The following is a 170100-nucleotide window of genomic DNA, read 5'->3' as shown; positions in this document are numbered from 1 at the left end:
CCAACATTCGATTGTTATACGCGTCTTTATACCGTAGCCAGATTATAAGGTGAGACATGTAAAGAACTTTGATGTTGTCGAGTCTGCCATAAATCAAAAGCATTCTGCAAACGTAGCCAATGAGCAGCTGAAGGCTTACCAAAAGCCAGCTCTAGACGAAGAGCCATCTCTGGCGTGATGGCTCCTTTACCATTAAGAACTTTCGACAAGGTTTTGCGGCTAATATCTAAATGCTGAGCTACATCAGTGATAGTGAGTTCTAGAGCATCAATAACAAGAACTTTGAGTATCTCACCTGGATGTGCTGGGTTATGCATATTCATTAGTGATAATCCTCGTAGTTAACGATTTCAACATCTCGTCCAACAAAGCGGTATGTAACTCTCCAGTTACCACTCACTCGGACAGACCAAATATCATTTCTGTTACCTTTGAGTTTATGCATATAAAGGCCGGGTAAATCCATGTCGTCAGGCGTTTCTGCTTGATCGAGATTAGACAGAATAAGACGAAGTTTATTTTCATGCTTCTTCTGAATTCCCGATGTGGTTCCTTTAGCGTAAAACTTCTGAAGGCCTTTATGTATAAAACTCTTAATCATCCGGCCATTGTAACCTCATAGGTTACAACTTGCTAGTGGAATTTTCAGCGCGTATAACACCTAAATATGGGGCACAAACACGTAGGCTAAACTGCGAAGCAGAGCCTGCGTGTTTGTGTCCCACATAATTTTTTTGTTATACGTGCGAGCACCCAACCGTCGCGGCTTGCCGCCAACACCTGCTGATATTGCCAGCAACGCATAACACCTTGAATTACCTTAAAACAACAACCTACAAAATACCAGATGCCAATTGGATCCTGTGAGCAACCTGGAATGCTGAATGCTGGCGTTGCTGACTATCTAAAACTGCGATGATAATGCTGTTGAAACAACTGAAAATGATGGGTGCAAAAACAACCTAGCAAGCAGCCCTACCTAGCCAAAAATCTAATCCTTTGAAGCCTTAAAACAGCTAAGCCCGAATCGGCGTATAACTTCACGCATGAGCAGCAAATCGGAGCCTGCGGAGATTTGTCTGTTCCATGCTATTGTTAGCCGGTTTCACTGTAAATGCATGTAGGCGTTGGTCGCAGGAAATCATGATCCTGCCGCCAAGAACCGGACGACGGTGACATTTGCCTTGAAAAACACAAAGTGCTGGTCTGTGCCAAACATGTTGGCGGCTTCAACATTGAAGGGGACGCGAAAACCCTGGACTTCACGAAAATCTGACAGACTCCCACCAAAAGGCTGGAGCTGATGCTTCTTTTCAGGGTTCGCATCGCTCCACCGCATGAATTGAACCAACACGGGTCGACCTTCGGCATCCACCTTTAGATCTATCGCCTGCGATAGCCCTTTGTGACTTATTGTCACCCGTGCAGTGTCCTGATCCAGAGCTTCCCAAACAACACCTGATCTTGGGAGCAAGGCGGCTGGAGTCCAGAACACAGCCTCGGCAACATATCGGCCATATGCAGCCCGTGCATGGTTCGTATCGCCACCCATGCGGGCAACTGGCATCAGACCGAGAATTCGGAAGCGCGTCCATTTCCCAGTGTCAGAGCCAGACACCGACACGACTCCGGGCATCTTCACCTTCCAGACAAAACCAGTCGGTGCAGCCAGAATCTGCCTTGCATCCATCGGCTGATAGTTTGGGTTATCCCGTGTACCCAGACTGAATTCTCCCCCCATGTCGATTTCAGCCACAGTCAGCAACGGTGTGCCAGGCGAAATGGCAAAGTTAAAGAATCGCCGGGCGGGCTCAGGCAGATCGGCAACCATCACGGGGTCATATATACCTGGGTTTTGAGGTTGTAAAGCTGCCAGTCGTTTCCATTCCATTCGGTCGGCACGCTCGTCCCACAGGCGAATTGCAATCAGCGCCAACAAGGCAAACCCCAGCATTGACAAAATGAAATATATAGAATTCATGAACAGTTCGTCTCCCCTTCCGTGAGTGTTGTTCCGGCTCACGTGCATGGCATTGCTAGCAGATATAGCGATCGTTGCCAGCCGCTCTTCCATTTCTCTGACCACCGCAGTCGTATCATCCACTATGCCGACATCAGTATTGATTTGAAAAGCTATGGTAACTCCATGGTCTGGATAGTGGCGCAAACTGGAACTATAACCGGGTATCCACCCGCCATGTCCATAGACGGGCCCAAATGGTCCTGATCGATAAATGCCAACCCCTGCTCCATAGTAGACGTTGGGATTATCAGGGCTGATTGGAACCGGCCGCAAGAGTTCCTTCAGATAGTCGCCGGGCATCGCATTGCCCCCGAACAATGATGCCCCCCACCTCGCAAGGTCGCGTGAATTACTCACCAAACCACCGCCAGTCCATTCGAATCCGGGATGCCATACCATCATGCCATTTGCTTGGATTGTTTTTCGGGGAAGCCCGAAAGCATTTTCTGCTCCCATATAGCCGGCAGCCAACCCGGGCAGCAATCGTCTGTCAGACGGCGCAGTCAGAGTGAGATCAAGCGGCGCCAGAAAGCGTTCGTGTATTTCTTCGTAATAGGTTCTGCCTGCAGCAGCTTCTATCACCAGCCCCAGCAAGATATACCCTGTGTCGGAGTATGACCACCCCTCACCCGCTTCGAAAAGTGGCGACATGTCCAGAACAAAATCAATCAAGTCCTCAGGCGAAAAGGGGTTTTGATTTTCACGCCATCGGTGAGAGACCTCAGTTGCAAAGCTTTCCAAATGGACATGGTCCGGTAATCCTGAACTGTGGTTCAGAAGGTGACGTACGGTCATTACAGCGTGATTGGGTAAGCGGGTAAACCACTGCCGATCACCAAGCCATTGCGACACCGGTGCATCCAGCTCCAGCACGCCCTCGCGAGCAAGCGCCAAAGCAGTCGCTCCAACAAAAGTCTTGCCAATGCTGGCTGTAAGCATCCGAGATCGCACCGTCATCTGCGTCCCATCTTCGACATCGGCTAGTCCGGTTGCGAAAACGCCGGTTGTGCCATCTCGTAACACATAAGCAGCCGTTGCGCCTGGAAAACCATATTCTTCCTGAAAGCCATCGAGTGCTGCTTGAAAATCTTCATGAGAATCAAGTGTCGCTGCGGCATCGGCAATAGCCGGAAAGGTGATCAAAAGTGGACAAAGCCCTGTCGATATCAGCAGAAGTGGGAAGAGGACCAATATGGCGATGCGGATACGCCCCCCCGCAACAGTGCTTAAAGACGTTTTGGATATAGTTGGCATTCTGCTTTCCTTATCATCCGCCGTAGCCTCAAATCGGTGGTCACGTCACGCTCGGAATCAAAAAAACATTACGGGGTTTTCGATTGCGGAATAACTTCTGTGACGGAACCTTCTTTTGTGAGCATATCCTTGTGTTTCCACCAGACGATAAGGGTTGCAACAACGATCAGCAGGTATGTGTCATAGGGTTGCGCATCCGGAAAAATCGGATTCATGAGTGAAAAGTGGAAGAACGCGGATAAAAGAATGCTGCCACGCGAGCTGTTGAACAGTGCCGTTGCAATGACGCTGATCGCCAGACATCCAGCAAAGAATGCCGCGAATGACCACTCGCTCTGCTGGGTTCCGCTCAACAGGAAGGCTGGCAGGTGCCAAAGCCCCCAGATGGCTCCAAGAACCAACCCAGCCCAAAGCGGAGCAAACTTCCGCTGTAGAAGAGGGAGTGCCAGCCCCCGCCAACCGAACTCCTCAATCGGGCCCTTGATGGCGGCAAGGGCCAACGCTATGAGTAAACCCTGAAAGGATGCAAATGGAAAAGGTTCCGTTAGGAGGTTCCCTCTGATCGCCGAACCGACAATGAAGATCAATGGTATGCCAATGATAAGAAAGGCATACCAGGCCACGCTGCAGCGCCATAGCAATGCCCGGCCAAGGAAACGCTGCAAACCGCTGAGGCCGCCGTTACGGCCAACAAGAACAAATGCTGCGATTGCAGGCGCGTAAACAGCCAGGAAAAAAAGCGGATGGTTGCCGGTAAGCTGGCCAAACACCGTTCCCATAAGATCCGGGAGTAGGATGTACAGTCCAAGGATACCCCAGGCGATACCGAACGAAATCAGCAAAAAAGGGATAAATGAACGGAACTGCACTTGGCATGTTTCGGGTACTGAGGTCGTTTGATGCATGTTTTATTCTTTCTTGGCTAACGCCCGGCACAGCGGACAATTTGTAGCGACGAAGGAGCGGAGAATTGTTCCGACTGCTGCCGCTTGTTAAGCATTTCCATTTACAGCTAGGAGCCTCCTTTCCTCATCCATCCTCAGCATTTCTTTACCTTTTTCCATTTGTTCATCAGTAGGGTCAGGTAGCTCTTCAAACCATTTAGTCCATCGACTTGCTATTGCATTGATAGACACCTCGTCGGTGTGCCCACGGTGTAATTGGCCTTTAATAAGAGAAAATAGCTCCGGCGCTAACTCTTTCTCATCCATAAACCTCTTAAAGACCCAGAGGTATATATCTACCAATTCAAGACCAGTGCTATCAGTACCAGCAGTACACGATATAGGCGTTTCCGGCATACCACTAAAATCAATTTCAGGGAGCCCCGGACCGTTAACCAAAGGAAGGTCTTTCCCTTTTGCGTAAAAATCTGAGAGTTTCTTTTGTGCAGTATTAAACTGTGATTGCTGATCAACAATTATTTTTGATGCTGTCTTCCCGTTCTTTAGCAATCTAGATGCGATGCCGTGCATCACTGATTGAAAGCCAATCAGGTTGGGCGTTATTTGTAATAGATCCTTCTTGCTTTTTACGTTGTAATATATTTCGTCTGGATTCGCAGCAGCCCACGTTAAGGAGTCAGTGATAACTTGACGAGATCGCTCATCAGGTAAGTTGTCGACTCTAGATATTAGCGTATTACATATATCTACCAAGGAAACATTAGCTTCATTGGTTTTTAGATTTATTCTAGCTGCCCATGCTGCCTTCAATAGCTCCTCATCAAACAATGAGGCTAATTTTAAAAGTAAAACATACCGCATTGGGGTCCAATAAGACGTCCAAGGGACTGCTGGGTTCATACCCTGATCAAATACTTGGTCAAAAAAACTAATAAGAGCGTGATCAACTTTAGCCACACGATAAATATCAAACCGGAGATCATAGCGTTTTCTCAATGATTCAATATCTTTGACTATTGTTACTAATTTTCCATTGCCAAGCTCAGATGCATGAAGCCTCTTAACCCCGAGCTTCTTTCTGATTTTCTTTACTCTACTTTCTGCAGCTGCATCCAAATTTATTTTACTCGACAATACGCCGTAATAGAGTATTGGCTGGGTCTCATCAAAAAGATTCGGGCCAGTGTGCCCACTTTCATCCACATAAAAATACAAGCTCAATTCTCCATGCTTACTCTAGATGCTTAACACCCACATAAGGGGCAGTAACACATGGGCTAAAATCCGAGCGAAGCGACAGAGCCCATGTGTTACTGTCCCAGGGAGCTTGCGACCGACTTAATGTGATTGTTAAACCTAACAACTTAGCCTAAAATGACCTAATTAAAGACCTATTTGGAGACCTTTATGACAACTAGAGTTTTAGCTGAAGTAGCTGCAAGCATTACTGAGCTCAAAGCAAACCCCATGAAAGTTGCGGGCAGCGCATACGGTGATCCTGTAGCCATACTAAATAGAAATGAACCAGCTTTCTACTGTGTACCTGCTGAAATTTATGAAAAAATGATGGATCGCCTAGAAGATCTGGAACTGCTTCATCTAGTTCAAGAAAGAAATAGTGAAGAAAGCGTTTCGGTAAGTTTAGATGACCTATAAGCTAGAATTTAAGAAAAGCGCGCTTAAAGAATGGAGCAAGCTCGGTAGTACTTTAAAAGAGCAGTTTAAGAAAAAGCTGTCTGAAAGACTTGATGCACCACATGTTGCGCCAGACAGAGTGATGGGCGCGGAAAATGTATACAAAATCAAGTTGAGACAATCCGGCTATAGACTTGTATACCAAGTCCGCGATGACATTGTGATTGTCACAGTACTTGCAGTCGGTAAACGTGAAAGAAATGAAGCTTACAAAAAAGCGTTAAAAAGGCTGGATGCTGACTAAAGGGTTTAACACCTAAATATGGGGCACAAACAGGCAGGCGATAATCGCGAAGCCGCCTGCCTGTTTGTGTCCCAGCCCGCCTGCGGGCGACATAATTTTTTTGTTAGGTGCCACTTATGCGATACCACGAAAATACAAATACAATAGCGAGCAATATGGGAATTATTGCTGCCCCGCCACCTGAATACCCATTAATGTGCACCAACTTATCAAATGGGGCCACGATATTGTTGTTTTGTGATAGTTGATAAACCAATTTCGAATTATCTGTCGGCTTGTACCAAACCCGAAGTTTGCCGCCAGCACTCAATGCTGATAAAACATGGGTATAAAATGGATTGTTCTCTGTGATTACAAACTCTACGTCTGAGACGGTAAATGTGGTGATTTCATAGCTAGGTTTTCCGCCAGTTTGCCGAGTTTTGAATTTAACAGGTTTATAACTTGAGACTACTGAATATTCTTCTATTTTAGGTACCTCTGCATCAATTTGTTTTTGAATCCAAATTGAACTTGCTAGCCCAATTAAGATTAATAAGATTGAGATGTAAAGTTTTGTCATTAGCACCTAACGCCCGCATAACGGGCAAAAACACGTAGGCTACAATACCAAGCGAAGCGCAGGGAGCCTACGTGTTTTTGTCCCTAGCGAGCGCAGCGAGTGGTTAATGCGTTTGTTATGTGCGACTAGCCAAAACCTAGATCTTGGACAAACCGACTATCTAAAGTAACTTTATGCCTTGGCACGCTATAATCCGACTCTAGCACATCAAGTAAATCAGGCATCACTTCCTTAAAGCTGATATTAGTGCCCTTCTCTGCATTAACTTTACTGGCAATGTAATTAGCAAACTCTCCGACAGTATAGATATTAGTAACTTCTTCATCGGGCATTTCTACACCAAATTTCTCTTCAGCCCACAATACGATTTCTACAGTATCCAAGCCCATGCTGAATTCCTTCTTAGCACATAACGCCCCAAGCAGGGGCAATAACACGTAGGCTATAATACGGAACGAAGTGACGGGAGCCTACGTGTTAGTGTCCCGCTGACTTGGTTTGTTATGTGGCTTACTGCGTAACTATGTAAGTCTCCGCAGATAAGAACCAACCGTTTTTGTACATACACTCTACGATAAAAGCATATTGGATATCACGACTTGGTGCTTGAGCATCAATTAGATGCTCATTTATCTTGCTCTTGCAGAGTGAAAAATCCTTTTCAGCGCCGACTATATTATTATCTGTAGGTGGAATTTCTGGGTTTCTAACCCAATGAGTAACATACCCAAAATAGTCGTAGTTATCCTGATAAGAGAATTTTAACTCTTCCTCTTTGGGCTTGGTCGAAGTGCAACCGCACAGAACGGCCATAAGCAAAATGCTAAAAAATCGGTTCATTCTCAACTGCCACATAACTTCTAAATATGGGGCACAAACAGGTAGGCTACAATGGCGAAGCCGCCTACCTGTTTGTGTCCCAGCCCGCCTGCGGGCGACATAATTTTTTTGTTAGGTTGCTTACTCATTTACAACCACCAATTCCTTTGCCTTGAAAGATTTTAATTTACCAGAAAATATCGTACGTCCTTGATAATAAAATTCACACTGAGGTAATTCTGGACTATTAAACCCCCAATGTTCATCTCCCTTTCGCATATATGTTCCATGAGTTTGAAATCCATTATGAGCAATAATGAGAGTACCTAAACTATCAGAGGATGTTGCAGACTCATTTAAATCAGAAGCGACATTTGAAGCTATAGTTCCTTCATCTCCTATGCATTTAAATGAGACGCCCCGGACGGGAGACTTGTTGCTATCTACAAATACGAATGAATACTGCCTCGCAGGGGAGCTGCCATGCCACATGACTTCAGTAGCCCTATCAGTTGGGCCGGAAGTGCAGGCCACTACTAAGAACATTAAAACAACAGCTAGAAATCGATTTAGCATCGGCAACCTAACACTAAGCTTTGGGGCGCATGCACGGGGCTATAATCGCGAAGCGGCCCCGTGTATGCGTCCCAGCGACCGAAGGGAGTGCCAACAGCGTTTTGTTATGGCTTCTTCCCTGGAGGTTTAGGCTTGGGCACATTGTGATTCCTAACATTACGAGGTCCCGGCGGTGGCGGCGGAGGTGGTGGTTGTTTAGACATGTTTTACCTCTTAAGTTAAAGCCATTATTTTTAAAACGATGGTCGCGATCAAAGCTAGAAACAAACTAACGCTCAATGCCCTTACCGTAAAGTAAAGTTGCTCGGAACGATAGTCATTATTTCTGGCATTGTAGGAGCCATATTCTGTGTAACTTTCTAAAAGGAATTTATTGAAGTAAGACTTAACAAGATCTTCTTTTTCATCAAATTCTGCGTAAGTTGACTCTAAAGTCTGGTAGTAATCTTCAATGTCCTTTGCTGTAGGCATATACTGATCGACCAGCCCTGACCAGCAATTTTTAAAATGATAGCACGCAACAAACAACGAAATAGATGCAAAGGTTAGGAGCATATAGAAAACGAAGTTTTCACAAATAGTGAAAGAGTTTGTATCAAAATTAAACACATATGACAGAAGCCCGAAAATGGCAACAATGACTGCCATGGGTAGATTCAGACGAGCATTAATTTTTTCTCTTCGCTCTATCTCAAAAAGATACATCTTTTCATAAAGCTTTAAATTCTCATCATTTTTCAATTTGAATCATCCTTGAGCCATAACGCCTAAATATGGGGCACAAACAGGCAGGCTACAATGGCGAAGCCGCCTGCCTGTTTGTGTCCCAGCCCGCCTGCGGGCGACATAATTTTATTGTTATATGACACGCTGTTTAAACCTTTTTATTTGTTTTACTTTTTTAATTGGCAAGACAAGCGCGAATCCGATTAGAGCTAAAAAGCCCACTATTATTGCCAGCCAAAGAAATAGTTTACTTAACTGGAACATTGCCCAAATGCACGCAGCAAAAACTAAACATTGACTAGCTACGAGCAACAGAGTTTGAAGGCATTTATGTAAAGAAAACAGGGTGCCACATTTACGACATCTCAACGGTACATCGAATAACAGCATGGCTTTACCAAAAGCTGATATTCCATCTTTCTTACATTCTGGACAATGCATAAATTCCCTTTGGCATATAACGCCTTGCTCACCGGCACATACTGCGGAGAACGTTTTTGTGTAAAAATGGAGCGCCAGCGACACACACAAAAACGAGCGTAGCAGTATGTGTCAGGTGGAGCAATTTGTTAGGTGCGAACCTACTAGCTAGGCCAGCGCGCTAGTGCCAAGTTACTCATTTATAACGCTCAGAAGACCAACCCAATTTCTGGCAAGTCTTAAAAATGTGCTTTGGAAGGCACTCTTCAGGAGCTGGCAACTTAGGAGATAGATCGCCCTCAATTTCCTTTTCAGCTAATGCCACGAGCTTTGAGCAAAACATCTCATGCTTTATCCTGACAAGATAGCGACCAAACTGAGTAGTGCTGAATAACTTTTCCGTTGTAGGAACGCCCATATTTGTTCGAAACGACCATATGGTAAGCGCCGCCCATATGGAAAAGAAGCAGGCAACACAAACTAGGGCAAGAATATAACTACTAAGTGTTGCTCCTAGCTCTCGGTTTATCGAAAATAATTCAACCGCTGATAGCACAAAAAATATTACTACTACTGCCCAAATGAATGATCCCGCCATCGTCAATCCGGCATGGAGTAATGTGTAGCTCTTCGACTTATTAGACTTTGTGAAATTTTTGAGTCGATCATTTTGCTCTGAGGTTAGTGGCTGAGGTCGTTCGAAAACTACTAGCTGATCACTTTCGTTGAGAAGATCGGCAAAGCTGCGCTCACGAACCTCATCTTTTCGATCCGAGGTTGGTACTGCCTCAAGTATCGTATCGGAGGATGTTGCAATAGCCACATGGCTCCAATTGCTCTTCGTGAATCTACGAACAAGCTTACTGCCGCGAGCTTCATTCCGCGAGATGATAATGTCACCAGCTTTCACTTACCGGGGCCTCCGAGCTGATAAGCACCTAACGCCCTAATTTGGCGGCACAAACGCGTGGGCTATACTGCGAAGCAGAGCCCGCGTGTTTGTGTCCCCAACATTTGATTGTTATGTGCCCTGTCACAATTCCACCTGCTGTCCTTTGATAAATTCTCCAGTGATACCGGGCGATTCACCAGCCCCACCAAAGGACCTGTGGCTAAGGCTTTCATGAAAATTAACATTAACAGATTTATTCCCGAATATTAATACATACCCTGCTACTGATTTTTCACAATAACCCTCTGATTCAACGATATAATCTGTTCTTAAATCTCGAGTTCCATATTCAAAATCGGTATATTTTAATATGACATTTTCACGTGTGATTTGAAGTTCAAAACTCCAATGGGTTTCACTATGACTTTTGTAAGTCCCGAGCAACTGTTCGCAAGAAAAGGACTTAACTGACAATAATAAAAGTAAAAATGCGAGCTTCTTCATATTGGCACATAACACTAAGCTAAGGGGCACAAACACACAGGCTAAACTGCGAAGCAGCCTGTGTGTTTGTGTCCCAGCAAGACGCCCTGGCGGATTGCGCCTTAAGTGCCTTGTTAGCTTTTGATTTTAAAAAGCCTATATAGTCCATAACAACCTATCAATGCTGGAAGTTCATATATAAAAAACATTAATGCAGGAACATTTGAATACTCACCGAAATTCCTAGATACAGATAGTAAGGCAACTAAGAGAAGACCGACAAGAACGCCCAACATGAATAGATATTTTAACGAACTATTTTTTTTAAAAAATTCTGTAGACACGAATATACAACAGTTTAAGGAAATAATTGAAAATACAGCAAATACAATTAAGTAAGACAGTCCCATAAACATTTCGGGGACGCTACCGTCCCCAAACAGTTTGGGACTAAGCCCTATAAGCATAAATAAGCTACCAATCAAACATAAATTCATTGGTAGCAATGCCAAAAATAAAAGAAAATTTCGAATCATCAATTTAGAAAGCTAACACCCAAATAAGGGGCGCAAACATGGCGGTTATAATCGGAGCGACACAACCGCCATGTTTGCGTCCCAGCGAGCCTGCGAGCGACTTTATTTTTTTGTTATGTGACTACCCGAAAAAGCAACCATGCTCGTCATTGCTAACCGTTGTAAACACTGATTCTATTGTCTTTACCTCGGGCACTGGCTCGTACCTGTACCATTTGAGGTCTTGACGCATCCAGTAGATTTTCCAGAAGCCTTTCGATTTAACGAAACTTGCTTTAGCAAATGGATACTCCTTGAATTCAGTTGGATTGTTCCAAACTGGACGAACTTCAAAAATATACAAAGACTGGTCTTCCAAGCGCCAGCCAATATCCAGTTTACTTCGAATTTCTGGTGGTGGTCTTCGTGCAGCCAGAAAGGATGTTGCTGCCTTTTCAATTTTCTTAATTTCAAATTCACTTAAAGCCATAGAATCCTAAATTCCATGTGGCACATAAAACGCCTAGCACACGGGCAATAGCGAAGGGCCACTTTTTTGCGCTCTTTGCAAAAAAGGGGAACTGCGCGTTATTGTCCCGTGCTGCGCTTTGTTAGCCCCAACACTGAACGTTCGCAGCTTTGCTGCCCTGCTCCAAGATGTTTGCATTACTTAATTGCCCTTCCCTGATTTGCATTTACCTTAAACAACCACCAGAAAAACAACAACTGATTTTTGCGTTAACCTTTTGCCGGAACTGATAAAAGCTGCGTGACCAATGAACCTAAAAATTGCACGTTACGATTGCTGATTAAAGCACCGGCCGCTTACAACGAAAGACTGCACGCGCCGCGCAAACCACGGGAAGAAAATAGCTTGATGAATTGATGGCCCTGGACACAAAAATAACCAATGGAGGTGGGACGCTAAAACGAGTGATGATACCGGCGTTAACACTACCCCGATCTTTTATTTTTGAATGAATTAACGAATGGGGGCTAACGCCCAGCTCAGCGGGCAATTGGAGCGCAGCGTAAATTGGTCCGCTGCAGCTGTTTGTTATGTTTATATTCCCCTGACATTAGAACCTTCGATAGTTGCAAGTCCTTTTGCCGTGCCTTTATCAGAAAAAATCGTTACTCGCAAAAACTCGCAATCTTCAATAGTACAGTTTTTAAATACGAGCATGCCTGTCATTAAAACATTATCTGGTAAAGCTATAAAATCACCGCACTCACTAAATCCATTATTATGAATTGTGCCTCCTAGAAGAACTAATGATGACGGCCCCACAAACTTACAGCCTTTAAAATGTTTGTTTTCATGTAGTTGAATAGTTGGAAGTTTAAGATTTTCGAGTGGGATGATTTTATCTTTAAAAGACGAATCCAAAGGATTTATAGTGTTAGACTTAGCCATCTCTTCGGTAGCTTTATCTTTTTTGTTTAGACCCCAAACAGAATAAAACAAAGCGCCAATCGCAACTGCTGTTTCAACCAAGAAAGTATTAATAAGGATACTGCGTTCCGTCTCTTTTACATCGCCAAATCCAAAAAACAACATTGCTAGGGTTCCCAAAGCGGTAAGGCCATAAACCGTGACGAACAAATAGAAAAGTATTGTTTTTGCCTGTCTTTCCATATTTTCCCCTTTACGCAGGAACTCTCGATTAAACATAACACCCAAATAAGGGGCGCAAACATGGCGGTTATAATCGGAGCGAAGCGACACAACCGCCATGTTTGTGTCCCAGCGAGCCTGCGAGCGACTTTATTTTTTTGTTATGTGCGTTTGAAAAAACTGCGTTTAACTACGCAGATAACTGACAAACTTTAGCGTTTCCTTGATTGCATAAAAAGCCATTAATGCCACGGCCACTATAGAAAGAATAAAAACGAACCACGTTGGAAAATGGTTAAGGATTCTAGCCTTCCTGCTTACTAGTTCGATGCTTGTTCCGTCTTGCCAGGCTTCGAAAATGGATTTTGATAACCAGCACATACCAAGCGTCATTAACCAGAAAAAGAGCGCCGCTAAAAAAGCAATTTCGGTATCGCTATTTTCTTTTTGCATGTTACTCCGAGCACATAACACCCGCATAACGGGCAGAAATACGTAGGCTATAATACCGAGCGAAGCGAGGGCAGCCTACGTGTTTTTGTCCCCAGCGAGCGCAGCGAGTGGTTAATGCGTTTGTTATGTGCGCCTGAATATTACCTTTTTACGGTTTATCGAGCCTAACTTTACCATGAGCGAATAACAAATATTGGGGAGCAAAACCAGTGAATAATATACACCCTGAAACATGAAACATTAAGGCGCCAACAAAAATTGCTATTAAGACAATATAGTGAAATGGCTCTAGAATTAATGCTTTAATTGCTGCTAATAATGCAATACTTGAACACAAAACGAGAAAAAAAGCACAAAGCTCTTACGACAGGACCCAACTTTTGTATTTCGGAATATTCTTCGTCCTGAGTATCCATAGTTTTCCCTTTAGCACATAACAATTTAATATGTATTTATACGGTGTAAAAACTTACACCGATATGGTGTATACAGTTACACCATAATAAGTCTACAACTCCTTTAAATACAATTCTTTATTTTGCTCAATATTGGTGCGCATCTCGATAAAATCAGTAACTACATCACTATGGTGAATTATATTTTTCCACAAACAATATCTGCTATCTCAGGAATAACACTGTGTTTTGGTACGGTAAAATTAGAACCCTTCATTCGGTCAGTTAAGTAGCGTTTTACTACATGGTAGATTTCGTAATAAAAGGAATTTATATGCAATCACCATTTATCAATGCCGTTTACGAATTCATGATGCTGAAAAGATACGCAAAACGTACTATTCAGAGCTACCTGGTTTGGATTGCCGACTTTATCCGGTTTCATAAATATCAACATCCTAAGACTATGGGCGATCAAGAAGTGTCACTTTATTTAACTCATTTGTCTGTAAAGCGAAACCTGTCCGCCAGTACACAAGCGAGTGCTTTGAATGCCTTAGTATTTTTATACAATAAGTACCTGTTGCAACCGCTTAGCAAAGAAATGGAATTTGTTAACAGTGGGCGAAAACCAAAACTGCCTACCGTATTAACTATCAGTGAGGTTCAGCAGCTTTTAACCAATATCCCCGAACGCCAGTCTTTACCGGTTTCCATGCTTTATGGCAGTGGGTTACGACTCATGGAATGTGTGCGGCTCAGGGTTAAAGATATCGACTTTGATTATCGTTGTGTCAGAATTTGGCAGGGGAAAGGAGGTAAACACCGGGTTGTCACGTTGTCAGATACACTTATTGCCCCGTTAAAAACGCAAAAAGAAAAGGTCAGGCATTTACTTGAAAGAGATTGCAGCAATCCAGAATTTGCCGGTGTATGGATGCCACACCAACTCGCCAAAAAGTATAAAAGCGCGAATAAATCTCTGGAATGGCAGTACTTGTTTCCAGCCAGCAAAACCAGTATAGACCCTGAGTCAGCCCTGCGCCGTCGTCATCATATTGATGAGAAACAACTACAACGGGCAGTAAGACAAACGGCCCAAGAAATCGGCTTGCAGAAATCGGTTACCCCTCACACTCTGCGCCACTCCTTTGCCACTCATTTACTTTTAAAGGGCGCCGACATTCGTACCGTTCAGGAACAACTGGGTCACAGTGATGTAAGAACAACACAGATTTACACGCATATATTACAGCGGGGAGGCAGTGCGGTGGTAAGCCCGCTTGAGTCCATATAATCTCAGGCGGGCAAATCAGAACAAGTTGAGCTATCGATTACTCTTTGTCGTAAAGAATATCCATTACATCAGCCAGTTCGGTTTTACCGGCACGCACTTCTTCTTCGCTCATATCGGCAATTTCATGGGGAAATACCAGCCAGTCGTCACTTTCATTTACAAAGTAGTCAGGCACCATTTCGGTTTTGTTATTATTTGGCTTGTAGTATGGGCAGGCAATGCGAATGTCTTTTGGCATATTCAGGCGCATTAGTTTTTTAATTTGTTTGATCAGCGCATCCACACTGCGGCCAGAGTCAAATACATCATCCACAATCAGCAGTGCGTCTTCGGCATTGGCATTTTCAATTAAGTAATGCAGGCCGTGTACACGAATTTCTTTGCTCTGTTTATTAATGCCGTAGTAAGAAGAGGTTCTTACGGCAATGTGATCCGTAGGGCATTTTTTAAATTCAAAAAACTCCTGCACAGCAATACCGATAGGAGCACCACCACGCCAGATGCCTATAATAAATTGCGGGCGAAAGCCGTCTTTATACACTTTTGAGGCAAGTCGGAAAGAATCCTGCAACAGGTCTTGCGACGTAATAAATACTTTATCCATAGAATCGGTAACCGGGCGAAAGAAAAGAAAAAGATTATAGAAAACTTTACGCCACAATGCACGGCAAAAGCCAAAAACCTGACCATTTAATCAAGTTTTATGATTCCTGTTGAAGCACTTTGGCCGGTTGTACTTTCATTGCTCGCTGTGCCGGATACCAACTGGCCAGTAAACAAAGTGCCAGTGAAAATAACGTCACCCACACAATCTGATGCCATTGCACGTCAATGGGCAAACCAGGTCCGTCGGCCGAGAGCGCCAGATGAATGCCCAGCAGGCTCAATACATCGTTCAGGTAAATCACTGCCAAAATCCCCAGTACCGCGCCAATTACCGCCCCTTTTAATCCATTAAAAATACCGTTAAGCATAAATATCGCTCGCACCGTTGCCACGGTCATGCCCTGAGAGAGCAATATAGCGATATCGCCACTCTTTTCCGACACCACCATCACCAGCGCAGACACAATGTTAAAAGCCGCTACAGCTATAATGAGCAGCAACATCAAAAACATCATGTTCTTTTCCATTTTTACGGCATCAAACAATGGCCCCTGGCGCGAACGCCAGTCACTGGTTTCTAATCCGGCCTGATTAAGGGCCGATACTATCCCCTGATAGTTAAATGCGTTGTCCAAAAACAAACGCACATCGGCTGGCGCAGTTTTGGGCTTTCGAAGCAGACGGGTTAAGTCATCCAAACGCAGGTAAATTACCTTGTCGTCTAATTGCGAGCCTAGGTTAAATATCGCCGCCACCGTCACCAGCCGTTGGCTTGGCATTCGCCCGAACGGTGTGTAAACAGTGGCCCCTGCGGCCATTACCCGTATCTGATCGCCCACGTTTACTTTTAATTCCCGGGCCAGCGTCCAACTGATGATGGCAGCAAACTTTATCTCGTTGAGTTTATTAAAGTTGCCTTCCAGCATATGGTTACTCACTATGCTGTGCTCATCCATTGTGGTTGGCACTATTCCCTGTAACTGCACACCACGTAATGCCTGGCGGGATTGCACCAGTCCCTCGGCTTCACGAAAGGCACTCACTGCCCTTACCCCGGGTAAGTCCAGCTGTTGCACTGTATCTACGGTGGCATTGTGGGCCAATACCTGCGGCACAATGCCTAAAATACGCTGGCGCAGTTGTGCCTCAAAACCGTTCATTACCGAAAGCACAATAATCAGCGACATTAACCCAAGCGCGATCCCCGCCACCGAAAAACGGTTAATAAAGGCCACAAAACTATTATGTTTGCCTGCTGTGGAATAACGCAGAGCAATGTATGCAGAAAGCGGATACGCCATGAAAAATTCACCTGTGCCGGATTACGCACTGCCTTGGTATTCACGCTACCCTGCACTACGCTTAATCAATACGGCACCTTGTACGTTTTAATGATAAACAAAGACTTAAGCTCGGTGCATAATACGTGTAAGCTACCCTGCACACAAGTCAGCCTGGAGAGTATTGTGGAATCGTTAACCCTGGCAGAAAAACAAGCACAATTTAATGAGTTTTTCTTAATCAGCCACGCTATCAAAGTAAACATGCGCGAGCTGAATGCAGACTTTGTCCTGCCAGAAAACGAGCAACTCGAAGAGCACATGCCCTATGCGTTTCGCATTGCCAGCGAAATGGCCAGCATCGAATCTCAGGCCCTGCGCCCACTGCGCAATTTAAGCGACCACGCCGCCGATCTGGTCAACTATTTAAGTCATCAGTCGCGTAAAATCGATTTAATGATGTCGTATATTTTGCATCAACAGGACGATCCGGATTACCGCTTCGAAAGTATCAGGTTCGGCGGTGGTGGTGTCATTATCAACCACCCCACGCCACTGGAGGCTGGTACCCGGGCAGAACTTAAGCTGTTTGTATCAGAAGAAGCGGCTGCCATTTTTTGCTATGGCGAAGTTATTACTTGCCAGCAAGAGCCGGATGGCTACCATATAGCCTTTATTTTTACCCGGATCCGCGAACAGGATCAGGAACTGTTAGTCAGAGCCAGTTTGCATTTACAAACCCAACAGTTACGTAAGCGCAGTCAGCAAAAAGACACCTAAAACTGTAATTGCTCATCAACAAGTATCGTTAAGGAATCATGACAGCCACGCTTAATTCTTTGCCACTGCCCAAAGCCAAATCCTCCGGGGGTTTTCAGGATCAACAACAATGGGGCCAGTTGCAGGGCAGCAGTCGCGCGCTCGCCGTTGCCCAGGCCAGTCAACAGGCCGGGCGCCCTATCGTACTGGTCACCGCCGACACGCCATCGGCGCTAAAACTCGAAAAAGAAATCCGTTATTTCCAGGGCAGTCAGCACAACCTGCCGGTAACGCTGTTCCCGGATTGGGAAACACTCCCCTACGATACGTTTTCGCCGCACCAAGATATTGTTTCTCAGCGTCTGGAAACCTTATTTCGCTTAACTCAGGAACCCAGCGGCATTTTTATTGTGCCCATAAACACCCTGATGCAGCGTTTAGCACCAGTAGAATATATTGGTCAGCATTTACTGTTACTTAAACGTGGCCAGCAGCTCGATCGCGATCAGTTTCGTCGTCAGCTGGAGCAGGCCGGTTATCTGCACGTCAGTCAGGTAATGAGTCACAGCGAATTTTCCATTCGCGGCAGCATTATCGACCTCTATCCTATGGGCTCAAAAGAGCCCTACCGTATCGATTTATTCGATGACGAAGTCGATTCCATCCGCCTGTTCGACCCGGATACCCAGCGCTCCAGCGATGCGGTAGAAGAAATCCGCATGCTCCCGGCTAGGGAATTCCCTACCGATAAAGCGGCGCTTAATTTATTTCGTCAGCAGTTTTTAGAGCGGTTCGATGCCAGCAACAGTGGCGAATCGGTGTTTAACCAAATCACCCGCGGCACTATGCCTAGCGGTGTGGAATATTACCTGCCGCTGTTTTTCGAAAAAACCGCCACCTTATTTGATTACTTTCATCCCGACACGCTCATGATGCTGCACGGCGATGTCAGCGATGCCTGCGAATTTTTCTGGACCGACCTAAACGAGCGTTACGAGCAATACCGCTACAACAAACACCGGCCGTTGCTGGCGCCCATGGAACTGTTTATACCGGTTAACGAACTCTTTGCCGGGCTTAAACAATGGCCGCGGGTCACGCTTTCACCCCAGGCGCTGGATGAAGCCGCAGGCAAACACAATTTGCACTGTGACATACTCGACGATATAGCGCTTAATCCACAGAAAAAGGAGCCAGCCCAGGCCCTGCTGAAAACTTTGCAAGAGGCCCGGGAACGGGGCGCAAAAGTGTTGTTTCTGGCCGAATCCCAGGGGCGGCGCGAAAACCTGCTCGGTATTCTTGGCAAATATAAAATAAAGCCCGTTGAGTTTGCCCATTTCGATGATTTTCTTACCAGCCATGAACCTGTTGGTATTTCCATTGGTATGGTCGAGCACAGCTTCCGCTGGGCCAATTCCGATGGCGAGCTGCTGTTTATCACCGAAACCCAGTTACTGGGCCATAAAATCAGTCAGCGCCGTCTGCGTACGGCACAAAAGCCCACCGACGAAAACGCCATTATTCGCAACCTGGCGGAGCTGTCAGTTGGCCAGCCAGTGGTGCATCTGGATCACGGGGTTGGTCGCTACATCGGCTTACAAACATTGGATGCTGGCGGTGTAGCCACCGAATTTTTAACCATTGAATATGCCAAGCAGGCTAAGCTGTATGTGCCGGTAGCGTCACTGCATTTAATTTCCCGCTACAGCGGCGGCGAACAAGACTCCGCCCCGCTGCACAGTTTAGGCTCCGACGCCTGGGAAAAAGCCAAGAAAAAGGCCGCCGAGCGAGTGCGCGATGTCGCCGCCGAATTGCTCGATGTGTATGCCAAGCGCGCCGCTAAACCTGGCTTTGCTTACCCTATCAACTGGGAAGAATACCAGGCCTTTTCCGACAGTTTCCCCTTCGAGGAAACCGCCGATCAGATGCAGGCCATCAACGCCGTTATTCAGGATATGGGTAGCCCGCAGGCAATGGATCGCCTGGTATGTGGTGACGTTGGTTTTGGTAAAACCGAAGTGGCCATGCGTGCTGCGTTCTTGGCAGCTAATCAGGGTAAGCAGGTGGCCATTCTGGTGCCCACCACCCTGCTAGCTCAGCAGCATTTTGAAAACTTTAAAGATCGCTTTGCCAACTGGCCGTTTCGCATCGAAGTGGTCTCCCGCTTTGTTAGTGGCAAAGCCACTCAAACCGTCATGGACGGCATCGAACAAGGCACCGTTGATATCGTGGTAGGCACCCATAAGCTGTTAAGCGACACCATTAAATTTAACGATCTTGGCTTAGTGATTATCGACGAAGAACACCGCTTTGGTGTGCGCCAGAAAGAAAAATTTAAGGCGCTACGGGCCGATGTGGATATTCTCACCCTTACTGCCACGCCGATCCCGCGTACGCTTAACATGGCCATGTCCGGCATGCGGGACCTATCCATTATTGCCACCGCACCGGCCAAACGTCTGGCTATTAAAACCTTTGTGCAGCAGCGCGATAAAGCGGTGATCCGCGAGGCGATTATGCGGGAGATCCTGCGTGGTGGTCAGGTGTATTTCCTGCACAACGAGGTAGAAAGCATTGCCCGTACCGCCGAGGAAATTGCCGAAATCGTGCCAGAAGCCCGTATTGCTGTGGGCCATGGTCAGATGCGTGAGCGCGAGCTCGAAAACGTAATGAGCGATTTCTATCACCAGCGTTTTAATGTATTGGTGTGTACTACCATTATCGAAACTGGTATCGACGTACCAACCGCAAATACCATTATTATGGACAGAGCCGATCATCTTGGCCTCGCGCAGTTACACCAGTTACGCGGTCGTGTGGGCCGTTCACACCACCAGGCTTATGCCTATTTGCTAACGCCACACCCTAAACGCATGACCCGCGACGCCGCCAAACGGTTAGAAGCTATCTCCAGCCTGGAAGACTTAGGTGCTGGTTTTGCCCTGGCCACCCACGACCTTGAAATTCGTGGTGCCGGTGAATTACTCGGCGAAGACCAGTCCGGCCAGATCGCCAGTGTTGGTTACTCCCTGTACATGGATATGCTGGAGCAAGCTGTAGATGCCCTTAAGGCAGGTAAAGAGCCGTCGCTCAGCGAAGCTAACCGGCTGCATACCGAAATCGAGTTGCGCATTCCGGCCCTGTTACCAGAAGATTACATTGCTGATGTGAACACCCGTTTGTCACTGTATAAGCAGCTGGCCAGCTGCAAAACCACCGACGATATCGAGGCCTTCCAGATAGAATGTATCGACCGTTTTGGTTTATTACCGGATGCCGCGAAAAACTTAATCGCGGTGGCCGAGCTTAAACTTAAAGCGCGCCGGGTAGGTATTCATAAAGTAGAAATGACCGCCACGGGCGGCACCATCGAATTTAACGAAGATACTCCGGTCGACCCGGGCTTTATTATTCAACTGGTGCAAACCCGCAATAAAATGTTTAAGTTTGAAGGCAGCCAAAAACTGCGTATCGTAAATAAAACCGAGACAGCCCGCGAGCGATTAGCTATGGTGGACGGGCTTATAGAAGAATTTGCCAGGGAGATCAGCTAGGCATGAGGCGTTTTATTGGTAGCCTGCTCGCACTCGGTTGTATTACCGCTAGTCCGGTGTACGCCAACGACGAAGACAAATGGTGGTTTGACGTAGAGGTGCTGTTATTTTCCCGTGACGCATCGGTCAGCGATTTACCCGAGTTGTTTGAGCGTCAACAGGTGTTAAGCGCGCCCAAAACCGAGTGGGATTTACTAACAGCCTATTATCAGCCGGATATCACCATGGTGTTTAATTCGCTGCCGGTATGTGACGCCCCCACCTCGCCGTTATGGGCAGAAGCCCCTGATGTCGATGAAATCCTGCGGGATTATTACATCGAGCCCGAACCAGAACCGATTTCAGAAAGCGAGCCCACAGCAGCGATAAGCGAAACCGGCGCAGATGCCGAATTCGCCGCTGACACCCTCGATGAAGCCAGCACAGAACAGGCTTTAGTCGATCCGCTGGCCATGGATACCCCGGTAGAAATCATTGAACCTGAAATTATTCCGCCTGCGCCACAGGCAATTGCAGGTTACTGGCTGTCTGCGGTACTTAACGAACAAGCCCTGACACCAGTAAGCGTTAAGCGCCCCAGGCTTAACTGCGTTACCAGCCGCTGGCCAGAGCTTGATACTTCGGGTGACACCTGGCAATGGCAGCAGGCCGATCTGTATATACCGCCGCGGGAACAAACACCGCTTTACCTGCACGGAGCCGATTTTGAGCGCTCCGACGGCCCGCATTTATTATCCACAAAAAACCTAACCCTCGACGACATTTACACCAGCATTCGCTGGCGTAAGGGCATCGACCGTCTGGCCCATTTTAGCTGGCGTCAACAGGTTAAGTTTGGTCAGGAAAAAGCAGAAAAATTACGCTTGTTTGCGGGTCAGAATTTTGCCCGTCAGTTTACGCAAAATGGCGAATTACGCCCTCAGGATAAGCTCGACTCAGCTGCGCCAGACGCCAATTTAGATAACAGTCTGGCAGAGCCGACAGATACCTTTTTTGCCGAGCTGAACCAAAGGTTAATTAACCCGCAACCTATCAGCTTTGCAGGCATGACCGCACCGCCTGAGATTGCCGACGATGGCGCTCAGCAAACCGCATCGGTACGTCTGGCCCCTATCTGGGAGCTCGATGGCTTTATTCAGGTTTTTCTTAAATACATTAACCGGGTACCTTATTTACATATCAACAGCGAACTGTTTTACCGCCAGCCCGTGTTAGCCGCCAATAATTTGCCTGGTACGCCCCCTGCTTACGAACTTGTATCGATACCTTTTTCACAGCAACGCCGCGTGATAAGTACGCAACTGCATTACTTTGATCACCCTTTATTCGGCATGCTGGTACAAATTCGTCGCTACGACAGGCCGCCAGCCCCTCAATCTGACGAGGAAACCCTTTAACCATGAAGATTTACACCAAAACCGGCGATCAGGGTGAAACCCAGCTTTACGTTAATCAGCCGCTGAAAGTGCGCAAAGACGATGCACATATTGAATGTTACGGCAGCCTCGATGAGCTTAATGCTCAGATTGGCTTACTGATTGCCCGTTTACAGGAAGATAACCTCGCCACCAACGACGACATCAGCACCCTCACCGGGATCCAGAACGCCTTATTCAGTGTGGGTTTTGCAGTATCGGCCAGTTCTTCCTTATCGGCCCATGCCGTTATCGGGCTGGAGTCACATATCGATGTGATGCAGGCAGATTTGCCCCCGCAAACCAGCTTTATCCTGCCCGGTGGCTGTGTTGCTGCGGCCCAGGCGCATGTTTGTCGCACCGTTTGTCGTCGCGCCGAACGTCGCATGATCACGCTGGCTAAATTCACCGAGGTTTCAGAACATGCACAGCAATACGTTAACCGTCTGTCCGACTGGTTATACGTTTTTGCCAGATACCTCAATGCCAGAGCCAGCACCCCGGATGTGCCGGTAACGCGCTAACCCTTTGCGATGCTGCCCGCCAGGTAGCTAGCCGGTAAACTGCTGTAACAGTTCACAGGCCCTGGTGTAAACAGATGCAGCATCTTTTTTCAGCGGTTGTCCCACCAGCCTTTGCAGGCGCTGCGAAGGCACAATATCCGCAGGTAAACCAGTGAGAATTTGCGCTGCACCGGCAGTGTTATTGCACGCCAGCACCATGTCACAACCGGCATCCAGAGCCTGTTTAGCGCGCTCTGGATAACCGCCGGCCACGGCAGCGCCTTCCATGGATAAATCATCCGAAAAAATCACTCCATCAAAGCCCAGCTTGCCGCGTAAAATAGTTTGCAACCAATAGCGTGAGAACCCTGCTGGTTTGTCGTCAATCGCGGCAAAGCGCACATGAGCCGGCATCATCGCATCTATTTTTTGTTGTTTTATCAAATCCACAAAGGGCTTTAAATCATGTTGCTCTATGGTTTTTAAGTCCCGTTCATCTACCGGTGTATCAATATGTGAGTCTGCCACCACGCTGCCATGGCCGGGAAAATGCTTGCCCGTGGCAGGCATGCCAATAGCATGCATCCCATCTATCAGACTACCAGCAAGGCGGATTACCACCGCAGGTTCGGGATCAAAGCCTCGATCGCCAATAACGTTGGACACCCCGTTAATATCCAGTACCGGGGCAAAACTGATATCAATATCCAGTTGTTTCAGCTCATACGCCATAATCACACCGCAGGCATAACTTAATGCCTGTGCCTCGTCGTCACTGGCCGTCAGTGCACTGATCCGGCCCATGGCCGGTAACCGGGTAAACCCCTCGCGAAAGCGCTGCACACGCCCTCCCTCGTGATCTACGGCAATCACCAAAGGTTTACCGGCGGCAGCTCTGATATCCTGTATCAGTTGGGTCAGTTGTGCCGGGGATTCATAATTCCGGGTAAACAGAATCACCCCGCCTGTCAGCGGGTGTGCTAGCATGTCGCGTTCATCTTGCTGTAAACTGACAGCGCGACAATCAATCATTACTGGTCCCATGATAACTCCTGGACTCCACAGGTATTGTTATTAATGCTAAACGGCTTTGGACATGGCGACTAACAGCAGTAAACATGCTCACCTGCAGCGCAGGGGGTTAACGATTACCGGCCGCCAAAGGCCCCAAGCATATGAAAAAACAGGGAGTATTACACGTGTTAAATTGGTTAAAGCGGATTAGCTTAGGGGTAATTGGCCTGTTGATTGTGGCGGTTATGGCGGTTTACCTTACTCTGCGTCAGTCGCTGCCTGCACTGGATGGCGATCGTCTGGTCAGCCAGGTTCAGCAACCGGCAACGTTGTCCCGTGACGCTTTAGGCCAGGCCATTATCCAGGCCGACTCGCGCAAAGAAGCCATGTATCTGCTTGGTTTTGCCCATGGCCAGGACCGTTTTTTCCAGATGGATCTCCAGCGTCGCGTTGCCGCCGGCGAGTTGGCCGAGTGGCTGGGCGAAATGGCCTTAAAAGCCGATAAAACCGGCCGCTTTTATCAATTTCGTCGCCATGCCGAGGCAATGTTTAAAACCTTACCGGCAGCCCAACAGGAAATCCTCGTCGCTTACAGTGAGGGCGTTAATCAGGCCCTGGCTGAACAAAGCGCCCGCCCGTTTGAATATATCCTGACCAATTTTGCCCAGGCGCCCTGGCAACCCGCCGACAGCTTGCTGGTTATTCTCAGTATGTATATGGATTTGCAGTCCGGCACCATTAATCGGGATCTGACCCTAACCGAACTCAAACACCAGTTTGGTCAGCCCATGGTCGATTTTATCCTGCAACCGAGTCAGTATCAGGCGGCGTTAGATACTAGCCGGTTACAGTCAAAAGTGGATATTCCGCCGCTTACTGCCAAACCATCAACGCCAACAACCCGTGTAGCATCTCCGATACCTTTTCGTGAAGAAATTGGCAGCAACAACTGGATTGTGGGTGGTGCGCTAACCGCAACCGGCGATGCCCTGCTCGCCAGCGACATGCACCTTGGCCTGCGGGTGCCAATTATTTGGTACCGGGCCCAGCTTAATTACAACGTGGAAAGTCAGGATATCTCACTGACGGGCGTTTCTTTGCCCGGCGTGCCCGGCATTATTGCTGGTACCAATGGGCACATTGCCTGGGGATTCACCAACGGGTATATCGATACGGCGGATTGGGTACAAATCGACCGTAGCGAAGTCAAAACCGTTGATGAAACCATTAAGGTCAAGGATCGGGTCGAGAAGTATCAGCGATTAACCAGTGACTATGGTCCGGTGCATCAGTTAGGTGCACGCTTTTATGCACTCAAATGGGCAGCGCTGGAACCTTATGCTGTTAACCTGATGCTTAATCAGCTGGATACCAGGCTAAGTGTGCTGGAAGCACTGCCCATCGTCAGAAAACTGGGCATGCCAGTGCAAAACATCGCTATTGGTGATACCCAGGGTAATATTGCCTGGATGCCAGCCGGTACGGTGCCAGCGCGAAAAGTCCCTCATGATACCGCCATCACGCCAGCCGAACTGGACGATTTATGGGGCGCGGAAGAATTTAATCTACCGGTGGTCATGAACCCTGAGTCTCATCGTATCTGGACCGCCAACTCACGGGTAATGAGTACAAATGACCTGACCCGCTACGGCGACGGTGGCTATTCTTTGGGTGCCCGGGCCACACAAATTCGCGACCGCTTGTTCGACTACCCCCAGTTTGACGAAGCCCGCTTTTATCAGATCCAGCTGGATAACGAAGCGCGCTTTATGCAACCCTGGCATGCGCTGCTGCGCCAGTTGATGAATCGTAATTCAGGCCATTTTGCAGCCGATATCGCCGCCCTGGAAAACTGGCAAAACTGCGCCTGTGCTGAGTCAGTCGGCTACACGCTGGTAAAACACTTCCGTCGACAAGTGCTTAATGCCACTTTTGCTCCTGTTAACGAGGCCATCAAAGCCAAGGAGCTTTCCCTTGGCGCAGTATCTCATTACCTCGAGCCCGGCATGTGGCAACTTATTCGTAGTGAGAATACCCAGTGGTTACCCGAAGGCGAGAGTAACTGGCAAAGCTTTATGCTTAATCAGTATCAGTTAGCCAAACAGCAGTTAATCGACCAATACGGTGCGTCAGAAGACTTATCTACCCTCGCCTGGGGTAAAGTGAATGTTCAGGCCATTACCCATCCTTTTGCCGGTCAGATCCCGTTCTTCGGAAAAGCCCTTAATATGGCGCAAATTCCAGCCTACGGCGATACCTTTATGCCTGCCGTGCAAACCCGTACTTTTGGCGCTTCACAGCGCTTGTTTATTCGCCCGGCTCACCTGGATAAAGCAGTGTTAACCGTGCCTGGCGGTCAATCGGGTCATCCATTGTCAGATTACTATAAAGCCGGGTTTGATGATTACGCCAACCACAGAATGACTCCCTTGCTGCCGGGTAAACCTTTGCATACGTTAACCTTTATGCCAAAGTAACGGGATAAAGAGAGCAGTTAAGGACGCCGTTTGAATGACACCCGCAATTAAGTTGTTAGAACGCGGTAAGCACCCTCATCGGGTGCTTAAATATGACCACGATAAGCAAGCTGAATCCTATGGTCTGGAAGCCGTTGAAAAACTGTCGCTGCCAGCGCCCGCGGTGTTTAAAACACTGGTGGCAGAGCTTGATAATGGCAAACTGGTGGTTGCCGTTGTACCGGTTACCCATCAGTTAAACTTAAAGCAACTGGCCAAAGCGGCCAAAGCCAAAAAAGCTCAAATGGCGGCACCGGCAAAAGTCGAGAGCAGCTCTGGCTATGTGCTCGGCGGTGTAAGCCCGCTTGGCCAGAAAAAAGCACTGGTCACGTTTATTGATGATAGCGCCAATCAGCTGGATACCCTTTATTGCAGTGCCGGCAAACGAGGACTGGAAATAGAATTATCGCCACAATTACTGGCCACGCTTACCCGCGCGACCTTTGCGCCACTAGCCGCACAGTAAATGGCTATTTCATTGCGTGACATCAACGCCGATAATTACGAGGCAGTGTGTGATCTGGACGTTGCCGAATCTCAGCAGGATTATGTTGCCTGCAATATGTGGTCGCTGGTTGAATCTCATTACAACTCAGGCTACACCTGTAAAGCCATTTACTGTAACGAAGATCCGGTTGGTTTTTCATGTGGGTACAGGAAAGCGAGAATAAAGTGTCCATATGGCGCTTTATGATTGATCAGCAGTTTCAGAATCAGGGCTATGGCCGTCTTGCCATGAGGCTGGCAATTGCCGAAATTAAAGCCAATCCGTGGGTGCAAACCATTGAGATTTGTTACAACCCCAACAATCCTGTCGCCTCAGAATTTTATGCCTCCTTTGGTTTTGTCGAGGCGGGCATGGATGACGACGGTGATGACATGCTGGCAATAATAAACCTGTAGCAAACGAATAAAGGATTTACTATGCAGTGCCCACGAACCGCGACACCACTGACTAAAGTCAACGTGGGTAAAGTGGCGGTGTATGTGAGTGAAAAAACCGGTGGCGTCTTTTTAACTAACCAGACACTGGCTTTATTTGAATCCGGCGAGGAGGCCAGAGGCCAGGCTCTGGCCCGGCATCTGAGTCAGTTTCATCATCCCCTGCCATCGATTGATGCTCGGGTTAATTGCCCTACGTGCAGCGAGACTGTGATGCTGCGTCGCTATTACAGCCCCTTACATGTCGTCGAAATTGATGAATGTCCCGGCTGTGGCGGTATCTGGCTGGATACCGGGGAGCTGAAAAAGTTGCAATCATTAATGCTTAACGCAAAAGAGCGGGCTATGTTACGCCAACATTTATTGGCGGAGCACAGGCCTGTCAGCATTGAAGGGATGCCGCATCTGCGGGATAGTCAGCGCAAGGAATTTAACAAAATCGACCGGTTGCTTGACCTGGCCGACTGGCTCATTCAAGGGTGATCGCCAGCCTGAACACGGCATTACTTAATCTGTCTGGCGAAATCGTTCCTGCCACAGTGTCTTAGCCTGACTCAACGCTTCTTCCTCGGTGGTGTCATCATCTTTAAGCTCACTGGCAATATCAAGAATAATGGCATCACGGGCTGCAATCAGCTTATCGGCTTCGGCAAATAAATCCCGCGCTTCCGGGAACTCGCTTTTCAGCGCATCAATGCCTTTTAGCTGGTAATAGTGTTGTTCAAATCCTTTATTAAATAACGCCCGTTTAGCGTGAAAAATCAGATAATCCCGGCCTTTTTCGGAACGGATAAACTCAAGATCACTGTCAGCCAGTTCGGCAGCTACGGCAACCTCTATGGCTTTTTGCTGCCACCGGGTAATTGCCTCATCGTCATTCCGTTCAATGGCTTCGGCAACACCGGCCACTAAATCGCTGGCATGTAATATCTGCTGACGAAACGCCATTGATGCTAATTGCGCATCGCTGTAGTTCTCCAGCGGCGGCGGCTCGTCTGCAACCTGCCAATAAGCCAACCCTGCCAGCAAAATAACGCCAACAATCACAAGTACTTTACTGAATGACATAACAACCTGTAAGACAATGAAATGAATTAAGAAATAACAGAAGTGAGTTTACTACGATTAGCCTGCTAACGCATTGCACGTTACCGCTTTAATCGTTGCTTTAGCGAAAGAAAATAGCAGCAAGCGCCTGCTTGATGCAGGCGCTTGCCCCATTTATAAAGTCAGATTAATGACTACTCTGTGGGTGGTTTAGTGTTTTCCACCCGACTTTTGAGCTTTTGACCCGGACGGAAAGTCACCACCCGGCGCGCTTTAATCGGAATGTCTTCGCCGGTTTTTGGGTTGCGGCCCGGACGTTCGTTCTTATCACGCAAATCAAAATTACCAAAACCGGAAAGTTTCACTTGTTCACCGGACTCCAGTGCGCCTTTTATTTCCTCAAAAAACGCTTCCACTAAATCTTTAGCGTCCTTTTTGTTGATACCCAGTTTCTCGAATAAGTGTTCAGCCATTTCGGCTTTGGTTAGTGCCATAAATTTTACTCTCTTAACGCTGCCCCGAATTCGGATTCAAGCCCCCGAATCACCGAATCTACCGCTGCTTGTATCTCTGCATCTTCCAGTGTTTTGCCTGGATCCTGCAGGATTAATGACAATGCCAGACTCTTGTAACCATCGGCAATTCCCTGTCCTGTATACACATCGAACAAGTTTAGGCCAACTAATTGATTTACGCCAATTTTTCCAACAAAATTTATTATATCGCCAACTTTAACGTCTGCAGCCACTGTAATGGCGATATCACGACGGTTTGCCGGGTACTTAGAAACGGGCTGTGCCTGAGGTAATTCGCGGTTTGTCAGCGCCGCTAATTCAATTTCAAACACAAAAACGCGTCCGTTGGTACCTAATTGTTTGCTGAACTGCGGATGTACCGCACCCAGCCAACCAACACATTTATCGTCCATGTAAACCGCTGCCGACATACCCGGATGTAATGCAGAATGTGTTTCTGTATTAAAAGTGACCGTTTTTTCCTTTGCAGTCAATGCTAAAAGTGCTTCAACGTCTGCTTTTGCATCAAAAAAGTCGACTGGCTTGTCATCTCTGTCCCAATGTTCATCAAAACGACGACCAGCCACCACACCCGCCAGCATGGGTTGTTGGTTAATTCCATTAGGTGCATCGGCATCCGGAATAAAGCGTAGCCCGGTTTCAAACAACCGAATACGCTGTTGCTGGCGTTTCTGGTTGTAAGAGGTTGCCTGTAACAGACCCGGCCACAAACTCACACGCATAATCGACATGTCTGCAGATATAGGATGTGGCAGCACAAGGCCATTACTCTCAGGGAAAAGTGCATTTTGTACTTTTGGATCAACAAACGAATAGGTAATGGCTTCGTTGTAACCACGATTAAGCAGTACTGATTTTACCGCGTTAACTGATAATTCCTTCTCACTGGCCGGGATCATGGCCAGCGCCGCCACTGGTGCCTGATTAGCAATACTGTTGTAACCGTATACCCGTGCCACTTCTTCAATCAGATCTTCTTCAATCTCGATATCAAAGCGATAGCTTGGTGCAGTAGCCACCCAGCCTTCGTCAGATTCTTTTGCATCCAGACCCAGTCTCGCCAGAATTTCGCTAACGGTTGCGGCCGGGATATCAATACCCAGCACTTTAGCCAGGCGCGCTTTACGTAAAGTCACTTCAGCACGAACCGGAATATCCGCTTCACTCACCGCTTCAACTACCGGCCCTGCCTGACCGCCACAAATATCCAGAATCAACTGGGTTGCGCGTTCCATGGCCGTGGCTTGCAGCTGCGGATCAACACCGCGCTCATAACGGTGCGATGCATCGGTATGCAAGCCGTACTGACGGGCTTTACCCATAATGGTATCCGGGTGGAAAAACGCACTTTCCAGCAGGATATCTGTGGTATTTTCGTCGGTACCAGAATGCAGGCCACCAAAGATACCGGCCATGGCCAGCGCTTTGTTGTCATCAGCAATAACCAGAGTGTTGTCTTTTAACTCAACTTCAGACTCATCCAGCAGCACCAGTTTTTCACCGGCTTCAGCCATGCGCACGTTAATGCCACCGTCGATAGACGCCAGGTTAAATGCGTGCATTGGGTGACCAAGCTCAAGTAATACAAAGTTGGTTACATCTACAATCGGGTCGATGTTACGAATACCGCTACGACGCAGCTTCTCGGTCAGCCACAGAGGCGACTCTGCTTTAACATCCACACCTTTGATTACGCGGCCTAAATAACGCGAACATGCCTGTGGTGCACTTAAGGTAATAGCCAGCTTATCGTCGATAGTGGCTGCAACCGGCGCAATTTCAGGCTCGCACACGTCGGCTTTATTTAGTACGCCTACTTCACGGGCAATACCGCGCAGGCCTAAGCAGTCTGCGCGGTTTGGCGTCAGATCCACTTCAATGGTGACATCGTCCAGGCCCAGATATTCGCGAACATCAGCACCCACAGGCGCATCCAGTGCCAGTTCAATAATACCGCTGTGATCGTCGCTTACGCCCAGCTCTGAGTAACTACACAGCATGCCAAAAGACGGCTCGCCACGCAGCTTTGCTTTCTTAATTTTAAAATCGCCTGGTAATACCGCGCCCACTTTGGCCACGGCCACTTTTAAGCCTGCACGACAGTTTGGCGCACCGCACACGATGTCCAGCAGCTCGTCTTCACCCACGTTAATTTTCGTTACGCGCAGTTTATCGGCGTTAGGATGCTGACCGCACTCCACCACTTCGCCAATTACCACACCGCTGAAATCACCGGCGACCGGCTCTACACCATCTACTTCCAGACCAGCCATGCTCAATTGTTCGCACAGCTCATCCCGTGATACGGCGGGATTTACCCACTCTCTTAACCATTTTTCACTGAATTTCATTTTGCTTTGCCTTAATTGAACTGCTTGAGGAACCGAAGATCGTTTTCAAAGAATGCGCGCAGGTCATTCACGCCATAACGCAACATGGTCAGGCGCTCTACGCCCATACCAAAGGCAAAGCCGGTGTATTCTTCCGGATCAATATTAACGGCGCGCAGCACATTCGGGTGCACCATCCCGCAGCCGAGCACTTCCAGCCACTGGCCGTTTTTACCCATAACGTCAACTTCTGCTGACGGTTCGGTAAACGGGAAGTAAGACGGACGGAAACGAACCTGCAATGATTCTTCAAAAAAGTTTTGCAGAAAATCATGCAAAATGCCTTTCAGTTCAGCAAAGCTGACGTTTTTATCCACCATCAGGCCTTCTACCTGATGGAACATTGGCGTGTGGGTCTGGTCGTAGTCGTTACGATAAACCCGCCCCGGCGAAATAATACGCAACGGTGGCTTTTCCACTTCCATAGTGCGGATCTGAACGCCTGAAGTTTGCGTACGCAACATAATTTCAGGGTTAAAGTAAAAGGTATCATGGTCGGCACGCGCCGGGTGATTAGCCGGAATATTCAGCGCATCAAAGTTATGAAAACTGTCTTCCACTTCCGGGCCGGTTTTAACCGCAAAGCCAAGCTCGCCAAAAAACTGTTCGATACGCGCGATCGTACGGGATACCGGATGCAGGTTACCAGTGAACTCAGTGCGCCCCGGCAGGGTCACATCAACGGCTTCCTCGGCCAGCTTTTTGTTAAGTTCTGCGCTACGTAACGCATCACCTTTAGCGGTAATGGCCTGTTGAATTTCTTGTTTGGCTACGTTAATTTTTTGGCCGGCCAGCGGGCGTTCTTCGGCGGATAACTGCCCCAACCCTTTTAACAGGTCGGTCAGCTTGCCTTTTTTGCCCATAAACTCAACTCTCACCTGGTCGAGCGTTGCTGCATCAACGGCAGCGTCAATCTGCGCTTTGGCCTGACTGACTATCGCTTCAAGCTCCATGATTTCCCCAATTTGGTACTAAAATTTGCTGCTAACACCCACTATCCTGCGGCTTAACCAATAAGCAGCCTGACCAGCGGGCAAATAAAAGGCCGTTATTTTACACAAAGGATAAAAGCCGCGGCTACCCTAACAAGCTGATTTAAGCAAATAAATTCAAAAAAACCACTAATTGGTACACAAACAGCGGCTGACATACCAATTTATGCCGGCTTTTACCTTATTTAATCAGCGGTAATATGGCTTTAAATGCCTGCGTGTCGGCCCGTTCTAACAATTCAAAAATGGCCATTTCCACACCGGTCAGCTGCGCTCCGGCAGCGTGCATTTTGCTTATTGCCAGCTGCTTGTTGAGAGGATCCCGCGACGCGATGCCATCAGTGACCAAATGCACCTCTTTACCACTGGCCAGCAGATCCATGACGGTTTGATACACACAAATATGGGCTTCGATACCGCATACCAGCCATTGCTGGCGGTTTATGGCCGCTAGCTGTTGTTCAATGCTTTCTGTTTTAAGCGCACTAAAGGTCGCCTTGGCAAAGGCATCTCCAGCGGGAATGAGGGGTTTAAGCTCATCCACGGTACTCCCCAGTTTATCGGGTAGCTGCTCAACAAACAGCACCGGAATACCCAGCGTTTGCATGGCTTTTGTGAGGATTGCCGTGGCGCTAATCATGCTGTCACTGTTATCCATTAAACGGGCTAACTTGCCCTGAATATCAATCACTATTAGCGCAGTATCTGATTGTGTTAACACCATAAACTCCTGTTTTAAAAAGCCGACAATCAACTATAGCAAATTATGCTTTTGTTGCACTGTTATGCATTCTCGCTGCATTTTATCGCACCAGGTTGTTTACTTATCGTGCAAGGGATGATTTTTTTGGTGCAAATACCCGCAATTCGATGATTTAACATCCCGGCCCACGTGTCATTTACGCCAAACCCGGTAGTCGGTCGTTTTACTTCACACCACCCCAAAATACACCTCAAACCACTGTTAATTAAAGACTTTATCACCATTATAAAAAGACAAATATAAATACTCTGTTTTATACTTTTGATTTATTCAGACCAAATGGTCAGGTTTTGGCACGAGTTGTGCTCTCAGGGAGGCGGGACTTTTCCATAACACTCAACAGGGAATTCTATGAAGCACAAGTATTCTTTCAATCCGATAGCAGCCGGTATTGCCTTAGTACTGTTAAGCAGTCAGATTACCGCTGTTGCTCAGGAAACATCAGAAGTCAGCGAAGCTGACGTAGAGAAAATAGATGTTCTGGGCAAAAAAGCTGACTATTACTCAATTATGCCGAGCGGTGAAAACAGCAGTGCTTTTGGTTTAGACAAAAGCCTGTATGAAACCCCGCGTTCTATAACCGAGATCAGTGAAGATCTGGTCGATAAATTTGCCCTGCGTAGTGTTGATGACCTGGTTCGACTAACCCCGGGCGCCTTTACCAGCTCGTTTTTTGGTATTAAAGGAGCCATGGATATTCGTGGTGAACCTGCTGATAACTACTTCCGTGGTTTCCGCCGCATAGCTAACCCTGGTGCGTTTAACACTATCGTCCGTGGTGCAGAGAAACTCGAAGTTATGCGTGGGCCGGTATCGCCTTTATACGGCAGTGGTAGTGTGGGCGGTCAGCTTAACTACACGCCTAAGTCAGCTAAGGTTGGCGGCAGTAAATACATTGACGAAGTGACCGGTGATATCTCAGTAACCGTTGGCTCGTACAATCAGCGTATTGTGTCCGGTAGTCTGGGGATCCCGCTGGAAATTGGCGGTAAATACGGTGGTTTGCAATTATTCGCCGAAGTAGAAGACTCTGAATCATTTTATGACGGCTATGAGCCTTCCAGTGAGCTGGTTCAGGCGGCGGTAGATTTTGATTTATCAGACAGCACTACCTTACAGTTTGGTGTGCAGTATCAGACCACCGACAGTATCCAGGTACCAGGCTGGAACCGTGTAACCCAGGATTTGATTGATAACGGTACCTACATTACTGGTGCCGCGCCAATCCGCAACTCCGATAACCCGATTGGCGCAGACACCCTGCTGCCACAGGAATCATCGTTTATCGCGCCTTTTGCGCCTAGCTTCCTGAACAACGCTTTCAGTAACGTCAACAGCTGGTGTACTGCTGCTGAGGCGGGAGCTGGCAACGCCGTTTACAATGGTTTTGAAGTAAGCTGTGCCGGTGGGTTTGGTAACTTCCTGGCGGATCGTTCACTGGCTAATCCTTATGCATTAACCGATGTGGGTACCGTACAGATTGACCATCAAACCACCTTTATTGATGATCACGACTATGCCGACACCACAGCCATTACAGCCTATTTTGATATTACCCATGAGTTTGAAAGTGGTACTGTGTGGAAGAACGAAGCGTTTTACGACTACATGGATCACACCAAATATCAAAGCTGGGGCTTTACTGCTTACTACCCTGATGCTTACCTGTATGAATTACGCAGTAGCCTGACCTTCGAATACGAAGGCGACGACTTTACGGCTAACAGCATTGTGGGCGTAAACTACCGCGAAGAGCACCTGGAAAACTGGGCCGCATGGATGGATGAAACCTTTGATTTCCGTGATATTTCGGTAGGGCCAACGCCTAACGACCGGACATCACCGGCGTCATTCGACCCGTATGAGTATGCGGAGCTTATCTATGACGCCGATGGCAATGTAACCGGTGTGGAAGGTACGCTGACCCGTAACTTCAATGAAGTGCATTTGTCTAAAGCCGCTAACGTGGGTACGTTCTTCCTGACTGACATTACCTATGGCAACTTTAACCTGTTGTTAGGTGCGCGTTACGATTACTTTGACGTTGAGTCTGAAAATGGCTGGGTGTCCTACTTAGGTGATCCACAAGGTAACGGAGTAATTACCGGTAACGATACTGCGTTCAGCTATAACACCAGCTTGTCATACAATGCTGATGGCATTATTCCTTATATCACCTACTCTGAGTCTAACTCGCTGAGTACTAACCAGCTGGGTGGTATTATTCCTACCACTATCGAAAACAGCGAGTACATCCAGGAGTCGACGCTACAGGAAGTAGGTATCAAGATGAACCTGCTGGATAACCACCTGTACACGGCTGTGGCCTGGTACGATCAGGATAAAACCTATCGTGACAGCCAGACCGGTGCACTGGTAGCGGTTTATGGTGATGGTTTGGAATTTGAAATGCGTGCGCTGATTAGCGATAACCTGTCTATTTTAGCCACTGCCACTCACACCAATACCGAAGAGGTCAGTAACGGCGCGCTGGCGGTAATTAATGGTGCAGACTTTGCTGCGCAAAATGGTTTAAACCCACAGGATGTTTATGGTGGTCGTATTGCCGGTCCTCGCTCAGCGTTTGTCGGCATGAATACCCGTCTGGAACGCGGCGGTCTGCCGGATAATATCATCAGCGTATACGGTACCTGGGCACAGGAACTGGGCGAAGGTGACGTAACCGGTAGTCTGGGTTTAACCTGGGTAGACGAAACCTACACTGACATTCTGCAAACCACTATGCTGCCAAGCTACAGCATTGTGAACGGCTCTGTCAGCTACGCTCAGGGTCCGTTTACCGGTCTGTTACAGGTTAACAACCTGCTGGATGAAGATTACTTCACCTCAGCTGATTTGTTCGACTCTGTGGTAGTAAAACCTTCTGCGGGTCGCACCTTCTCGTTAACGCTGACTTACGCGTTTTAATTAGCGGCGTTTCGTTAACCCGAATTAAAACCCCGGCTATTTTAGCCGGGGTTTTTGTTTAGCTGTTCAGTGCATCAAACTCTTTACGTGCTTTGTCGCGGCTCATGCCATACTTTTCCTGCATTTTGCCGTAGAACAAGTCGAAGTTACCTTCCATTTGCTCTACCTCATCGTCGGTCAGTTTACCCCACTGTTGCTTGACCTTACCGGTTAGCTGATTCCACTTACCTTTTGCAATATCAGTATTCATAGCTGACTCCCTGTTGTGAAAAAAAGAATGAACGTCTTGGTTATGTATCACACCATGGTTAATGCCAGACTTATACCAGATAGTTAACAGCTTGTTTTTCAGCGTGTTAGAGAATAGAAAGAAAGGAATAAGCGCCTGACAGGAAAATCCTTACAGGCGCACAGTGCAATACTTACAGGGATACAAACTAGTGCGGGGTTTTCTGAATCTTGAACACCAGACTATAAAGCACCGGTACAAAGACCAAAGTAAGCAAGGTGGCAAAGCCAAGGCCAAACATGATCACCACTGCCATGCTGGCAAAGAAGTCATCAAATAACAGCGGGATCATACCTAAAATAGTGGTAATCGCCGCCATACACACTGGTCGCACGCGACTTAGCGTAGCGTGAAACAGTGCCGAATAAGGTGCTTTACCTTCTTCCAGCTCAAGTTTTACCTGCTCTACCAGCACAATACCGTTTTTGATGATCATGCCCGACAAACTTAAAAAGCCCAGTAACGCCATAAACCCAAAAGGCGCGCCCGTTAACAATAAGCCATAGCTCACTCCAATCAGGGCAAGAGGAATACAGGCCCAGATAATGCCCGCAATCCGGGCGGAAGCAAACAACAGTACGGTGGTGATAAACATAATGAGATAGCCCAGCGGCAACGAGCCGAATATGGCCGTTTGTGCTTTGTTGGAAGCTTCAAACTCACCGCCCCACTCCAGTTGGTAACCGTCAGGTAAAGGGATCGCTTCTATTTTTTCCTTAACCCGCGAAAACAGCTTGGCAGCAGTTTCGCTACCCAGAATATCGTGATCAGCCATCACGGTTAAGGTACGCTTACGGTCGCGACGCATAATGATAGGATCTTCCCAGCTGACATCAAACCGGCTGACGACCTGAGTAACCGGAATATACTGCTGCGCCGTCGCAGAGTAAATTTGCAGATTTTCCAGATTCTCCGCAGTAAGTCGCTCCTGTGGTGGTGGCCGACTGATTATCGGCAGCAGGTCAGTGCCATCGCGGTAAACGCCAATCTGGGCACCGGAAAAGCTGGTGAGTAAGAGTTCGTCCAGGTCAGCCTTGCTGATCCCAACCCGACGGGCAGCCGCTTCGTTTAAAATAGGTCTGATAACCTTGGTTTGCTGACGCCAGTTATCACGGATATTTCTTGCACCAGGATCGCCGGCCAGGATCTGCTTGGCCTCCTCGGCTAAACGGCGCAATTCGGTGGGCTCAGGGCCACTGAACCGGGCCTCAATTTTCGCGTCGGTAGACGGCCCGATTTCAAGGCGTTTTATTTTGTAAAATACCTCGCTATATTCGCTGTCCATAAAGTCCCGTAATCGCGGTAGCTGCGCTTCCAGCGTTTCCCCATCGCGCATGCGAATAACCAGCTGGGCGTAAGTTTGATAGCTCTTCTCGGTTTGATAGGTGAGCATAAAACGGGTTAAACCCTGGCCCACCGTGGAAGTCACTTCTTCTACGCCGTCTTCGCTGAGCAAGTGCTTTTCAATCTGATTCACCTTGTCCGCATTTACGCGAATATCTGTGCCTGCTTTATGCCAGATGTCCACCAAAAACATCGGCGTGGTCGAAGGCGGGAAAAACGACTGCTTAACGCTGCCAAAAGCAATAATTGCACTCACCAGCAGTGCCACCATGGCCACCACGGTTATCACCCGGAATTTCAGCGCAAAATGTAAGATACCGCTGAAAATCTCGAAAATAAGTCCGTTGTACAACTCTTCACTGCCCTTGAGTTCTTCGTTACCGACATTGTCAGCATCCTTAAACAGCAGAGAGGCAAAAAACGGCGTCAGGGTAATTGCGGTGACCCAGCTAAGCAACAAACTGACAAACAGCACCCAAAACAAACTGCCGGCAAATTCCCCGGTGGCATCACTCGACAGGCCAATGGGCGCAAAGGCGATAATGGCAATCACCGTGGCACCCAGCAGTGGCCACATATTCTGGCTAACCACATAAGACGCCGCCGCCACTTTGGTGTAGCCCCGTTTCATGGCGATTAAAATTCCTTCGGTCACCACTATGGCATTGTCCACTAGCATCCCCAGGGCAATGATCAGGGCCCCCAGGGAAATACGCTGCAGATTAATTTCCATCTGCTGCATAAAAATAAAGGTACCCAACACGGTTAGCAGCAGGATAAGACCAATGAGCAGGCCAGACTTAACGCCCATAAACACCAGTAGCACCACAATAACGATACCGACTGCTTCAGCCAGGTTTAAAATAAAACCCTGCACGGATTTATCCACTTCGACCGGCTGGTTGTAGATAAAACTGGTTTGCATACCAACCGGGCGCATGTACTCGAGTTTTTCCAGGCGCTGCATAATTCGCTCGCCAACCTCAACCACGTTAACACCATCGGCAAAAGAAATTCCCAGCAATAAAGACTGCTCGCCGTTGTAATGGATAAGGTTGTCCGGTACCTCTTCGTAGCCGCGATAAATACGGGCTACATCACCCAGGTAAATTCGCTCTGGCGCACCCGCCTGACTGATAAGCAGATTTTCCAGCTCTTCTACTGATTCAAATTCGCCGGTGGGGTTAATGCGAATGTACTCATCCCCAATTTTCACCTTACCGGCATTAGACACCTGATTCTGACTAACCAGTAACGAACTGATGCGGCTGGGACTAATACCCAGGGAAACTATCTGTGAACGCGCAATTTCGACAAACACCTGTTCCTGCTGTTCGCCCTGTACAGTAACTTTGCCCACGCCGTCCACCAGAATAAGCTCGCGCTTCAGGTAATCCACATAATCATTGATATCTTTGTACTGATAGCCTTCGCCATTAATGGCGATGAGCATGCCGTAAACATCGGCAAAATCATCCATCACCCGTGGCGGATTAACCCCGGTTGGCAATGCAGGCCGTAAATCATTAATTTTACGGCGCATTTCTTCCCAGATCCCACGCAGGGCATCTTTCCGGTAGATGCTTTTCATCTCTACCGTGATTTGTGACTGCCCGGCAGTGGAAATAGAAGTAATGTTATCGACGTAAGGTAACTCCTGGATCGCATTTTCGATGGGGTAAGTTACCTCTTCCTCCACCTGGGTGGGAGAAGCACCAGGGTACTGGGTGATAACCATGGCCTTTTTAATAGTAAACTGCGGATCTTCCAGACGCCCGAGGCCAAAAAAAGCCAGGGTTCCGCCCAGCAGCAGGATCAGCGTAACCAGCCAGCTGGTGGTGCGGTTTTTAACAAAGTAACCGGCAATATTCACCCTTACAGCCCCCGCTCTTTATGCCAGATACGAATGGTTTCACCATCCTGTAAGCGGTGCACACCGGCTGCCACAACTTGTTCTCCACTAACCAGACCGTCAGTCACTACAAAGCCATCATCGGTGATATTCCCCAGGGTCACGGCGCGCTTTTCCAGCTGATTATCCTTAACCACCACAAACACGTAGCTTTGTTCATTGTTACCAGTTCCATCGGTAAAAATGGCCGCCGCCGGTACATTCCAGCCAGCGCTTTTCACTTTCATGACCTGATCCAGCTGGGCTCTTACTGTGGCAGACATACCCGGAAACACGTTAAAGTTGTCGGGGCGGGTTAACTGAAACACCACTTTATAGGTGTTGGTGGCCGGGTCTGCGTCGGTGTCATACTCTTTCAGCGTGGCACGGAACACATCATCCGGATGGGTATCAAAGCGCACCTCTGGCTGGTACTGGCTTTCTTTGTCCAGGTTAGAGAGTAAGTCTTCAGGGATCTGGATTGCCACATCTACCACGGTATTTTTTTGCAGTGAAAAGACCGCTTGCTGAGCCATAATGCTTTCGTAGTTTTCTACGTAACGCTGGGCTACCTGACCGCTGAATGGCGCGTGCAGCTCGGTGTAGGCCAGGTTTGTTTCTGCTGATTTCAGCGCGGCCTCGGCCACCTTAAGCTGCGCCTTCGCTTCATCAAAGCCTGCTTTAGAGGCCAGCTGTTTATCCAGTAAGGTTTTTGACCTGTCGAACTGAACCTTGGCCAGGTCGTAATTAGCCCGCGCCTGATCCACCGCAATCTGATAATCCGTGGGATCCAAGGTCGCCAGCACCTCTCCGCTGTTGACATGTTGGCCAGCCATTACCTTAAGGGTTTGCAGTTCGCCAGACACGCGAAACGCCAGAGTGGCTTCCTCACTGGCTTCTACCACAGCGGGAAACTCCCGGTAACCGCCATGATCAATGCTTTCCAGTGTGAGGGTTTTAACCAGCTTGGTTGTCTGCGTCTCAGTGACCTGATTTTCTGCTTCACTACTGCACCCGCTAAGGGCAAGTATTAGCGCGCTGGCCACACTGGCTCTGATTACACTCATTGGCTTCACTGCATTTCTCCTGAATTTTAACGCTGGCAATATACGTCAACTTAAACCAAAATAATATTTAATCTATTTTACTTATGCATTAAATTTAATTTATGACACTCGAACAATTACGCATGTTTGTCACCGTGGCTGAGCACGGTAGTATCGCGAGAGCCGCCGAGGTATTGCACAAAACCCAGCCAGCTTTGTCGATTGCCATAAAACGTTTTCAGGAGGAACTTCAGCTATCCCTGCTCCGGAAAACCGCAAACCGATTACAGCTCACAGCAGACGGCCAGCGCCTGCTGCCCCACTGCCGTTATCTGTTACGGCAGGAAAAGGATATCGGCACGCTGGCGGCTCACTTAAGGCAAGGCCATGAGAGTAAAATTGAATTTGCTTTTGATACTATATGTCAGCAAGACTCTTTTTTCGATGCAATCACGCAAACCCAACAGCAGTTTCCGCAAACTGAACTGTATATATCGGCAGTCCAGCGTCTGGGCGCAATTCAGCGGATTATTGATGGTACTGCTGATATTGCAGTCAGCCCCTGGACTCATTCGTTTCACGAGCTGGCCAGTTTTGAAACCATGCCTTTTGGCCGTTTTGAAGTGGTCGCCGTTATCCACCAACGCTTGCTTGAAAAAATTGGCGGCAGCCCGTTTTCATCCAGTCAGCTACGGGATATTCCGCTATTAATGCCACAGTCTTTCGATATCGATTTAAACATTGAAAAAGTAATGGGCGTGGTGCCAAGTTCCACCATGCGCACCAATGACACCTCCACACAGAAGGGTTTACTGTTACGCTGCGCTGGCTGGGGTTATATCCCCAAGGACAGGGTGGCCGAAGAGCTTGGAGACGGCAGTTTGGTTCAGTTACAGCTGGATGATGTGACCTCCTCCATCAAGGGGGAGATCAATCTGGTGCGGGAAAAAAAGCGCCCCAAAGGCCCGGTGGCCAGCTTTCTCTGGCAGGCATTAACCGCACTGGAAACGCCTTAACCGGGCCTTGCTGCGGTTAAGGAATTTGCATTAGCGATTCCCGGCCACCGTTTGGTGGGCGTCGGCAAACCAGTCAAGACGCATGTCCCACTGATAACGATGCTCAGGCAACAACGGCGGTTGTTCGGCATCAATGACACTGAGTACATTTTTAGCTTCAGTGATGGTGGCGTCACGGCCAAACAGATAGCTCTGCTCTTTAACAATGGTCTGATAAGCTTTATTCAGCGCCAGTGCGCGCTCAGGACTTGGCGTAATCAGTTCATACACCGAGCCGGCTTGTCTGACTTTGTCTTCGTCAACGTTGCCGTCTTCGTTAAACCAGCGCGCCAGCATCTCTGCATTCTGGCGGAATTCATCGCCACCACCAACACGTTTCATGTAGGTGAGAAACTCACCATCCTGCTCATTGATGTTGGGCACATCGGCAATGTCATGCAGATTTATATAACCCCACCCTGCAGCGCCCGGGACTTTTCGCGCAAACGAAAACGTTTGGTCGAACGTCGCCCCAACAGTTTTATGGCAACCATTGCAAAACGCCAGTTCCTGTTCATGCTGCGGACGAAGTGCGCCGGTTGCATCTTCAATATAAGCGTTCAGGGTCCAGCCAAAGCCGTTATCAATGCCCTTTTCTTCATTCAGGTAACGAGTTTGCGGGAGTTTTTCAAAGGCTTTGTCCTTGGCTTCGGCGTAATAGGCTGATGCCAGGCTCTCTTTACTGCGAAAGAGTGCTTTTTGCATATAGCGCACTTCTTTCATACGCGGTGCATTGAAAATACGGCCGTCGTCGTCCACGCCGATATAGCGCACGGTATGCAATAACTCGGTGCCCTGGGGGTAAAGCTGAAAACTAAGCTCAATCGAACGGGCATCACCCACATAATAACGCTGGCGCTGCATAGTCTGCACATTCGCGGTTAACTCACCGTCGCCGTTAATATCCTGGCCAATTTCCATTTCGTTAAGCGCGGGGACTGCCAGCTGATCGACATCTTTTAAGGCCATTTCCACCAGGGTCAGGTTAGCCAGATAGATATCCTGACTATACTGACCATCGCGCTGCTGAAACGGCGCAGGCAGGCGTATCATGGCATCTCCGGTTGAGCCATTGGTTGGCCAGAAGGTACTCGGGAACGGCTTATAATTATAGGCCACCCAGCCACTGCCATCGTTGGCTATGCCATATTCGCCAAAGGCATCGCTGGGCTGACTTAGCTGCGCCAGATGCATAGCCTGGGGCAGGCCGCCCTGCTCTTTCAGCGCCGGGCTGTAGTTGTCCTGATTAATATAGGCCAGGATAGCCTCATCGCTGATATCAGCAATCAGCTCACGACGGTCGACAAACAGATTCTTCCAGCTGTTAGTCAGACCGACGTCAGAAAATTCATAATTTCCCTGCAAGGTACCATCGCCCATTTGATTGGGTCGGTTTTCGTTTTTGTCATAGCTTTGATGGCAGGCATAGCAAGGATTGTTAGTGCCGTTGGTTTTGGTATAACACTGGGGCGGAATTACCGACTCCGGATTATATATTTCGTTGTGCTCAAGATAAGCCACGGCCGGAATATCATCACCTTCCTGGTAAGGATACTGCGTAGGCTGTACCGGCATTTCAACAACCTTTTCATCACTACAGGCACTCATTAATAATGTGCTGACCAGAACCAGTGATGACAAATTGATATAAGAGTTTTTCATAGTTTTATAAACGCAAAAATCCGGGTACCAGCGTACCCGGACAAATTAGATTAAAATGTGACTTATTTCTTCGCTGGTTCGTACATCCACAGCGTGTTGTTTTCCTGGAAGCCATCTTCACCAATCAGAATACGGCCATCGTTCATTACGATAACGTTATCTGGCTGAGACAGCTGGTCCACATCACAACGCTCTGCACCAGTCAGGCTTGAACGGTAGGTAGAACCCATTACCACAGGCTCAATGCGTGAGATATCGTAGTTTGCGCCTAAACGAGCACGGTATACACCACCGCAATCCTTAACACGAGCAGACAGCTGCATGTCACCCTCACCGTCGATCATGGTGTTGTCGATGTCAGAAATGCCGATATAGACGTAAGCGTCGGTAACGATTTCACCTTCGATAGTGTCGACACCTTCAACCGCTTCTTTCGCACGCTTATGGTTTACCGAGATACCTTCCAGCTTACGCCACTCAGCGGTTGCACCCAGTGCTTTAGCCGCTGCACGTGATTCAAGGAACGCGACACGGTCATCCATTGGCTGACCCGCAGTCACTTTACCACCGCCGTTTTCTACGGTTGGGTAAGTGGCGTCGCCATTAGCCCAGGCAGCTACGTCAGCTAAGGTAATGTAAGAGCTTTCGCCTTCTACATAATCGTCGGTACCGATACCATTGTATTCGTCAATCCAGGCACGGATAGTCAGGTTGTCACCACTAGCCAGCTCAACCCACTCAACATCAAAGCCGGTAGTTGCCGGATCATTCTGACCTAAGTCCTGAGTCAGTTTGGCACCGTACAACGTACCTGCACTTAAATCTTCTGCGGTATCAGCCACAAATTTAAACAGTACGCCGCCGGTATCATCCTGAGACAGGTAAACTGTGCGTCCGTCAGGCATTACCGTTGAGTTTTCGTGCTCGTAACGGCCCATAGCAAAATGTTTAACAATGACCGGTGTCGCAGAAGCGGCTTCGGTTACCTCGGCGATATAGCCGTAGTTGTAAGGGTTTGGCACATCTGGTGCGGTCATTTCCCACATACGGCCGATACGTGCATTGGTAGCTACTTCGTTTGGATCGTTCCAGCTGGCATCAGTGGTACTGTTTACTGATGAATCAACAACCCACTCTTCTGACGTCAGTGGCGTACCCCAGGGTGACATAGAACCAAAGCAGTTTGCTGCCGTTCCCCATACAGGAGAGAAGTCCAGCATCATCACGTCAGTAACAGTCCACATGCCTTGAGCGTCACGCTCAATAGCCATACGGCTCATGCCGCCAGGCAGTTCTTCCCAGTTAGAGAAAAGATAACCCTGGCCTTCACCGGTAGGCAGGAAGCCGTTAAAGTCCGGCATGTCGTTTTCCAGTACCAGAGTACCGCCGTCCAGCGTGTAAATGTGGCCCAGACCTTCAGGTAATTCACCTTCGTAGGTGTCACCGGTCTGACCCAGAACCTGATACTGACCAATGGCGGTCATCACCAGTTGCTTTTCTTCTTCTGAGCTTGGTACCGGTGAATCAGGTAAGGTAGCTGGCAGGTTATTAAAGTTAACACCGGCCAGAACACCAACAGTACCGGTGTTAATAGGCATACTGTTGATGCTGTTAGTGGCAGTGTTGGTGCCAGAAGGATGCTGTACGTTAAAGAACAAATCGCCTTCGTCACTCAAAAAAATACCGGTAACTTCTGCGCCCAGTGGTACGGTAGCGATACGGGTTAATTTACCTGCTGAATCACCATTTTCACCCTGTGGGCCTTGTTCGCCTTGAGGGCCCTGAACACCCTGGGCGCCAGTTGCGCCGTCTGCACCGTCGTCGCCGTCCAGTGAACAGGCTGACAATCCCATCGCGATGGCCGCTGCCAACGCTGAATACCGAATACCGCGTAAGAGTTCTTTTTGCATTTATGTTTCCAACTTGTGTGTTCTGCAGTACAACAACTCACTGTTATACCTTGATTTAATTGCGCGGGTAGCTTGAACAACAGTTGTGAAAACGCGGTTACAGCTACATGACATATCAATGAAGCTTTTATGTAAAGTGTATGAAAAGGTAAAGAATATTGCGGCAGCGCATAGGCGCCTGAGGTTACAGACTAACGGTGTTCAGCAGGTTGAGTGCAGCAAAGGAAACTTGCAGGCCCTAATACCAACCCGCATAGCAGTTTGCCCATTCAGCAAGACTGGCGGTTGGTAAAAAATAAACAGGCAGAAACGAAAAACGGCGAGCATCCTGCTCGCCGTTTTCCGAAAGAACTTAAACTTAATTAGTTAATAATTAAGCTAATGCGCCTTTAGCCGCGTCGACTAATGCGCTGAAAGCCGCTTTGTCATGAACTGCGATGTCAGCAAGGATCTTACGATCGATTTCGACAGACGCTTTCTTCAGACCGTTGATGAAACGGCTGTATGACATACCGTTTTGACGAGCCGCAGCGTTAATACGTGCAATCCACAGTTGACGGAATTGACGTTTACGTTGACGACGGTCACGGTAAGCATATTGACCAGCTTTAGTTACAGCCTGTACCGCTACGCGATAAACGCGTGAACGAGCACCGTAATAACCTTTAGCTTGTTTTAAAACTTTTTTGTGACGTGCACGTGCAATAGTGCCGCGTTTTACTCTTGCCATTATTCAGTCTCCTCGATTAAACGTAAGGCAGCATGCGCTGTACTAATTTAGTATCAGAGTCATGAACCAGTTTTTTGCCACGCAGGTGACGTTTACGTTTAGAGCTCTTCTTAGTCAGAATGTGACGTAAGTGAGACTGTTTGCTTTTAAAGCGGCCTGAGCCCGTTTTCTTGAAACGTTTGGCAGCACCACTAACAGTTTTCATTTTAGGCATTGCTAAAACTCCGCATTGTTAAGGTTGGCTAATCATTGGTGTGCAGTCACCTTTATAGCCAGTTAATATTTGCAGCAGGGTGTTTTGGGGTGCAGATTCCCAAAAACTTTATAAAACCACTACTACTTCTTAAGTGGGGCGAGCACCATGATCATCTGACGACCCTCAACCCGTTTAGGGAAAGACTCGCAGTTGGCAACGTCCTCCAGGTCCGTTCTTACACGTTCCAGCAGTTCGATACCGATCTCTTGGTGAGCCATTTCACGTCCGCGGAAACGGATCGTAACTTTGGCTTTATCGCCACCTTCCAGAAAGCGACGCAGGTTGCGCAGTTTTACCTGGTAATCGCCTTCATCAGTGCCAGGGCGAAATTTAATCTCCTTGACCTGAATTTGCTTCTGTTTTTTCTTTTGCTCTTTTTGAGCCTTCGATTTTTCGAAGAGGAACTTGCCGTAGTCCATAACTTTACAGACTGGCGGCTCAGCGTTCGGACTAATTTCAACAAGATCTAAACTTGCTGCTTCAGCAGTGCTGATTGCTTCGCTAATCGAAACAACGCCTACCTGGCTTCCATCTGCGCCAATTAAGCGCACTTCTCTTGCAGTAATTTCATCGTTAATCCGGGCTTTATCACCCTGAGCCTTATTGTTGTTAGCGCCTTTAATGTGCTATTCCTCCAACTACTTTAATCTTTACCTGATTCCCTGCTTTCAAAAATTCGCCAAGGAATCAGACACTTGCTTATTAGCATAATACAACGAGAGCCACGCTGCATAATTAGATGCGCGAGTATACCGTTATTTGATGATTTTTCCAGCGATTTCTTCATTTGCCAGGGCAATAAAGTCTGCTACCGGCATACTGCCTAAATCTTCGCCACGACGTGAACGAACAGCAACCATACCTGCTTCCATTTCTTTATCGCCAACCACCAGCATATAAGGTACGCGTTTCAGCGTATGTTCCCGAATTTTAAAACCAATCTTCTCATTTCTCAAGTCGGTCTTCGCTCTGAAGCCCTGCGCCTGTAGCGAATCGACTACTTGTTGAGCATATTCGGCCTGATTATCGGTAATATTCATCACCACCATTTGCTTGGGCGCCAACCATAACGGGAAGAAGCCAGCATATTCTTCGGTCAGGATGCCGATAAAGCGCTCAAGTGAGCCCAGTACCGCACGGTGAATCATCACCGGTACACGACGCTCGCCGTCTTCAGCGACGTAAGATGAACCTAAACGGCCCGGCATAGAGAAGTCAGCCTGAACCGTACCACACTGCCATGCACGATCTAAGCAGTCGTACAGGGTAAATTCGATTTTAGGCCCGTAGAACGCGCCCTCACCCGGCAGATATTTAAATTCGATATCCTTGCTGTGCAGTGCATCAGCCAGGGCTTTTTCGGCTTTATCCCAAATCTCATCGCTACCTACGCGTTTTTCCGGACGGGTAGACAGTTTCACTTCGATTTTTTCAAAGCCAAAGGTGCGGTAGGCATCGTAAATCATGTCGATACACGCGCACACTTCATCCAGCATCTGCTCTTCAGTACAGAAGATATGCGCATCGTCCTGGGTAAAGCCCCGAACCCGCATCAGGCCGTGTAAGGCACCCGATGGCTCGTTACGGTGACAGCAACCAAACTCGGCCATACGCAGCGGCAGATCACGGTAGGACTTCAGACCCTGGTTAAAGATTTGCACGTGGCCCGGGCAGTTCATTGGCTTAATGGCATATTCACGCTTTTCAGATTCGGTGGTGAACATGTTTTCAGCGTACTTGTCCCAGTGACCGGATTTTTCCCACAGCACGCGGTCCATCATTAATGGGCCTTTTACTTCGTCGTAGGCGTATTTGCGCAGCATGTTACGCACAAATTTTTCCAGCTCGGTGTAAATTGTCCAGCCATCGTTGTGCCAGAACACCATACCCGGCGCTTCTTCCTGCCAATGGAACAGGTCCAGCGTTTTACCAATTTTACGGTGGTCACGCTTTTCGGCTTCTTCCAAGCGCGTCAGATAAGCCTTGAGCTGCTTCTTATCGGCCCAGGCGGTACCGTAAATACGTTGCAGCATTTTGTTGTCGCTGTTACCACGCCAGTAAGCCCCGGCCACTTTCATTAATTTAAAGTGGTGACAAAACTTCATGTTAGGTACGTGAGGGCCACGACACATATCCACGTATTCTTCGTGGTGATACAGTCCCGGCTTATCATCCTGTTTGATATTCTCATCCAGGATTTCAATTTTGTATGACTCGTGACGCTCTACGAAGGTATCGCGCGCTTCTTGCCAGCTGACGGTTTTCTTAACTACGTCATAGTTGGTCTTAGCCAGCTCCAGCATGCGCTTTTCAAGCTTCTGCAGGTCTTCCTGAGTCAGGCTGTGCTCCATATCAACATCGTAGTAGAAACCATTGTCGATAGTAGGACCGATCGCCATTTTCGCATCTGGCCATAACTGTTTGATCGCATGACCAATCAGGTGAGCACAGCTGTGACGGATAATCTCAAGTCCGTCTTCGTCTTTGGCAGTAATGATTTCTAACGCAGCGTCTGAATCAATGACGTCGCACGCATCAACACGCTCGCCGTTTACGCGACCAGCTATAGTGGCTTTGGCCAGACCAGGACCAATATCATTGGCCACATCTAAAACTGAAACAGGGTTATCGAAAGAGCGCTTGCTTCCGTCAGGAAGAGTAATAACAGGCATGAAATATCCTTACAGTGGTGACACCTACTCTGTGCCACTTGTGTTAACGTCTAAAATGAGAAAATGCGTGACCATCTCACTATTGTTGAGAATGCTCAGGTGCTGCGAGGAGCACGAGTTTGGCTCGGATTATAACCCGTGAAACGTCACATGCAATGACTGAATTTATCGATCGACCGGAAAACCAGCGATTCAGCGCAAATTGTCTTAAACTGACTGTTAAATCTGCGGTTTTACCCGACAGCTATGGCCTGCTCGCGGTTTTACGCGACCCTTTGACCGCCTGATTCAGCGTTTTTAACTCCATCGCCGTCATCGTGCGCCATTGACCAGGCTTAAGATTACCCAGCTCAATGTGCATAATACGGGTACGTTTAAGTTTGGTGACTTCGTAGCCTAAAAACTCACACATCCGGCGAATTTGACGATTCAGGCCCTGAGTAAGAATGATGGTAAACTTAAACTTGCCACGGGCAGAGACCTTACAGGGTTTGGTCACCGTCCCTAATATCGGTACCCCTCTTGCCATTTTTTGTAAAAAGCGTTCGCTGATGGGTTGATTTACCGTGACTTCATACTCTTTGTCATGGGCATTTTCAGCGCGCAGAATTTTATTAACAATGTCACCATCACTGGTCAGGAAAATTAATCCTTCTGATGGTTTATCGAGACGACCAATCGGAAAAATACGTTCCTTATGGCCAATCGCATCAATAATATTGCCTTTTACATGACGTTCGGTCGTGCAGGTAATACCGATGGGTTTGTTGTACACCAGATACACTCTGTCCGACTTATCGGCAGCCACTGCGCCAATCAGCTTGCCGTCCACTCTGACTTTGTCGGTTGGTGCCACTTTGGTACCTAACTCGGGCTTTTTGTCATTAATGGTAACGCGTTGTTGCTCAATGAGCTTATCGGCTTCGCGACGCGAGCAAAAGCCCGTATCGCTGATGTATTTATTGAGGCGCTTGGTGTTTTCTGCGCTCATTCCGGATCCTTAAAACGCGACGACAAACAAGTAACGAAACCGCGGAGTATACAGCGTACATCAGCAATTAGAAAACCCTCTTGTGTATTTCACCCAGAAGGTTTCGTATCACGTTTTAGTTCAACCCGCATGGCCAGCAATGAGCCCGGCTTACGACTTAAATTCCGCCGGAAACACGTTAAGCTCAAATCCCCATAAGGCTGGCAATAAAAAGTACACCGCCAGCGTTAACAAAATTATAGAGATAAAGTTCATCCATATCCCGGTTTTGAACATATCCGCGATTTTAAGATAACCGGAGCCAAAGACTATGGCATTGGGTGGTGTAGCCACAGGCAACATGTAAGCACAGGAGGCCGCTACCGTCACAGCCACCATCAGCGTATAAGGGTGCACATCCAGCGCCAGTGCCATAGGCGCTAATATTGGTAACAGCACAGTGGTGGTGGCAAGGTTTGAGGTAATTTCGGTCAGGAAATTCACCGCCGCTATCAAAATAGCCACCAGCAGGAACAAGGGTAAGGCCTCCAGCAAGACCAGATGCTGACCGATCCAGCTCGCCAGCCCGGATTTTTGAAATCCACCGGCAATAGCGATGCCGCCACCAAACAGCACAATGGTTCCCCAGGGCATTCTGACCGCTTCTTCCCAGGTCATAATGGGTTGCTTGCGGTCTTTAGAAGACAGCATAAACAGTACCGACGCCGCACTAATTGCGATAATGGTGTCATCCAACTGTGGTACAAAGTTTTGCAGATAAGAGCGGAATACCCATAAGAAAGCCGTACCAACAAACACCGTCAGAACCACTTTTTCTTCATAGCTCATTGACCCCAGCTCAGCGCGAAGACGAGCGATTTCTTGCCGTCCGCCGGGAAACTGACTGCCCTGACAGGCAAAGGCGAAGCGGGTTAAATACACCCAGCAAATGGTCAGTAACACCACACTTATGGGAAAGCCAAACATAAACCAGGTGGCAAAACTAATATCGATGCCATAGATTTGCTGCAGAATGCCGGCCAGCACCAGATTAGGCGGCGTACCAATCAGGGTAGCCATACCGCCAATCGACGCCGAATAGGCGATCGCCAGCATGAGCGCCTTACTGAATCGTTCCCCCTCTTTCACATCAATGGCCGAATGCCCCAAAAACTGGCTGGCCACCGCCACACCAATGGGCAGCATCATCACCGTAGTAGCCGTATTGGAGATCCACATGGAAAGAAACGCGGTAGACAGCATAAAGCCCAGAATAATCCGCGGCACGTTGTTGCCCACAAGATAAATTATATTAAGTGCAATGCGCCGGTGCAGGTTCCAGCGCTCTATGGCAATGGCCAGAATAAAGCCGCCCATGTACAAAAATATATATTTGTGACCATAAGATGCCGTGACATCACCGATTTTTACGCCACCGAATAAGGGCAGCAACACAATGGGCAGCAAAGCTGTAACGCTAATGGGGATCGCTTCGGTGATCCACCAGATAGCCACCCACAGCGTAACTGCCAGCACGGCAACGCCCTGCTGACTTAAATTATCCGGGCTGAAGCCCAACAGAATACCCAAAAAAACGACTGGTCCCAGCCCCAGTCCGACTTGCCTGGTAGAAAGCGCCATAAGAAAAAACAACGAATTGTTATAATAGTAATGCCATTATAAGAACAAAAATCCACCATAAATCAAGCACTCTGATTTAACTAACCTATCTGGCAGGCATAACATCAGGGTGAATGTCGTGGTAAATCCGGTTACCGGCGTTATTTGAACTGGCAAAGGCCAAAATTTATTCCATACTCAAAAAAAGCACCAACACACCTGCGAACATGTGGCAATTTATCAGCGAGCAAATCAGTGAACATTCCGGTCATTTATTTGTCTGTCAGAACCGACAACCTGTACCCGGCGGTGACACCCATCAGTGCGCGGTGATCCGTGACGACAGCCGGCGTTATTTTGTCAAATACCGGCAGATAAATAGTCCGCTCAACACCGAACTGGATGCAGAAGCCGATGGCTTAAAGGCGCTTGCTGTAAGTGCTTGTATCCATACCCCCAAGGTGATTTGCCATGGCGTTGTGGAAGAAAACCACAAACATTATGAATATCTGGTTTTACAATACCTTAAGCTGTCGCAGACCGTTAACGAAGACTGGCATACCTGTGGCAAAAAGATAGCTCACTTACATAAAACCACGGCTGGCGAATTCTATGGCTGGCCCCGGGATAACTTTATTGGTCGTTCACCACAAATCAATACCACTACCTCCTGTTGGGCAACATTTTTTGCTGAGAGCCGGATTGGTGTCATGCTTGAGCAACTCGCCCACGAAGGCCATGTGTGGTGCAACATTGATGTCTGCACCACGCAAATCTATCAGTTTTTAAAACCACACCAACCACAGCCATCGCTGTTACATGGCGATTTATGGAGCGGCAATGTGGGTTTTAGTCATCAACAACCCGTGGTGTTTGACCCCGCGGTTTACTATGGTGACAGAGAAACCGACATTGCTATGACAGAGCTCTTTGGGCGTTTACCTGAGGCGTTTTATCAGGGTTACAATGCCATCTGGCCGCTGCACGAGGATTATCCTCAACGGCGCAAACTTTATCAGCTTTACCATATCCTTAATCATGCCGTATTATTTGGTGGTCATTACCTGCAAGCTGCGCAGGACGATATCATTCAACTTAATCAACAGCTGTTATAGGAGCGTTTTTTGCGGGATTTCTGCTGGCGAAAAGCAACCGTGTCAGTCTGGCTGCTATTGCTTCTCTCAGGCTGCTCAGCGCCCGGAATTAATGATGATGTAAACGAATACGCGGCGCGATTAGCCCGGGTTCTGGATACTTCCGTACAACCAGAGCAACCACTTCCCACACTCCAGTATCCCGCGCGGGAATCCTTATACGCTGAGCCCGCGAGCGTGGAAATGAATCTCACCCGCTTTTATCAGTTGCAACAGTGCGAACTAGGCAATGTAGTTGCCCAGCGCAACACGGCACTGGGCAAGGTACAACATCTCTCCCAGCGGCTGATATATGAACAACACTTACTCGCCGCCCTGACAGACTGTATGAATTTTGTCCGCAGCAAAAAGGATGAAGACCACCAGGAATTGCTGGCAACACTTAACGCCTGGCACTCACTGAAACAACAGGCCTACCCTTTACACTGGGCAAACATGCTGCTTTTAAGTGACGAAACCAGAGCCGCATTCAACCGCCCCAGAGCTGATTTACTATATGGTGAGCAAATCGATATCGCCGGTCAGCTGGCCTTGTTTAAACAACTAAGCGATGCTGCCACGCCTTCAGCGCGTATTGAAAACCTCGAAGTTACGCTTCAGGCCATTGGTGTCACCCGTTTGCCTGCATCGGTCTGGCAAGCACAGCAATACCTGGCAACGGTACTGCCGGATCTGACCCAGCAGCTCGACCCGGCACTGGCAGCGGTAGCCTGCCCTGACGGCAGCGCTTCTGAACAGGCAAATATACTGCGTAACGTTTTTTATTTGTTTTTTATTGAGCGTATTCAGCCAGTGGGCGGCCGCATAAACGACTTTAATTATCAATTTGAAGCGCTGCTGTCCAGCTGGCAAAACGCCGCCTCGTTACCCCAACCTTTCAGAAAATTTATGCAACAGCAACAAGCGTATTTTGTCTCGTATCAGCAGGCAGTTCAGGCACACGTAAAATTATGGCAGCGCTTTTTATCTCGCTGTCATCTGTCACCCACTGCGCCCCGGGGGTAAGTTAAACCGCGTGTTGTAAAGACAGGTAAGAGCCAAGGCCAATAGTAAATAAAAAGCAGCCCCAGACAGAGTGCTCAATCACCACTACCACTGTTGAACGGCTTTGCAGGTAACGCAAACCAAACATGGCACCACCAATGGCAGAGAGACCGACCGCCAGCCAGTTACCGTAAATAGCATGGGCAAAACCAAACAAAAACGTACTGGCCCCCAAACGCATTGAGTGGGAGGGTAAAATCGATTTATACCGGTGAAAGAAAAATGTGCGGTAGATAATTTCTTGTGGGATCACCGAGAACAAGGGATACAGCAGCAGTGTTAGCAGCCACAGCGACGTTTGCTGAGCCGGCCAGTCGAGAAAAGACTCGGGTAAAAACCAGTACACCACGGCCGCCGTTGCCAGCGCCCAGGGCACAAACAGTTTAAATGAAGCAAGCAGATGTGGTTTGCCCTGCTGCCAGTTCCACAGCCGAAATCGCTTGAAGGATTGGTCAGACATGAGCAGCCACAGGCACATACCGCCTACCCCGGCCAGCAATACCAGCAGGTAAGGGCCAAAGTGTTGCACACCTACCCAAAACAGCAGCGGAAGAAAAATAAACAGGCTGATTAATTCCAGCCAACGCTTAAAATGCATTGCTCAAACACACCAATTCATGAAACTTTTATGACGACTTCATGAATTTTATACTAACTTTGCGTTACGAGCGATGCTTAAGCCTGTTTTTTGTACGTTTTACCAAACTCCCCATCAGCCATCAGGCCTTATCAGGAGTCTACTTTAACCGCATGCCCCAGCGTATCTGACAAAATCCGGCGGATTTCGTTACCCAGTTCGCGGAAGAAAACCCGACCCGGCGCCGTATTACGCCACACCAGACTATGCTGACGCTCGATAGGAGTATCCTTGAGCTCACACACGTGCAGTTCATCCGGCTGATGTAATTCAGAATGCACGTACAAACCAGGTAAAAAAGCAACGCCCATACCCATTACCACCATTTGCCGTAGCGTATCCAGACTGGTGCCTTCGTAGTCACGGGTAACCTGAGCACCAATTTTTAAGCACAATTCGTGAACCTGATGGTGAAAATGGTGAGCTTCTTCCAGTGTCAGTACGGTCTCACCGTGAATTTGTTCAGGTTCGATATACCGCAAGCCGGATAAAGCATGATCGCTTGGCACCACAAACTTTAAAGGTTCAACAAACAGCTTGCTGGCTACCAGTTGCGATGAATCCTGGGAGCCCGGGGAAATAATGATGTCAAAGTGCCCGTCAAACAGTCCCTGAACCAGCTGGGTAGGCGCCGCCTCGCGAACATAGAAACGCAATTTAGCATAGCGTTTGTGAAGCTGCGGCAAAATATAGGGCAAAAGGTACGGCCCCAGCGTTGGCGGTACGCCCAAACGATAAGTGGTTTGGTTGCCACCGGCGATATCACGGGCTTTTTCCTCAAAGCGAATAGACGCCTGCAAAACATCTTCGGCATGGGGCAACAGCGACCGGCCTTCTGGTGAAAGCAGTGTGCCACTGCGCGAACGCTCAAACAGTGCAATACCCAGGCTTTTTTCTAACACATTGATTTGTGAGGTAAGTGTTGGCTGACTAATGCCCAAAACCTGGGCCGCGCGCCGATAACTCAGCTCCCTGGCCAGAGCGACAAAATAACGAAATTGCGTATAGGTAACTGACTTTGTAGAGGCAACCATAAACTTAAGTCCAACATATCTTCACACTTTTATAGTTAAAAGCTATCACGAAGTAAACTATTTTTCTATTAACCTATCAGTTAAATTGGATTGGTACCTTATACAATATTCTATTTTTATATTTAGGAGTGACTAAATGGACCACGTAATCTCTGGCGTCGCGAAATTCCAAAAAGAAGTTTTCCCGGAAAAGAAAGCGGCCTTCAAAAAACTCGCCAATGGTCAAAATCCTGAAGTACTGTTTATTACTTGTTCGGATTCCCGTATTGACCCTAACCTGGTTACCCAAACAGAGCCGGGCGATCTGTTTATCTGCCGTAACGCGGGTAATGTTGTTCCTCCTCACAGCAATCAAACCGGCGGTATGACAGCATCTATCGAATTCGCCGTAGCGGCACTGGGCGTTACTCACATCGTAGTTTGTGGCCACTCGGATTGTGGCGCGATGAAAGGGGCGTTGGCGCCTGAAGGGTTAACCGCTCTGCCGCACGTAAAAGAATGGCTCGGTCACTGTCGTGTGGCAACCGAAGTGGTAAAAGAAAAATGTGGTTGCGATTCTCTGAATAAAGATGACCACCTGCAATTAGTTACCGAAGAAAACGTAGTGCAACAATTGCAGCACCTGCGTACTCACCCTGCTGTGGCAGCTAAAATTGCGACCGGTCAGGTTCAGTTACACGGTTGGTTCTATAACATCGAAACCGCCGAAGTACTGAGCTACGACGAAAAGACCGGTGAATTTGTTCCGATGGACTCTTCTTTTGCAACAGAGGAAGCGCTTGTTGCAAACAAATAACAGGGAGCGTTTGGCATGAAGTTAGACTTATCTTTTAGTGAATTTAAAAACGATCTGCCCGCCAGTATCGTCGTATTTTTTGTCGCACTTCCCCTTTGTCTCGGTATCGCGCTCGCCTCAGGAGCGCCTTTATTCTCCGGGGTAATTGCGGGTATTGTTGGCGGTATCGTCGTTGGTTTATTTAGTGGTTCACGCTTGGGTGTGAGCGGACCGGCGGCGGGTCTGGCCGTTATTGTGTTTGACGCCATCGCCACACTGGGCAGCTGGGAGTTATTCCTGGTTGCTGTTGTGCTATCCGGTGTAATTCAGCTGATTATGGGTTATGCCCGGGCTGGCTTTATCGCCTATTTTATCCCAACTTCGGTGATCACGGGCATGCTGGCTGGGATTGGTTTATTGATCATCCTTAAGCAGATCCCTTACCTGTTTGGCTGGCACGCCGACTTTTTGGGTGAAGAAGCCTTTGTCCATGCTAACGGCGAAAACACGTTTTCTGCCATCGAACATGCGCTCAATCTGATGTCGCCGGCGGCGATAATCATTTCAGGCGTATCGCTGGCATTGCTGGTTGTGTGGGATAAGTTTTTGGTGCCTCGTCATAAAATTTTCCAGTTAATCCAGGGCCCTATTGTTGTGGTACTGCTGGGTATTCTGGCTTCGGTGATGATGAGTCAGGCGGGCACGCCACTGGACCCAAGCATGCTGGTTTCGCTGCCAGTCATTAATAGCTTCAGCGATTTCACCAACGAGCTTTCGTTCCCGGCATTTTCACAAATGCTGAATATGGACGTACTGACCATTGCCATCGTGATGGCAGCAGTAGCCAGTATTGAAACCCTTTTGTGTGTGGAAGCCACGGATAAACTGGATCCACAAAAGAACGTAACGCCAACTAACCGCGAGTTGAAAGCTCAGGGTATCGGTAACATTATCTCTGGTTTGGTAGGTGGTTTACCTATTACTCAGGTTATTGTGCGTAGCTCGGCTAATATCGCCTTTGGCGGTAAAACCAAGCTGTCAGCCATTATGCACGGTATCTTCCTGTTAGTGGCAGTACTGGCCATTTCGACCATGCTTAACCTGATACCACTGGCTTCACTGGCAGCAATCCTGATTGTGGTTGGCTATAAGCTGACCAAACCAGTTATGTTTAAAATCATGTACAAGAATGGTTGGGAGCAATTCCTGCCGTTTATAACTACCATCGCAGTAATGATTTTTACCGACCTGTTAACTGGTGTATTTGCAGGCCTGGGTGTGAGCATCTTCTTTACCCTGAAAAGCAGCTTCCTTAATGCTTATCAGTTTAAAGAAACTATCAATGAAGATCATGGTGAGACTACCCACCATATTGTGTTGGCTGAAGATGTCTCGTTCTTTAACAAGCCCAGTATTCTGAAAAAACTTAACTCGATTCCGGGTAACTCAAAAGTCGTGTTGGATTTTTCAAATACCAAGTCCATCGCTTTTGATGTGAAAGAGATGATTAAAGACTACATTGATCAGGCTCATTCAAAAAATATACAGGTTGAAACCATTAAGTTCTAACCTTCACCTTAATAAGCCGGACACCCCAACCTGTCTGGCTTACAACACGGTGCAGTTAACGTAAAAGGCAGCCATTTGGCTGCCTTTTTGTTATGTCTGTCCAACAATTGTTGAATAAAACCTTTCTCTCTTATAGCTTTTAACTATCACGAGCTCAACTATTTTTCTATGAGCCCATTATATAACAATTAATTAACATTTATTAATGTCAAGCTAACAATTGAGGGTTACACATTATGGATCACGTCATATCTGGTGTTGCTAAGTTCCAAAGAGAAGTTTTCCCTGGTCAGAAAGCCGCATTCAAAAAACTGGCCAATGGCCAAAACCCTGAAGTCTTGTTTATCACCTGTTCCGACTCACGCATCGACCCTAACCTGGTTACTCAAACCGGTCCGGGCGATTTGTTTATCTGCCGTAATGCCGGCAACGTAGTACCGCCACACAGCAACGAAACTGGCGGTATGACTGCCTCTATCGAGTTTGCGGTTGCCGCACTGGGCGTAACCCATATCATCATCTGTGGTCACTCTGATTGCGGTGCCATGAAAGGTGCAATCAATACCGAAGCACTCTCTTCCCTGCCCCATGTTAAAGAATGGCTGGGTCACTGCCGGGTTGCTACTGAAGTGGTAAAAGAGAAATGCGGTTGTGATAAACTGAACGCAGAAGATCATTTACAGTTAGTTACCGAAGAAAATGTGGTACAACAGTTACAACACATCAAAACTCATCCGGCGGTCGCTGCAAAGCTAGCCACCGGACAGGTAAAACTGCATGGCTGGTTTTACAACATCGAAACTGCAGAAGTCACCTGTTATCAGGAAGAAACCGGTAAGTTTGGCCCTATGGACGAAAAATATGCCGTCGAGCTGGTTTCTAAACACAAGTAAACCTAACAACTGTAAAGGAAAAGTCATGAAGAACTTATTTGCTAATGTTCGTGGCGATATAACCGGCGGTATTACCGCCGGCGTAGTTGCACTGCCACTGGCACTGGCGCTGGGCGTTGCGTCTGGTGTTGGTCCGATGGCAGGTATGTATGGCGCCATTGCGGTGGGCTTTTTTGCGGCACTGTTCGGTGGTACACCATCACAAATCTCCGGCCCGACCGGGCCAATGGTGGTGGTACTGGCCGGTTTATTTGCCAGTTTATCGGGCGACGTAGAGCTTATTTTTACTGCCGTTTTACTGGCGGGTTTATTCCAGATTTTATTTGGTTTTCTGGGCATAGGTAACTACATTCGTTTAGTGCCCTACCCGGTTATTTCTGGCTTTATGTCGGGGATCGGGGCCATTATTATTATTTTGCAGATTGGCCGTTTACTGGGTCATGAACCGCCAGGGGGAACTCTGGGCGCTCTGGGGTATATTCCTACCGCGCTGGCCGACATAAACTTTGCTACTCTGGCACTGGGTATCGGAACATTGGTGATTGCCTATAAATGGCCACCCAGCCTCGGTAAATATGTACCGGGCGCCCTGGCTGCGTTGATTATCGGTACCATTGTCAGCCTGTTCATTACCAATGTCCCCATTTTAGGCGAAATTCCAACCGGTCTGCCAAGCCTGCATCTGCCTACTTTTGAAAGCTCTACGCTGTTATTAGTACTTGAGGCGGCGTTTATTCTGGCCATTCTGGGCGCTATCGACAGCCTGTTAACGTCACTGGTTGCCGACAACATGACCCGTACCCGTCACGACAGTTCCAAGGAACTGATTGGTCAGGGTATCGGTAATACGGTAGCAGGTCTGATTGGCGGTATTGCCGGTGCCGGCGCGACTATGCGTACCGTGGTTAACATTCGCAGCGGCGGTAAAGAACGGTTATCAGGCATGGTTCATGCGCTGGTATTACTGGCTGTTGTGCTTGGCCTGAGCCCACTGGCCAGTGCTATTCCGCATGCCGTGCTTGCCGGTATTCTGGTAAAAGTAGGCCTTGATATTGTGGACTGGAGCTACCTGAAACGTGCTCACAGCGGTCCGCGCTGGGACTTCGCGCTGATGCTGCTGGTACTGGGTTTAACCGTATTTGTAGACCTGATCACAGCCGTAGGCGTTGGTGTGGTATTAGCTGCACTGGCTTACGTTCGTCAGATTGCCCAGTTGCAAATTGAAGAACTGAAAAAAATTCCGGATACGCTCAACGATCCCAAAGAAAACGCCCTGCTTGAAAAAGCCCAGGGCAAGGTCAGTATCTTTAGTTTTGGCGGCCCGTTAAGCTTTGGTGCGGCGGCTGATTTAGGTCACCACGTGCGCGAGTGGGTTAAGCCTGGTTCCCGGGTACTCATTCTGGACTTCTCCAGGGTGCCCACCATGGACGTATCCGCTTCTATGGCCGTAGAGACAGTAACATCGGATGCCAAGAGTTCCGGCCGACAACTGATGGTTTGCGGCGCTTCCGATAAAATTAAAGAAGTGTTGGGCAATATCAATGCTTCCTCTGCGGAGATCCTCACTTATCCCACCTTACTTGAAGCTCTGGAGTCGGCGGTGTCGATTATCGAGGATAGTGGAAAAAAGTCACAGAAGCATGACGGCAGCTCCACACTGTCCCATGCTTAACATCTAATCGATAATATAAAGAGCGCCAACTGGCGCTCTTTTTTGTGCCTGGAAAAACAGATACCCCTTTGGTGCTTAGTCGGCTACACTAATTATGAAATATACGTAATAGCTGGACTTTGAAGTGGCTGATAATAATGGTGTTTTAGCGCGAATTCGTGACAAGTATACCGACTTGTCGCCCTCTGCGCGGGCTATCGCTAATTACCTGCAACAGTTTCCGCTGACCATAATCAGCGACTCCACCGCCGAAATTGCGGCCAAAACCAACACCTCAAAGGCCACGGTAAGTCGCCTGTTTCGTCAGTTAGGTTATGCCTCCCATCAGGACGCTAAACAGGATGTCGTATTACAACGGGATGCTGGCATCCCCGTCAAACAAACGCTGACTCAGCACGACTATATCGCCGCCGAATTAGGTAATTTACAACGCACGCTGGAATCTATTCCCGCTGAAGAAATTAATCAGATTGCCGCGATTCTGGCTAAAGCACCGCGCATCACGCTGATAGGTTATCGTAATAGTTACCCGGTAGCCCTGCACTGCCGCCAGCAACTTAAACAAATTCGCCCCAATGTGCGTTTATTGCCACAACCTGGTCAGAGCCTGAGTGAAGACTTAATGGATCTCGCCGAGGATGAGATAATTGTGGTGTTTGGCTTTCGCCGTCGTCCGCGTATTTTCGCCCGGATGATGGACGCTCTGCCACCGGAACGTACTATTTTGCTTACCGATCCCACCGGCCAGGTTTATCAGGATAAAGTAGACCACACACTGGTGTGTCAGTTGGGTAACCAGTTTGCTTTTGACAGTTATGCTGCGCCCATGAGCCTGGTATCGGTACTGTGTAATCAGGCCTATACCCTGCTCGGGGATGAAGGCGATAGCCGCGTCTCCACCATTACGCAAATGTACGCGCAAATGGGTGAGTTGGACCCCGAGTAACCCTATCACTGCGCCAGCTTAAATATCTTGAAACAATCATTTCGTTGGCGAACGAGCATTTCCCGATAAAATACGCACAATTCATAAGGATACTCTCAGAGGACGAGGACAGCATGCCTGACGCGCTAATGCTCAGTAATATCAGTAAATCATTTATCGATAAAACGGTACTCGATGAGCTGAACCTGGCCGTGCCCTACGGCAGTGTATTTGCCTTTCTGGGCAATAATGGCGAGGGAAAATCCACCACCATTCGTATCCTCACCGGCCTGGCCTCACCGGATAATGGCGAGGTTGTTATTTGTGGTGAACCACTGTTTAGCCGTCATCGGCGTTTACTACGTCGTACTCATGGGGTTAGCGTTAACTGTGCGGCGCTGTCATTAATTGGCGGACTCATCGATGCGCCAAGTCTCTACCCAAATCTTACGGCCGCCGAATTTTTGTCCATTGGCTGCCGTATTAAAGGCTTATCCCGTTCTGAAATCGCCCGGGTGTTATCCGTTGTATCATTACAATCCAGCGCAGACCGGGTAGTCGCCACGTTTTCTCTGGGCATGAAACAGCGCCTGGCCATCGCCCATGCTTTGCTGGGTAATCCCAAACTGCTGATCCTCGATGAACCCACCAACGGCTTGGATCCCAGCGGCATCCGCGATATCCGAAAACTGCTGGCGGAACTGCCTGCGACCACCGGTACCACGGTATTCTTTTCGACCCATAACCTGGATGAAGTAGAGAAAATGGCCACCCGATTTGCCGTGTTAAAAGCCGGCAGCATTCAGTTTGAGTCCGATATCACCCAGTGGAAGGCCAGCCAGCAACAGTGTCAGGTAATAGAAGTGGCGAAGCCTCAGCAGGCCCTCGCCTGTTTAACCGGGCAAGGTTTCAACGCTCGTCTGCTGGATAACGGCTTGGTTGAAATCGATACCATCACCCGGGAACAACAGGCTGCTATACATCGTTTATTAATTAAACATGACGTTGAAATTTACCAGTCTTACCACAAGAAACAGTCTTTAGAGCAATGGTTTACCGATGAACACACCCACTAGCATGCCGCAGCAACTTATTACGTTGTTTTACGTAGAAACCCTGAAACTCAAACGCACGTCGGTTGTACTAATGGTGTTTGTCTTGCCATTACTGGTCATTTTATTTTTGCTTGGGTTAGCACTTAAATCTCAGGATGTGAGTCTGTTTACCGCAGAAAACTGGCAAAAATGGTGGATGGGCGTCGCAGCATTATGGAGTTATTTTATGCTGCCACTGTTTATTGCGCTCATCAGCAGTGCCATAAACGGTAACGAGCATAAAAACGAGGGCTGGCGATTAATGCTTTCGTTACCGGTGAGTCTGACCGGACTGTACAGCGCAAAGTGTGTTTTGTCTGCCCTACTTACATTGCTGGCCAGTCTTATGCTGTGGTTTTACGGGCTGCTCGGGGCTGGTGCCTTAACACTCTTTGGTGCCCCCTTTGACCCCACAGCCGGTGCCATACTGCTCTTTTCAGTGCCATCGCTGTGGCTTGCAAGCCTTCCGGTACTGGTGATCCAGCACGCTATCAGCTGGCGCTTCGGCAATATTATCATTCCCCTATCAGTAGCGGTGGTTGCTACCATGGGTATCGTACAAATCGGCAGCTCCGAGTTTTGGGTGTATTACCCGTGGAGCTATATGATGATGGCCACACTGGCAGGCAACGATGAATTGCGCCAACAGGCTTTAGTCATAGCACCGGCGCTGGCCACGGCATTATTCTGGCTATCTGCGCAGTTTGCTGCCATTAACAAGCGCGCCGGTTAGGTCTCAGCCCGGCGCCTGACCGTTTTTCCTGGTTGCAAAACGTTAATTAAATTTACCCAAATTTAACAAACGTTTCACTTGACATATTCTTGAAACGATTGTTTCATGTACATATCACCTTGCAACACTTTTTACCATGAATCATCACTCCGTTAGTTCGCCTTTTGTGTGGCAACCAGCGACTAAAACGTCGCGCGCAGAAAATACTGCTTCTACTCAGCCTCAGCCGCTGAGTGGCGCCCGTTTAGCTGTCAAAGATTTGTTTCACATCTCAGGCACGCCGACAACGGCTGGTAATCCGGACTGGCTGGCATCTCATGCACAGACGAGTGAAACGGCCAGCGCCGTCACTAAACTTATCAATGCCGGCGCGAAGTTAGCGGGTAAAACCATTACTGACGAACTCGCTTACAGCTTAAACGGGCAAAACATACACTACGGAACACCGATTAACCCGGTTACGCCTGAGCGTTTACCCGGCGGTTCATCCAGTGGTTCGGCCGTTGCCGTATCGGCGGGGCTGGCTGATATTGGTTTAGGTACTGATACGGGCGGTTCTATCCGGGTACCGGCCAGCTATAACGGCCTCTTCGGGATGCGCCCCACCCATGGCCGCATCAGCGCCGATGGTCTGGTCGCACTCGCACCCGGTTTTGATACTGTTGGCGTAATGTGCGAAACGCTGACAGAACTCGAAAACAGCATGCAATGCCTGTTTGATGAACCAGCAGGCTATACACCAGAGCTGACTTCGCTGGTGGTTTACCAAAATGCTATCGACAGTTGTGAACACGCTGACGCAGCACAACAATGGCTCAGTGCATTACCGGTTGCCACCACACAAGGTGATTTTAGTGCACTGGAACAACTGCCCCTGGCAGAGACTTTCAGAGTGTTACAGGGCCGTGAAATCTGGCGCACCCACGGTGAATGGATCAGTACAATTAATCCAACTTTTGCGCCGGATATCGCCGAGCGATTTAACCAAAGCGCGCAGATCACCGATGCTGAAGTGGCCAGCGCCAAAGGCATTCAACAACAGGTACGTGAACTTATGGGCACGCTACTTGCTGAACAAAAAGCGATAGTTTTGCCAACCACGCCTGGCTGTGCGCCTTTGCTTTCGGCTACACCGGCGGCACTGACCGACTATCGCAAACAATTATTATCATTAACTGCCCTCGCCGGACTGGCGGGCTTACCTCAATTGCATTTGCCGTTATTTCGCCTGAATGACGCGCCCTGCGGACTGTCTCTGATTGGTCCGGCAAAGAGTGAAGCTGCCCTGTTCGCGTTGGCTCGTACCCTTACGGAATAATCAAAAAGCATGACAAAACAACAACACACTGCTTTTACTGCCCCGCACTATGCGGCATCAACAGTGGGCAACGAAATACTGCAACGCGGCGGCACCGCCATTGAAGCCATGGTGGCAGCGGCAGCGTCTATCGCGGTGGAATACCCGCACATGAACGGCCTGGGTGGCGACGGTTTCTGGCTGATCAGCGAACCGGGCAAAGCACCGGTAGCAATCGATGCCTGCGGCACCGCAGCGGCCATGGCGGACGGTGATTTTTATCAGGGTCTGGATGCCATTCCGTCACGTGGTGGAAAAGCGGCGCTGACCATGGCAGGTGCAGTAGCGGGTTGGCAAAAAGCACTGGAAATATCGAAAGACTGGCAATCCCCCATGCCATTGCAAGACCTGCTGGCAACGGCGATTAGTCAGGCTAACTGGGGCATCGAAGTGACTCAGAGTATGTCGGATGCCAGTGAAAAAACCTTTGACGATCTGGCCGGTGATGAAAACTTCGCACAATTTTTAATTAAAGGAAAAGCCCTTAAGAAAGGCAAGATTGTTAAGCTGACGCAGCTGGCTAATACCCTACAACGTTTAGCCGATAACGGCCTCGATGACTTTTATCACGGCGATATCGCCCGCGACTTAGCGGCCGATCTGGAAGCCGCCGGCTCCCCTATTCGCTTAAGTGATTTTGCTGAATACGAAGCCAAAGTCGTCACGCCGCTCAGCGTCACTACCTCGAAAGGCAAAATATATAACCTGCCAGCCCCTACCCAGGGCATTGCCTCGCTGATTATTCTGGCGCTTTACGATCGTGTAGTTGCGCAAGGCAGCAGCGATGCCGACATGGTGCATTTACTCATTGAATGCACCAAACAGGCCTTTATTAAACGTAATGAATACCTTACCGATCCGGGCCGCTTAAGTGTGGATCTCAGCGATTTTCTGACCGATGACGCCCTGGATGACATGGCCGCGCAAATCAGCCTGACGAAAGCGCTGCCCTGGCCACATGAAGCCAAACTGGGCGATACCATCTGGATGGGCGCCTGCGATAACGAAGGCCGCATGGTGAGCTACATCCAAAGCCTTTACTGGGAATACGGCAGCGGCGTAGTCAGCCCGAAAACCGGCATTGTGTGGAACAACCGTGGTACCTCATTCAGCCTGACTCCAGGCCATTTACAGCAGTTGAAGCCCGGCTTAAAGCCGTTTCATACGTTAAATCCAGCCTTTGCCGAGCTTAACGATGGACGGCGTATCAGCTACGGCACCATGGGCGGTGAAGGCCAGCCGCAAACCCAGGCAGCCTTGTTCAGCCGTTATGTGTATCACAACCAGCCGCTGGATAAAGCCATTGCCCTTGGCCGCTGGCTGCTGGGCCGCACCTGGGGCGATCAGTCGCACAACTTAAAAGTTGAACGCGACCTCAACGAATACGTGGGAGAGGATTTGCTAGGTCGCGGTCACGACATGGTCGTAGTGGATGCCTGTAACGAACTGATGGGTCATGCTGGTGCGGTAGTACTGCATACCGACAGCACCACCGAAGCCGCTACCGATCCGCGCAGCGACGGCAAAGCCTTCGCTCAGGCTTATGTAAACGAAGAATCAGGAGATACCGAGTAATGGAAACCCTTATGGAATTACTGCCAACGATTTTAGCGCTGATGGCCACCGGTGTATTTGCCGGTATTCTGGCCGGATTATTAGGCGTGGGTGGCGGTATTGTTATTGTGCCTGTGCTGTACTTTTTGTTTCAGGCATTAGGCGTATCCGCTGATTCTGCCATGCTGATTGCCACCGCCACCTCACTGGCCACCATTATTCCTACCTCGGTTAGCTCCATTCGCGCTCACCGCAAAAAAGGTAACGTCGACAGCGAGCTGCTGAAACGCTGGGGCCCGTTCATTCTGCTAGGCGTACTGCTGGGCAGCTACGCGGTAACCCAGGTAAATGGCGAAATTCTTACCTTATTATTTGGCACTATCGCCAGTCTGTCGGCCATCAATATGTTTGTGGGCAGCAAGAGCGCCTGGTTTAACGACCTGCCCGGCGCACTGGGTCAGCGCATTATTGCCATTTGCATCGGCTTATTCAGTTCCATGGTCGGTATTGGCGGCGGTACCTTAACCGTGCCCACCCTGACCTTTTGTAATTATCCGGCCCACCGCGCTGTAGGAACCGCGGCTGCCGTTGGCTTAATTATTTCGCTACCGGCGGCAGTCACTATGCTGATTTTAGGTCAGTCACCGGCTGATGCCCCCGAAGGCACTATTGGCCTGGTCAACCTGATTGGCTTTGCCGCCATCGTCCCCCTTACTGTGTTATTTGCACCGGTTGGCGCTGGCCTGGCCAGCAAACTGGATGCCGCAAAGCTCAAGAAAGTATTCGCCGTGGTATTGCTTATCACCGGTGTCAGAATGCTTGCTCAGAGCTTGCTCTAGGAGAAAAAATGAAACCCTTATCACTGCCTCCCCGCTTACTCATGGGCCCCGGCCCGATTAATTGTTATCCCCGGGTGTTAACGGCAATGTCGCAACAACTGGTAGGACAGTACGATCCGGCCATGACCGGCGCCATGAACGAAGTCATGGCACTGTACCGTCAGGTATTTAAAACCCAGAACCAGCAAACCATTCTGGTAGATGGTACCTCACGCGCTGGTATTGAAGCGGTGCTGGTGTCGGCGCTGGAACCCGGCGATAAAGTGCTGGTACCCATTTTTGGTCGCTTTGGCCACCTGCTGTGCGAAATTGCAGAACGTGCCGGTGCCGACGTACACAGCATTGAAGTGCCCTGGGGCGAAGTCTTCGAACCCGAGCAAATCGAGCAGGCCATTCGCGACGTGCAGCCAAAAATGCTGGCCATTGTACAGGGCGATACCTCTACTACCATGTTGCAGCCACTGGAGCATTTGGGTGAAATTTGCCGCCGTTACGATGTGCTGTTTTATTCAGATGCCACCGCATCGATTGGCGGTAACCCTTTTGAGACCGATGAATGGCAGCTCGATGCCGTTTCAGTGGGTTTACAAAAATGCCTTGGCGGTCCCTCTGGCAGTGCGCCGATTACCTTAAGCGACCGTTATGTTGAGCTGGTACGCAAGCGTCATCACGTTGAAGCCGGTATTCGCGAATCAGCTCACCAGTCAGGCTCAGGCAGCCGTATTCGCTCCAACTATTTTGATATTCCGATGCTGCTGGATTACTGGGGAGAAGAACGACTTAACCACCATACCGAAGCGGCCACCATGTTATTCAGTGCCCGCGAGTGCGCCATTAACTTAATTGAAGAAGGCATTGATAACAGCATCGCCCGCCACAAACTAAGCGGTGATGCCATGTTAGCCGGTATTCAGGCGCTTAACCTTGAGCCCTTCGGTAACCTGAAACACAAAATGCACAATGTGGTTGGTGTGGAAATTCCTGACGGCGTGGATGGCGAAAAAATTCGCCAGCAGTTGCTGCTGGATTTCAACATTGAAATCGGCACCAGCTTTGGACCGCTGAAAGGCCGCATCTGGCGCATCGGCACCATGGGTTATAACGCCCGTCAGGATGCGGTATTACATACCCTGCAATCGCTGGAAACCGTGTTGCGTCGCGCTGGTCACAAGCTGCCTGCTGGTGGCGGCGTAGATGCCGCGCTGGATACCTATGCAGCAGCCCGGGACGCTGCCATATGAACGACTTTGCCAGCCTGGCCAACCAGGTGATGTTACGTTGCGACCAGCTTGGTGCGATTACGCAATCGCCAGGCATGGTCGACCGTCGCTATCTGACCCCTCAGCATCGTCAGGCCAATGATGTAGTGGCGCTGTGGATGCGTGAGGCCGGGATGACCGTCTGGCAGGATGCCGCTGGCAACCAATGGGGCCGCTATCACAGCACCGATGCCAATGCCCGCTCTTTAGTACTCGGTAGCCATTTGGATACGGTGCCTAATGGCGGTAAGTACGACGGCATGCTGGGCGTTATCGCGCCGCTAGCCGCTGTCCAACACTGTTTTGATAACGGTATTCGCTTCCCCTTCCATATTGATATTGTGGGCTTTGGTGACGAAGAGGGCACCCGCTTTGGCTCTACCCTGCTGGGTAGCCGTGCCCTGACAGGCCGCTGGAAAGAAGACTGGCAGCTATTACGGGACGAGAATCACCTGTCGTTGCCCGAGGCCATGGCTGAATTTGGTTTGTCCTTTGAAAAAGTCGCCGATGCTACCATCGACCCTGCCAGCGTGCTGGGTTATCTGGAAGTTCACATTGAGCAAGGACCGGTACTGGAAGATAAAAACCTGCCGGTGGGCTGGGTTACCGCCATTGCCGGTGCCAAACGCTTAAACGTACAGGTCAATGGCATGGCTGGTCACGCTGGCACCGTGCCTATGGGTATGCGACAGGATGCCCTGACCGCAGCCAGTGAAATGGTGCTGGCGGTTGAATCCATTGCCAATCAGTTTGGCATTGTCGCCACTGTGGGGCGGCTTGAAACCAAACCCGGTGCGGTAAACGTGATCCCCGGTCAGGTGAATTTCTCGCTGGATATCCGCAGCGAACATGACCATAAACGGGATGCCGCGTTAAAGCTTATTCAGGAGATTTTCCGCGATGTGGCCGAGCGACGTAAAGTCGACGTTAACTGGCAGCAAAACCATCATGCCGATGCCGTGCACTGTGACCCTCATTTATCACAAACTTTAGCGCAAGCGATTCAGTTAAGCGGTTTACCTGCTGTCAGCCTGCCCTCAGGCGCGGGCCACGACGCCATGGCCATGGATGCTATCTGCCCGGTTAGTATGCTGTTTGTGCGCTGCAAAGGCGGCATCAGCCATCATCCGGGCGAATCGATAACAGCTGAAGATGTGGCAACAAGTTTGCAAGTTATTTATCAGTTCTTTAAGTCGTTTTCGCCCGTTGATTAGGGGCATTTTCAATAACCAGAAGGATAAAGTACGTGAAGATACCTAGAATTTATAATGATGCCGAAGGCAAAAGCCATTTTGGTGAAGCCGACATCCCGTTAAAAGACGGCGGTCCTATCGGCTTATTATCTGAGAAAATCCCCGCTGGTTCGATTATTTTTCGTGAAACGCCAGCCGATTATGATTTTAAATGGCATCCGGCCCCGGCCAGACAACTGCTGTTTATTTTAAAAGGCCGGGCAGAGTTTACCGTTTCATCCGGTGAGCGCCATGTGTACGGTGCTGGCGACGTATTATTGCTGGAAGACACCGAAGGCGAAGGTCACTGCAGCCGCGCCATGTACAACGAAGTGCGTCATTCTATTTTTGTGACTCTCCCTGAGGGCTTTCCTTACTAATTGCACCAAATGAGCGAATTAACCGGGCGACTGACTATTGTTGAGTCAGTTATGCCCTGCTCTGGTGCAACCGCAATTTTACCTTCCTCCCAACACCCAACCTCACATTTTATTATCCATTACTATCAATAACTTAAACCCCATTCGAATTACTGGACCAAATGGTCAGATTATTGCTTTACTTTCACTGTCTTATTTACAATTTTAGTGATTTCTATGTTCAGTGTGTGTTACCGGTGGCGATGTCACCGTTTAGTCGCTCCATTCCTGGCTAACCTGCTTGCTACCGGTCTGATGTTGTCATCTTCAGCGGCATTCAGCGCTGACATGGATAAGTGGTTTCGGCAATTTAAGCACAACGCCTCTGATCAGGCACTGTACCAACTTCTGTGGTCACTGCCTAAAGGCGGCGATTTACATCATCACCTCAGCGGTGCTGGTTTTAGCGAATGGTGGTATGACATCGCTACCCAGCCAGCACGCAATGGTGGTTATGTTTATTACACCAAAACCCGCTTGCTGCAATGTCATGGCTATGGTACCAACGAATATGGTCCTAATCCGCAAAACCTGCTGTTTCGTACCATTCAGGCGTCTACCTACCAAAACTTAAGCGAATGTGAGCAGCAAGAGTATGAGTTGCTCAGCGAGCTGGACGAACATAAAAAACAGGCTTTTTTCAATAGTATCCGCCTGGACAAAGCCCACGAAGGCCGCAATGAGTTTTTTGAAACCCACTGGCAAAGGTTAAACGAACTAACCAGTAATCCCCACATTGGTGCCTATATTTTGCTTAAAAATATGCAGGCATTTGCCGCCGAAGGCTTACAGTATCTGGAAACGCAGGTAAACGTAGATCGCAGCATCACGCCTGCTGGCGAACGGATGCCGCCTGAAGCTGCACTCAAAATCTACACCGATACACTGGCTTCAGATGCGGCCCGGCAAACCGGCGTCGTGGTTCGTTTCCAGTATGCGTTATTACGCTTTCTCCCACATGCTGAACAACATCTGCGCTGGATGTACGATTTTGTGGATAAACACCGCGATATTTACGTAGGCATTAACATGGTAGGCCGCGAAGATAACGACAAGGGTTATCCACTGCGATTTTTACCGGTGTTACGGGAACTACGCCGCAGTTACCCGGCAATCAATCTGGCTATTCATGCCGGAGAGGTGGACGAGCCGAACCAACACGTTAAAGATACCCTGCTGCTCGGTGCTCAGCGTATTGGTCATGGCCTTAATGCCATTACCGACGCGGATACCCTGCTGTTAATGCGCCATGGCCCCTACCTGATAGAAATTAACCTTATCAGCAATCGCTTGCTGGGCTACACGCCGGATTATGCAACACATCCTTTTCCCGAGTATCTGCGCACCAATATTCCGGTAGCACTGACAACCGACGACCGCGGTATGTGGGACAGCAGGCTGACCGACGAATATTTCGTTGCCGTTAAAGAATTTAACCTGTCCTGGCAGGAGCTCACCGGGCTTGCCAGACAGTCTTTACAACATAGCTTTTTAAACGCCACGGATAAACAGGCGGCGCTGGCAACCTACGAGCAGCGGCTAGGTAAATTTGCCGACACGCTTTCCCGGTCTGGTACCGGATCTTTGCCACAACCGCCTGCCAAGCGCCTGTTTATTTGCCAATATCAACCCACTTTGTGTCATCAAGGATAACGAATGTCACAGCATCACATTCTCTATGCATTGGAAGACCGCCCCAGCTTTATGATAAGTCTCACGGCGGCCGTGCAGCATGTTTTAGCCAGTTTTATAGGCGTAGTCACGCCCACCCTTATCATTGCGTCAGCTTTAGGTTTGCAGGCTGAGGTGCCCTATCTGGTCAGTATGGCTTTGCTGGTTACCGGCATTGGCACTTTTATTCAAACCCGGGGATTTGGTCCGGTCGGCAGCGGCCTGGTAGCCATTCAGGGAACCAGTTTTGCGTTTATCAGCGCATTGCTGATGGTGGGCACCACCATTAAAGCCCGGGGCGGCAGTAATGATGACATTCTTGCCATGATGCTGGGCGTCTGTTTCTGGGGCGCTTTTGTCGAAATTATTCTGAGTCAGTTTATCCAGCAAATAAAACGGGTCATAACACCTATCACCACCGGAGTAGTCATTATTGCCATAGGCATTTCGCTGATTAAGGTGGGCATGACCGACCTGGCTGGTGGCTTTAACAGCGACAGCTTTGGCAGCGTGACTAATTTGTCTCTCGGTCTTGGCGTATTACTGGTGATCATTTACTTTAACGCGCATAAAAATCGCTGGTTACGACTGTCTGCCATCTTCATTGGTATGTTTGTGGGCACCATCATGGCCTGGTTTGCGGGTATCACGGATTTTTCTAATCTGACCTCGTTACCCCTGTTCAGTTTTCCACAACCATTTAAATATGGTTTTCATTTTGACTGGGCTCTGTTTTTGCCCATTGCCCTGATTTATTTTTTCACCGCCATTGAAACGGCCGGCGATTTAACCGCCAACAGCTTGTTTTGTCAGTTACCCATTAAAGGTGACAAGTACTTAAAACGGATTCGGGCCGGGATTTTGGGCGATGGTATTAACTCGCTGCTGGCCGCGGTTTTTTGTACTTTCCCCAATACTACATTCGGGCAAAATAACGGCGTGATCCAAATGACCGGTATAGCCAGTCGTAAAGTCGGCTATTTTGTTGCTGCGGTATTTGTAGTGCTGGGGGTATTTCCTTTTATTGGTGCAATATTACAGGCGATTCCCAAGCCCGTGCTGGGTGGTGCAACCCTGGTCATGTTTTCCATGGTTGCCGTGGGAGGGGTAAAAATTCTTACCTGCGAACCGCTGAATCAGCGCAACAGTCTGATTACCGCCTGTTCTCTGGGCATGGGGCTTGGCGTAATGATGGTGGGTAACCTGCTTAGTCAGTTACCGCCCTGGCTTGGCAATATCTTTGTCTCCCCGGTCACTACCGCCGGGCTTACCGCGATAGTTTTAAGCCTGGTATTACCCGATGCAGAGCAGCCACAAATACCAGCAGAATCTCTCGAGGCGACGAAATAGTCACTTACCGGCATTGTAAACTGCACCGCCTCAGTGACGTAACAGCTTTGGTGCAATACTAAAGCCTAAGTCACTGAGATGGTGCAAAATCACCTGTACCCGTTGGCTTCGGGTCTTTATTTTTACATAACATTTTTACTCCTTAATTTTTCTTTAAATAAATCAGAAAATTAAAAACACAGCTCACCCTGACCAACTGGACAGGATTTTGGCATCAAACCTGCAATATTCCCCGCAGAAAATAATAATTTCATACACTCAAAAAATTCCAAAAGAGGAACACCATGAAAGTCAATAAGTTTGTTGTGAAGCCGCTGACTCTGGCTGTGACCACAGGATTAATGATGCTTGCCCCAACGGCAGCAATGGCTCAGGAAGAACCAACAGACGCAGAAATTGAAAAAATTGAAGTTAAGGGATCACTGGGTAGCTTACCCGGTCAGGATGTGGAAGCTGTTTTTGGTTTTGGTAAATCCATTCTTGAAACGCCTCGTTCAGCATCGACTATCTCTGATGAGCAAATGGAACGTTTTAACGTTTCTGATATTGACGAACTGGTCGCTTTTGCGCCGGGTACCTTTACCCAATCTTTCTTTGGTGTAGCTGGTTCACTGGATATTCGCGGTAACCCTGGTGAAGCCTATTTTCGCGGTGTGAAACGATTAGATAACCCGGGTAATTACCCTACCCCAATTGGTGCCTCAAGCCGGGTGGATATAGTCCGCGGCCCGGCATCGCCTATTTACGGCCCGGCAAAAATTGGTGGCTACCTGAACTTCAACCCTAAATCAGCCAAAGTTGGCCGGGGCAAATATATTGAAGCTCCTCAGGGAGCGATGTCCTACACCACAGGTTCCTGGGATAAAAGCGTGTTAACCGCTGAAGTAGGCGGCCCGGCAACCATCGCAGGCAAAGAAATGGGTTACTACATTTACGGCGAAGTAGAGAACTCAGGCAGTTATTACGACAACACCTCTACCGACCAAACCATTATTCAGGCTTCCTTTGACGTTGATCTCAGTGACAACCTGAACATTGAATTTGGTGGTATGTACCACGAATACGCAGGCAATCAGGTTGCTGGTTGGAACCGTCTGACTCAGGAACTTATTGATAACGGCACCTATGTTACCGGTACTGCTAAACCGCTGGATACCGATGGTGACGGCTCTATCTCACATCAGGAATACGATGCGGTAGAAAACCTGATCAACCCCTTTATCTTCACAGCAACACCCGCAGACTGGCCTGCCGACGGCTTTGATGATCTGATGGCGCTGGATAATCCGGGCACCGCAACACTCAAGGGTAATCAGGTACTGGTAGCCGCGGACGACCGATTAGAAAACGATGTCACCACGCTGTATTTTGATGTGGTGTATTACTCCGACTCTAACTGGGAAGTAAAGAACCAACTGTTCTATGAAGCCTACGAGAACATCAACGAAAATGCCTATGGATTTTCGCAGTTTCATGACAGCTGGGTGATTGAAGATAAGATTATATTTAGTGCGGATTTTGACTTTGATTCCCTGTATGCGCAGGTTCAGATCTCCCCCTCACTGCGCTACACCGACTTTGAACATGGCGACGATTTCCACCATGAGTTTTTTGACCGCCGCGACTTAACCATGCCGTCGACTGCACTGGACCGCCGGCTGTTATCCACCCGTATCGATGATGACTACACCGATTATTACATCGGTAACTATCTCGACCTGGGCATTGCTGTAATGACCGATTTAACCTGGGACTGGGGTCTTAACATCGTGCTGGGTGCCAGATACGACAGCGTGGATCTCGAGAGTTCTTTACCGGTTGATAAACTGCTGTTTGGCAATGGCTCTAACTCCCATATCAGTCTGTCTGCCGATGGCCAGAACATTCTTGGCTTTGGTGGTGAAGGCGATATTACTGCACCGGTTGCCGCTTCAAATACATTGGATGGTGTCTCCTGGAACACCAGTATTTCCTATAAAACCTCCTTTGGCTTAATCCCTTATATTACTGCGGCCGAACAAACTACACTGGTCGCAGGTCAGGGCGCAGAGATTTGGACTTCTAACATCGCTTCTGGTGCCGCTATGGATACCTCTGAATTGTTTGAATACGGTTTAAAAGGCTCCTTCCTTGATGACACTCTCTACTTTGCGATCGCGATTTACGAGCAGGAACGGACTGATTTCAACGCCCAAATGGTTATCACTAATAACGTGACCAAAAATGAAGGTGCCGAGGTAGAATTACGTTGGGTAGTTAACGAAAGCCTGGTAGTAACAGCGGGTTACAGTAATACCGAAGTAACCAACGTTACCGCACGTGATGTTGGCTATCAGTTTGGTTTCCTTGGTGCCGAAGACTTCCCTCAGTTAGACGACCCATCCGTAATTTACGGTGGTCTGCCAATTGGTAACTTTGCTGTAGGTCCAGGTTCATCGAATCCGGGCGCTATTAAAGCCGGTATTCCCGAAGATATTTATTCTTTGACCGCCACTTACGATTTTCAGAATGGTTACGCCACCAGCATTAGCGTAATAGATGCTGATTCGACTAAATCAGGTTTTTCAGGCGCTGTAACTCTACCTGCTTATACCCTGATCAATGCCGGTGTTTCATATCAGACTGAAAATTTCGCAGTTAACCTAACTGTTAAGAACCTGACCGATGAACGCTATTTCCGTTCAAACTTCCCGGATTTATTTGGCGGACAAATCGTGTTACCTGAATTACCACGTAATTTCAGTGCGAAGTTCTCTTATAAATTTTAAACTTAGTTAACTACCTGTAACGGCATGCTTTTGCATGCCGTTTTTTTACCTACGGAGAAAGCATGCGATATTCGTTGTTAATTTTGTTGAGCTGTCTGGCCCTCGGTGCCTGTCAACCCAACACCGAAACGCCCGTCCCCGCCCCAGCGGAGGCAACTGAGAAACTGCCAGTGAAAGCCGTCGTGGTCGCCATGTTTGAGATTGGCCAGGACGAAGGCGATCGCCCTGGTGAATTTCAGTTCTGGAAAGAACGTTACGGCCTGACCGAAAAGTTTGATTTTCCACACGGATTTCATGACCTTTATTACAACCCTGAAAAAGGCGTACTCGGCATGGTCACCGGTATGGGTATTGCCCGCGCTTCATCGGCGTTTACCGCGCTGGGACTGGACCCTCGCTTTGATTTAACGAAAGCCTACTGGCTCATTGCAGGCATTGCCGGTATCGACCCGCAGGATGGCTCGATTGGCTCTGCGGTATGGACGGATTATCTGGTCGACGGCGATCTTGCCCATCAAATTGATGCTCGCGAGATACCCGAAGACTGGCCCACAGGGTATTTTCCCTTATTTGCCCATGCGCCTTACCCTGAACAGGAAGGCGATGTCGTTGCTCACAATGGGGAAATGTTTCAGTTGAATACCCAACTGGTGGACTGGGCATTCAATCTGACCAAAGACATTGAGCTGATGGATACCGACGCCATGCTTACCTTACGCAGTAAATATACCGCAATGCCTGCCGCCCAATTACCGCCCAAAGTGTTACGCGGCGACCATCTGGCTGCCTCTACCTTCTGGCATGGAAAGCTGTTTAACGACTGGGCTAACGACTGGACGTCTTTCTGGACCAACGGTAAAGGCAACTTTATGACCTCGGGTATGGAAGATACCGGCAGTTATCAGGCATTAACTTATCTGGATAAGGCTGGCCTGGTGGATAAGCAACGAGTAATGGTATTACGCACGGCAAGTAACTTTACTATGCAACCTACCGGTATGACGGCGGCAGAAAACCTCGCCTCTGAAAGTACCGGTGCTGGTTATGCAGGTATGCTACCGTCATTGGAAGCGGCCTATAAAGTGGGCAGTACCGTGATTGATGAAATTGTCCTTAACTGGGATAAGTACGCAGATAGCCTGCCAGCCAAGCCATAATCATTATCTTCAGATACAAAAACGGGGCTCATGGCCCCGTTTTGCTTGTTGCGCTTTTGTTCAGGCTGCTTTTGCTATCAGCTGATCAATACACCGCAGCCAGTTGTTTTTTTCTTCGGCGGGTAAAAATGAACCCACAAAACTGTTTTTCACCAGTTGCACCAAGGCCGACTCGGTCATGGCCAGATGGGTCATCAGGGCTTTGTAATTGTCGTTAAGATAACCGCCAAAATAACTGGGGTCGTCGGAGTTCACTGTTACGCACAATCCTCGCTCAAGCAAATCCAGAATATTATGCTGAGCCATATTATCAAACACACACAATTTGATATTACTTTGGGGGCACACAGTAAGCGCCATGCCACTGTCACTTAAGCGTTTTAACAGGGCCTCGTCTTCGTCGGCGCGCACGCCATGGTCAATCCGGTCTATTTTGAGCAAATCGAGGGCTTGCCAGATATACGCTGGGGGGCCTTCCTCGCCGGCATGGGCAACACATTTAAAACCCAGAGCCCGGGCTGCGGTAAAGACCTTAATAAACTTTTCTGGCGGGTTGCCCTGTTCTGAACTATCGAGTCCGACCGCTTTAATTAAAGGATAATAGTCACGGGCCTGATTCAGGGTTTCAATGGCGGCGGACTCTGGCAAATGACGCAGAAAAGACATGATAAGGTAAACGCTAATACCAAACTCGGCTTTGGCTTCGTCAATAGCCCGCTGAAAGCCCGGCATAAATACCGCAAACCCAATGCCCCGCTCGGTGTGGGTCTGAGGATCAAACATAATTTCGGTATGTACCACGTTATCGGCTTTGCAGCGCTGCAAATAGTCACGCATCAGCAGGTAAAAATCCTCTTCATCACGCAATACATCTGCGCCCTGATAATACAGATCTAAAAAACTCTGCAAATTATCAAACTGATAAGCGGCTTTTATCGCCTCTACGGAATCATAGGGTAAATCTACCCCGTGCTTGCCTGCCAGTGCCCACATAAGTTCGGGTTCCAGTGTCCCCTCAATATGCAGGTGCAGTTCTGTCTTGGGTAACTGCTCAATTAATTTTATTAGTCTCATCGCGTTATGAAGCTCCCTCACGCACTGTTGTCAGGCAAATTCACCAATTAGGTGCATTTGGTGATGGCTCCATGCCAAAATAGCCTGCATCAAACTGATTTATAACAAAGTTGGTCTCAGCGCTACCAACCAATAACGGTGATATATCTAAGCCTAGCAGAATACAGACCAACTCTTTGACTAAATGGTCAGTTTTTTGCTTAGGTTTGATTACATCAGGGACAGCAACACAACAATAAAGAGAACACACTATGTCTTCGACGCTGATAGAGCGGCTTTTCAAACTTGAGGCCCATGGCACGACCATTAAAACAGAGGTCATTGCCGGGCTGACCACCTTTGCAGCTATGTCGTATATTCTGGTAGTTAACCCGGGAATACTGGGCCTGTCTGGCATGCCCGCAGTAGGTCTGATCACCGTGAGTGCTCTGGCGGCGTGCCTGGGTACCATGTTGATGGCCTTTATGACCAACTACCCGATTGCGCTGGCACCGGGTATGGGCCTTAACGCCTTTTTCGCTTTTACCATTTGTATGACCCGCGAAATTCCCTGGGAGGCGGCGCTGGGTATTGTATTCTGGAACGGCATGCTGTTTTTGCTACTCACGCTAACCGGGGTAAGAACCCTGATAGCCGAAGCCATTCCGCCGTCGTTAAAAATAGGGGTACAGTGTGGTATCGGGTTATTTATTGCCTTTATCGGCCTTAAAAATGCCGATTTAATTGTGGCTAATCAGGCCACTTTTGTGACCATTGGCGACCTGTCTAATCCTGCCGTTATGCTGGCGCTCGCCGGTATTGTACTGACTATTATTCTGGTTAAGAAAAACGTGACCGGCGGTATTTTGCTGTCGATTGTATTACTCACCTTAGCTGGTACCCTGATCCCAACCGAAAACGGCATGCTCACCCCAACCCCGGAGGCCATTGTTGGCATGCCGGAGCCCATTAGCGAAACCTTTTTTGCCATGGACATCATGTATCCCATCGAGCATTTTGCCGAGACCTGGGATCTGATTTTTGCCCTGATGTTTGTCAATATGTTCGATACCATTGGTACCCTTATTGGCGTTTCACGGCGGGCAAATTTACTAAATGAAGAAGATAAACTGCCTAAAATTGGTGCCGCCATGACAGCCGATGCCACCGCCAGTGTCGTTGGTGCCGCATTGGGCACCTCGCCGGTAACCAGCTATGTGGAATCTGCCGCAGGCGCCTCGGCGGGCGGGCGCACCGGTCTTACCGCCATTGTTACCGGTATCTGTTTTCTGCTGGCCTTATTTTTAACGCCACTCATGAAAGTAATTCCGATCATGGCCACTACCCCGGCATTAGTTATGGTGGGCATACTCATGATGGAATCTATCCGTCACCTGGAGTTTGACGATTTAGGTGCCACGGCAACGACGGTAGTTGCGCTAATGGCAATGCCACTCACCTTCAGTATCAGCGAAGGCATTGCGCTGGGCTTTATTACTTACGTAGGGGTAAAAGTGGGCACCGGTAAGCACAAGGAAATCAGTGTGATTACCTATCTGCTGGCCTTATTGTTTATCCTCCGTTACGCCTTTGGTCTTTAAAATACAAGATACACCGGGTAACAAAATACGTTACTCTCCCCCGTGATACCGGAATCGGCTTTAGCCGCTATCCGGTATCTCCTGAAACGTTTTGCTCACTCAATAATACTTATTCGGGCACTCAGTTTTACTAGCAGAGGCCGGTATAACAATTATGTCTGGAGGCGGTAATGCGATGTTTAGACATCAGCATTTTACCCGTTCGGTTATTGCGAACTATTGACCAACAAAAAGTTTCAGGTAATCCGTAGGCTCGTCACGGACGACGAGCCAGGGCTGTGCGGGCAGGACCAACGGTGATGTTTGAAAGCTTAGATTCTGTGCCTTAATACTAACAACGTCCCGATATCTAACAGCGTTATTTTGAATAAGGGAAATGTTCCGCCCAGTGCCGGGCAATTTGCTCTCTGGTACAACACCACACCTGTTCATGATTTTGCACATACTCGACAAAGCGTTTTAACGCAGCAAAACGGGCCGGGCGACCAATGATACGGTTATGCAAACCAATAGAAAGCATTTTGGGTGCATCCTCACCTTCCTCGTAAAGAACATCAAAGGCATCCTTGAGATAGGTAAAGAACTGGTCACCACAGTTGAACCCCTGTGGCGTAGCAAAACGCATATCGTTGGTATCCAGCGTATAAGGCACAATTAGCAGTGGTTTACTGTAGTTAGTATCGTAATACGGTAAATCGTCAGCGTAGGAGTCAGCGCAATATAAAATATCGTCACGCTCTGCAATCAGCGCCAGGGTATTGGGACTGGTGCGCCCGCTGTACCAGCCAGCAGGGACTTTACCGGTAAGGGCTTTATGGCGCTGCACAGCGTCTTCTATCTGCGCACGCTCTTCGTCAATTGGCATATCCTGAAAATGGATCCAGCGTGAAGCATGACTGGCTATTTCCCAGTCGGCATCAAGCATTGCCTTAACCGCTTCGGGATGACGCTCCATCGCCATAGTAACACCGAATACGGTCAGCGGAATGCCGGCCTGGGTAAACAGTCGGTGAAGTCGCCAGAATCCAGCGCGGGAACCATATTCATAGATGGACTCCATGCTTAAATGCCGGTCGGGATAAGGCTGCGCACCGATGATTTCTGACAGGAAAATTTCGGAGTGGCTATCACCGTGTAGCACACAGTTTTCGCCGCCCTCTTCGTAATTAAGGACAAACTGAATCGCTACTCTGGCATTTGCTGGCCATTTAGGGTGAGGAGGATTGGCACCATAACCAATCAGATCTCTTGGGTAATTACTCATTCTGCTGACTCCTGATATTTTTTCGGAACGGATAAACCGCAGCCCGATAGCACTAGCTGAATCAACTGTCTGGTGGCTTCGTCAAAATCGGCGCGTTTCATCGCTTTGCCACGCAAACTGGTGATCTGAGAAGAGAAGTCAGCATAATGCTGGGTGCAGGCCCAGATGTTAAATAGCAAATATTGCGGATCTACCGCTTTCATTTTGCCCTGTTTTATCCAGTGATTAAGAATTTCGATGCGCCCATCGGTCCAGGCCACATGCTCACTGCGAAAGTATTTATGCAGGTAAGGTGCGCCGTTGAGCACTTCCATGGCAAAGATTTTAGAGGCCTGGGGATGTGTCCGGGACATGGTCATTTTGTCATTGATATAGTCGGCCAGCGACTCTGCCGGGTCATCATTTTCAGTCACCTGATCAAACCGCGAGTTCCACAATGACATAATGTCCTGTAGCAAAGCTGCATACAGCCCCTGTTTGGATTTGAAGTAATACAGAATATTGGTTTTTGGTAATTCAGCTTCATCGGCAATCTGTTGCACAGAGGTACCTTTAAAACCATAAGTTGCGAAAGCCTTTTCAGCGGCAGCAAGAATTTTTTGCTTATTCTTGGCACCGATACTACCGTCCATTTTTGATTTGCTCACCATTAACACTGTGTTCCTTTTTATCTCGAATTTTGACCAGACAGCCGGTGATAACTCAGCCTGACAACGCATCAAAGCACTATGTCGTTCACTATCTTGTCATTTTCAGCCAGCCTTGTCTCAGGCTTTACACTCATTTACAGCAATTTCCTGACCATTTAGTCACTTTTTTTATGACTAAGTGGTCAGTCCACAAATGCTGCTGGCCTCCGTCACGCCCACGGTTGTGAAATAGCCTGAATTCAACGACATATCAGTGCGGTAGCAGCAGATAAGGGGTTCATTTTCCATTCTTTAACAATAAAAACTGACCATCTGGTCTACTTTTTGAATAACAATTCCGGTATGGTATGCGTGAAATCGCCCGCCACAGAGGCCCGGAGCTCAGGATGATAAAATTTTTACTTAATAATGAATTAGTTACGCTTGAAGAGAGTGTGGCAGAAGTGTCTGTTCAGCAATATTTGCGCGAGCAGAAAGCGTTAAAAGGCAGCAAGGAAGGATGTGCCGCGGGCGATTGTGGTGCATGCACGGTCGTTCTTGGTGAAATATCGCCCTCTCAGGCAGGCATATCTTACCGCAGCGTCAATAGTTGCATTACGTTAATGGCTGCGCTGCACGGCAAGCAGCTCATTACCGTTGAACATCTTAGTGACGGTAAATCGCTGCATCCGGTACAACAGGCTTTGGTCGACCATCACGGTAGTCAGTGCGGTTTTTGCACGCCGGGTTTTGTGATGTCGATGTTTGCTCTTTATCACAGCGACAAAACCGCCGATCGTGAAACCGTTAACACCGCACTGTCAGGCAACCTGTGCCGCTGTACCGGCTACCGTCCTATTATTGCCGCCACCATGGAAAGCTGCGCGCACCGCACCGAAGATAAATTTAGCGCCCTTGAAGCTGTCACCCTGGAGCAGCTTAAGGATATTGCCCGGGAACAAACCCTGCCGGCACTGAACAACGTTTATTTACCCGAAACCCGTGAAGCCATGGCTCTGTTACTCAGCGAACATGCCGACGCAAGACTGGTGGCAGGCAGTACGGATTTATCCCTGGAGTATACCCAACAGTTAAAACCCCTGCCGACCTTAATCAGCACCAGCCGGGTTAAGGAATGCCGTGAACTGACCCTGGATCGTAACGGCATTACCGTTGGCGCAGCACTGCCGCTGAATGATATTGCAGCCGTGCTCAGCCAACAGTTTCCGGCTTTACACGAACTTATCGAACGCTTCGCGTCACTACCAATAAGAAACCAGGCCACCCTGGGGGGCAATGTTGCCAATGCGTCACCTATCGGCGATATGCCACCGGTGCTGCTGGCCTTGAATGCCAACGTCATCATTGACAACGGCAGTCAGTACCGCCACGTTGCGGCACGGGAATTCTTTACCGGCTACCGCCAGACCTTGCTGGCAGACAAAGAATGGATTAGCGCCATTCATTTCCCGGCGCAGCAGGCAGATTGTCAGGTAAAAGCTTATAAAGTCTCCAAACGCCATGAAGATGACATTTCAGCCGTGTGCGCGGTATTTACAGTGACATTGCAAGACGGCATCGTTACCCGCCTGACCTCTGGTTTTGGTGGTGTGGCAGCCACGCCAGTCAGCTGTAAGGCGCTGGAGCAACAGCTCACGGGTAAACTCTGGCAGGACCAAAGTACCCGCCAGCTTGGCATGCAACTGCTGAGTGAAGCGTTCTCGCCTATTGACGATGTGCGTGCCAGTGCGGCCTACCGTAAACAACTGCTGGCCAATCTCTGGCAACGTTTCTGGTTTGAAACTCAGTCTGAACTTTTAGCCACTACCCGGGTGCCAACTTATGCGTAAATTAGTCGAACAACCGATCAATAAAGCAGACACATCACCACTGCTACGCTCAGAAAAGCACGAAAGTGCTATCAGACAAGTTTCTGGCAGCGCCCGCTACGTGGATGATATCCCTGCGCCAGACTCGCTTTGCTATGCCAGTGTAGGCGTCACTAACGTTACCAGCGGTCAGCTGGAAGCGCTGGATCTCAGCAGTGTCTGGCAATCACCCGGCGTTATTGATGTGATCACCATCGACGATATTCCTGGCCATACCGATATCGGGGCCGTGTTTGGCGGCGACCCAATCCTGCTGGATAAAGAAGTCAAATTCCATGGTCAGCCGGTGTTTGCGGTACTGGCCGAAACTGAGGAGCAGGCCCGTATTGCCGCAACCCGTGCTCAAATGCGTTTTAGTCAGTCCGAACCGCTGCTGACCACAGAAGCCGCCCTCGCCGCCGACAGCAAAGTCCGGCCCACGCACGAATTTGGCCGTGGTGATGTGGAAGCCACTTTTAACCATGCTCCGCTCACGGCTTCCGGGCACTTATCCGTTGGCGGCCAGGAACATATGTACCTGGAAGGTCAGGTCAGCCTGGCGATCCCCGAAGAAGAGGATCGCATGAGTATTTTTACCTCCAGCCAGCACCCCAGTGAAGTACAAAAACTGGTAGCCGAAGTACTCGACGTAAAATTACACCGGGTAGCAGTGGATATGCGCCGGATGGGCGGTGGTTTTGGTGGCAAGGAATCCCAGGCAGCCCAATGGGCGTGTCTGGCTGCGGTATTTGCTTTACGCACCAGGCGCGCCGTTAAAATGCGCCTGCCGCGGATGATGGATATGCAGGTCACAGGCAAACGTCACCCCTTTGAAAATGACTACGCCATCGCTTTTAACGAGCAAGGCAAAATGCTCGGGGCTAAAATAACCGTGTCTGGCAACTGCGGACACTCACCGGATTTATCTGATGCCATCGTCGACCGCGCCATGTTTCATGTGGATAACGCCTACCAGTTGGGTGATACCCACGTGGTCGGCCACCGGTTAAAAACCAATATGGTTTCGCACACCGCTTTTCGCGGTTTCGGCGGACCTCAGGGGCTTATTGTGGCTGAGCAGATGATGGATGTGGTGGCGCGAAAAACCGGGCTGGATCCACTCACCGTGCGCAAGCTTAACCTGTACGGTCCACAAAACGGCATGACTACGCCCTATGGGATGCCGCTGGAACAGGATATCCTGGCCGATATCATTGCTAAGCTGGAAGCAGACAGCGAATACTGGCAGCGCCGCGAACAAATTCGCGCTTACAATGCACAAAGCCCGATAATCAAAAAAGGACTGGCGCTGACACCGGTAAAATTTGGCATATCTTTTACCGCTAAGCATCTCAATCAGGCCGGTGCGCTCATTCATATTTACACTGATGGCAGTATTCAGGTCAATCACGGTGGTACCGAAATGGGCCAGGGTCTGCACACCAAAATTGGCCAGATTGTCGCCCACGAATTTGGCGTAACGCTGGATAATATCGAAGTCACCTCGACCCGCACCGACAAAGTGCCAAACACCTCGCCAACAGCGGCTTCCAGTGGTACTGATCTCAACGGTAAAGCGGCACAAAATGCCTGTATTACCATTAAAGAGCGTCTCGCTGCGCTGTTTTCCGAAGAATTTAACGTTACCGCCGATGAGGTAATATTTGCCAATGGTCACGTCATGGCAGGCGGCCACTCCCTGCCCTTTACCCAGCTGATCCAAAACGCCTACATGGCGCGGATTTCACTGTCAGCCACCGGCTACTATCGCACGCCCAAGATTTTCTATGACCGGGACACCGGCAGCGGACGTCCGTTCTTTTATTTTGCCAACGGCGCGGCTGGTGCCGAGGTTAGCGTGGATACCCTGACCGGCGAATACACACTGGATAAAGTCGATATCCTGCACGATGTGGGCACCAGTTTAAATCCGGCTATTGATCGGGGTCAGATTGAAGGGGGATTTATTCAGGGCATGGGCTGGCTCACCAGTGAAGATTTACGTTGGGATGATAGCGGCCGGTTAATTTCCAATAATATGGCGACCTACAAAATACCGGCGATTGGCGATACCCCGGATCATTTTAATGTTGCCCTGTTCGATCGCCCCAATGCCGAAGACAGCATCTATCATTCCAAAGCCGTAGGCGAACCGCCGTTTATGCTGGCGATTTCTGTATGGTGTGCAATTAAGGATGCCATCGCCAGTGTTGCAGATTATCAGCAAGACCCCGCTCTGCCAGCACCGGCCACACCTGAAAAGGTGCTGATGGCCATTAATGCACTGCGAGGAGAGGCTTAAAATGCATAACGAAAAATGGCAGGTACGCCGGTGGTTTGAAGCCATTAGCTACTGCGAACAGATAGCCGAGGGTTATGCTCTCATCACCGTTATTGCCAGTGCTGGTTCGACACCACGGGATCAGGGAACCAAAATGGTGGTAACCGCTGATCGCCAGTACGACACCATCGGCGGCGGACACCTTGAATTTAAGGCAATCGAGCTGGCCCGTGAAGCATTGGTACAAAGCGTTAACAGCAGCCAGAATCAGCAGGCTGTGCACAGCTTTCCGCTGGCCAGTACTCTGGGCCAGTGCTGCGGCGGTGCGGTTAAATTGCTCATTGAAACTCATGTGAGTCATCGCCAGGTCCTGGCATTGTTTGGTGCCGGCCACGTTGCCCAGGCACTGGTGCCGATTCTGGCTCAACTGCCCTTGTCGGTTCGCTGGATTGATAATCGCGAAGCGCTGACGCCGACGCAGCCCCTTGCGGCCAACGTGCAGTTTTTATGTGATGATGAACCCGCTGGCGAAATCCCGCTGCTGCCGGCAGGCAGCTGGGTGGTAATTATGACCCACGATCACCAGCTGGATTTTGAGCTGGCTGAAAAAGCCCTTAAACAGCCCCAATTGCCCTACGTGGGCATGATAGGCTCGCAAACCAAAGCGAAACGTTTTGTCCATCGTCTGCAGGCGAAGGGGTTTAACGAGCAGCAGCTAAGTCGGTTTTACACGCCCATCGGCCTTTCCGCGATCCCCGGCAAGCTGCCCATTGAAGTCGCAATTTCGGTGAGCGCGCAAATTATTCAACGCCTGCACAAAATAGCACCACCGTCATCAGTGCAGAGCGCCCGGTTAACAAACGAGGAATTATCCCATGACTCTCGATGAGCTCAATCAGTTGGACGACAAGGCTGCCTGTGACTGGTTTGAAACCACCTGTGCAGCCCGGCGTTGGGTTAACGCAATGGTCGCGGCCCGGCCTTATGCGTCGGCAGAAATGGTTTACAGCCAGGCTGTCGAAGTATGGCAATCACTGGCCGAAGCAGATTATCGCGAGGCATTTGAAGCCCATCCTATGATTGGTGACGTAAACAGTTTACGGGCAAAATTTGCCAACACTAAACACACCGCCGCCGCTGAGCAGCAAGGCACTGCCGTAGCCAGCGAGGAAACCCTGGAATCACTGCACCGGTTGAATCATGAATATCTCAACCGACACGGCTTTATTTTTATTATCTGCGCGACCGGGTTAAGCGCCGATACCATGCTTGATGCACTTTCAAAGCGCTTACCTAATGACACCGCCACAGAGCTCGCCAATGCAGCGGCAGAACAAATTAAAATTACCCTGTTGCGACTGACCAAAGGATTAAGTGACCCAACAACACAGGAAGCCACTTCATGATTAGTTTATCCAGCCACGTACTTGATACTACCTCTGGTACGCCGGTCGCCGGCATACCGGTTACTCTGACCTGTCCGGATGGCAGCCAGGTAACCGCTACCACCAACAGCGATGGCCGCTGTAAAGAGTGGCCCGGAATAACCTTTGCCGAAGGCACCTACCAGGTGCGTTTTGCCTGCAAGGACTACCTCATTGGTCAATATGGCCAGTCTTTTTACCCCTTTGTGGATATCCATTTTGAAATGACTGAAGACGGTGGCCATTACCATGTGCCACTACTGATTTCGCCATTTGGTTTTAGCAGTTACCGGGGTAGCTAGTGACAACAATGCAATTAATTCGAGGGGCCATTCATCATTACCCCACCGCCACGACTCAGTATCATGCCGGTCTGCAAAGCTTTGCCGACGGAGGATTGCTGATTGAAGACGGCAAGATTAGCGATATTGGCGACTTTTCGACGCTAAAAGCACAATATCCTGATGCCGGGATTGTGGATTACAGCGGCAAGGTAATCATTCCGGGGTTAATTGATACCCACCTGCATTTTCCACAAACTGAGATTATCGCCAGCTATGGCGAACAGCTGCTGACCTGGCTGGATAACTTTACCTTTCCCACGGAACGCCGCTTTGAAGATGAAACACTGGCCGCGCAAATGGCCGAGGTATTTTTAACCGAATGCCTGAAAAACGGCACCACTACCGGACTGGTTTACTCCAGCGTGCATAAAGTATCTACCGAAGCATTATTCAGAGCCGCCAGCGCGCGCAATATGCTAACGGTGGCCGGCAAGGTTTGCATGGACAGACACTGCCCTGAATGGTTGCAGGATACGCCTGAATCCGCCCAGCGCGATAGTGCAGAACTGATTGAACAGTGGCATGGCAAAGGCCGGAATTATTACGCGTTAACCCCACGCTTTGCGCCCACCAGCACCCGCGAGCAAATGGCCGCGCTTGGCGAACTCGCGCAGCAGTATGATGATGTGTTTATACAGACTCACCTGTCTGAGAATCACGATGAAATTGCCTGGGTAAAGACGCTATACCCGGAGTGTCAGGACTACTTAGCGGTATATGAAAAATACCATATGCTGCGCCCCCGCGCGGTTTACGGCCACTGCATTCACTTATCCGACAGTGAGTGGCAACGCATGGCCGACAGTGGTGCCGTGGCGGCCTTCTGCCCAACCTCAAACCTGTTTTTAGGCAGCGGTTTGTTTGATATGGCCAAAGCCGATGAGTTTGGCGTGCCGGTTACGCTGGCGACTGACGTTGGCGGCGGCACCAGCTTTAATCTGCTTAAAACACTGGGCGAGGCCTATAAAATCTGCCAGTTGCGTAACTACAATCTGTCCTCGCTGCAAGGCTTTTATATGCTCACCCAGGGCGCAGCGGTGAGTCTGGGATTAAACGACCGGATTGGTAACTTAAATCCTGGCAGTGACGCCGACTTTGTGGTGATTAATCCGCGGTTCGACCCGCTTAGTCAGCTTCGTATCGGCGCCGACAGCACCTGCGAGGATACCCTTTTTGCCCTGACCATGCTCGGTGATGACCGTGCCACAGTGGCAACTTACGTGGCTGGTCAGCCACAATACCAACAACAGGAGGTTTAACCATGCCGTGGCTTGATTGGCTCTCATTATTTGTCCGCTGGTTCCATGTCATTGCTGGCATCGCCTGGATTGGCGCTTCGTTTTACTTTATCTGGCTGGATAACAGTCTGGAAACACCACCGGAATGGAAAAAACAAAAAGGCATTAAAGGGGATTTATGGGCCGTACACGGTGGTGGTTTTTATGAAGTAGGCAAATATGCTTATGGTCCCGAGGTAATGCCAAAAACCCTGCACTGGTTTAAGTGGGAGGCCTATTCCACCTGGATGAGCGGCTTTGCCCTGCTGATCATTGTGTATTATTTTGCCGCGTCGGCTTACCTGATTGACCCGGCCGTCATGAACCTCACCGAAGGCGAGGCTATTGGCCGCGGCCTGGGTTTGTTGGCTGGCGGCGTCTTGCTGTACGAGTTAGCCTGCCGCTCACCGCTGGCAAACTATCCGAAAGTCTTTGCCCTGGCCCTCACCGCTTTGCTGGTTGTGGCAAGCTACTTAGCCACTCACTGGTTTAGCGGACGCGGCGCGTACATTCATGTGGGCGCACTCATTGGCTCCATCATGGTAGCTAACGTTTGGCTGAATATTATGCCTGCCCAGCGCAAAATGGTCGATGCCGTGGCCGCCAAACAGCCGGTGGACCCAGCCTGGGGCGCGGGTGCCAAACTGCGTTCGGTGCATAATAACTACCTTACCCTGCCGATCCTGTTCATTATGATCAGTAACCATTACCCGATGACCTACCAACATCCGCAGAACTGGCTGGTATTGGTGGCGATTATGGCACTATCTGCATGGATTAGGCATTTTTTCAATTTGCGTCATGTGGGTAAGTTCAGTCCGGCAGTGCTCATTAGCGGTATGCTTGGTTTGCTGGCTGTCGCACTGTGGGTGTCCTGGCCTAAAGCACCAGTGGCGGTTACGACGGTAGCCAGCCCGTCCCCGTCTTCACTAAGTACACTGGATAAGCAGGTTCACACGCTGGTACAAACCCATTGCATTGGCTGTCATGCTGCTAACCCTACCGACGAGGTATTTAAAGTAGCGCCTCTGGGCGTAAAGTTTGACAGCTGGGAGCAAATATCCCGTCAGGGCCGCCAGTTAGTAAACCGAACCACGGTCACGCGGGACATGCCGTTTTTAAATAAAACCAATATGACAGAAGAAGAGCGGGCAATTATTGCCGCCTGGGGCAAAGAGAAAGGATTTTAAGTCTGTCCCGGGCCTGTCATCAGGTGCCTTGCTGCTGTTGCAACAAGGCGCCGTTAAATCAGGGCCAGCACTTTACCAGCCAACATTCTGACAGCTAGCTTTTACTGCCTTTAATCTGATACATCTGTTGATCCGCCAGCTCAATCCAGTGTTGCACGGTATCGAGTTCTTTATCCCACTGCGCCAGACCTATTGAACACTGTATGGTTACGTTCACTCCGTCATCACTGGTGACAGTCACAGGCTGAGAAAAAATCCGGTTAAGCAGGGATTCTGCTTCGTAATCACGGGTATCGGGTAATAACAGCAAAAATTCATCACCCCCATAGCGACCCAGTATATCATTTACCCGCATGGTAGCCTGGATCCGCTCGGTTAACGCGATAAGCGCTTTATCGCCGGTCTGATGACCATAGTTGTCATTAATCTGTTTAAACTTATCCAGGTCCAGGAACGCCAGCGTCGAAGTCGTTCGTTCGCCAATTCGTCTGAGCCGCTTAAACTCGGTATCGACAGCATGTAAACATTCCCGGCGATTATTAATGCCAGTCAGGTCGTCAATTCTGGACAGCACATTTAACCTGTCATTGGCCGACTTAAGGGCTTCGGTCAGTTGGCGGTCATGCGTAATATCATCGGCAGTAATCACCAAAAATATCACCTCTCCGCCATGATCACGGATAACCTCACCGCGTTCGCGAATGTAGCGCAATTCGCCGTCGTCACGCATCACCCGGTATTCAAACTGCCAGGGAGATTGGATTGTACGCTGATAAAATATCTGTACACGTTGTCGATCAGCAGCGTGAATATGTGTAATAAAACTGCGCGGTGCGTTAAAAAGCTCTGCCGCGTCGCGCCCCCAAATTCGCTGATAGCCTTCATTCAGGTAGATTAGCGAGGAGAGATCAGGTTTGGCTACCCACACCGCCATCCGATCAGACAGTGAACTGATAATAGAACGCAGTGTTTCCTGGGATTCAAAGTAGTTCTGTTCATAGCGTTTTTTATCATCGATATCTTCCACCACTGAGATAAAAAAAGCCGGAGAGCCATCGGCATGACAGACCAGGGTAACGGTGAGTTTTCCCCAAACTACATGCCCTTTTTTATGGATATAAAGCTTTTCCATATGGTAAGAATTACGCATCCCGTCGAGCATCTCTGCCAAGTACTGTAAATCCTCGTTAAGGTAATCAGGATGGGTAATCTTTTGAAAATCAAGCTGAACCAGCTCTTCTCTGGTGTAGCCAAGAAAAGCACTTAGTGATTTGTTTACTCTTATAAATTCGCCTTTAGGACTGACATGCGCCAGACCTACCCCGCAGTGTTCAAACGTAGACTCAAATACTGCTGTTTGCGTCTCATCAACCATGAATTCCTCCGCCGTAAACCGGCTCCAAACATTCCGCTGTTTCACACACTTTGTCGTTTAGTCGTTTATTCGGGGTAATCGCACTAAAAAACAGGTTCCCTGAGGATTACTTGACTCAAGTCGTAATTCGCCACCATATTGCTCAATAATGGCTTTGGATATTGATAATCCTAATCCGGTTCCCACCCCCACCATTTTTGTGGTGAAGAAGGGATCAAAAATTTTGTTCATAACCGTTTCCGGGATCCCCGAACCGTTATCCGTAATTCGACAATCAACGGTTTTATCCTGTAGTTGCACCGCTAAGCTTATTTTTCCATAGCGATCACTGATAGCCTGGATAGCATTGGTCACAATATTAATAAACACTTGCGCTAACTGATTGGCATTCACCATCACGTCAGCGGCAGTTTCGGACGGTGTAAAACTAATTTCCACCACCGTTTTCGCCTGGGTTTTCACAATACTGAGAGCCTGAGTGATTACCCGGTTTAAATCGATTTTTGTACAGGTTTTCTCATCAGGGTGAGAAAACGATTTCAGGTTAGCGATAATATCGCTTGCCCGTCGGATACCTTCGAGAGATTCATCAAGCAAATCATCGGTATCCGTTAAAATATAGTCCATTTCGCGCTTTTTGTATTCTTCCTGAAGTTGTGGCGAAGTTTGCGTTGATTTTTTTATAAAGCCATGAATATCTGACAAATAGTCCTGTAAACTGGACAGATTGCTGTTTATAAAGCCCAATGGGTTATTCAGCTCATGTGCAACCCCTGCGGCGAGCTGCCCCAGCGCCGCCATTTTTTCCTGGTTAATCATGGTTTTTTCAATTCGCTGGCGTTCTTCAAGCAAGGTTTCACGTTCGCGCATCAGTCTGTGCTGCTCAAAGTGAGACAAGGTATTAGCCACGAAAGCGCTAAAAGAGACAAAAATCTCTTCGAACTGCTTGGTAAAAGCACCGATATTGCGGTCGGCAACTAACCAGATGTACCTGGCCTGACTGGTACTGACAGGATGGATCAGCACCGAATTTGCTTCGGGTAACCAATTACCCAGATGTTGCGGCCAGCCCGGAATCAAACTCACGTTAAAAATGTTCATGGTATCTTCGAACACGTCAGTTAAATCTGAATATCTCAAGGGGCTGTAGTGTTGACCTTCATCACTGCTGGACACCGGTATTACGGTACTTTGCTGCTCATCGTAATGCGCGATTAATATTTGATCACAGGGCAGGATTTCCCGGATCACCTCGAACAGTCGCGCGAATACTTCGCTGCGATGGCTTGACGACATAATTGCATCAAGGCCATTGAGCAACAGTTGATTTATTTGTTTAAAGCGTTGCAACTGATTGTTTTCGAAGCGCAGTTGCAAAATGGTCTCGTTGAGTTTCTCGATATCATCCACCGCCCGCTTACCCCAGTGCCGTAACAGAAATCATCAGGTTACCATGACGGCTTACCCCATCAGCAAAGCAGCCCTGTTCACCAAAGGTAAACCCAACAATGAACGAAATTCCCTGGGTCCGGGCACTCAAAGAACAACGAATTTCATCCAGCTGGTCTTTGATAGCCAGCATGCAGCCGCCACAGAAAATAATCAGTAGGGCCAGTGGTCGCCGTTCGTAATTTAATTCATGGGTCCTTAACACCACATCGGTGACCTCGGCTGCCCGGCTGATAAGATTTTCAGCGTGACCATTCATTAAACTGACCTGCTCTCCCAGCCTGATGGTAGCGAATAGATCGATACTGTTGTCGGCATTTAACCGTGCAGGGTGCGCAAGTAAGGGAACAGTGTACTGTTCTTTACCCCGCTGGCGCCCGAGGGGAAAATAAGTCGATGCAGCCAGGATATTACCTGGTGTCAGCGGCGGCTGATGATAACGCTGTAACCAGCGGTTATAAACTTCACCAGCAGGCTCACCATCCAGGGTGTATAAGGTCCGTCCTTCAACGGCCGTTACTGTGGCCGCGCAATCGGTTGTCTGATAGCCGGAACTAAAATAACTCGACACCGGTTCACTCATGTAAAACACTGCGATGACTATCCCTTCGCTTCGTAACTGGTGACCATCAAACTGCAGCCACTCTCCCGCAATACTGTTATCGGCGCTGCTACCGCCCACAATGGGTACACCATCGCCCAGTACATTCTGCAAACCTTTCAGTACCGCTTCTTCACTTCCCGGTGCCACCACCAACCACACCAGCGAAGGCATTTCACCTAATCTGTCGGCATCCCGCATGGCATTAACCAGGGTCGACTCGGCTATAGCCTGCTGCTTTCCCTGTACCAGCTCGGCAGAGGCGACCCCGGTAGAACCATCGAGACCGGCAAACGACAGCACATGCAGATAACTTTCGCCCTGATCCGTGCCCAAATTACTCATCGCGCCAAGACAACTTGAAGAGGCTACCCAACGGGCGTTTGATTGTTCGTTTTGCTCAGAAAGGCTGGATTGGGCAAGCTGACTGACCGCCTTAACATCACCAAAAGCGATGTTTATCTGCGCAGAAAGGAGGGCATCACAAGGAAAGGATTGCGCAAAGTCTCCATCGGCATCAATGGCAAATCGGTTAACACTTACCTGCATAACTCATCCTTATAATGTCACAACTGTCACACTTAACACAAAGACGCTATAATCTTAATCTTTACTATTGATTTATATAGGTTATGAACAGTAAACTTGCAAAAAATTATCGTATAAATTGCCATAACGGCCGGTAATCAATATCACCTGGTTCATCCTAAGAAAAACGGACAGGTTGCGTCGGAGACGCGTTCACAGTGATGTTCCCTAACCTTCGGGGTTGTAGAAGAGCGACGATGACTAACAAACACTACGCTGTGTTTATCGATGACGATGAACTGATGCTTAAAGCCGTCAGGCGAACCGCCAGGCGCCTTATTCCTGACTGGGACACCTCGTTTATCAGCGAACCCGGTAAATGGCGGGAACTGCTGTTATCTGACCGTACACCAGATATTGTATTTTGTGATTATCGCATGCCCGGTATTAATGGTGGAGAAGTACTGGCTCAGGTTGCCAGCGACTGCCCCTTAGCCATTCGGGTTCTAATGACCGGCGATACCCGGGATGAAGTATTAGTGGGTTACAGCGGCACAGCCCATAGTCTTATCAACAAGCCTTTTAGCGACGAGTTACTGGCCGATCTACTGGCACAGGTTGAAAAACTTAACAGATTACCGTTCACCCACCAGCAACAGGAATGTCTGGGCCAACTAAGCTATCTGCCGGTGCTACCAGAAATTGTGGGGCAATTGCGCAGAGCGCTTAATGATGAGCAGGCTGATACCAAAAAAATCGCTGATATTATCGTGCAGGAACCTTTAATTGCAGCCCGAATTTTACAGGTTGCGAACTCAGCTTACCTGGGCTTTCAGCGCACCACAGAATCACTGGATGAAGCCATTGGAAGACTTGGCATCCAGTTGCTCTATGCTCTCACTGTGAGCTTTGCTATCGAATCAGAGACAGCGCCATTATTGCCAGCAAAAATTCACCAGTCTATTTGTGATACTACACAAAATATGGCCTCGCTGGGAAAAGCGCTGGCGGCCAGTTTTAAGTGTTCCGCTAAAGCCCAGCAGCAGGTCTTTACATCGGCAATTTTAAACGGTACGGGTCGTCTGGTGCTTGAAATTACACGTCACAAAACGCCACCGCTACACGCTCAGTTACTGCAGCAACTCAACGCCTATCCGGATACGTTGATCACGGTATTTTTACTGACATTGTGGTGTTTTCCGGAGCAGGTTGTCTGGCCATTACTGGAACTGGAAAGTGCGCCGCTGGCAGACGAAAAAGCCTGGATCAACCCGCTGTATTTTGCCTATCAGTATTATAAGTGTGGTGATAATGCAGATAAGCTGGCGGATTTTATGAGCAGCCTGCCCGAGCCGGTTAAAACCGCAATTTTAGACAATCTTGGTAGTTAAACGCGTCAGATCCTCCGGTCGGTTGATATTGACCATTTCCTGAGGATTACCGGTAAAAGGCTCGCTGATGGCTTGTGTCCCCTGCAATAACTTTCGCACAGACAGACACGGATCGTCGGCAACCAGTGCTTTCGTTATGGCTATAACATCAGCAGATACCGGTAACACCAGAGGTAAGTAACAATCGTTATAATAAACCGGCCGCAACAACTCGTGGCTTAGTTTGAGTAAATGATTTAGTGCGGACACCGAAAGATTAGGCATATCTACTGGCAGAAATAAGGCAACCCCTTTGACCGCTGCAGACGCCGTAAACTGTTGCAGAATGTGTGCTATGGCGCTTGCCGGACCTTGTCCGGGATAGCTTTCTGTTAAGTCGGCGGCATCACCGCCAACCACAAAATGCTGATTAAGCGCGGCAGAACCTAACACTGACTGGGCAATGCTCAGCATGCTCTTCTCTCCCACCTTTACCCGGGCCTTATCGGTACCCATTCGGGAGGAACGCCCACCAGCCAGAATAAATCCAATGGCGTAATGGGGTGCTTGCTCTACAATACGGTCAATGCTCAATTCTGCCTTCATTACTTAAAATTTAGTCGCTACCCAAACCCACAGTTTATCAGTATCGACTTTGATGTCACCAGCAGAGTAATTGGCGTATTTAATACCTACGTCAAACTTTTCAGCCACTTTGGTGGTGTACTGCAGGTTAATCTCGCTACCCAGATCATCAACGGTAGCACTGGCTTCATCTGCGCTGAAGTCATGGTAAACCGCTAACCACTTACCACCCGCTAATTTACCGGCAAAGCTAACATAAATATCCTGTAAACCTTGCGTAGGGGTACCCAGGAATTGATCTGACCAACCGTTAAACTTATGCAGGGTAGCCAGTGGCGTAGCAAAACCGTAAGCGCCATCGTCAGACCCCAGCAGTTCGTAACCCAGTTTACCGGTGATATCCGAAACTGTTGCGCCCGCTTCTAACATTAAATAAGTTGCAGAAAAATCAGTGGTGGCCGTTTCACTGGATTGGGTTGCAAATTCAGCGTTGTAAACCCACTTGATCGAATCGGTTTTATACGCGCCGTTGTAGCTTACACCGTATGTATCCAGGCTGTTATCAGTGTCATTATCTACTTCCAGCAGGTAGGCATAAGCAGTGATCTTACCGAAATCCGCCTTGTAGCTCAGGTTTAATAAGTGGTCGTTTGAATCGATGTCAGCTGACTCACCAAAAATACGGTTACGCTTGTTCAGGTAAGCATAAAATGCCGACATGTTGTCGTTAAGTTTATAGTTAACCGATACGGCATCATAAGTCTGCCAGTCCTGGCGCCAGCCTACGTGACCCACAAAGCGGTGACCATCCAGGGCAATAATCTGACGACCGGCTTTTACGGTTACCGCATCGTCTTTGTACTGCACATAACCCTGATTTAACTCCGTGGTTTCAGGGTCTGCAATAACGGAGTATTGACCTAGGTTGTAACCGGTTGGCCCTACGGTGTAATCGCCCTGCCCCATTACAATGGTCACATCTTCCAGATCAGCTTTAAACGAGAAACCTTTGTAGCTGCCAGATTCATAGCTCAACAACGTACGCAGTGTCAGCGCACTGGCATCTTTAACCGCGTTATCCTGGTTAGCACCTTCGTAACGCAGACGGAAACTGGCTGACGCTTTAGACTCAGACAGCGCTTTATGCCAGTCAGTATCAGCCTGAGCGGCCGGTAAAATCGCAGCAGAAATAAGAGAAGCCAGTGCCGCACGTTTGAATAAAGAGACTTGTGTTTTCATGATAAATTCCTAAATTGAGCGTGAGATATCCTGGCCCGGCTTTTTCAAGCCGAGCTAACAATTTGTTTTTAAAAGATTATTTAGGCAGCGTCAGACTTTTTTGCGGAAGCAGCCTGCTTTGCTTTTTTATGCCCTGAAACGGTCTCAACCTTCTTTTGTTTTTCATACAGGAAGGTCAGTACCTCATGGCGATAATGGTTGTATTCCGGGTTATCTGCCAGCGCCAGACGATCCCGTGGACGGTCCAGTTTAACGTCCAGAATTTCACCAATAGTGGCTGATGGTCCGTTGGTCATCATCACTATACGATCAGAAAGTAATACCGCTTCATCTACATCGTGGGTGATCATGATGACGGTGTTACCCAGGTCTGCGTGAATTTCCATTAATGAATCCTGCAGGTGAGCACGGGTTAATGCATCCAGTGCGCCGAAAGGTTCGTCCATCAGTAGCACTTTAGGCTCCATGGCCAATGCCCGGGCAATGCCCACGCGCTGCTTCATACCGCCGGAGATTTCTGACGGCAGTTTGTCCAGTGCATGGGTCATGTGCACCAGTTCCATGTTGTGCATTACCCAGTCACGAATTTCCTGTTTGGACTTGCCTTTCTGGGTTTGCTTAACCGCTAATTCCACATTTTTATAGCAGGATAACCAGGGCAGTAACGAGTGATTCTGAAACACTACGGCACGCTCGGGACCCGGCTCTTTTACTTCAGCACCGTCCAGAATTACGCCGCCGGTAGTGGCCTGATGTAAACCCGCTACTATGTTCAGTACGGTGGATTTACCACAACCTGAGTGACCAATTAATGAGATAAACTCGCCCTTTTCGATCTTCAGATTAACGTCGGTTAACGCAGTGAACGGGCCTTTCGGTGTAGGAAACTGAATCCCTACCTGACTGAGTTCTAAATGTCTGCTTTGCATAATTTATTTCCTCGTTTTAGTGAGCCGCTTAGCGCAGCACTGCGTTTTTGTCCCAGCTAACCAGACGCTGTACAGACAGCATCAGACGGTCCAGCATGAAACCAATTAAACCAATGGTAATAACCGCTACCATAATTCGCGCCAGAGACTCTGAGCTGCCGTTCTGGAATTCATCCCAGACAAACTTACCCAGGCCCGGGTTTTGTGCCAGCATTTCGGCAGCAATCAGTACCATCCAGCCAATACCCAGCGATAAGCGCAGACCGGTAAAGATCATCGGAATCGACGCCGGTAATACGATTTTCTGTACATGACTAAGTGGCTTTAAACGCAGAACCTTACTTACGTTAACCAGATCAGAATCAATGTTAGAGACCCCAACCGCGGTGTTGATCAGTGTTGGCCACAGGCAGCACAGCGATACAGTAAAAGCAGAGGTAATAAACGATTTTGAGAACATCGGATCGTCGCTCACGTACACGGCGCTCACTACCATGGTCACCAGCGGTAACCACGCCAGTGGCGATACCGGTTTAAAAATCTGGATCAGCGGGTTCATTGCAGAATAAGCCGATTTGCTCAGTCCGCACAAAATCCCTACTGGCACTGCCACGATGCTGGCAATAAAAAACCCCACCATCACGGTATACAGACTGGTCCAGATTTGATCAAAAAACGTCGGTGCGCCGGTAAATTCACGGATCTTTGGTACATACGTCGGGTCTTTGGCTACGCGGGCTGCGTTTCGCTCTTCCTGACGCGCATAGAATGCATCCGCTTTTTCCCGCTGAGCCGAATGCTCATCGATTAACGTAAACGTTTGTTCCCATACCTGCGCCGGGCCGGGAAATTGCCCCAGAGACGTATCGATGTTCTTGGCTACCACATTCCAAATCGCGAGGAATAACAGCAAGCCTACAACCGGCATTAATAACTTGGGTAAGGTAGACATAATATTTCCTAACACGCTTTTACCATTCATTTGGCCAATATGGCTGACAACTTGTACCGATTTACTCATCGTCTTTACCTTTTATCGTCGGGGTCACAGGTGACACGGTTACAGAACCGTGTCGCCTTTCAGACCAATTGAGAATTTCTCTAAGTACGCATTTGGCTTGCTACCATCAAAGGTCACGTTATCGATGAACTCAGTTTGTGGTGGTTTAAAGCCAGTTTCAGTATCAAAGTCAGGGAAGTCCTTGGCATCAGCAATGCCTTCTTCAATCAGCGCTTTAGCCGCTTTGGTGTAGATATCCGGGCGATATACGCTTTTCGCGGTTTCCATGTACCAGTTGTCTGACTTAGGCTCGGCAATCTGACCCCAGCGGCGCATTTGAGTTAAATACCAGATAGCATCACTGTAGTACGGATAGGTCGCGTTATGACGGAAAAAGGTATTAAAGTCAGGCACTTCACGTTTGTCGCCTTTCTCATATTCGAAGGTACCAGTCATACTGTTAGCAATAACGTCCGCATCTGCACCTACGTAGCTGCTTTTCGCCAGAATTTTTACCGCTTCCGGACGGTTAGCATTGTTGTTCGCATCCAGCCACATTGCCGCACGGATCATGGCTTTCACTACACGAATGTGTGTATTAGGGTTTTCTTCAGCCCATTTTTTGCTTACGCCAAATACTTTTTCCGGATTGTTTTTCCAGATTTCGTAGTCAGTAATTACCGGTACACCAATACCTTTAAATACTGCTTGTTGGTTCCACGGCTCACCTACGCAATAACCGAAAATCGTACCGGCTTCCATGGTGGCAGGCATTTGCGGTGGAGGCGTTACCGATAACTGTGCCTGTGCATCGATTTGGCCAGATGTGTCACCTTTATGCGGAGCATAGTAACCAGGGTGAATACCACCAGCAGCTAACCAGTAACGCAGCTCGTAGTTGTGGGTAGATACCGGGAATACCATGCCCATTTTGAACGGCTTGCCCGCATTTTTATAGCTTTCAACCACCGGTTTTAAATAATCCGCTTTAATCGGGTGAACCGGTTTACCATTCTCAACCGGAATGTATTTTTCCATTTCCGCCCAGACATCGTTGGACACGGTAATACCGTTGCCGTTTAAGTCCATGCTGAATGCTGTGATAATGTGTGACTGGGTACCAAAACCGATGGTGGCACCCAATGGCTGACCTGCCAGCATGTGTGCGCCGTCTAACTGACCGTCGATAACACGGTCAAGCAGCACTTTCCAGTTGGCCTGGGCTTCCAGGGTTACGTACAGGCCTTCATCTTCGAAGTAACCTTTTTCGTAGGCAATGGCCAGCGGTGCCATGTCAGTCAGTTTAATAAAACCAAACTTCAGCTCTTCTTTTTCCGGCCAGCCAATATCTTCCGCTGATACGGTGGCTACAGAAGCCGTAAATAATGATGCAACAAGTGTCAGTGATCCTGCTACCTGCTTTAACTTGTGTTTTACAGTTGTGTGTAACATGTACTTTCCTTAAGCCAAAAAAAAACCCACACGTTCGAAATGACAATGTCATTGTGAACGTGTGGGCTTCGTTGCCGATAACCTTGCCCGTTATGAAGGCAGCAAGGTCCAGATTAATTGTTTACGATTAAGCGCACTAGTATCGCTAAATGTATTTATTGATATTCATATTTAGTGCCAACTTTAATATTCATTTAATTTCAACAACTTATAATTTTCGGTTATTTATCGCCGAAATTCAGCGACTCATCGTAGTGCATTTTGTGCACTGTCAGTGCTCACTGTGAAATGGCAATGCCTGTTTATGGCGCATTTGCCAGAGTTCGCTGGCACGCTCTTGTGCATCCTGGACCGTTAAGGATTCGACTAACATCAGATAAACCGCCAGTGATGCAATCACCGCCTGCTCCCCATAACCGTGCTCCAGCTTGCCATGCCAGACTGCCAGCATCGTATCTACCGAAAAATCCCGCTCTTTCATGGCCCAGCCATCAGCCTCTGGCAGCACAACTTTTTCGGTAACACCATTACTGGTGTAATACAGGTCAGTCGCACGATCCCGATTGACTTCCGGGTCGCCACCATCGCCACGAAACACCAGTGATTGTTGGCTGGCAAAAGTCTGATTAACCACCGAATGACGTTCGTCGAGATGGGTATGGTAAACCCCCTGCACCGCAAACGGTGCACTACTGGGATTTAACAGTCGGGCTAAGGTATTTGCGCAGGAGCGTAAACCAAATAATTCACGCAGTTTAATAATGCGATCCAGCGGTTTAAGGGCAACCCCTAAGTCCAGGTAACAGGCGTTTCGAGTATTCATGTCGGTAACGGCGTGTTCTATACTATTGGCCAGCGACAACCCCAGTTCTGGTAATGCATGGCTGGCGTAAAAACGCTGTGAACCTGGCTCTGAAGCACCATGCAAGCACACCCGGTAACCGGCTTTAGCCAACAACGCAGCACTCAGCAAATACCAGGGTAACTGGCGGCGTTTTCCGGCGTAACAGCCAATATCCACACTGGCATTCAACGCGGAAAGCTGCGCAGACAGACGTTTTCGACAGGCGGCAATAAAGCCACAAAGTTCGTCTACCGACTCTTCCTGCATACGTAACAGCATTAAAAAAGCACCGGCTTGTTCCGGTGCGATGGATTCATCAAGAAGTTGGGAAAAGGCATCAAACGCTTCAGTTTGGGTAAGATGCCGGGCGCCCCGCTGGCCTTTGCCGAGGGCTTTAATGTATTCGCTAAATGGCGGTTTGCTCATAGGAGTGATGTAACAAGTCGACCGTAATGGGCTGACGTGCAGCTACCACATGACCAATCACAGTAAGTGCTGGTCCTTCGATTGCCGCGTCGAGCACGCGTTGAAAAATATCGCTGACGGTGCCAACGATAACCTGTTGCTGATTACAACACGCGTTCTCAATTACCGCAACGGGTAAGTTAGGATCTACACCTGCATCCACAAGACGTTCAGACAATAATGCTAAACGCTTTAAACCCATGTACACAACAGTGGTTTCTCGTTCGCTACTGGCGGCAATGGCCTGCCAGTCGGCTTCTTTAGCCGGATCCTGAAATTGCGCGGTCATAAAGCGCACTGATTGTGCATAACGGCGGTCAGTCAGTGGAATGCCGGTATAAGCCGAAGCACCGGATGCGGCGGTAATCCCGGGGACAATAGCAAAGGGAATACCAGCCTGATGCAGAGCGTCGGTTTCTTCACAGGTACGGGCAAATATGGCCGGGTCGCCGCCCTTTAAGCGCACCACCCGCTTGCCCTCTAAGCCTAACTCGACCAGTCGCTCACATATCTTGTCCTGTGGCACACTGTGTTTGCCGCAGCGCTTACCGACAAATTCACGGGCAATATGACGCGGAATACAATCCAGTACAGACTGGTCTACCAGCCAGTCAAACAATACCACGTCGGCTTCCTGTAGCAGGCGATATGCTTTCAGGGTGAGTAATTCGGCATCACCCGGACCAGCGCCAACAATAAAGACTTCACCCACCCGGCCAGGGTTACTCTGCTGCTGACCGGTTGCTGACAAATCGCTGCCAGTATTACCACGCAGAAAAGTGCCCAACCGTGAAACTCTGAGCATAAAAGGCATTACAAGGGTATTAAAGCGCATAGTCATTGCTGGTTTCCTCTTTCGCTTCACTCTGTGGCATTGCCCCAGAGGATTCAATTAAACTGGCTAACTCGGTTTTACATGAACCACAGTTAGTGCCACATTTAAGCGCTTTGCCCAGGCCGCTTACAGTATTGTTGCCCTCATCAATGGCGTGTTTGATAGTATTTTCCCGCACGCCAAAGCAACTACACACCACTTTGCCCAATAAAAAGGCCTCATCCGGCTGCTGTTCCAGCAGACCATTGATTTGTTCAGGGGATAATTCGGTGCCGCTATACAGGCTATCCAGCCAGTCACGGGGCATATCCATTGGTTTATCCGCCAGCAGCACAGCAAGTACCAGCTTATTGTTACGGGTTACTACAATGCTCAGTTGATGCGGCCCTTGCAGGGTCGCCCACTGGGCATCTTTGGGCAGGTGTTTTAATACTGCTGCAACCATGCTTTGCGGATCACGAGGATCGGCTAATTCGATACACGCTGCCGCTGTGGTAGGCGTATTCAGGTAGTAATAGCCCGCGTTTTGCAGCGCGACCACTAACGATTCATCACCATACACCAGGCCATAGCTTTGCATGGCAACCGGGCTAAGCCGGATGGCACCATGTTTTAATTCCGGCTGGCCAGAAAGCGCATCATTGGCACCGTTTAACAGCGCGCCGACTTTGGCATGTGAGCCCCAGGTAGCAGACCAGTGAAACGGCGCAAACACTTCGCCGCGACGCTGTTTATCATCAATTTTAACCGGTAGAATCACTTCTACCTCACCGCTACAGGCGGCTTCAGCTTTTAACAAATCGCCGTCTTTTACCGCAAGCGCCTGTGCATCCAGCGGATGTACGCTTAACCAGGGCCGGTCGATGTGTTTAAGCAAGCGCGGTGCATTGCCGGTACGCGTCATGGTATGCCATTGATCGCGAATACGGCCGGTGTTTAACACAAAGGGGTATTCAGCGCTGGTTTGTTGGGTAGCCAGGCGCGGCGTAATCGCCACAAAGTTGGCTTTGCGGTTAGGGGTATAAAAAGACCCGTCAGCAAACAGGCGCTCTGTCCCAATACGGTGGGTCTCGTTCAGGGGCCATTGCTGCGGGCGCAGATTATCATATTGTGCAACACTTAAATCAGCCAACGGACCTAAATCCAGTGCGCGACTGCCATTGTTATTAGCTGCTGTGAGAGCACAATGCTCTGCAAAAATCTCGGCCGGATGTGCATAATTAAAGGCGTCTTCGAAGCCTAATGCCTGGCCGACCAGCGACAGAATTTCCCAGTCATGTTTGGCTTCCCCCATTGGCGCAACCAAACCCCGTTGCCGGGAGATGCGTCGTTCTGAATTCGTTACGGTACCGTTTTTTTCTGACCAGCCGGTGGCTGGTAGTGCTATATGCGCATAGTTAAGGGTATCGGTTTGTGCGGCTGTATCCGACACAATCACCAGCTCACACTGTTTAAGCGCAGCTTCCACCAATGCCCGGTTAGGCATACTGGCTACCGGATTGGTTGCCATAATCCAAATGCATTTTACTTTGCCATCAGCCGCAGCCTGAAACATGTCAACCGCACGCAACCCCGGCTTAGTAATAAGATTTGGCGCATTCCAGAATTGTTTTACTGTGGCATGATGCGCTGGATTATCAATATCCATGTGCGCAGCCAGCATGTTAGATAACCCGCCTACTTCGCGGCCGCCCATGGCATTGGGCTGCCCGGTAATGGAAAACGGGCCGCTGCCCTCTTTGCCAATTTTCCCCGTGGCTAAATGGCAGTTGATGATGGCATTGCCTTTGTCCACACCACTGGTTGACTGATTAATCCCCATCGAGAAAAACGTGATGGCCCGTGGCAAGGTAGCAAACCAGTTAAACAAGGTTACCAATTCAGCTTCCGCTACGTCACACACTTCGGCAACCCGAGCCATCGGCCACTCAAAGGCCGCAGCCAGGGTTTCGGCAAAACCATGGGTGGAAGCGGCGATAAATGCTTCATCCAGCGCATTATTATTTGCCAGAAAGTTCAGTAACCCGCAGAACAGTACTGCATCGGTGCCCGGCTTTAAGGCAATGTGTAAATCGGCAATCGCGGTGCTATCGGTTTTACGGGGGTCCACCACCACCACTTTCATATCAGGGTTACGCAGTTTCGCCCGTTCGATGCGCTGATACAGTACCGGATGAGTCCAGGCCGCATTGCTACCGGTGAGGATAAGCAGGTCGGTATGCTCAAGATCCTCATAATTACACGGCACAATGTCTTCACCGAAAGCGCGCTTATGGGCAACTACCGCCGAGGACATACACAGCCGCGAATTGGTATCGATATTAGCCGTGCCGATAAAGCCTTTCATCAGTTTATTGGCAACGTAGTAATCTTCGGTTAACAGTTGCCCGGAGCCATAGATAGCCACGGCATCCGGACCGTGCTGTTCAATAATTGCTGCCATTTTAGCCGCAATCACGCCAATCGCATCATCCCAGCTGGCAGGCTGTCCGAACACAACGGGCTGTAACAGGCGTTTGTTGCCATCCAGCGTTTCCAGCAAATGGGTACCTTTAATACACAGTCGACCAAAATTTGCCGGATGCTCCGTGCTGCCCTTGAGTTCGCTTAGAGTGCCCGTCATGCCGCCACGCTGTAATACATCCACACCACAACCTACCCCACAATAAGGACAGGTGGTTTGCACCAGCTTGTTAGCCGGCGCAGCAGATTTTGACAATACAGGAGGCATGGCAGTCATGGCGGTTCTCACTTTTACTTAAAGTTCTACAAAGACCCGATCTTTATCAACACGGACCGGGTAAGTGCTGACGCTCGCATCTTCACGCTCAAGACACTTGCCGGTGTCCAGATCGTAATGCTCCTTATACAGTGGTGATGCCACCACTATTTTATCGGTTAAGGTGCCAACAATGCCGCGATACAGTACGTTGGCTTCGCCAATAGGGTCCCAGTTACTGATAGCATACACATTGGTTTCGCCATCCAGCTGGACACTGAAAATCGCCACCTGGATGCCAGCTATCAGTGCACAAACACCACTGTTAGTGACCAGGTCATCAACAGAACATACATCATGCCACTGAACGCTTAAACTAGTTTGAGCCTGCATGGTATTTCTCCTATACGAGTTCTACGGGAATGGCTTTACCAGCCGAAAATTTCTCGGCCTTGGTGGCCGGACGAATTTGGTCACGCTCAGCAACAAACTGAATGTTCGAGTCGGTTTCATTGCTGTTTACAAACTGACGGAAACGTTTCAGTGCTTCTGGTGACTCAATGGTGGTCTTCCACTCACACTGATAGGTATCAGTAATGTGCTGCATTTGTGCTTCCAGTTCTGCACAAATACCCAGGGAGTCTTCAATCACCACAGATTTAAGGTACTCCAGGCCGCCTTCCAGGTTTTCCATCCACACGGAGGTACGTTGTAAGCGGTCGGCGGTTTTGGCGTAGAACATCAGCACCCGGTCGATATACTTAACCAGCGTGGCGTCATCCAGATCCGTAGCGAACAAATCAGCGTGACGTGGTTTCATACCGCCATTACCGCAAACGTAAAGATTCCAGCCTTTTTCAGTAGCGATAACACCGATATCCTTACCCTGCGCCTCTGCACATTCACGGGTACAGCCCGATACAGCAAATTTAATTTTGTGCGGTGCCCGCAGGCCTTTGTAACGGTTTTCCAGATCGATCGCCATTGTCACCGAGTCCTGCACACCATAGCGGCACCAGGTGCTGCCTACACAGGATTTCACCGTACGCAGTGCTTTGGCATAGGCGTGGCCGGTTTCAAAACCACCCGCAACAAGTTCTTCCCAGATAGCGGGTAACTGCTCAACACGGGCACCGAATAAATCGATACGCTGACCACCGGTAATTTTGGTATACAGGTTATAGCGCTTGGCCACATCGCCTAACAAAATGAGTTTATCCGGCGTGATTTCGCCGCCCGCTACACGCGGCACAATGGAATACGTACCGTCTTTTTGCATGTTACCCAGATACGTATCGTTGGTATCCTGCAGCGGCTGGTGTTGTTTAGCCAGAATGTAATCATTCCACACCGACGCAAAGATAGACCCGGCCGCAGGCTTACAAATGTCACAGCCGAGGCCTTTACCGTGTTTTTCCAGTAACTCTTCAAAGGTATGGATTTGACCAACCTGAATCAGGTGATACAGCTCCTGGCGCGAATAATCAAAGTGCTCACAAATGGCTTTGGACACTTCCACGCCACGTTTTTCCAGTTCGCTGTCGACGATGTTTTTCAGCAGCGCAGCACAACCACCGCAGCCAGTTGCCGCTTTGGTGCAGGACTTCACATCCCCTACCGAGCAGCAGCCACTGTCGATCGCGCCAACAATGTCGCCTTTTGACACATTGTGGCATGAACAGATAGTTGCGGTGTCACCCAGTGCATCTGCACCTAACAGGGGTTTTTCACCGGCCGATGGCAGGATCAGTGCTTCCGGGCTCTCCGGTAAGGCAATACTGTTTAAGGCGTACTGTAAAAGGGTATCGTAATCACTGGTATCACCAATCAGTACGGCACCCAGTACCAGCGCTTTATTGGCGTCGACCACCAGCTTTTTGTAAACGCCCTCAGGCTGGTTGTGATAAGTGTAAGACAGTGCGCCCGGGGTTCTGGCATGAGCATCACCGATAGAGCCCACTTCTACGCCCATCAGCTTTAACTTAGTGCTCATATCAAAGCCGGTAAACTCACCTTCAGTACCAATAATGTTAGCAACTGCGGTACGCGCCATGGCATAACCAGGCGCTACCAGGCCGTAAATCTTTTTGTCCCACAGCGCACATTCGCCAATGGCATAAATGTTGTGGTCAGAGGTACGGCACTGATTATCAATAACAATACCGCCACGCTCGCCGGTGACCAGACCAAACTCTTTGGCCAGTTGATCGCTGGGGCGAATACCAGCAGAAAACAGCACTAAGTCGGTTTCCAGATGCGTACCATCGGCAAACTTCATGCGATAACGGCAGCTTTCACCCGCTTCGATACACTCGGTGGCTTTTTGCGTATGCACCTGTACACCCAGCGCTTCAATCTTGTCTTTGAGTAACTCACCGCCCATAGGATCAAGCTGAACCGCCATCAACTGCGGCGCAAACTCGACAACGTGCGTATCCAGGCCTGCCTGTTTTAGTGCGTTAGCCGCCTCAAGGCCTAACAGACCGCCGCCTACTACCACACCGACCTTGCTTTGCGAGGCCGATGCACTAATGGCTTCGAGATCTTCAATCGTACGATAAACCAGGCAGTGCTCCTGATCGTTACCCGGAATGGGCGGCACGAAGGGATAAGAACCGGTTGCCAGGATCAGCGTGTCGTATTCGTAGGTGCCGCCCGCTTTGGTGGTAACAACCTGATTTTCGCGATCGATGTTCGACACCCAGGCATTGGTAACCGCTTTAACGCCCCAATCCTGATACGTTTTCTCATCAGTGAGCGCCAGGTCTTCAGCCGTTTTGCCTGAAAAATAAGAAGACAGATAGACCCGGTCGTAAGCCAGACGGCTTTCGCCACTTAATACCGTGATGTGGCAGTTGTACTCACTGTTTACCAGTTGTTCAACAAAGTGGTGACCCACCATACCATTACCAATAATAACGATGCGTTGTTGCCGTGAAGAAAAGTTCATTTCATCTACCTTTTTTTAAGGCAAAAAAAAACCCACAACCATTACTGGTTGTGGGCTTCGTTGCCTGTTTAAGCTTTAGCTATTCTGTTTGTGTCGTCTCTTAACTTACATATGCTTTGCGAGTTAAGACAACGAGATGGATATGTTAATACAATAACGATGCCAACTTTCAATACTCTTTAATTACAGAGACTTAGTTAATAGTTATAGCTGAACACCCAGTCCGTCTCGCACCATAAAAATGCAATTTCCTTATTTTGGTGCATCAGGCTTGCCCAAAAAGCATCACTGATAGTGCAATCACCATTACCGCGAGTACCGCCGATATGCCTTGCCATACTCTGACCGGGTTCCGTTCAATAAACGGTAGCGTACCGGAATAGGCCGGATTAGGATGATGCAGATCGTACAAAAACTCAGAAAGACTCTCGTAACGTTTGGCTATCAGCGGATGACAAGCGCGCTTTAATGCCGCATCGACCCAGACTGGCACCGCAATGTTGCGCTGAATGAGACTTTTATAGCGTAATTTCAGTAAACCTGAGTAGTTTTGCTTCTTCGCCACTTCGGCATCATAGGGATATTCGCCAGACAGCAGGTAATACAGCAGAATGGCGAGAGAAAACTGCTCAGACCGTTCATCCGGCCATAACCCCACAAAATACTCCGGGGCAGCAAACAGCAGATCACCAGGAATAAGCAATTGCTCAGTGGCGGCCGAAAGATTATGACCAGACAAACTGGCAGCTCCATAATCAATCAGCGTTAGCCTGCCTTTATCATCAATCAGCACGTTTTCAGGGCGAATATCCTGATGCAATATCTCTTTGCGATGCAGTGCTGTTAAGGCACCAACCAATTGTGTCGCCCAGTCCCGCCACTGACCAAGCGATGGTGCACCGTTGTCATCCCGCCATTGACGCAAACTACAACCGGGTTTGTAGTCCATGACAATATAAAAAGACGTGCGCTTAAATTCGCCCAGGCCTATATCAGGCCACCCAGCCAGCAAATGCGGATGCGATACTTTGACGGCAACCCACTCTTCCTTGATCATTTCGTCAAGAAAGCCTGGACTATCCTGCATAGACACTGCTGGAATTTTTATCACGGCCTTTTGTTGCGTTTTAATGTGCGCGGCCAGATACACAATACTGCGATCGGTGGCACTCAACTGACGCAGGATTTCCCAGTTATCTATAACGGTTCCGGTAGCCAGCGTACTGGTTATAAAAGGTAAATAACCGGCCGTTGAATAGGCCGGTGATTGAGTTGGTGAAATGGAATCTACCTGCACCACTGCAACAGTCAGATTATCGTTGCATCCATCGTTGAGCGCCATATCAGCAATGTGTGCACAACATTCGTGCAGGTCAGCAGAAAATTTGCCCAGCGCCATCTGCCAGTCTTCAGGCCTGACAGTTTCGGCAATCCCATCGGTCATTATGACAAAAGTATCACCCGTGCTGACACCCATTACCGAAACATCCACATCCAGCTCGGGCTTTATCCCCAGGGCATTACTCAGATAGGTTTTGCCGCCATCGCCGACCTGCCTGTGCTCTTTGGTGCAAAGCGTAATTTTGTTCTCGCGGATGTGATAGATGCTGCTGTCTCCGCAATGTAGCAGCACAGCCTGATCACCGCACAGAATAACGGCGCTAAAGGTACACACATAGCCTTTGTCCGGGTTCTCACGGTAAGGACTGTGTTGGGATTTAATGTATAAACGGGTATTGAGGGTGCGTAATACCAGCTCAGCGGCCCGCCGTGGTGACCAGACATCAGAGGAATTCAGGTAATCGCGAACAAACTCATTGACAGCCAGTTCGCTGGCGTATTGACTCACCTGACTACTGCTGATGCCATCAGCCACTGCGGCTATAACACTTCGGCGCGCAGAACGCGAAAAATCAGGCACTGTCACACTGTGACAGTCCTGATTTATGTGTTTTAAACCTTTGCTGGAGAAGGCTCCCCAACTTACTTCAGGCATATAACTTAAACTTTATCGTTAACTTTAGCCGCCGGAACCGCTTTGTTTGCGCCGCCAGTTGGCAGTACACGCTTAGGAGCGGTACGAACGTGAGTAGAGTATAGTGTCAGACCAGTGAAGGCTAAACCACCTACCAGGTTACCCAGCGCGGTTGGGATTTCGTTCCAGATGAAATAATCCATTACCGAGAACTCACCACCCATGATCAGGCCAAATGGGAACAGGAACATGTTAACTACAGAGTGTTCAAAGCCCATGAAGAAGAACAGCATGATAGGCATCCACATGGCCAGCACTTTACCGCTTACGTGGGTAGAGATCATGGCACCAACAACGCCCAGTGACACCATCCAGTTACACAGCATGCCGCGGATAAAGATAGTAAACCAGCCAGCAGTACCATACTCCGCATAGCCCAAAGTACGAGCTTCACCGATACCAGCCACCTTAGTTGCAATAGCGCCACCGTCAGTGTTGTAACCCATGGTAAAAATAAAAGACATCATGAACGCGACCGATAGCGCTCCGGCAAAGTTACCTAAAAACACTAAGCCCCAGTTACGCAGGATTTGCTTGGGTGTTACACCCGGGCGTTTAGCTAACCAGGCCAAAGGGGTTAAAACAAATACTCCGGTTAACAGGTCAAAGCCCATCAGATACAACATACAAAAGCCAACCGGGAATAAAATAGCCCCAATTAGAAAAACACCGGTTTTTACTGCAATGGTAATTGCAAAAACTGCAGCCAATGCCAGGATAGCACCAGCCATAAATGCACGAACTAACGTGTCACGGGTAGACATGTATATCTTTGATTCGCCCGCATCAACCATTTTGGTTGCAAACTCAGAAGGAAGTAAATACGCCATTTTTATTCACCTTAAAAATTAAACAGGAACACACCCACAAACACCTATTCACAATCGAAAGCCACAAAAAAAGGCGTCCGCACTCACCCCTTTAGAAGTAAGTAGCGGACGCCTTTATCCGAATTTTATCTCAATTGTAAAACCATTAAGGTTTGCTGATTAAAACAATACAAGAACGATGCCAATTTTCAAAAACAAAAATAAAACAAAAATATCAATAACTTATAAAAAAATTAATGAATAGGCATATTTATAGCCCTATAATAAAATGCCCTATCGATGAGCAAGTTCACCATAACGGTGCGCTATGATGTAGGTTTTCCGCTGTTTAGTTAACTTACTTCCCCCACTTTGTATGCTAAAAAACACGAAACGGCTAGAAATACAGCAAACAGAAGCAGGCGGTGCGGAAAAAGCATTTATCAGGAACAACAATTGCTTATACTTTCGGATATTACTGTAGCCTTTTTAGTGGAATGTCCGATGAGCAAACACAGCGACATCACAAAACGTTTCTTGTTATCTGCCAAGCATCAGGAAATTCAGGCGTTACAACATTTGTCGTCTAACTGCAGAACGGTTAAAGCGGTTAAGGACATGATTCACCAGCTCCAACGGGAGCGTGGGATGAGTAATGTATTTTTAAGTTCCCAAGGTGAGCGCTTTGGTTCGCCGCTGCAGTCCCAGGTCGCAGCCAGCGAACAATCAGAACAGGATCTGCGAAGCCTGCTTAAATCACTCTATTTAGGCCAGCATGACAACGGCCAGTCCATGCGACTGCTCAGCAGTATCACCTTTGCGTTGCAAGGTATGGATCACTTACCTGACCTGCGGAATAAAATTAGCGACCAGAAGCTCAGTGCGCTGGAATCCACTAATGCCTACTGTCGTTTGATTGCCGGCTTACTGGATGTGGTATTTGAAGCGGCCGATGTAGCCAGCGATCCTAAAATGACCCGGTTACTGGTTGCCTTATTTAACTTTATGCAGGGTAAAGAATACGCCGGGCAAGAACGTGCATGGGGCGCCATCGGTTTTGCCGAAAGTCATTTTGATCAGGATCTGGGTGACAGGATAAGTGCATTAACTGAATCACAGCAACATTGTTTTGAAACCTTTACCAACTTTGCCGACGACGAAGAGCAACACATGTGGCTTGATCAGCAAAACAGCGACATCGCCGCACAAATTGCTCGCCTGCGCCAGATGATACAAACCCTGGCCTCGGGTGGCGAGTGCTCCGCTGAACTCAGCGAAATATGGTACGACATTGCTACTCAGCGCATTGATGCCATGCAATCGATCGAAGCACACCTGACCGACCGACTCACCGAACAGGCCAGCCTCAGAATCAAACAGGCCGAAGAAGAACTGCGTAATCACGAACTGTTAATCGCCACCTTAAATAACGCGCCACCGCTCGCAGATACGCCCATTACCATGCTTTACGACAATACCGTAAAAGGGTTAAAAGGCGCGGAGGTAAAGTCGGAAAAACTCCCGGAAGGCTCGGCTTTGTCAGCACATAAATCCTTTTACGATCTTATCCGTGGTCAGGCCCAGCGCATCGAAGACATGGCCGATGAACTCAATGCCGCCAAACAGGCACTGAACGAGCAAAAAGTCATCGACCGGGCAAAATTGTTACTTATGCAGCAAGGCGGATTATCGGAGCAGCAGGCCTATCGCAAACTACAAAGCTCAGCAATGGAGCAAAACATACGTCTGGCGGAGCTGGCTCAACGGGTGGTTAGCCGCGTCGGTTAATAGCCGGTGAGTTCCATAAACCCTTTGCCATTGTGGCTACCAGTAAAACTAATCGCCCCTTCATAGTAAGCAAAACGGCTGGCATTCCACTGCTCAGCCTTAAATGGGCTTGTGGTAATAGCGATATCAAAGGACGGTATGCTCAGCGACCACGAGACAGGTATCTCCCGCGCTACCACCTGCCGGGTTTCCAATGCTTTCAGATTAAGCTCATCCGGCCCCAACGTTACGGTCTTGCCCTGAGCATCTATCAAAGTGCCGGTGGTATAGGAATCGCCGTTATCAACGTGCATGGTAAACGCCATTAGCTTACGCCCGTCATCAAAATGCAGCGAAAACCAGTCCCAGCCCAAAGCCTCCTCGTCAGCTAACTGCGAAGTCCATTCATGATCGTACCAACCAATGCCTTTAACCTGATGCTCCAGTCCGTTTACGACTATCTGCCCGCTGGCCTCAATAAAAGGCTGACTGTAATAATAAGAACGGTACCTGCCGTCTGCCGTTTTAAAGCTAACCCCTTGGTCACCGTGCAATACATAAGGATTACTGGCCGAAAGATGCAGGTTGATATCAGCCTCCTGCGCGCTGCTGGTTAAAGTAGCTGGTAACAATTGCTCAGCCTGCTCGCCCTGCCATTGCCAGTTATCCATGAAAAATTGCAGCGGCGAGGCCTCAAACCCGGCCACGCCGGTGCCCTGCTGCGCAAACTTTTCGCTAAAATAGTGTGCTTGTTTTGTGTGCAGCGAAGAATGCCCCATCCACACATAACCATCGCCCCAATTTGATTGCATTTCAGGACGGGCGAATTTAAACAAGGTAAACTGATAGTTGAAGGGCTCTCCCTGAAGGTTTTCCAGAAGTAAGGTGAGATACCACCATTCAATCTGAAACGCGCCGTGGGGCGCATGATCCTGCGGCAGTTGCACCGGATTATCGACGCTCACTTGCGCGTTGTTATCGGCTTTAAGCCCATTAAACAATGACTGACGCCCGACATCCTGCGACATCGCTGTCATCGTCATTTGCGAAAGCGCTATTCCTGCCACTACTCCTGCTCTGTTCATAATGCCCCCTGCTGCGAATAAAACCTGGCTTCCAGCCGCCCCAGCGGCAACGCCATCAGCACTAAAAGTACGCCCAGTCCAATCAGTAAACTTTGCAGTATTATCAGCGGGTCCAGCATCAGTGGATAGGTCCAGTGAAAGGCAAAGCGATTGACTTTATTTACCAGCAACCAGGCCAGCAACAGAGCAAAAGGTAACGCCAGCAACGCACAGCTCACCGCAATAAAACAATACTGAGAAAACAACGACAGCTTAATGCGCCAGGCACTTACACCCACGCTACGTAACAACAATAATTGCGGCTTAATATCCATCACCAGTAACGTTATCGACACAAAAAATGACAGCGCCGCCACCAGCATGGTCACCAGATTAAGCATGTCGGTGGTCATAAAGGTGCGCGAAAACACCAGCATTGACTGCTCGATAAGGTCTTCCCTGGCAATCAACCGGGAACCGGGCGCAACCACACTAAGCCAGGATCCCAGCGCCTCTTTTTGCTGAACATTAGCAAAAGCCGCATAGGCCGAAACCTGTTCATGATTAGTTATCAACGCTGATTCCGGTAACAAAACCTGAGCTTTGGGATTACCGTAGTCAGGATAAATACCAATTATTTTCCGCTCGGTTAAGCCAGTTTCGCCGGGGATTGCCAGCGTGTCGCCCACCCTAAAGGCCTTTCGGTTAGCCAGTTGCTGATTGATAAACACACCCTGGCGGGCATAAAACTCACTCCAGGCGTCAGCGGCTACTTCATCCAGCAGCAAACGCGACTGAAATTGCGCACCCTCAGGAAAACTGCGCAGCTCGGTTAGCTGACCAGCTATGCGCACGTCCTTGCCATAGCGAGCCAGCAAAGGTATCGGTACATCAGGCTGCTGACTCAAATCACCGGCAAAATCAGTATACACATAGACCGGTGCAAACAGGCGCTGATTCAGCCACTGTTCGGTAGCACCGCGAAAGCTGTCGACCATCACGTTCATACCCACATTGGCAGTCAGCGCAATAAAAAAGGCACAGGCCGCCAGTTTGGTGCGTTGCGATAAAGCCACCGCATTATGGACGCTCCAGTGCCATAGCGGCCTGACGGCGCTGATTTTTGCGGCAAGCCAACGCAGTAACGCGGGCATAAACAGTATAACGGTAGCGCAGCCCACTATCAGTACCACGCCTATGTATAAAAGCGCCTGTAACTGGCTGGCTATTAACGGCGCAGCAAGCATAACCAGACCAATGATAAGGAGCAGAATAAAACGATAGCGCTGATTGAAGCGCGCCGAAAAAGCCGCAACCTGATTACTGCGATTAGCCAGACAGCGTCGCAAGCGACTGTGTACTATTACACCCATTGCCAGCACTGCCAGTAAACTCAACCCCAAAGCAACCAGCAGCAGGGTTAACAGTGATAACTGGCCGTGATTAAACTGCCCGTCCAACAGAAATTGATAAATCTTGCTTAGCGCTGGCGAGATTTTAGTAATTAAAGCCGCTCCCGCCAGCACGCCAAAGCAGCTCCCCAGACTCGCCAGCCCCCACATTTCTAGCAGCAGCACTTGCAGCAGAACCGGTTGACTAATACCGAGCTGACGAAGCTTTATCAACAACGGCGTTCTGGCCGCCAGTAACAAATTAAGCGCATTAAACACAATAAATACGCTTACCAACAGCATCAACGCCCCCATAGCCCACAGGTTAAGGCTAAAACTGTCGGTTAGGTTTGAGCCCGAAGGTTTGATAGTAAGGGGGAAAATTTGCAAATGAGCAGGCAGTGCTGCCTGTAATTGTTGTAACGACTGTGGAGACAGTTCGGCCACAATGGCCAGCCCGGCAAGTGCATAAGAGCCGGGTGTTACAGTGTTCTGATAGAACTGGTTAAGGTCCTGATAGCCCTGCCGGGCCACTGACGACATTAAGCCGCTGTCACCTTGCGTGCCCGCCGCGGGTAGCCTGCTTAGTAACGCCAGACTATCCACCGCAATACCACCGTCTGGCGTAATCGTGTAAGCCACCAGGTAGTCAAAACCCTGACGCCGCAGCCCGGCGTAGTCAGCACGGGTCACTGACGACCTTGCGGATTTTGCCGTTACCTGCAAAGACACTGTAATATCACCAATAGCTAACTGGTTAAGCTGGGCTGAGGCCCCGGTATTGATAAGGGTGACCGCGGTTAATCCGGCACTGGCAATAAAAATGGCTACTACAATTAACAGCGGCTCCCAGAGCCGTTTTTTGTAGGTTGCCAGCTGGGCTAACAAAGCCAGATAGAGGCTGCTCATTAGCGATACCTACACGGCCTGCAAGCGGCCAAGATGAAGACGAAATTGCATTTGCGCCCGGCTGGCCACATCGCCGCTATGGGTTACCACCACCAACGACGCCCCCTGCTCCTGACAATAAGCAAAGAGTAAATTGCTCACACTGTCGCTGGTTTGTTCGTCCAGGTTACCAGTAGGCTCATCAGCCAGTACCACCTCCGGCTGATGGTTAAGTGCTCTGGCAATCGCTACGCGCTGTTGCTCACCACCGGAGAGTCGGCTAACCGGCGACTTAAAATGGTGCGCCAGCCCCAGATTTTCCAGTAACAGGGTTTGCCGGGCTTTGTCATAGTTGCCTTTTAAGCGGGCGGTAAACGCGACGTTGTCCCACACGTTAAAACATTCAAGCAAATTAAACTGCTGAAAAATAACGCCCAGGTGATTTTTGCGAAAGGTATCAGCCTGGCTGGTTGTCAGGGTTTGCAAAGGCTGCCCAGCGATATTGATGGAGCCGCTGTCACTTTGCTCAAAGCCCGCCAGCAGCGCCAGCAACGTAGATTTACCACAGCCTGACGCACCCTGAATACTCGCCGATTGCCCGGCTTTAACCTGCAAAGACAGGCCGTCGATAATGGGCGAGGAAGCCCCGGCATAGGTTTTCGTTAACTCACTAACCGCAATCATATGGCTGCTTAAAATAAAAATTGTTGGTAATTAAGTGAGTTACGACAATAAAAGATTATCGGTTTAAAGCAAAGTGCTGAAACCACCTTTCTACTCTGGTTTCTCGCCGCCCATGGTGACTCTAAAGCCAGAACGGATGTCGGGAAAGTAATCCCACACCGCAAAATGTTGCGTACAGCGATTATCCCAAATCGCAATAGAATGGGGCTGCCAGTTAAACCGCACCTGAAAATTCGGATCCTTGGTAAAGTTGTAAAGCATCTGCAATATGCCATCACTTTCGTTTTTCGAAACGCCGAGGATTTTGGTGGTATAAGACTCATTCACAAAAATGGCTTTACGTCCCGTTACCGGGTGCGTTCTGACCACCGGATGCACATTGCAGGGATAAGCCGTGCCGTAGTCGCCATAAATAGCATGGTAAACGTGGTTGGCATCATGTTCTGCCTGAAGCGTTGAGAGATACTGCTGCATACCTGGCGACAATGCCTCATAAACGGCATACATTGAAGACCACAGTGTATCACCGCCGGTCTGGGGCAACGTGTGCAAATACAGCATGGAACCCATTGGCGGGATTTCATTACAGCTTAAATCCGAATGCCAGTTGTCACCGGCAATGTACTTTGAATCTTTATCGGCATGGATTGCCACAATATCTTCATAACCGTCAATGCCTTTGGCTCCCGGATGGATGATCAGATCTGAGAATATACTGCCGATTTCACGATGCTGCTCATGCGAGATCTTCTGGTCGCGAAGAAAAATCACCTGATGCTGCATCAGCGCATCAAAAAGCCCTTGCTTGTCTTCTTCACTCAGCGGTTGGGTTAAATCAACGCCGGAGACTTCAGCCCCGATACGTCGCGTAAGAGGGGTAACCGTAATGTGGCTATTCATTCGCTATGCTCCTATTAAACCTGTATTCAGTTACATGCCGAAGGGGTAAGTTTTATAATCTGCAACTTCGCTATCGCGCACCAGTTTAAGCGCTTTAGCGTATTCAATTAGCAATCGCAGGGAATGCAGGGTGCGGGCCTGAATGTATTGGTCGTCTTTCTCTTCACCGGGTTCAGGCGCATTAAAGCACTGCTTGACATTGCGTACCACAAGGTGGTCAGGTATCCAGCAAATGCGGTTATTTTTACTGCTGCTGATACGCAGCTCCGCCACCGGTAAATAGCCGCCTGAGGCCGAGGAAACAGACACAATCAGACCCGGTTTATTGGCAGTTTCTGCCGTGCCGCAGTACAAAAAGAAGTTTTTCAGCACGCTGGGCACCATACCATGCCAGTCGGGGGTTAAAGCGATTAGTGCGTCACATTCGGTTAACGCCTCGCGGTAAGGTTGCCACGCCTGTTGCAGCGCACCTTGCGGTTCGGACCAGAAGGTATCATCAAAATGGCTGAGCGGGGCTTCCCCCAGATCCCAAAGCACGGTCTCAATATCTTTTGCCTGCAATAGGTTAACCAGATAATGGCCAACTTTGGCCGTTTGCGAACGCGGTCGCTGACTTCCGCAGATAATGGCAATCTTCATGGTTGCATCCTCTTATTCAGGTGCCGGATCCCATTATCCGGCGATGACTTCTAACGCTAGGAGTATCAGACCGGTAAATCTTGCACATTTACGCCCAATCTCTTGCCTTATCGCTTTATTTTCGACATTTGCGGTTGGGGAATTTCGACAACTTTTCGGACGTCTGTATTCAAGAATCCCCCACTCTTGTTGCGTAATCTGGATATTAACTCCCCGCCCATCACGCCAGAGATTGTGGTTGGCCGGCACTTTTCAGTTATCCGTGCTTAAGTAAAGGAACAATGTATGTCATTACTAAAAACCGACGATTTAAATGACTCAGACCGTCATGAGCCCAAGGCCTTTCATTCGCTGAAAGCCACTGTAGAAAATTGTCACTGGGGCTATTTCTCGGCCACTAAATCACCGGCGATAACCATTAAAAGTGGCGATATTGTGCACGCCGAAGCCATTACCCATCACGCTGGCGATGCCCCGGAATTAATGATGGATGAATCGTTGAAAGCATTGTGGAAAGGCATTCCGGAAGACGACAGAAATCCCGGCGTCCATTTGATGACCGGGCCGATTTTTGTTGAAGGGGCGCAACCTGGCGACATGCTGGAAGTACGCTACCTGGCCATGAAGCCGCGCTTTTCCTATGGCTCTAACCTGGCTGCTAACTGGGGGCATCTGTACAAGGAGTTTGGCGAAAAAGAGCGGGTTACGATTTATCGCCTGGATATGGCCAGCATGCAGGCCCATGGGCATTATGCTTATGATTTTAAGGGAAAATACGAAGTACCCGGTACGGTTACCGAATGTCCGGAATGCGCTAAGGAAAAAACGTTAAATGGCGTACGGGTGCCGGTAAGACCGCATCTGGGGACTGCTGGTGTGGCACCCGATGTATCAGGCCGGGTATCGACCATTCCGCCGGGCAAACACGGCGGTAATATTGATAACTGGCGTATTGGTGCCGGCGCGACCATGTACTACCCGGTACAGGTTGAAGGCGGCCTCTTTTCTATCGGCGATCCTCACGTATCCCAGGGCGATGGCGAAATCAGCGGCACCGCTATCGAAGCGTCTTTGGATGTCACCATGCAAATTATTTTGCGCAAGGATTTTGTGTTTCCGTCACCATTACTGGAAACCCCGGACTACTTTATTGTCCATGGGTTTGACGAAGACTTAAATGTTGCCATGAAAAATGCATCACTGGACATGCTAACGTTGCTAAACGAGCATCGGGGTCTGAGCCGTGATGATGCCTACTCACTCATGAGTATTTGCAGCGACTTTACGGTAACACAGGTCGTAGATACGGTTCAGGGGGTTCACGCCAAGGTGCCTCGCAGTGTATTTAATTCTGGCGAACCAGATTCTGAATAAACACCGGCGCAGCATTACTGGTGCAACACTGCACCAGTAATGCCCTTAACCTCAGTATCCCAGACGCAACGCTTGCATAAAAACACAAAAACTCGATCAGATACCGACAAAACAAACCACAGCACAAGTGCTACCGTAGATTTGTCGCACTACATAACCCGGCAACGTCTGAACGAATAATAAAGGCTTTGTGGAAACAGCCAGCAGCCAAGAATGCAATCATTAAGGAACGTTACCCTATGATCACAGTTAATCCGAAGACGCAAGCGTGGTCCATTTTATTTACCTTCAGCCTGTGCTTTTTTGTGGTGAGTGCCGCCACGTTTTCTTCCCTGGGCGTAGTCATCCCCTTTATGGTGAATGACCTACAATGGGACTGGGCCACGGCCGGCATGGGCTTTACCCTGCTGGCATTAGCCTGCGGCTTAAGCGGCTACCTGCCTTCAATCACCATTAAAAAGCTCGGTGTGGAAGGCACCCTGTTTATTGGGCTGGCGCAGATGGTTATCGGCTTTATCCTGCTGTATTACACCCAGACCCCGGCAATGTATTTCGGCGGCTGTGTGCTGATTGGCGCTGGCTACTCGTTTGTCGGCCCGGTACCTGGCACCTACATCATTACCCACTTTTTTATTAAACGCGCCACTGCCTTTGGTTTTTACTACACCATGGGTGGCATTGGTGGCGTTGCCGGCCCGCTAATTGTGTGGCTGGCCAACGATGGCTTTGGTAACTGGCGGGTTCACTGGCTGATTACTTTGGTAATGATTGTTACCTCGGTGGTTTTAATGCTGTTTTCCATCAAGCTCACCGATACCGAGAAGCTCAAGGTTCCGCCTAAACAGGATAACGAGCAAGCCTCCACCCGGGTATACGAAACCAGGGAACTGTGGACCTTTAAGCAAGCCATCAGAACACCGCAATTCTGGTTGATCTGCGCAGGTTACATGAGCGTGCTGTTTGTTGGTACCACAGTGAACAGTTTTTCGGTTGCACACCTTACGCAAATTGGCATTTCCTTTGTGTTTGCCAGTACCCTGCTGTCGACAGAAGCCTTATGTAACGCCATATCCAGAATTGTTGGTGGTTTCATTGCGGAATATTTTGATCCCAAAGCCATGTTACAAACCGCATTGTTTCTGCTTGGTGTGGGCATGCTGGCGCTCAGTTTCGGCAGCTCGCCACTGGTGTTGTTTTTGTACGCTTTTGCTATCGGGTTTGGCTTTGGACTCACGTTTCTGTCGTCCACTGTACTGCTTATTCGCTATTTCGGTTCAACACCTTACATCCAGCTCTTTGGCGCAATGAATTTTACCGCCACGGTAGCCGCGTCAGCCCCTTATATTTGTGGCTACATGCGCGACGTCACCGGCTCTTTTGTTTCTTCGTTTTTGTTAATTGGCGCCATTCCAATGGTGGTACTGGTTGCCGTTATTTTTATGAAACCACCCAAGCTCAATAACGTCACCGATGCCGCCGGTAAATCCGCCGCCGCAGATGACAACTCATTGCACATTGTTAAGGAGGGCCATTCATGACCAATCAAACTTGTACCGGAAAAAAGGAATTTGGGGTTTTTCTGCCAATCGCCAACGGTGGCTGGATCGTGTCAAAAAACACGCCCTTACTGGACGGTTCTTACCAACAAAATAAACAGGCGGCGGTACTCGCCGATGAGATTGGCATGGACTTTATTATGTCAATGGCCAAATGGCGTGGCTACGGTGGCGAAACCAATCATTGGGGCTGCTCCATGGAGTCGGTGTCGATGATGTGTGGCATCGCAGAAGCCACCAAAAATGCCAAAATTATTGCCACTGTGCACACCCTGCTAATGAACCCGGGTGCCGTAGCCAAGATGATCACTACACTGGATCAGATTTCACAAGGCCGTGCCGGATTAAACATTGTGTCCGGGTCTTTTCGTGACGAACTAAACCAGATGGGCGCCTGGCGCGACGATGTTGACCATGACGAGCGGTATAACTATGCCCAGGAATGGAGCAGTCTGGTGCATCGTCTGTGGACAGAAGACACGGTGGATTTTGCAGGAAAATACTTTAATTTTACCGATTGTGTCTCGGAGCCAAAACCCAGTCAGAAACCTTTTACGGTGTGTGCCGGCCAGTCTGAACGCGGTTTACGCTTTTCCGTACGCAATGCTGATGCTTGTTTTGTGGGCGGTAAGGATGACGAAGAAACACTGGGCATTACCCGCCTGGCACGCAAAATTGCCGACGAATATAACGAGTCGATCAAATGCTACACCATGGCCACCGTTGTAATTGACGACACCGATGAAAAAGCCGAAGCCACGGCCCAGTACTACCGTGATGGCAAAGACCTCGGTGCGGTAGAGGGCATGATGCGTTCTTACGGTATCGACCCGGCATTAAAAGACAATGCCATGGTGATCCGCTCTCAGGGCGCGTTTATGGCCAGGGATATTATTGGTTCTCCTGAAACGGTTACGCAAAAGCTCATCGAACTCATCGATAACACGGAAATGGATGGTGTGATGATCAACTTTGATGACTATCAGCAGGGCCTGACCTTATTTGGCGAACATGTGTTACCCAATTTAAGAGCTCACTATGGCTAGTCTGAGCATCACCGCCCCGGCTAAGACGCCTTTACAGCGTGACTGGGTTGCCCCGGCGCGCTGTGCACTGTGCATCATTGACGTGCAAAACGACTTTGCCAGTCAGGATTACATGCTCGGTCAGCTGGGAATCGACATGCAGGTTTTATCTCCCGCGCTGGCCAATATTAATCTGTTACAGCAAGCAGCTCATCAGGCTGATGTGCCGGTAATTTTTATCGGACTGGCCACCAGCGCTGCCCAGGACTCCGCCAGCTGGAAAACCAGAATAGCGCGCCTTGGCGGCAATCCCGAGGCGGAAATCGCTATCTGCCGGGAAGGCACGCCGGGGGCCGAATTTTGTTTTTGCCTGCCCGCGCCAACCGATAAGGTTATTTTTAAAACCCGCTACAGTGGTTTTTGGCAAACCGGGCTACAGGACTACCTGCAATCCCTTGGCGTCGACACCCTGATAATGACCGGTATTACCACCGAATGCTGTGTTGAATCTACAGTGCGCGATGCTTTTCATCTGGATTATCACGTGTTTGTGCCTGAAGATGCCTGCGCTGCTTACGAGCCGGCTTTGCATGCCGGCAGCCTGGCGGGCATGGCGATGAGCTTTGCCCTGATAACGGATACATCAAGCATTACCCGTTTTTGGAGAGAGGCATGAATCCACTGCTTTATCCCGCCGATACTGACCTGCCCTATACAGTCACCGACGCCGACAAGGCGGCACTGGCCGGGGCCATTGATATTGACGAACTGACCGAACTGGCACTTACACTGGGCAATATTCCCAGTCAGTCAGGGCTGGAAGCCCAGGCGGCAGACTTTGTGTATGACTGGCTCGATAACGAAGGCTTTACGCCGCGCAAAGTCGGAGCAGTGCCCCACCGTCCCAATGTCATTGGTGAATATGGCGGCCACGGACTGGGCAAAAACCTGTTGTTTACAGCGCACCTTGATACTGAAAGCCCGAGCACTGACGAGTATACCAATCTGCACAAATACCGCGCGGCTACCCTGGCCAACCCGGAATGGACGCGATGCTGGTTGCAAGATGGCCAGTTTCATGGCTTTCCCATCAGCAATGACCGGGGGCCAATGAGCTGCTTTTTAATGGCGGCCAAAGCCTTAAAACGTGCCGGGATAAACCTTGACGGTAAGCTTTATCTTACCGCCTGTCCCGGTGAAATCGGGCCGGAACCCATCGAGTCTTCAGCTGGTATCGATTTTATGGGTAAGGACATTGGCGCGCACTATTTGTTTCATCACGGCGGCGTCGCACCAGATTTTGCCATAGCCGCTGAGGGCTGTGACTGGGGCGTGACCTGGCAAGGCAATGGCTACGCCCTGTTTCGTATTCAGATTCTGGGAGAAGGCGTATTCACGCCTATTTTGCAAGCCGACCAGGACGTTGAAAAACATCCAAACCCGATTTACCAGCTAGGCAAGGTGATCGACGCATTACACCAGTGGACACTGGCGTACGAGTCCGCCAACGTGCTGACCACGCCGGGTGGCGAGTCGGTACCTAAGGTCCAGATTGATGCGCTGAAAGCGGGAGATCCCGTAACCTTTGGTGCTGGTACCGACGTGTGCTCACTGTATATCGAAGTTGGCCTCACCGCCGCGCAAACTGTTAACGAGGTGTACCATCAGTTAAACCGGGTATTGTTCGATTTGAATCTGTCCGGTTATCACCTGGAACCGGTGGTGGTTCGCCATGGCTTTAAAGCCGATGATCAGATGGTTGCACCGCTGGTGAAGTCCTTATGCGGTGCCACCCAAACGGTAAAAGGGCATCCCATAGAACTGGCCAACCCGGTGTACTCGAGCATGTGGCGTGACCACAATGTATTTAATATGCACCGGATCCCGGCGGTGACCTCAGGGTTTCCGCGCTGGCGGCCAACGCCACAGGATTTGGTTGATAGCGCGCTCATTTACGCCCTGACCGCGCTGGCGGTATGCGGTAAAGCCGGTTAGCAACAGGTTTTACCAGGCATTTTTTCGACTTGCAGGCACAACAAGCCGCAAGTTCTTTTTTCACGATAACCAGGCTGGCGCTGTTCTGTTTATTTTCGGCTCAGCATTCTGGTTATGAGGCACTGGCTTTGACCCTTATTTTCGGAGTATTTTATGGTCACTACAGCATTAACCCCTGTTACCACCCGAGCCGCATGGCGCGGCGATACCCTATCCCGGAACGAGTCGGATTGGATTTACGTTTTATCGCCTGCTGAACTGGCAGAGCTGGAAGATTTAGGCACCCAGTTTGTCGAAAACAATCCGGATTTACGCACCGTTCAGGCCAGCGACTACCCGTTAACCACCACACAGGCGTCAGTAACAAAATGGTGTGAGGAAGTCGACCGCGGCAGAGGTTTTATTTTAGTCCGGGGCCTGCGCACTCACCTCTACTCAGACGCGTTATCTGCTGCCATTTATTACATTCTTGGCCTGCATATGGGTGAACCCTTCCGCCAAAACGAGATGGGTGACCTGATTGATCATATTTACGCAACCTCAGACAAAAAACTGGAAGAACCAGACGCGCTGTCTAAGTCTATCCGCGATAAACTGCCCTTCCATTCAGACAGCTCTGACGTGGTGTCGTTAATGTGTTTACGTCCATCCAAACAAGGCGGCGCCTCTTGCCTGGTTTCGGGTGCTGAAATCTACAACGAAATCCTGAAACGCCGCCCTGACCTTGCACCATTGTTGTTTGAAAACTTTCACTGGGACTGGCGCAGACAGGATCCTGAGGCACCGGCTGATACCTATACCTCGCCGATTCTGGATATCAAAGACGGTGTCATGAACATGTATGCCGGTTCTATTTACATTAAAACCGCCCAGGAATATCCGGGCATTCCACCACTGAGCGACGCTCAGCTGGAATTACTGGATTTATTTGAAGACATTACTTACGAGCCGGGCATGGCCATTGAGATGGACTTTCGCCCTGGCGATATTCAGTGGTTGTCTAACTACGCCGCGCTGCATTCGCGTACCGAATTTACTGATTTTCCGGAACCTCAGCGCCGTCGTCATCTGCTGCGCCTGTGGCTGCAACGGGAGGGCGCTCGCCCGGTATCAGAAGGCTTTGGTAAGAACGCCGTGGTACAAAAACGCGGTGAGCACCGTCAGGAAGAAGATTTGGATAACCGCGGCAAATTTACCGTTGATTTAGCCGCCGTGCCCCGCATGGATTAATCGCTGTAATCCGGCCAGCATCCACCCAGTGGTTCTGGCCGGTAACGCACAAAAAAGCCAGTGGCTAAAACCACTGGCTTTTTTGTTGGTCTTTCCGCTTTATTCCTGGGTAAAGTTAGCCGGAATTTGCGGGTTATCGCCGCCTTTCACCCACAGAATGATTTCGTTACCCCACGGGTCCTGAAAAGCCGCATTAAAGCCGTTAAATTCTTTCCAGAAATGGTCTTTCCATAACAAGGTTGCACCACGTTCAATGGCGCGATCAAGGATAGCATCCATAGAGTCGTCCTCACTCACCAGGATCCACACCCGTGACTTACGGCCTTCGGTAGAGAGCGTGCGGGGCTCAACACCGTCCTTGTCCGGATGCGGGCGCACGTTAGCCACTTTATGGATCCCCAGGTGAAAGTTACCGATTGGCGTGTCATTGCCTTCGCTGTCTTTCATTTGGCCACCGGGTACCATCCGGTGGTACAAACCGTAAGGGCGCGGGTCATTTTCCCAGCCAAACACCTCGGCGTAAAACTCCCCAGCTTTGGCCGGATCATCTGACGACAGGTCAACAAAAATGAGCGTATTAGGATTAGTCACAATATAACACCTTATGGTTAAACGTTGTTGGTTTCGCCACTGTGACGACAACGTAAAAAGTTAACGAAAATAAGCGCTGAACAGCTCAGCAAAACAACCCGCAATGACGCGGATTGTTTTGCTCTAACTGAGTAAAAAGCGGTTTAGAAGGAATAGCTAAAGTTAGCGATAACCTGACGGGGAGCCAGGAATTCATCACTTACCACACCACTACCGTATGGGTCGACAAAGCGACCAATAGTATTAGCATCGTCAGTCAGGTTGGTTACCGTTACCCAGGCACTCCAGTTGCCCTCGAAAGGTTCGTATTTAACAAACAAATTGACCTGATCGTAACTGTCCACCAGATCCACATCGGTATTGAAAATACGGGCCTGGTAATCACCTTTGTAAATGTATTCTGCCCGGGCAGTAATCAGACCGGAAGAAAGCTCATAGAAATAGGTAGCATGTAAACCCGCGCTCAAATCAGCCAGGTTTGGCGGCGTGTTGCTGCCCACATCCACCGTAGCTGAACCACGTGCCAGGAACCACTCATAACTCCATGGGTATGGTGCAGTGCCATCGGCCAGTGCGGCCGCCCCCGCGGCGTCGGCTTCACGACGATCCAACGCGTAGTATTCAACCGGGTATTCACCGTCCAGCAACGTGGCGTTCAGGCCAAGCACCAGGTTATCATCCATGGTAGTCCATAAGGCTTCAAACTCGGCCCCCCAGATATTGGCTTCCGGAATATTACCCAGGCCGCCAGAATAAGGGATAGGGTCTTCCTGGATGTATTGCATATCATCGTACTGGTAATAGAACGCTGACACATTTAACTGGAGCTTTTTATCCAGTAACTGGCTTTTGCTACCCAGCTCATAAGCCATAACCTTTTCGGGCTGAATCTCAGTGCTGACCACCATTGCATTGGCTGCACCGCCATTGATACCGCCAGCTTTATAGCCTTTCGACCAGGTAAAATACGCCATGTGATCTTCGCTGATATCGTATTGAACACCCAGTTTTCCGGTCACTTCCTGAGTGTCGAATGAGCCCGGTGACATAGGCGCAAAATAGGTTGAACTCAAGCTTTCAAACTTATCGTCGTTATAACGAATACCGGCAATCACGTTAAGGTCGTCGGAGATATGATAAGTGCCCTGGAAAAATGGAGCCCAGGAGGTTCTTTCCAGCAGCGAATTCTCGGCATAAGAAATATTACCGGGCACAGCCTCTGCTGGCGTATTTTTGGGCAATACCGGCGTTGGATCAGACGCATCCGTTCCGGCATATTCGTTGATATACTGGTTACTGTCTGAATTTAAATAGAATCCGCCAATCACCCAGTCAAACTTACCGCCCGGTGTGGATGACAGAGAGATTTCCTGCATTACGGTTTCGGCCGAAGTCGCCCAGGTTGCAACATGGTCGTAGCCGCCAAATAAGGCAACAACACTGCGGTCTGAGTCAAATGACTGGTCGTGCTCCATGTTCTGATAACTGGTAGTCGACTTTAAGGTTGCCCAGTCTAAATCCCAGGTCACGATAACGTTGTCGATGTCCATTTTCATATTAAATTTACCCGGAAAATCCTGGGTAACCACCCGCGGATCCGGGTTTGGATCATCAATGGCTTTCAGCGCAGCCGCGTTATGATAGTCTTCGTAATGCTGGGCAATAAACAAAATGCTCACGTCGTCTGTGGGCTGCCATAACGCCGAAAGACGCATGTTGTCGTTGTCGGCATCATCCAGGTCATAACCGCCTTCAATGCCGTTGGACGTTGCATAACCATCATGACTGGTGGTCTGAAATACCCCGCGAAAAGCCAGGGTTGAGCCAACCGGCAGGTTAACCGACACTTTTCCCTGCAAATAATCGTAGTTACCCACGCTGGCAGTAACGTTACCGGAAAACTCTTCCAGTACCGGCCGCTTGCTAATAACGTTAAGCGTACCACCGGTAGAGGCGGCACCAAAAGCTGTGCCTTGTGGGCCTCTTAATACCTCAACATGTTCAACATCTAAAAAACCCATATTCAGGGCAATATTATTGGTGATATAGGCACCATCCATATGAAAAGACACGCCCGGATTACTAAAGAAGTTTTCCGGTGTTTGCGACCCCACACCGCGAATGCTCACCATCCGCTCCGACCCGCCGCTTTTGTTTATCTGTAAACCAGGAACATAGCCATTTAACCCTGTCGCATCGGTAATATTCGCCTGTTCCATTAATTCACTGCTAACGGCAGTTACCGCAACGGGTGCGTCCTGCAGACTCACCTGCCGTTGGTCGATGGTGATCATAATAGTTTCGATATCTTCTGCTGCTTCCTCTTCGGCCAGGGGCTGATCGTTAGCTACAGCGTGAACATTGGGTACGGCATACAAGAGAGAGATAATAATGCTGGTTAACACGCTCTTTTTAAAATGAAGTTCCTGCATAAGGATTCCTTTACAAATAGATTTCAAGATCGAACAAGAAGCAGGCAGCCTCGCTCACGGACTCAATAGCGAATAACGTCAACCGATTTATAGTTGTAGCTTGCACAAAATAACCAGAAAACAATATCATGCAAAGCTCATGCTTATTTGGAACCGACGTTATCAGGTTTCTGTATCGAATTGCCGAAGTGTAAGTGTGCACCTTTGGCAGCTCGATTTTCATACTACTGCACTTCGTTTATTGATAATTGTTAATATGTGTATGAGTTCTGGTTCATGAGCGTACTGAACGCCTGGTTCTGTTTCATTAAAATATAAAATTTAATTTATTATTCATTTAGTTACACAAAACCACGTAAAATTGACAAACTCACCTGTTAAGGTGGCCGCCCTTTTATTGAGCATTTTTTGTTCTACATCAACTTAAATGTCACATTATGGTGCGAGCATAGTAAATTTTTTGAAATGGCCTGCCGGTTTACGGGGCATAGCGCCCCATTTCCACTGGCACAACTTATGCAGTCCTTGCTTGAAGGTCGAAGGTGACCACCACTTTTATACTCGCAAGTGAGGAATTCGTTATGAGCTCATGGAAAGTATCTACCAACAGTTGTCCATCTGGTCAGCGTCCGACCGTATGGCAGGAGGCATTAAAAAAACTCTGTATGCCTACGTGCCAGATAACAGGCAACGACGACAAGTTCCGAGGGGACATCAGTTCTATTAATTCGCCACTTGGCATTGAGTTTTCTATTTTATCCGGTTCGCCCATGGAAATTTCCGGCAAATCGGATGACCAGCCCTTTTCCTTTTGGCTGGCTCTGCTAATGGACGGCGAATTTTCCCTGAAATACCAGGGCAAAGAGTATCCTGCCCAAACTAACTCGATAATCTACGCACCAACCGGGCTGGATATGACCCTGTCAGTGCAATCTGACTTTAAGATTCTGTACGTCAAAGTGCCGAAAAACCTTATTCACCACCGACTGCTGAAACTGGACTCGATGAATGTGGGTTATCTGCCTTGTGAAAGCGGCGTCAATAAAGTGTTTGCCACCATGCTTTCCGCTCTTTGTGACAATATCGATGAGCTGGAAACCGAGGTTTTAAGGCCGGTGGAAATCGCTCTGACCGAGTTTTTAGTCAGTAGCCTTATTCATAACAGTGGCGTTCTGGATTTTGGTAGTACCGCTAAAATTAATCAGTTTAAGCGCATTTGCCAGTTAATCGATTCCAAACTGGCTGATCCCAATTTATCGCTGAACCAGGTGGCTGAAGAATCCAAAGTATCCCCTCGCTATATTCAGAAATTGTTTGAATCCAGCGGCGTAAGCTTTGTTAACTATGTCCGCGTGCGTCGTTTGGAACGCTGCCGGTTTGAACTGGGTCACCCGGAATACCGCCATCTGTCGGTGTCTGATATTTGTTTTCGCTGGGGCTTTAACGATGCAGGCCACTTTAGCCGGGTGTTCCGCAGTGAGTTTAATACCACGCCTCGTGAATACCGTCGTGAACAAAGTAAAATCGCAGAATCAGTGAGTTAAATAAAGAAGAGAAAATAAGGGGTGGGCTCGAAAAAGCCCACCTTGTTGCAGAGATTAGATATCAAGCACCAATTCGGCGCTGAGTGCACCAGAACAACACGCCATAATGGTATTATTGCGCTGCTTTTCAGCCTCGCTCAACACGTTATCCCGATGATCGGGAATGCCATCGAGCACGGCAATTTCACAGCTTCCGCAAATCCCCTCGCGGCAGGCACACGGCACAGACACCTTGTGATCTTGCAGCACACTTAAAATGGTCTCCCCTTCAGGCACTTTAAAAGACGAACCGCTGCGCGCCAGTCGAATGGTAAAACCACCTTCTGCCACAGACACATCCGCACCTGAGAAATGTTCACAATGCACTTGCTCCAACGGCCACCCATCAAGCGCCTCGGTAAAGCTTTTGATCAACGTTTCAGGTCCGCAGCAGTAAAAATGACTGCCAGAATCAGCGCTTGCCACCAGGCTCGCCAAATCCAGGCGGTTAACCGGCTCAGCACGGGTTTGATAAAGTGTTACCTTGCCGTATTTAGCTATAGCTGCACATTCTGAGAGCGCTTTACACAAAGGCGCAAGTTCAGAACTGCGGGCGGTGTAGTGTAATTCCCAGCTCTGCTGCGACGCTTCGAGTTCGTAAACCATAGCCAGCAGAGGCGTAACGCCTATGCCGCCGGCTATCAGCACCGAATGGTGCGCCCCTTTTAACACGGGAAAATGATTACGGGGCAAGCCAATGGTCAGGCGTTTACCTGGCTGTACTTCACTATGCAACCACGAAGAGCCTCCACGGCTTGCTTCAGCCAGCGCCACACCGACTACATAACGGTGTGTTTCGGCTGGCTCGTTGCACAGCGAATACTGACGGATAGCATCAGGCGTGGTGATATCGATATGCGCCCCGGCCGCAAACGGTGGCAACGCTGAGCCATCAGCCGCCCGCAGGTCGAACAGCTTTACGGCCTCACCGTCTTCCCAGACATCGAACACGGTGACTTCAAGAGTTTGATAATCCATAACGGTAGTTCCACTTATCGTGCTTTTTTAAATTTTTCCCATTCAGCACGGTAGCGCGGAACAAGCCAGGTATTAAATTGACGCTGAGCCCCTTCCTGCCAGGAATAGCGGCCGCGCGGTGCGTATTTTGAACGCAAACCAATTTGCACCAGCTCATCCACATGCACATCCTGCGCATTGATTTCCAACGCTCTTTCTACCACCAGCTCCATGTTTTTATCAAAATCAGGCTCTGACATCGCGCCTTTAGAAAACAGTACGCCCAGGTCAAGATTATGTGACTCAGGCCCTTCCGCGCGAAGGATCAGATAAATCACCGTATCGCTGGTCATGACCAGTGATAACGTGGGTGGCAGGTTAGCAAACGCCATACGATTTCTTTCGTCATCGGTCAGCTTGGGAAACACCGGCATCAATGCTTTTTGCGTAGGGTTAAAGCTGGCGTCTTTGTGCAGCGTGCCGTTGGTACGATAATAGCCTGCGGTATCTTCAGGTAAGTCATCCGGGAACTCGGCCAGTTCGCTGGGAATATAATCGTGAAATTCGCCATGGTGGAGTTTGTTGGCGTGATAACCATCGTTATTATTTTCAAACATCACTTTCCAGCCAAAATCATAATGAATATCGCGGTCTGGTTTTGGCCCTTCAGTGTTGGCAATATCGTAGTTAGCCAGAATAGGATCCAGGGCGGTCAGGCGCGGTGCCAGTGGGCTGGCATTGTCATCAAAGTTGATAAAAATAAAGCCTTGCCAAATCTCAAGTTTAAATACCGGCAAACCAAACTCTTCTTTGTGGAAGCCGCAGGTTTTTTCCATCGCCGGGGCATTAATCAGGTTGCCTTTAAGATCATAAATCCAGTGGTGATAAGGACAGGTAAAGGTACGGGTATTGCCTTCCCCTTCCGACACCAGCATGGCCCGGTGCTGACAAACCGATGACATCGCTCTGATTTCACCGTCGCGATCATGCACTACCACAATAGGCTCATCGACTATTTTAGTGTTGTAAAAGTCACCGGGATTAGGCACCCAGTCAACCCGGCCAACACAAAGCCATTCGTGTTCAAAAATGGCTTTTTTCTCGAATTCATAAAACTCTGCACTGGTGTAACACAGTGGCGGTAACGTTTCTGCTGCTTCGATTTCCTTTACTGAACTCTCTAAGCTGTCGAAGAATTCATCGTTTAAAAAAAATGCGCTCATACTGACTCCAAGTAAGGTAAAAAGACAACATCCGTTGGCCTGACGACTAACAGCTTTGGAACAGGAAGTTCGTAAACACTATTGCCTTATCGTTTTAGTTCGCTAACGATGAAGATAGTAAGGGATCGGACTCAGTCATGATTGTGTTTATACGTACGATTAATTGTTTTGCAACGCATCGGTGTTGCAGTTGTCGATTCAGTGATACAAATGTTTACGCCCTCCCTAAAATCCTTTTTATTATTAAAATTCAGAATCTTAGAAATTAAAAACACATACCTGACTGTAATCCTGCGCTACTCAGAAAGCGTTGCTGATTCACTTTATTCCATCCTTGCCCATACTTTTATGCAAAAAAAAGCTTTTTCTCCACTATTCCAGCGTTTGGCATGTAATCTGCAATTTCACGCTACTTTTCAATAAAAACCTGTGGTTTTACACGCGATTGCGCAAAGAGAGTGCAAATGTTGTCTTTTTCCTCCCCATTGTTGGTCTTATCACGGCGGCGCCTTTGCTCTGCTTCGTCGCTCGGTTTATTGCTGCTGAGTATCAGTGCACCTTCTTTTGGCCAGCCGGCACAGCCAGGCTTAAGTCGTGATGAAGTAGGTGAATTAATCGCCGACCGCTGTGAAGGTTGCCATAACGACTATGACTATGCTGGCAACTGGTCTTTAGAAGAAATTCACGTGAGTGATATTGAACGCGGTAAAAACCAAAAACTGTGGGAAGCAATTTTGAAATCCGTGTCTATGGGCGACATGCCACCGGCAGATAAAAAGCAGCTGACTATTGCGCAAAAAGCCGGTTTACTGCAATGGTTGCAAACGGGGCTGGATGACTATAGCGAACAACACCCTAACCCCGGTCGTTCTACTCTGCGGCGCTTAAATCGCAGCGAATATGCTAATTCTGTGCGGGATTTACTGGCTCTTGAGGAAGACATTACGCCACTGTTGCCCGGCGATGTCTCGGGCTACGGCTTTGACAACAACGCCGATGTACTGGGCGTTTCTACCACACTGCTTGAGCGCTACCTGTCGGTGGCCGGAAAGGTCAGCCGCCTGGCCACCGGCTTAACCGGCGAATCTATCAGCAAAAAAACCTATGTGGTGCCTAAAGACGGCTCGGTAAAAAACAGCGGGGTTCCCTCTTTTGACTTACGCACCAGCGAGCAACTGCCACTGGACTCCCGCGGTGGCGGTAGCTTTGACTTTTATGCACCGGTGACCGGGGTATACGAAATTGCCGGGTACCTTAATGCCAATACCAATAACGAAGTCGACCGACTCGATGAGCTGCGTTATCACTATCAGCTGACATTATCAGCAGGCCACCACAGCATTGGCATGAGTTTTCGTAAACAACTCGCCCTGAGCGAACACGTGCCCACCATCCGTAAAGGCACCGAACATGTGGTCCTGCCAGACCGCGCCGCGGCATTGCTGGACCTCGATTTTATTGTGGATGGTGCCCGGGTTAATTCCCAGCAAGTACCGTCCTATCATATGTCATCACGCTTCTCCCAGGCGGCATTTTTACGCGACGTGCTGGAAATGGAAGTTGTAGGTCCTTTTGCCAGCGAACCCGGATTACCGGATACGCCCAGCACGCAAAAGATATTTATTTGCTCTCCAACGAATTCAGCGGCTGCCTCAGCTAAGCAAAATGCTGAGCTTGATTGTGCCCGCAGCATCATCGCCTCACTCACCACCGAGGCCTATCGTCGCCCGGTAACCGACGCAGATGTCAGTCCTCTGCTCAACGTATATAAAGCCGCCAGAAAAGATTTGGATTTCACCTCCAGCATTGCCACCACGCTGCAAGCTTTGTTAATTTCCCCGGGCTTTTTATACCTGCAGGAACCCGTGCCTGATGGAGTTTCTCCCGGCAGCGTTTATCAGCTGAGTGATAGTGAATTTGCAGCGCGTCTGGCACTGTTTTTATGGAGTAGCTTACCGGATAAAGAACTGACTGACCTGGCCCTTGCCGGGCAGTTAAGAGAGCCTGATGTGCTGAGCAGCCAAATAAAACGCATGCTGAAATCAGACAAAGCCCGGGCGCTTACCGATAATTTTGCCGGACAATGGCTGTATTTACGTAATATTCCTTTTCACACGCCGGACGTATTTGAATTTCCGCAATTTACGGTGCCATTACGCCAATCAATTAAGCGCGAAACCGAACTGTTTTTTACCCGAATTCTTAAAGACGATAAGCCAATATTTGACTTTTTAAATGCTGACTACAGCTACCTTAATCAACAGCTGGCCGAACATTACGGCATTGAGGGAGTATCTGGCAGCGCCTTTCGCGAAGTGGACTTAACGGCCTATCCCCAGCGAGGCGGGCTATTAGGCCAGGCCAGCATTTTAACCTTAACCTCCAACCCCAATCACACCTCACCGGTAAAACGGGGCAAATGGATCCTTGATAATCTGCTGGCCGCCAGCCCACCGCCGCCCCCACCTGATGTACCGGCACTGGTTGCCGAACATGATGGCGTGGCATTGACCGCCCGTGAACAATTAAAGCGACACCGCCAAGATCCGGTTTGCGCAGCCTGTCACATTCGCATGGATCCGCTGGGTCTGGCGCTGGAAAAATACGATGCCGTAGGCGCATTCAGGACAAGTTATGCCAGTCAGCCAATCGACGTTTCAGCCCGTATGCCCGATGGTACGCAGTTTGAGGGATTACCTGGTTTACAGCAGGTTTTGTGGGACCGCAGAGAACGTTTTGCCATGGCATTTACCGAACGATTGTTAACCTATGCCCTGGGCCGCGGTCTGGAAGCTTATGACCAACCGGTGATCCGTGATATTACCCGACAAGCCAGCGCCCATGACTATCGAATTCACAGCATCATTGAAGCTGTGGTTACCAGTATGCCGTTTAACTTTAAAAAAGCACCTGAGGCTCCTCATGAAAAGCAACAGTTCGTTAAAGCACACTAAAGGAAGCTTAACGCGCCGCACCTTTTTGAAAGGTGTGGGCGTTTCCCTGGCACTGCCAGCCATGGAGTCGCTGTTGCCTGCTGCAGCCGCCAGTACCCTGGAGCAGCGCCCCAAGCGCATGACGGTATTTTACTCGCCGAATGGCGTACGCATGCAGCGGTACACGCCGCTAACAACCGGCAGCGACTACGCCATGACACCAATACTCCAACCGTTGGCAAAGGTCCGGGATAAATTTTCAGTCATATCCGGTCTGGCCCACTATCAGGCCAGCGCCTTTGGCGCGCCTCCGGCCGGACATGGTCGCAGTTGCCCTGCCTTTTTAACCGGGGCGCACGCAAAGGCAACTGAAGGTGCCGACATCTACTGCGGTATATCCGCCGATCAGGTAGCTGCACGCTATTTTGCCAAAGACACTCAACTGGCCTCGCTGGAGCTGGGTATTGAACCACCGAGTCTGGTGGGCAGCTGCGATATTAACTACAGCTGCACTTACACCAATACCATTGCCTGGAAGAGCCCAACCCAGGCCCTGCCGGCCATGGTGGCACCAGGCGATGTATTTGAACATTTATTTGGTGATGGCAATAAAATTGATGAAAAAACCCGGCAAATGCGCCTGGCCCATAAAAGCAGCATTCTGGACTTTATCCATGTAGAAGCAAAACGCCTGAACAACCGACTGGGCATGAACGACCGGCACAAGATGGAGCAATATCTGGAGTCGGTGCGCGATGTCGAACGCCGGATCAGTAAAGCCCGCCAAACTACCATCGAAATGAATCTGGCAGACTTGGCCGTACCGGCCAACGTACCAGCCGACTTTGAAGAACACGTCAAAATTATGCTGGACTTGCAAATGCTGGCGCTGCAAACCGACATGACCCGCGTGAGCACCTTCATGCTGGGTCGGGAGCTGAGCAATCATGCTTATACCAATCTGGGTATTCCCGATGGCCATCATGCACTGAGTCATCATGCAAACGTGCCAGAGAAAATCGACAAACTGGTAAAAATTAATGCTTACCACATGCAGCTGTTTGCCGATTATCTGGAAAAAATGGCCAGTATTCCGGATGGCGAATCCACCCTGCTGGACAATACCTTTGTTATTCGCGGGGCCTGTATTGGCGAGAGTAACGAACACGATCACATGGACTTACCGATTATTCTGGCCGGTGGCGGCCTCAGGGGCAATCGTCATATCGCAGCCGACAAACACACGCCAATGTGTAACCTGCTGCTGTCGGTATTACAGCAAATGGGCATACCGCTGGAAAGTTTTGGTGACAGCAGCGGGCCGCTGAACGGTTTGATTGGCTGAGGAGTAATAGTGATGTTGCAAAAAGTATTCAAAACTCAAGGTAAATTGCTCGCTGGTACCACAGTAAAAACTACCATCTTAACTTTGGTAATGTTATGCAGCGGCTGTAGCCACGAAACTCAGGTTACTCCGGCCCCGCTTGTGGTGGCAAATGCGGTACAGCAAGAGGAGTTGCTCAAAATCAAGCGCGCAATTCTAGATTTGGATTACGCACAGGTGAATGCACTGAGCAGCAAAGTGGATATGAACCAGCCCTTACCCGATGAGTCATCGTTACTGGCCTGGGCCATAGAAACCCAGGACCCCAAACTGATAAGCTTGCTGTTACAACAAGGTGCAAAAGCCAACCTGACTCATGGCAACCATTTTAGCCCGATTATTCAGGCCTGCCGGTATGGTAATGAAGAAATTATTAATGCGTTATTAGATCGGGGAGCCGATCCCAACAGCACTATCAACGATGGCACCAGTGTACTAATGTTATGCGCGGCTTCAACTTCACCGGATATGCTGTCGCGCTTAATCAGTCAGCGTACCCCGGTTAACGCTGAAAACCAGCATGGCCAAACAGCATTAATGTTTGCAGCTAACGCCGGAAAGTCCGAAAACATGCGTTATTTGCTCATCAACGGGGCAGAGATTAACAAACAAACCCAGGAAGGCTACAGCCCCCTGTTTTTCGCTATAAAAAGTCAGGACTTAGAGGCCGTTTACACCGCGTTATTATTCGAGGCAGATTTATCAGCTACGGCTAAAGATGGCACAACAGCGGCTCAGCTCGGCGTTTACACCAAAAACTATGCTTTTTTAACCATGTTGGTGACCGAACTTGACTCGTGGTTGTCCCCGGATGCAGCGAAATCAGTCCTGGCCGGGTTTGACCGGGATGGCAATCAGCTACTCCACGTTGCAGTTCAGGCCAATCAGCCGGAACTGGTAGCAGCTCTGTTAAAGGCAGGCGCTGATCCCACCACGATTAGCCAACCATCAACGCTGACCTGGCGTTATGAAGCCAACTTTAAAAGTGAAAATTATATTCCCCCACAGCGCACGCCAGTGGAAATCGCCGAGCAAAATAAGTTAACGGATATTGCGTTGATGTTACGCGGCAAAAGCGACAAGTCAGGGGCGTAGCCGGAATACAAGGCGGCTTAGGGGCTTATAAAATACGAGAAAATCGATGTAATAAAATGGTGCGTCTACCCTGATTCGAACAGGGGACCTCTACCATGTCAAGGTAGCGCTCTAACCAACTGAGCTATAGACGCAAATTTGAAATCGGTGATTACCGAGTGGCGCGTATAATAGCGATGCGCCACGCGCTGTGCAAGTATAAATTGCCAGAATTGCTTTAATTGCCTGTAGATTAACCAATCGGAAAGCTAACCGCCTTTACACAAAAACGGTAATGGCTGAATAACGTCCATAATACGCCCGTTCTGATAAAGCTGTGTAAAGCTCTCCCCCAGCCGGTCTGACTCGCTAATGACTGTTTGCCAGTACTGGATCCTGGTTTTCGCGTCCAGGGTTTCAAAGTCTTTGCGGTCGGGAATTTTACTATAAGGCAGCGATGCAACAAATTCATCCGATGGCACCAGCATTACCACATTATCAAAACTGCTGGCGTGGGGTACCCGACGTTTTAACCCTTTATCAAACCAACCGGGCACCGCTTTAGGGTAAAAGTGCGGATATAACACTAACCCTTCTTCAGCGCCGGTACCGCAAGCGAGCGATAAATCAAAGTGATAGTCGATAATTCCGCCATCGCGGTACATGCCCCGAGGCGCGTCAACGATATGCTCAACGCCATCAATCACCAGAGGAATAGCCCCCGATGCGAGCAAAGCGTCTTTAACGTTATTTTGCCCAAGTACCATATAGTCGGTGGGCAAAGTATAGGGATCGCTGATTTTCAGGTGACTGTTTGGTGCCGAAAAAACACTGCGGGTATATAATTTTTTCAGCAGTCGCCTGTCCACAGTATTGACCAGCGCACTTAGCCCTAAACCGGCCAACTGTCGGTATTTTCCAGCGTGCTGCATTAAGCCATGACAACGGGCAGCAATAATATGCAATTTAAAGCGCTCATTGGTAAGTACGTCCATTACCCCATTTTGCCCCATTACGTAATCGATTAGCGCTCGAGCCTTTTGCGTAATTTCGGCTGCATTCGGTTTAGCAGAATAAACCGTTTGCGAATAGTTTTCGGCTAACCGGTTAATCGCAGCCAGCGGATCCTGTTGCACAAAACAGGCAGCACGAAACGCACCTGCCGATGAGCCAATCACATTCACCGGCTGAGCTGAATCGGCAAAAAATGCCGGAAACAGGATCCGATCCAACCCTGCCAGCACAAACCACTTTGGCCCACCAGACGCACCGAGCACATGAGAAAACAGATCAGGCGTAAATCCTTGCTGACGAATTTTTTGCATTGCCGAAGGGCCTGCATAAATGTTGAGCGGAGCGTTCAGAATTGACTTCCCTGGATTTAAAACGGTGTAATTGTGGTCAATCCTAACCTAATGCACAGGTAAGGTAAATTACCCACAGGCACAGCTTTTGAACACCCTAAAAAGTTGTGAAAAAGGCTGGATTATTCCCTTAAATTATGCCCATCAACATACTGTACATATATTGAACAGCAAAAATAAACCATAATTATCATTAAGTTACAGCTTACCTCATAACTACTCAACAAAGTTATCCACAGATATAGTGGATAACCCTGATTGTGCGAAATTTCCCTTGGGAACACACGCCCAATAAGGTATAAAGAAGCGATAAGCAAGCACTAAATTGACTAATGACCGTTTCTGTTGCAAAAAAAATTGAGCTTAGCGCCCCGGCCACCGGCAGACCAATTTTTAACCTCGTGGCACCAGCCACGGGCGACATTTTACTGCTGGATAAACTCGATGATCCCATCGTTCAGGCCGGGCTTTTGGGATCAGGCGTTGGCATAGTCATGACAACCGGCGAGATCGTCGCCCCCACCAACTGCATTGTTGAGCAAATCGATATCAGTAAATCACAAGTCCGGCTGGTTAACCCAAAAGGGCTGAAGCTGTTGCTGCAAATTGGAGAAACGGGCGCAGTAAAATATGGCGAGCGAATACAGTGGCAAGTTAAAAGTGGACAGCGCTGTAAACAAGGCACTTCCCTGGTTAAAACTGATCCGCTGTGGATAAAACAGCAAGGTGCGCTACCAGTATGTATTCTCACCATAGTAAATGGCGCCAAACTAGGCGCCATTGTGTTAACTACTGATAATAAAGTTAGGGCAGCAGACGACTCCTTTTTAACGCTTTACGTATGAGGTGTCGGCACCGCTGCTTAGATTTATCCCTTGTTCAGCGTATAGCTAAGGGTAATTTCGGCATTTAGTACTTTAGATATAGGACAGTTTTGCTTAGCACCATCAGCTATTTCCGCAAATTGCGCCGGCTCAATACCGTCCACAACCGCATCCAGAACCAGCGCTGACTGGGTTACGCTAAAGCCATCGCCGTCTTTATCCAGCGATACAGAAGCTTCTACAGAAAGTTCACCGTGTTCAAATCCGGCGTCGGCCAGCGCGAAGGACAAAGCCATGGCAAAACAACTGGCGTGCGCAGCGCCCAGCAGCTCTTCGGGATTAGTGCCTGGTTCGTCCTCAAAGCGGGTGTTAAAACCATAGGGCTGCTCTTTTAGCGCGCCACTTTGCGTGCTGACTTTACCCAGCCCCGCTTTACCCAGTGGTTTGTAATATGCTGATGCACTTTTAACGATACTCATCGATTACCTCCGATAGTTTTTGTCAGGCTGCCAAAGGGTTAATTTGGCTTGTATACCTATTCAAAGCAGGAGCTGTGCCGAAAAAAGCAAATCCGCTACAGGCAAGGCACAGCAAGAGATTGAGCGCGCCACCAGTATTTAAATTGCTAAAATCATCAGGCCGACTGTGTCATAATTACGCACTGCAATGCAAAATTGCATCGCCGCTTTCCTGCGCAGTGGTTTTACAGTATCAGCGCAGCAGGATAGACTTGCGGCACTTCAATATTTAACACGTGACAATAAAGGCAGCCACATGACGGTAGTGATGTACGGTATTCCCAACTGCGATACCATAAAAAAAGCGAAAAACTGGTTAACAGAACACGATATCTCGTTTGAATTTCACGACTATCGCAAGCAGGGCGTACCTCAGGATGTGCTTGAACAAGCGCTGGCCGAACTCGGCTGGGAACAAGTTCTCAACAAGCGTGGCACCACTTATCGCCAGTTGAGTGACGACCAAAAAGCATCGCTGTCGGCGGCGACAGCCCTGCCCTTGCTAACAGACAACCCGGCCATGATTAAACGCCCTTTGCTGGCGGTGAACGGTCAGTTACATTTAGGTTTTAAACCCGCTCAGTATCAGGAGATTTTTAACTCATGACCGACGTTTTAGCGTTAACTAAAGAGCTCATTAACCGACGTTCTGTGACGCCCGAAGATGCCGGGTGTCAGGATTTTATGAAAGACTGGCTGGCAGAGTCCGGGTTTGAAAACGAAACCATGGTGTTTGAGGATACCACCAACCTGTGGTCACGCCGCGGCAGCGAAGGCCCGGTTTTTTGTTTTGCCGGCCATACCGATGTGGTACCCAGCGGCCCGGAAGATGCCTGGCAAACGCCGCCTTTCAGCGCTACCGAAAAAGATGGCAACCTGCACGGTCGTGGCGCAGCCGATATGAAAGGCTCATTAGCCGCCATGCTGGCCGCAACCCGTCAGTTTGTGGCAGATTATCCTGATCATCACGGTAGTATTGCTTACCTGATTACCAGCGATGAAGAAGGCCCTTTTATTAACGGCACCACGCGGGTTATCGATACCCTGGAAGCCCGCAATGAAAAAATCACCTGGTGCATAGTAGGCGAACCCTCAAGCACAAAGGTAGTTGGTGATGTAGTGAAAAACGGTCGACGTGGTTCTCTCACCGGTGATCTGGTGGTAAAAGGCATTCAGGGGCATGTAGCTTATCCGCATCTGGCCAGAAACCCGGTTCATCAGGCGGCCCCTGCCCTCGATGAGCTGGCGTCGTCACACTGGGACAACGGCAACGAATTCTTTCCTCCCACCAGTTTCCAGATTTCTAACATACACGGTGGTACCGGTGCGGGTAATGTGATCCCCGGTGAACTGCATGTGTGTTTTAACTTCCGCTTTTCCACCGAAGTGACTGACAAGCAGTTAATTGCCCGGGTTGAAGAAATCCTCGACAAGCACAATCTTGAATACGAGATTAAATGGACTTTTAACGGCCAGCCATTTTTAACCGACCACGGTAATCTGCTTAGTGCAGTACAAAAGGCAATTAGCAGTGAGATGGATTTTGACACTGAGCTGTCAACCGCTGGCGGTACCTCTGATGGGCGTTTTATTGCACCAACGGGAGCTCAGGTAGTGGAGTTAGGCCCGGTGAATGCCACCATCCATAAAATCGATGAGCATGTGCGGATCCAGGACCTCTATCATCTGGAGCGGATTTATTACCGTATTCTGGAGAATCTGCTGACATGAACCTCGCTCAGGCCTGGCTTGGTCGCGATGACAGCGCTTTAATCGCAGTCGGTGAATCTCACCGCCTGTTACCTGACGTTGCCGCCGCCTTCTCAGCGATGCAAACGCAGGCACAGGCAGATGGCCAGGATTTGCAGTTGGTTAGCAGCTATCGTAGCTTCGAGCGCCAGCTGGCCATCTGGAATCGAAAATGGCGTGGCGAACTGCCCTTATACAATCATCGCGGTGAACGGGTCGACAGCGCCCGCTTAACCGCTGAGGAACGGGTGTATACTATTCTTATCTGGTCGGCATTGCCCGGCGGTAGTCGTCATCACTGGGGGTCCGACCTCGACGTTTACGATAAAGCCTCGGTGGATGCCGCCGGCGGTGAGTTTGATTTGGTTGATGCAGAATATCGCCCTGGTGGACCTTGCTATGCCCTGGCGCAATGGTTAAATAAACATCTAGATTCGTTTGGTTTTAGCCGACCGTTTTTACAGGACAAAGGGGGCGTGGCAACCGAGTTATGGCATCTGAGTCACACTGTAAGTGCTGCTGAGTTTGAAAAATTTCGCTCGCAACAGGCACTCAGTGACTGTCTAAACGCAAGCCAGATGGAAGGAAAACAAACCGTGCTGGCCATGCTTGACGAGCTGTATCCACGTTTTGTATTAAATCTGGGAGCACAGGAAACATGAATATCTGGTTAGTACTGGGCATTATTGTGATGGTATTAGGCGTTATAGCCAGCAATATTATGCTGCTGAAATACAGCGCAAAATTTAAAATGCCTAAGGCTTACACACCGCCAGAAGTCCCCCACGACAAAAAAACAGACAACGCTCCCCCGCCGTCTGATAAATCTGTTGGAGAGTAGTAAAGATTCATACCGCTCAATACGGCTTTGAACGAAAAGCGGAAGTCAGGAAGGCTGATTAGGAACGTCGGCTAAAGACAATGAAGTCATCTGCATCAGACTTAAATTTTATCAATTAAGGAACGAAATGAGGATCGTCTGCTAAGCCAATAAATAAAGGTTCCAGACCTGCTTTTCATCACACTATACGTAAAAAGAAGTGTACAATTTTTGAACTGAAACGTACTTTTATAGGGTGTGCAGGATTTCATTACTCTAAAGGAATGTCGACATGCTAGTGAGACGCTTTATTGACAATGTGAAGCAACAAAGTTGGTTTGCTGTCGGGCTTGATGTGCTGGTTGTGATCGTGGGTATCTTTGTTGGCTTGCAGGTAACAGCATGGAATAACGAACGGGCAAACAAAGCCACCGAAATAGAATATCTGTTGGCGATTAAAAAAGACCTGACCGCTGATATTGAAATCATAAAAAGCATCGAGCGCACCAACGAAAGAAAACTCGCCGTGTTTCAGCAAACTATTACATTGCTGCTGGCAAATAGCAGTGACGCTGAGATAGCAACGGCATTTGCTGCCAATTTCGACCGGTTCGGTCGATTTGGCTTTTTTCGCCAATCTCGCACGGCGTATGATAATTTGACCGACGTTCATAGTATCGAGTTAATAAAAGCCAAAGCGCTGAGAAATCATATTGCAGAATACTATTACAAAAATTACCAGTTCACGGAAGGCACCCAAACGCAGGTAGCCAGAGTAAGCCGCAGTTTCGCCCAAACCTTTCTGCCAAAAATAATGAACGGTGACACGCTAGCGCTAATTTTCGAGCAGGAAAATAACTGGCCCAAAAACAGTGTTATCTCTGTTGAAGATAAAAAGCAGCTTCTTTCGACAGTGTATTTACTCCAAAACTATGTTTTATCCCAGAATGAAACCCTGAATAGCTTTAGTCTTGATGCCGGGGAAATAGCATCAGCGATCGAAAAATACATTAGCGGTGGTGCGGACATGATGCCGGATACAGCTTCTGAAACCAAAACGTAAAGTGTCAGGTGTGGTTACTTTATGGCTCTCCAAGCCATTTTTTTCGCCCAAACTACGCCATAAACTGGTACCGCCAGGCTTGTTGAATAAGTTAGTATAGTGTTGGTAGCGGATGCCGTTTCGATGTCGGATGTGAACAGCACCAGTAAACATTACTGACCCTATATCAGACAAGGAGACGGTTAATGAAATACAAGAATACTCGCTCAATCTGGCTATTGTTGTCACTGTTTGTTTTAATGAATCATAGCGCCTATGCACAGCTTATCAGTGAAACTCCCATTACCTCACCCGCAGACTTTAATGCTTATTTACTGAAGCATGACTCCCTTTTTACCTCTGGGAGGCAACAAAAAACCGACAGCGCGATGCTCGAAAACACCTTCAAGCATAACGTGCGCTTATCGGGGATTGTCTATGAGGTCGATGGCCTTAAAATCCGGGGGTTTGTCTTTAAACCTAACGCGCCGGGGAAATATCCAGCGGTGATTTATAATCGCGGCGGTAATAGGGATTTTGGTTCACTGACGTTTCCGGGATCTTCGATAGGGCCGGCGCAGCTGGCTGAAATTGCCAGTTGGGGCTATGTGGTGATTGCCTCACAATATCGAGGGGGCGGAGGCAGTGAGGGCGCGGATCACTTTGGTGGCGATGATGTAAACGACGTGCTGGCATTACCCTCCGTACTAGCTGGATTTGATGAAGTTGATACCCTGCGTATCGGTCTGTTCGGGTGGTCACGGGGGAGTATGATGAGTTTTCTGGCGCTTAAAAAGGGGCTTAAGGTAAGTGCTGTTGCCGTTGGAGGTATTGTTGCTGATCAGGCCTTAATAGTGGAACACCGGCCGCAAATGGGCAACATGTTTGCTGAAATGGACCCGCAGTACCAGCGGGATCCGCAAGCCTGGCTAGCAGAGCGCTCAGTATTAAACTGGCTTGACAAGTTACCTAAAGTGCCAATGTTAGTGCTAAACGGTTCTTCTGATTGGCGTACCCGTTCAAGCCAGGCGTTAAAGCTTGTTGAGGCGTTGGATGAAAAACGCTATCCCGTGCGGTTTATCATGTACGAAGGTGCCGATCATGCTATTAGTCAGTATCGGGAAGAGGTCTTTATGCAACTTCGCAACTGGCTTGACCGGTATGTGAGGGATCAACAACCGCCGCCCATTATAAACTATGCCCCTAAAGGGTAATTCTGTTAATTTAATTCATATACGAGTTAGCAATTACGGACTTTGACTCAAACCAGATCTCGCGATCAGTGAATGGCTTATGGCGTGAAGCGGACACCAAGTGGGCTGATTGGGAACTCACAACAAACAGCTGACGTTTAACGCCGCTAACACGCGCAACTTTGAAGTGGAGTCGAAGCAGCAATGAAAAAGCTGTCGCCGTGATTGGCCTTGTTAGCGATCAATTGCGTCCAAGATCGCCTTGTACGAATCCACTATTTTCTCGACTAATATATTGTAAATAGCTTCGTACCCACAGCCTTTTTCCAGGCCCAATCTAGAACAGACCGAATCGTGCTTTTCCTGCCGTGTTTCTGCACTTTGCAAATGCGAACAAATTATTCGGCTGCTCTGCCGATATATTAATACAATATTACTTATTAATGTAGCAAATTCGTTAATGAGCTTGTAAATAGTTTTTATACCCTATGCCTGTCAGCGCTAATACCAGCATAGCGCTAACAAAGACTCAGAGGGTGGTTTTTAATGCGATGGGAACATGGTAGGCAGTCACTCTGATCGAATGATTGCCAGATAGTTGAACCTGCGACATAAATCGGTCAATCACCGCCAGCGGGTATTTAAACTCTTAACCCAGCGGACTATCATTCGCTTCTTAGCTATTTAAGAAGGATATTTTTGTGAGTCAGGCAACTGTTAAGTTACTTCAGGATTACTACGCTGCTTTTAATAAGCAGGATATGGACACCTTTTTGTCGCTGCTCACTGATGATGTTATTCATGACATCAATCAGGGCGCTCGCGAAGTGGGTAAGGTTGCCTTTGCGGCGTTTATGGAGCGTATGAACCAAAACTACAAAGAAACCATTGTAGATATTGAGGTAATGACCAATACCGCGGGCGATCGCGCTGCAGTAGAGTTCACCGTATTAGGAGAATACCTGGCCACCGATGAGGGTTTACCCGAAGCCAACGGGCAAACGTATAAACTGCCCGCCGGTGCGTTTTTTGAAATTCGCGATGGCCTGGTTGCACGGGTAACCAACTATTACAACCTTGAAGACTGGATAGCACAGGTTTCGGCCTGATTGCTACACAACACTTATTATGCTTACTTTTAAATGTTTATCCGGTGCCGCGCTACATCAATATATAGATGAGCTCGCCCAACTGCGCATGCAGGTGTTTCGCGACTTTCCCTATTTGTATGATGGCGATGCCGCTTACGAAGCCCGGTATCTGAGCACCTATATTGAGGCGCCAGACAGTATTATCGTACTGGCATTCGATGGCGCTAAAGCCGTAGGCGCATCTACCGGCGTACCGCTGAAACATGAAACTACGGAAGTAAAGCAGCCTTTTGTTGAGGCCGGGTTTGATACTGAGCGCATATTTTATTGTGGCGAGTCGGTGCTGCTGCCACAATATCGTGGTCAGGGCGCGGGCGTTGCCTTTTTTGAATACCGTGAGGCGCACGCCATGTCCATCGCAGGCATTACCCATTCCTGTTTTTGTGCGGTTGAGCGCCCGGCCGATCACCCGGCTCGCCCGGCTCGCCCGGCAGATTTTCAGCCGCTTGATACATTCTGGCAGCATCGCGGCTATCAGAAATGTGCCGACCTGACGACCACCTTCAGTTGGAAGGAAGTGGGAGAGTCTGAGGAGTCTGCCAAACCCATGACATTCTGGATGAAAGCACTCACTTAGGAGTAGCAATGCATACATTTAAACTGGCCTCGGCTCAGTATGACAGCGTTTTTTTTGAACACTGGGATGAGTTTGCCCGAAAGCTTGATGACTGGGTAAGCCGTGCGGCCAGACAAGGTGCCAGACTGCTGGTTTTTCCTGAGTATGGCAGTATGGAGCTCGCCTCCCTGTTTGGTGAAGCGGTGTATAGTGATTTAGCTAAGCAACTCCACGCTATGCAAAGCCTGTTACCCCGTTGGGTTGCTCAGCATAAATCGTTAGCGGCTGAATACGACGTGCATATTCTGGCCAGTTCTTTTCCTACCGCGCAGGAAGATGGCAGTTTTGTAAATCGCGCTAACCTGTTCGGCCCTGAGGATCTGCTCGGCTATCAGGATAAGCTCATTATGACCCGGTTTGAGAACGAACAATGGCACATCAGCCCGGGCACCGACATTAAAGTAATTGATACAACACTTGGCCGAATCGGCATTCACATTTGTTACGACTCAGAATTTCCCATGATCGCCAACCATCAGGTAGCGGCAGGCGCCGATTTGTTGCTGGTACCCAGTTGTACGGATACCCAGGCGGGCTTCCACCGTGTTCGCATTGGTTGTCAGGCGCGCGCATTAGAAAATCAGTGCTATGTGGTTCAGTCACCTACGGTTGGCGATGCCAACTGGTCACCAGCCGTCGACGCCAACACTGGCCGCGCCAGCGTTTATAGCCCGGTTGATTATGGTTTTCCGGCGAACGGTATTTTAGCCGAGGGAGAAAACAGCGACCCAGCCTGGGTGTATGCCACCGTCGACCTGGGGGAAATTGCCCGAATTCGTAATGAGGGGCAGGTATTTAATTACCGCGACTGGCCCAAACAATTCGAAAAAAACGCCCCCGGGCGCGATTGAGTTAACCCGCCAGGCGCATCCCCCCCATTCGCCTGGCCATCATCAAACTCACCGGCAACCGCGTTTATACCAGTTTGTTGCTGCCGTAATATTGCGTCGATATCACTCAGAATACGCTTCTGCCCGAGCAGCTTCTGAAAGATATCAGCGACAATAGACGTTCTCTCTTTAGCCCCTTGTTTAATTTCTTCCATGGCATCCAGAGCGATAGTGGATTGAGTCATGCAATCTTCACATGACACCACCGCAGACTGCATCCCCATGCCGGCATCGGCCGAGGTTTGCTTTAACTGTCTGACAATTATTGCGATCTCCTCGCTGGATGCATTGGCACTCCCCGCCAATTGCCGCACTTCGTTGGCGACTACCGCAAACCCCTTACCGTGATCCCCCGCTCTGGCCGCTTCAATCGACGCATTGAGTGCCAGCAAATTGGTTTGTTTAGCGATATCCTGAATTTTAACCACAATGGAGGCTATCTCATCAGACTGCCGGGCCAACTGGCTGAATACCTCGCCTACGCTGTGGATATGCTCCGCCAGAAATCCTATGGCCTTCTGACTGTTTTGCGTGCTTTCGTAACTCTGTTCGACTCTTTGCCCGGAGTAACCGGCCAGTTCGCGGGCTTTCTCCATGCCCAGTAACACTTCAGATAACCTGTGTGCCCCTTGTTGCGTATGCATAGCTACCTGTTCACAGAGTGCATGGTTATCTGTGATGACTGTTAGTAACGATTCGTCTTTATCACTTGCTGTTGGCTGTGACTGAGCTTTGCTTTCAACCGGTACCTCCACGTATTCGGTGATCACTGATGACTCAGTGAATTGTTGGCAATATAGTATCAGCCACCCAATCACTAAGGTTGTCATTACAGCCACCAGCGAACCAATTAACGGTAAATTCCACAACGCTGCTAACCCTGTCACCAACCATAGTCCGGCTATGGCCAGTCCACCGGCAGCCAGTATTCTGATTTTTCCGGCTCGAGCTTGCTGCTCAACCTCTGCTCTATTATTCAATTCGCTTTCTCCACTGCTTTGTACAACCGTCGCCGGCCGCTTAACAAAAGCAGGACCAGTGCAAAATTAACACCTCTTTTACATTTTCCGCTTAATTTGGCACCACCAGCCAGATAACCCGGTTTATCCGTAACAATAGTGTCTAGTCAGACTAAGCGTCTGCGTTGAGAAACTGTTTCATTTTGAGACGCCCCTTCACATACAGGTGTTATTTTTTAAAACACTGAAACTCGATACTTTTTAACAAAATTCACATAAGCACCTGTTTTTATTAAGCACTTTTGTTTATGGAATGTTAAATGCAGAAGGTAGGGCAACGTGATACGTTACTTTTTAATAAGGATAACCAGATGAAAAACACACTACTTAAACCAGCTTTGCTGTCACTCGGCCTTTCATGTGCTGCAGTGAGCCCCCTAACCCAAGCTGCTCAGGTTGCTACCGATCCGGGTGATTACTCACCGCTGCCAGCAGGCATTGATTTGGGTATATTATATCTGCAATCTTTTGATAACGATGAGTTCTATGTTAACGGCCAGCAGGTTGAAAACGGCCCTACACTGAGTGCCGACATTGGCTTACTCCGCTGGGTTCACTACATCGAGGTTGGCGGGTTTATCGTTGATCCGCAGGTTATTTTACCTTTTGGTCAGCTAAAGCTGAATGCCGGTGGCGCTGAAGTTGAAGCTTCGGGTATTGGCGACCCGATCCTAGGCGCAACCATCTGGTTATACAATAACCCCGATACCAAGCAGGCTTTTGGTGTAACGGGTCTTGTGTCCCTGCCATTAGGTAGCTACGACACCGAGAAAGGCCCGGTTAACCTTGGTGAGAATCGCACCAAGTTCATTACCCAGGCTGCTTTTGTCACGCCGATTACCGAGCAGTTTTCAGTTCATCTGATAGGTGAGTACACCTTCTTCGGCGATAATGATGACTTCGGTGCTTCGGGAATCACTCGCGAACAGGACGACCAGTACGGCTATCAGGTACACCTGAATTACCATATTTCTGATACCACCACGGCATCGGTGAACTACTACCACGATTTCGGTGCCGAATCTGAAGTAGCGGGAGTGGACCAACAGGACGAACTGAATAACAACCGCTGGCAGTTTACTGTACAACACTTTGTACAGCCTGATCTGCAGGTTCAGGTACAGTATGGCCGCAGCATTTCAGTAGAAAATGGCTTTTTCGAAAATGACCGTATCAACCTGCGATTTGTAAAAGTCTTTTAATTCATAAGGGTGTAAGTGGTGCGCGTCACTTACACCTTTCTTCACTTTTTAAAGGCCGCATCTAAGCCCGCGATCATTACTGCTCTCCCACCCAAAGTTCGCAATACGAATTATAGTTCACAGTAAAAACATATTACAAATAATTTACAACTTGTGGTAGACTCTGCGTTCGTTAATCGGTTACCCCAAAATACACTGCAAAACGTCTATAGAGGCCTGGCAGTATTCCCGATAGGTTGTAGTAATGAACAATGAACTCAGTGTAATCCGACAGCGTTTTAATGAGGGAGATATTCAGGTAGCTAATATGCTACCGGGTGCCATTCGGGAATCATGGCTTCGCTGCGCAGATCAAACCGTCAGAATGTCCGGAAAGCTTGAATACAGCTACGTGCGTCCTGACAAACTCGAACAACTCAAGTACCAGAACGAAGAACTGCTGACCGTCTCAAATCGGCACGTCGAGCAGCTATATCGGGCTGTCGCAGGTGCAGGCTGGTCGGTACTGCTTACCGACAAGAACTGTAATGCACTGCAGGTCCGTCAGGCAAATCGCCTGAGTAATGCGCGTATCGCTTCGGCATTTCGCGATGGCGTGATGCTCAACGAAGAAAATGTCGGCACCACGGCAATGTCCTGTGCGGTTAACACCAAGCAATTTACCCGTGTGTTTGGTGGTGAACACTACAAAGAACAGCATAATACCTTTCACTGTGCCGCGGCGCCGGTGTTCGATCACATGGGCCGCCTGTGTGCGTCGCTGGACATTACCAACGAACACTCCATTAATGATATGGCCGTGTTTTATATGCTGGAAACCTGTGCGCGCAATATTCAAAAGTCTTTAATTTTGAATCTCAGCGATACCTATGTGATTGAAATTATCCCCTCGTCAGGTCAATTTGGTGATATTACCAACCTGCTGCTGGCCATATCGCCCGACGGCAAGATGACTGGCTGTAACGAAGCCGCGTCGACCTTTATTTCCGATCAGCGTCGTTTCTTTGATACCTGGTTTGACGGTCTGTTCAGTTCCGATATCGGCATCATTCAAAACCGCCGTGCTGCCAGTGGTGAACCTTTCTATCTGACGCTGCATTCAGGTGTAACACTGGCTTCAAGGGTCATTAGTACTCCTTCCTCACCCACCACAGAGGATCGCGGTAGCGAAGAGGTCCGCCCTGCCCCGGTCATTGCATCGGTACCCAATACCACCTTTGGTGATGAACAGTTAGCCCGGTCAGTGGAACGCGGTGCGAGAGTGCTTAATCGTTTGCCGGTGATGCTGTATGGCGAGTCCGGCGTGGGTAAGGAAGTTACTGCCCGCCACCTGCACGATGCCAGTCAGTGTCAGGGCAAGTTTATCTCAATTAACTGCGCTTCAATTCCAGAAAACCTGATCGAAAGTGAACTGTTTGGTTATCAGGCCGGAGCCTTTACCGGCGCCGATAAAAAGGGTTTTAAAGGCCGTATTGCCGAAGCCGACAAAGGCACATTGTTTTTAGATGAAATTGGCGACATGCCGCTGGCTTTGCAAAGCCGGTTACTGCGTGTACTGGAGACCCGCGAGGTAAGCCCGCTGGGTTCATCAAAAGAGCACAAAGTAGATTTTCAGCTAATATGCGCCACCAACGTTAATCTGGAACAGGCCATTGAAGAAGGCCGATTCCGCCAGGATCTGTACTTCCGCCTAAAAGGCTTTGCGATCCCCATCAAACCCTTACGCGAGCGGGACGATAAACTGGCCATCGCACAAACCATTCTGGCCGCCGATTGCCAGTATAAACAACAGCTCAGCGCCGAGGTCAGCCGCTTTATCGAATGCTACAACTGGCCGGGTAATATCCGCGAGTTGCGAAATGTGCTGCTCTACGCCGATGCCATTGGAGACGATAGTCAGACTGTCCAGATGGATGAATTGCCGGAAGAATATCAAACCTGCCAAAGCTGTGTAGCATCGACTGCCATAGCCAACACATCAACCCCAGCTGACTCCGGACGACTGCTTGATCAGGCTAGTCAGGATCTCATCAACCGTGTAGTAGAAGATTGCAGTGGCAACATGAGCCTGGCAGCCAAAAAACTCGGCATTTCCCGGGCGACCTTGTATCGCAAACTGGCTAAAGACCGCTCAGGCACTGCCTTAAACTGAGACGGGTAACACTAGCGGAGTGTTTCATTTTGCAACACTCCGCACACCTCAAATATAAAACTACATAAAATTCAATAAATTAACTTTTAATTAACTTTTGGCATGCTCCCTGCGTAGTCATGGTGTACGTAGTTTTAATCACTATAACAATGATAAAGGGCAATCAAATGTCACAAATTAATAATCAACGCAGGCAGTTTCTGAAACTCGCAACCGCTATCAGCGCAACGGTGATGAGCTGCTCATCGATGCAGGTCATGGCTGGGATCCTGACTGATGACAACAAGATGGATGCTACCGAGCAGGCCGTATTTAACAAAATGCTGGCTATCTCACTGCCCACCGAGGGCAGCAATCTGGTTGACCCGGCCACGTTACCGGTGATTTCAACTATCGAGGGAGCCTTGTTGGCGGGTATGCCCCACCATATTCGTAAAGGTCTGAATCAGGGGATCCATTACTTTAACCAAAGCGCAGAAAAAGCATTTGGTAAGCGGTTTACCAAGCTGTCTGACGAAGAGGCAACTAAATTTGTCGATCAGTGGGCAGCTTCCGACGTAGCGCCGCATCGCGCACTTGCGATGGGCATAAAAAAACTCACCGTACTCGCCTACTGGGCAATTCCTAATACCTGGGCACCACTTGGCTATGACGGCCCCGTGTCTGAGAAATGGGGACTCGCTAAACGCGGTATCACACCAGAGCCACAAGCCTAATCATCGGTAGGAGTACAAAAATGTCTACAAATAAAAATCAGTTAAATGTAATCACTGCTGCCGATATGACGGCGGCTCAACTCGACCTTGACGCCGATGTCGTGATTATCGGTTCCGGCGCAGGCGGCGGGATCAACGCTTACGAGCTGGCGAAAGCCGGTAAAAAAGTCGTTGTGCTGGAAGCTGGCCCTTATGTGCCTTCTGAGAAGTTTACCGAAATGATGGCGGTGTCGATGGCAACCCTTTACGAAGGTGAAGGCGCACAAAGCAACACCGACGGTGATATTACTGTATTGCAGGGCCGCTGCGTGGGCGGTTCTACCGTGGTCAATGCGGCATTGTGTTTCCGTACCCCTGATTATTACCTTAAAAAATGGGGTAAGGAATTCGGCCTGACTAACCTCACACCAGAAGTCATGCTGCCCTATTTTGAAAAGGTTGAAGAAAACCTTGGCATCACCGAGGTAAAAGGCCACGAAACCAGTGTGGGTGCAGAGTACATAAAAAAAGGCATGAAGGCGCTGGATATTCCCCTGGGTCTTGCCCGCCGTAATATTCGCGACTGCGCGATGACCGGCTTTTGCTTTGCCGGCTGTAAAACCGACCGCAAACAGTCAATGATGGTGACGTATCTGCCCTGGGCCTGTAACCACGGTGCGGTGATTTATGCCGACACCCGGGTAACTAAAATTAATACGCAAAACGGTGCCGCCAGTGGTGTAAACGCCGAAGTGGTTGACCCTAAAACCGGCAAGGTAAAAACCCGCATGAGCGTTAAAGCGCCAATCGTTGTGCTGGCTGCGGGTCCAACCGGTTCACCTCTGCTGCTGCAACAATCCGGCCTGGCGAATTCAAGCGGTCAGGTAGGTAAAAACTTTGCCTGTCACCCATCGCTGTCGGTCACTGCGATGTTTGATAAAAAGCTTAACGATTTTCACGGTGCTACCCACAGCCTGTTCGACGACAGCCACACACTGCCGGACGATGGCGGCTGGATCCAGCTGAACGCAGTACAGGATCCGGTAGAAGCTTCGTTTATGGCTGAACCCGGCACCGGTAAACCCTATGTGCGCTACATGCAGAATTACCCTAACTCAACACGCTTGATCACCCTGATCCACGATAAGAACGTCGGTGAAGTTACCCTGGAAAACGGCTACAAAGAAATTCGCTATCAGGTTGATGATGAAGACTTTGAAGCCATGAAGAAGGGCCTAAAAGACAATGCCCGGATCCTGTTTGCCTCGGGCGCAAAATACCTGTATCTGCCCACCTCAGACAAGCAGCGTATTAACTCCGTGGATGAAATAGACAGCGTGATTGATGCCCTTGAAAATCAACCAGCGCGTTATCGTTATACGTCGTTCCACCCGCAGGGAACCTGCCGAATGGGTGCCGATAAGCGCAAAACCGTGGTTAACCCCTATGGCGAAACTCATGATATCAAGCGCTTGTATGTAGTAGATGCCAGTTTGCTGCCCACCTCGATTGGTTACAACCCATCAGAGACGGTGTATGCACTGGCCAGTTACATTGCCGATCACATTAACGAAGCGAATCCAAGTTAAGGTATTAACATGAATTACAAAGCTATCAGCCAGAGTGACTTTTCCCTCGACTACACATCTGGTTTTTCTGGTGCAGCGTTCGACATTGTCGAACCTGCCACCGGCACTGTTTTCGGCAGCGTTAACGCTGCCACAGCCGACGAAGCCAGCACCGTTATCGAACGCTGCAAAGCTGCGCAGCCAGAGTGGGCTGCCAGCACGTTTGAACAGCGGGCGGTTATTTTACGCCGCTTTGCTCAGGCGCTGGAAGACAACGCAGAGCTCATCCATACCTGGAATGCCAGAGAGTGCGGCTCTATTCGCCCGAAAAGCGAATGGGAGTTACAAGCCTGTATTGAGCAAACGTACATGGCGGCCAGCCAGGCCCAGGCACCTAATGGCGAAATCTACCCTTCGACCATGCCGGGACGTAAAAATATGCGCGTACGCATTCCGGTAGGAGTGGTGGGTGTTATTGCACCTTGGAACTTCCCGTTACTGCTGTCGTTACGTGCGGTGCTACCAGCGCTGGCCATGGGTAACGCTGTTGTATTAAAACCGGATCCGCAGAGCTTCTTTACTGGTGGTGTTATCATCAAAGAGTTAATGGACGCTGCCGGTTTACCCGAGGGCGTACTCGGTTTACTGCCCGGAGGCGCTGAGCCAGGCCAGGCGGTTGTGGAACATCCGGCAACCGGAATGATCGCATTTACCGGTTCAACGGCAGTTGGCCGCTCAATTGCCCGCCATTGTGCCGAAACCTTTAAGAAAACATCACTGGAACTGGGCGGCAACAATGCCTTTATCGTACTCGACGATGCCGACATTGACTCCGCATCATCATGTGCTGCCTGGGGCGCGTTTTTGCATCAGGGTCAGATTTGCATGCAGTCAGGCCGTCATATCGTTCATGAAGATATTGCTGGTGCCTATATTAATGCACTGGCCGAGCGCGCCAACAACCTATATGCCGGTAACCCCTTTACAGAGCAATGCCACCTCGGCCCGTTGATTAACCAGACCCAGGCCGATAAAGTCAAATCACTGATTGATGACTCGGTTGCCATGGGCGCTGAAATCGTGGCCGGCGGAACAGTGGATGGCCGGTTAGTCAGACCTACAGTGCTTAAAAATGTTACACCAGAGATGCCGGTATTTAAGCAGGAAATCTTTGGTCCGGTCGCACCGGTTGTAACCTTTAAAACTGAGCAGGAAGCCATCGCTCTGGCCAACGCGACTGATCTTGGCCTGTCTGCATCGATTCATACCGGTGACAGTGCGAAAGGTGAATACCTGGCCGGACTAATTGACGCTGGCATGGTGCATGTAAACGATCAGACCGTAAATAATGAGTATCACATTCCATTTGGTGGTCTGAAAGACTCTGGTGATGCTGGACGCATTGGCGGTCCGGTAAACCTTGAAGAGTTTACCCACAATAAGTGGATTAGCGTAATGAACAAAGGTATTCAGTACCCGTTTTAACCGCACTCTCCTTCCTGAAAAGCAGGGCCCTAGGCCCTGTTTTTTTATGCGTGCTATTTAGCCAGCCGCTGCTGTAACGCAAAAATAGCGCCGCCTATTATCAGTGCCCAAAAGGCCGACGACAAACCCAGTAACGACAAATCCGAAGCCGTGATCAAAAAGGTACATAAGGCAGCTTCACGTTCTTTGGCCTGAGACAGCGCAGCGGCCAGGGAGCCCTCCAGCGCGCCGAGCAAAGCAATACCGGCAACCATAGCAATAAAGGCCGCAGGAAAGGCCTGAATCACACTCACCAGCGCCGCACTGAACAAACCAAACATGGCATACCAGAACATGGCAACAAATGGCCCGAAATAGCGCTTAGTAGGGTTGGGATGCGCATCACTACCGGTACAAATAGCGATGCCGGTAATAAACTGCCCGCTTAAGGCCACCAACACCAAAGGCACAGACACACTAAATAACGCCGATAAAGAAAAGGAAGGGCTGTACAACTGGGGCACAGATAGCTGCCAGTCAACCGCAGCGAAGGACAACCCCTCGGTTGCCATCAGCACCGCAACACCAGCCACTACGGTTAGCATAATCGCATAGCGCGGCAATACCTGACGTAACACAATATAGGCGCCAAACATCACTAAACCCAGCAGCGGTGCGCCGGTCATCTTCGAAAACAACGCCAGGCTGAAATTAACTAATATCCCCGCCAGCAACGCCGCGGCCAGTGATAACGGCAGACGCTTAATTAGCTTCTCAAACCCGCCGCTTAGTCCAAGTATCAACAGCATTGCACCAGACATCAGGTACGCCCCGATGACATCTCCCCACGGCATCCCCGGCACCAACGTCACTAATAAGGCCGAGCCCGGCGCATTCCAGGCAAACAGTACCGGCATTTTGTAACGCAGGCTAAACCAGCCGCATAATAAGCCACTGGCAATCGACATGCCCCAGATCCAGGAGATCAGTACCGCATCGTTTAACCCGGCTGCATCGGCAACCTGAAACAGGATCACCAGAGGCCCGGCATAGCCCATGGTCGAAGCCAGTATACCGGCCACGGCCGCAGACAGTGACCAATCCCCCATACCAGGCAAGGCGATTCGGAAGCGTGTTGGTTGCATAGTAAGACCCCAAAAAAAATGCTGCGGAAACCAAAGAACATGATTTATTCGCAGCATTTTAAGTTATGTAAAAAAATTTCAGACAGCTTACGGCCACTAACCGCAGTCGCCTCCCGCTACAGGCAGGATCGTACCGGTAATATAGCTGGCCTCATCACTGGCCAGATACAAAATGGCCGAAGCCTGTTCATCCAGCGTACCGTAACGGCCCATAAAACTGGTATCTTTGGTCTGGTCAACAATTTGCTGGTACCACACCTTCTCTTCGTCCGACTGGCTGCTTTCGTTGCGCGGCACAATGCGCTGCGGCGCTTCGGTACCACCGGGCGCCGTAGCATTAACGCGAATGTTATATTCAGCGTATTCAAAAGCCAGCGACACCGTTAAAGCATTCACGCCGCCTTTGGCCGCGGCATAAGGTACACGATTGATACCACGGGTTGCCACTGAAGACACGTTAACGATGGCGCCATTACCGCTCTCCAGCATTGCCGGCAGAACTGCCCGGCAACACCACAGGGTTGGGAATAGCGAACGACGTACTTCCTTTTCAATTTCCTGCGGCGCGTAATGGGCATAAGGTTTTGCCCAGATAGTACCGCCCACATTATTGATTAGCTTATCTATGCGACCAAACTGCAGCAGCGCGGCATCCATGGCATTTACTGCACCCTCGTAGGTTTCGAGATCTGCGTTAATAGCAATGGCATCACAGCCGGATTTAACCAGCTCGGCGGCGATATCGTGGATATGCTCAGCCCGGTCGACCAGCGCCAGTTTAGCACCCTCGCTAGCCGCGCGCTGTGCCACGCGCAGGCCAATCCCCTGACCTGCCCCGGTAACCACCAGCACCTGACCATCAAAACGATGACTCATGCCGCTTCCTCTTTCGGCGTGCTGGGATTAAATTTCTCATAGTGGAATGAATGCGGCTCGGTACCTGAGTCTTTAAAATACTGGCGTACGGCATCCACCATAGGCGGCGGACCACATAAATAAGTATCCGCTTCAACCAGGGCAAATGGCACTGCATCCATGTGGTCAGTCACGAAGCCCTGACGTTCATGGCCGCTTTCGCTGTTTACCACAACCGTAGCATAGCTAAACTGCGGCATGGCCTCGGCAAAGGCTTCCAGCGCATCCAGTTTGACCAGGTCGCTGACATTAGTCACGCCGTACAGTAAAAATACCGGCTGCTGAAGGCCCTCGGCCTGCATATATTCCAGCATAGATAAAATGGGCGCCAGACCGGTACCTCCGGCCAGCATCAGCACCGGCCGTTCAACCGCGCGCAGATAAAAGCTACCCAACGGACCAGTCACCGGCAGTTCATCACCTTCAACCGCCGTGTTGCTCAGGTAGCTGCTCATCTTGCCGCCCGGCACATTGCGGATCAGAAAACTGGCCTCATCACTGCCCGGTAATGAACTGAACGAGTAAGCCCGTGAGTCGTTATCGCCCGGAAAACCAAGGTTGATGTACTGCCCCGGTAAAAATGCCAGGGGTTCAGACAGCTTCACATTCAGCTCAATGGTGGTATCCGACAATGCCTGGACACCGGTAACGGTGCTGGTGATAGACTGCGGGCCGGATGCACACAGTGAAGACGCGGCCGGGATATTTACCACCACATCCGACTCTGGCAACATCTGACAGGTCAGAATAATACCGTCTTCGGCTTCATCGTCGGTAAGCGCCTCGTCGATATATTCATCGCCCAGATCGTACTTGCCCTGCCGACACGTGCCTTTACACGTGCCGCAAACGCCATCGGAGCAATCCATCGGCAATTTAACCTGATGCCGGTAAGCGGCATCCAGTACGGTTTCGCCATCGTTGCAGTCGATAACCCGGGTAACCCCGTCTTCAAAATTAAGTGCGACTTTAAAAGACATAGTAATACTCCCCGTCTTTACAGGTGATAAACGTCGATAACCTGATTGATATAATCGTTGTTGAGGACGATTTTCTTGCGCGTGATTACCGGTGTTTCACCGCTTACATCCAGCGTGCAGTGCGCGGTACCGAAAAACTGCGAGGTCTCGCGATAGCGATGGCTCAGGGTGTTAAAGTTGTAGCGAATTTCCATCACGTCACCCTGGTGACTCAAGATCTCCAGGTTCGAGTTCTGATGGGTAGTCCGCGGCTCTGGCATACTCGCACCGGAGCGCTCAGTTTTAATGCGATACACCCGATCTTCCAGACCATTACGGTTCGGATAGTAGATCAGCGAGATCTCTTTATGCGGATCGGCAGTCAGCTGATCGTCGTCATCCCAGGCTGGCATCCAGTATTCACACTTAGGGTGATAACAGCTTAACCACTCATCCCACTGACGATCGTCGAGCAAACGCGCTTCACGAAAAATAAATGCCTGTATTTCCTGATAAGTCATGATTACTGCCTCTTAGTCTTTCTGCACAACGGGGATCTGATTGGCTTTTTCCTGCTCAATGGCAGACAGCATTTCGTTTACCCAATGCTGATGGTGATGCACATACAGACCTTCATCTTCCGGCTTAATCCCGGTAGCCACGGTGTCCATGCCCACCGATTCAGCATACTTATCAGGGCCATTCAGCCAGTGTGCAGCGCCACGGCTCATATCGTTCCAGCGCATCGCGCGGGCTTCGTAGCCCTGCTGACAACCACGGAACTCTTCAAGGTCGTCCGGTGTACCCATGCCCGACACATTAAAGAAGTCTTCGTACTGACGCAGACGCTTCTGGCGGTTTTCGGCTGATTCGCTCTTAGGTGCAAAGCAATAAATCGTCACTTCGGTTTTATTAACCGAGATAGGTCGCAATACCCGGATCTGGGTAGAGAACTGATCCATGATATACACATTGGGATACAAACACAGGTTACGGGTCTGGTTAACAATAGTATCGGCGCGGGCTTCACCCACTTCGCCAATCAGTCGCTCAAACTGACTAAATACCGGGCGAGCCGACGGGTTCGTCAGGCGTGTCCAAAGCATCATGTGGCCGTTCTCAAAGGAGTAAAAACCACCTTCACCAGACCAGCTTTTGGCATCAACCGCTTCGGTCCCGCCTTCGTCATAATTACGGTGGCTCATGGTCGACAGATAGTTCCAGTGAACTGTGCCAACGTGGTAGCCATCGGCACCATTTTCAGCAGTTAGCTTCCAGTTACCCTCATAGGTGTAAGAGGAAGTACCGCGCAATACTTCGATACCTTCCGGATCCTGGTCAACAATGTTGTCGATGACTTTAGTGGTTTCACCCAGGTAAGTTTCCAGCGGCAAAACGTCAGCATTTAAGCTGCCGAACAGGAAACCACGGTACGATTCAAAACGCGCAACATGTTTCAGATCGTGGGAACCGTCGGTGTTAAAGGTTTCAGGATAACCGCCTTTTTTCTGATCGCGGGCTTTGAGGAACTTACCCGAGTTATTAAACGTCCAGCCGTGGAACGGGCAGGTAAACGAGGTTTTATTACCGCGTTTACGGCGGCACAAGGTAGCACCACGGTGTGAGCAGGTATTCAGAATAGCGTTCAGCTCACCGTCTTTATTGCGGGTAATGACCACCGGCTGACGGCCAATACTGGTGGTAAAATAGTCGCCCACTTGTGGGATCTGGCTCTCGTGGGCCAGAAATACCCAGTTGCCCTCAAAGATATGTTTGAGCTCTAAATCAAACAGTTCCTGATCGGTAAAAATGCTCCGATCGCAACGGTAGTGGCCTTTGGCCTCGTCGACTTCAACAGCACCGCGTACGCGCTGCTCCAGTTGATCTAACTTTGTCATATTGATTCCCCCGAATGCGAGCAGGCTTAAGCCTGCTCCGCTGCTGCACGGGCACGAGCGTGCTTGGATTGCTTGTCATCATCGCTGGTCGCTACCAGTGAAATGTTAAATTCCACGTCCAGGTAGTTGTCTTTGAAACCCAGCTCTTTCAGTTTGTCGCTATCGGCGACTGTAGTGGCTTCTACTACTAGTTCTTCGCGGGTGGCAAAAGCAAAATCGTCGTAGGTGTATTCATCACCAGCGAGATTGATTTGCGTAGTCAGGTGTTTGAAGCCCGGCTTTGACACAAAGTAATGAATGTGGGCAGGACGGTTGCCGTGTCGGCCCAGTGACTCCAGCACTTTCATGGTAGAACCGCCCGGGGGGCAGCCGTAACCGCTGGGAACGATACTCTTGGCACGATAGCGGCCTTCAGCGTCGGTGCTGATCCGGCGGCGCAGATTAAATTCGCTCTGCGACGGGTCAAAATGCGAGTACGCCCCTTTTACATCGGCATGCCAGATGTCCACAATGGCACCCGCTACCGGCAGGCCGTTTTCGTCCAGTACCTGACCGTGCAGCCACATTTCCTGACCTGGTGACTGACCGTCATCCATGCGCGCTTCGCCCTCGGTTAACGGTGCGCCTTCAACGTACAGCGGCCCTTCGATGGTACGAGGTGTGCCGCCCAGTTCGCCGGCTGCTGCATCTTTAGCGTCTTCACGAACATCCAGGAAATGGTCGAAGCCCAGACCCGGTGCCAGTAACACGGCTTCGCCGTTAGCGCCCAGTTCGTTAAGATAATTAACGCCTTGCCAAAACTCTTCCTGAGTAATATCAAGATCTTCAATCATGCGGTACACATCGGTTAGGAACCGGTGCATTATCTGTTTAGTCCGTGGGTTACCACCTTCTTTGTCTAAACCAGCTGCTCGCTCGAGCAGTTTTTGTACGTGATCGGTGTTTAAGGTATTAGTTTTAGTCATAGTCGTTATCTCCGAACTACCGGGTGCGGTATTGCTTGCCTGTTGGTGTTTATTTAATTGATGACGGATGCTGACACAGCGGTGTCACCGAAACGTTCATGTAGGGGTACAGCGGTAACGCCATCAGCACATCGTGCAGATGCTGGTTATCCCGCACCTCAAAAATGCTGACATTTGCGTATAAGCCGGCAACCCGCCAAAGGTGTACCCAAATCCCTTCGCGCTGCAGTTCCTCTGCATAGTTTTTTTCCTTGATTTTGATCGCGTTGAATTCCTCTTCGCTCAGGTGAGACGGCGGGTTGACGGTCATTTCAACTTTAAAAAGCATGGTTAATCCTTATTAGTTTTTACGGGCGTATTCGCGCAGCTTGTCTTCGTCAAGCTCCACTCCGAGTCCCGGAGTGGCAGGAATATCAACGCCAAATTCATGATAATTAAGAGGAGTTTTTACAATGTCGTCGCGCTGTAATAACGGCCCGAACATTTCGGTGCTGGCTTCGATGGCTGGCAGGGTCGACCACGCATGTAGCGCCGCAACAGTACCAATGGTGCCTTCCAGTAAGGTACCGCCGTAAAGTCCGACACCCGCGGCAGAACACACTGCCGCTGCATCCAGCGCACCAAACAAGCCACCGGCCTTACCTATTTTCAGCGCCACCGAACCATTGAAGCCGCGGGCCGCCAAATCAAAACAATCGGCACTATCGGCCACTGATTCATCAGCCATCACGCCGATATTGAATTTGTTCGCCAGTCTTACCAGGCTGGCGTAATCTTTTGCCAGCGTAGGCTGTTCTACCCAATCGATACCGGCTTCCTGCAGTGCTGCCATCCCCAGCGCAGCCTGAGACTCGGTCCACGCCTGATTGACATCCACGCGAATGCTTACCGAATCACCTAATGCGGCTTTGATGGCGGCAACGTGAGCGACATCGTCCCGTACACTGCGCGAGCCAATTTTAATTTTGAAAATGTTGTGACGACGCTCAGCAATCATCTTCTTGGCTTCATAAATGTCTTTGTCGGTATTACCGGATGCCAATACCCATAAGCACGGTAAGTGAGCATGGCAGGCGCCGCCAAGTAGGCTTGAAACCGGTACACCAAGTTGCTGACCGCGTAAATCGAGCAGCGCAGTTTGTACAGCCGATTTAGCCAGACCATTGCCACGGAACAGCGTATTCAGCTGGTTCATCAGCGCTCTGGGATTGTCGACAGACTTACCTTTAAGGTAAGGCGCGAAGTAACTGTCGATGTTGGTTTTGATACTTTCGGGGCTCTCAGGCCCATAAGCCAAACCACCAATGGTGGTGCCTTCGCCAATGCCCTGACGGCCTTCGCTGTCGGTGATGCGGACAATCACCATGGATTGCACAGCCATGGAAGTCATCGACAACTTGTGCGGTCGTATCGTTGGAATATCGACGATGTAAGTTTGTATTTGTGTTATCATTTCGCTTGTTAAATTTGTGTTGCCATAAAATATCTGGATGTAAACCTACCTATATTTTTTATTAACAACCAATATTGATTTAGTTGGGACTGATACCCGGGAGGTATGGTGGAGTTACGACACCTGCGTTACTTCTGTGCCGTTGCAGAAGCAAAAAATATGACTCGTGCAGCCGAGAAACTGTTTATGGCTCAGCCACCTTTAACAAGGCAGATCAAACAGTTAGAAGAAGAAATGGGCGTTGATTTATTTGAGCGCCAGGCTCGCGGCATCACGCTAACCAAGGCAGGTGAACACTTTTGGAAGCAGGCCCAACTAATACTCGAAAAGTTAGAATCAAGCATTGAGGAAACCCAGCGTATTCATACCGGCGAGAAGCGCCTGTTTCGAATTGGCTTCGTGCCGTCGGTATTTTATGGTCAGTTACCGCTGCTGATCAGACGGCTGCGTCAGACAACTCGAGCCGAGGTTGAACTTCACGAACTCAAAACCGGCGAGCAGGTAGAGGCACTAAAAGCTGGCAGACTGGACATCGGTTTTGGCCGGGTATTAATGCCCAGTGCCGACGAAGATGTCACGCAAACACTGCTGTTTCGTGAGCCCATGCTGGCGGCGTTACCTATCAATCATCCTCTGGCCGGCTCAAAGATGTCGATGGCGCAACTTGCCGAGTTGCCATTAATACTTTATCCGGCAGGCCCGCCGCCGACCTTTGCCAATATCTGCCGCGATCTGTTCACCAGCCGGGGACTAAAAGTGAAGGTAGCCCAACAGGTAAATGATATTCAGACCGCACTCGGCCTGGTCGCCTCCGAAATGGGCTTTACCCTGGTGCCGGAGCAGGTAAAGCGAATAAATCGCGACGGCGTGGCGTTTGTATCGCTGGAAGAGGAAGGCATTACCAGCCCGGTGATCTGCAGTCAGCGAGCAGAAGCATCAGATGAAATGATGACCGCCGCTATGACCATTGTTAATGAATTAGTACAAAACCGCATTGATGGAAAATACCCCTGATAACACAGGGTCTGCCCAGTACACAGGGTTGCCGGGCGAGTGTTTGGTATTGTGTATAAAGTTACTTAGCGGGTATCAGCGCGAATATTCTGTGCCGCCTGCTGCAACACCGGTAAGCACTCGTTAGTCAGCGTCTCAAGGCTCACCCGCGAGGCATTGGTACTCACGTTCATTGCCCCAATCAAACCGCCCTTGCCACTGAACACCGGCACTGCAACTGAGCGCAGCCCCTCTTCAAGTTCCTGATCAACAATGTTGTAGCCCTGCTCGCGAGTGACATCTAAAACTTCTTTGAGTGCTTCAGGGGTGGTGACACTGCGGCGGGTATGGGCCGTTAACTGCGCTTCACTAAGCCATACTTTTTGCTCCGCACTGTCGAGCCAGGCCGCCAGCACCCGTCCCATGGAGGTATAAGGCGCAGGCAACCGGGTGCCGGTGGTGATGTTAATTGACATCAGCCGGTGTGAGGCTGGCGACCTTGCAACATAAACCACGTACTGGCCGTCGAGTTTCCCCAACGAGGCAGACTCGCCAAGACTCAGCGTGATGTCTTTCAGGTAATGTTCAACCACGGCCAGATAGTTATTACTGGCGGTATACGCCTGCCCCAGCGTCAGTACTTTAGGAGTGAGCGCAAACACCCTGCCGTCGCGGCGGATAAAACCCAGGGCATGCAACGTAAGTAAAAACCGGCGCGCCTTGGCGCGGTCGATGCCCATCCGCTCGGCAACCTGAGTCAGTGTCATCTGCTGATGCTCAGCGTCGAAAGCTGCCAACACTTCCAGCCCGGTGGCCAGGGCGCTTATGTAATCCCTGTGATCAGGGAGGATTTTGTCATCACTCATGGTGTCATTCTCATTTTCGTCTGCGCAATTATTTCTTATTCCGCTGTTAAGTACCAGTTCTCTATTTTTTTCAGCCACATAATCGGAAACTGCCCGCGCGCTGCGCATTTTTTTAACAATTTATTCTTGACCAGCACTGATTAGATCATTTATTTTGTTTGCAATGTGAATTTTAATTCGTATGGCGAACTTTTATTATGACAGTTTTTACTACTCTTTCACAAGCCATTGCAGATGGTGTGCGCGACGGGCATACCATTGCACTTGAAGGCTTTACTCATTTAATTCCCTTTGCTGCAGGACACGAGATCATTCGTCAGCAACGCCGCAATCTGACCCTTATCCGCATGACCCCGGATCTGATTTACGATCAGCTGGTTGGCGCAGGTTGTGTCAGAAAGCTGGTATTTTCCTGGGGCGGCAACCCGGGAGTGGGTTCGTTACACCGGGTTCGCGATGCCATTGAACACAGCTATCCCCGCCCGGTGGAAATTGAAGAACACAGTCATGCAGCAATGGCTAACGCCTACGAGGCCGGCGCTTCAGGCCTGCCTATGGCGGTATTTCGCGGTTATGTCGGCAGCGACTTAAAAGATGTCAATCCGAACATTAAAACGATTTTTTGCCCGTTCACCGGCGAAGAGCTTGCCGCGGTACCGGCCATTAAGCCCGATATCGGCATTATCCACGCGCAGAAAGCCGACAAAGCCGGCAACGTGCTGCTAGAAGGCATTGTTGGCGTACAAAAAGAAGTTGCACTGTCTTCCCGCCACTGCATTGTCACCGTTGAAGAAATTGTCGATGACCTCGGCGCCGGCCCGAACAGCTGCGTTCTACCTGCCTGGTCTGTCGATGCCATAGCTACCGTTCCCGGCGGTGCATCCCCGTCTTATGCCCAGGGCTACTATCCTCGCAATAACAGCTACTACAAAGAGTGGGACGGTATTAGCCGTAGCCGCGAAAACTTTAACAAATGGCTGGATGAACAAGTAATTAACGGAGACGCACTATGAGTACTGAGCAATATAGCGCCGCTGAAATGATGACCATTACCGCCGCCCGTGCGCTGCATAACGGCTCCACCTGCTTTGTTGGCATTGGTTTGCCCAGCGAGGCGGCCAACCTGGCGCGGCTGACCCACGCACCGGACATCACCTTAATTTACGAGTCAGGCACAATCGAAACCAAACCCCGCGTACTGCCTTTATCCATTGGTGACGGTGAGCTGTGTGAATCGGCCTTAACCACCGTTTCCGTGCCGGAAATGTTCCGCTACTGGCTGCAAGGCGGCCATATTGATGTTGGCTTTTTAGGCACGGCGCAAATTGACCGTTACGCCAACCTCAATACCACTGTTATCGCAGCGAATCACCCGGCAGAGGGTGCCGACGGCGCGCACAGTTACGCAAACCCGAAAGTACGCTTACCGGGCGGCGGTGGTGCACCGGAAATCTCAACCAATGCCAAAGAGGTGATTGTTACTCTTAAACATTCGGTACGCACCTTTGTTAAAGACGTGGACTTTGTCACCACGCTGGGCTTTGGCCGCGATGGCCAGGCGCGACGGGGCAGAAAAACCATCGGCAAAGGGCCGGTTATGGTGATCACCGACTTGTGTATTCTGCGCCCGGAGCCTGAAACCAACGAGCTGATTGTGGTGAGTTTGCACCCAGGCGTAACCAGAGAGCAGGTTACCGAGGCAACCGGCTGGGACGTGCGTTTTGCCGATGCCTTGCAAACTACCGATCTCCCAAGCCAACAAGAAATTGAAGTATTGCGGGAACTTAAACGGGTTACCGCCGAAGCTCACAATAAAACGGAGAGCGTATAATGAATGTATATCTTTGTCATCCAAGACGTTCAGCAATTGGTCGCTATGGCGGCGCACTGGCACCGATTCGACCCGATGATCTGTTAGCCCAGGTTATTCAGGCGGTGCTGGCGCAATGCCCGGACCTGCCTGCTGACGCAATTGATGATGCCTTTTTTGGTTGTGCCAACCAGGCCGGTGAGGATAACCGTAACGTAGCCAGAATGGCTACACTGCTGGCCGGACTGCCCCATTCGGTACCAGCCACAACCATTAACCGCTTGTGCGGTTCCGGCATGGATGCCGTAGGCCTGGCCTATCGTAGTATTGTAACGGGCGATGCCGATCTGATTTTAGCCGGTGGTGTTGAATCCATGTCACGAGCGCCGTTTGTAATGGGTAAATCCAGCGGGCCGTACGATCGTGGCCAGAAGCTGGAAGATACCACCATGGGCTGGCGCTTTATTAATCCGGCGCTAAAGAAACAATATGGCACAGAGACCATGCCTGAAACCGCAGAGAATGTGGCAGAACGTTATGGTATCAGTCGTGAAGCCCAGGATGTGTTTGCCAGTCAGTCTCAGCAAAAGGCCGCTGCCGCTCAGGAATCCGGGCGTTTTGCCAAAGAAATCGTGCCGGTAAGCTATCAGCCACGAAAAGGCGATCCGGTCATCATCGATAAAGATGAACACCTGCGCCCGCAAACCACGCTGGAAGCGCTGGCAAAACTGAAAGCGCCCTTCCGGAAAAATGGCAGTGTAACCGCGGGCAATGCCTCCGGCATCAACGATGGTGCTGCGGCTATGCTGGTCGCCAGTGAAAGTGCAGTAAAACGCTATAACCTGGTGCCTGTTGCGCAAATCAAGGGCATGGCGACAGCCGGTGTTGAACCGTCGGTGATGGGCATTGGCCCGGTACCGGCAGTGCAGAAATTACTTGCTAAACAGCAGCTAAGCCTTGACGATATCGGCATAATAGAACTAAACGAAGCGTTTGCCGCACAGGCGCTTGGTTGTTTGCAGGAGCTGGGGCTGAGCGCTGATGACAGTCGCGTAAACCCTAACGGCGGTGCGATTGCTCTGGGCCATCCGCTGGGCATGTCTGGTGCACGTTTACTGCAAACGGCAGCGCTGCAGTTTGAAGAATCATCTGCCGAGTACGCCTTATGCAGCATGTGCATTGGCGTGGGTCAGGGTATTGCCACACTTTTAAAACGGGTTTAGGACATCGTTATGCCAGTATCAACGCAACAAGGTATTAATTACCAGTTTATCGACAATCCAGGCAAACCCACGGTGGTATTAGCCCACCCGCTGGGCATGAATATGCACGTGTGGGATTACCTGGTGCCCGACCTGACCACCAATTTCAGTATCCTGCGCTTTGACTTAGCCGGACACGGTGACAGCACGCCATACAGTGCCGACACCACCAGCCTGGAAGACTCACGCCTGGTTGATGATCTGCTGCAGCTTTGCGATGAGCTGGGCATAGCAACCTTTCACTTTGTGGGAACCTCCATTGGCGGCATGTTAGGTCAGCAGCTATTAGCGTCGGCCAGTGAACGCCTGCTTAGCGCCACGTTAACGAATACGGGTATGAAAATTGGTAGCCGGGAGGGCTGGCTGGACCGCCAGGCCAAGGTGATGCAGCAAAGTCTTAGCACCCTGGCCCCGAGCCTGGTAACCCGCTGGTTCAGCCCAGAAAGTACAGAACGTTACCCTAACCTGCTGTCTCAATGGGCTTCCCTGCTGGCCAGGACTGACGATCATTCCTACGGGTTGTTATGTGCCTGGTTGGGGGAACAGGATATGAGCGAGTCGCTGGAAGCCACCGATATTCCGGTACTACTGATTGCCGGTGAAGACGATGTGGCGACCCCAACCTCAGATCTTATCGCGCTGGGTAAAGCACTCAACAAACCTGTTGCCGAGCTTAAACAAACCGGCCATGTGCCTTCGCTGGAGTCGAGTCGCGAATTTACCCAACTGGTGCGTGATCACCTGACTTCCGTTAAATAACTCCGCATTGATAAAAGCGATATGTGAGCCCGGGCAGCATTATTGAAGCCCGGGTAAGTTTTTTCACTCGCAATTACCAGTAGTTGAGCAACTCAAAATCCTGCTCTGCGGCATCGATGAAAGCCTGATAAATCCGTTTGCGCTGCGAACTTTCCGGCACAAAAATGTAGCAAGGCGGGCGAGGAACAGACTCCTGCAACTCAAACCACAACTTATCCAGCGATTCTTTTCCGGGCACCACGTAAGTCTCACCCCATGTAGTGGTATAGATAACGGTCACTTCATCCACGGTAGGCTTGAGACGGCTGGAGGTAAAATTGACCACTGCCATACAGGCCTTGACTTGCATCGGGCTTAACAGGGCTTCCCGTGGAATGGCATTCACCCGCACCGGGCCGAAGATCTTGCCAAAATGCTTGATCAGGGCATGGATGTCGCTGTCGGTAACCGGATCAGTATCGTAATCCAGTAACACTGTGGTGCAGATATCGATGACACGATTACAAAGTATAAGTAGGATTAACACTATCTACTACCCAAAAGACCAGCCACACATTTTTGTTGCCAACATCTTTCGTTTCGCTAGTTGCTGTGAGTTGATTGAATTGGCAGTGCTGCTTACTCGTGACTTACCTGCCTTTGAGTTCAGGAATGGCGAGTTACAAGTAAACTTAATACTCCTGGCAAAATATAAGGATTGTCGGTATCAGGATGGCTTTGAGTATTAAGCACCAAAGTCAAAGTCGCGTTGAATGATATAGTCGCTTAATGGGGCAACGTCCGGTGGAGCTCGAAGTGGCGGCATAAGAGTTTCTTTTTTTGCACCTAGCAAAATCTGCTTGTCAATGTACGCCAATATCTTATGGGTAACAGCCGGATCCGTAATGCAGGCAATGATTTTTACGTTGCGCTTTTCACACACTTCGCACTGGGTGATATCGATATTGAACACCCTTTTTAACCTTTGAACCCATGACATTGCACGCGCATGGTATGGCTTATCTGAATCTTTCAGATGTTCTGCTAAGCGCGGGCTGTTCTTTCCACGTTGTGAAGCCGTTACCTCGGCACGCACCTTAGCATTGGGAGCAAATACGCCATAAAATCGGGTAAGATTAAGTCTGGGTGGTGGCACTAATGCAGCAAGTTTGCCGATGAAATCAAGTGGGGAAAAGAAAACATGGGTAGTACCGTTTCTGTAAGGTGTCTTGAGTTCATACTTCACCTTACCGGAATCAGTTAGGCTCAATCGTTGTTCACTGATAGCAGGTCGTGCGATGTACCGACATAGCCTTTCCA

147 protein-coding genes, 1 tRNA gene and 3 pseudogenes are annotated in these 170100 nt (G+C 49.4%); 72 read left to right on the top strand and 79 right to left on the bottom strand.

The window, feature by feature from the left end; all coding sequences use genetic code 11:
- Nucleotides 1-26: 26 nt before the first annotated feature.
- The 5 genes from BFC17_RS00755 to BFC17_RS00735 all read right to left on the bottom strand — a co-directional run bounded on the left by BFC17_RS00755 (nucleotide 27) and on the right by BFC17_RS00735 (nucleotide 5403).
- Nucleotides 27-323, bottom strand: a complete 297-nt coding sequence (locus BFC17_RS00755; RefSeq protein ID WP_070174551.1) for a HigA family addiction module antitoxin — start codon at nucleotides 321-323, stop codon at nucleotides 27-29.
- Nucleotides 323-601, bottom strand: coding sequence for a type II toxin-antitoxin system RelE/ParE family toxin (locus BFC17_RS00750; protein ID WP_020745301.1), 279 nt, complete (start codon nucleotides 599-601; stop codon nucleotides 323-325). The genes BFC17_RS00755 and BFC17_RS00750 overlap by 1 nt, the downstream gene beginning before the upstream one ends.
- 540 nt (nucleotides 602-1141) lie before the next feature.
- The gene (locus BFC17_RS22685) at nucleotides 1142-3277 is read right to left on the bottom strand and encodes a serine hydrolase domain-containing protein (protein WP_217493999.1); all 2136 of its coding nucleotides are present in this window, start codon (nucleotides 3275-3277) and stop codon (nucleotides 1142-1144) included.
- 68 nt (nucleotides 3278-3345) lie between these two features.
- Nucleotides 3346-4182 carry a CPBP family intramembrane glutamic endopeptidase gene (locus BFC17_RS00740; RefSeq protein WP_070174550.1) on the bottom strand — a complete coding sequence of 279 codons (837 nt, stop codon included), beginning with the start codon at nucleotides 4180-4182 and terminating at the stop codon, nucleotides 3346-3348.
- 87 nt (nucleotides 4183-4269) lie between these two features.
- Nucleotides 4270-5403, bottom strand: a complete 1134-nt coding sequence (locus tag BFC17_RS00735) for a DUF3800 domain-containing protein (RefSeq protein ID WP_217493998.1) — start codon at nucleotides 5401-5403, stop codon at nucleotides 4270-4272.
- Nucleotides 5404-5589: 186 nt separating this feature from the next.
- Here BFC17_RS00735 and BFC17_RS00730 point away from each other — a divergent pair, with 186 nt between their 5' ends.
- Both BFC17_RS00730 and BFC17_RS00725 read left to right on the top strand, forming a co-directional pair.
- Nucleotides 5590-5838, top strand: coding sequence for a type II toxin-antitoxin system Phd/YefM family antitoxin (locus BFC17_RS00730; RefSeq protein WP_070174548.1), 249 nt, complete (start codon nucleotides 5590-5592; stop codon nucleotides 5836-5838).
- Nucleotides 5828-6121 (top strand): type II toxin-antitoxin system RelE family toxin, encoded by a 294-nt coding sequence (locus tag BFC17_RS00725; protein ID WP_070174547.1) that lies wholly within the window; start codon nucleotides 5828-5830, stop codon nucleotides 6119-6121. Before BFC17_RS00730 ends, BFC17_RS00725 begins: the two co-directional genes overlap by 11 nt.
- A 103-nt stretch (nucleotides 6122-6224) precedes the next feature.
- Here the strand turns inward: BFC17_RS00725 and BFC17_RS00720 are convergent, their stop codons facing one another.
- The 9 genes from BFC17_RS00720 to BFC17_RS00675 form a co-directional block, all read right to left on the bottom strand.
- Nucleotides 6225-6683 carry a hypothetical protein gene (locus BFC17_RS00720; protein WP_070174546.1) on the bottom strand — a complete coding sequence of 153 codons (459 nt, stop codon included), beginning with the start codon at nucleotides 6681-6683 and terminating at the stop codon, nucleotides 6225-6227.
- A 125-nt stretch (nucleotides 6684-6808) separates the two neighbouring features.
- The gene (locus BFC17_RS00715; protein ID WP_070174545.1) at nucleotides 6809-7072 is read right to left on the bottom strand and encodes an acyl carrier protein; all 264 of its coding nucleotides are present in this window, start codon (nucleotides 7070-7072) and stop codon (nucleotides 6809-6811) included.
- Nucleotides 7073-7643: 571 nt separating this feature from the next.
- Entirely contained in the window at nucleotides 7644-8078 is a 435-nt protein-coding gene (locus BFC17_RS00705; RefSeq protein ID WP_070174543.1) for a hypothetical protein, read from the bottom strand.
- A gap of 213 nt (nucleotides 8079-8291) precedes the next feature.
- Entirely contained in the window at nucleotides 8292-8819 is a 528-nt protein-coding gene (locus BFC17_RS00700; protein ID WP_070174542.1) for a hypothetical protein, read from the bottom strand.
- A gap of 601 nt (nucleotides 8820-9420) precedes the next feature.
- A complete protein-coding gene (locus BFC17_RS00695) occupies nucleotides 9421-10134 on the bottom strand; it encodes a C40 family peptidase (protein WP_070174541.1) in 714 nt (237 codons plus the stop codon).
- A 123-nt stretch (nucleotides 10135-10257) separates the two neighbouring features.
- Complete coding sequence (locus BFC17_RS00690; RefSeq protein ID WP_139141957.1) at nucleotides 10258-10620, bottom strand: hypothetical protein; 363 nt, start codon at nucleotides 10618-10620, stop codon at nucleotides 10258-10260.
- 636 nt (nucleotides 10621-11256) lie between these two features.
- Nucleotides 11257-11604: a DUF3024 domain-containing protein gene (locus BFC17_RS00685; protein WP_070174539.1), complete on the bottom strand. Its 348-nt coding sequence runs from the start codon at nucleotides 11602-11604 to the stop codon at nucleotides 11257-11259.
- Nucleotides 11605-12177: 573 nt separating this feature from the next.
- Nucleotides 12178-12852: a hypothetical protein gene (locus BFC17_RS00680; RefSeq protein ID WP_070174538.1), complete on the bottom strand. Its 675-nt coding sequence runs from the start codon at nucleotides 12850-12852 to the stop codon at nucleotides 12178-12180.
- A gap of 66 nt (nucleotides 12853-12918) precedes the next feature.
- Entirely contained in the window at nucleotides 12919-13185 is a 267-nt protein-coding gene (locus tag BFC17_RS00675) for a hypothetical protein (protein ID WP_070174537.1), read from the bottom strand.
- A gap of 729 nt (nucleotides 13186-13914) precedes the next feature.
- Between BFC17_RS00675 and BFC17_RS00670 the strand changes: the two genes are divergently transcribed.
- A complete protein-coding gene (locus BFC17_RS00670; RefSeq protein WP_070174536.1) occupies nucleotides 13915-14877 on the top strand; it encodes an integron integrase in 963 nt (320 codons plus the stop codon).
- 37 nt (nucleotides 14878-14914) lie between these two features.
- Here BFC17_RS00670 and BFC17_RS00665 read toward each other — a convergent pair whose 3' ends face one another.
- Together BFC17_RS00665 and BFC17_RS00660 are read right to left on the bottom strand one after the other, a co-directional pair.
- The gene (locus tag BFC17_RS00665; RefSeq protein ID WP_070174535.1) at nucleotides 14915-15481 is read right to left on the bottom strand and encodes a phosphoribosyltransferase; all 567 of its coding nucleotides are present in this window, start codon (nucleotides 15479-15481) and stop codon (nucleotides 14915-14917) included.
- A 97-nt stretch (nucleotides 15482-15578) separates the two neighbouring features.
- Nucleotides 15579-16784 carry a lipoprotein-releasing ABC transporter permease subunit gene (locus BFC17_RS00660; RefSeq protein WP_070174534.1) on the bottom strand — a complete coding sequence of 402 codons (1206 nt, stop codon included), beginning with the start codon at nucleotides 16782-16784 and terminating at the stop codon, nucleotides 15579-15581.
- Between the two features lie 165 nt (nucleotides 16785-16949).
- On the opposite strand from BFC17_RS00660, the gene BFC17_RS00655 reads away from it, so the two are divergent.
- Genes BFC17_RS00655 through BFC17_RS00640 form a run of 4 tightly spaced genes read left to right on the top strand, consistent with a single transcriptional unit; the run spans nucleotide 16950 to nucleotide 23015 of the window.
- On the top strand, nucleotides 16950-17543 hold the full coding sequence (locus BFC17_RS00655; protein ID WP_070174533.1) for a PilZ domain-containing protein: 594 nt from the start codon (nucleotides 16950-16952) through the stop codon (nucleotides 17541-17543).
- A 38-nt stretch (nucleotides 17544-17581) separates the two neighbouring features.
- Nucleotides 17582-21076 (top strand): transcription-repair coupling factor, encoded by a 3495-nt coding sequence (gene mfd, locus BFC17_RS00650; RefSeq protein WP_070174532.1) that lies wholly within the window; start codon nucleotides 17582-17584, stop codon nucleotides 21074-21076.
- 2 nt (nucleotides 21077-21078) lie between these two features.
- On the top strand, nucleotides 21079-22473 hold the full coding sequence (locus BFC17_RS00645) for a CsiV family protein (RefSeq protein ID WP_070174531.1): 1395 nt from the start codon (nucleotides 21079-21081) through the stop codon (nucleotides 22471-22473).
- 2 nt (nucleotides 22474-22475) lie between these two features.
- Nucleotides 22476-23015: a cob(I)yrinic acid a,c-diamide adenosyltransferase gene (locus tag BFC17_RS00640; protein WP_070174530.1), complete on the top strand. Its 540-nt coding sequence runs from the start codon at nucleotides 22476-22478 to the stop codon at nucleotides 23013-23015.
- Nucleotides 23016-23042: 27 nt separating this feature from the next.
- On the opposite strand, the gene nagZ is transcribed toward BFC17_RS00640, so the two are convergent.
- The gene (gene nagZ / locus BFC17_RS00635) at nucleotides 23043-24038 is read right to left on the bottom strand and encodes a beta-N-acetylhexosaminidase (RefSeq protein WP_070174529.1); all 996 of its coding nucleotides are present in this window, start codon (nucleotides 24036-24038) and stop codon (nucleotides 23043-23045) included.
- A gap of 155 nt (nucleotides 24039-24193) precedes the next feature.
- Between nagZ and BFC17_RS00630 the strand changes: the two genes are divergently transcribed.
- From BFC17_RS00630 to BFC17_RS00615, 4 genes and pseudogenes are all read left to right on the top strand, one after another.
- Nucleotides 24194-26485, top strand: coding sequence for a penicillin acylase family protein (locus tag BFC17_RS00630; RefSeq protein WP_070174557.1), 2292 nt, complete (start codon nucleotides 24194-24196; stop codon nucleotides 26483-26485).
- Between the two features lie 34 nt (nucleotides 26486-26519).
- Nucleotides 26520-26990, top strand: a complete 471-nt coding sequence (gene ybaK, locus BFC17_RS00625; protein ID WP_070174528.1) for a Cys-tRNA(Pro) deacylase — start codon at nucleotides 26520-26522, stop codon at nucleotides 26988-26990.
- A pseudogene (locus BFC17_RS00620) lies at nucleotides 26991-27427 on the top strand (GNAT family N-acetyltransferase). It begins immediately after the preceding gene.
- Nucleotides 27428-27448: 21 nt separating this feature from the next.
- Nucleotides 27449-27949: a TFIIB-type zinc ribbon-containing protein gene (locus BFC17_RS00615; RefSeq protein WP_070174527.1), complete on the top strand. Its 501-nt coding sequence runs from the start codon at nucleotides 27449-27451 to the stop codon at nucleotides 27947-27949.
- Between the two features lie 24 nt (nucleotides 27950-27973).
- Here the strand turns inward: BFC17_RS00615 and BFC17_RS00610 are convergent, their stop codons facing one another.
- The 5 genes from BFC17_RS00610 to BFC17_RS00590 form a co-directional block, all read right to left on the bottom strand.
- Nucleotides 27974-28534: a hypothetical protein gene (locus tag BFC17_RS00610; RefSeq protein WP_070174526.1), complete on the bottom strand. Its 561-nt coding sequence runs from the start codon at nucleotides 28532-28534 to the stop codon at nucleotides 27974-27976.
- A 173-nt stretch (nucleotides 28535-28707) separates the two neighbouring features.
- On the bottom strand, nucleotides 28708-29007 hold the full coding sequence (gene ihfA / locus BFC17_RS00605) for an integration host factor subunit alpha (RefSeq protein WP_070174525.1): 300 nt from the start codon (nucleotides 29005-29007) through the stop codon (nucleotides 28708-28710).
- Nucleotides 29008-29012: 5 nt separating this feature from the next.
- Nucleotides 29013-31400 carry a phenylalanine--tRNA ligase subunit beta gene (gene pheT / locus BFC17_RS00600; protein ID WP_070174524.1) on the bottom strand — a complete coding sequence of 796 codons (2388 nt, stop codon included), beginning with the start codon at nucleotides 31398-31400 and terminating at the stop codon, nucleotides 29013-29015.
- An 11-nt stretch (nucleotides 31401-31411) separates the two neighbouring features.
- A complete protein-coding gene (gene pheS, locus BFC17_RS00595) occupies nucleotides 31412-32395 on the bottom strand; it encodes a phenylalanine--tRNA ligase subunit alpha (RefSeq protein WP_425304323.1) in 984 nt (327 codons plus the stop codon).
- A 217-nt stretch (nucleotides 32396-32612) separates the two neighbouring features.
- Nucleotides 32613-33155 carry an isochorismatase family protein gene (locus BFC17_RS00590; protein WP_229680957.1) on the bottom strand — a complete coding sequence of 181 codons (543 nt, stop codon included), beginning with the start codon at nucleotides 33153-33155 and terminating at the stop codon, nucleotides 32613-32615.
- 390 nt (nucleotides 33156-33545) lie between these two features.
- On the opposite strand from BFC17_RS00590, the gene BFC17_RS00585 reads away from it, so the two are divergent.
- Entirely contained in the window at nucleotides 33546-36122 is a 2577-nt protein-coding gene (locus tag BFC17_RS00585) for a TonB-dependent siderophore receptor (RefSeq protein ID WP_070174522.1), read from the top strand.
- Between the two features lie 58 nt (nucleotides 36123-36180).
- Here the strand turns inward: BFC17_RS00585 and BFC17_RS00580 are convergent, their stop codons facing one another.
- The 3 genes from BFC17_RS00580 to BFC17_RS00570 all read right to left on the bottom strand — a co-directional run bounded on the left by BFC17_RS00580 (nucleotide 36181) and on the right by BFC17_RS00570 (nucleotide 40713).
- Nucleotides 36181-36372: a CsbD family protein gene (locus BFC17_RS00580; RefSeq protein ID WP_070174521.1), complete on the bottom strand. Its 192-nt coding sequence runs from the start codon at nucleotides 36370-36372 to the stop codon at nucleotides 36181-36183.
- A gap of 187 nt (nucleotides 36373-36559) precedes the next feature.
- Nucleotides 36560-39628, bottom strand: a complete 3069-nt coding sequence (locus tag BFC17_RS00575; RefSeq protein WP_070174520.1) for an efflux RND transporter permease subunit — start codon at nucleotides 39626-39628, stop codon at nucleotides 36560-36562.
- Between the two features lie 2 nt (nucleotides 39629-39630).
- Nucleotides 39631-40713: an efflux RND transporter periplasmic adaptor subunit gene (locus BFC17_RS00570; protein WP_070174519.1), complete on the bottom strand. Its 1083-nt coding sequence runs from the start codon at nucleotides 40711-40713 to the stop codon at nucleotides 39631-39633.
- A 101-nt stretch (nucleotides 40714-40814) separates the two neighbouring features.
- On the opposite strand from BFC17_RS00570, the gene BFC17_RS00565 reads away from it, so the two are divergent.
- The gene (locus BFC17_RS00565; RefSeq protein WP_070174518.1) at nucleotides 40815-41708 is read left to right on the top strand and encodes a LysR family transcriptional regulator; all 894 of its coding nucleotides are present in this window, start codon (nucleotides 40815-40817) and stop codon (nucleotides 41706-41708) included.
- Between the two features lie 30 nt (nucleotides 41709-41738).
- Here the strand turns inward: BFC17_RS00565 and BFC17_RS00560 are convergent, their stop codons facing one another.
- The 8 genes from BFC17_RS00560 to BFC17_RS00525 form a co-directional block, all read right to left on the bottom strand.
- Nucleotides 41739-43355 (bottom strand): hypothetical protein, encoded by a 1617-nt coding sequence (locus tag BFC17_RS00560; RefSeq protein WP_229680958.1) that lies wholly within the window; start codon nucleotides 43353-43355, stop codon nucleotides 41739-41741.
- Nucleotides 43356-43471: 116 nt separating this feature from the next.
- On the bottom strand, nucleotides 43472-45319 hold the full coding sequence (locus tag BFC17_RS00555) for an alkaline phosphatase PhoX (protein WP_070174516.1): 1848 nt from the start codon (nucleotides 45317-45319) through the stop codon (nucleotides 43472-43474).
- 373 nt (nucleotides 45320-45692) lie between these two features.
- Nucleotides 45693-46049: a 50S ribosomal protein L20 gene (rplT, locus tag BFC17_RS00550; RefSeq protein WP_070174515.1), complete on the bottom strand. Its 357-nt coding sequence runs from the start codon at nucleotides 46047-46049 to the stop codon at nucleotides 45693-45695.
- A gap of 16 nt (nucleotides 46050-46065) precedes the next feature.
- Nucleotides 46066-46263, bottom strand: coding sequence for a 50S ribosomal protein L35 (gene rpmI / locus BFC17_RS00545; RefSeq protein WP_012518091.1), 198 nt, complete (start codon nucleotides 46261-46263; stop codon nucleotides 46066-46068).
- Nucleotides 46264-46385: 122 nt separating this feature from the next.
- The gene (gene infC / locus BFC17_RS00540) at nucleotides 46386-46928 is read right to left on the bottom strand and encodes a translation initiation factor IF-3 (RefSeq protein WP_083271484.1); all 543 of its coding nucleotides are present in this window, start codon (nucleotides 46926-46928) and stop codon (nucleotides 46386-46388) included.
- Between the two features lie 132 nt (nucleotides 46929-47060).
- Nucleotides 47061-48977 carry a threonine--tRNA ligase gene (thrS, locus tag BFC17_RS00535; RefSeq protein WP_070174513.1) on the bottom strand — a complete coding sequence of 639 codons (1917 nt, stop codon included), beginning with the start codon at nucleotides 48975-48977 and terminating at the stop codon, nucleotides 47061-47063.
- A gap of 244 nt (nucleotides 48978-49221) precedes the next feature.
- Complete coding sequence (gene rluF, locus BFC17_RS00530) at nucleotides 49222-49968, bottom strand: 23S rRNA pseudouridine(2604) synthase RluF (RefSeq protein ID WP_070174512.1); 747 nt, start codon at nucleotides 49966-49968, stop codon at nucleotides 49222-49224.
- 150 nt (nucleotides 49969-50118) lie between these two features.
- Nucleotides 50119-51588 (bottom strand): SLC13 family permease, encoded by a 1470-nt coding sequence (locus BFC17_RS00525; RefSeq protein ID WP_070174511.1) that lies wholly within the window; start codon nucleotides 51586-51588, stop codon nucleotides 50119-50121.
- Between the two features lie 206 nt (nucleotides 51589-51794).
- On the opposite strand from BFC17_RS00525, the gene BFC17_RS00520 reads away from it, so the two are divergent.
- Together BFC17_RS00520 and BFC17_RS00515 are read left to right on the top strand one after the other, a co-directional pair.
- Nucleotides 51795-52682: a fructosamine kinase family protein gene (locus BFC17_RS00520; protein ID WP_070174510.1), complete on the top strand. Its 888-nt coding sequence runs from the start codon at nucleotides 51795-51797 to the stop codon at nucleotides 52680-52682.
- A 9-nt stretch (nucleotides 52683-52691) separates the two neighbouring features.
- Nucleotides 52692-53726, top strand: a complete 1035-nt coding sequence (locus BFC17_RS00515) for a DUF3080 family protein (RefSeq protein WP_083271482.1) — start codon at nucleotides 52692-52694, stop codon at nucleotides 53724-53726.
- Between the two features lies 1 nt (nucleotide 53727).
- On the opposite strand, the gene BFC17_RS00510 is transcribed toward BFC17_RS00515, so the two are convergent.
- Both BFC17_RS00510 and BFC17_RS00505 read right to left on the bottom strand, forming a co-directional pair.
- Nucleotides 53728-54363, bottom strand: a complete 636-nt coding sequence (locus tag BFC17_RS00510; protein WP_070174508.1) for a CPBP family glutamic-type intramembrane protease — start codon at nucleotides 54361-54363, stop codon at nucleotides 53728-53730.
- 131 nt (nucleotides 54364-54494) lie between these two features.
- Nucleotides 54495-55436 carry a hydrogen peroxide-inducible genes activator gene (locus tag BFC17_RS00505; protein ID WP_070174507.1) on the bottom strand — a complete coding sequence of 314 codons (942 nt, stop codon included), beginning with the start codon at nucleotides 55434-55436 and terminating at the stop codon, nucleotides 54495-54497.
- 136 nt (nucleotides 55437-55572) lie between these two features.
- On the opposite strand from BFC17_RS00505, the gene BFC17_RS00500 reads away from it, so the two are divergent.
- The 17 genes from BFC17_RS00500 (at nucleotide 55573) to BFC17_RS00420 (ending at nucleotide 76703) form a co-directional block, all read left to right on the top strand.
- Complete coding sequence (locus BFC17_RS00500; protein WP_070174506.1) at nucleotides 55573-56232, top strand: carbonic anhydrase; 660 nt, start codon at nucleotides 55573-55575, stop codon at nucleotides 56230-56232.
- Nucleotides 56233-56247: 15 nt separating this feature from the next.
- Nucleotides 56248-57780 carry a SulP family inorganic anion transporter gene (locus tag BFC17_RS00495; protein WP_070174505.1) on the top strand — a complete coding sequence of 511 codons (1533 nt, stop codon included), beginning with the start codon at nucleotides 56248-56250 and terminating at the stop codon, nucleotides 57778-57780.
- A 236-nt stretch (nucleotides 57781-58016) separates the two neighbouring features.
- On the top strand, nucleotides 58017-58673 hold the full coding sequence (locus BFC17_RS00490) for a carbonic anhydrase (RefSeq protein ID WP_070174504.1): 657 nt from the start codon (nucleotides 58017-58019) through the stop codon (nucleotides 58671-58673).
- A 25-nt stretch (nucleotides 58674-58698) separates the two neighbouring features.
- Complete coding sequence (locus BFC17_RS00485; protein ID WP_070174503.1) at nucleotides 58699-60345, top strand: SulP family inorganic anion transporter; 1647 nt, start codon at nucleotides 58699-58701, stop codon at nucleotides 60343-60345.
- A 124-nt stretch (nucleotides 60346-60469) separates the two neighbouring features.
- Nucleotides 60470-61291, top strand: a complete 822-nt coding sequence (locus BFC17_RS00480; RefSeq protein ID WP_070174502.1) for a MurR/RpiR family transcriptional regulator — start codon at nucleotides 60470-60472, stop codon at nucleotides 61289-61291.
- 113 nt (nucleotides 61292-61404) lie between these two features.
- Nucleotides 61405-62346 (top strand): ABC transporter ATP-binding protein, encoded by a 942-nt coding sequence (locus BFC17_RS00475; protein WP_070174501.1) that lies wholly within the window; start codon nucleotides 61405-61407, stop codon nucleotides 62344-62346.
- Nucleotides 62330-63097 carry an ABC transporter permease gene (locus BFC17_RS00470; protein WP_083271480.1) on the top strand — a complete coding sequence of 256 codons (768 nt, stop codon included), beginning with the start codon at nucleotides 62330-62332 and terminating at the stop codon, nucleotides 63095-63097. The genes BFC17_RS00475 and BFC17_RS00470 overlap by 17 nt, the downstream gene beginning before the upstream one ends.
- A 136-nt stretch (nucleotides 63098-63233) precedes the next feature.
- Nucleotides 63234-64415, top strand: coding sequence for an amidase (locus tag BFC17_RS00465; protein WP_070174499.1), 1182 nt, complete (start codon nucleotides 63234-63236; stop codon nucleotides 64413-64415).
- Nucleotides 64416-64424: 9 nt separating this feature from the next.
- Entirely contained in the window at nucleotides 64425-66029 is a 1605-nt protein-coding gene (locus BFC17_RS00460) for a gamma-glutamyltransferase family protein (protein ID WP_070174498.1), read from the top strand.
- Nucleotides 66029-66847 carry a sulfite exporter TauE/SafE family protein gene (locus tag BFC17_RS00455; RefSeq protein ID WP_070174497.1) on the top strand — a complete coding sequence of 273 codons (819 nt, stop codon included), beginning with the start codon at nucleotides 66029-66031 and terminating at the stop codon, nucleotides 66845-66847. Before BFC17_RS00460 ends, BFC17_RS00455 begins: the two co-directional genes overlap by 1 nt.
- Nucleotides 66848-66855: 8 nt before the next feature.
- On the top strand, nucleotides 66856-68088 hold the full coding sequence (locus BFC17_RS00450; RefSeq protein ID WP_070174496.1) for a pyridoxal-phosphate-dependent aminotransferase family protein: 1233 nt from the start codon (nucleotides 66856-66858) through the stop codon (nucleotides 68086-68088).
- On the top strand, nucleotides 68085-69320 hold the full coding sequence (locus BFC17_RS00445) for an allantoate amidohydrolase (RefSeq protein ID WP_070174495.1): 1236 nt from the start codon (nucleotides 68085-68087) through the stop codon (nucleotides 69318-69320). The genes BFC17_RS00450 and BFC17_RS00445 overlap by 4 nt, the downstream gene beginning before the upstream one ends.
- Before the next feature lie 32 nt (nucleotides 69321-69352).
- A complete protein-coding gene (locus BFC17_RS00440) occupies nucleotides 69353-69718 on the top strand; it encodes an AraC family ligand binding domain-containing protein (protein WP_070174494.1) in 366 nt (121 codons plus the stop codon).
- Between the two features lie 216 nt (nucleotides 69719-69934).
- Entirely contained in the window at nucleotides 69935-71410 is a 1476-nt protein-coding gene (locus tag BFC17_RS00435; protein WP_070174493.1) for an adenosine deaminase family protein, read from the top strand.
- A 3-nt stretch (nucleotides 71411-71413) separates the two neighbouring features.
- On the top strand, nucleotides 71414-72778 hold the full coding sequence (locus BFC17_RS00430) for a uracil-xanthine permease family protein (protein ID WP_070174492.1): 1365 nt from the start codon (nucleotides 71414-71416) through the stop codon (nucleotides 72776-72778).
- Nucleotides 72779-73062: 284 nt separating this feature from the next.
- Nucleotides 73063-75546 carry a TonB-dependent siderophore receptor gene (locus BFC17_RS00425; RefSeq protein WP_070174491.1) on the top strand — a complete coding sequence of 828 codons (2484 nt, stop codon included), beginning with the start codon at nucleotides 73063-73065 and terminating at the stop codon, nucleotides 75544-75546.
- Between the two features lie 62 nt (nucleotides 75547-75608).
- On the top strand, nucleotides 75609-76703 hold the full coding sequence (locus BFC17_RS00420; protein WP_070174490.1) for a purine nucleoside permease: 1095 nt from the start codon (nucleotides 75609-75611) through the stop codon (nucleotides 76701-76703).
- 60 nt (nucleotides 76704-76763) lie between these two features.
- Here the strand turns inward: BFC17_RS00420 and BFC17_RS00415 are convergent, their stop codons facing one another.
- Nucleotides 76764-77777, bottom strand: coding sequence for an adenosine deaminase (locus BFC17_RS00415; protein WP_070174489.1), 1014 nt, complete (start codon nucleotides 77775-77777; stop codon nucleotides 76764-76766).
- 251 nt (nucleotides 77778-78028) lie between these two features.
- Here BFC17_RS00415 and BFC17_RS00410 point away from each other — a divergent pair, with 251 nt between their 5' ends.
- Entirely contained in the window at nucleotides 78029-79357 is a 1329-nt protein-coding gene (locus BFC17_RS00410; protein WP_070174488.1) for an NCS2 family permease, read from the top strand.
- Nucleotides 79358-79715: 358 nt separating this feature from the next.
- Here BFC17_RS00410 and puuE read toward each other — a convergent pair whose 3' ends face one another.
- Together puuE and BFC17_RS00400 are read right to left on the bottom strand one after the other, a co-directional pair.
- On the bottom strand, nucleotides 79716-80621 hold the full coding sequence (gene puuE / locus BFC17_RS00405) for an allantoinase PuuE (RefSeq protein ID WP_070174487.1): 906 nt from the start codon (nucleotides 80619-80621) through the stop codon (nucleotides 79716-79718).
- A complete protein-coding gene (locus BFC17_RS00400; protein WP_070174486.1) occupies nucleotides 80618-81271 on the bottom strand; it encodes a TetR family transcriptional regulator C-terminal domain-containing protein in 654 nt (217 codons plus the stop codon). The genes puuE and BFC17_RS00400 overlap by 4 nt, the downstream gene beginning before the upstream one ends.
- A 386-nt stretch (nucleotides 81272-81657) precedes the next feature.
- Between BFC17_RS00400 and xdhA the strand changes: the two genes are divergently transcribed.
- Genes xdhA through BFC17_RS00365 form a run of 7 tightly spaced genes read left to right on the top strand, consistent with a single transcriptional unit; the run spans nucleotide 81658 to nucleotide 89634 of the window.
- Entirely contained in the window at nucleotides 81658-83100 is a 1443-nt protein-coding gene (gene xdhA / locus BFC17_RS00395; protein ID WP_070174485.1) for a xanthine dehydrogenase small subunit, read from the top strand.
- Nucleotides 83093-85420, top strand: coding sequence for a xanthine dehydrogenase molybdopterin binding subunit (xdhB, locus tag BFC17_RS00390; protein ID WP_070174484.1), 2328 nt, complete (start codon nucleotides 83093-83095; stop codon nucleotides 85418-85420). The genes xdhA and xdhB overlap by 8 nt, the downstream gene beginning before the upstream one ends.
- Nucleotide 85421: 1 nt before the next feature.
- A complete protein-coding gene (gene xdhC / locus BFC17_RS00385; RefSeq protein WP_070174483.1) occupies nucleotides 85422-86288 on the top strand; it encodes a xanthine dehydrogenase accessory protein XdhC in 867 nt (288 codons plus the stop codon).
- Entirely contained in the window at nucleotides 86275-86805 is a 531-nt protein-coding gene (uraD, locus tag BFC17_RS00380) for a 2-oxo-4-hydroxy-4-carboxy-5-ureidoimidazoline decarboxylase (protein ID WP_070174482.1), read from the top strand. Before xdhC ends, uraD begins: the two co-directional genes overlap by 14 nt.
- Nucleotides 86802-87125 (top strand): hydroxyisourate hydrolase, encoded by a 324-nt coding sequence (gene uraH, locus BFC17_RS00375; protein WP_070174481.1) that lies wholly within the window; start codon nucleotides 86802-86804, stop codon nucleotides 87123-87125. The genes uraD and uraH overlap by 4 nt, the downstream gene beginning before the upstream one ends.
- Nucleotides 87126-87133: 8 nt before the next feature.
- A complete protein-coding gene (guaD, locus tag BFC17_RS00370) occupies nucleotides 87134-88426 on the top strand; it encodes a guanine deaminase (protein ID WP_070174480.1) in 1293 nt (430 codons plus the stop codon).
- 2 nt (nucleotides 88427-88428) lie between these two features.
- Nucleotides 88429-89634, top strand: coding sequence for a urate hydroxylase PuuD (locus tag BFC17_RS00365; protein ID WP_070174479.1), 1206 nt, complete (start codon nucleotides 88429-88431; stop codon nucleotides 89632-89634).
- A gap of 94 nt (nucleotides 89635-89728) precedes the next feature.
- On the opposite strand, the gene BFC17_RS00360 is transcribed toward BFC17_RS00365, so the two are convergent.
- The 3 genes from BFC17_RS00360 to BFC17_RS00350 are packed head-to-tail and all read right to left on the bottom strand — an operon-like array spanning nucleotide 89729 to nucleotide 93608.
- Nucleotides 89729-91009, bottom strand: coding sequence for a diguanylate cyclase (locus BFC17_RS00360; protein ID WP_070174478.1), 1281 nt, complete (start codon nucleotides 91007-91009; stop codon nucleotides 89729-89731).
- Nucleotides 91010-91066: 57 nt separating this feature from the next.
- The gene (locus BFC17_RS00355) at nucleotides 91067-92419 is read right to left on the bottom strand and encodes a sensor histidine kinase (RefSeq protein ID WP_070174477.1); all 1353 of its coding nucleotides are present in this window, start codon (nucleotides 92417-92419) and stop codon (nucleotides 91067-91069) included.
- A gap of 7 nt (nucleotides 92420-92426) precedes the next feature.
- A complete protein-coding gene (locus tag BFC17_RS00350; protein ID WP_070174476.1) occupies nucleotides 92427-93608 on the bottom strand; it encodes an FIST signal transduction protein in 1182 nt (393 codons plus the stop codon).
- 236 nt (nucleotides 93609-93844) lie between these two features.
- Here BFC17_RS00350 and BFC17_RS00345 point away from each other — a divergent pair, with 236 nt between their 5' ends.
- Nucleotides 93845-94978, top strand: coding sequence for an HDOD domain-containing protein (locus tag BFC17_RS00345; RefSeq protein ID WP_070174475.1), 1134 nt, complete (start codon nucleotides 93845-93847; stop codon nucleotides 94976-94978).
- Here BFC17_RS00345 and mobA read toward each other — a convergent pair.
- The 14 genes and pseudogenes from mobA to BFC17_RS00285 form a co-directional block, all read right to left on the bottom strand.
- Entirely contained in the window at nucleotides 94958-95563 is a 606-nt protein-coding gene (mobA, locus tag BFC17_RS00340; RefSeq protein ID WP_070174474.1) for a molybdenum cofactor guanylyltransferase, read from the bottom strand. The genes BFC17_RS00345 and mobA overlap by 21 nt on opposite strands.
- 3 nt (nucleotides 95564-95566) lie before the next feature.
- A complete protein-coding gene (locus BFC17_RS00335) occupies nucleotides 95567-96781 on the bottom strand; it encodes an alginate export family protein (protein WP_070174473.1) in 1215 nt (404 codons plus the stop codon).
- Nucleotides 96782-96861: 80 nt separating this feature from the next.
- The gene (locus tag BFC17_RS00330) at nucleotides 96862-97710 is read right to left on the bottom strand and encodes an ABC transporter ATP-binding protein (RefSeq protein ID WP_070174472.1); all 849 of its coding nucleotides are present in this window, start codon (nucleotides 97708-97710) and stop codon (nucleotides 96862-96864) included.
- Between the two features lie 28 nt (nucleotides 97711-97738).
- Nucleotides 97739-98662, bottom strand: coding sequence for an ABC transporter permease (locus tag BFC17_RS00325; RefSeq protein ID WP_373287175.1), 924 nt, complete (start codon nucleotides 98660-98662; stop codon nucleotides 97739-97741).
- A 108-nt stretch (nucleotides 98663-98770) separates the two neighbouring features.
- Nucleotides 98771-100162, bottom strand: a complete 1392-nt coding sequence (locus BFC17_RS00320) for a CmpA/NrtA family ABC transporter substrate-binding protein (RefSeq protein ID WP_070174470.1) — start codon at nucleotides 100160-100162, stop codon at nucleotides 98771-98773.
- Between the two features lie 271 nt (nucleotides 100163-100433).
- Nucleotides 100434-101432: a glycosyl transferase family protein gene (locus BFC17_RS00315; RefSeq protein ID WP_070174469.1), complete on the bottom strand. Its 999-nt coding sequence runs from the start codon at nucleotides 101430-101432 to the stop codon at nucleotides 100434-100436.
- Nucleotides 101413-102312, bottom strand: coding sequence for a uroporphyrinogen-III C-methyltransferase (cobA, locus tag BFC17_RS00310; RefSeq protein WP_139141954.1), 900 nt, complete (start codon nucleotides 102310-102312; stop codon nucleotides 101413-101415). Before cobA ends, BFC17_RS00315 begins: the two co-directional genes overlap by 20 nt.
- Complete coding sequence (locus tag BFC17_RS23025; RefSeq protein WP_425304322.1) at nucleotides 102296-102613, bottom strand: (2Fe-2S)-binding protein; 318 nt, start codon at nucleotides 102611-102613, stop codon at nucleotides 102296-102298. Before BFC17_RS23025 ends, cobA begins: the two co-directional genes overlap by 17 nt.
- A 312-nt stretch (nucleotides 102614-102925) precedes the next feature.
- Nucleotides 102926-103240 (bottom strand): annotated as a pseudogene (locus tag BFC17_RS23020) (molybdopterin dinucleotide binding domain-containing protein); the annotation flags it as partial.
- Between the two features lie 333 nt (nucleotides 103241-103573).
- Nucleotides 103574-105037: pseudogene (locus BFC17_RS23015) on the bottom strand (molybdopterin-dependent oxidoreductase); the annotation flags it as partial.
- 27 nt (nucleotides 105038-105064) lie between these two features.
- Nucleotides 105065-105418 carry a nitrite reductase small subunit NirD gene (nirD, locus tag BFC17_RS00300; RefSeq protein ID WP_070174466.1) on the bottom strand — a complete coding sequence of 118 codons (354 nt, stop codon included), beginning with the start codon at nucleotides 105416-105418 and terminating at the stop codon, nucleotides 105065-105067.
- A 10-nt stretch (nucleotides 105419-105428) separates the two neighbouring features.
- On the bottom strand, nucleotides 105429-107975 hold the full coding sequence (gene nirB, locus BFC17_RS00295; RefSeq protein WP_070174465.1) for a nitrite reductase large subunit NirB: 2547 nt from the start codon (nucleotides 107973-107975) through the stop codon (nucleotides 105429-105431).
- 265 nt (nucleotides 107976-108240) lie between these two features.
- Nucleotides 108241-109971 (bottom strand): bifunctional protein-serine/threonine kinase/phosphatase, encoded by a 1731-nt coding sequence (locus BFC17_RS00290; protein ID WP_070174464.1) that lies wholly within the window; start codon nucleotides 109969-109971, stop codon nucleotides 108241-108243.
- 5 nt (nucleotides 109972-109976) lie between these two features.
- Entirely contained in the window at nucleotides 109977-110840 is an 864-nt protein-coding gene (locus BFC17_RS00285) for a formate/nitrite transporter family protein (RefSeq protein ID WP_070174463.1), read from the bottom strand.
- Between the two features lie 435 nt (nucleotides 110841-111275).
- Here BFC17_RS00285 and BFC17_RS00280 point away from each other — a divergent pair, with 435 nt between their 5' ends.
- Entirely contained in the window at nucleotides 111276-112607 is a 1332-nt protein-coding gene (locus BFC17_RS00280) for a nitrate- and nitrite sensing domain-containing protein (RefSeq protein ID WP_229680960.1), read from the top strand.
- On the opposite strand, the gene BFC17_RS00275 is transcribed toward BFC17_RS00280, so the two are convergent.
- From BFC17_RS00275 to BFC17_RS00255, 5 genes are all read right to left on the bottom strand, one after another.
- Complete coding sequence (locus BFC17_RS00275; protein ID WP_083271472.1) at nucleotides 112604-113671, bottom strand: lipocalin-like domain-containing protein; 1068 nt, start codon at nucleotides 113669-113671, stop codon at nucleotides 112604-112606. The two genes, BFC17_RS00280 and BFC17_RS00275, sit on opposite strands and share 4 nt — an antisense overlap.
- The gene (locus BFC17_RS00270; RefSeq protein ID WP_070174460.1) at nucleotides 113668-115950 is read right to left on the bottom strand and encodes an FtsX-like permease family protein; all 2283 of its coding nucleotides are present in this window, start codon (nucleotides 115948-115950) and stop codon (nucleotides 113668-113670) included. Before BFC17_RS00270 ends, BFC17_RS00275 begins: the two co-directional genes overlap by 4 nt.
- 9 nt (nucleotides 115951-115959) lie before the next feature.
- Entirely contained in the window at nucleotides 115960-116613 is a 654-nt protein-coding gene (locus tag BFC17_RS00265) for an ABC transporter ATP-binding protein (protein WP_070174459.1), read from the bottom strand.
- 90 nt (nucleotides 116614-116703) lie between these two features.
- A complete protein-coding gene (locus tag BFC17_RS00260; protein WP_070174458.1) occupies nucleotides 116704-117513 on the bottom strand; it encodes a TauD/TfdA dioxygenase family protein in 810 nt (269 codons plus the stop codon).
- Between the two features lie 30 nt (nucleotides 117514-117543).
- Nucleotides 117544-118152 carry an NADPH-dependent FMN reductase gene (locus BFC17_RS00255; protein ID WP_070174457.1) on the bottom strand — a complete coding sequence of 203 codons (609 nt, stop codon included), beginning with the start codon at nucleotides 118150-118152 and terminating at the stop codon, nucleotides 117544-117546.
- 285 nt (nucleotides 118153-118437) lie between these two features.
- On the opposite strand from BFC17_RS00255, the gene BFC17_RS00250 reads away from it, so the two are divergent.
- From BFC17_RS00250 to BFC17_RS00225, 6 genes are all read left to right on the top strand, one after another.
- The gene (locus tag BFC17_RS00250; RefSeq protein ID WP_070174456.1) at nucleotides 118438-119526 is read left to right on the top strand and encodes an acetamidase/formamidase family protein; all 1089 of its coding nucleotides are present in this window, start codon (nucleotides 118438-118440) and stop codon (nucleotides 119524-119526) included.
- A 239-nt stretch (nucleotides 119527-119765) separates the two neighbouring features.
- Nucleotides 119766-121064 carry an MFS transporter gene (locus tag BFC17_RS00245; RefSeq protein ID WP_070174455.1) on the top strand — a complete coding sequence of 433 codons (1299 nt, stop codon included), beginning with the start codon at nucleotides 119766-119768 and terminating at the stop codon, nucleotides 121062-121064.
- Entirely contained in the window at nucleotides 121061-122128 is a 1068-nt protein-coding gene (locus BFC17_RS00240; RefSeq protein ID WP_070174454.1) for an LLM class flavin-dependent oxidoreductase, read from the top strand. Before BFC17_RS00245 ends, BFC17_RS00240 begins: the two co-directional genes overlap by 4 nt.
- A complete protein-coding gene (locus tag BFC17_RS00235; protein WP_070174453.1) occupies nucleotides 122121-122783 on the top strand; it encodes a cysteine hydrolase family protein in 663 nt (220 codons plus the stop codon). Before BFC17_RS00240 ends, BFC17_RS00235 begins: the two co-directional genes overlap by 8 nt.
- Nucleotides 122780-124102, top strand: a complete 1323-nt coding sequence (locus tag BFC17_RS00230) for a zinc-binding metallopeptidase family protein (protein ID WP_070174452.1) — start codon at nucleotides 122780-122782, stop codon at nucleotides 124100-124102. Before BFC17_RS00235 ends, BFC17_RS00230 begins: the two co-directional genes overlap by 4 nt.
- Nucleotides 124103-124255: 153 nt before the next feature.
- Nucleotides 124256-125332 carry a TauD/TfdA family dioxygenase gene (locus tag BFC17_RS00225; RefSeq protein ID WP_070174451.1) on the top strand — a complete coding sequence of 359 codons (1077 nt, stop codon included), beginning with the start codon at nucleotides 124256-124258 and terminating at the stop codon, nucleotides 125330-125332.
- A 99-nt stretch (nucleotides 125333-125431) separates the two neighbouring features.
- Here BFC17_RS00225 and BFC17_RS00220 read toward each other — a convergent pair whose 3' ends face one another.
- Nucleotides 125432-125923 (bottom strand): VOC family protein, encoded by a 492-nt coding sequence (locus tag BFC17_RS00220; RefSeq protein ID WP_070174450.1) that lies wholly within the window; start codon nucleotides 125921-125923, stop codon nucleotides 125432-125434.
- Between the two features lie 143 nt (nucleotides 125924-126066).
- On the bottom strand, nucleotides 126067-128355 hold the full coding sequence (locus tag BFC17_RS00215) for a TonB-dependent receptor (RefSeq protein WP_070174449.1): 2289 nt from the start codon (nucleotides 128353-128355) through the stop codon (nucleotides 126067-126069).
- Between the two features lie 581 nt (nucleotides 128356-128936).
- On the opposite strand from BFC17_RS00215, the gene BFC17_RS00210 reads away from it, so the two are divergent.
- On the top strand, nucleotides 128937-129899 hold the full coding sequence (locus BFC17_RS00210) for an AraC family transcriptional regulator (RefSeq protein ID WP_070174448.1): 963 nt from the start codon (nucleotides 128937-128939) through the stop codon (nucleotides 129897-129899).
- Nucleotides 129900-129953: 54 nt separating this feature from the next.
- On the opposite strand, the gene BFC17_RS00205 is transcribed toward BFC17_RS00210, so the two are convergent.
- The gene (locus BFC17_RS00205) at nucleotides 129954-130916 is read right to left on the bottom strand and encodes a PDR/VanB family oxidoreductase (RefSeq protein WP_070174447.1); all 963 of its coding nucleotides are present in this window, start codon (nucleotides 130914-130916) and stop codon (nucleotides 129954-129956) included.
- A 14-nt stretch (nucleotides 130917-130930) separates the two neighbouring features.
- Entirely contained in the window at nucleotides 130931-132118 is a 1188-nt protein-coding gene (locus tag BFC17_RS00200) for an aromatic ring-hydroxylating oxygenase subunit alpha (protein WP_070174446.1), read from the bottom strand.
- Nucleotides 132119-132582: 464 nt separating this feature from the next.
- Between BFC17_RS00200 and BFC17_RS00195 the strand changes: the two genes are divergently transcribed.
- The 3 genes from BFC17_RS00195 to BFC17_RS00185 are packed head-to-tail and all read left to right on the top strand — an operon-like array spanning nucleotide 132583 to nucleotide 137530.
- Nucleotides 132583-135072: a DUF1592 domain-containing protein gene (locus tag BFC17_RS00195; RefSeq protein ID WP_070174445.1), complete on the top strand. Its 2490-nt coding sequence runs from the start codon at nucleotides 132583-132585 to the stop codon at nucleotides 135070-135072.
- Nucleotides 135041-136396 carry a DUF1552 domain-containing protein gene (locus BFC17_RS00190; RefSeq protein WP_070174444.1) on the top strand — a complete coding sequence of 452 codons (1356 nt, stop codon included), beginning with the start codon at nucleotides 135041-135043 and terminating at the stop codon, nucleotides 136394-136396. The genes BFC17_RS00195 and BFC17_RS00190 overlap by 32 nt, the downstream gene beginning before the upstream one ends.
- Nucleotides 136397-136408: 12 nt before the next feature.
- Nucleotides 136409-137530: an ankyrin repeat domain-containing protein gene (locus tag BFC17_RS00185; protein ID WP_070174443.1), complete on the top strand. Its 1122-nt coding sequence runs from the start codon at nucleotides 136409-136411 to the stop codon at nucleotides 137528-137530.
- Between the two features lie 57 nt (nucleotides 137531-137587).
- Here BFC17_RS00185 and BFC17_RS00180 read toward each other — a convergent pair.
- Both BFC17_RS00180 and BFC17_RS00175 read right to left on the bottom strand, forming a co-directional pair.
- Nucleotides 137588-137664, bottom strand: a tRNA-Val gene (locus BFC17_RS00180).
- A 114-nt stretch (nucleotides 137665-137778) separates the two neighbouring features.
- Entirely contained in the window at nucleotides 137779-138834 is a 1056-nt protein-coding gene (locus BFC17_RS00175; RefSeq protein WP_070174442.1) for a patatin-like phospholipase family protein, read from the bottom strand.
- A 371-nt stretch (nucleotides 138835-139205) separates the two neighbouring features.
- On the opposite strand from BFC17_RS00175, the gene BFC17_RS00170 reads away from it, so the two are divergent.
- On the top strand, nucleotides 139206-139718 hold the full coding sequence (locus BFC17_RS00170; RefSeq protein WP_070174441.1) for a PTS glucose transporter subunit IIA: 513 nt from the start codon (nucleotides 139206-139208) through the stop codon (nucleotides 139716-139718).
- 23 nt (nucleotides 139719-139741) lie between these two features.
- On the opposite strand, the gene BFC17_RS00165 is transcribed toward BFC17_RS00170, so the two are convergent.
- Nucleotides 139742-140176 carry an OsmC family protein gene (locus BFC17_RS00165; RefSeq protein WP_070174440.1) on the bottom strand — a complete coding sequence of 145 codons (435 nt, stop codon included), beginning with the start codon at nucleotides 140174-140176 and terminating at the stop codon, nucleotides 139742-139744.
- Nucleotides 140177-140471: 295 nt separating this feature from the next.
- Here BFC17_RS00165 and BFC17_RS00160 point away from each other — a divergent pair, with 295 nt between their 5' ends.
- The 9 genes from BFC17_RS00160 to BFC17_RS00120 all read left to right on the top strand — a co-directional run bounded on the left by BFC17_RS00160 (nucleotide 140472) and on the right by BFC17_RS00120 (nucleotide 147637).
- The gene (locus BFC17_RS00160) at nucleotides 140472-140822 is read left to right on the top strand and encodes an ArsC family reductase (protein WP_070174555.1); all 351 of its coding nucleotides are present in this window, start codon (nucleotides 140472-140474) and stop codon (nucleotides 140820-140822) included.
- On the top strand, nucleotides 140819-141946 hold the full coding sequence (gene dapE, locus BFC17_RS00155; protein WP_070174439.1) for a succinyl-diaminopimelate desuccinylase: 1128 nt from the start codon (nucleotides 140819-140821) through the stop codon (nucleotides 141944-141946). Before BFC17_RS00160 ends, dapE begins: the two co-directional genes overlap by 4 nt.
- Nucleotides 141943-142626: a M15 family metallopeptidase gene (locus tag BFC17_RS00150; protein ID WP_070174438.1), complete on the top strand. Its 684-nt coding sequence runs from the start codon at nucleotides 141943-141945 to the stop codon at nucleotides 142624-142626. Before dapE ends, BFC17_RS00150 begins: the two co-directional genes overlap by 4 nt.
- On the top strand, nucleotides 142623-142805 hold the full coding sequence (locus tag BFC17_RS00145; RefSeq protein WP_070174437.1) for a DUF2897 family protein: 183 nt from the start codon (nucleotides 142623-142625) through the stop codon (nucleotides 142803-142805). The genes BFC17_RS00150 and BFC17_RS00145 overlap by 4 nt, the downstream gene beginning before the upstream one ends.
- 271 nt (nucleotides 142806-143076) lie before the next feature.
- Nucleotides 143077-143847, top strand: coding sequence for a DUF6090 family protein (locus BFC17_RS00140; protein WP_070174436.1), 771 nt, complete (start codon nucleotides 143077-143079; stop codon nucleotides 143845-143847).
- Between the two features lie 185 nt (nucleotides 143848-144032).
- Entirely contained in the window at nucleotides 144033-145040 is a 1008-nt protein-coding gene (locus tag BFC17_RS00135; RefSeq protein WP_070174435.1) for an alpha/beta hydrolase family protein, read from the top strand.
- A 680-nt stretch (nucleotides 145041-145720) separates the two neighbouring features.
- On the top strand, nucleotides 145721-146128 hold the full coding sequence (locus BFC17_RS00130) for a ketosteroid isomerase-related protein (RefSeq protein WP_070174434.1): 408 nt from the start codon (nucleotides 145721-145723) through the stop codon (nucleotides 146126-146128).
- A gap of 19 nt (nucleotides 146129-146147) precedes the next feature.
- Nucleotides 146148-146747, top strand: coding sequence for a GNAT family N-acetyltransferase (locus tag BFC17_RS00125; RefSeq protein ID WP_175439505.1), 600 nt, complete (start codon nucleotides 146148-146150; stop codon nucleotides 146745-146747).
- Between the two features lie 8 nt (nucleotides 146748-146755).
- Nucleotides 146756-147637: a carbon-nitrogen hydrolase family protein gene (locus BFC17_RS00120; protein WP_070174432.1), complete on the top strand. Its 882-nt coding sequence runs from the start codon at nucleotides 146756-146758 to the stop codon at nucleotides 147635-147637.
- Here BFC17_RS00120 and BFC17_RS22885 read toward each other — a convergent pair.
- Nucleotides 147586-148656, bottom strand: coding sequence for a methyl-accepting chemotaxis protein (locus tag BFC17_RS22885; protein ID WP_070174431.1), 1071 nt, complete (start codon nucleotides 148654-148656; stop codon nucleotides 147586-147588). The genes BFC17_RS00120 and BFC17_RS22885 overlap by 52 nt on opposite strands.
- A gap of 350 nt (nucleotides 148657-149006) precedes the next feature.
- Between BFC17_RS22885 and BFC17_RS00110 the strand changes: the two genes are divergently transcribed.
- From BFC17_RS00110 to BFC17_RS00090, 5 genes are all read left to right on the top strand, one after another.
- The gene (locus BFC17_RS00110; RefSeq protein ID WP_070174554.1) at nucleotides 149007-149897 is read left to right on the top strand and encodes a transporter; all 891 of its coding nucleotides are present in this window, start codon (nucleotides 149007-149009) and stop codon (nucleotides 149895-149897) included.
- Nucleotides 149898-150141: 244 nt separating this feature from the next.
- Entirely contained in the window at nucleotides 150142-152049 is a 1908-nt protein-coding gene (locus BFC17_RS00105) for a sigma-54-dependent Fis family transcriptional regulator (protein ID WP_070174430.1), read from the top strand.
- A gap of 167 nt (nucleotides 152050-152216) precedes the next feature.
- Complete coding sequence (locus BFC17_RS00100) at nucleotides 152217-152765, top strand: gluconate 2-dehydrogenase subunit 3 family protein (RefSeq protein ID WP_070174429.1); 549 nt, start codon at nucleotides 152217-152219, stop codon at nucleotides 152763-152765.
- A gap of 20 nt (nucleotides 152766-152785) precedes the next feature.
- Complete coding sequence (locus BFC17_RS00095) at nucleotides 152786-154333, top strand: FAD-dependent oxidoreductase (protein ID WP_070174428.1); 1548 nt, start codon at nucleotides 152786-152788, stop codon at nucleotides 154331-154333.
- Between the two features lie 9 nt (nucleotides 154334-154342).
- Nucleotides 154343-155797 carry an aldehyde dehydrogenase family protein gene (locus tag BFC17_RS00090; protein WP_070174427.1) on the top strand — a complete coding sequence of 485 codons (1455 nt, stop codon included), beginning with the start codon at nucleotides 154343-154345 and terminating at the stop codon, nucleotides 155795-155797.
- Nucleotides 155798-155850: 53 nt separating this feature from the next.
- Here BFC17_RS00090 and BFC17_RS00085 read toward each other — a convergent pair whose 3' ends face one another.
- From BFC17_RS00085 to BFC17_RS00050, 8 genes are all read right to left on the bottom strand, one after another.
- Nucleotides 155851-156921, bottom strand: a complete 1071-nt coding sequence (locus BFC17_RS00085) for a benzoate/H(+) symporter BenE family transporter (RefSeq protein WP_070174426.1) — start codon at nucleotides 156919-156921, stop codon at nucleotides 155851-155853.
- 96 nt (nucleotides 156922-157017) lie between these two features.
- A complete protein-coding gene (locus BFC17_RS00080) occupies nucleotides 157018-157797 on the bottom strand; it encodes a 1,6-dihydroxycyclohexa-2,4-diene-1-carboxylate dehydrogenase (RefSeq protein WP_070174425.1) in 780 nt (259 codons plus the stop codon).
- Complete coding sequence (benC, locus tag BFC17_RS00075; protein ID WP_070174424.1) at nucleotides 157794-158816, bottom strand: benzoate 1,2-dioxygenase electron transfer component BenC; 1023 nt, start codon at nucleotides 158814-158816, stop codon at nucleotides 157794-157796. Before benC ends, BFC17_RS00080 begins: the two co-directional genes overlap by 4 nt.
- Before the next feature lie 17 nt (nucleotides 158817-158833).
- Complete coding sequence (gene benB, locus BFC17_RS00070) at nucleotides 158834-159316, bottom strand: benzoate 1,2-dioxygenase small subunit (protein WP_070174423.1); 483 nt, start codon at nucleotides 159314-159316, stop codon at nucleotides 158834-158836.
- A gap of 12 nt (nucleotides 159317-159328) precedes the next feature.
- Complete coding sequence (locus BFC17_RS00065) at nucleotides 159329-160693, bottom strand: SRPBCC family protein (RefSeq protein WP_070174422.1); 1365 nt, start codon at nucleotides 160691-160693, stop codon at nucleotides 159329-159331.
- 26 nt (nucleotides 160694-160719) lie between these two features.
- Entirely contained in the window at nucleotides 160720-161658 is a 939-nt protein-coding gene (gene catA / locus BFC17_RS00060) for a catechol 1,2-dioxygenase (protein ID WP_070174421.1), read from the bottom strand.
- Nucleotides 161659-161707: 49 nt separating this feature from the next.
- Entirely contained in the window at nucleotides 161708-161986 is a 279-nt protein-coding gene (gene catC / locus BFC17_RS00055) for a muconolactone Delta-isomerase (RefSeq protein ID WP_070174420.1), read from the bottom strand.
- Nucleotides 161987-161998: 12 nt separating this feature from the next.
- Nucleotides 161999-163111, bottom strand: a complete 1113-nt coding sequence (locus BFC17_RS00050) for a muconate/chloromuconate family cycloisomerase (protein ID WP_070174419.1) — start codon at nucleotides 163109-163111, stop codon at nucleotides 161999-162001.
- A gap of 105 nt (nucleotides 163112-163216) precedes the next feature.
- On the opposite strand from BFC17_RS00050, the gene BFC17_RS00045 reads away from it, so the two are divergent.
- Entirely contained in the window at nucleotides 163217-164125 is a 909-nt protein-coding gene (locus tag BFC17_RS00045; RefSeq protein WP_229680961.1) for a LysR family transcriptional regulator, read from the top strand.
- Between the two features lie 65 nt (nucleotides 164126-164190).
- On the opposite strand, the gene BFC17_RS00040 is transcribed toward BFC17_RS00045, so the two are convergent.
- Complete coding sequence (locus BFC17_RS00040; protein ID WP_070174552.1) at nucleotides 164191-164970, bottom strand: IclR family transcriptional regulator domain-containing protein; 780 nt, start codon at nucleotides 164968-164970, stop codon at nucleotides 164191-164193.
- A 197-nt stretch (nucleotides 164971-165167) separates the two neighbouring features.
- Between BFC17_RS00040 and BFC17_RS00035 the strand changes: the two genes are divergently transcribed.
- The 4 genes from BFC17_RS00035 to BFC17_RS00020 are packed head-to-tail and all read left to right on the top strand — an operon-like array spanning nucleotide 165168 to nucleotide 168801.
- Nucleotides 165168-165983, top strand: a complete 816-nt coding sequence (locus BFC17_RS00035; RefSeq protein ID WP_070174418.1) for a CoA transferase subunit A — start codon at nucleotides 165168-165170, stop codon at nucleotides 165981-165983.
- Nucleotides 165980-166801 (top strand): CoA-transferase subunit beta, encoded by an 822-nt coding sequence (locus tag BFC17_RS00030; protein WP_070174417.1) that lies wholly within the window; start codon nucleotides 165980-165982, stop codon nucleotides 166799-166801. Before BFC17_RS00035 ends, BFC17_RS00030 begins: the two co-directional genes overlap by 4 nt.
- Entirely contained in the window at nucleotides 166798-168003 is a 1206-nt protein-coding gene (gene pcaF, locus BFC17_RS00025; protein WP_070174416.1) for a 3-oxoadipyl-CoA thiolase, read from the top strand. Before BFC17_RS00030 ends, pcaF begins: the two co-directional genes overlap by 4 nt.
- Nucleotides 168004-168012: 9 nt before the next feature.
- A complete protein-coding gene (locus BFC17_RS00020) occupies nucleotides 168013-168801 on the top strand; it encodes an alpha/beta fold hydrolase (RefSeq protein WP_070174415.1) in 789 nt (262 codons plus the stop codon).
- A gap of 73 nt (nucleotides 168802-168874) precedes the next feature.
- Here the strand turns inward: BFC17_RS00020 and BFC17_RS00015 are convergent, their stop codons facing one another.
- A complete protein-coding gene (locus BFC17_RS00015; RefSeq protein WP_139141951.1) occupies nucleotides 168875-169327 on the bottom strand; it encodes a hypothetical protein in 453 nt (150 codons plus the stop codon).
- Nucleotides 169328-169525: 198 nt separating this feature from the next.
- The coding region (locus BFC17_RS00005) for a transposase (RefSeq protein ID WP_175439504.1) at nucleotides 169526-170100 on the bottom strand (575 nt) is incomplete at its 5' end.

Source organism: Marisediminitalea lipolytica (assembly GCF_001758465.1).
GTDB classification, from domain to species: Bacteria; Pseudomonadota; Gammaproteobacteria; order Enterobacterales; family Alteromonadaceae; genus Alteromonas; species Alteromonas lipolytica.
This window is presented reverse-complemented; position numbering and strand designations above follow the sequence as displayed.

What these genes read in the sequence shown, in the direction of transcription:
- BFC17_RS00755 (WP_070174551.1), bottom strand. Translation starts at nt 323, where the DNA reads ATGAATATGCATAACCCAGCACATCCAGGTGAGATACTCAAAGTTCTT.
- BFC17_RS00525 (WP_070174511.1), bottom strand. Translation starts at nt 51,588, where the DNA reads ATGGCGCTTTCTACCAGGCAAGTCGGACTGGGGCTGGGACCAGTCGTT.
- BFC17_RS00665 (WP_070174535.1), bottom strand. Translation starts at nt 15,481, where the DNA reads ATGGATAAAGTATTTATTACGTCGCAAGACCTGTTGCAGGATTCTTTC.
- BFC17_RS00645 (WP_070174531.1), top strand. Translation starts at nt 21,079, where the DNA reads ATGAGGCGTTTTATTGGTAGCCTGCTCGCACTCGGTTGTATTACCGCT.
- BFC17_RS00720 (WP_070174546.1), bottom strand. Translation starts at nt 6,683, where the DNA reads ATGACAAAACTTTACATCTCAATCTTATTAATCTTAATTGGGCTAGCA.
- BFC17_RS00185 (WP_070174443.1), top strand. Translation starts at nt 136,409, where the DNA reads ATGTTGCAAAAAGTATTCAAAACTCAAGGTAAATTGCTCGCTGGTACC.
- BFC17_RS00140 (WP_070174436.1), top strand. Translation starts at nt 143,077, where the DNA reads ATGCTAGTGAGACGCTTTATTGACAATGTGAAGCAACAAAGTTGGTTT.
- BFC17_RS00690 (WP_139141957.1), bottom strand. Translation starts at nt 10,620, where the DNA reads ATGAAGAAGCTCGCATTTTTACTTTTATTATTGTCAGTTAAGTCCTTT.
- BFC17_RS00410 (WP_070174488.1), top strand. Translation starts at nt 78,029, where the DNA reads ATGTCTTCGACGCTGATAGAGCGGCTTTTCAAACTTGAGGCCCATGGC.
- BFC17_RS00505 (WP_070174507.1), bottom strand. Translation starts at nt 55,436, where the DNA reads ATGGTTGCCTCTACAAAGTCAGTTACCTATACGCAATTTCGTTATTTT.
- BFC17_RS00730 (WP_070174548.1), top strand. Translation starts at nt 5,590, where the DNA reads ATGACAACTAGAGTTTTAGCTGAAGTAGCTGCAAGCATTACTGAGCTC.
- BFC17_RS00685 (WP_070174539.1), bottom strand. Translation starts at nt 11,604, where the DNA reads ATGGCTTTAAGTGAATTTGAAATTAAGAAAATTGAAAAGGCAGCAACA.
- BFC17_RS00120 (WP_070174432.1), top strand. Translation starts at nt 146,756, where the DNA reads ATGCATACATTTAAACTGGCCTCGGCTCAGTATGACAGCGTTTTTTTT.
- catC (WP_070174420.1), bottom strand. Translation starts at nt 161,986, where the DNA reads ATGCTTTTTAAAGTTGAAATGACCGTCAACCCGCCGTCTCACCTGAGC.
- nirB (WP_070174465.1), bottom strand. Translation starts at nt 107,975, where the DNA reads ATGAACTTTTCTTCACGGCAACAACGCATCGTTATTATTGGTAATGGT.
- BFC17_RS23025 (WP_425304322.1), bottom strand. Translation starts at nt 102,613, where the DNA reads ATGCCCCGTGACTGGCTGGATAGCCTGTATAGCGGCACCGAATTATCC.
- BFC17_RS00195 (WP_070174445.1), top strand. Translation starts at nt 132,583, where the DNA reads ATGTTGTCTTTTTCCTCCCCATTGTTGGTCTTATCACGGCGGCGCCTT.
- BFC17_RS00065 (WP_070174422.1), bottom strand. Translation starts at nt 160,693, where the DNA reads ATGACAAAGTTAGATCAACTGGAGCAGCGCGTACGCGGTGCTGTTGAA.
- uraD (WP_070174482.1), top strand. Translation starts at nt 86,275, where the DNA reads ATGACTCTCGATGAGCTCAATCAGTTGGACGACAAGGCTGCCTGTGAC.
- BFC17_RS00495 (WP_070174505.1), top strand. Translation starts at nt 56,248, where the DNA reads ATGAAGTTAGACTTATCTTTTAGTGAATTTAAAAACGATCTGCCCGCC.
- BFC17_RS00260 (WP_070174458.1), bottom strand. Translation starts at nt 117,513, where the DNA reads ATGAATAGCCACATTACGGTTACCCCTCTTACGCGACGTATCGGGGCT.
- BFC17_RS00290 (WP_070174464.1), bottom strand. Translation starts at nt 109,971, where the DNA reads ATGCCTGAAGTAAGTTGGGGAGCCTTCTCCAGCAAAGGTTTAAAACAC.
- BFC17_RS00705 (WP_070174543.1), bottom strand. Translation starts at nt 8,078, where the DNA reads ATGCTAAATCGATTTCTAGCTGTTGTTTTAATGTTCTTAGTAGTGGCC.
- BFC17_RS00090 (WP_070174427.1), top strand. Translation starts at nt 154,343, where the DNA reads ATGAATTACAAAGCTATCAGCCAGAGTGACTTTTCCCTCGACTACACA.
- puuE (WP_070174487.1), bottom strand. Translation starts at nt 80,621, where the DNA reads ATGAGTAATTACCCAAGAGATCTGATTGGTTATGGTGCCAATCCTCCT.
- BFC17_RS00675 (WP_070174537.1), bottom strand. Translation starts at nt 13,185, where the DNA reads ATGCAAAAAGAAAATAGCGATACCGAAATTGCTTTTTTAGCGGCGCTC.
- mobA (WP_070174474.1), bottom strand. Translation starts at nt 95,563, where the DNA reads ATGAAGGCAGAATTGAGCATTGACCGTATTGTAGAGCAAGCACCCCAT.
- BFC17_RS00225 (WP_070174451.1), top strand. Translation starts at nt 124,256, where the DNA reads ATGGTCACTACAGCATTAACCCCTGTTACCACCCGAGCCGCATGGCGC.
- BFC17_RS00610 (WP_070174526.1), bottom strand. Translation starts at nt 28,534, where the DNA reads ATGTCATTCAGTAAAGTACTTGTGATTGTTGGCGTTATTTTGCTGGCA.
- BFC17_RS00200 (WP_070174446.1), bottom strand. Translation starts at nt 132,118, where the DNA reads ATGAGCGCATTTTTTTTAAACGATGAATTCTTCGACAGCTTAGAGAGT.
- BFC17_RS00350 (WP_070174476.1), bottom strand. Translation starts at nt 93,608, where the DNA reads ATGCAGGTAAGTGTTAACCGATTTGCCATTGATGCCGATGGAGACTTT.
- BFC17_RS00750 (WP_020745301.1), bottom strand. Translation starts at nt 601, where the DNA reads ATGATTAAGAGTTTTATACATAAAGGCCTTCAGAAGTTTTACGCTAAA.
- BFC17_RS22685 (WP_217493999.1), bottom strand. Translation starts at nt 3,277, where the DNA reads ATGCCAACTATATCCAAAACGTCTTTAAGCACTGTTGCGGGGGGGCGT.
- BFC17_RS00615 (WP_070174527.1), top strand. Translation starts at nt 27,449, where the DNA reads ATGCAGTGCCCACGAACCGCGACACCACTGACTAAAGTCAACGTGGGT.
- BFC17_RS00560 (WP_229680958.1), bottom strand. Translation starts at nt 43,355, where the DNA reads ATGAGTGCCTGTAGTGATGAAAAGGTTGTTGAAATGCCGGTACAGCCT.
- BFC17_RS00270 (WP_070174460.1), bottom strand. Translation starts at nt 115,950, where the DNA reads ATGAGCAGCCTCTATCTGGCTTTGTTAGCCCAGCTGGCAACCTACAAA.
- BFC17_RS00230 (WP_070174452.1), top strand. Translation starts at nt 122,780, where the DNA reads ATGAATCCACTGCTTTATCCCGCCGATACTGACCTGCCCTATACAGTC.
- BFC17_RS00445 (WP_070174495.1), top strand. Translation starts at nt 68,085, where the DNA reads ATGAACGACTTTGCCAGCCTGGCCAACCAGGTGATGTTACGTTGCGAC.
- dapE (WP_070174439.1), top strand. Translation starts at nt 140,819, where the DNA reads ATGACCGACGTTTTAGCGTTAACTAAAGAGCTCATTAACCGACGTTCT.
- BFC17_RS00235 (WP_070174453.1), top strand. Translation starts at nt 122,121, where the DNA reads ATGGCTAGTCTGAGCATCACCGCCCCGGCTAAGACGCCTTTACAGCGT.
- BFC17_RS00585 (WP_070174522.1), top strand. Translation starts at nt 33,546, where the DNA reads ATGAAGCACAAGTATTCTTTCAATCCGATAGCAGCCGGTATTGCCTTA.
- xdhC (WP_070174483.1), top strand. Translation starts at nt 85,422, where the DNA reads ATGCATAACGAAAAATGGCAGGTACGCCGGTGGTTTGAAGCCATTAGC.
- BFC17_RS00335 (WP_070174473.1), bottom strand. Translation starts at nt 96,781, where the DNA reads ATGAAAACACAAGTCTCTTTATTCAAACGTGCGGCACTGGCTTCTCTT.
- BFC17_RS00045 (WP_229680961.1), top strand. Translation starts at nt 163,217, where the DNA reads ATGGTGGAGTTACGACACCTGCGTTACTTCTGTGCCGTTGCAGAAGCA.
- BFC17_RS00175 (WP_070174442.1), bottom strand. Translation starts at nt 138,834, where the DNA reads ATGCAAAAAATTCGTCAGCAAGGATTTACGCCTGATCTGTTTTCTCAT.
- BFC17_RS00240 (WP_070174454.1), top strand. Translation starts at nt 121,061, where the DNA reads ATGACCAATCAAACTTGTACCGGAAAAAAGGAATTTGGGGTTTTTCTG.
- benC (WP_070174424.1), bottom strand. Translation starts at nt 158,816, where the DNA reads ATGTCTTTTAAAGTCGCACTTAATTTTGAAGACGGGGTTACCCGGGTT.
- BFC17_RS00365 (WP_070174479.1), top strand. Translation starts at nt 88,429, where the DNA reads ATGCCGTGGCTTGATTGGCTCTCATTATTTGTCCGCTGGTTCCATGTC.
- BFC17_RS00420 (WP_070174490.1), top strand. Translation starts at nt 75,609, where the DNA reads ATGCGATATTCGTTGTTAATTTTGTTGAGCTGTCTGGCCCTCGGTGCC.
- BFC17_RS00500 (WP_070174506.1), top strand. Translation starts at nt 55,573, where the DNA reads ATGGACCACGTAATCTCTGGCGTCGCGAAATTCCAAAAAGAAGTTTTC.
- BFC17_RS00165 (WP_070174440.1), bottom strand. Translation starts at nt 140,176, where the DNA reads ATGAGTATCGTTAAAAGTGCATCAGCATATTACAAACCACTGGGTAAA.
- nagZ (WP_070174529.1), bottom strand. Translation starts at nt 24,038, where the DNA reads ATGGGACCAGTAATGATTGATTGTCGCGCTGTCAGTTTACAGCAAGAT.
- BFC17_RS00035 (WP_070174418.1), top strand. Translation starts at nt 165,168, where the DNA reads ATGACAGTTTTTACTACTCTTTCACAAGCCATTGCAGATGGTGTGCGC.
- BFC17_RS00715 (WP_070174545.1), bottom strand. Translation starts at nt 7,072, where the DNA reads ATGGGCTTGGATACTGTAGAAATCGTATTGTGGGCTGAAGAGAAATTT.
- BFC17_RS00245 (WP_070174455.1), top strand. Translation starts at nt 119,766, where the DNA reads ATGATCACAGTTAATCCGAAGACGCAAGCGTGGTCCATTTTATTTACC.
- BFC17_RS00040 (WP_070174552.1), bottom strand. Translation starts at nt 164,970, where the DNA reads ATGAGTGATGACAAAATCCTCCCTGATCACAGGGATTACATAAGCGCC.
- BFC17_RS00725 (WP_070174547.1), top strand. Translation starts at nt 5,828, where the DNA reads ATGACCTATAAGCTAGAATTTAAGAAAAGCGCGCTTAAAGAATGGAGC.
- BFC17_RS00570 (WP_070174519.1), bottom strand. Translation starts at nt 40,713, where the DNA reads ATGAGTGTAATCAGAGCCAGTGTGGCCAGCGCGCTAATACTTGCCCTT.
- BFC17_RS00425 (WP_070174491.1), top strand. Translation starts at nt 73,063, where the DNA reads ATGAAAGTCAATAAGTTTGTTGTGAAGCCGCTGACTCTGGCTGTGACC.
- BFC17_RS00020 (WP_070174415.1), top strand. Translation starts at nt 168,013, where the DNA reads ATGCCAGTATCAACGCAACAAGGTATTAATTACCAGTTTATCGACAAT.
- BFC17_RS00400 (WP_070174486.1), bottom strand. Translation starts at nt 81,271, where the DNA reads ATGGTGAGCAAATCAAAAATGGACGGTAGTATCGGTGCCAAGAATAAG.
- pheT (WP_070174524.1), bottom strand. Translation starts at nt 31,400, where the DNA reads ATGAAATTCAGTGAAAAATGGTTAAGAGAGTGGGTAAATCCCGCCGTA.
- BFC17_RS00415 (WP_070174489.1), bottom strand. Translation starts at nt 77,777, where the DNA reads ATGAGACTAATAAAATTAATTGAGCAGTTACCCAAGACAGAACTGCAC.
- BFC17_RS00510 (WP_070174508.1), bottom strand. Translation starts at nt 54,363, where the DNA reads ATGCATTTTAAGCGTTGGCTGGAATTAATCAGCCTGTTTATTTTTCTT.
- BFC17_RS00135 (WP_070174435.1), top strand. Translation starts at nt 144,033, where the DNA reads ATGAAATACAAGAATACTCGCTCAATCTGGCTATTGTTGTCACTGTTT.
- BFC17_RS00435 (WP_070174493.1), top strand. Translation starts at nt 69,935, where the DNA reads ATGTTCAGTGTGTGTTACCGGTGGCGATGTCACCGTTTAGTCGCTCCA.
- BFC17_RS00740 (WP_070174550.1), bottom strand. Translation starts at nt 4,182, where the DNA reads ATGCATCAAACGACCTCAGTACCCGAAACATGCCAAGTGCAGTTCCGT.
- BFC17_RS00520 (WP_070174510.1), top strand. Translation starts at nt 51,795, where the DNA reads ATGTGGCAATTTATCAGCGAGCAAATCAGTGAACATTCCGGTCATTTA.
- guaD (WP_070174480.1), top strand. Translation starts at nt 87,134, where the DNA reads ATGCAATTAATTCGAGGGGCCATTCATCATTACCCCACCGCCACGACT.
- BFC17_RS00085 (WP_070174426.1), bottom strand. Translation starts at nt 156,921, where the DNA reads ATGCAACCAACACGCTTCCGAATCGCCTTGCCTGGTATGGGGGATTGG.
- BFC17_RS00680 (WP_070174538.1), bottom strand. Translation starts at nt 12,852, where the DNA reads ATGGCGGTTGTGTCGCTTCGCTCCGATTATAACCGCCATGTTTGCGCC.
- BFC17_RS00565 (WP_070174518.1), top strand. Translation starts at nt 40,815, where the DNA reads ATGACACTCGAACAATTACGCATGTTTGTCACCGTGGCTGAGCACGGT.
- BFC17_RS00190 (WP_070174444.1), top strand. Translation starts at nt 135,041, where the DNA reads ATGAAAAGCAACAGTTCGTTAAAGCACACTAAAGGAAGCTTAACGCGC.
- uraH (WP_070174481.1), top strand. Translation starts at nt 86,802, where the DNA reads ATGATTAGTTTATCCAGCCACGTACTTGATACTACCTCTGGTACGCCG.
- benB (WP_070174423.1), bottom strand. Translation starts at nt 159,316, where the DNA reads ATGACTTATCAGGAAATACAGGCATTTATTTTTCGTGAAGCGCGTTTG.
- mfd (WP_070174532.1), top strand. Translation starts at nt 17,582, where the DNA reads ATGACAGCCACGCTTAATTCTTTGCCACTGCCCAAAGCCAAATCCTCC.
- BFC17_RS00555 (WP_070174516.1), bottom strand. Translation starts at nt 45,319, where the DNA reads ATGCAAAAAGAACTCTTACGCGGTATTCGGTATTCAGCGTTGGCAGCG.
- ihfA (WP_070174525.1), bottom strand. Translation starts at nt 29,007, where the DNA reads ATGGCACTAACCAAAGCCGAAATGGCTGAACACTTATTCGAGAAACTG.
- BFC17_RS00210 (WP_070174448.1), top strand. Translation starts at nt 128,937, where the DNA reads ATGAGCTCATGGAAAGTATCTACCAACAGTTGTCCATCTGGTCAGCGT.
- xdhA (WP_070174485.1), top strand. Translation starts at nt 81,658, where the DNA reads ATGATAAAATTTTTACTTAATAATGAATTAGTTACGCTTGAAGAGAGT.
- BFC17_RS00255 (WP_070174457.1), bottom strand. Translation starts at nt 118,152, where the DNA reads ATGAAGATTGCCATTATCTGCGGAAGTCAGCGACCGCGTTCGCAAACG.
- BFC17_RS00150 (WP_070174438.1), top strand. Translation starts at nt 141,943, where the DNA reads ATGAACCTCGCTCAGGCCTGGCTTGGTCGCGATGACAGCGCTTTAATC.
- BFC17_RS00325 (WP_373287175.1), bottom strand. Translation starts at nt 98,662, where the DNA reads ATGTCTACCTTACCCAAGTTATTAATGCCGGTTGTAGGCTTGCTGTTA.
- BFC17_RS00490 (WP_070174504.1), top strand. Translation starts at nt 58,017, where the DNA reads ATGGATCACGTCATATCTGGTGTTGCTAAGTTCCAAAGAGAAGTTTTC.
- rpmI (WP_012518091.1), bottom strand. Translation starts at nt 46,263, where the DNA reads ATGCCTAAAATGAAAACTGTTAGTGGTGCTGCCAAACGTTTCAAGAAA.
- BFC17_RS00110 (WP_070174554.1), top strand. Translation starts at nt 149,007, where the DNA reads ATGAAAAACACACTACTTAAACCAGCTTTGCTGTCACTCGGCCTTTCA.
- BFC17_RS00470 (WP_083271480.1), top strand. Translation starts at nt 62,330, where the DNA reads ATGAACACACCCACTAGCATGCCGCAGCAACTTATTACGTTGTTTTAC.
- BFC17_RS00590 (WP_229680957.1), bottom strand. Translation starts at nt 33,155, where the DNA reads ATGGTGTTAACACAATCAGATACTGCGCTAATAGTGATTGATATTCAG.
- BFC17_RS00265 (WP_070174459.1), bottom strand. Translation starts at nt 116,613, where the DNA reads ATGATTGCGGTTAGTGAGTTAACGAAAACCTATGCCGGGGCTTCCTCG.
- BFC17_RS00145 (WP_070174437.1), top strand. Translation starts at nt 142,623, where the DNA reads ATGAATATCTGGTTAGTACTGGGCATTATTGTGATGGTATTAGGCGTT.
- BFC17_RS00465 (WP_070174499.1), top strand. Translation starts at nt 63,234, where the DNA reads ATGAATCATCACTCCGTTAGTTCGCCTTTTGTGTGGCAACCAGCGACT.
- BFC17_RS00360 (WP_070174478.1), bottom strand. Translation starts at nt 91,009, where the DNA reads ATGGTTGATGAGACGCAAACAGCAGTATTTGAGTCTACGTTTGAACAC.
- BFC17_RS00250 (WP_070174456.1), top strand. Translation starts at nt 118,438, where the DNA reads ATGTCATTACTAAAAACCGACGATTTAAATGACTCAGACCGTCATGAG.
- nirD (WP_070174466.1), bottom strand. Translation starts at nt 105,418, where the DNA reads ATGCAGGCTCAAACTAGTTTAAGCGTTCAGTGGCATGATGTATGTTCT.
- BFC17_RS00095 (WP_070174428.1), top strand. Translation starts at nt 152,786, where the DNA reads ATGTCTACAAATAAAAATCAGTTAAATGTAATCACTGCTGCCGATATG.
- xdhB (WP_070174484.1), top strand. Translation starts at nt 83,093, where the DNA reads ATGCGTAAATTAGTCGAACAACCGATCAATAAAGCAGACACATCACCA.
- BFC17_RS00460 (WP_070174498.1), top strand. Translation starts at nt 64,425, where the DNA reads ATGACAAAACAACAACACACTGCTTTTACTGCCCCGCACTATGCGGCA.
- BFC17_RS00475 (WP_070174501.1), top strand. Translation starts at nt 61,405, where the DNA reads ATGCCTGACGCGCTAATGCTCAGTAATATCAGTAAATCATTTATCGAT.
- BFC17_RS00430 (WP_070174492.1), top strand. Translation starts at nt 71,414, where the DNA reads ATGTCACAGCATCACATTCTCTATGCATTGGAAGACCGCCCCAGCTTT.
- BFC17_RS00320 (WP_070174470.1), bottom strand. Translation starts at nt 100,162, where the DNA reads ATGTTACACACAACTGTAAAACACAAGTTAAAGCAGGTAGCAGGATCA.
- BFC17_RS00080 (WP_070174425.1), bottom strand. Translation starts at nt 157,797, where the DNA reads ATGAGTCATCGTTTTGATGGTCAGGTGCTGGTGGTTACCGGGGCAGGT.
- BFC17_RS00170 (WP_070174441.1), top strand. Translation starts at nt 139,206, where the DNA reads ATGACCGTTTCTGTTGCAAAAAAAATTGAGCTTAGCGCCCCGGCCACC.
- BFC17_RS00285 (WP_070174463.1), bottom strand. Translation starts at nt 110,840, where the DNA reads ATGGCGTATTTACTTCCTTCTGAGTTTGCAACCAAAATGGTTGATGCG.
- BFC17_RS00160 (WP_070174555.1), top strand. Translation starts at nt 140,472, where the DNA reads ATGACGGTAGTGATGTACGGTATTCCCAACTGCGATACCATAAAAAAA.
- BFC17_RS00275 (WP_083271472.1), bottom strand. Translation starts at nt 113,671, where the DNA reads ATGAACAGAGCAGGAGTAGTGGCAGGAATAGCGCTTTCGCAAATGACG.
- BFC17_RS00485 (WP_070174503.1), top strand. Translation starts at nt 58,699, where the DNA reads ATGAAGAACTTATTTGCTAATGTTCGTGGCGATATAACCGGCGGTATT.
- ybaK (WP_070174528.1), top strand. Translation starts at nt 26,520, where the DNA reads ATGACACCCGCAATTAAGTTGTTAGAACGCGGTAAGCACCCTCATCGG.
- BFC17_RS00330 (WP_070174472.1), bottom strand. Translation starts at nt 97,710, where the DNA reads ATGCAAAGCAGACATTTAGAACTCAGTCAGGTAGGGATTCAGTTTCCT.
- BFC17_RS00660 (WP_070174534.1), bottom strand. Translation starts at nt 16,784, where the DNA reads ATGGCGTATCCGCTTTCTGCATACATTGCTCTGCGTTATTCCACAGCA.
- BFC17_RS00030 (WP_070174417.1), top strand. Translation starts at nt 165,980, where the DNA reads ATGAGTACTGAGCAATATAGCGCCGCTGAAATGATGACCATTACCGCC.
- rplT (WP_070174515.1), bottom strand. Translation starts at nt 46,049, where the DNA reads ATGGCAAGAGTAAAACGCGGCACTATTGCACGTGCACGTCACAAAAAA.
- cobA (WP_139141954.1), bottom strand. Translation starts at nt 102,312, where the DNA reads ATGACTATGCGCTTTAATACCCTTGTAATGCCTTTTATGCTCAGAGTT.
- BFC17_RS00640 (WP_070174530.1), top strand. Translation starts at nt 22,476, where the DNA reads ATGAAGATTTACACCAAAACCGGCGATCAGGGTGAAACCCAGCTTTAC.
- BFC17_RS00345 (WP_070174475.1), top strand. Translation starts at nt 93,845, where the DNA reads ATGACTAACAAACACTACGCTGTGTTTATCGATGACGATGAACTGATG.
- BFC17_RS00315 (WP_070174469.1), bottom strand. Translation starts at nt 101,432, where the DNA reads ATGAGCAAACCGCCATTTAGCGAATACATTAAAGCCCTCGGCAAAGGC.
- rluF (WP_070174512.1), bottom strand. Translation starts at nt 49,968, where the DNA reads ATGAGCGCAGAAAACACCAAGCGCCTCAATAAATACATCAGCGATACG.
- BFC17_RS00215 (WP_070174449.1), bottom strand. Translation starts at nt 128,355, where the DNA reads ATGCAGGAACTTCATTTTAAAAAGAGCGTGTTAACCAGCATTATTATC.
- BFC17_RS00125 (WP_175439505.1), top strand. Translation starts at nt 146,148, where the DNA reads ATGCTTACTTTTAAATGTTTATCCGGTGCCGCGCTACATCAATATATA.
- thrS (WP_070174513.1), bottom strand. Translation starts at nt 48,977, where the DNA reads ATGCCTGTTATTACTCTTCCTGACGGAAGCAAGCGCTCTTTCGATAAC.
- BFC17_RS00050 (WP_070174419.1), bottom strand. Translation starts at nt 163,111, where the DNA reads ATGATAACACAAATACAAACTTACATCGTCGATATTCCAACGATACGA.
- BFC17_RS00450 (WP_070174496.1), top strand. Translation starts at nt 66,856, where the DNA reads ATGAAACCCTTATCACTGCCTCCCCGCTTACTCATGGGCCCCGGCCCG.
- BFC17_RS00100 (WP_070174429.1), top strand. Translation starts at nt 152,217, where the DNA reads ATGTCACAAATTAATAATCAACGCAGGCAGTTTCTGAAACTCGCAACC.
- BFC17_RS00205 (WP_070174447.1), bottom strand. Translation starts at nt 130,916, where the DNA reads ATGGATTATCAAACTCTTGAAGTCACCGTGTTCGATGTCTGGGAAGAC.
- BFC17_RS00455 (WP_070174497.1), top strand. Translation starts at nt 66,029, where the DNA reads ATGGAAACCCTTATGGAATTACTGCCAACGATTTTAGCGCTGATGGCC.
- BFC17_RS00105 (WP_070174430.1), top strand. Translation starts at nt 150,142, where the DNA reads ATGAACAATGAACTCAGTGTAATCCGACAGCGTTTTAATGAGGGAGAT.
- BFC17_RS00670 (WP_070174536.1), top strand. Translation starts at nt 13,915, where the DNA reads ATGCAATCACCATTTATCAATGCCGTTTACGAATTCATGATGCTGAAA.
- catA (WP_070174421.1), bottom strand. Translation starts at nt 161,658, where the DNA reads ATGACTAAAACTAATACCTTAAACACCGATCACGTACAAAAACTGCTC.
- BFC17_RS00580 (WP_070174521.1), bottom strand. Translation starts at nt 36,372, where the DNA reads ATGAATACTGATATTGCAAAAGGTAAGTGGAATCAGCTAACCGGTAAG.